Raw genomic sequence first — 209,603 nt, 5'->3', positions numbered from 1 at the left:
TCAAAACCGCTTTCCCCATAGCTCTCAGCCTATGACCCCCGCGGTTCGGGCATCGAAGACTTTCCGACGCCTATCGGCGTCCGAAACTCTCAACGATTGCAGACGGGCAGCTTTTAAGGGGAAATCCAAGATAGCCGACGTTGGCGCGGCTCATTTTAACGCTGCCGTCCCTTTGAATGAACATGCACGACAGCGACGGCATTGCTCATGCGAACCTCCCAATCCCAAACATGGCTCCGGGCGCGGACCCGGAGCCATAGGTATCGCCAATGATCCGGAAGGCACATTCCTCGCGGTCAGGCTCGACGAATCGGGAACATAATCGGAACTTTCCCTGCCTCGGTTTTGGCTCTAAGGTCAGGTTCGACAGTGCATTCGGAGGTCCGCGTGAAGGTTGCAGGATTGTTCGCCGGGATCGGCGGCCTTGAGCGGGGGCTTGCCGCTTCGGGTCACGAAACGAGCCTGCTCTGCGAGATCTGGGAGCCTGCGCGCGCCGTTCTCGCAGCATCCATGCCTGACGTTCCGTGCGAACGCGACGTCCGCGATCTCGGCTCGCTGCCCGGAGAAGTCGAGCTTCTCGTCGGGGGGTTCCCATGCCAGGATCTGAGTCAGGCAGGTATGACTGCCGGCATCGGCGGCAAACAGTCTGGCCTCGTCTGGGAAGTGTTCCGGCTGCTCGACGCCCAGCGTGTGCCGTGGGTCGTGCTGGAGAACGTGTCCTTCATGCTGCAGCTCGAGAAGGGCCGCGCGATGCGGACATTGATTGAGCAATTCGAAGCGCGCGGGTATCGCTGGGCGTACCGCGTCGTGAACAGCCTCTCCTTTCTGCCCCAACGGCGCGAGCGCGTGCTATTCGTCGCGACGACGACCGACATCGATCCTGCGGGCGTTCTGTTCGCCGACGAGGTCGAACCGGTTCTCCCCAAGACGGATCTTTCGGAACGCGCTCACGGCTTCTACTGGACCGAAGGACTTCGGGGTCTCGGTTGGGCGGTCGACGCGATCCCCACGCTCAAGAATGGTTCGACGGTAGGGATCGCCTCGCCTCCTGCCATCCTGCTCCCGTGCGGCGACGTCGTCACGCCCGATATCCGCGATGCCGAGAGATTGCAGGGCTTCGATGCCGACTGGACGAAGCCCGCAGAGGCGGTAGGACGCCCGTCACTGCGCTGGTCGCTCGTCGGCAATGCGGTTTCGGTTCCCGTCGCCCGCTGGCTCGGTGGGAGACTTGCGCATCCTGGCGATCACGATGTCTCGCGCGACCGGGCGCTTCCCGCTTCGGGCCGGTGGCCGAAGGCCGCGCGGTTCGACGGCGATCGGCGCCTCGAAGTTGCGATCAACGGCTACCCAGTCTGGGAACACCGCTCCTCCCTTGCGGGTTTTCTGCATCACGCCGGGAAGCCGCTCTCGGCACGGGCGACCCGCGGCTTTCTCTCGCGCACCGAACGCGCTAGCTTGCGCTTCGCCGACGGGTTCCAGGACCGGCTGCGGGCGCACCTTGGACGGATGGAAGGGGTGGCGGACTTCGCGGTCGCCGCCGAATGACCGTCATCCGATGTCCTTGAAGCGGGTTCCGTAGAGGCCCGACACGCGCGCGATCATCGAGGCATAGGCGTGGATGTCGCCGGGCGGCGGCGCCGGCGCCGCTTCGTGGAGCACCACGGGGCGGCCGTCGTTCACGAAATCCACAAGCGTGATCGAGAGCGCGTCATAACCATCGTCCTCGACCCGGGAGCGACGCGGAAGTTGCCGAATCTTTGCGATAGCGAGCTCAGCATCACGCGGCTGGTTGTGGCGGCTCCAGTCCGGATCGGTCGCGCGGTTCTTCTTGTTGAGGTCCGGACTGAGATAGTCGGTTGCCATGTTGACCATCGTGAACCCGACCGCGATCGCCGACTCGCTCGCTCCGTGGATCGTGCGCTGGGATGAGTTGAGCTCGTCGTAGAGACGCGGCAGCGCTCGCTGGTGAGCGGTCATGCACGCCTTGGCCTCAAGCGCGAGAAGGACGGATCCGACGGGCGCCTCACGCAAGGCCGGCAGTTCCGCGAGCAGGCGGCGCTCCGCAGGAGAAAGGTCGAGCTCCCAATCGTCGGCGAAATCGGCGAGGGTTCGGCTCCCGGGAGAGCCGTCCCTGGTGCACAGAACGAGATCCAGGTTCTTCTTCCGGTCGTGGACGAAGTCTCGCATCTCGTGATTGATGCCGAAGAAGACGGTGCCGTCCTCGATGTGACGCCGAAGGAGCGGCGTTGCGCGTAAGAGGTCGAACACGACGCCCCAGCACGCGACCTTCGAATGATGATCGCTGCGCGAGTGATACTGCCAGCGATTGCCATGCTTGTCGGTCACCGTCGAGTGCGACAGCGAACGCGCGAGGATGTGCGGACCGTGCATTCGGCTTGCCGTCGATTCCCTGTCGCCCCCCATGGGCGACAGCTTGCGAACCATTCCGCACGGCCAGCGTCAAGAGATTTCGCCTTCTTGGCCGCCCCGACGAGCCCGACGTTGCATGCATTTCGGACCCTCCGCGTGGGCAGCGAGCGAAGGGTCGCCAATGGCACCGAGGCACGGTTCGTGCGTTCCCTCCCACGATGAAAGCCATGACGACCATCGAAAAACCGCCGGACGCCTCCCTTGACCCGGCGCGCTCACGGCTCATGGGTCGCGTGCGCGGCAAGAACACCAAGCCTGAGCGGATAGTGCGCAGCATTGTCCACGCAATGGGTTATCGCTTTCGGCTGCATCGGCGCGACCTCCCCGGCAGCCCCGACATCGTCCTCCCCCGCTACCGCATGCTAATCTTCGTGCACGGCTGCTTCTGGCACCGGCACCTGGGCTGCGCGCGAACGACGACGCCGAAGACGCGCACGGCCTTCTGGCAGGACAAGTTCGAGGCCAATGTCGCGCGTGATCGTCACAACCAAGTCGCCCTCGCGCGCGATGGATGGCGAGCGGAGATCGTGTGGGAGTGCGAGACCCGCAACGAGCAGGCGCTTCGGGCTCGGCTGACGCGAGCCCTCTCCGAGCGTTAGACGGTCCGCCCGAGCGATCGATATGCGGGGCAATACGATCGGCGGCGAGGGATCGCTATCTCCTCCAACTCCGCACGGATACGCATGCAGCAACCGGCAGCTTTCGGGCAGTTATATCGTAGGCGCCTATGACTTGGATGGGGCGCGAAGCCGACGCAGGAACGTTGCCGCCGCAGATTTGTGATTGCTATGCGGTTGCTGTTGTGAGCAGCCTACGCCGACCCCGCCAAAAACTCTCGAGAGCCAAGAGTGCTTTGGAATGCGCAAATCCGCGGATTTTCAGTTATAGAAATCTTGTGGCCAAATCGGTCTAAGTTGTTGAAAAAATGGTGCACCCGGCGGGATTCGAACCCACGGCCCCCAGATTAGGAATCTGATGCTCTATCCTGCTGAGCTACGGGTGCGCCGCCGCTCGTGTAGCGGCGGAGCGCGCGGAGCGTCAATCGGCTTGGGTCAATTGGCCGCCTCGGGCGGCACGACCGGCACAAGCAAGGGCATCGCGGCGATCCCGTCGTCGCGCAGCGCCTGCGCTTCGTCGGGCGAGGCCTGGCCGTGGATCAGATCCCCGGCCGCGCGCCCTTCGTGCATCGCACGCGCGGCGTTGGCAAAATCGCGGCCGACCCAGCGCGATTGCGGCAGCATTTGCGCCTGTTTCGCCGCGATGTCGGCCAGCAGCTTGCGCACCAGGTCGGGCCCGGATTCGGGTTCGGTCGTCGCCGGAACGGGCGTGACCAGCGCCTGATTGGACTTCGCGCCCACCCGCGGCGCCATCACCGCCTTCTTCACCGCGCTATCACCACAGACCGGACAGGCGATGAGCCCGCGCGCCTGCTGATCGGCAAAGCTGTCGCTGCTCGCGAACCAGGCCTCGAACCGGTGGTCGCCGGCGGCACAGCAAAGATCGAACACGATCACGCGTCAGGCGGCGCCGATCAGCGCGTCGAGTTCGCCCTTCGCATCGAGCGCGGCGAGGTCGTCGCTGCCGCCGACATGCTTTCCGTCGATGAAGACCTGCGGCACCGTGCGGCGACCGTTCGCGCGTTCGACCATCGCCTCGAACCCGGCGCGGTCCATCGTCACGTCGATTTCCCGGAAATCGGCACCCTTGCCGCCCAGCAGCATCTTTGCGCGCGTGCAATAGGGGCAGAAGGCCTTCGTATAAACTTCGATCTGGGCCATGCGGCTATCCTGTCATCCTTTCGCTCTGCATATCGGAATCCAACGAGGCAAAGTCAAATTTGTTGCCCCCGGCCGCGTCGGGAACGACACGCGCCCACGTCAGCGCCGACACCCGCACCGCGCCGCTCCGCCGCAAGGCCCGCGCCGCAGCGCGTAGCGTCGCCCCGCTCGCATGAACGTCATCGACCAGCACGAGATGCCTTCCCTTCGCGCGCGCCTTTGCGTCGGGCGCCAGCGCAAAGGCGCCCGCGACGACGCGTTCGCGCTCCTTGCGCCCCTTGCCGCGCAGCGATGCGGTCGATTTGACGCGCAGGAGCATATGATGATCGCGCGGCGCGCCCGTCAGCCGCTCAAGTTCGTCGGCAAGCAGCGCGGCCTGGTTGAATCCGCGCGACCACAGCCGCCAGCGGTGCAAAGGCACCGGGACGAGCAGGATCGCATCCAAATCGCCCAGCGCGACGAGCCGGCGCGCCATCAATCGTGCCATCAACCGCGCATGCCCCGTCCGCCGCCCATATTTGAGCCGCAGCGCTACCGTGCGGGCGACCGGACCATAAGCGAGCGCCGCCGGCGCGCCCTCGAACGGCGGCGGTTCGGCAAGGCACGCCCCGCACGCCAACGCTTCGCCGGGCGCCGCGGTGGGCAGCGGGGTCGAACAATGCGCGCATCCCGGCCCGTCCAGGAAGTCGAGCGACGACCAGCAGGAAATGCAGAATTGGCGGTCGTCACCGACGATGACGCCGCACCCCGGGCAACGCGGCGGCAGCGCATAATCGACGATCGCGCGCGTCGCGGCGCGCAAGCCGCGAAGCCATGCCCCGACCGGCGCGTCGCTTTTTCCGGCATCCCCCGTCGCCCTTGCCATCAACGGGTTGTGAAGCATCGCCGGCGGCGGCACAAGCGGCGCATGTCGCAATCCCCCCGCCCGCTTTTTTCGCCCTCCCGCCACCGCGCCCAGCGCGACCGTATGGCCCGCCTGCCTGGGGCGGCCAATTTCCTCGCGCCGATCATCGCCGAAACATTGCTCGACCGCCTGACGATGGTGACGCGCGAATTCCCGCGGACCCTGCTCGTCGGCGCGCACGATGCTGCGCTGATCGACTATCTCCGCGCCACCGGCACCGATCTCACGATCATCGAGGCGGCTCCGCGGCTCGCGGGCCGGACCGCGGCGATCGCGGTCGAGGCCGACGCGGTCGACCTGCCCTTCGGCAGCTTCGATCTGATCCTCTGGCCGGGCGGCCTCGACAGCGTCAACGACGTGCCGGGCGCACTTTTGCGCCTCCGCGCGCTGCTCGCGCCCGACGGGCTGTTGCTGGGGGCCTTTGTCGGCGACGGCAGCTTGCCGCGACTGCGCCGCGCGGTGATGACCGAAGGCGTCCGATCGATCGCGCGGCTGCATCCACAGATCGACCTTGCCGCGATGGGCAATCTGCTCCAGCGCGTCGGCTTCGCGCTTCCCGTCGTCGATGTCGAGGCGCTGACCGTGCGCTATGGCGACTGGTTCGCGCTCGCGCGCGACCTGCGCGCCACCGGCCTGTCGAGCCGCCTCGACCCCGCACCGCCCCCGCTGACCCGCGAGGAGGCGGCGCGGATCGCCGCGGCATTCGCCGCGCAAGCCGACCCCGACGGCCGCATCGGCGAAACCTTCCGGATCGTCCATTTCAGCGGCTGGGCGCCGCATCCCGATCAGCCGCAGCCGGCGCGGCGCGGCAGCGGCACCGCCTCGCTCGCCGACGCGCTGAAGCCGAAGGACTAGATCAGCGCCTCGAGCAAGCCGATCAGCGGCTTGTCGGCGGGCGGCATGGCGAGCCCGTGCAGTTCGACCGGGCGCACCCAGCGGAGCGCGCTCGCGTGCTGCGCGACCGGTGTTCCGCGCCATTTTCGGCAAACGTAAAGTAGCAGCAGCAGATGCCTGTCGCCCAGCATGTCGCTCGCGAAGCAGGCTGGGGCAAGGCAGGCATGATCGACATCGATCGCGAGCTCCTCGGCCAGTTCGCGGATCAATGCCTGCTCGGGCGTCTCGCCGGGCTCGAGCTTGCCGCCCGGAAATTCCCACAGGCCCGCCATCGCCAGACCTTCGGGGCGCTGCTGGACGAGCAGCCGCCCGTCGCGGTCGATCAGCGCCGCGGCGACGACGACCAGCGATGTTTTTGGCGGTTTTCCGGGAGTAAGCGCCGACAAATTGTTAACCTTCCTGTGCGAATGTTGGACCCCTCGGGAACTATATTTCAGTCAGGGGTGGAACAATGCGAAACTTTTACAGGCTGATGCGGTCGACCAGGGCCGCCACAGCCGTCGAATATGGGCTGATCCTGGCCCTTATCTTTCTGGCGGCTGTCGTTGCGGTCAGCAATGTCGCCAATTCTACCGGCAATATGTGGGGCAAGGTTTCGACGGCCGCCGACACGAACATGTAGCCCCGCTACTGTGTCGTTTCGGGCCGATATTCCGCGCCTTTCGCCAGATGCCATTAAGATTTTCAAAACCTATTCGCCCTAAACCGCAGATGTTGACCCAGACCAGACCGTCAACAGGGTAAGTGAAATCAGGAGACCAGTCATGAAGTTCATCAAGAAGTTCGTCCGCGACACCAAAGCCGCCACCGCCATCGAATATGGCCTGATCGCGGCCCTCATCGCCGTCGCCGGCATCTCGGCCATGGGCCTCGTCGGCAACAGCGTCAGCAACACCTTCAACTCGGTTGCGTCGAACCTCGACTAATCGCGTTGGTTCGCGGGCTTTCAGCGCGCGACGAAATCGGAAAGGGCGGTGGGTCATCCCACCGCCCTTTTTCGTACGCGACCGGCGTTACCGGTTCGCGTAGACCACGATCTTGACCTTCTGTCCCGGGGTCAGCCGGCTCGAGGCGGTCAGACGATTGAGCACCTGAAAGCGTTCGGCCTGGTATTTGCTGAACGCCATCCGCCGGGAGAGGCTGGCGACGGTGTCGCCGCGTCCGACAGTGACGACATCGACGCGCCGTGGCCGGATCGCTGCCGCTTCGGCCGTGCTCAGCCGCCGCACGCTCGTGAACATCGAATTGAACACGCTGCCGCGGCCCGCCTGCGTCAGTGTGACGAAGTGGAACGCACTGCTCCGCGAAAATTCATAGGCGAAGACGGTGACGTCGACCTGCCCCGACTGGCTGTTGACACGCGCCGTCGACCAGGAGGCCGGAATGCCGTTCACGGTCGTCCGCTGGATCGTGCCCGGGCTGACTGATGTATCGCCCGCAACCGCGCGGAAACCCGCAGCAATATAGGCGTTCATGTCGCCATTATACGGCCCGGTCGAAAATTGCGCCTGCCCGCCGTTGCCGCTGATCGACACCGCGTCGGTGCCATTCTGCATCCCGTAACCGTTCGGCACCGTGAAACGCAGCCGGAGGTCGGGATGCAGGAAATCGCGGCCCTCGACGACGCCCTGTGCCGGATCGTCGCCATAGAGGACGCCATCAACCGACGCGAGAAATGCGTCAGCGTTGCGATTGCCGCCACGGCCGCCGACGCGGCTCGCCAACGTCTGTGCGTTGCGGACGCGCGAGGCCGGGTCGGGGTGGGTGCTCGCCCATTCGGGGAGCGAGCGCGCATCGCCGCCCGACAGGCGCGCGTCGAGGTTCGTCTGGTTCGCAAGGCTCGCGAGCATCGTCGACAGCGCGAGCGGGTCATATCCCGCGCTGTGCAGATATTGGACCCCCAGTTGGTCGGCCTGCAATTCCTGGCTGCGCGAAAAGCCGAGCGTCGCGAGCTGCGCGACCTTCATCGCGTTATTCTGGAGCAGTCCGCCCAGCCCGCCGAGCAGGCCGCCATTGTCGCCGATCGCACCGCCGAGTACCGCGCCGAGCACGCCGAGGATGGTATTGCGGGTCGCCGCCGACTGGCGTTTCTTGCTGTGCTGCGCCGCGACATGCCCGACCTCGTGCCCGAGCACGCCCGCAAGCTCGGCTTCGTCGTTCATCAGCGCCATCAACTGGCGGGTGACATAGATATAGCCGCCGGGGATCGCGAAGGCGTTGTTTACCGGCGAATTGAGCAGCGTGACCGTGAAGTCGCTGGGCGACCGCGACAGGCCCGATTGCACCGCAATATTTTGTCCGACGCGGTTCACATAGGCGGCCTGCGGCCCACTGTATGCGCCGCCGAATTCCTGGAGCAATTGCGGATGCGCCTCGTCGCCCTGCTTGCGCTCGGCGGGCGAGATGTTGGTCTGCGTCTGGATCGCCCTCAGCTGCGCATCGGCCGCGCCGGTCAGCGCGACCCCGCCCATCACGAGTGCTGCCGCCAGTGTCCTTCCCGTCTTCCAGCTCATCGAAATGCCTCCCGTTTGTGTCTTGCCGAGCGATATCTCCGCCACGCGGCAAGGCAAGCCGCGCCATCGTCCGCGGCTCGTCTATTTCCGAAAATGGAACGCCACGACCCGCGATCGGGTTCCGGCGAAGACCCCGCTAAGCGCGCGCCATGGCGAGGAATTTTTCCTCGCGCGCGGCCAGCAGCGTGTCGCGCGGCAGTCCCGCCAGCGCCCCCAGTTCCTGTTCGATCGCATCGCCCAGCGACGCGATCGCGACTTCGGGCGCACGGTGCGCGCCGCCGACGGGTTCGGGAACGATCCGGTCGATGACCTTCAGGCCGAGCAGGTCCTGCGCCGACATCTTCATCGCTGCGGCGGCGTCCGCCGCCTTGTCCGACGTGCGCCACAGGATCGAGGCGCAGCCTTCGGGCGAGATCACCGAATAGACGGCATGTTCGAACATCAGCACGCGGTTCGCCGCGGCCAGCGCGATGGCGCCGCCCGATCCGCCTTCGCCGACGACCGCCGCGACCATCGGCACGCCCAGCGCGAGGCATTGCTCGGTCGACCGGGCGATCGCTTCGGCCTGTCCGCGCTCCTCCGCCTGAATACCGGGAAAGGCGCCCGACGTGTCGACGAGCGTCACCACCGGCAGTCCGAAGCGGTCGGCGAGCTGCATCAGGCGGATCGCCTTGCGATAGCCCTCGGGCTTCGCCATGCCGAAATTATGTTTCATGCGCGACGGGATATCGTCGCCCTTTTCATGTCCGATCACCATCACCCGGCGCCCGCGGAAGCGCGCGAGACCCCCGAGGATCGCCTGATCGTCGCCGAAATTGCGGTCGCCCGCAAGCGGCATCCAGTCGTCGAACAGACCCGCGACATAGTGTTTGAAGTGCGGGCGGTCGGGGTGGCGCGCGACCTGCGTCTTTTGCCACGGCGTCAGCTTGGCATAGAGTTCGCGCAACAGTTTGGAGGACTTGTCCTCCAGCCGCGCGATATCATTGTCGATGTTGAGCGACGGATCGTCACCCATTTCGCGCAGTTCGGCAATCTGCCGATCGAGCGCGGCGACCTGTTTTTCGAAGTCCAGAAAGGCTGTCATGCGGAGTCGCTAGGACGAAGGCTCCGCAAGGTCAACGCCATCCATGCGGGCAAGCGGATGCCGTTTGTTGACCAGTTCGACCAGGCGGCGGCTATCGACATGCGTGTAAATTTCGGTCGTCGCGATATCGGCGTGGCCGAGCATCAATTGCAGCGCGCGCAGATCGGCACCGCCCTCGAGCAGATGCGTCGCAAAGGCGTGACGCAGCACATGCGGACTGATCGCCGCCGGGTCGATCCCGGCGCGCGCCGCCAGTTCGCGCAGCATCTGGAACAGCCGCACGCGCGAGACATGCGCCTTGCCCGACGGAAAGAGCCAGGGTGATCCGTCGGTCAGCAAGGGCAGCCAGCGATCGAATGCCTCGCGCGCGCGCTCGGACAGGGGCACCAGCCGCTCCTTGTCGCCCTTGCCGCGGACGATCAGATATTCGCGCTCGCCGGCAACGGCGCGGCGCGGCAGCGACACGAGTTCGCTCGCACGCAGGCCCGAACCATAAAGCAATTCGAGCAGCAGCAGCATTCGCACGGCGTTGGCAGGCGGCGCTTCGCCCCCGGCTTCCTCACCCGCCTGTTCGAACAATCGTTCGACGTCCGAATGCGTCAGGATCCGCGGCAGCGGCCGGCGCGTCGCAGGGCGCGCGATGTCGAGGGCCGGATTGTCCGCCCGCTCGCCCTCGTCGAGCAGGAACGCGAAGAACTGCCTTAACGCCGACAATTTGCGCGCCGCGCTGCTCGCCGCAAGCGATTGATAATCGGCCATCAATTTGCGCAAAGCCGGCGCATCGGCGTCGCCGAGCGGACCTTTGACCCACTCCGCCGCCTGTTCGAGGTCGCGGCGATAGGCGGCAAGCGTGTTGCGCGCGGCCCCACGCTCGGCCGCCATCATTTCGAGAAAGCGCTCGATGAGAGCGCCGTCAGACACGCACCAGCGCTTCGGCGGCGATCATCCGCGCTTCCGACGACAGGCCGACTTCACGAAGGGCGCGGACGATATAATAGAGATGATAAGGCGGCACTTTCGACCATTCGCCCTGCATTCCCGCGGCCGCGAGCAGCGCCACCATGCCCGGTTCGCGCCGCTCGGCCGCCGTCATGATCGCCCGCGACCAGCGCGTCTGCTTGCCCAGATCGACATCCAGATCGCCCGCCGCCGACGCTGCGGCATTCGCATCGAGCCGCCCGAGACCGGCAAGCCCCGCGAGCAGGAATTTCGAGCGCAGCGTGTTCGCGCTGTCGTCATCGTCCGAAAATCCCTCGACCGCGCTCGCGCTCATGCCGGTAAGCGCGCGCGGCGATCCGACCGCGAGCACGCCCCACGCCCGGCTGCCGACCGATACGGCCGGAACCCAGGCAAGCGCATTCGCGTCATAGCCGCCCGCGAGCATCGATCCCAAAAGCCGCCACGGATCGCCGCCGGTATCGGTGCCGGGCGAAAGGGCGGCCGCCGCGCGCGCGGTCGCGACCATCGCGGCATAGCCTTGTGCCGTATTGCCGCCCGCGCCCCAAAGCTGCTCCATCGCCGCATAACGCTCGGCGCCGGTCGGGAGGCGAAAGGCTCCGCGAAGCTGGTCGGTCTGCGCCGCGAGCGCTTCGGCGGGCTCTTCCTCGCTGGCCGCCGCGCTCAGCAGCGACACATAGGCGTCGCTCGACAGCACGCCGCGCGCCGCAGCTTCGGGCGCCGCGGCGATACGGTCCGGCATGTCGGTCATCGGCGCGAGCACCGTCCAGCCCTTCATATAATAGGGCGCCGACGTCCGCAGCGCTTCGGGAACCTCGATCGCGGTCGCGGTCGACATGCCGAAACGCCAGCTCGTCATCCGGTCGATATTGTCCCATTCGATCGTCGTCGAACGTCGTCCGGCGCCGGTCGCACCGAGCACGCGTTCGGCGAGCAATATGTCGAAGTTCGAGATCCTGCCGCTCGACCGCACGCGGCTGATCGCCCAGCCCGCCGGCCCGGCCTCACCCGACAGGCCCGAGCAGATCGCCGACGCAAGGCGCCACGCCTGCTCGTCGCCATGCGCAAGCCCTGCGGGCACATAGGGGCACATCCCCGCCGGATCGGCGTTGGCGAGATAGACCTGCTGCGCCGCGGCGACGAGGCGAGGGCTCGCACGGTCATAGTCGACCGACTGGACGATCCGGCGTGCGGTGATCGATTCGCCCATGCGCAGCAGCAGCGACGCGCGCTCGGCCGCCAGGTCGGCGCCGTTGATGGTATCCGGCGTGTCGATCGCGGACGCGAGCGCGCGGCGGAGCAAAATCTGGCCCCAGCGCGACGCGAACTGGCCGTTCGTCTTGCGCATGATCGCCGCGGCATATTGGCCGCGAATGCCGAAGGCGTCGGGGGCGAGCCCCCCGGTTTCCGGCGTGAGCGGCCCGATGCGCGTGAGCAGGCGGCGCGCTCCCGGCGGCAGGTCATATTTCAGCCCGCCCGATTCGACCTCTTCCGCTTGCTCGCCCTCTTCGTCCGCTGCGCCGATGGTGGCGCTATCGAGCGTCGGGGCAACGGTTGGCGGCGCAACACCGTTGGCCGGCGCCGAACCGGGCGCGGGCGTCGCTGTGGGCGACGGGGACGGCGTCGGCGACGATTTCGGGGTGGGCGTGTCGGCGGGGTTGCCGAACCCTTCGGGCAGCAGCGATTCCTGCGCGATCACGGGCAGCACCAATATGGCCGCGAGCGCGGTGGCCGACAGGCCCAGCGTCAGCGACAGCGCCTTCTTCTTCATCGCGTCGCGCCTTCGGCAAACTTGTCGGTCACATTCACCTCAATCATTCCGGGCCGATCGGCGATGACGCCGCAACGCGGCCTTTTCCCGATCCGGCCCCGGCGTGCAATATCCAATGACCGCCGTTCGTCCCATATCGCGCAAAACCATTGTTCCGCGCCGAACGGGCGGTATAGCCGCGCGCACCATGTCGCGAAACCCGAAAAGCCCTTCGCCAGCCATAGCCGCGTCGATCCGCGACCGGTCGATCGTGCTCGTCGGGCTGATGGGCTCGGGAAAGTCGACCGTCGGCCGCCGCCTCGCGCAGCGCCTCGGCATGCGTTTCGCCGACGCCGACGACGAGATCGAGCGCGCCGCCGGAATGACGATCTCCGACATTTTCGCGCGCTTCGGCGAAGCGCATTTCCGCGACGGCGAGCGCCGTGTGATCGCGCGCCTGCTCGGCGGAAAACCGATGGTTCTCGCCACCGGCGGCGGGGCCTTCATCAATGAAGAGACCCGCGAGCTGATCCTGCGCGACAGCCTCTGCATCTGGCTCGACGCCGACATCCCGACGCTCGTCGAACGCGTCGGACGCCGCAGCCACCGCCCGCTTTTGAAAGACCGCGACCCCGGCACGGTGCTGCGCGAACTGGCGGCGGTCCGCAATCCCATCTATGCCGAGGCGCATCTGCGCATCAGCTCGGCGAGCACGCCGCACGACCATACGGTGCGCGCGATCCTGGAGGCCCTGTCAAAGTGGGAAGATCCGCAATGGAAAAGCTGACCGTAGAGCTGGGCGCTCGCAGCTATCCGATCCTGATCGGCGACGGGCTGATCCGCGAGATCGGCGAACATGTCGCGCCGATACTGAAGCGTCCGCGCACGATGATCGTCACCGACAGCCATGTCGCCGACCATTATCTGATCCCGCTCGGCACTTCGCTGGCGATGGCGAACATCTCCTTCTCCTCCTTCGTGCTCGACCCCGGCGAGGGTACCAAGAGCTGGGCCGGCCTCGCGCGCCTCACCGAATGGCTGATCGGCGAAGGCGTGGAACGCGGCGACCATGTCATCGCCCTGGGGGGAGGCGTGATCGGCGACCTCGTCGGTTTCGCATGCAGCATCGTCAAGCGCGGCTGCAACTTCGTCCAGGTCCCGACGACCCTGCTCGCGCAGGTCGACAGCAGCGTCGGCGGCAAGACCGCGATCAACGTGCCCGCGGGTAAGAATCTGATCGGCGCCTTTCATCAGCCCGCGATGGTCGTGATCGACCCGACGACGCTCGAAACGCTGCCGCGCCGCGAGCTCGGCGCCGGCTATGCCGAGGTCGTCAAATATGGGCTGATCGACGACGCCGGTTTTTTCGCCTGGTGCGAAGCGAATGGCGCGGCCTTGCTCGCGGGCGACAGCGCGGCACGGCATAAGGCAATTGCCCACAGCGTTTCGGCCAAGGCGCGGATCGTCGCCGCCGACGAGCGCGAGACGCAGGATATTCGCGCGCTGCTCAACCTCGGGCACAGCTTCGGCCACGCGCTCGAGGCCGAAACGGGCTATTCGGACCGACTGCTCCATGGCGAGGCGGTCGCGGCGGGCATGGTGCTCGCGCATCAATTCTCGGCCGCGAACGGCCTGTGTGCGCCGGAGGATGCCGACCGCGTGCGCGATCACCTCGCGAGCGTCGATCTGCCGCACAGCCTTGCGAGCGCGGGGGTGAACACGGGCGGCGGCGAACTCGCCGCGCATATGGCACACGACAAGAAGGTGCGCGGCGGCAAGCTGCCGCTGATCCTGACGCGCGGCATCGGGCAAAGCTTCGTCACCGACGAATATGGCCTCGATGCGGTGGCGGCGTTCCTCGACGGACAGCGCGCCGCATAGCAGCGTCGGCGGGCCCCTAGCTCTCGCTCGTGAGCCCCATCGCCTCATTCTCTTCGCGCGCGATCTTCGCCGCGAGCCTTTTGCGCCGGAACTTTTCGAGCACGCTGTCGGCTTCGCGCCCGCCCCCCGGCTTGAAGCGATGGTCCATCCCCGCCGACAGGTCGCCCTCGTCGAGTTGCGCCCGGAGCCGCGTTTCGTCGAGATGGCGCAACGTCGCCTCGACATCGTCCATCTCGCTCGGGTCGACGTCGAGATAGCGCAGTGCTGTCAGCCCCATCGCGACCGAGCTTTCGAAGACTTCGCGCACGACCGTATCGACCCCCGCGCCGTCGACCGCGAGCAGTTGGCGGCGATCGAACACGCGCATCAATATCTTCGCGTTCGGAAAGGCTTCGACGATCGGCTTCAGCGCCGCCGCATCGACCGAGGCATCGTCGATACAGAAGATGATCAGCCGCGCTTCTTCGGCGCCCGCGCGGCGGAGCAGGTCGACGCGTAGCCCGTCGCCGAAATAAACCTTGGTGTCGAAGCGGCTCGACAGCTCGATCTGGCTCGGTTTCTTGTCGATCAGCGTGACCGAGCAGGCGACGCCGTGCAGCATCTGCGACACGATCTGGCCGAAGCGGCCATAGCCGACGACGATCGCCGATCCGCGCGGCGCCCCTTCGGGATCGTCGAGATCGGATTCGTCGGCTCCGGGTGCGAACTCCAGGTTGCGCGCGAACAGCATAAGGAACGGCGTCGTCACCATCGACAGCGTCACGACGGCGCTGAACAGGCTCGCGGCCTCGGGTTCGATGAGCAGCGCGTCGGACGCCTGCGCGAAGAGCAGGAAACCGAACTCGCCGCCCTGGCTGAGCAACAGGCCGAGGCCTAGCGCCGCCTGCCAGCTCTTGCCGAATGCCTTTACGATCAGCGTCAGCACGACGACCTTCACCGCGACCAGCCCGAGCGCCAGCGAGAGGACGAGCAACGGACGTTCCATCACCGCGCCGACGTCGAGCACCATTCCGACCGCGAGGAAGAAGAGGCCGAGCAGGATCAGACGGAAAGGCTCGACGTCCGACTCGATTTCGTGCCGATAGGGCGAATCGGCCAGCATCACGCCGGCGATGAACGCGCCGAGCGCGGTCGACAGATGCAGGCTGTGCATCAAGGCGGCGCTCGCAAGGATGGTCAGCAGCCCGACGACGACGAACAGCTCGCGCTCGCCATAGCGGCCGACGATGCGAAGCAGCGGATTGACGATGAAGCGCCCCGCCAGCACCAGCACGACGATCGCCCACAAGGTGAAGAAGGCCATCTGCCACCCCGGCGGCGCCGAGGGATCGGCGGGTGCGCGCGACAGCACGGCGACGATGGTGATCATCGGGACGATCGCCAGATCCTGGAACAGCAGGATCGAAAAGGCCTTTTCGCCGAAGGGCGAATTGATCCGCCCCGAGCTTTTGAGCCCCGGCAGCACCTGCGCCGTCGAGGACAGCGCGAGCGGCAGGCCGAGCGCGAGCGAGGCGGCCGGGCTGAAGCCGAGGGTCAGATAGATGAGGCCGGTCAGTATAAGTCCCGTGACCGCGACCTGCATCATGCCGAGACCGAAGATCGCGCGGCGCATGTCCCAGAGCCGGCGCGGCGACAGTTCGAGCCCGACGAGGAAGAGCAGGAAGGCGATGCCGAGTTCGGCAAAGGCCAGCTTCGATTCGCCGCCACCGACGAGCCCGAGCCCGTGCGGCCCGACGACCGCGCCCGCGATCAGATAGCCGAGTACCGCGCCGAGGCCGAGCCGGCGGAAGATCAGCACGAACAAGGTCGCGACGCCGAGCAGGATCGCGCCTTCGATCAGCGCCGTGTCGGTCGCGGCTTCGGCGACCTTCTCAGCGGCTTCCGACGTCGCCGCGGTGAGGGCGAGCCAGTTCATGCCGCTGCCGCCCGATCCTCGAGCGCCGCGATCGCGGCGTCGAAGGGCAGCAGGATCGCGCCGTGGCGCGCGGGATAGTCGCGCGCGGGGGCGAGCAGGTCGAATCCCGGCCAGTCGGGCCGATCGCCCTCGCCCGCGAACCAGCCGGCGATGCCGTCGCGCGCCGCGCGGATTTCGGCGAGCCCCAGCCCCGGCGCATGGCGCGCGAGCAACGCCGCCGACGCCTGCCCCAGCGCACAGGCTTCGACGTGCAGCCCAACGCGCGCGACGCGCCCCGCATCGTCGGTGTCGAGGTCGAGGATGATCGCGCTGCCGCACAGCGGTGCGCGCTTGCTCGCGCGGTGCTGCGCATCGGCGATCGGCAGATAGTCGGCGGTCGCGACCGCGAGCACCAATATGTCGCGATTGTAAAGCGGCGCGCTCATGATGCGTCGTCCTGCGCAGCTTCAGCTTCCGCCTCGCGCGCCTCGGCACGCCGCTCGGCGATCACCTTGCTCATCGCGCCACTCGTCGCGTTGAGCGCGGGATAGGTGCGGCTTTCGGTCATCCACGCGGGGCGCTGCGCATTGCCATAGCCGATACCATAGAGCAGCGTTACGATCATGAAGGCGATCGAGGCGATCAACAGGCCCTTCACCGCGCCGAAGCCCGCGCCGAGCCCACGGTCGAACCCGCCGACGAGCGACGCGCGGCTGCGCTGCCCCATCGCGCGCGATCCCCATTTGGCCAGTACGAAAACGCCGCCAAAGAGCAGCACGAACGCCAGCATCGCCGCGCTGCCCTCGGTCCCGACCCAGCCCGCGAGCAGGTCGGTGACGAGCGGGTGAAAAAAGCGCACCGCCGCGATCGCCAGGACCCACGCGAGCAGCGTGGTCACCTCCTGCACCAGGCCGCGCGAAAAACCGAGCACCGCGCCGCCGCCGACGAGCGTCAGCACGATGATATCCAGAGCCGTCAGACTTCCCATTTGCCGGTCGCTAGTCGCGCCCGAGCATCAGGTCAACGAGTTCGCCGAGCCGTCCGAAACCCGTGACCGAAATCCCGCCGACGCCCTTCATTCCCGTGGGGCCCCAGCCGCGCGAAAAACCGAGCTTGGCCGCTTCGCGCAGACGCAGCCCGTCGTGCGCAACCTGCCGCACCTCGCCCGACAGCGACAGTTCGCCGAACACGATCGCATCGGCGGGCACCGGCCGCTCGCTGAACGCCGAGATCAGCGCCGCCGCGACGGCAAGATCGGCGGCGGGATCGGTCAGCCGATAGCCACCCGCGATGTTGAGATAAACTTCCGCCGCGCCCATCTGCAGCCCGCAACGCGCCTCCAGCACCGCGAGCACCATCGCGAGCCGCCCGCTGTCCCAGCCCACGACGGCACGGCGCGGCGTCGCGCCGCTCGCGAGCCGCACCGTCAGCGCCTGCACCTCGACCAGCACCGGGCGTGTGCCCTCGAGCGCCGGGAACACCACCGACCCCGGCACGTCGCGGCTGCGATCGGTCAGGAACAGGCTCGACGGATTGGCGACCTCGCCCAACCCTTCCTCGCCCATCGCGAAGACGCCGATCTCGTCCGTGCCGCCAAAGCGGTTCTTGACCGCGCGAAGGATGCGATATTGGTGGCTGCGCTCGCCCTCGAACGCCAGCACCGTATCGACCATATGTTCGAGCACGCGCGGTCCCGCGATCGTCCCGTCCTTCGTGACATGGCCGACGAGCACGATCGCGGCGTCGCTGTCCTTGGCATAGCGGATCAGTTCCTGCGCCGACGCGCGGACCTGGCTCACCGTCCCCGGCGCGCTGTCGATCAGGTCGCTGTGCATCGTCTGGATCGAATCGATCACCACGAAATCGGCCTCGCGCCCGTCGAGCGTCGCCAGGATATCGCGCACCGACGTCGCGCTCGCCAGCGCGACCGGCGCATTGCCGAGCCCCAGCCGCTGCGCGCGCAGCCGCACCTGCGCCGCCGCTTCCTCGCCGCTGATATAGACGACCGACTTGCCCGCCTTGGCGAGCCGTCCCGCCGCCTGCAGCAGCAAGGTCGACTTGCCGATCCCCGGATCGCCGCCGATCAAGGTCGCCGAACCCGCGACGAAGCCGCCACCAAGCGCGCGGTCGAACTCGGCGATCCCGCACAGCATCCGCTCGGGCATCTTGCTGTCGGCATCGAGCGTTTCGAGCGTCAGCGTCCGCCCGCCGCGGCTCAGATCATGTTTCGCCGAAAACACCGTCTCGGCGGCTTCCTCGACGAGCGTGTTCCACTCGCCGCAATCGGCGCACTGCCCCTGCCAGCGATAGGTGGCGGAGCCGCAATTCTGGCAGACATATTGACGTTTCGCTTTGGCCATGCGGTTCGCATAATCGGAACAAAGATGGAACGCCAGTCCTTTCCCACCCTCGTCATTGCGAGGAGCGAAGCGACGCGGCAATCTCCAGCCATCGACCTCGCGCAAGCCGGACAGCTGGAGATTGCTTCCCCCGGCTTTCGCCGGGGTCGCAATGACAATCAAAGGGCTTTAGGGGATCAGCAACCACCGAATCACCTTCCCACCAGAAAGCCCGCACCATGAAATTCTTCGCCGACACCGCCGAAATCGCCGACATCCAGGAACTCGCCGCGACCGGCCTGCTCGACGGCGTTACCACCAACCCGTCGCTGATCGCCAAGTCGGGCCGCGATTTCAAGGAAGTGACCCGCGAAATCTGCGCGCTGACCACGGGCCCGGTGTCGGCCGAGGTCGTCGCGCTCGACCATGAAACGATGATGAAAGAGGCGGAAATCCTCCGCAAGATCGCCGATAATGTCTGCATCAAGGTGCCGCTGACGATCGACGGTTTGAAAACCTGCAAGGCGCTGACCAGCGACGGCACGATGGTCAATGTCACGCTCTGCTTCTCGGCAGCGCAGGCGCTGCTTGCTGCCAAGGCCGGCGCGACCTTCGTCTCGCCCTTTGTCGGCCGTCACGACGACAATGGCTTCGACGGCATGCAGCTCATCTCAGACATCCGGCTGATCTACGACAATTATGGCTATGAAACCGAAATTCTCGTCGCGAGCGTGCGCCACGGCATCCATGTGCTCGAAGCCGCGAAGATCGGCGCCGACGTGATGACCGCGCCGCCGTCGGTGATCAAGGGGCTGTTCAAGCATATCCTGACCGAAAAGGGCATCGAAGGCTTCCTCGCCGATTGGGCAAAGACCGGTCAGTCGATCTGACTGGCTTCGTCATTGCGAGCTTAGCGAAGCAATCCAGGGCGGTTTACGCGCGCTGGGTTGCTTCGCTAAGCTCGCAATGACGATGAACAGTTGACGTAAACGTCAACTCACCGCGATACTCGCCCGAAAGGGAGAGATTCGCAATGACCGATACCACCATCCTCACCGAACGGCGCGGCCACATCCTGATCGTCACGATCAACCGGCCCGAGGCGCGCAACGCCGTCAATGCCGCGGTCCACATCGGCATCGGCACCGCGCTCGAAGAGGCGGAAAACGACCCCGAAATCCGCGTCGTCGTCATCACCGGCGCGGGCGACAAGAGCTTCTGCGCCGGCGCCGATCTGGTCGCGCTGTCGCGCGGCGAAAGCCTCTACCCCGGCGATCCCGCGCAGCAGGCGTGGGGTTTTGCGGGCATGGTTTCGCACCCGATCTCGAAACCGATCATCGCCGCGGTCAACGGCTTCGCCTTCGGCGGTGGCTGCGAGATCGCGCTGATGAGCGATATCATCGTCGCCGCCGACCATGCGCAATTCGGGCTGCCCGAGGTCAAGGTCGGGCTGTTCGCGGCGGCGGGCGGCGCCTTCCGCCTCGCGCAGCAACTGCCGAGGAAGCTCGCAATGGAATATATGCTCACGGGCGATCCGATCCCCGCCGCGCGGGCGGCCGAATTCGGGTTGGTCAATCATGTCGTCCCGCTCGCCGACCTGCTCCCCACCGCGATCGCGCTCGCCGAAAAGATTGCCGGTAACGCGCCGCTGTCGGTGCAGGCCTCGAAGCGCGTCGCGCTCGGTATCGACGAAGGGCGCATCGCCGCCGACGCGCCCTATTGGGAGCATAACACGCGCGAACGCGGCGTGCTGATGCGCAGCGAGGATGCCCGCGAAGGCCCGCTTGCCTTTGCCGAAAAGCGCAAGCCCCAATGGAAAGCGCGCTAAAATGACGATGACCGATCCCGAGCGCATTCCGGTCATCATCGGCGTCGGACAAATCAACGACCGGCCTGACGATCCCGATCAGGGACTCGACTCGCTCGGGCTGATGGTCGCCGCGCTCAAGATCGCGGCGGACGATGCCGGCGTGCCGCTTGCCGACATCGACAGCCTCGCGATCGTCGACCAGATCAGTTTCCACCACCTCGGCAAGCTCTGCGAACCGCTCGCCGCCGCGATCGGCGCAACCCCCGCTGTCAACTATCAGTCCGCCGCGCCGCATGGCGACACGCCCGTACGCCTGCTCAACGAGGCCGCGAACCGCATCGGCGCGGGCGAGATCAAACTCGCGGCGATCGTCGGCGGCGAAGCGCTGCGCACCGCCGCGGGCCGCGCCGCCAAGGCCGCGAGCGGCGAGGACAAGAGCTATAACGCGGTCCGCAAGGTCGCGACGCGCCGCGAACCCAATTATGCGCAGAAGCACGGCCTCGCCGCGCCGGTCGACGTCTATCCACTCTACGAGAATGCGACCCGCGCCGCGTGGGGCCAAAGTCTTGCCGAAGCACAGTTCGAAAGCGCCGAGATCTGGTCGCGTTTCTCCGAGGTCGCCGCCGCGAACGACGGCGCTTGGATCCGCAAGCCCGCCTCGCCCGAGGACATCCTGAAGGTCGACGAACGCAACCGCCCTATCGCCTTTCCCTATTCGAAACTGATGGTCGCCAATTCATCGGTGAACCAGGGCGCGGGCTTCATCGTCGCCAGCCTCGCCGAGGCTTGGCGCCGCGGCATCGCCGAGGACCGCTTGATCCACATCGGCATGGGCGCCGCAGCGAAAGAGCCCGCGAGCATCCTGCATCGCGACCGCTATGATGGCAGCGTCAGCATGGAAACCTCGATCACGCGCACGCTCGAACTCAACGCGATGACCGCCGACGATTTCGATTTCGTCGAACTTTACAGCTGCTTCCCCTGCGTGCCCAAGATGGCGCGGCGCATCCTCGGCTGGCCGTGGGATCGTCCCGCCACCGTGTTCGGCGGCCTCACCTTCGGCGGCGGGCCGATCGCCAATTATATGAGCCATGCGATCGTCTCGATGGTGGAGAAGCTGCGCCACGAAGGCCGCTATGGCTTCCTCTTCGCCAATGGCGGCTTTGCGACCGACAATCATTGCATTATGCTTGGCAAGCAGCCGATTGCGGCCGCAAGTTTCCCGCAGGATTTCGACTATCAGGCCGAAGCCGAAGCGAAGCGCGGGCTGGTGCCCGAACTGGTCGAGGATTATGCGGGGCCGGCGATGATCGAAAGCTATACGGTCTTCTATGGCCGCGACGGAGCGCCGAAGGCCGGCGTCGTGGTGGCGCGCACGCCCGACGGCAAGCGCACGCTCGCGCATGTCGATGTGAGTGATGCGGCGATGCTGGCATTTTTGACCGACGGGACGCGGGAGCCCGTCGGCACGACCGGGCAGATCGTTGCGCTGGACGAAGGCTTTGGCTGGCGGGCGGTCTAATCCCCTTCGTCGTTGCGAGCGTAGCGAAGCAATCCAGGGCGGTTTACGCCTACTCTGGATTGCCGCGTCGCTTCGCTCCTCGCAATGACGAGGATTGTTAATTCAGGTCGAAACTCACCCCCTGCGCCAGCGGCAGCGTGTCCGAATAATTCAGCGTATTGGTCGCGCGCCGCATATAGGCCTTCCAGCTGTCCGAACCGCTCTCGCGCCCGCCGCCGGTCTCCTTCTCGCCACCGAATGCCCCGCCGATCTCGGCGCCGCTCGTCCCCAGATTGACGTTGGCGATGCCGCAATCGCTCGCCGCCAGAAACCGCTCGGCCTCGCGCATGTCGGTGGTGAAGATCGCCGACGACAGCCCCGCCGCAACGTCATTGTGCAGTTCGATCACGGCATCGAGATCATAGTAGCGCATGACATAGAGGATCGGCGCAAAGGTCTCTTCGAGCACCGGCCCGACCTGCCCCGGCATTTCGACGAGCGCGGGCTTCACATAAAAGCTCGCGCCTTCGCCAACGCGCTCGCCGCCGTGGACGACGCCGCCTGCATTGCGAGCAGCCGCCAAGGCCGCCTGCATCATCTCATAGGCCGCACGGTCGATCAGCGGGCCGACCAGCACCTCGCCCTCCAGCGGATTGCCAACGCCGACGCTCGCATAGGCGGCCTTCAGTTTCGCCACGAAACCATCGTAGATGCTGTCGTGCAGGAACAGCCGCCGCGTCGTCGTGCAGCGCTGCCCCGCGGTCCCCATCGCGCCGAACGCGACGCCGCGCAGCGCGAGATCGAGGTCGGCCGACGGCGCGACGATCACGCCATTGTTGCCGCCGAGCTCGAGGATCGCGCGCGCAAATCGGTGCGCCAGCCGCGGCGCGACCGCGCGGCCCATGCGCGTCGATCCCGTCGCCGACACCAGCGCCACGCGCCCGTCGTCGACCAAAGCCTCGCCCGCCTCGCGCCCGCCAATCAGCAATTGCGCCAAGCCTTCGGGCGCATCGCCGAAACGCGCCACCGCCCGCTCGAAAATTGCCTGCGTCGCGAGCGCGGTGAGCGGCGTCTTCTCCGACGGCTTCCACACAACACTGTTGCCGCAGACGAGCGCGAGCGCCGCGTTCCACGCCCACACCGCAACCGGGAAATTGAACGCCGAAATCACCCCGACGACACCCAACGGATGCCAGACCTCCATCATCCGGTGCCCCGGCCGCTCGGTCGCGATGGTGAGGCCGTAGAGCTGACGCGAGAGACCGACCGCGAAGTCGCAAATGTCGATCATCTCCTGCACCTCGCCCGCGCCCTCGGACGGGATCTTGCCCGCCTCGATCGTCACCAGCCTGGCAAGGTCGTCCTTCGCGGCGCGCAATTCTTCACCCCACAGCCGCACCAGCTCGCCGCGGCGCGGCGCGGGCACGTCGCGCCAGGCGCGGAACGCCGCGCTCGCCTTGCCCAGCGCCTCGTCCGTCGCCGCGACATCGACGACCTGCACCATGCCCAGCTGTTCGCCGGTCAGCGGCGTCACCGAGGGCATCGACCCTTCGGTCCACAGCGCCCGGCCCACCCCAAGTCCATCGAGCAGCCGCGCGACTTCCTGGCCCAATATCGTCATCATCTGTCCCTTCATCGGCGCCAGCGCGCCCTTGCAGTTTGTGGCTCGCGGGTTATCGCAGCCAGCAAGCGAGTCAAACCGAAAGCGGGAGAAGCAGACGTGTCCGACCTACCCCCCTCCGAACCGCTGGTTCCCGTCCCCGCCGACGCCGCCGCGAACACGCACTGCACCACCGCCGACTATGACCGGCTCTATGCGCAAAGCATCGCCGACCCCGACGCCTTCTGGGCCGAGCAGGCGAAGCGGATCGACTGGATCACGCCGCCGACGAAAATCGGCAACTGGTCGTACGACCCCGTCGAAATCAAATGGTATGAGGATGGCTTTCTCAACCTTTGCCACAACGCCGTCGATCGTCACGTCGCGGCGGGCCATGGGGACCGTATCGCGATCATCTTCGAGCCCGACGCGCCCGACGGCGAAACCCGGCACATCAGTTACGCCGCGCTGCTCGCCGACGTCGTCCGCTTCGCGAATACGCTCAAGAAAATGGGCGTCCAGAAGGGCGACCGCGTCACCATCTATATGCCCATGATTCCCGAGGGCGCGGTCGCGATGCTCGCCTGCGCGCGCATCGGCGCGGTGCACAGCGTCGTCTTCGGCGGTTTCTCGCCCGAGGCGATCCACGGCCGGATCGAGGATTGCGCCAGCGACTGGGTGATCTGCGCCGACGAAGGGCTGCGCGGCGGCAAGGTCGTTCCCCTGAAAGCCAATGTCGACAAGGCGCTAGAACGCGTCGAGGTGAAGGCGGTGCTCGTCATCGCGCATACGGGCGGCGACGTGATGATGAAGGAAGGCCGCGACCATTGGTACGACGCGCTCTCGGCCGACGTCGAGGCCGATTGCCCGTGCGAGCCGATGAACGCCGAGGACCCGCTCTTCATCCTCTACACTTCGGGTTCGACCGGCAAGCCCAAGGGCGTGCTCCATACCGTCGGCGGTTATAGCGTCTGGACCGCCAGCACCTTCTATTATGGCTTCGACTATCGCCCGGGCGAAATCTTCTGGTGCAGCGCCGATATCGGCTGGGTCACCGGCCACAGCTACGTCGTCTATGGCCCGCTCCAGAATGGCGCGACGACTTTGATGTTCGAGGGCGTGCCCAATTACCCCGACCACGACCGCTTCTGGCAGGTCGTCGACAAGCACAAAGTCAACATTCTCTACACCGCGCCGACCGCGATCCGCGCGCTGATGCGCGAGGGCGACGATTATGTGACGCGCCATGATCTCTCCTCGATCCGCCTGCTCGGCAGCGTCGGCGAACCGATCAACCCGGAGGCGTGGCGCTGGTATCATCAGGTCGTCGGCAAGGGCCGCGTGCCCGTGATCGACACCTGGTGGCAGACCGAGACCGGCGGCATCATGATCACCACGCTTCCGGGCGCGCATCCGATGCAGCCCGGCAGCGCGGGACGCCCCTTCTTCGGCATCCGTCCCGAGCTCGTCGATGCCGAGGGCAAGACGTTGGTGTGCGAACAGACCGGTGGCGCCGCCGAGGGGAATCTGTGCATCACGCACAGCTGGCCGGGGCAGGCGCGGACAATCTATGGCGACCATGGCCGCTTCGCCGAGACCTATTTCTCGACCTACAAGGGCAAATATTTCACCGGCGACGGCTGCCGCCGCGATACCGACGGCTATTGGCGCATTACCGGCCGCGTCGATGACGTCATCAACGTGTCGGGCCATCGCATGGGCACCGCCGAGGTGGAAAGCGCGCTCGTCCTCCACGACCTCGTCGCCGAGGCCGCGGTCGTCGGCTTTCCGCACGACATCAAGGGCCAGGGCATCTATGCCTATGTCACCCTCAACGCCGGGGTCGAGCCGACCGACGAGGTTGCCGCCGCATTGAAGCAGCAGGTGCGCAAGGAAATCGGCCCGATCGCGACCCCCGACCATATCCACCTCACCCCCGCACTGCCGAAGACGCGTTCGGGCAAGATCATGCGCCGCATCCTGCGCAAGATCGCCGAGAATGACTTCGGATCATTGGGCGACACCTCGACGCTCGCCGACCCGAGCCTCGTCGACGGGCTGATCGAGGGGCGGAAAAACCGGTAACGGTGCGCCATGGCGCCGTGTGTCCCCGCGAAGGCGGGGACCCATCTCCGGTCGTTTCAAAATCGCGCCGACCGGAGATGGGCTCCCGCCTTCGCGGGAGCACGCATTTTTGCCGGCCTCAACTGCTCTAAAAATGGAAGTCCGGCAGCTCGGCCAGCGCGATCCCGAGCGCCTCGGCCCAGCCGTGCGACACGCTGTGGAAATAGGCGTCGTCGCGCTCGAAACGCCGCTCGCGCACGGTCGCAAATTCGTCGCGCTCGTGAATCTTGAGGTCGATCGGCAAATCGACTCCCGCGTTCGCGCGAATCGTCGAATCGAACGAGACGCACAGCAATTTCACCGCGTCCTCGAACGACATCGCGGGATCGTATGAGCGGACGATGATCGGCCGGCCATATTTCGTCTCACCGATCTGGAAGAAAGGATTGTCCTCGCCCGCCTCGATGAAATTGCCTTCGGGATAGATCAGGAACAGCCGGGGCTCCGATCCCCTGATCTGCCCGCCGACGATCAGCGAGGCGCGGAACAGCGACTCCGCCGCAGGGCCCTCGTCATTGTGGCGCATCACGATGCTGCGCAGCGTTTCGCCGACGATCGTCGCGACCGCGAACATCGACGGCGCAGCGAGGATCGACGGATGCCGCTCCTCGGGCGCCTTCGTGCGCTCGTCGAGCAGGCTGACGACCGCCTGCGTGGTCGCGAGATTGCCCGCCGACATCAGCGTGATCACGCGCTCGCCCGGCAGCGTCCAGCTGCGCATCTTGCGGACCTGCGAGATGTCGTCGACACCCGCATTGGTGCGGGTGTCCGACATGAACACCAGCCCTTTGTTCAACCGCATGCCAACGCAATAAGTCATCGAACCCCGTAATCCCCGCCCCGATAATCCTGGATCGCCCCGGTCCGCTTATTGCTGGACCTGCAATTGGACAACCAGATTTTCTTGCGCCGCACCATAACGCATGCCGCGAACCGGGGCGGCGTCGCGATAGTCGAGCCCGGTCGCGACGCGAATATAGCGCTGGTCGGGCGAATGGCCGTTGCTCACGTCGAAGCCGATCCAGCCGATATGGTCGAAATGCGCCTCCGCCCAGCCATGCGTCGCGTCCTGATGCGTCCGGTCGTTCATCATCAGATAGCCCGAGACATAACGCGCCGGGTGCCCGAGGTGGCGCATCGCCGCGATGAAGATATGCGCATGGTCCTGGCACACCCCGCCATCCCCCGCCAGCGCCTGCTCGGCGGTCGTCTCGGCGTCGGTGACGCCGATTCGATAGGCCAGCCTGTCCAGGATCAGCGCCGACAGCACATGCGCGCGCTCGATATCGTTGACGAAGTCGCGGCCCAGTTCGGCGGTCAGCGAACGCACCCCGCGCCCCGCGCGCGTCAGCGGGGTCGGGCGCAAAAAGGTCCAGAGCGGCATCGCGCCGCGGTGCGGCCCGATCACTCCGTCCCATGTGATGAGTTCGACCTCGCCGGCGCAGCGGATGACGAGTTCGCTGGTTCCCCCATCGACCGACACCAGATCGACGCCATTGCCGTGATGGTCGGTATAGTGAAGCTGCTGCGCTCCGCCCTCGATCGCGATCGTCCAGTCGTGGATCAGTTGCTGCCCCGGCCGTTCCTTCGGCGTCAGCTTCAACTGCTGGAGCGCATAGCGGACCGGGCTGTCATATTGATAATGGGTGATATGTTCGACGCGCAGGCGCATGCTTACTCCACGAACCGGTAATCGCGCTCGATCTGCCGCGCGAGTGCGGCATTGGCGCGGAGGAACTCGGTGATGAACTCGTGCAGCCCGCCGTCGAAGATCGACGCGATCGGGCGCGTCAGCCGGTCGCGGCAGATCGACGCCCCCATGCGCACTGCATCGGTCTCCTCGCCATAAGCGTGCTGAAGCCACGCGAGATTGTCGTTCATCTTGTCGCAGCAGAAAGCCAGGCTGCGCGGCATCTGTTTATAGAGGATCAGGAATTCGGCGATCTTCAGCGCGCTGATCTCGGTTCCGTAGAGCCAGTGATAGGCGCGGTGCGCCGACACCGAGCGCAGGATCGTCTCCCACTGCACATTGTCGATCGACGTGCCGATATGCGCGACCGAAGGCAGGAGCAGGTAATATTTGACGTCGAGGATGCGCGCGGTGTTGTCGGCGCGCTCGAGGAAGGTGCCGAGGCGCGAGAAATTATAGCCGTCATTGCGCAGCATCGTCCCCGCAAAAGCGCCGCGCACCAATCCGCTCTGCTGGCGGATCGCCGCAAGCACGTCGGGCAAATCATCCTCGCGCACCTGCCGTTTCAGCAGCGCGCCGAGCGTCATCCAGCTCGTATTGATCGCTTCCCATGCCTCGCGGGTCAGATAGGTGCGAGCGGTGCGGGCGTTGTCGCGCGCCTGCTTGACAACCGACATGATGCTCGACGGATTGGCGGGATCGCGCAGCATGAAATCGACGACGCGCTGCGAATGATAATCCTGCTGCGTCTGCCGAAAGGCATAATCCTGCCCCGCAGTCACGAGCACCGATCGCCACTCGGCCGCCGCGGTGCTCGATCGGGTCAGTGCGATGCGAAAACCTGCGTCAATCAACCGCGCGTTGTTTTCGCTGCGCTCCAGATAGCGCGCCATCCAGTAAAGAGCACCAGCGGTTTTCCCTAGCATGGGGCAGCCCCCTCCGCTGAGGCCCCATCCATTTCGTCATTGCGAGGAGCGAAGCGACGCGGCAATCCAGAGTTGCGTAAACCGCTCTGGATTGTTTCGCTTCGCTCGCAATGACGGGGAAAGGGGACGATACGCACCATCAATCCTCCAGCACCCATGTATCCTTGGTCCCGCCGCCCTGGCTCGAATTGACCACCAGCGATCCCTTGCTCATCGCAACCCGCGTCAGGCCGCCCGGCGTGATCCTGATCCCCTGCGGCGACATCAGCACGAAGGGGCGAAGGTCGACGTGGCGCGGCGCAAGCCCCGCCTTGGTGAAGATCGGCACGGTCGACAGCGACAGGGTCGGCTGCGCGATATAATTGCGCGGGTTCGCTTCCAGCTTGGCGCGGAAGGCGGCAATCTCCTTCTTGCTCGCCGCCGGGCCGACGAGCATGCCGTATCCGCCCGACCCGTGGACCTCCTTGACCACCAGCTCGGGCAGCCGGTCGAGCACTTCCCTGAGATGTTCGGGCTCGGAGCAGCGCCAGGTCGGCACATTGGGCAGCAGCGCCTTTTCGCCTGTATAGAATTCGATGATGTCGGGCATATAGCTGTAGAGCGCCTTGTCGTCGGCGATCCCCGTCCCGGGCGCGTTGGCGATCGTGATCCCGCCGGCGCGATAGACGTCCCAGATCCCCGGCACGCCGAGCATCGAGTCCGGGCGGAAATTGAGCGGGTCGAGGAAATCATCGTCGACGCGGCGATAGAGGACGTCGATCGGCGTATAGCCCTGCGTCGTGCGCATCGCGACGCGGCCGTCGACGACGCGCAAATCATGCCCTTCGACCAGTTCGGCGCCCATCTGGTCGGCGAGGAAGCTGTGCTCGAAATAGGCGCTGTTATGAATGCCCGGCGTCAACACCGCGACCGTCGGCGTCCCATTGCACGCGGGCGGCGCGCAGGCGGCGAGCGACTTCAACAGCTTGAGCGGATAATCGCTGACCTCGCGCACCGAAATCTTAGCGAACAGCTCGGGAAACATCTGAAGCATCGTCTCGCGATTTTCGAGCATGTACGACACCCCCGACGGGGTGCGCGCATTATCCTCGAGCACATAATATTCGTCGGCGCCGGTGCGCACGATGTCGATGCCGCTGATATGCGTATAGACGCCGCCCGGCGGGTCCATGCCCATCATCATCGGCAGGAACGCCTCGTTGCGCGAGATCAGATCGACCGGGACGCGGCCCGCGCGCAGGATTTCCTGCCGGTGATAAATATCGTGGAGGAAGGCGTTCAACGCCCGCACCCGCTGTTCGATTCCGCGCGACAGGCGGCGCCATTCGTTCGCCGCGATAATGCGCGGGACGACATCGAAGGGGATCAGCCGCTCGTCGGCCTCATCCTCGCCATAGACATTGAAGGTGATGCCGGTGGTGCGGAAAAAGGCCTCGGCCTGCTGCGCCTTGCGCTGGATGCGCGCCGCATCCTCGCGGCTGAACCAGTCGGAATATTCGCGATAGGGCGACCGGACGTCGCCCCCCTGTCCCGTCATCTCGTCGAAAAAGGAAATGCGCCCGCCCTTTCCAAGCAACATGCCACCGTCCGACCGCGCGCGCCCTCGTGGGCGTGCGCGGCGCCGTCGTTCCTGCCTGCTGCGTCGCTTGTCTGGCTACGCGGCCGCCAAGCTTGTGAAGGCGATGCTAATCGCGCCCGCGCACCTTGGCAAGCGGCCTCGTGGCTCGGATTGATACGGTAACATCAAGGGCTTGCCGCGCGCCCGAAAGCGCGCGGCGGAGATAGGGTCAGATCGCCCCGTGGCAATGCTTGTACTTGCGGCCCGAACCGCAGGGGCACGGCGCGTTGCGGCTGATCTCGAGCGCGGCATAGGGATTTTCGCCCTCGGGCAGATCGGGCTTCGGCACCTGCATCGGCGGCAGCGTGTTCGCGATCACGCCCAGCGAGCCCGCATCGACGTCGGCGCTGTTATCCTCGCCCGTGAAGGGGTCGATGTGCGTGGTCAGGAAGTCGGGCAGGTCGGGGAGCGGCATCGGCTCGGGCTCTTCGAAGCGCAGGTCGATGCGCGCGACGGTGCGCGTCACATCCTCGCGGATATTCGACAGCATGCGCTCGAACAGCGCAAAGGCTTCCTGCTTATATTCGTTGATCGGCTGCTTTTGCGCATAGGCGCGGAGGAAGACGACCTGACGCAGCGCGTCGAGCGTCGAGAGATGCTCCTTCCAATGATGGTCGAGCGTCTGGAGCAGGATCGACTTCTCGATCCCCTTCCACGTTTCGGCGTCGACGAGTCCGGCCTTCTCCGCGGCGATCGCGTCGGCCGCCTGCTGGATGCGCTCCTCGAAGATTTCGGCGTCGACCGCGTCTTCCTGCATCCACTCGTCGATCGGCGGCGCCAGGTCGAGGATGTTCGCGACACGCTCCTTCATCGTCTCGACGTCCCATTGTTCGGGATAGCTGCCCGGAGGGCACGCATCGGCGACGATCGAGTTGACCGTCTCGGCACGCATCGCGGCCATCACCTCGTCGACGGTCTCGCTGTCGATGATCTCGCCGCGCTGTTCATAGATGACCTTGCGCTGGTCGTTCATGACATTGTCGTACTCGACGACCTGTTTGCGGATGTCGTAGTTGCGCGCCTCGACCTTCTTCTGCGCGGTCTCGATCGCCTTCGACAGCCACTTCGACCCGATCGCTTCGCCGTCCTCCAGATTCTTGTTCATCATCTTGGAGAAGAGCGTGTCGGGGCCGAAGATACGCAGGAGATCATCGTCGAGACAGAGGTAGAATTTCGACAGGCCGGGGTCGCCCTGTCGCCCCGAACGGCCGCGCAGCTGGTTGTCGATGCGGCGGCTCTCGTGGCGCTCGGTCGCGAGCACGAACAGCCCGCCTGCGGCCTTCACCGCTTCGCGCTCGGCCTCGACCTCGGCCTTGATCCGCGCGATGCCGGCGTCGCGCTCGGGGCCTTCGGGCAGATCCTTGAGCTCGTCGTCGATACGGAATTCTTCGTTGCCGCCGAGTTTGATGTCGGTGCCGCGGCCCGCCATGTTCGTCGCGATCGTCACGGCACCCGTGCGGCCCGCCTGCGCGACGATATGCGCTTCGCTCTCGTGGAAGCGCGCGTTGAGGACGCTGTGCGGCACCCCTTCCTTTTCAAGATAGGAGGAGAGCAGCTCGGACTTCTCGATCGACACCGTGCCGACGAGCACCGGCTGGCCGCGCTCGTTCGCTTCGCGGATCGTCTTGGCGATCGCGCCGAACTTGTCGTTGATATTCTTGTAGAATTCATCCTCGTCGTCGATGCGCGCGATCGGGCGGTTGGTCGGGATGTTGACGACATTCATCTTGTAGATGTCGAAGAATTCGGCGGCCTCGGTCGCGGCGGTGCCGGTCATCCCCGAAAGCTTGGGATACATGCGGAAATAATTCTGGAAGGTGATCGAAGCCAGGGTTTGATTTTCGGGCTCGATCTGCACGCCCTCCTTCGCCTCGACCGCCTGGTGCAGCCCGTCGGACCAGCGGCGGCCGTCCATCATGCGGCCGGTGAATTCGTCGATGATCACGACCTTGCCGTCCTTGACGATATAGTCGGTGTCGATCCGGAACATCTGGATCGCCTTCAGCGCCTGGTTGACGTGATGGACGACCTGTGTGTTCTCGATGTCATAGAGGTTGTTGCCCTGAAGCAGGCCCGCGGCTTCGAGCAGCCGTTCGACATGTTCGGTGCCGTCTTCGGTCAGGTTGATCGACTTCGACTTCTCGTCCTTCTCATAATCCTCCTCGCCGAGCTGGAGCACCACCTCGTTGACGCGGATATAAAGCTCCGACTTGTCGTCGGTCGGGCCCGAGATGATCAGCGGGGTGCGCGCTTCGTCGATCAGGATCGAATCGACCTCGTCGACGATGCCGAAGTTGAATTCGCGGTGGACCATCTGCTGGCGGTCGAACTTCATATTGTCGCGCAGATAATCGAACCCCAGCTCGTTGTTCGTCGCATAGGTGATGTCGCTGTTATAGGCGTCGCGGCGCTGCATCTCGTTGAGGTTGGGGACGATGATCCCCGTGGTCAGGCCAAGGAAGCCATAGACGGTGCCCATCCACTCGGCGTCGCGGCGGGCGAGATAGTCGTTGACGGTCACGACATGGACGCCCTTGCCCTCGAGCGCGTTCAGATAACAGGGCAGCGTCGCCATCAGCGTCTTGCCCTCGCCCGTCGCCATTTCGGCGATTTCGCCGCGGTGGAGCACAACGCCGCCGATCATCTGGACGTCGAAATGGCGCATGCCGAGCGTGCGGACCGCCGCCTCGCGCACCGTGGCGAAAGCTTCGGGCAGGATGTCGTCGAGCGTCTCGCCGGCGCCCAGCCGGTCGCGGAATGTCTGCGTCTGCGCCTGCAGCCCAGCGTCATCGAGCGCCTGCATCGCGGGTTCGAAGGCATTGATCTTGTCGACGATCTTGCGGATCGAGTTGACGTAACGGTCGTTGGACGAGCCGAACAGGCTCTTGGCGAGGCCAGAAAACATGGAATTTCCCTTGGATTTAGAATGAAATGGCGGCGTTTTTCAGCCGCAAGACAGATGAAACGGGCCTCATCGCGAGGCGGCGCCCTGAACAGGCGCGAACGACCCGGCGCTATTCTAGTGCGCGGTCGCTACCGGTCAGCAGACCGGGCAGATACGGCGGAGCCGCCTTGCGCGGCTTGCCGCTGCCGGTCGACGTGCGCCGCGGCGCGGTGTTGGTGGTGGGGCGGCGCTCGGTATCGTTCGCTTCGGTCTTGCCCGTCGTTTCGGCCAGCAGGACCAGCGCCCCCATCGCCGCCGGAACGGCAGGCGCGGCAACTGCCCGGTCGGCGGTCGCCAGGCCGGTCAGCAATGCCAAAAGGGTCAACAATAACCGCAAGAATCGCCCCTCTATACGTCCGGGAGCGTGGAATATTGCGCCCCGTCCCCTGAACATAGGGTGAAAGCCGCGCGGCGTCTAGAGGGCGGGGGCTTTGGCGGGCTCCGTCAGACCGGGATTCAACCCCTTCACTTCGATCAGAAAGCTCTTGGGCTTCTTGAACAATTTGCTTTTGCGATTGACCTGCAAGCCGACGACCTCGGCCAGCTCCATCACGAAATGGACGCAGTTGCGCTTGTTCAGGCTGTAACTCGGCTGCTCGCGGTCGCGCCATTCGGCGACCTTCGCCAAGACCCGCCCATAGGTCGCATCGTCGACCGTAACGTCGAACTGGCGGTCGCTCTTGTCGATATAGTCGGGCTTCGACGATTCGACCTTGCCCTTCACCGACCCGAACAGGATCGCGGGGCTGACCGAAACCGCGGTGAAGCCGTAATTGGCATCGACCGCCTCGCCAGTCGCGTCGAGCCTGCCCTTCATCACGATGAAGGCGTGCGGAAATCGGTCGCCAAAATCATGGCTGTAAAAGCTCACGACCACTTCGGCGCGCGCGGGGGCGGCGAGGCCCGCGCACAGCATCAGCAGCGACAGGATGATAGAACGAAGGCCGCGGGTCATCCCCGCCCTCTTAGCCATCGGCGCCGGATATTGCCAAGCCGCGATTGCCGCTTGACCCTGACATCGACTTCGCATCATGTCTCATTGACATCAATGTAAGGAGGGGCCGGATGGCACGGAAGGCGATTTTCATCACCGGGGGCGGATCGGGCATCGGCCGGGCGGTCGCGCGCCATTTCGCGGGGCAGGGCTGGTTCGTCGGCATCGCCGACGTCAACCGCGCCGGGATCGATGAAACCGCCGCGCTGCTTCCCGAGGGCGCGTCGTCGCGCCACGTCATGGACGTGCGCGACCGCGACCAGTGGAGGGTCGCGCTGGACGATTTCGCCAGCGTGAGCGGCGGCCGCCTCGACGTCCTCTTCAACAACGCCGGCATCGGGTCGGGCGGGCAATATATGGACATGGCGCCCGAGGAGGCCGACCGGCTGATCGCAATCAACTTCGGCGGCGTCGTCAACGGCATCTATATGGCGCTGCCGCTGCTCAAGGCGACGCCGGGATCGGCGATCCTCAACACCGGCTCGGCGTCGGGCTTTTACGGCGTCGGGGGGCTCGCGGTCTATTCGGCGACCAAATTCGCGGTGCGCGGATTGACCGAGGCGCTCGAGATCGAATTCGCCAAACACAGTATCAAGGTGCGCTCGCTGATGCCCGGCTTCATCGACACACCCTTGCTCGATCAGGTCAGCGCCGACAGCAACGAACCCGCGCGCAGCCGCCTGTCCGCCAGCGGATTCGAGATTTCGCCGGTCGAGGACGTCGCAAAGGCGGCGTGGGATGCGGTGCATGGCGACCGCGTGCATATGCCCGTCGGCAAGATGGCGCGGCGACTGTCGCGCCTCGCGCGCTGGTTCCCCGGGCTGATCGCGCGCCAGTCGAAAAAGATCGACGGCCTGGGCGCGGCGGCGCATTGAGCCCAAAGTCGGCTTTGGGGTGGAAAGCCGACGTGGGATGTTAACGCCGGACCCGCGCTTTGGTCGCACTTCCCGTTGACGCATATTCTTCGGGCAAGCGATGTTTGTCACGCAAATCAAATTTGCGGTTCCCCTTTATCGCATGGGTCCGGAGCAATCGGTAACCGCGCCAAGCTACGAACGCCAGCCAAGCCAAGCTTGCGGCAAATGCGAGGCATATCGCCGCCCATGCATTCGCCGAAAATGGCCGCTCAACGACTATGAACGGTGCCGAAGCAATCGCCATTGCGATGAGGAGAGATGCAGCGCCCGAACGAATGGCGCCGGTCTTCGACAAGTCCCAATCTACGAATTTCCGAAGGCGCATATAGGGTTTCATGCGGTCATAATGTCCGATTGGGTCGATGTGCGCAATCGGTCGCCAGCCGCCGTTCGCCTTACGACTATTTCCCCGTCCCGCAGGTCACCGACCCGCTGCCGACATTGCGCACGGTGCACACAGGCCGCCCGAGCACCACAACCTTGCCGATCCCGCGCGACGTGACTGCCGCGCTCTTGACCGCGCGCAATATATGATCGCCCGCGCCCTCGCTGTCGCTGATCAGCGCGCCGACCGACAGCGAGCCGGCATCGACGACGCCCGCGCCCGACAATGTCATCTGCGCGGTCTTGGCCGCACCGCCGAGCGTCATCGTGCCGTTGCCGATCATCGCCACTTGCAATCGGTCGGCCGCGATCGCGCCAACGTCCAGCCGCCCCGGGCCGCGCAGCCCGACCATGGCACGCTGCCCCTTCAGCGTGTCGATCCGGAGCGACCCCGCCCCGGCAAGCGTCGCGCTGTTCAAATTGGCGGCGTTCACCCGCACCGTCACCGGTCCCCGCGGCGCCCCGCGCTTTTCATCCCCCGCGAACTGGCGCTGGCTGATCACCAGCCGTCCGTCGCGGCTTTCCAGGCTCAGCCGGTCGAGGGCGTCCTGCGGTCCCGTCGCCACCGCGCTCACCGGCGCGCGCGTCACCACCTCGACCGCGACGTCGGCGCTGACCTCGATCGCCTCGAAACTGGTCAGGCCGAAGCGTTTCTCGGCCGCCGACACGGGGCCGGCGAGCGACAGGAGCGACAGGGCGGCCGCCGCGACAGCGACGCCCCTTGCGAAATATGGCAGGGCGCTGGTCATGGTGCTCCCCTAACCTTTTCGGGCCGGCAGCACCATAGGCGCCTCAGTTGCAGGTCGCGGTGCCCGACCCCATCGTGCGCGTCGAACATTTGCCGCCGCCGCCGATCGTCGCGTCGCCCGACCCCAGGATCGAAATGTCGGCGCTGCTGCTCGCTTTCGCATCGACGTCGCCCGATCCGGTGATCGACACGTCGAGCGTCGTCGCGGCGAGCCCGCCCGCCGCGATGCTGCCCGATCCGGTCACGTCGAAATTACCCGACCCGATCGTTCCGCCACCGACCTCGATATCGCCCGATCCCGATATCGTGATCTTGGCGCTCTTGCCGTTCAGCGCGCCGACCTTGAGGTCGCCCGATCCGGTCACGACCGCCTCGGCCGCGTCGCCATCAACCGCATCGGCGTCGATCTCGCCCGATCCGGTCAGGCGCACGGCGCGGAGCGCCGGCATGGTGATCGCGATCTCGACATCATCGTCGTCGCCGCTGAAGCTGAAACCCGAATTCTTGCGTCCGATCGACAGCATGTCGCCGTCGAGTTCGATTTCCAGCTCGTCGATCACCGCCTTCGGCCCCTTGGCGGTGATCGAGAAAGCGTCGCCGCGGCGGATCGTCACATCGTCGGGACCCGCGACCTTGACGCCGGTGAAGCCCGTGAGGTCATAGGCCTGCGTCGTCGCCGGTCCCGCATCGACCGTGCGCGTGCCGCCCTTGCCGTCGCTCGTCACCTCGGCGCTGCACGCCGTAACGGTCATCGCGAGAGCCAGCGGCAGAACCGCCATCGTCCAGTTACGCATCGAGAATCTCCTTTGTGTATTGCTTACGTAACACACGCTTGCCACCGCTGTCCAGCGCAAGCCGCCATCTTGTCGCCACCTTCGTGGCGCAAAGGCGCGCATCCTTCAGGAAAGAGACGATGAGCGTAGCCTTTCGCCGCGAGAGCGACGACGAACATAAAGAACCCGAGTTCGAGTGGCCGATTCCTGTCGGCCCCAATCTCGTAACGCCACGCGGCCTCCGTCTGATCGGCGAAGAGGTTGCGCGTCTCAACACCGCAATCGCCGCCGAAACCGACGGCGACGCGCGCAAAAAGCTCCAGCGCCGACTTCGCTACCTCCATACGCGTCAGGCGACCGCCGACGTGCAGGCGCTCCCCGGCGACGATGTCGTCGGCATCGGCAGCCGCGTGCGCTATGCGTTGGGCGGCTCCGAGCGGGTCGTCACGATCGTCGGCCATGACGAGGCCGACCCCGCAGCGGGCCGCATCGCCTTCACCTCGCCGCTCGGCCGCGCCTTGATGGGCGCCGAGGCGGGCGACATGGTCGCATTTCAGGGACGTGAGGACGCCATCGAAATCCTTGCCGCCACCGCCGATCCGGAGGTCTTGGCATGAAAGACAGGTTCGAACGCCACAAACAGCCGTGGACCGCGGCCGAGATCGACAAGCTCCACACGCTTGCGAAAAAGGGCATGGCATTGAAAGCCATCGCCAAGGCGCTGACGCGCAGCGAGGAATCGGTGAAGACACGCGCCAAGGCCGATGGCCTGTCGATCGCAAAGCTGCACTGACGCATCCATGACCGCCCCCGATTATGACGCCATCGTGCTGGGTGCCGGCGCGGCCGGGCTGATGTGCGCCGCGGTCGCGGGGCAAAGGGGGCGGCGCGTCCTGCTGCTCGACCACGCTGATCAGGTGGGGAAGAAAATCCTGATCTCGGGCGGCGGGCGCTGCAACTTCACCAATATCCACACCGTCCCCGACCGCTATATCTCGGCGAACCCGCATTTCGCGAAGTCGGCGCTCGCGCGCTACACCCCCGCCGACTTCATCGCGCTCGTCGATCGCCATGGCATCGCGCACCATGAAAAGACGCTCGGGCAGCTCTTCTGCGACGGCTCGGCCAAACAGGTCGTCGCGATGCTGCTCGACGAATGCGCGAAGGGCGGGGTCGAGGTCCGCTGCGACCAGCCGGTTCGCGAAGTGACACATGCGGATGGCAAATTCCGGGTGATTTTCGGCGACCAGCCCTTCACCGCCGCCAACCTCGTCATCGCGACCGGCGGGCCGTCCATCCCGAAGATGGGCGCGTCCGGTTTCGCTTACGACCTCGCCCGCCAGTTCGGCCTCAAGGTCGTCGAGCCGCGCCCCGCGCTCGTCCCGCTGACGCTTGGCGGCAACGATGTGCTGTTCCGTGACCTCTCGGGCGTCGCGACCCCCGTTGAAGCGCGCGCAGGCAAGGCGGCGTTCCGCGAAGCCGCGCTTTTCACGCACAAGGGTCTGTCGGGACCTGCGATCCTCCAGGTCAGCAGCTACTGGCGGCACGGCGAGCCGGTGACGATCGACTTCCTCCCCGACGCCGGGCCGGGCTGGCTCATCGAAACCAAGCGCGTGCGCCCGCGCGCGACGCTCGCTTCGGCGCTCGCCCTTCCCGACCGCCTCGCGCAGACGCTCGCCGAACGCCTCGCGCTTCCCGGCGAACTCGGCGCGTTGACCGATCGCAAGCTTGCCGACGCCGAAGCGCGCCTCAAGCGCTGGCCTTTCCACCCCAACGGCACCGAAGGCTTCGCCAAGGCCGAGGTCACCGTCGGCGGAATTTCGACCGCGAACCTGTCCTCGCAAACAATGATGGCCAAAAGCGTGCCGGGGCTGTATGCGGTCGGCGAAGCCGTGGATGTCACCGGGTGGCTGGGCGGCTATAATTTTCAATGGGCTTGGGCCAGCGGGCACGCGGCGGGCCAGGCCCTTTAGGAAAAACCCACATAATTCTTCGTCATGCCGGACGCGCTTCGGCATCCATGACCCAATTTTCGATCCCGGGCGACAGACCCCGGGGCAAGGCCGGGGCAGCGAAGACACAACCGCGGCGCCTTTGCTGCTCAGGATAAGAAGAACAACATGCCTTTCGAACAACTTTCGCCCGTCCTTGCGGACGCCCTCACCGCGCGCGGCTATGAAGCGCTCACCCCCGTCCAGACGCAGGTCACGCAAGACGAAGCCAAGGGCCGCGACCTCCTCGTCTCCGCCCAGACCGGCTCGGGCAAGACCGTCGCCTTCGGTCTCGCGATGGCCGACGAACTGCTCGAAGACGGCCGCCTGCCCTTCGCAACCTCGCCGCTGGCGCTCATCGTCGCGCCGACGCGCGAACTCGCTCTGCAGGTCAGCCGCGAACTCGCCTGGCTTTACGGCAAGGCCGGCGCGCGCATCGCAACCTGCGTCGGCGGCATGGACGCGAGCAAGGAACGCCGCGCCTTGGGTCAGGGTGTGCAGATCGTCGTCGGCACCCCCGGCCGCCTGCGCGACCATCTCGAACGCGGGGCGCTCGACCTCAGCGCGCTGCGCGTCGCCGTGCTCGACGAAGCCGATGAAATGCTCGACATGGGCTTTCGCGACGATCTGGAGGAAATCCTCGACGGCACCCCCGCGACGCGCCGCACTTTGCTGTTCTCGGCGACGCTCCCCAAGCCGATCGTCCAGCTTGCCAAGCGTTACCAGCAAGACGCACTGCGTATCTCGACCGTCGGCGAAGACCGCGGCCATGGCGACATCGCCTATCAGGCGGTGACCGTCGCCCCCGCCGACATCGAAGGCGCGGTCGTCAACCTGCTCCGCCTGCACGATGCCGAGACCGCTATGCTGTTCTGCGCGACGCGCGACAACGTCCGCCGCCTTCATGCCAGCCTTGTCGAGCGAGGCTTTGCCGCCGTCGCGCTGTCGGGCGAGCATAGCCAGAACGAGCGCAATCAGGCGCTGCAAGCGCTTCGCGACCGTCGCGCCAAGGTCTGCGTCGCGACCGACGTCGCCGCGCGCGGCATCGACCTGCCGACGCTCAGCCTCGTCATCCACGTCGAAATCCCGCGCGACGCCGAAGCGCTCCAGCACCGTTCGGGCCGCACCGGCCGCGCCGGCAAAAAGGGCACCGCGGTCATCATCGTCCCCTATCCGCGCCGCCGCCGCGTCGACGGCATGCTGCGCGGCGCGCGAATCGAGGCCGAGTGGATGGACGCACCGACCGCCGCCGATGTGCGCGCGCGCGACCAGGAACGGTTGATGGAGAAATTGCTCACGCCGCAAGAGCATGAACCCGAGGATCTCGAACTCGCGCAGCGCCTGATGGCCGAGCGCACGCCCGAGGATATCGCCGCCTCGCTCGTCCGCTCGCACCGCGCGCTGATGCCGCCGCCCGAGGATCTGCTCGACAACGGCCCGCGCGGCCGCGACGCCGCCGGCCGTCCCGAGCGCGGCGAGCGTTTCGAGCGCCCCGAACGTGGCGGCGATCGCCGCGAGGGGTTCGAGGACGCCGTCTGGTTCCGCCTCAACATCGGCCGCCACCAGAATGCCGATCCGCGCTGGATCCTGCCCCTGCTCTGCCGCCGCGGCCATGTGAGCAAGAACGAAATCGGCGCGATCCGCATCGGCCCCAAGGAAACGATGTTCAACATCCCGCGCGCGATCGCCGACCGCTTCGCCGAGGCCGTGACGCGCACCGCAAATCAGGATGGTGAAGACGACAGCGGCGTGTCGATCACGCCGGCCCCCGACGGCCCGACCTATCCGCCGCGCCGCGACAAGTCCCCGCGTGATGGGGCGCCGCGCGGCAATTTCGCTCGTGCGCCCGGTGGCGATCGCGGGTTCGGCGATCGCTCGGGACCGCGCGGTCCGCGCGCGCCGGGCAGCAACACCGAACGCTACAAGCCCAAGCCCTACGGTCAGCGCAGCCCGCGCCGCCCGTCGAAGTAAAACCGAACCCCTCCCCTGATGGGGAGGGGCTTTTGTCGCACCGCTATTGCACTCGCCTCCCTCGCCCACCAGATGGACCGGACAGCAGGAGAGCGGCGGATGAAAGCGATCGAAGCCTTTATCGAAAGCCAGGGCGGGCCCGAGGTCATCGACTGGCGCGAGGTCACGCTCGGCGAACCCGGCCCCGGTCAGGTCCTCGTGCGACAAACCGCGGTCGGGCTCAACTATCTCGACACCTATCACCGCGACGGCACCTATCCGATCGAGCTTCCCGGCGGGCTCGGGGTCGAGGCTGCGGGCGAGGCGATCGCAATCGGCGCCGACGTTCACGGCATCCGGCCCGGCGACCGGGTCGCAACCTTCGGCCCGCAGCGCAACGCCTATGCGTCGGCGCGGCTCGTCCCCGCATCCTCGCTTTTCAAGCTGCCGCCCGGCATCGACGATGAAACCGCCGCCGCCGCGCTGCTCAAGGCTTGCACCGTCGAGATGCTCGTCGAGCGCTGTGCCAAGGTCGAAGCGGGTTCGACGGTGCTCGTCCATGCCGCCGCCGGCGGCGTCGGGCTGATCCTCGTCCAATGGCTGAAGGCCATCGGAGCCACGGTCATCGGCACCGTCAGCACCGAAGCGAAGGAGCATGCCGCGCGCGAGGCGGGCGCCGATCATGTCATCCGCTACAAGGCCGAAGATGTTGCCGCGCATGTCCGCGAAATCACCGACGGCCAGGGCGTGCCCGTCACCTTCGACGGCATCGGCATGGCGACCTGGGCGACCTCGCTCAAATCCACCGCGCGCCGCGGGCTCATCGTCAGCTATGGCAACGCCGGCGGCCCCGTCACCGGCGTCAACCTCGGCATCCTCGCGCAGCATGGCTCGCAGTTCGTGACGCGTCCGACCCTGTTCGATTATTATCACCTGCCCGGTGAACGCGCGGCAGGCGCCGACCGGGTGTTCGAAATGATCGAGGGCGGCGCGGTGCGGATCACTGTCGGTCAGCGCTATTCGCTGGAAGATGCGGCAAGGGCGCACGCCGATCTGGAAGCCGGGCGGACGACCGGATCGAGCCTGCTGATTCCCGAACACCCCTGAACCCCTCCCGCTTGCGGGAGCGGGGAGGGTTCGCGGCGCTAAAGGCTTTTCCCCCATCCCCGCCCCGAAGAGAGGGAGAAATTACGCCTTCAACCGCTCCGCGTGCCAGGCGACATGCTCGGCCATGAAGGTCGAGATGAAATAATAGCTGTGATCATAGCCCGGCTGCATGCGGATGTCGGCCTTCTGTCCTGCCCGCCCGCACGCTTCGACCAGCAATTCGGTCTTGAGCTGTTCGGTCAGGAAATTGTCGGCATCGCCTTGGTCGACGAGCAGGTCGGGCACGCGCAACCCCTGATCGAGCAGCGCGCACGCATCATAAGCGTGCCAGTCCTCGCGGTCATCGCCAACATAACCGCCGAGCGCCTTCTGGCCCCACGGGCACTGCGACGGCGCGACGATCGGCGAAAAGGCCGAGACCGAGCGGAAGCGGTCCTGATTGCGCAGGCCAATCGTCAGCGCGCCGTGCCCGCCCATCGAATGCCCCGTGATCGCCTGCCGCGTCAGGTCGGCGCTCGCGAAATTGCGCAGCACCAGCGAGGGCAGCTCATCCTCGACATAGGAGCGCATCCGGTAATGTTTCGCCCACGGCTCCTCGGTCGCATCGACATAGAAGCCCGCGCCCATCCCGAAGTCATAGGCCCCGTCGGGATCGTCGGGCACATCCTCGCCGCGCGGGCTGGTGTCGGGCGCGATGAAGATCACGCCATGCTCGGCGCAGGCGGCGCGATATTCGCCCTTCTCCATCACATTGGCGTGGGTGCAGGTCAGCCCCGACAGATACCAGAGTACCGGCAACTTGGCGCCGTGGGCATGATCCGGAACGAAGACCGCAAAGGTCATGTCGGTGCCGGTGGTCGTGCTCGCGTGCTTGTAAACGCCCTGCGTGCCGCCATGGCTGCGGGTGGTGGAGATGGTTTCGAGGATCATGCTGCTTCCTGAACGGGGGTGGGTGCGGTCACCGGATCATGCCCCCAATGACGCAGCAGGTCGAGGATCGATCCGCCCGACAGCCCCAGCGTCGCGGTGTTGCGGAGCGGGTGGACGTTGACGGCGGGCGCGGTCGCCAGCGCCGCATCCAGCACCACGGTAACGCTCCCAGGCTGCGCATTGATCGCCGCGAGCGGCGTCACCGACCCCGGCGAAATGCCCAGCAATCGCTCCATATCGCCAGCCTTGCCGAAGCTCACGCGCTTGCTGCCGATCGCGGCGGGCAGCGCCTTCAGGTCGACGCGCGCATCCGACGGCACGGTGACGAGCCAAAATGCCCCGCCCGCATCCTTCAGGAACAGATTTTTCGTATGCGCCCCCGGCATCGCGGCGTGCACCGCGTCGCTTTCGGCAACGGTGAACACCGCATCATGCTCATGCTCGGCGAAGGGGATGGCAAGTGCCTTCAGGTCCGTTCGCAATCCCGCTTCGCCGCGCATGATCGAACCTCACACGATGCGGTGCAGCGCGCAGAGCTTGTTACCCGAGGGATCGCGAAGATAGGCGAGATACATGGCGCCGAACCCGCCTTCGCGCACGCCCGGTGGGTCTTCGATCGCGGTGCCGCCGTTGGCGACGCCCGCGTCGTGCCACGCCTTGGCCTGCTCGGGCCCTTCCATCGCAAAGCCGATCGTGCAGCCATTGCCTGCGGTCGCCGGCTCGCCGTCGATCGGAGGCCCGACGAGGAACAGTCCGCCATTGTGCACATAGATCAGCCGGCCCTTGTCGTCCTGGATCGCGGGCTTGCCGCCGATCGCCTGAAAGGTCGCGTCATAGAATTTTCGCGCCGCTTCGATGTCGTTCGCACCGACCATATTGTGACTGTACATGGCTCTCCGCTCCTCCTGATTATCGTTGCGATTCACTACCTATACCCGGCGTCACCGGAAAACCACCGTCTTGCGGCCGTCGATCAAAACGCGCTGCTCGGCGACCCAGCGCACCGCGCGCGCCAGCACCTGCGCCTCGGTGTCGCGGCCGATGCGGATCAGCTCATCGACACCGTCGCGATGATCGACGCGCTCGACCGCCTGCTCGATAATCGGCCCCTCGTCGAGGTCGCTCGTTACGAAATGCGCGGTCGCACCGATCAGCTTCACCCCGCGCTCGTGCGCCCGATGATAGGGTTTCGCGCCCTTGAAACCCGGCAGGAAGCTGTGGTGGATGTTGATGCAGCGTCCCGCGAGCTTCGCCGACAGATCCTCCGACAAGACCTGCATATAGCGCGCCAGCACCAGATATTCCGCGCCCGCCTCGGCCATGATCTGCAGGATCGCCGCTTCCTGTTCGGCGCGGTTGGCATCGCTCACGGGCAGGTGATGAAAAGGCACCCCATGCCATTCCGAAAGCCGCCGCTGCGCTTCGTGGTTCGACACCACGCCGGCGACGTCGATCGCCAGATTGCCGGTCGACCAGCGATGCAGCAGATCGTTGAGACAGTGGCTGCCCTGCGACACCGCGATGACGAAGCGTGGCTTGACGCTGGTGTCGCTGATCCGCGCTTCCATCGCAAAGCGGCTGACGATCGGCGCGAAGGCCGCCTGCACGCCCGCCAGGTCGACGGGAAAGTTCGACCCCGCACCGCGAAACTCGACGCGCATGAAAAAGCGCCCCGAACCCAGGTCGGCATATTGCTGGCTGTCGAGAATGAATCCGTCGCGTGTCGCAAGCAGCCCCGTCACCGCGGCGACGATGCCCACCGCGTCGACGCAGCTGAAGGTCAGGACATAGGGTCCGGTCACATCAAGGCTCCCCAATTCACGTCATTGCGGGCGAAGCGAAGCAATCCAGGGGCTTTACGCAGGCTCTGGATTGCCGCGTCGCCTGCGGCTCCTCGCAATGACGAAGCTTGGCGACGAACGGAACCGCTTCTTTAATATACCACCACCGAACGGATACTCTCGCCCGCGTGCATCAAATCGAAGCCCTTGTTGATGTCCTCGAGCCCCATGACGTGGGTGATCATCGGGTCGATCTCGATCTTGCCGGTCATGTACATATCGACGATCTTGGGCACGTCGGTGCGGCCCTTGGCGCCGCCGAAGGCGGTGCCGCGCCAGTTGCGCCCGGTGACGAGCTGGAACGGACGCGTCGCGATTTCCTTGCCCGCCTCAGCGACGCCGATGATGATCGAGGTGCCCCAGCCGCGGTGGCAGGCTTCCAATGCGGTGCGCATCACTTCAGTGTTGCCGGTGGCGTCGAAGGTATAGTCGGCGCCGCCGTCGGTCAGCCGCACGATCGCGGCGACCGTGTCCTCGCGGCTCATGCCCTTGGTGTTCAGGAAGTCGGTCATCCCGAACTTGCGGCCCCATTCCTCTCGGGCCGGGTTGATGTCGACGCCGATGATCTGGTTCGCACCCGCCAGCCGTGCACCCTGGATCACGTTCAATCCGATGCCGCCAAGCCCGAACACGACGACATTGTCGCCGACCTGCACCTTCGCGGTGTTGATCACCGCCCCGACCCCGGTGGTGACGCCGCAGCCGATATAGCAGCTCGACTGGAACGGCGCGTCCTCGCGGATTTTCGCGACCGCGATCTCAGGCAGCACGGTGAAGTTCGAAAAGGTCGAGCAGCCCATATAATGGAAGATCGGCTGGCCCTTGTACGAAAAGCGCGTCGTGCCGTCGGGCATCAGCCCCTTGCCCTGCGTCGCGCGGATCGCGGTGCACAGGTTGGTCTTGCCGCTGAGGCAGCTTTTGCACTGGCGGCATTCGGGGGTGTAGAGCGGGATGACATGGTCGCCGGGGGAGACGCTGGTGACGCCCGCGCCGACCTCGCGCACGACGCCCGCGCCCTCATGGCCCAGCACGCTCGGGAAGATGCCCTCGCTGTCGAAGCCGTCGAGCGTGTAGGCGTCGGTGTGGCAGATGCCCGTCGCCATGATCTCGACCAGCACTTCGCCCGCCTTGGGGCCTTCGAGGTCGAGTTCGACGATTTCGAGCGGCTTCTTCGCTTCGAATGCGACGGCGGCGCGGGTCTTCATGGGGCGGTCTCCTTCTCGGCGGCTCCAATCAGGCAAATGGGGCGGCAATGCAAGATGCTCCTATCCTCGCTCTCGCTCCTCACTTCGTCATGCTGAACTTGTTTCAGCATCCACGGCCCGGCGCTATCCCGCCACGACGGCGCCAGTTTAATTTTCGCACAAAGCCACGAAGCCACAAAGATGTCGCGCCTGCCGCGAAGCGGCTTTCCCCTGCCATCGTGCGGCCTGCCGCACCGTCGACAAGGAAAAGGGCCTGCCGGCCCAAGCCTGCTTCTTCGTGGCTTTGTGGCTTTGTGCGAAACAAAAGAACGCGGCGCACAAGGACAGGGCGGGCCAAGAGCCCTCAAGCAAGGCCAAGGGTGACGAGGGTTGATAGGATGAGGGTTTGTGAGGTTGCCTGCGCCTACCCTGCTCGCGTCACCCCGGGCTTGATCCGGGGTCCATGACTTCAGCGCCGCCGTGGATCCCGGATCAAGTCCGGGATGACGATGGAGGAGAGGTTGCGCTCGTCTCGCTCCTCGATCCCCTGCGCCCGCAGGAGGAACCCGTCTGGGCGGTCTATCCGCAGTGGCGGCACTTGCTGCCGAAGGTGCGGCTACTGATCGACAAATAGAGGGAGGAATTGCCCAGAGCATTGCAGCGGAGCAGGGCAATGTAATTCAAAATGGAGATTTTATTGAACGACGTTTCAAGCACTCGTTAGGAACAACTCGCCACAAGTGAGTTCGAACTCCATCGAGATCAGAAGAGGCAAATTCGATGCACCGCCATTTTTCGCGATATCTGATCATATTGGCCGCTACCGTTTCCATGACGGTCACGTCTTCCGCCCACGGCGACACGCCCCACGACCCGGACGCTTATAATTGCTTAGAGGAACTGAGAAGCACCGAGTTCGGGACGCTGCAAGCCTATGTCTACGCCAACAAGCGAAGCGATTACCTATCCTTCGAAGGCGAGTGGCGCACCGACTTTAAAAGCGTTCCCCGGATCAGGGTTTTCTGGAACGGCAGGGCCTTCTCGCTAGACAGGGATCTCAAAAGGGGACGATTCCATATCACTTACAGCGGCATAGTTTCCGCAAACAAGGTCAGAATCCATCTCGGCGGTTGTCCTAGAAATCGGGATGCCTGCAAGGGCGGCGCCGATTACACGTCGGCCTTCGAGCAGAATAGCGGCTATCTTCGGGCCTCGCTCAACTGGGACGATGCGGTTTCGATCGGACGGGGGCAGGGCTATCTCTATATCCAGATTCAGGATGAAGTCGGCGCTGTGCTTCGCGAAGACAAGCTGCCGGTCGCAACCCTCTTGGCGGTCGAAAGGGAGATGGGCCGGTTGATGGATGCCGTTTCCGAAAAACAAGCGCGGCTCAAAGATAGATGCAGGGAGCGCGAGCCCCTCAACACTCCACCACACTAACCGCCAGCCCGCCCTTCGACGTTTCCTTATATTTGTCGCGCATGTCGCGCCCCGTTTGCAGCATCGTCGCGATCACCGTGTCGAGGCTGACGACATGCGTGCCGTCGCCGATCATCGCGATGCGGCTCGCGTCGATCGCCTTGATCGCGCCCATCGCATTGCGCTCGATACACGGGATCTGGACCAGCCCGCCAATGGGATCACAAGTGAGGCCGAGGTTATGCTCCATGCCGATCTCGGCGGCATTTTCGACCTGCGCGTTAGTGCCACCCAAGGCGGCCGTCAGCCCCGCCGCCGCCATCGAGCAGGCGACTCCGACCTCGCCCTGGCAGCCGACCTCGGCGCCCGAGATGCTGGCGTTGCGCTTATACAAGGCACCGACCGCGCCCGCGGCGAGCAGGAAGGTGCGCACGCCCGCTGCATCGCCGCGATAGCCGCGCCGGTAGAAGCGAATCACCGCGGGGATGATCCCCGCCGCGCCGTTGGTGGGCGCGGTGACGACCTTGCCGCCCGCGGCATTTTCCTCGTTCACCGCCATCGCCCACAGGTTGATCCAGTCCATCATCGCGAGCGGGTCGATCAGATTGGTTTCGTGGCGGTTGCGGATGTCGTCGGCGATCTGCGGCGCGCGGCGCTTGACCTTCAATCCGCCGGGCAGGACGCCGGTGCTGCAGCAACCGGCGTCGATCGAGGCATCCATCGCCTCGGCGATCGCATCGATACCCGCCGTCACCTCGTTCGGCGGGCGGTGACGCACTTCGTTGGCGAACATCATTTCGGCAAAGCTGAGGCTCGACGCCTTGCCCATCGCGATCAAGTCGGCGCCCGAGGTGAAGGGATAGGGCAGTTCGACCTCATCCTCCGCCCCGCGGCTGTTGCGCCCCGCCTCATCCTCGTCGACGACGAAGCCGCCGCCGATCGAGAAATACATCCGCTTGGCGAGGATTTCGCCGTCGCCGTCGCGCGCGGTAAAGCTCACCGCATTGCTGTGGAAAGGTTGCCGCTGGCGCATCTGGAAATGGAGGTCGCGCGCGGGCTGAAAGCGCGCCCGGACACGTCCGAGCAGATAGAGGAAGCCTTCGCTTTCCGCCCGGTCCCAATGCGCCTTGATCGCGGCGAGGCTGGTCGAGGCGGGGATTTCGCCCGCGAGCCCCGCGACGATCGCGGTGTCGGCGGCGTGGCCCTTGCCGGTCAGCGCGAGTGAACCGTAAAGGTCGGCCTCGACATGCGCGGTCGTCGCGAGCAGCGCCTGCTCGTCGAGCCAGACGGTGAAACGCCGCGCCGCGACCATTGGCCCGACGGTATGCGAGCTGGAGGGACCGACACCGATTTTGAAGAGTTCGAACAGGCTGATCGTCATGGCGGCGCCTATAGGCGAAGCGCTATCGTCGGCATAGGCCTACCTAATATATGAACCCGACCGCGCCATTCTTCGTCATTGCGAGGAGCGACGCGACGCCGCAATCGCCAGCTTTCGGCCTTGCGGAAGGCATCGGGCTGGAGATTGCTTCGCTTCGCTCGCAATGACGCTAGTTACGCCGGATAGGTCCAGGTGCCCTCGCGCGCGAAATTCTCCGCCGCGAAATCCCAGTTGAGCAGCTCGTCGACCACCGCATCGACATAGGCCGGGCGCAGATTCTTGCGATCGATGTAGTACGCATGTTCCCACACATCGATCACGAGCAGCGGCTTGATGCCCGCGACCAGCTCGGTGCCCGCATCGTGCGTGTCGGTGACCGACAGCGTGCCGTCGCGCGCGACGAGCCAAGCCCAGCCCGACGCGAAATGGTTGACCGCGGTTTCCTTGAGCTTCTTTTTCAGGTCATCGAGCGAACCGAAATCGCGGTCGATCGCGGCGGCAAGGTCGCCTGCGGGCGCGGTCTTCGCCGGCGACAGGCTGTTCCAATAGAAGGCGTGGTTCCACGACTGAGCGCTGTTGTTGAACAGGCCCTTGTTGCCCGAACCTTCGGCGTGGTGGATGATTTCCTCGAGGCTCTTGCCGGCGAGGTCGGTGCCCTCGATCGCGGCGTTGGTCTTGTCGACATAGGCCTTGTGGTGCTTGCCATGGTGCGTCGCCAGCGTGTCGGCCGAGATATGCGGTTCCAGCGCATCCTGGGCATAAGGCAGGGGAGGATGGGCGATCGTCATGGCAGTCTCCTATGTTTTGTGGGTCTTTGCGGCCTTTAACTCGGTATCGCGGGCCAGGGTTGCAACCCCGTGACGGGGAAATTTTCATCCCGTCATTGCGAGCGAAGCGAAGCAATCCCGAGCGGTTACCGCACGCTCGGGATTGCCGCGTCGCCTTCGGCTCCTCGCAATGACGAAGAAAACTAAGTCACCATTGCCAGCAACGTCGCGATCCGGTCCGCCTCCTCGGCGGGCTTGTCGCGGCGGATGCGAGATATGCGCGGGAAGCGCATCGCGAGCCCCGACTTGTGGCGTTTCGATGCGTGGATCGAATCGAAGGCGACTTCGAGCACGAGCGACTTTTCGACCTCGCGCACCGGGCCAAAGCGGTTCAGCGTGTTGTCGCGCACGAATTTGTCGAGCCACTTCAATTCCTCGTCGGTGAAACCCGAATAGGCCTTGCCCACGGGGAGCAATTCGCCCGCGTCGGACCAGCATCCAAATGTATAGTCCGAATAGAAGCTCGCGCGGCGGCCGTTGCCGCGCTGCGCATACATCATCACGCAGTCGGCGGTGAGCGGGTCGCGCTTCCACTTGTACCACAGCCCCGCGCGCCGCCCTGCGACATAGGGCGCGTCGCGGCGCTTGAGCATCACCCCCTCGATCGCGGCATCGCGCGCGCCGGCGCGGCGTTCGGCAAGGTCATCGAAATCTCGCGCCTCGATCACCTGCGACAGGTCGAAATGGCTGTCGGCGAGGCGCGGCACGAAGGCTTCGAGTTGCCGCCGCCGCTCGGACCACGGCAGGGCGCGCAGATCATCGCCGTCGATACCAAGCAGGTCATAGACGCGGACGAACGCCGGATAGTCGGCGAGCATCTTCTTCGACACCGTCTTGCGCCCGAGCCGCTGCTGGAGCGCGTTGAAGCTCGCTGCTTCGCCCCCCTGCGCCTCGCCGCGCACGAGCAGTTCGCCGTCGATCACCGCATCCTGGTCGAACGCCGCAACCAGTTCGGGGAACGCCCCGCTGATCTCCTCGCCACCGCGGCTGTAGATGCGTGTCTCGCCGCCGCCCCCAATCCCCCCGCGCACGATCTGGACGCGAATGCCGTCCCATTTCCACTCGGCGGCATAATCGGCAAGGTCGACGCTTTCCTCCTCGAGCGGGTGCGCGAGCATGAAGGGGCGAAAAAAGGCGACGTCCTTGAGGTCGGGGCGCTCGGCGCGTCCCTCGCCCCACGCGAACAGCGGCGCATAGGGCGGCGGGATCGCGTGCCACAGCTCCTCGACATCGTCGACGGGCACATCGAACGCCTGCGCAAAGGCTTGTTTCGCCAGCCGCGCCGACACCCCGACGCGCATTCCGCCGAGCGCAAGCTTGAGCAGCGCATAGCGCCCGTCGGCGTCGAGCCGGTCGAGCAGCGAGGCGACGACGGCGGGGGCGTCGCTGCGGCTTGCGGTCGACAGTGCATCCACGGCGGCCGAAACCGTGAGGTCGTCCTTCTTCCCCGGCGCATCGGGCCACAGCAATGCTGCGGTTTCCGCCGTATCGCCGACGAAATGCCGCGACAGGCGGAACAATTCCTCATCAATCCGCGTCGCCAGCAACGTCCGCACCGTCCCCGCCTTCACCGCCGGAAAGTCGAGGCTTTCGGTCAGCGCCGCGATCGCCCAGCCGCGATCGGGATCGGGCGTGTGGCGGAGATAATCGACGATCAGCGCGAGCTTCGTATTGCGCGAACGCGTATAGATCAGCCGGTCGATCAGGGCCGCGAAGCGCTTCACGCCTCCTCCTCCAGATCGCGCCCGACGAGATGCAGCGCGCGCGCCTTGCGCTGGGTGAGTTCGCACCAGCGCAGCAGTCCGTCCTCGCTGCCGTGGGTGATCCAGCTTTCCTTCGGGTTCACCTCGCTGATCGTGGTGGTGAGTTCATCCCAGTCGGCATGGTCCGAAATGACGAGCGGCAGTTCGACCATCCGTTGCCGCGCGCGCTGGCGCACGCGCATCCATCCCGACGCCATCGCGGTGACGGGATCGGGCAGCCGCCGCGACCAGCGGTCATTGAGCGCCGAGGGCGGCGCGAGGATGATCTGCCCCGCCATCTCGGCCTTGTCGGTCTCACTGACGAGACGGAGTTCACCGAGATCGACGCCATGAACCGCATAAAGCTGGCACATCTTTTCGAGCGCACCGTGGATATAGATCGGCGTATCCCACCCCGCACCGCGCAGTTCAGCGATCACCCGCTGCGCCTTGCCCAGCGCATAGGCGCCGACGAGCACCGAACGATCGGGCTCTGCCCGCACCGCGCCGATCAGCTTGGCGATCTCATCCGATGTCGGCGGATGGCGAAACACCGGCAGCCCGAAAGTCGCCTCGGTGACGAAGATGTCGCACGGCACGACTTCGAAGGGCTTGCAAGTCGGGTCGGGCCGCCGCTTGTAATCGCCGGTGACGACGATCCGCTCGCCGGCATATTCCATCAATATCTGCGCGCTGCCGAGCACATGCCCCGCAGGGTGGAAGCTGAAGCGTACCCCGCCACGCTCGAACCCGTCGCCATAATCATACGCCTGATTATGGCTCGCCTCGGTGTCGACGCCGTAACGCAGCGCCATGATCGCCAGCGTCTCGGAGGTCGCATACACCGCGCCATGGCCGCTGCGCGCATGGTCGGCATGGCCGTGCGTCACCGCGGCGCGCTCGACCGGGCGCGAGGGGTCGATCCACAGGTCGGCGGGCTTCACATAAATGCCGCCGGGATGCGGCTCGATCCAGTGCTTCGCCTTCGCCATCAGGCGGCGAGTTTCCGCGCGCGGATCAGGTCGGCGACGAAGGCTTTGCGCTCCTCGGCGGCGCGTGTCCGGTCGGGCAGGCGCAGCAGGAAGGACGGATGGATCGTCGCGATCAACCTCGCCCCCCCTTCGAGTTCGTGCACCGATCCGCGCATCGACTTGATGCTCGCGCTCTTGCCCGTCACCCCGCGCAGCGCACTTCCGCCCAGCGTCACGATCAACTCGGGCTGGACGAACGCCCGTTCCTTGTCGAGCCACCAGCGGCAAATATCGATTTCGGCGCTCGTCGGATTCTGGTGCAGCCGCCTTTTGCCGCGCGGCTCGAACTTGAAATGCTTGACCGCATTGGTGAGGAATAGCCGCGTGCGGTCGAGCCCCGCTTCTGCGAGCGCCTCGTCGAGCAACTGTCCCGCCGGGCCGACGAAGGGCCGCCCCTGCAGATCCTCCTGGTCGCCCGGCTGCTCACCGACGAGCATGATCCGCGCGCGCTCCGGCCCCTCGCCCGCCACGCCCTGTGTCGCGTTGCAATAAAGTGGGCAGCGCGTGCAGCGACCGACCGCCTTCGCCAATTCGGCGAGCGATGTCACATCCTCGGTCAGGGCCAGCTCTTCGGGCACGCGGGTTCGCCATTTCTCCGTTCGCGGGTTCGCAGCCGAAACGGCCATTTCGCGCATCCGTTCCACCCGCGCCCCCGCGCCCGCGAGCAAGGGCGCAATATCCTGTGCCTCGGGCAGGTTCTTCCAATATTTCTTGGGCATCTCGGCGCGCATCGCGTCGATCTTGACCCGCGCGGGATTGAAGATCGCGCCATAATAGGTGCGCCATTGATCCTCGACGACGTCGCTGTCAGGCACCTCGTCCTTCGTCCCGCCCGAACCGTAGACGAGCTGCTCATTCCGCCAGATCGCGCGCGCATCGGGCGTTACGATCGCCCAGTCCATCCCATAGAAGCGCCGCTGAAAGAAGGGCGCGGTCAGCCGCACGATGCGATGCGTCGGCTCGAACCACGCGGCGAAACTCTCGCGCCCCGCCTCTTCGCCCAGGCGGCGGAAACGCACAAAGGCATGCATCTTGTGCACATCGCGGCGGATCGCCTTGTCCGCCCCACGCAGCCAGTCGACGTCCGGGTCGGTCGTCCGCGCAAGCAGGTGCCGGTCGCGCGCCACGCGCCAGACAATGCGGTAAAGCCGCGCGGGCGCTTCGGCATCGCGGTGGCAGATGACGCGCTCGGCAATCTCGACCAGCGCGCGCGGCAGACTGAGCTGCCCTGCGGGCGCCGCCACGATCTGGTCGCTGAACAGCGACGCCCCCTCGCCGCTGCCACGCCAGCTCACATCCTCGGGCGCGACGCCGTCCGCGAGCAGGCTTCGTGCGGCGCTTCGCCATTCGGCAAAGTCGCCGGGTTCGGCGAGCACAACCTCCCTCACAGCCCGAGCGCCAATTGCTCTGCCGGGGGCGCAAAGCGGGCGCGCAAGTCGGCGCTGTCGGTGAGCTTGCCCGGCCGCCAGTCGGGGGTGACGATGAAGGGCAGCAATTTCTTCACCGATGCGGTGAGCTTCGCCACGTCGCCGAGCCTGAGCTTGCCCAGCCGCCGCGCCGCGACGATGCGGTCGACCGCCTTCGTTCCCAGCCCTGGCACGCGCAGCAGCAGTTCGCGCGGCGCGCCGTTGATATCGACGGGGAATGCCTCGCGCCGCTGGAGCGCCCACGCGAGCTTGGGGTCGATGCTGAGGTCGAGCATCCCCCCGTTTGCGCCCTCCATGATCTCGGCGCGCTCGAAGCCATAGAAGCGCAGCAGCCAATCGGCCTGATAGAGCCGGTGCTCGCGCATCAAGGGCGGGCGCACCGGCGGCAGGTCGCTGCTCGCATCGGGGATCGGGCTGTACGCCGAATAATAGACGCGGCGAAGCTGATAGCCCGAATAAAGGTTCGTCGCGGTCTTCAAAATATCGTCGTCGCGCGCGCTATCGGCGCCGACGATCATCTGCGTCGATTGCCCCGCGGGCGCGAAGCGCGGCGGCTTCGCCTTGCCGATCAGCCGGCTTTTCGCCGCCTCGATCGCATCGTCGGCGCCGACGCGCACCGACGCCATCGTCTTGCGGATCGTGTCGGGCTTTTTCTCGGGCGCGAAGCTCGAAAGCCCCGCCTCGGTCGGCAGCTCGACATTGGTCGACAGTCGATCAGCGTAAAGACCCGCCAGCGCGATCAGCCCCGGATCGGCGCCCGCGATCGTCTTTAAATGGATATAGCCTTGGAAGCGATGCTCCTCGCGCAGGATGCGCGCGACCTCGACGAGCTGCTCCATCGTATAATCTTCGGACCGGATGATCCCCGACGACAGGAACAGCCCCTCGATATAATTGCGCTTGTAGAAATCGAGCGTCAGCGCGACCACCTCCTGCGGGCTGAAGCGCGCGCGCTCGACATTGCTCGACGCGCGGTTGATGCAGAAACGGCAGTCGTAGATGCAGAAATTGGTCAGCAGGATTTTCAGCAGCGAGATGCACCGCCCATCGGGCGCATAGCTGTGACAGATGCCCATGCCCTCGGTCGAGCCGATCCCCTTGGTCCCGGTCGAATCGCGCTTCACCGTTCCCGACGACGCGCAGGACGCGTCATATTTCGCCGCATCGGCGAGCACGGCCAGCTTTTCGAGAATCGCTTTCGCGGACATGCCCCATGGCTAGCACGGGAACATATGATGAACAAATAATCTGGGTTAAGCCGCCTACGCCTCGCGCCACCGCGCGGGCAGCGTGATGTCGACGATCAGCCCGCCCGGCTCCCAGTGCCGCTCGATCGTACCGCCGAGATTATTCTTCACGCTCCGCTCCATCAGCAGCGTACCGAAGCTGGTGCGGTCGGGGGCGACGACTTCGCGGTCGCCGCCGCTTTCGGCCCAGGTCAGGCGGAACATGCGATCGTCGCCACCCTCGGCATCCTGCGTCCAGCTGACATCGACCTGACCGTTCGCGCCGGTCAGCGCGCCATACTTCGCGGCATTGGTCGCGAGTTCGTTGAAGAAGAGCGCCATCGCGACCAGCGCGTTTTCGGGAAGCAGCAGGTCGGGCCCCGACCAGCGGATGCGCGGAAAGGCCGCCTCGACCTCGCGCATCAGCGCGTGCATCGATCCGGTCATGAAATTCGCGCCGAGCAACACATTCTGCGCGCGATTGAGCGCGTCGAGGCGGCTGCTGATCCGCTCGACATAATCGTCGACGTCGCGCGCCGCGTGGCGCGTGAGCGAGATGATCGCGCCGACCGTCGCGAACAGGTTGCGCATCCGGTGGTGCAGTTCGCGCATCAACAGATTGGCGTTTTCCTGCCGGCTTTTCTGTTCGGTGATGTCGATGCTGACCCCGGTCAGGATCGCGTCATCGGTCTTGACGTCCCAGTCGGCGTGCACCGCGATCCAGCGCACGCCGCGTTCGGGGTGCTGGATGCGATATTCGGTCGCATAGTGCGCGCCGTTCGCGACCGACTCTCCGAGCACGCTGCGGACCGCGTCGCGGTCGTCGGGGTGGAGGCGGTCGAAAAAGCCGTCGACCTGCGCGAGTGCGGTCGCATAGTCGGCGCCCCAGAGTTCGGCGGCCGCGCCGCTCCAGTGGATCGTGCCGGCACGCGCATCGTAGCGCCAGGTTGCGATCCCCGAAAAATCGAGCGCGCGTTCCAGCGTGCGCCGCGCCTCGTCGCGCTCGCTGACAATACGCCGCAGGTCGGCCTCGGCCATGATGATCCCGGCGAAATCCTCCAGCCGTTCGAGTTCGGTGGCGGTCAGCGGCGCCCGCTCCTCGCGGTCGATCAGGCACAATGTGCCGAGGATCGCGCCGTTATAGGCGCGAAGCGGAACGCCCGCATAGAAGCGGATATGAAGGTCGCCGGTTACGAGCGGATTGTCACGGAAACGCGGATCGTCGGTCACGTCGGTGACCATGAGGGGGCGGCCCTCGGTGACGACATATTGGCAAAAACTGATGTCGCGCGGCGTTTCGCTCACGTCGAGCCCGTGCGCCGACTTGAACCACTGGCGGTCGTCGTCGAGCAGCGACACCAGCGTGATCGGCACGCGATAGAGGTCGGCGACCATCTTGGTCACGCGGTCGAACGCCTGCTCGGGCGGAGTGTCCATGATGCGATATTCGCGAAGCGTATCGAGGCGCAACCGCTCGGACCGTTTCGCCTCCTCGCTGGCTCCATCCGACAATTGCTGTCCCCCGCCGCCCTGCAAGGGCGCCTCATCGCTGAAATCCCCGGGCCGCCGCTCTGCCATGAATATGGTCCCTACAAAAGCATCCTCGCCGCGCAACAATAAAGTGGCGACATTCCACTCACTTAAATCACAGCTTCATCGCGTCCCGGCTAAATCTACGCTTAAGCGTGCGACAAGTTGCAGCCGACCGTATCGCTTTTTCGCCGCCCGGCACGGGAACCGACCCGCATCAAGGAGCGTATGACTGCTCTCAAGAGGGAGGTTTTTTGATGACATTGGGTGAGGAAATTCGTGGCCATCTTCCCTATCTGCGCCGCTACGCGCGCGCGCTGACGGGCAGCCAGCAACATGGCGACAATTTCGTCCACACGACCCTCGAAGTCATCGTCGCCGCGCCGGACGAATTCCATAGCGGCGACGGCACACGCATCGACCTCTACCGCAACTTCCACCGCATCTGGGAAAGCGCTTTCATCGACGATGGCGAAGGCGGCGACGATGACGAGCATCCGCTGGTCCGCGCCGCGCACCGACGCCTGGTCCAGATCACCCCGCTCGGCCGCCAGATCCTGCTGCTCACCGCGCTCGAAGGCTTTTCGGTCGAGGAAGCGGGCCTGATCACCGGCACCGACGGCGAGACCGTCGAAGCGCTGCTCGCCGATGCGGTGGGCGAACTCGACCGCGAATCGCGGACCTCGGTCCTCATCATCGAGGACGAGCCGCTGATCGCGATGGAGCTCGAGCAGATCGTCCGCGACCTCGGCCACCGCGTTGCGGGGATCGCGACGACCCATGAGGATGCGATCGCGGCGTTCCAGGAAACCGACGCCGGCCTCGTCCTCGCCGATATCCAGCTTGCCGACGGATCGTCGGGGATCGATGCGGTGCAGGACATTCTTGCCATCGCGCCGGTGCCGGCGATCTTCATCACCGCCTTTCCCGAAAGGCTGCTCACCGGCGGCCGCGTGGAGCCGACCTTCCTGATCTCGAAACCGTTCCGCGAGAATACGGTGCGCGCCGCCATCAGCCAGAGCCTGCTCTTCACGCCGCAACTGGCGGCCTGATCTGGCGAGAGCGGCACCGGCCGGAAATGAATCTCAGTCCAGCGAAGGGCCGTTCGCGGTCAACTGGTCGACATTGTCCATGATCGTCCGGAACACCTCGCTCGACGCCATCGCGTCGGTGCTCCGCCGCGGCATCTCGCCGCTTTCGAGAATCGCCTGCAGCGCGGCGCGGCCACGCGACACGCGGCTCTTCATCGTGCCGACCGCGCAGCCGCAGATCGCCGCGCCTTCCTCATAGGATAATTGCCCCGCCCCGATCAGTACCAGCGCCTCGCGCTGGTCGACGGGCAGCAGCAGCAGCGCGCGCTGCACGTCGGCGAGGTGCAGGCTGTCGTCCTGGTCGTCGGGTGCGACGAGCAGCCGCTCGGCCGCCATCTCGTCATATTCGGCGGTGAATTTCTTGCGCCGCATCTGGGACAGGAAGCAGTTGCGCAGGATGACGAAGGCCCAGCTCTTCATACTCGCCGGCCCTGGAATATATTGCTCGCGCGCTTTCCACGCCTTCAGCATCGTTTCCTGCACCAGGTCGTCGGCAAGGTCGGCGTTGCCGCACAAGCTGCGCCCGAACGCGCGCAGATGCGGCAGCATCGCGGCGAGTTCGCGCTTGAAGCTGGCATCGTCGAGCGGTCGAGGCGTTACGTCGTTGATAAAAAGGCCTTCGTCTGGCGATGATCGGTCATGTCACGACCGGCTTAGCGGCTTGACATCGCATTGCAAGCGCACCGCCGGGTCACGCGAACCGCGGCCGGCGCCCGAGCGCGATGAAATTCGCGAAAATCCGTTCGTCCTCGGCGTCGATCCGGCCGTTGACGGCGAGCCGCGCCAAGCCATCGTCGCGCCATTCGAAACGCGGGTCATAGAGCATCGCCCATTCGGCGAAATTGCGCGTCTCGACCGGACGGCGGCGCACTTCGATCATGCCGCTGTGGCGCGGGTCGCCGCGGATGACGGTCAGGCAGGCGTCGACCTTTTCGTCCGGCCCCTCGAGAAGCTGCAGGAAATTCCGACCATTATAGACGAGCGCCCCGGTTAGTTCGTCGCGCATATTGTTGCGGCGTGCCGAAACGAGGATCGCCGCAATATCTTCGTCGCGGATCAAGGGATCGGCGACACTTACATAGGTAACGGAAAGCAACAGGTCACCTCCTGGGCGCCGGCCACGGGGCTGGCAAAGCGTGACCCCTCACATCCCCTCGCATAGGGCCGGTGTGACTTCTTGGCAACGCATTCGTCGCAAAAAACAGAGTGGATGGGAACCCGCGGCCCTTTTCCTCGTTGCTCTCGCATGGCTACGCAAGGCAACAACAGGATGAACGGGAAGGGCCCCCCGCCCCCGGATGTCGACGCCCCGCGCCGCGCGAACGGAAGTTTCCCGGGAACGCACGGCGACGAATGGCATCGCACGCTTACCGGCCGGCAGGCGCCGGAACCGGTCAGCGCAAAGCTCCGCATGATCTACGGCAATGTCGTCGCCGAACAATTGCCCGACAACATGCTCGAACTTCTTTCGCAGCTCGATCAGAAAAGTCCGAAACAATAATGACCGGACCCAACGCCGCTGCCTCGCAGCCGCAGGCCGACACCCTTTCGGACAGCGAGTTCAAGGCGTTGCTTGCCGGCGTCATTCCGCACCTGCGCGCCTACGGACGCAGCCTCTCTGGCAATCCGGACCTCGCCGACGACCTGACGCAAGACACGATGGTCAAGGCATGGGCTTCGCGCGAGCGCTTCGAACGCGGCACGTCGATCAAGGCGTGGACCTTCGTCATCCTGCGCAACACCTTCCTGTCGCAGATGCGCCGCAACAAGTTCGTCGGCGAATATGACGAGACCGCGGTCGAACGCACCATGTCGACCCCGGCAAGCCAGGAAGACAGCGGCGAGATGGCCGACCTCCAGCGCGGCCTGATGGAATTGCCGCAGGACCAGCGCGAAGCGCTGATCCTCGTCGGTGCGGGCGGTATGTCATACGAAGAGGCCGCGAGCATCTGCGATTGCGCGCTCGGCACGATGAAGAGCCGCGTCTCGCGCGCGCGCGCCGCGCTCGAGGAAATCATGAACAGCGGCCAGTTCTCGCAAAAGCGCGCCGACGCGCCGCCGTCGAGCGAGGCGGTCGATGCGATCATGGACAGCGTCGAGGCGATCACCGCGCGGCGCGAGTCGGCGAACCGCTAAAGCGCTCTCGACTTTGCGACAGGCCGCGGTCAGAACGAGATGTCTTCCCCAGCAAAGCGAGCCGTCCCGATGAAGAACCTGCCCCCCCTCGCCCTGATCGCCGCGCTCGCCGTCGCTGCCTGCACGGCGCCCGGCGCGAGCGAAGCCGCCCCCGCCGACACCGCAAAGCTCGACGCCTCGGGCGCGCACCCCGCGACCCCGCTCGCCGAGGCGCCCTTCACCGTTCAGGAAATCGCGAGCTTCAACGAGCCTTGGGCGATGACCTTCGTCCCCGGCACCCGCGCCGCGCTGATCACCGAGAAATCGGGCAAGCTGAAACTCTGGCAGGAAAATGGCCCGACGCAGGATGTCGCGGGGGTTCCAGCCGTCGCCTATGGCGGCCAGGGCGGTTTCGGCGACGTCATCGTCGCCCCCGATTTCACGACAAGCGGCACCGTCTATCTGAGCTGGGTCGAAGCCGGCACGGGCAAGAATTTCGGCGCGGTCGTCGGCAAGGCGAAGCTGGTCCAAGGCGCCACGCCGCGGCTTGAGGGTCTCCAGATCATCTGGAAACAGGATCCGAAAGTCGAAGGACGCGGCCATTTCTCGCACCGCCTCGCCTTCTCGCCCGACGGCAAATATCTCTTCATCGGCTCGGGCGAACGTCAGAAATTCGACCCCGCGCAGGACATGAAGGCCAATCTCGGCAAGACCCTGCGCCTCAATCCCGACGGCAGCGTGCCCTCCGACAATCCCTTCGCCGATCAGGGCGGCGTCACCGCGCAAATCTGGTCGCTCGGCCATCGCAATATCCTCGGCCTCGCCTTCGACGCCACCGGCAAGCTCTGGAACCAGGAAATGGGCCCGAAGGGCGGCGATGAGGTCAATCTGGTCGAGGCGAAGGCCAATTACGGCTACCCGATCGTCTCGAACGGCGATCATTATGACGGCAAGGATATCCCCGACCACCCGACGCGCCCCGAATTCGCGGCGCCGAAACTATGGTGGAACCCCGCCGTCTCGCCCGCCGGCCTCGCCTTCTACGATGGCGACCTCTATCCCGGCTGGAAAAACAGCCTGTTGATGGGTGCGCTCTCGGGCGAAGGGCTCGTTCGGATGAGCATCGACGGCGAGACGCTCCACAAGTCCGACCGCTGGGACTTCGGCAAACGCATCCGCGAGGTCGAGGTGCGCGATGACGGCTCGGTCTGGCTGCTCACCGATGGCGAGGACGGCAAGCTGGTGAAGCTCGTCCCCAGGAAGTAGCGGCGCGCCGACTTTCGCCGCGGCGCAACTATCCCTATATCGGCCCCATGATCCGCGGCTTCCTCACCCGGCGCGCCGAATGGCCCGCGCGCATTCCCGATCCCGACGCCTTGCCGCCGCTCACGCTTTTGTGGCGCGAGATCGGATCGCTGGCGCGCGCGGTGGGCGGCCGCATCCGCCCGTTGCCGCCCGAACCCAACCCCGACAGCGAGCACCCGCCGGTGATGGTATTGCCGGGTTTCCTGTCGGGTGACTGGGCGACGAAGGGCCTGCGCGCCGACCTCCGCCGCGCGGGTTTCCGCTGCTATGCCTGGGGCCTCGGCTTCAATCGCGGCGCGACCGCCGACATCATCGAGCGCATCGATACCCGTGTGCAGTGGATCATCGACCGCACCGGCTATGCGCCCGCGCTCGTGGGGTGGAGCCTTGGCGGCATCTATGCCCGCGAATATGCCAAGCATCACCCGGACAAGGTCGCGCGCGTCGTGACCCTGGGCTCGCCCTTTTCGGGCAGCCGTCGCGCCAATCGCGCGTGGCGGCTCTATCACTTCATCGCGCGCCACCCGGTCGACAATCCGCCGATCGACTTCCACCCCGCGCCGCGCCCCGAAATGCCGACCTTCGCGCTCTGGTCGAAACATGACGGTGTCGTCGCGATCGCCAGCGCGCGCGGACTTCCGCACGAAAGCGACCGCGAGGTCGAGGTCGATTGCAGCCATATGGGCTTCGCCTATGCCCCGACCTCGGTCGCCGCGATCGTCAAGGCGCTGACCGAAGAGGTCGGCGCCGACGCACCCGATCAGCACACGTCGATGCGATAGGCTGGCGCTGTGCGCCACGCCATCAGCATCCGCCCCGGCCGCTTGCCCGGACGCCCGGTCGATGCAAAGCCGATGCGCCGCAGCAGCGCGCGCGAGCGTTCGTTATCGGGGTGGCATTCGGCCACGATCGAGCAGCCCGGCCGCGACGCGGCGAGCGCCTCGACGACCGCGCGCACGGCCTCGGTCGCGATGCCCTTGCCGCGCACGCGCGCCGCGAACCAGTAGCCGATCTCATATTCCTGGCCCACGCGCCGGTGGACCCCGATCACGCCGTTGAGGTCGAGGCCGCTTGCGTCGCGCACCGCGTGGAACACGTCGCCGCCGCCCGATTTGGCGATCAGCGCGCGTGCGTCGGCTTCGGTGAAGGGCGCGGGCAGGAAATGGACGCGCGCGGTCACCGTCTCGTCGGTGATCGCGGCGAGCGCGCGCGCATCATCGGCGAACAGCGGCGTGATGCGGCAATGGTCGGTCGACAGGGCAAGCAAGGTATCGGTCATGTCGCGTCTTCTTCAAAAAGCGCACGCCGTGACCGGAGGTTTGGTGGTGTGATGATGACCATTCGCCTGTCCGAACACGGCGGCGATGGTCACAGGTGATGCCATGCCGCTCCTATGTAAAGGAGCGCCAATACGCCTTGAATCGGGTGGATCGGTCGTTGGTCATCGCCGCCGTGGCTAAACGCTCCGCCGCCGCCGGTCAATCCCGCACCTTGACGTTGGCATTTCTCACACTATTTAAAGTTACATGAAACGCGACAGCCGACTTTCGGGCGTGCTCCACGTCCTCCTCCATATGGCCGAGCAAGGCGAGGCGATGACCTCCGACCAGCTTGCGAAGGCGATGCAGACGCACCCCGTCGTCATCCGCCGCATCCTCGGCGGGCTGCGCGACGCGGGTTTCGTGCATAGCGAAAAGGGCCATGGCGGCGGCTGGACGATCGCGCGCGACCTCGCCGAGATCACAATGCGCGACGTCTATGACGCGATCGGCCGGCCCAGCCTGATGGCGATGGGCAACCGCACCGAGGCGCCCGGCTGCCTCGTCGAACAAGCGGTCAACGCCGCGCTCGACACCAGCTTTCAGGAGGCCGAAGCGCTGCTGCTCGTGCGCTTCGGCGACGTGACGCTCGCGGCACTCGCCGCCGATTTCCACGCGCGCATGGCCGCGCGCCCGCTCTCCCCCACGACGCAGGAGCATATCCATGGCTGAAGGCGCCCAGCATTTTCTCGACAGCTTCAAGGACCCCGAAGCGGTCGCGCGCTACACCGAAGGACCGAAGCGTTTCGTCCCCGGCCTCGACGGCCTCCACCGCATGACCGGGCTGCTGCTCGCCGAGCGCGTTCCCGCCGACGCGCATATCCTCGTCCTCGGCGCCGGCGGCGGCAGCGAGATGAAGGCGATGGCCGAGGCGTATCCCGGCTGGCGCTTCACCGGCGTCGATCCCGCGGGGCCGATGCTCGACCTTGCCGCCAAGGTCATGGGCGCAAACACGCACCGCGCCGACCTCGTCGAGGGTTATATCGACGACGCCCCCGCCGGCCCCTTCGACGGCGCGACCTGCCTCCTCACGCTCCATTTCCTCGAACGCGACGAACGCATCCGTACCGCCGCCGCAATCCGCGCGCGCCTCAAACCCGGCGCGCCCTTCGTCGCCGCGCACGGCAGCTTCCCGCAAGGCGCGGACGAACGCGACCGCTGGCTAGACCGCTACGCCGCCTTTGCCATCGCGTCGGGCGGCGAACCCGATCAGGTCGCCAAGGGCCGCGAAGCCGTCGCGACACACGTCGCGATGCTGAGCCCCGAAGCCGACGTCGAGGTCCTGCGCGCTGCGGGCTTCACCGGCGTCGAACAATTCTACGCCGCGTTCACATGGCGCGGCTGGGTGGGATATGCGTGAGGGCGGGTTTGGACCGATAATTTCTGTTCCCCGGCGAAGGCCGGGGTCCAGAGCGCACTGAACAAACGCCAGCTCTTTAACGCTTTGGGCCCCGGCCTTCGCCGGGATACAAGATTACGCTCGCGTCCGCTCACCACCCCAAAACGGCCTATTCCTAGACCCCTTCTCTATCAACGGTTCCAGCGCTTCGTCCCGCCTCGATCGTCGACGCCCACTTGCGCCGCGCATAAATACAATATATTGCGCAATATATTGTATGATTCGCATAACAGGCAGGAACCCGTATGAACAAAAAGCGCTGGCCCTTCCTTCTCGCCGCCACGACCGCATGGCTGGCGACCGTTGCCGCGACGGGCGAAGCCCCGCTCTCGGCCGCCGACCGGCGCGCGGTGGTCGAGCAGCTCGGCCAGACGCTCGAGGCGAACTATGTCTTTCCCGACAAGGCCAGGACGATCGCCGCGACGTTGCGCCGCAATCTCGACGCCGGCGACTATGACACAGCGCACGACCGCCCCACGCTCGCGCGCGAGCTGACCGACGATCTGATTGCCGCAAGCAACGACCTGCATTTCGCGGTCGGGGTCGATCCCATATGGGTCGCCGACCATGCGGCGAAGCAGGACCCCGCGCGCGCCGCCGCGCTGCGCGAAGCGGAACGGCGCGAAGAGACGCGGAAGAATTTCGGCTTTGCGGGTCTGCGCTATCTCGACGGCAATATCGCCTATGTCGACCTGACGCATTTCGCCGACCCCGAACCCGGATATGACGCCGCCGCGGCCGCGATGCGCTTTATCGAGAATGGCGACGCGGTGATCTACGACCTGCGCTACAACAATGGCGGCTATCTGGAGATGGCCCAATTGCTCGCGAGCCAGCTCTTTCCGGGCGACAAGGATCAGGAGCTGTTCGATTATTATTATAATCTCGACGGCCGCCGCGTCGAACGCGGCCAATGGGTGCTTCCCGCGCTGCCCGCAAAGCGGCTGACCGGCAAACCCGTCTATGTACTCACCGGATCGACCAGTTTCTCCGCCGCCGAATGGTTCGCCTACACGCTCAAGAAACTCGGCCGCGCGACGCTGGTGGGCGAACGCACCGCGGGCGGCGCGCACCCGGTCGACCGCAAGCCCGTCGGCACCGACTTTTTCGTGCAGGTGCCGATCGGCCAGATCCGCGACCCGGTCGACCGCGGCGATTTCGAGGGACAGGGCGTCACGCCCGATCATCCGGTCGCGTCCGCCGACGCGCTCGCCGTCGCGCACCGCCTTGCACTCACCGATCTGGCGAAGGCCCATCCGGCGAAACGGGCCGACGCCGACTGGTTCGCGCCCGCGCTTGCCGAACGCCCGCAGCCGACCCCCGCCGCGCTCAAGGCCATCACGGGCCGCTACGAAGGGCGCCGCATCGACCTCGTCGAGGGCAAATTGCGCTACACCTGGCGCGACCGCTTCCGCCTGACGCTCGAACCGCTCGGCGGCGACCTGCTCGCGATCGAGGGCGTGCGCGACTTCCGCTTCCGCATATTGCGCAAAGGCGGCAAGATCGTCGCGCTCGAACGCATCAACCGCGATGGAACGACCGACTCCTATGCCCGCCTCGACTGATCTCGACGACATCACTTTCCTCGGCCGGCTCAGCGAAGCGCTGAGCGACCGGATCGAGGAGCAGACGCGTCCCTTGTTCGACGAGGCCGGCATCACCGTCCCCGTCCGCTCCTGCTCGTTGCTCACTGCACTCGGCGCGGCGGGCGAAGCCTCGGCCGCCGATCTCGCGCGCGCGCTCGGCCAGTCGCACCAGCTGGTCGTCCAGAAATGTCCTGCGTTGCTCCGCCTCGGCCTGATCACCCAGCACGCCGATCCCACCGACGCGCGGCGCAAGATTTTCCGCCTGACCGATGTCGGCCGCGACCAACTCGCCCGCATCGACGCCTATAGCGTGCGGATCAGCGAGGTCTATCGCGACCTCTTCGAAGAGGTCGGCGACGTGCATGGCGCGATACTGAAGGCGCTGAATGCGCTCGACGCCAGGCCGCTGGCCGAACGCTTCAACGAATAGTCAGAGCGCGCGGAACATCACCAGCGCATCGACGAAACCCTCCGCCGGATGGTCGAACGCGCCCGGCAGGCGGCCGACGATTTCGAACCCGAGCGACTGCCACAGCCCAACCGCGCGGACATTGTTGCTGACGACGAAATTGAACTGCATCGCGCGAAAACCGCGCGCCTTTGCATGGTCGATCGAATGCAGCGCCATCGCCCGCGCCACCCCGCGGCCGGTCGCCGCTGCGCCGGTGACATAACCTGCATTGCACACATGCGCCCCGCCGCCCGTCTGGTTGGCGCGCAGATAATAGGTGCCGAGGATCGCGCCATCGTCTTCGGCGACAAACACCTCCTTGTCCGCCCCGAACCAATAGGCCAGCGTATCCTCACGGCTCATTTCGCGGTCGAGTGTATAAGTCTCCCCGGCGCGGATGACCGGTCCGGCGGCTGTCCAGATTGCGGCGGCATCGGCCTCGGTGGCGGGCCGGATGATCATCCCGAAAAGGGCGAAACAATTTCGTCGGTTACGCGCAATGGCCGCCCGCTGGCCTTGTCCAGCAACGCCCACACCGTCCGCGCCCGCACATGCACTTTGCCGTCCGCGCCGGTGAATTCCATGAAGCGGTCGAACTTTGCGCCCTGCGGCTTGTCGGCGACCCATGTCCGCGCGGTCACCGTCTCGCCGGGGCCGAGGGCGCGGAGATAATCGATCTCGTGGCGCACCACGACCCAGATATAGGCGTCCTTGTGGCTCTGCGGCGCCGCCGCGTCCCAATGCCCCGTCGCAACCTGCTGGATCCACTGGACCCAGACGGCATTGTTGACATGCCCCAGCTCGTCGATGCTCTCGGGCGTCGCCGTGAGGGAGAGGGTAAATTCTTTCATGCGGAGTCAGCCGCAAAAAGCTTCGTCATTGCGAGCGAAGCGACGCAATCCAGGGCGGGTTACGCACACTCTGGATTGCCGCGTCGCTTCGCTCCTCGCAATGACGAGGTAAAAATGGCTCACGCCAGTTCCACCGTCGTCACCATATAACCCGCATCGCGGAGCGCCGCGACGAGGCTGTCGAGATGCTCGCGGTCGCGCGCTTCGCATTCGATGTCGGTGATCAGGCCCTTGGCGGGCAGCGTCGTGAAGATGCGCTGGTGATAGATTTCGATGATGTTGACCTGTTTCTCGTCGAACAGCTTCATCACCTTGAACAGCGCGCCGGGACGATCCTGCAAGCGGATACGCAGCCGGGCAATGCGGCCCGAGCGCGCGAGGTCGCGCAGCAGCACGTTCGCGAGCAGCCGCGTGTCGATATTGCCGCCGGTGAGCACCAGCCCCACCTTGCGCCCCGCAAACTCCTCGGGATGCGCGAGCATCGCCGCCAGCCCCGCCGCCCCCGCGCCCTCGACCACTGTCTTTTCGATCTGGAGTAGCAGGCTGACCGCGCGCTCGAGATGGCGCTCGGCGACGAGTACGATGTCGTCGTTGAGTTCGCCGACAAGCTTGCGGGTATAGGCGCCGGGCTCCTTGACCGCGATACCCTCGGCCAGCGTATCGCCCTCGCACGCCATGTCGACGCCGTTGAGTTCGGCATACATCGACGGATACAGCTCGGCCTGCACGCCGACGAGGCGCATGTCATTCTTGATCCCGCGCGCCGCGGTGCCCATGCCCGCGAGCAGCCCGCCGCCGCCGATCGGCACGATCAGCGTGTCCAGCTCGGGCACATCCTCAAGCATTTCGAGCGCCACCGTCCCCTGTCCGGCCGCGACATGCGGATGGTCGAAGGGATGGACGAAGGTGAGGCCGCGTTCCTTTTCGAGCTCGCGCGCGTGGGCATAGGCGTCATCGAACTTTTCGCCGAACAGGACGATCGTCGCGCCGTGGCTCGCGGTCTGCGACACCTTCACCTGCGGCGTCGTGCTCGGCATCACAATGGTGACGGGAACGCCCAGCCTTTTGCCATGATAGGCCAGGCCCTGCGCATGATTGCCCGCCGATGCCGCGATCACGCCGCGCGCGCGCGCTTCGGGGTCCATCAGCAGCAGCGCGTTCAATGCGCCGCGTTCCTTGTACGCCGCGGTGAATTGCAGATTCTCGAACTTCAGCCACACCTCGGCGCCGACCATTTCGGACAGCGTCTGCGAATGGAGCGTGGGCGTGCGAACCACCGCGCCGTTAATTCGCCCCGCCGCCGCGCGCACATCGTCCAATGTGATCGTCGGAAAATCGGCGGCGGAGGTCAGGGTGAGTTGATCAGTCATAACGTTTGGCGCCCTAGCCCATCTGGCGCGCGAAGCAAACAATGCTATGGACCGCGCATGAGCGAACAAAAATTGCGTATCAGCTTCATCGGCACCGGCGTCATGGGCGGGCCGATGGCGGGTCACCTCGTCCGGGCGGGCCATCACCTCACCGTCTATAATCGCACGCGCGCCAAGGCCGATGCGTGGGTGGCGCAGCATGGCGGCGCGGTCGCCGTCACTCCGGCCGACGCCGCGCGCGACGCCGACGTCGTCCTCAGCTGCGTCGGTAACGACGACGATCTCGCGCAAGTCACGCTGGGCCGCGACGGCGCGTTCAAGGCGATGCGCAAGGGTTCGCTATTCGTCGATCACACCACCGTCTCCGCGCGCATCGCGCGCCAGCTGTCGGTCGAGGCCGAGGGGCTGGGCCTGCTCTGCCTCGACGCGCCCGTTTCGGGCGGCGAAGCGGGCGCGCAGAACGGCACGCTCTCGATCATGTGCGGCGGGACGAAAGCGGCGTTCGAGGCCGCCGAGCCGGTGATGCAGGCCTATGCCGCGCGCATGGTGCATATCGGCGGCCCCGGCGCGGGGCAGACGACGAAGATGGTCAACCAGATCGCGATCGCCGGGGTGATACAGGGCCTGTCCGAAGCCTTGCGCTTCGCGCAGGCGTCGCGGCTCGACACCGATAAAGTGTTCGAAGCCGTCTCGGGCGGCGCCGCGGCGAGCTGGCAGATGCTCAACCGCTGGGGCACGATGGCGAAGGACGAGTTCGACTTTGGCTTCGCGGTCGACTGGATGCGCAAGGACCTCGGCCTCGCGATCGACGAAGCGCGCGTCAACGGCGCGACCCTCCCGGTCGCAAGCCTCGTCGACCAATTCTACGCCGATGTGCAAAAGGCCGGCGGCGGGCGCAAGGACACGAGTTCGCTCGTGACGAGGCTGCCGAAATGAAGCGCCTGATCCTGACCGCGCTGGCGCTCACCCTCGCCGCCCCCGCGCACGCCGACACGCTGGTCGACAATGTCAACGGCATCACGCTCGACAAGGACGGCAAGCTCGTCCGCTTCACCGGGCTCGTCATCGACACGCAGGGCAAGGTCAAGCAGCTGCTCGATCGCAAGGACAAGCGCCCCGAACGCCCCGATTTCAAACAGGACGGCCAGGGCAAGACCCTGATCCCCGGGCTTATCGACGCGCACGGCCATGTCATGGGGCTCGGCTTTCAGCTGATGCTGCTCGACCTCAGCGGCACCAACAGCCTCGCCGAAGCGCAAGCGGCGATCCGCAAATATGCCGCCGACAATCCCGAAATGCCGTGGATCATCGGGTCGGGCTGGAATCAGGAGAAATGGGGCCTCGGCCGCTTCCCGACCGCCGCCGACCTCGACGCCGCGGTGCCGGACCGCCCCGTGTGGCTCGAACGCGTCGACGGCCATGCGGGGTGGGCGAACAGCGCGGCGATGACCGCCGCGAAGATCACCCCTGCGAGCAAGTCGCCCGAAGGCGGCCGCATCGAAATGGACGGCGGCAAGCCGAGCGGCGTTTTCGTCGACGCGGCGATGGCGCTGGTCAACAGCGCCAAGCCCAAGCCGCTCGCGCGCGACCTCGACCGTGCGCTCTATCTGGCGCAGCAGAAGCTGCTCGAACAGGGCATCACGACGATCGCCGACATGGGAACGACGATCGAGGAATGGCAATCCTATCGCCGCGCCGGCGACAAGAAACAGCTCGCGGTGCGGATCCTCAGCTATGGCGGCGACATCGACAATATGGCGATCATCGCCGGGTCCGAACCGACGCCCTGGCTCTATGACGACCGGCTTCGCATGGTCGGGGTGAAGCTCTATCTCGACGGCGCGCTGGGATCGCGCGGCGCCTGGCTGAAGGCGCCCTATAGCGACGCGACGGGGCAAAAGGGCCTGCCCCTGCTCACCCCCGCGCAGCTCCGCAACAAGATGGTGCGCGCGTCGATGGACAAGTTCCAGGTCGCGATCCACGCGATCGGCGACGCCGCCAATGCCGAGGCGCTCGACGCGATCACCGACCTTACCGCCGACCTGCCCGGCGAGCGCCGCTGGCGCATCGAACATGCGCAGATCATCGACCCCATCGACATCCCGCGCTTCGCCACCCTCAAGGTGATCGCCTCGATGCAGCCCGTCCACCAGACGAGCGACCGCGTGATGGCCGAGGCGCGCCTAGGCCCCGACCGCCTCAAGGGCGCCTATGCGTGGCGCAGCCTCCAGAATGCCGGCGCGCGCCTCGCCTTCGGTTCGGACGTCCCCGTCGAAAGCGCCAACCCCTTCCCCGGCATCGCCGCCGCCATCTCGCGCACCGATGCCAAGGGCGAGCCCTTCGGCGGCTGGCGCCCCGAGGAGGCGGTCAGCCGCGAGACCGCGCTCGACGGCTTCACGCGCACCGCAGCCTTCGCCGGGTTCGCCGAGGACCGGATCGGCACGCTGATGCCCGGAATGCGCGCCGACTTCCTGATCATCGACGCCGACCCGATGCTCGCGAGCCCCGACGAGATCCGCCGCATGACCCCGCTCGAAACCTGGATCGGCGGCTATCGCTATTACAAGAAAAGCGAGGGCGCGACCGTTGGCCGCTGACACGCCGACCCGCCGCGCGCTGCTGACCGGCCTCGCCGCCCTCCCCGTCGCGGCGAGCGCCGCCGCGGCCGCGGCCGAGCGCAAGGAACGCCGCTCGAAAAAGCGCAAGCCCGCCAGGCCCAAGATCCAGCATGTCGATGTCGCGATCGTCGGTGCGGGGGTGTTCGGCGCGTGGACCGCGTGGCACCTCTTGCGCGCGGGCAAGTCGGTACGCCTGTTCGATGCCTATGGCGCGGGCCATGCGCGCAGCTCGTCGGGCGGGGCCAGCCGGGTCATCCGCATGGGCTACGGCGCCGACGCCCTTTATTCGGAGATGGCGCGCGACTCGCTCAAATATTGGAAAGAGCTCTCCGACACCGCGAGCGCGCCGATCTTTCACAACACCGGCGTGCTATGGTTCGCGCCGCAGGGCGACAGCTACACCGCCCAGTCGCTCGCCTGGCTGCAGGCGAACCGCGTCGGCCACGAGCATGGCGACGTCAGCTGGCTGCAGAACAAATATCGCCAGATCCAATTCTATCAGGGCGAAACCGGCATCCTCGAGACCGAGGCGGGCGCGCTGATCGCCGCGCGCGGCGTGCAGGAAGTGATCGCCGACGCCCAGATCGCGGTCGAGCGCGTCGTCATGCCCGCGCCGCTCTTTTCAAAACGCATTAAGAAGCACACGCTCCCCGACGGCGGCACCGCCGATCACCTCGTCTACGCGGCCGGCCCGTGGCTCGCCGAACTCTTCCCGCAACAATTGATGCACAAGATCGTCGCGACGCGGCAGGAAGTTTATCATTTCGGCGCGCCGCAGGGCGACAGCCGCTTCGCCCCGCCCGCGCTTCCTGTCTGGGCCGACTTCAACAACGGCCGTATCGTCTATGGCATCCCCGATCTCGAAGGGGCCGGCTTCAAGATCGCGTTCGACACGCACGGTCCGGTGATCGATCCCGATACGCTCGAACGCCAGCTCACCCCCGCGGGTATCGCCGAAGCGCGCGCCTATGTCGCCCGGCGCTTTCCCGGCCTCGCCAACGCGCCGCTGATCGGCGGCCGCGTCTGCCAATATGAGAATAGTTCGAACGGCGATTATCTGATCGACCGCTTTCCGGGGCAGGAACGCGTCTGGCTCGTCGGCGGCGGATCGGGCCACGGCTTCAAGAACGGCCCCGCGGTGGGCAAACGCGTCGCGGCGCATATTCTCGACGCGAACCTCGCAGTCGAACCGCGCTTCAGCTTCGCGACCAAGGGGACGGTGGCGGCGCGGACGGTGTTTTGAGCCTCGTCATTGCGAGGAGCGAAGCGACGAAGCAATCTCCAGCCATCACCCTTGCGCAAGATTGAGGGCTGGAGATTGCTTCGCTACGCTCGCAATGACGGGATAAATGCGGGGCCGAAATGAAACTCACCGACTGCCACAATATCGACGATTTCCGCGCGCTCGCGAAGCGGCGCCTGCCGTGGCCGGTGTTCGATTATATCGACGGCGCCGCCGATGACGAGGTCACTCGCCGCCGCAATCGCGCCGCGTTCGACGATTGCGACCTCATCCCGCGCGTCCTCGCCGGGGTCGAAAGCGTCGACATGCGAACGACCTTGTTCGGGCGCGAGATGGCGATGCCGCTCTTCCTCTCGCCCACCGCGCTCCAGCGCCTGTTCCACTGGCAGGGCGAACGCGCCGTCCTCCGCGCCGCCGCGAACGCCGGCACGGTCGCGGGCATATCGAGCCTCGCGACGATCAGCCTTGCCGAGGCCGGCGCGCTGACCGATGGCCCCAAGCTTTTCCAGCTCTACGTCCACCACGACGAGGGCCTCAACAAGGCGATGCTCGACGCCGCGCGCGACGCGAAGTTCGACGCCGTCGCGCTCACCGTTGATACCATAGTCGGCGGCAACCGCGAACGCTGCCTGCGCTCGGGCTTCACCTCGCCGCCGCGCTTCACCGCATCGAACATGCTGAGCTACGCCGCCAAGCCCGGCTGGGGCCTCAACTATATCCTCCGCGAAAAATTCAGCCTGCCGAACCTCGCGACGCATGTGTCTGAAGGATCGAGCGTCCCCAAGTCGGTCGCCGAATATTTCACCTCGATGCTCGACCAGAGCCTCGACTGGAAACGCGCCGAGGCGATCCGCAAGCAATGGGACGGTCCCTTCTGCCTCAAGGGCATCGTCGCGGTCGAGGATGCGAAGCGCGCCGTCGATATCGGCGCGACCGCGATCATGGTGTCGAACCACGGCGGGCGCCAGCTCGACGGCAGCATTTCGCCCTTCGACGCGCTCACCGACATCGTCGATGCGGTCGGCGACAAGGTCGAGGTGATCTGCGACGGCGGCATCACGCGCGGCACGCATGTGCTCAAAGCGCTATCGGTCGGCGCGAAGGCCTGCTCGGGGGGGCGCCTCTATCTTTATGCGCTTGCGGCAGCGGGCGAGGACGGCGTCGCGCGCGCCATCGCACTGCTCCGGGCCGAGATGGAGAGGGGCATGAAGCTGATGGGAGCGAAAAGCCTCGCCGATCTCGGCGCCGGCAACCTGCGCTGGCGCTGAAACCGGGCAAGCGGGGCGGCCTCCCCCTGAGACCGCCCCGGTGCCGGCGTCAGAAAGAGACGCCGAGCGTGAAGATCACGGCGCCATCGGCACCGACCGATTCCTTGTAGCCAAGCGCTTTGGGCGCATCGGTATTCACATAGGCGACGCTGCCGGTGAGCATCTTGTAGCTCGCCGACACGCCGATCGAATAGTCGATGACTTCGCCGTCGGCGCCGCCCAGGAAGCTGTCGCTTTTCGAGAAGCCGATGTGGCCGTTCAGGCTGAACGGCGTGCTCGGGATCGCGACGCCCGCGTCGGTATAGATATAGACGCCGCTGTCGTCGCCGAGCGAATCCTGCCCGCCGGGAGCCCAGGCGATGCCGGTCTTGACCGAAGCGGGGCCGAGGTTGCCCTTGACCGAGAAATAGGGCTCGATGATCGAGCTGTTGGCGGTGCCGGGATAAAGATAGAGGGTCGCGCCGATGTCGGCGGTCAGGCCCGGAACGACCTCGGTCGAATAGCCGCCGAAAACGTCGATCTCGGTGCCGTTGGCAAAGCCGATGCTCGATCCCCAGGTGCCGACATACAGCCCGCTGTCGTGGCTGATACCGAAGCCGCCCTGGATCGCCGCTTCTTCGTTCGACTGGCTGAAGCCGCGAAAACGATAGTCGCTGACGACGGTGGCGCTGCCGGTGATGGTGATGCCGTCGTCCGATTCTTCGTCTTGGGCGAAGGCGGGCGTGGACATGGCCGAAGCCGCGAGGAGCATGCCGAAGCACGCACGGGAAAGATTCTTCATGGACAGATCCCTGTATCAAGATTGATGGATCGTCCCTGCCTGCCGCACGACGGCCAGCCTCTTTTCGGGCCGATCCGGTCTTGCGTGCCACCTCTCTTCCCGAAATTGCTGCGCCGCACAAACAAAAAAGTCATCGCGAGCGCATCTTCACTACCCGATGCGACTTTTTTGCAACATATGATTATATGATACCGGTTTCATTCGTAACAATCGTTCAGTCGCGGGAAACCGGCGCGAAAAAGGGGACGGCCTCCCCCGAAGCCGCCCCCTTCACGCGTGGTCGCCGACGCGTCAGGCGTTCAGAAAGAAACGCCGAGCGTGAAGACCACGGTTGGATCGTAAAGCGTGTCGAAGGCTTTCACCCCCGTCTTCTTGATGTCGGTATCGATATATTGCGCCGACAGCGTCGCGGGCCCGATGATGTAGGACGCGCCGACCGACCAGTCGACATAATTGCCGTCGGGCGCGGTCAGTGCCAACGAGCCGTCGGCATAGCCGACCCCGGCGTTGAGCGTGACAGGCGTGTTCGGGATGCCATAGCCCAGGCCCAGGTTGAGGTACCAGCTGTCGTCGCCGAGCGACTTCTGGTCCCAGGCATAGGCGACCATGCCCGTCGCCGAAATCGGGCCGATGTCGTGCGACAGCTTGCCGATGGCCTCGAAATAATCGGTCGGCGCGCCGCCGTCGTCGCTCCCCGGATAGGTATACCAGGTGACGCCGACGTCGACCGTTGTGCCGGGCGCGATTTCGGTCGCATAGCCGCCGTAAAGGTCGAGCTCGAACTTGCCATAGGCGGGGCTGTCGGGAAGCGAAGATCCCCACACGCCCGCATAAAGGCCGCTTTCGTGGCTGACCGTCAGCGTCGGCTGCACCGCGACCTTTTCGTTCGACAGCGAAATGCCGCGGAAACGATAGTCGGTGGTGACGGCGATACCACCCGAAAGCGTGACCGGACCCGCTTCGCCGATCGCCTCGTCCTGCGCGAAGGCGGGCGTCGACATCGCCGACGCGGCAAGCAGCAGGCCAAGGCAGCCCTTGTTGAAAAATGTCATGGCAGATCCCCTCTCTGGTCTCATGGATCGTTCCGCCTGCGGTGCGCGTCCCGGCTTCTCGATGGGGCCGTGTGACGACGAACCGCGCAAAAATTGCCGATTACGCTGCAACGCACAACCGAAATTGTCCTTCGCGGCCATTCGGCGACGGACTGTTGCTTTCCCGCAACAAGCCGAAAGGGACGCGAGCGACGGCACTCGGCTTTGCCAATCGGCCGCAGGACGGCTAAAGAGCGCGCACATCCCCTTCCGTCGAGCGACAATCATGAGCGATCACAATCCCGGCCTGCGCCCCTGGCGTGACATTTCCAGACGCGAGTGCCGCCAGATCATGGTCGGCGGCGTCCCCGTCGGCGGCGGCGCGCCGATCAGCGTCCAGACGATGACCAACACGTTGACGAGCGACCCGGTGGCGACGATCGACCAGATTCGCCGCTGCGAGGAGGCCGGCGCCGACCTGATCCGCGTCTCCTGCCCCGACACCGAATCGACCGCAGCGCTCGGCCAGATCGTCCGTGCGGCGCGGATTCCGATCATCGCCGACATCCATTTCCACTACAAACGCGCGCTCGAAGCCGCCGACGCCGGCGCCGCCTGCCTGCGCATCAACCCCGGCAATATCGGCTCCTCCGAACGCGTTGGCGAAGTCGTCCGCGCCGCCAAGGCGAACGGCTGTGCGATCCGCATCGGTGTCAACGCCGGGTCGCTCGAAAAGGATCTGCTCGAAAAATATGGCGAGCCCTGCCCCGAGGCGCTCGTCGAAAGCGCGCTCGACCATATCAAGCTGCTCCAGGACCATGATTTCCACGAATATAAGGTCGCGGTAAAGGCGAGCGACGTCTTCCTCGCGGTCGCCGCCTATGCGCAGCTCGCCGACGCGGTCGACTGCCCGCTCCACCTCGGCATCACCGAGGCCGGCGGGCTGATCGGCGGCACGGTGAAAAGCGCGCTCGGCATCGGCAACCTGCTGTGGGCCGGCATCGGCGACACAATCCGCGTCAGCCTCTCGGCCGAACCCGAAGAGGAAGTGCGCGTCGGCTACGAAATCCTCAAATCGCTGGGCCTGCGCACCCGCGGCGTCCGCGTCGTCTCCTGCCCCAGCTGCGCGCGGCAGGGCTTCGACGTCATCCGCACCGTGCAGGCGCTCGAGGATGCGCTCGGCCACATCAAGACCCCGATGTCGCTCTCGGTATTGGGCTGCGTCGTCAACGGCCCCGGCGAGGCGCGCGAAACCGACATCGGCATCACCGGCGGCGGCAACGGCAAGCATATGGTCTATCTGTCGGGGGTCACCGACCACCATGTCGCCGACGCCGACATGATCGGCCATATCGTCAAGCTGGTCGAAGCAAAGGCGGCCGAGATCGAGACGGGCAGCTCGGTAAGCATGGACGTGGCGCACGGCAAGGCGGCGTGATGCTCTCGATCCGCCCCGCCGTGCCCGCCGACCTGCCGCTGATCGCGCAGTTCATCCGCGACCTCGCCGACTATGAAAAGCTCGCGCACGAGGTCCGCTTCGACGAAGCCAAGCTGGCCGCCAACCTGTTCGGCCCACGCCCCTATGCCGAAGTCGTAATCGGCGAGTTGGACGGCGCACCGCAGGGCTTCGCACTCTTCTTCCACAATTTCTCGACCTTCGAGGGGCGCCCCGGCATCTATCTCGAAGACCTGTTCGTCCGCCCCGAAGCGCGCGGATCGGGGCTCGGCAAGGCGCTGCTCGCGCATCTCGCCAAGCTATGCGTCGAACGCGACTGCGCGCGCCTCGAATGGTGGGTGCTCGACTGGAACACCCCGTCGATCGGTTTCTACCAGAAGCTCGGCGCCAAGCTGATGGACGAATGGACCGTGATGCGCGTCGATGGCGATGCGCTCACCAAGCTCGCGGGCTCCTGACTTCCAAATCCCGTTCGCATCGAGCGAAGTCGAGACGCCCATTGGTTATGTGCAACCTCCCGGTGTCCCGACTTCGCTCGACACAAACGGAACAGAGGGTCGTCCCACGCGTTCCCCCGCCATGTTCGACCACACCGGAATCGTCGTCGGCGACCTTGCCCGCGCCCGTGCCTTCTACGAGGCGATCGGCAAGCCGCTCGGCCTCGTCACCGCCGACAACGGCGAACAGGCCTTCGTCTTCGGAAAGAGCAGGGAAGAACCGATCCCCTATCTCTGGGTCGGCACGCTCCGCCCGAGTTATTGGGCCGAAGGCTCGCGCACCGGCATCAACCAGATGCACATCGCCTTCATCGCGCCGTCGAAGGACGCGGTGCAGGCGTTCCATGCAGCGGGCATCGCCGCGGGCGGCACCGACCATGGCGCGCCCGGCCCGCGCGAGGGCGCCGCGGGCTATTATGGCGCCTTCCTGCTCGATCCCGACGGCAACAATATCGAGGCCGCTTTTCGCGACAATTTGCCCTATCTGCGCCCGGATTAGCAGCCGTCGGGAAAGTCCCTCCGGATAATAGCGAACGATTACAGCACGCCGGTGCCGCCGTTTGCGAGCCCCCTCGAATCATGCTTTCCTGTCGCCGGGCCGCGCCTTTCCGAGCGAGTCGGGCTCCCTCAGCGGGAGCCGGCGACAACAGGGGAAATAGCATGAACAGGATGATGTTCGCCGCTTCGGCGGCCCTTTTCGTCATGGCGACGGCGCCGGTCGCCGGCGCCCAGATGCCGACATGGTCGGCCGAGCAGGCCGAGGCATGGAAAATCGTCGAGCAAAGCTGGGTCGACGATGTCGCGCAGAACGGCAAATGGCCCGCCAACTATGCCGATCCGCAGATGATCACCTGGTCGTCCGAATTCGCCGCACCGCGCGGCAAGGATGCGACCGTCCGCTGGACCAAGTTCCAGACGACACAGGGCAAGGTCATCCAATATGAGCTGGCCCCGCAATCGATCTCGCTCAGCGGCAACACCGCCGTCGTCACCTATGCGCTGACCGTGGTCAGCCAGCGCGGCACCGAAAAGCCCGACTGGGGCAAGGAAGCGATCGTCGAAACGCTGGTGCGCGGCGACGGCGGCTGGAAATTCCTCGCCTCGACCAGCTTCGCGCTCGGCAAATAGGCGCGCGCGGCGGTCAGCGCGCGCCGCGCGGCCGCCGCCGTTCCATCGGCCAGCTCGGCATATGCGCGTCGGAGAGCGCCTTCGCCTCGGTGGGCGCGATGCCCAGGTCGGTGAGCGCGCGCGTCAGCGCTTCGGCGGGCGGCACCGCGATGTCGGGCAGCACCCCCTCGCCCTCCCAATCCTTCCCCGTGACCGGGTCATAGGTGCGCCCGACCGGGATGAAGGCGCCATAGCCGCCGCCCAGATCCTCGCCGCGCCCGAAATGATTGGCGCCCGCGGTCGGCGCGCCGACCAGCGTGCCGCGCCCCGTATGCTTCATCGCCAGCGCGAAATGCTCGGCCGCCGACGCGCTCGCGCCCGATGTCAGCACATAGACCTTGGCATCGCGCAGCCGCGCGTCGGCATTCGGCGTCGCCCAATGCTCGCGCGCGATCATGCCCGCGTCGCCCTTCGCCATCCGCATCGAGGCGATACCCGCGATCGGCGACCCGCCCTCGGCATCGACCGAGGCGCGCGTCGCCATCGTCACCAGCCGCGTTTCCTTGCCGAACAACCAGGGGAAAATCACGTCCATCTGGTCGAGCCCGCCGCCATTGTGCGTGCGGATGTCGAATATGATCGCCTTGGCATCGGCATGGTCGGCCATGAACTTCGCCGCCTGAGCGGTCACCGCATCGTCCATCGGAAAGACGTTGAACCGCACGAAAGCAATCCCCGGCGCGATCCAGCCCGCCTGCTCGACGGGCAGCTTGGGCGGGCGCCGCACCGGCGCCGCACCGCCCGGTGCGGGCGCCGCTGCGCCCGCCGCCGCTTCGGGCACGCGCAGCCGCAAATGGCCGTCGGGTGACACCGCGTTGACGTCGCTGTCGATCGCCGAACCCAGCGCCTCGCCGGAGAGTCCCCGGTAGCGACCCGCCGCGATCGCGGCGCGTATTGCATCGGCATAGCGCTGGCCCGTTTCGGGATAGACATAATCGCGCTCGAGCAGCGCCGCATAGGTCTCGGCGACCTGATCGGCGCCGGCCTCGTCGGCTGCAAACGCGGGAGACGGCGCAAGCAAGGGGACCGCAGCCATAGCGGCAGCGAGCAACAACGCAGGCAAAATATGCGACGAACGAATCATTCCAGTCTCCCATCCAGCCCCGGCCGGATCGGAGTGTATCATGTTAGCAATACAGATCAACTACATTTGTAGTCGGTAATTATTTCCGGCGCGCGAACCAGACCAGCACCACGCCCACCACCGCCATCACGACGCCGTTGCGCGTCCAGACCGTATCGCCGAGCATGAAGCTGCTCGCCGGCCAACGCACGATGTCGAGCCCCTGCAACGCCCACAACCCGCCGACGAGGATCATCGCCACGCCGACGATCGCCAATATGCCTTTCAACGCGCCCATGCCCGCTCTCCCCCTATTTGCGCTGGAGACCGATCAGCGGCCGCAGCCAGCCGATGCTGCGCCCGATCGCATAGAAAAGCCAGCAGCCGATGACCGTCGCGGCAACCAATATCAGGAATGACGGCATCGCGCTCACCCCGGCGCGAAGCAAATACCAGCCGACCGCGACGATGATCGTCTGATGGATGATGTAAAAGGGAAAGACCGCCTCGGCGAGCATCGCGCGCTTCGGATGGTCGCGATTCCCGTATCGGTCGGCGATCCCGACCAGCGCGACGATCGTCGCCCAGCCCTGCACCAGCCGTACGACCATGAACGGCGTGATCACCCCCGCTGGCGGCGGCCCGTCGCCCGGCGCCGCCCACATCGCCCAGGCGATAGTGGCATAGGCGGCGACCGCCAGCACCGCCGCCGCGGGCCAGCAGCGCGCCACGGCCTCGAACAGCCCCGGGCGCACACGCAGCAGCCAGCCGATGAAGAAGGGGACGAGGAAATGAAGGTGCGCCGGCCCGTCGTCGACGAGCGCGTGCGTGTCGCGATGCCCCGGAAAGAGGAACAGGATGAAGAGCCACGCGGCGAAGGGCGTGGCGAGCATCCCCCATCCGTCCAACCAGCGCGCGACGGCATCGGCGATGCGCGCGCACACCGGCGCCGGAAGGACGGCGAGCAGCAGCGCGGCCAGCGCAGTATAGGCAAACAGATAGACGACGAACCACAGATGCTGCCACGTCGGCAGCACGATGCCTTCCAGCGACCCGAAGCGGAAATAATCGTGGAGCCAGAAATGCCCGAAGCTTCCCGAATATCCATGCTGGGTGACAAGCTCGATCCACGGCTGCACCGGGATGATAACGACCATGCCAAAGGCGAGCGGGACCAGCAGCCGCGCGCTCCGCGACCGCATGAACGCCCCCGCGCCGCCCATCTTGGCGAACAACGCCGCGCTCGCATAGCCCGAGACGAGAAACAGCAGCGGCAGCCGCCAGCTGTTCGTCGCCATCATCGGGATCTGCACCCAGTCCCTCGGCTGCGCGATCTTCACATGCCAGCCCCACGGCACGAAATACATGCCGATATGATAGAAGATCAGCAGGGCGAACGCGCCGATGCGCAGCCAGTCCATGCCATAATGCCGTGTCCCGTTCATCGCCGCGAATCTCCTTTGCCGGGGCCTGCCACAGCCTCTAATCGGAAAGGCGGCCGACGGGCGATCCCGGCGGGACGAGATGCGGAGCCGGTGTGACGGAAAAGGATGGGCGTGGGACAAGCGGCGGCGGAGCCGGGACGGACGGGTTCACCCCGCGCGTGCTGACCCTGCTCGCGTTCGGCGTGCTGCTCGCCTACGGGCTCATCCGCATCACCTCGAACGTCTATTCCTATCTTGCCGACCGCCACGCCTTCGGCCGCGAAGTGCCTGCGTCGACCGCGTGGACCTACGAAAGCACCAGCCTCCTCGCCTGGTCGCTGATGATGATCGCCTGCTGGTTCAGCGTGCGCTTCTTTCGCCCCCCGCGCTTCGGCTGGGGCACGACGGCGGCGATCCACGCCGCGCTCGCGATCCCGGTGTCGCTCGGCCATATCGCGCTGATGGTGGGCTTTCGCATGCTCGCATGGCGGCTGTCGGGCGGCACCTATCATTTCGAATCGCCCGACGGCACGCCGATCCTGTATGAATTGCGCAAGGATCTCGCGACCTATGCCGAGCTCATCCTGCTCATCTTCCTGATGCAGTGGCTGATCGCGCGCTACGCCGCCCCGCCGGCGGAAACCACACCCCGCGCCACGCTCGCGATCGGCGACGGATCGGTGACGCACCACCTGCCGATCGCGGAGATCGAGCATGTCGCTGCGGCGGGCAATTATGTCGAGATCGCGTGGCGCGGCCAGCGCCTGCTGCACCGCGCCACGCTCTCGGCCATCGAGGCCGAACTGGCAGAGGCGGGCTTCGCGCGCATCCACCGCAGCCGCCTCGTCCGCAAGGATGCGGTGCGCCGCGTCGTCACTCACAAGAGCGGCGATTTCGACGTCGAACTCGAAAGCGGCGAGACGCTGCGCGGCAGCCGCCGGTTCCGGGAGAATGTCGAGGGGTAACGCCCGTCATTGCTTCGCCGCGCTCGCAATGACGAGATTATCGCACCACCCGCCACGCCAATTCCGCAAACTCGCACAGCAGCGGCCGCGTTTCGCGCGGGTCGATGATATCCTCGACCCCGAATTTCTCCGCCGTCCGGAACGGCGAGCGCACCCGGTTCAATCGCGCGCGGATCGCCTCCAGATGCGCCGCCGGATCCACGGCGGCCTCGAGCTCGCTCTTGTATGCGACCTCGACCCCGCCCTCGATCGGCAGGCTGCCCCAGTCGCCCGACGGCCAGGCGAAGCGATACTGGAAACGCTCGGCATTCGACATCGCGCTCCCCGCGATCCCGTAGGCGCGGCGCACGACGACCGACGCCAGCGGCACGCTCGCGCGATAGATCGCGTTCATCGCCTGCACCCCGTAGCGGATTGTCCCCGTCCGCTCGGCCTCGCCGCCGATCATGAAACCCGGATTGTCGACCAGGTGGACGATCGGCAGCCGGAACTGGTCGGCCATTTTTACGAAACGCTCGGCCTTCTCGCTCGTCTTCGCGTCCCAAGACCCGCCGAGATAGGAAGGATCGCTCGCGAGTACGGCAACCGGATAGCCGTCCAATCGCGCAAACGCGGTGATCACCGCCCGCCCCCAGCGCGCGCCCATCTCGAAAAAACTGCCCTGATCGAACACCGCACCGGTAATCCGTCGCATCGAATAGACCTGCTTCGCCTCGCGCGGCACGATCGACAGGAGCGAACCCTCGCGCCGGTCGACCGGATCGCTGCATTCGGTCCTGAGCGCCCGGTCGTGGATCGACGACGGCAGGTACGACAGGAAGCGCCGCGCCGCCGCGAACGCCTCGGCCTCGCTCGCCACCTCGTCATCGACGACCCCGTTGCGCGTATGCACGTCGGTCCCGCCCAGCTCCTCGCGACCAAGCGTATCGCCGATCGCTGCCGCCACCGCCGGCCCCGCAGCGAACAGCTGCGACAGCCCGCGCACCATCACGCTGTAATGGCTCGCGACGACGCGCGCCGCGCCGAGCCCCGCGGTCGGCCCGAGCGCGAGCGCGACCACCGGCACCGTATCGAGGTTCGCGATGATCTCATGCCATCCCGGCACATGCGGGATATAGGTATAGCCCATATCCTCGAGCGTCTTGACCGATCCGCCGCCGCCGGTGCCGTCGATCATGCGGATCAGCGGCAGGCGATATTCATGCGCCATCGCCTCGCACTGGACGAACTTGCGGTGCAGCGCCGCATCGGCCGCGCCGCCGCGTACGGTGAAATCGTCGGCCGAGGCGACCACCGGCCGCCCGCCCACATTCGCGCGCCCGAAGATGAAATTGCTTGGCGCGAGGTCTTCCAGCTCGCCATCGGCGCCATATGTCCCGCGCCCCGCGATCTTTCCGATCTCGCGAAAGCTGCCTTGGTCGACGATCCCCGCGATCCGCGCCCGCGCATCCATCTTGCCGCGCCCATGCTGCCGCGCGACCTTTTCCTCGCCGCCCATCTTCTCGGCCATCGCGCGGCGATGCCCGAGTTCGTCAATCTCTTTTTCCCAGCTCATAGGGCAAAGGCTATCTTACGTTGACGGAAACGTCATGCAAAACCTATCGTCGGCAAATGAAGCACCCGATCACCCTCGCCTTCGCTACCGCGCTGCTCGCGCTTGCGCCCGCCACAGCCGGCGAGAAGCGCACGATCCCCGGCGTCGAGGATGCCTATAAGAGCGACGCTTTCGTCGCCGACCCGATGCCCGCGATCGACGCCGCGCTCGTCAACGCCCGGCAATCGGGTAAGCCCGTCCTCCTCGTCATGGGCACCGGCGGCTGCCACGACAGCGCCTGGCTCGCCAACCTGATCGCCACCGACCGCTTCGCGCCCGTCCGCGACCGCTACGAGATCGTCTATGCCGACATCGGCATGCCGCATGTGAAGGGCTGGGGCCGCAATCCCGAAGTGGCGAAGCGCTTCGGCTTCCGGATCAAGGGCACGCCCACCGTCGCGGTGCTCGACGCCGAAGGCCATGTCCTCAACCGCAAGGCCGCCCCCAAATGGCGCAACGCCGCGAGCCGAAGCGACGACGACATCTATGATGAACTGATGAATTAGGGAGAGAGACATGGCCGAGATGAACCTTACGGGGCGCGTCGCGCTCGTCACCGGCGCCTCGCGCGGCATCGGCCGCGGCATCGCGATCGGCCTCGCCGAAGCCGGCGCAGACGTCGCGGTCAACTATACGCGCGGCGAAGAGGCCGCCGCCGAAACCGTCGCCGCGATCGAGGCACTCGGCCGCAAGGCCAAGGCCTATCAGGCGTCGGTCACCGACGAAGCCGCGTGCGCCGCGATGGTCGCTGCGATCGAGGCCGACTTCGGCGCCATGTCGATCCTGATCAACAACGCCGGCATCGCCAGCCGCGGGCTTTCCGTCGCCGAAACGACCCCCGAGGAGGTCGACAAGCTCTTCGCCGTCCACGCCGCCGGCCCGCACCGCCTCAGCCGCCTCGCGCTGCCGCAGCTCCGCACCCACGCACGCAGCGACATCATTATCATCTCGAGCATCGCGACCTATGTGAACTCGCCGAACGGCGCCCCCTACACGATGGCGAAAGCGGCGGGCGAAGCCCTCGCGCTCACGCTCGCCAAGGAGGAACTCGCGAACGGCGTCCGCGTCAACATCGTCGCCCCCGCGCTCACCGTCAGCGACATGGGCGAAAAGCTTTCGCGCGCGATCACCGGCAATGCGGACATCCATCACCTCGACACCAAAATGCCCTTCGGCCGCGTCGCCGTCCCCGCCGATGTCGCCGCGGCGGTCGTGTGGTTCGTCAGCGATGCGAACAGCTATTGCTCGGGGCAAAAGCTCAACATCGACGGTGCCGGGCAGGCGACATTTCGATAGTGCCAAACCCTCTCCCCTTGGGGGAGAGGGATGCGAAGACTTGCCAGCTTGCTGGCTAGTCGAAGCTGGGTGAGGGGTATGCGAGCCATAGGCTCGCGCGGAGCTTTGCTCCGCTCACCCTCATCCAACTCCGCCTAACCGCTTCGCGGCAAGGCTGCGTATCCTTCTCCCCTCAAGGGAGAAGGTAGAATAAAGCCCCCACCATGCGCCCCGATTCGCCCTCGCCCATCCTCCCCTTCCTGATCGCGTGCGCGGGCATCGCGACCTTTTCGGCGATGGACGTGCTGATGAAGGGGCTGTCGATCGACATCGGCGCGTATAACGCCGTGCTCTGGCGCACCGGCACCGGCACGCTCCTTGCGGGCGCGCTCTATTTCGCCAGCCGCCCGAAATGGCCCGGCAAGGCGACGATGCGAATCCACGCCTGGCGCTCGCTGTTCGTCGCGGGCATGGCGCTCAGCTTCTTCTGGGCGCTCGCGCGGCTGCCGATGGCGGAGGCGATCGCGCTCGCCTTCGTCGCGCCGCTGATGGCGCTCTATATGGCCGCGATCTTTCTGGGCGAAAAGATCGGCCCGCGCTCGATAGCCGCCTCGGCGCTCGGCCTGTGCGGGGTGATCGTCATCGTCGCGGGCAAGCTCGGCGGCAGCGATTATTCGGACGAGGCTCTATTGGCCGTCGGCGCCGTGTTCCTGTCGGCCATCTTCTACGCCTACAACCTCATCCTCGCGCGGCGGCAGGCGAAGATGGCCGAGCCGATGGAAATCGCCTTTTTCCAGAATTTCTTCGTCGCCGCGATCCTCGCCATCGGCGCGCCTTGGTTCCTCGCCGTTCCCGGCGCGGAGCAAGCCCCGAATATCGCTGGCGCCGCGATCCTCGCGACCACCTCGCTGCTGCTCCTGAGCTGGGCCTATGCCCGCGCCGAAACCCAGATCCTCGCGACCACCGAATATACCGGCTTCCTCTGGGCGATGCTGTTCGGCTGGTTCTTTTTCGACGAAGCGGTGACGCTGCCGACCTTCGCCGGCGCGCTGCTGATCGTCGTCGCCTGCCTCATCGTCGCGCGCAAGGCGCCGCACGGCGACCCGATCGAACCTGCGGCGGCGTAATCTCCCCTCCCATTTCTGGGAGGGGGTCGGGGGAGGGCATGTCGATATCGGGAGTTGCCGAAACAGGCCCTTCCCTAACCCCTCCCGCAAGCGGGAGGGGGACTTAAACCGCCGCCCGCGCCAGCCTGTCATTAATCGCCGCGCCCAGCCCCTCGACCGGGATCGCCGCCACCGCGATCTTCGGCTTGGCGCTCGCTGCCCCCGCGTGCAGCGCATCGAACAGACGCGCCGCCGCCTCCGTCAGATCGGCCCCGGCGCTCAGGTCATAATCGCCCCGAACCGCGCCGAACCCGATTCCGAACTCATCGTCGGCGAACGCCACCGCCCCCAGCCGCACCGGCTTCCCCGGCGCATAATGGCTCGCGAGCATCCCCGGCGCGACGATCTCCGATCCCTGCACCCCCCTCGCGGGCAAGCCGCTCGCGTCGGCGAGCATCTTCGCCGTGACCGGCCCCGGCCGCAATATCTCGACCGCGCCGTCCGTCACGCGCGCGATCGTCGATTCGACCCCCGCGTTCGTCGGCCCGTCGTCGATCACCAGCGCGATCCGCCCGTCAAGGCTCGCCAGCACATGCTCAGCCCTGGTCGGGCTCACCCGCCCGCTCGCATTGGCGCTCGGCGCCGCGAGCGGCGCGCCCGATGCGGCGAGCAAAGCCTGCATCGCGCGATGCCCCGGCACCCTCAGCGCAATCGTGTCGAGCCCCGCCGTCGCGATGCTGGCGACCGGGCAGGCCGCCGTTCGCGGCACCACCAAAGTCAGCGGCCCCGGCCAGAAGCGCGTCGCGAGCGCGCGCTCGACGGGTCCGAACTGCCCCAGCGTCTCGGCGACGCCAAGCGTCGGCACATGGACGATCAGCGGGTTGAAATCGGGCCGCCCCTTCGCGGCATAAATCCGCGCGACGCCGTCGGCGCTCCGCGCATCGGCGGCGAGGCCGTAGACCGTCTCGGTCGGCACCGCGACCGGCTGCCCGGCCGCGATCAGCGCCGCCGCCTCGGCGATCGCAGCGCTATCGAACGCGCGAACGAGTGTGGGATTTGAGGCATGGGCCATGCCGCGCTATAGCGCCCGCGCAACGATATTCACCAGCAAAGTGCCCGGCCCATGACCTATACACCGCCCACCACCGAACAGCTCTTCGTCCTCAATCATATCGCGCGCGTCGATGCCATGGCGCAGCACGAGCGTTTCGCCGCCGCGACCCCCGACATGGTCGAGGCGATCGTCGCCGGCATCGGCGAATTCGCCGCCGACGTCTATGCGCCGCTCAACCGCGTCGGCGACACGCAGAACCCCAAATGGCAGGACGGCAAGGTCACCATGCCGCCGGGCTTCAAACAGGCCTATCAACAGTTCGTCGAGGCCGGCTGGGGCAGCATCGACGGCCCCGGCGCCTATGGCGGGCAGGATCTGCCCTTCACGCTCGCGACCGTGGTGATCGAGGCGCTCGGCAGCGCCAACATGGGCTTTTCGCTCTGCAGCATACTGACGCCGGGCGCGATCCACGCGCTGATGGCCTATGGCACCGAGGAACAGCGCCAGACCTGGCTTCCCAAGCTGATCACCGGCGAGTGGAACGGCACGATGAACCTGACCGAGCCCGCCGCGGGCAGCGACGTCGGCGCGCTCCGCTCGACCGCCGAAAAGATCACCGAGGGCGAGCACGCGGGCCTCTACCGGATCAAGGGCCAGAAAATCTTCATCACCTTCGGCGAGCATGACCTGACCGACAATATCGTCCACCTCGTCCTCGCGCGCACCCCCGGCGCTCCCGAGGGGACGCGCGGTATCTCGCTCTTCCTCGTCCCCAAATACCGCCTTGATGCGGAGGGCAATCCGACGATCAGCAACGGCGTCCATTGCGCCTCGATCGAGCACAAGCTCGGTATCCACGGCTCGCCGACCGCCGTCATGGTCTATGGCGAGGACGAGGATTGTCTCGGCGAAATCGTCGGCGACGAAATGGGCGGCATGCGCGCGATGTTCGTGATGATGAACAACGCGCGCCTGATGATCGGCTGTCAGGGCATCCAGATCGGCGAGCGCGCGACGCAACAGGCGCAGCGCTTCGCCGCCGAGCGCGTCCAATCGGCGCTCGCGGGCTCGCCCGACCGCAACCCCGTCACGATCGACCGGCACCCCGACGTGCGCCGGATGCTGTGGCGCATGCGCGCGCAGACCGAGGCGGCGCGTGCGCTGACCTATTATGCCGCGGCGCAGATCGATTTCGGCAAATTGGGCGACGAAGCCGCCGCGATGCGCGCCGACATATTGATCCCGCTGGTCAAGGCGCACGCCACCGACATCGGCTGCGAGGTCGCGAGCCTCGGCATTCAGGTCCATGGCGGCATGGGCTTCATCGAGGAAACCGGCGCCGCGCAGCATTATCGCGACGCGCGTATCGCGCCGATCTATGAAGGCACCAACGGCATACAGGCCGCCGATCTGGTCGGACGCAAGCTCGGCATGGCGGGCGGCGACCTTGTCCGCGGCCTGATCGACGACATCGCGCACGGCGCCGCCGATTTCCCTGAACTCCAGCAGCTCGTCGATGCGTGCCGAGCCGTCACCGACTGGATGGTGAACGCGCCGACGGCGGACCGGCTCGCGGGCAGCTACCCCTATCTCACCATGCTCGCGACGGCGACGTGCGGCTGGTTGATGGCGATCCAGCACAGGGCGGCGCGCGCCGCGCTCGACGAAGGCGGCGGCGATGCCGCCTTTCTCGAAGCCAAGATCGTCTCGACGCGCTTCTACCTTCAGCAGATCGTCCCGGCGGCGACGGGGCTCGCGGCGTCGGCGCTCGCGGGCGACGCAGCGCTCGAAGCGCTGCCCGCAATCGCTTGAACTGCCCGGAATCCTGCGATTTCCGCTTTGCCGGACTTCGCAGGATTTCGTTCATAATTAACGCGATGATAACCATCTGGGACTAGACGCGACCGGCAATTGCTGGAGACGTGCGTGCCCATCCCGGTCAAAAGTCTGATCATCAGCTGGCGAAGCATCCTATTGTCGGTGCTTCTTAGCCTGGTCGTGGGATTGGCTGCGGTCAGTGAACCGATTGATCGCGTGGTCGAAGCCGCGATCGGCCGAATCGCTTGGCGGCCGGTGTCGAATGACATCGTCGTGGTTGCGCTCGACGACCGGACTCTCGACGAAGTCGCCGGTCGCGATTTTTCGATGACCCGGCACGCGCAGCTGGTTGATGCAATCGACGGGGCAGGCGCGAAACGCCTGTTTATCGATTTCACCTATGATCGACGCGAAAAGGACGCCGACTTTTCGTCATTGACCGCAGCGGTGAAACGGATGGGCGAGCGCGCCATCCTCGCGGTCGCGGCGAAATCGGCGCGCAGCGGCGATTCCGAGCTGGCCCGCTTTCCCAGTCCCGCCTTTGGTTCGGCGGCTCAGATCGCCTGTATCGGCTGGGAATATGAACTCTGGCAGGTTTGGCGGATACCAATCACGCTCGACGTGAACGGACGCGCCATTCCAAGCTTCTCGTCGTTGCTCGCGAACCGGCGATCGAATGAAGCCGGGGTTTATGCGTTGGACTATTCCTACAGGACGAGTTCGATCACCGAATATAGCGCCAGCGATGTCCTGTCGGGCAAGGTTTCCCGCGAACTTACCGGACGCGATGTCATTTTCGCGCCGACAGCGGCGGAATATCAGGACAATCACTATCTTCCGGGCCATGATCGCGTGCCGGGCGCCTATGTGCATGTGATCGGTGCCGAAACGCTGAAACGCGGCATGCCCGTCGACATCGGCTGGCTTCCGCACCTCGCATTCGCCGCGATCTGCCTCCTCGGCGCCGCCGCCTTCCGGCGCGCGCGCTGGTTCAATATCATCACGGCCGTGCTCGCCATTGGGCTGATCGCCAGCAAAATCTATCTGATGACGATACTGGTCAGCAGCTCGGTCGGGGCCTCGCTGTTTCTCGCTGCGGTGATCAGCGCAAATGTCTCGCGTACCAGCCGCCGCCGTTCGGCGCAGCGCGAGAATCCCGTGTCGGGCCTGCCCAATTTCGAGGCGCTGCGTTCGCAGGCCGCGTTCGGCAGCGCGACTGTCGTTGCGGCCAAAGTCGTCAATTTCGAGGATCTCGCCGCCTTCATCCCCGGCGACGGCATCGGCAAACTCGTCGAACAGGTCACCCGACGCCTTCAGCTCGCGTCGCAGGGCACGACGCTCCACCACGATCTCGACGGCACCTTCGCCTGGCTTGTGCCCTATTATCAGCACAGCCAGATCGAAGGCCAGCTCGCGGGCCTCGCCGCGCTGTTCAACGCGCCGCTGACGATCGGCGAGCTGCGCGTCGATGTCGCGATCGCCTTCGGGGTCAATGACGAGTTCGAAGGGTCGAACGCGCAGCGCCTCGCCGCGGCGCTCGTTGCAGCCGAACGTGCAATCCGCACGCGTGCGCTGTGGACCAAATATACCTCGCGCCAAAAGGAAGACGCCGGCTGGCAGCTCTCCTTCCACTCGCAGCTCGAGGATGCGCTGACCGGCGGCGACATCTGGGTCGCCTTCCAGCCGCAGTATGAAATCGCGACGAACCGGCTCGTCGGGGTCGAGGCGCTCGCGCGCTGGACGCATCCGACGCGCGGGCCCATCCCGCCCGACGAATTCATCGTCCAGGCCGAAAAGAGCCAGGACATCTATCGCCTCACCCTGTTCGTGATGGACCAGGCGATCCGTTCGGCGGCGCAGCTGCGCGAGCGCGGCCTCCATATCAACATGTCGGTCAACCTGTCGGCGAGCCTGCTCGACCATAGCGATCTTGTCGGCACGATCCGCGTGATGCTGACCGCGCATCACCTGCCGCCCGAGGTTTTGACGATCGAGATCACCGAAACCGCGCAGATCGAAAACAGCCGTCAGGCGCGCCAGACGCTCGCGCAGCTTCGCCGGACGGGCATTCGCCTGTCGATCGACGATTATGGCACCGGTCAGTCGAACCTCGAATATCTGACCGAGATCGAAGCCGACGAAATCAAGATCGACAAGCGATTCGTGATGACGATGCGCGATTCGCAGCGGAACCTCGAAGTTGTTAAATCGACGATCGACCTCGCGCATCGGCTCGGCGCCGTCGCGGTCGCCGAAGGCATCGAGGATGCCGAAACCATGGCGCTGCTCGCCAGCCTCGGCTGCGATGTCGGCCAGGGTTATCATCTTGGAAAACCGCAATTGTTTTCCGAACTTACCGCGACCCTTACCGCGCTCCCCCATAACCGCACCGCATAACTGCCAGATTGGCGGCAATGTTTATAGTTAAGACTCGATTTACCTTACTAATTAAGGTATATGCTCCGTTAACTGTTCCGTATGGGCAGTGCCAACAGGAGATCTGAAATGGGTTGGTTTTGGAAATTTCTGGGTGGCGGCGGCACCGGCAACGGTGGCGGTCAGGCCTAACTCGGAAACAAATTAAGGACAGGGCTCCGGCATCGCCGGGGCCCTTTCTTTTTGTCCGGCGCCGATCTGTGCGGCGCCGTGCGAAACCCGCCCGCGCCCTCGTCGCTTCGCGCTTCGGCGCCAACGTGACATCGCGGCAAGCCCTTCTTCCCGATCGAAAAAATTTCGGGCCGCCACCCATATCCGCTGCTTGCCGCGCAAACCCGCGGAAAGGCTGGCGCTGCGCCCGTGGCGCGAGCATCTGGGGCGACGAGACGAATCAAATTATCGACGAGTTGAGTCCCCGAACTGTCATTTACCGTCTTGCATCGTCGCGCCGACGTGGCACTATAGGTGGTGGGTCAACCACGGGGGCACCCCAATAAATTGTATCAGGCTGTAAGTGGCGGATTTCCGTCGTCCATTGCATATGGACCCGGAAAAACCCTGACTGCGCCCAAAAAAAGTGCCCCGTGGACGGGTTTAGATGCTAGGATCGGGGCTTCGCCCTGAGTCGAACAAGACAGGAACAAGCGCACCCATGTGCGCGGTCAGATCGGGGGCGAATGCAATGGATTTTCGGGAAAGCGAACGGGTGGAGACGAGCGACGTGGCGACGATGGAACTGGCGAAGAATGACGCTCCAGCGGCAAGTGAGTCGAAGGATGATTCGGCGCCCGTGAAGCTGAACGACGGCGGCGAGGCGAAGGTCCACGCGCGCCGGTTCGCCATCGTCACCGATGCGAGCCGCGACGCGCTGCTCACCGATTTCGGCAAGGAAACGCTGCAGGACCGCTATCTGCTTCCCGGCGAATCCTATCAGGATCTCTTCGCGCGCGTCGCCGACGCCTATGCCGACGATCAGGATCATGCGCAGCGCCTCTACGACTATATCTCGAAGCTGTGGTTCATGCCCGCGACCCCCGTGCTGTCGAACGGCGGCACCGGCCGCGGCCTGCCGATCAGCTGCTATCTGAACTCGGTCGACGACAGCCTCGAGGGTATCGTCGGCACGTGGAACGAGAATGTCTGGCTCGCCAGCCGCGGCGGCGGCATCGGCACCTATTGGGGCGCGGTGCGCGGCATCGGCGAACCCGTGGGCCTCAACGGCAAGACCAGCGGCATCATTCCCTTCGTCCGCGTGATGGACAGCCTCACGCTCGCGATTTCGCAGGGCTCGCTCCGCCGCGGTTCGGCCGCCTGCTATCTCGACGTCTCGCATCCCGAGATCGAGGAGTTTCTCGAGGTGCGCAAGCCGTCGGGCGACTTCAACCGCAAGGCGCTCAACCTCCACCACGGCGTCCTCATCACCGACGAGTTCATGGAGGCCGTCCGCGACGGCGCCGAATTCAACCTGCGCAGCCCCAAGGACCAGAGCGTCCGCGGCACCGTCGACGCGCGCTCGCTCTTCCAGAAGCTCGTCGAAACGCGCCTCGCGACCGGCGAGCCCTACATCATCTTCATCGATCAGGTGAACCGCATGATGCCCAAGCATCATCGCGACCTCGGGCTCAAGGTCACCACCTCGAACCTCTGCTCGGAAATCACCCTCCCCACCGGCCGCGACCATCTCGGCAACGATCGCACCGCGGTCTGCTGCCTCTCGTCGCTCAATCTCGAAACCTGGGACGAGTGGAACGGCGACAAATTGTTCATCGAGGATGTCATGCGCATGCTCGACAATGTCCTCCAGGACTATATCGACCGCGCCCCGCCCGAAATGGCGCGCGCCAAATATAGCGCTAGCCGCGAACGCTCGGTCGGCCTCGGCGTCATGGGCTTCCACAGCTTCCTCCAGGCGCGCGGCCTGCCGTTCGAGGGCGCGATGGCGAAATCGTCGAACCTGCGCGTTTTCAAGCATATCCGCGCGCAGGTCGATCAGGCGTCGATGCTGCTCGCCAACGAGCGCGGCCCCTGCCCCGACGCCGCCGATCAGGGCGTGATGGAGCGCTTCAGCTGCAAGATGGCGATCGCGCCGACCGCGTCGATCTCGATCATCTGCGGCGGCACCAGCGCGTGCATCGAGCCGATCCCCGCGAACATCTACACGCACAAGACGCTCTCGGGCAGCTTCTCGATCCGCAACCCGCACCTCGAAGCCCTGCTCGTCGACAAGGCGAAGAACAGCGACGCGGTGTGGAACTCGATCCTCGAACGCGGCGGCAGCGTCCAGCACCTCGACTTCCTGTCGCAGGACGAGAAGGATTGCTACAAGACGAGCTTCGAGATCGACCAGCGCTGGCTGCTCGAGCTCGCCGCCGACCGCACGCCGTACATCGATCAGGCGGCATCGCTGAACCTGTTCATCCCGGCGGACGTCGAGAAATGGGATCTGCTCATGCTCCACTATCGCGCGTGGGAACTCGGCATCAAATCGCTCTATTATCTCCGCTCGAAGTCGGTCCAGCGCGCCGGCTTCGCGGGCGGGGTCGAGGCCGACAACACGCCCGAGGCCGCGAAATTCGAACTCGCGACCACCGATTATGACGAGTGTCTCGCGTGCCAGTGAGGACTGGCCGATGAACAAGAACGCCGGTTGCACCCTGGCGGCCATCGGGGCGGCAGTGGTTGTGCTGCTGGTTGTACTGATCGGATACCCGCAATACCGCGTCTATTCGCAGCGGCTGGCCGGTGAGGCCGCCTTGGCCGAAGCGCAATCGTCGCGGCAGGTCGCAATCCTCGAGGCGCGCGCCAAGAAGGAAAGCGCCATCTCGCTCGCCGAGGCCGAGGTCATCCGTGCCAAGGGCGCGGCCGAAGCGAACGCGATCCTGCAGAACAGCCTCGGCGGCCCCGAAGGCTATCTGCGCTATTTGCAAATCCAGGCGCTCGAATCGTCGCGTGCCTCGCTGATCTATGTCCCGACCGAGGGCGGCCTTCCCGTTACCGAAGCCCGCCGCCTCGCCCCCCAATAACCGCCTGTCTCAAGGAAGTCCGCCATGCCGCTGTTAGAAGCCCGCAAGACCTACAAGCCCTTCGAATATCCCTGGGCGTTCGATTTCTGGAAGCGCCAGCAGCAGATCCACTGGGTTCCGGAGGAAGTGCCGCTGGGCGAGGATTGCCGCGACTGGGCGCAAAAGATCAGCGACCATGAACGCAACCTGCTCACGCAGATTTTCCGCTTCTTCACCCAGGCCGATATCGAGGTGCAGGATTGCTACCACGAAAAATATGGCAGCGTGTTCAAGCCGACCGAGATCAAGATGATGCTGACCGCGTTCAGCAACATGGAGACGGTGCACATCGCGGCGTACAGCCACCTGCTCGACACCATCGGCATGCCCGAGAGCGAATATGGCATGTTCCTCGAATATGACGAGATGCGCGCCAAGCACGACTATATGGGCACCTTCGGCGTCGAGAATGACGAGGATATCGCGCGCACCCTCGCGATGTTCGGCGGCTTTACCGAGGGGCTTCAGCTCTTCGCCAGCTTCGCGATGCTGATGAACTTCCCGCGCTTCAACAAGATGAAGGGCATGGGCCAGATCGTCAGCTGGTCGATCCGCGACGAAAGCCTCCACTGCGAAGGCATCATCAAGCTGTTCCACACCTTCACCAAGGAACGCGACTGCCTGACCAAGGCGGTGAGGGAAGACATCATCGACACCTGCCAGAAAACGGTGCGGCTCGAGGATGCGTTCATCGACCTCGCGTTCGAACAGGGCCCCGTCCCCGGCATGACGCCCAAGGAGATCAAGCGCTACATCCGCTACATCGCCGACTGGCGCCTGGGCCAGCTCGGCTTCCAGCCGATCTACATGATCGACGAACACCCCCTCCCCTGGCTCGCCCCGCTCTTGAACGGCGTCGAGCACGCCAACTTCTTCGAAACGCGCGCGACCGAATACAGCAAGGGCGCGACGCGCGGCGACTGGAACACCGTCTGGACCAGCTTCGACAGCCGCAAGAAGGCCAGGACCAGCGAAGACGCCGCCCCCGCGGGCAACGCCGAAAACGACGGCGAAGACATGTTCGCCAAAGCCGGCATCGCCGCAGAGTAAGCGACTCCAAACCCCTCCCGCTTGCGGGAGGGGCAGCAAGACTTGGGAGCTTGCTCCCTAGTCGCCGCGGGGAGGGCACAGGCGCCACCCCCACGACACAGAACAAGAAGTCAGAGGCCAAAATGACCGAAAAGAAACCCAAACTCCTGATCCTCAGCCAGCCGCAGCGCGCGAGCCTCGAAGGCCTCTCGAACCGCCGCCCCCAACTCCCCACCGACCCCGTGCGCGACGAACTCGTCACGCTGGGTCTGGTGGTCAAACAGGGCGCCAAATGGGCGCTGACCCCGCAGGGCAAGAAGGTGCTGGCGGCGAACTCGAACCGGCGCAATGCTGGGGGGTTTTCGGTTTAATCTCCATCTTTACACAAAGTCAAAAGACCGGCATCGAAAAGGATAATGAAAACGAAAATAGAGGGGGAGGATGGTGGAGTTCCTTGAGACTAGAAGGAGCGATTCTTTTGCGCGCCTGAGTCGCCTGCGAGAGGATTTGGCAACGCGTTTGAGCGAAGTTGATCCACCCGATAGCGAACCGGGCCTGTGCATTTACGCCACTGGATCTTTAGCCCGTTTGGAAGCCAATCCGGCTTCCGACTTGGATGCGTTTTTCTTTTTGACTGGAAGCGCCAACGACAAGTGCTTGTCGAGAATACGCGACGTGAAAATCCTCAATTCTGTTATAGTAGCCAGCAAAGAAGCAGATTTCCCTGACTTTTCAAACGACGGGGAATATTTGAAGTTCCTACATATAAATGACGTGGTAGAACATATTGGCGGAAGAGAGGACGACTATCACAACGCCCTCACTGCACGAATGCTCCTTCTTTTAGAAAGCAAATACATATACAATGAATCCCTATTCGATGAATTTAGATATCAAGTAATAAATAGATACTTTACCGATTTCCATAGCCATAATGAAGACTTCAAACCGATATTTTTGCTTAACGATGTTTTGAGGTTCTGGAGAACCCTCTGCTTGAACTATGAAAACGGGCGCGAGTGGCGTAGCGCAGATGAAGAAAAGCGCGCCAAAGGCCACCTATCAAACCTAAAACTAAGATTCAGCCGCCTCAACATATGCTTCAGCTTCATTGCATTGCTAATGTCTTTTGGCCCTGCGGTTTCGCAAGATAACGTAATGGAAGTGTGCCGCACCACTCCACTAGATCGACTTCGAGCGATTTCAACCAAGTCGCCGAATCTAGCGCCTAACATTGAGGGCCTGCTGGCTGAGTACGCTTGGTTCCTTGAGGCTGTTGGAAAGCCAAAGGCTGAAGTTCTATCTTGGATTTCAGATAGATCAAATCGAGACGTAGCCTTCTCTCATGGAAGAAAATTTGTCTCAAATATGTATTCTGTTGTTCATCACATTGCTGAAGAGAATAAATACTTAAGGTATTTGGTCATTTAACATGAGATATTTTTTGTTTATGACCATTGAAGACCCCACTTTGGCGAACTTTCTGAATCTTGCGATCTTTGCGCTTAACCCGGAAGAAAAATGGGAAGCTCATGTGACTTTGGCAGGACCATTTTCGTCAACCAGAAACCTTCCCAAGAAGCGCGCTTATGTAAAAAAGGTCTCAGTTCTAGGTGCGGGAAATTTTTTCGAGCATGGGCAAAACACCGTCTTCCTGAGAATTGGAGCTGCTGATCTAGTGGAAGTATGGAGCAAGCCTGACTATCCCTACAACCCGCATTTAACACTGTACGATGGATCAAACGCAAAGCTTGCATCGATGCTCTATCAAGAACTTAGCGGTAGCAGAGTTTTTCTTAAATTTTTTGTATCAAAACTCGTAGTCGCATCATCTATAAAAGGACAATCTAGCCCCATATTTCTTAGGAGTCCGATAAATTTTCAGTCTCTTTTTCTGACTAGGAATTTGAGTTGGAGAGATATCCGGAATTTGGACGACAAAGATCGAATTAATATTGCCGTAGAAGCTCTGTCAAAGGCAACTGAATACTGTAAATCCATTTAGATTATTTCACCCGTATTTTCGACGTAGCTTCAATGCACCGTAACCGACCCCATCATACCAGAATTACGGTGGACGAAATCCCAAACTGCCGAGACGCTGGATCAAGTCGGGCGAGTCACTTGCCTTATCCGCGGTAACGACGCTGGATAAACTTCGCGCCTTCGCGCGAAACCAATCACCACCCCGCGCACGCACCCCCAAATCCTATTTCGCACACCCCACCAAAAAAACCCCTTTCCTACATTATCCGGCCATGCTCCAAACTGGCAGATGAGCCACATCGCCCCCATCCCCGCGCCCGGCGCGACCCTCGCCCCCACAGCCGATGCCGTCCCCGCGCTCGACGCGCACGGCCACGATCCCGCCGCTTACGAATGGGTGCCGGTGCTGAAAAAGCGCCGCAAGGACGGCTGGTCGCCCGACAAACAGCGCGCCTTCATCGAGGCGCTGGCCGACAGCGGCTCGGTCGCCACCGCCGCGCGCTGCGTCGATATGTCCGAATCCTCCGCCTATCGCCTGCGCCGCGCGCCGGGGGCGGAGGCGTTCGACCGCGCCTGGTCGGCGGCGATCGATGCTGCGTCGAAGAAATTGCTCGACGCCGCCTTCGAACGCGCGCTGGTCGGCACCGACGAGCCGGTGTTCGACCGCGACGGCAACCGCGTCGGCCGCCGCCTGCGCCAGAGCGACCGCTTGCTGATGTTCCTGCTGCGCGCCTATGGCCCCGACCGGTTTCGCGAGGCGGGCCCCGACCGCATCACCGCCCCCGCCGCCACACCGGTGGCCGAGGCACTGGTCCATCTGCACCCCGAACCGCCCGCCGCGCCCGCCGCGCTGATGGCCCCCGCCGATCTCGCGGTCGCGCTGGAGGTGGCCGATCTGTGCGGCGGGGCGCTGCCGCACTGGTATCGCGACGCAGCAAGCGACGACGCCCCAAGTGAAGACGAGCGCGGCGAAGCGGTCCCGGCCCCCGCGGCGATACCGGCGCGGGACGCGTCATAAGGCTGAACTTCGCTGAACTTTGGACCCGCCGGTCGGCCGACCCGCCCCCCTCAATGCACCGTAACCGGCCGCACCCCGCCGCTCGCGCGCGCCGCGGCGAACATCACCCCGTCGCGCACCACTTCGGGCGGGTCTTCGAGCATATAGAGCTTCACCAGCTCGCGCGCGACCTCGCTGTCGTCGTCGACGACCAGCCGGAGCGAGTGCAGCCCCGTCTCGCCGCGCGTCACCACCACGCCCTTCACCAGAACGAGCGGCCAGCGCGCGCTGCCGCCGCGATACAGCGTCACCCCGTCGTGGCGCAGATAGGCGCCGCGCCGCCGCCACATGCCGAAAACATAGCCCCACACCGTCAGCACCGCGGCAATGCCGATCAGCAACAGCGGCTGCCCGAAGATCATGTACCGCAGCGCATCGATGGGATCGCCCTCCCAGTTCAGCCGCGCCGCCAGCACGCCGAGCAGCACCGCGCACGCGAATTGCCACCCCACCAGGGGCGCGGCGCGCAGCCGCGCGATCACCACCATCTTCCGGTCCCCGTTCGTCATCGCGGCCTAGATAGGAAGTGCAACCGCGCCGCGCCAGTCCGGCGGCTCGCGGAAAGGCGCCGCGCGAACGCCTGTCGCGCCTTGGCAGCTTTGGGGTGGAAAGCGGACAAAGTTGAAAGCCGGCTGCCTCTAAAAAGAAGCGTGCCGACGAACTGATTCCTCATAACTTTTAATCGCGGCCGATAATTCGAGCTTCCTTCGCGCAAATGCGCGGCTCCTTAGGAATGCGATTGCGGTGAAAGTCAGACCTACGCCGCCGACGGTGCCGTCAAATCCGCCCAGTTTCGAGTAAAAATAGGCTTCGCCGACAATGCCGATAAGCGCCGTTGCCCATGCGGCCCAAATCATGAAGCGCTCTCGTTGCCACGAAATCGGCTCTTCTGGTCGGCCACTCCGAGGATTACTTACATAGCCCTCGAACCCGAACAATGATGTCACGATCTTGAACATGGCTTTGAACTAACCGAGACCATGCATGTCCGCAATCGGTCGGACCCTGCCGCCGCGTCGCCGCGTTTCCCCGTGAATCCTGCGAACATCCCTGCGCCCGATGCAGCCTTCGCCATCCCCGCCCGTTGACCCGCTATCGAGGGGGCACAGGAGACAGATCATGGAATGGACCCTCATGACGATCCTCGGCCCGATCCTGCTCGCCGCCGTGCTCGCCTGGGCGATGCTCAACAACCGCCGCAGCCGCGCCGAGAAACAGCGCACCGAGGAAGCGACGCGCATCCGCCGCGAACAGGAGGACCGCGACCAGAAGGCGCGCGAGGCGGAGGGCGGCGCGGCCTGACCCGCCCCCTCGCGCCGCGCCTCCGCCGGGGCTAAACGCCCCGGCCGCGCGGCGAACCGCTGCCGGGAACCGCGGCGCCATGCTATGATGCGCGGCGAAAGGAGAAAGCCCATGCAGGCCGTAACCGAAGGCGACCGCCGCAAGGAGGTGAAGATCCTCCTCGACCGGATCCGGGCGCATCCCGAGCGCGACTGGAGCGAAGCGCGCCGCCGCATCGCGACGCTCAACAAGCTGATCGTCGCCCCGCCGCGCGCGCATACGCACTAGCCGAGGGCATTTATCGAGAGGAGCGGTGGGGCCTCAGCCTCCGTCTCGCGCCCCCCCCCTCGCCATTCGTCGCCCGCGAGCGGCCGCTCGTCGCATTCGGGCGCGGCGCGATGCAACGACCGGAGTTCGCGCCGGTTTCTCCGTCGAAGGCATCGTCGCCGCCCTCTTCCCCCCCCCCCCGGGGCGTCGACGATGCCGACCCATCATGGAGAGAGAGATGCGCAAGCCCCCCGCTCTTGGCGCGCTAGCCCTTTTGGCGGCCGCCCCCGCCCTTCTCGCCGCAACCCCCGCGCTGGCCCAGGCCACGTCCGCCGCGTCCGCGTCCGATGCCGCGATCGGCCGCGACGGCGTCGCGAACGTCAACCTTGTCGGCAAGGTCGGGCTGGGCGGCAATGCCGCGGTTCAGGACGCGACCGACCCCGTCGGCGGCATGGTCGATCAGGTCGATGGCGCGGTGCAGAAAAGCGTCGATGCCGCGAACCTGACCCTCGCGACGCGCGAACAGGTGCGCGCCGGCGCCGAGCTTTACGGCACCGACGGCAACAGCGTCGGCACGGTGCAGAGCGTCGAGGGCGACACCGCGGTCGTCGTCCGCGGCGGCAAGCTCTACAATGTGCCGCTCGCCGAAATCTATCATGGCGCCGTCGGCGCCACCCACGGGCTTGTCACCAAGCTGTCGCAGGCCGAAATCCAGGCGCGCACGACCGCCGAGGTCGAATCGCGCTGACCCCACAAGCCGCGGCGACCTCCCGCACGGAGAGATGTCGCCGCGCGCTGGGGGAGCCGGGTGCACCTGGCTCCCCGCCCGACAGATTTTGAAGAGACCGCATCGCGTCCGCGATCGGGGAGGGAGCCGGAATGCCGGCTCCCTTTCGCCGTTTCAGCCGCCGCCGTTTCAGCCGCCCGGAAATCGCGGCCCTGCGGTCACGTCGATCGCGGTGTCGCCGCCCGTCGGGATCACGGTGCGGCCGAACCACACATAGCGCGCCGTCGGCTGCGTCAGGTCCCGGTCGTATCGCGCCGCGACCGCTGCCGGGTCATAGCCCATCCACGCCAACGTCGCGGGAAAGATCTGGCTCGTCGAATGCCCCCTGCGCGGCGCCCCGGCATGGCGCGCCGCCTCGCCGGCGGGCAGGAAGGCGAGCAGCGGCACGCGAAACTCGTCGGCCACCGCCTCGCGGCTGCAATGCGGCAGCGCGCCGGGGGTCAGATTCTGCCCATGGTCCGATGTGTAGACGATCGCCACCGTCTCGCGGTCGACCCCCGCCAGCAATCGCGCAAAGAAACGGCGCTTCGACCATGAAAGCGCGGCATCATATTGCCGTCGCACCGGGCTGTCCGCCGCGATCGCGCCTTCGGGATAATGGTCGCGATACTGGAAATGGACCCCGCGCAGCACCGCAAAGGTGAAGCTGCGCCCGCCGCCCTTCATCGCGGCATTGAGCGCATCGGCGATCTTCAGGTCGGTGTCGATCCCGCCCGGCATCGGCCGGTAATCGTCGATCAGCGCGCGCTCGGGCGGCAGCATCAGATTCTGCGGCGCCCCCGACGTCTGCCCGTCGATCAGCAGCGTCCGGTATCCCGCCGCCTGGGCATAGGCCCAGATCGACGGCGTCGCGCGAAGATCCGTCGCCGCCGACACGCGCCGCACATCGACCCCCGACCGCAGCGCGACCTGCGCCGGCGCGCTGCAATGCCCCATCGCCGCCGCGATCCCGAAATCGCTGTGCGGCACATGGGCGATCGTCGGCGCGATCAGCCGGCGGAACGGCGCCTCGGCGACGCTCTCGTCGATCACCCAGACGATATGCCGCGGCGTGTCGGCGCGGGCTGCGGGCTTCAGCGTCACCGGCGCGCGCGCCGGCGGCGGCGGCGCGGTGGCGAGGTCCCAGCCGAGCCCGTAAAGATTGCGTTCGGCGGCTTCCGGCCACACCGCGGCGTGGCGATAGAGCGCGCCCGGCACGACAAGCAGGATCGGCAGCATCGCCGTGATCGCGCGCCCCCACGGCATCGTCGCCGCGCCGCGCGCCAGCCTCCGCGCCGCGACGAACAGCGCCAGCGCCGCCGCGACCTGCGCCGCGACCCACAGCAATTCGGCGCCGAACTCGCCGGCGGCATTGCCCGCCTGCGCCGTCTCGGCGAGCAGCCATGCCAGCGAGCCCGCATCGAGCAGCGCGCCGACGATCTGGCTATAGCCAAGGTTGATCAGGATCGAGCCGCCCGCGAGCGTCAGCAGCGCCGCCGCCCAGCGGCGCGGAAACAGAAACAGCGCCGCCATCAGGATCGCCGCCTGAAACGCCAGGAACAGAAAGGCGGTCAGCGCGCTTTGCGGATCGCCCGCCGCAAGGCGATAGGCAACGCTTTGCGTCAGCTGGAACCGGTTCGCGATCGCATATCCGGCGCCGAACAGCAGCGTCGCCGCGATCAGCCGCCACCGGCGGCCGCGCGGCCGCGTTTCTTGTCCCCCCTGTGCCATCGCGTGGCACCCTAAAGCCGGGACGTTCAAAATTCACATAGGAAAATGGCCCGCCCCAGGGGAAAGGGCGGGCCAGTTCGGTGCCGGCGCGCCCGATTGCGCCTCCGGCCCTCTGTTGTTCGCGGGCTCGGCTATTCGGCTTCCTCGAACAGGTCGATCGCGTTGGCGGCGTTCGCCGACAGGCGCACCGTGTCGCCTTCGACCGCGGCGACCAGGCCTGCGGGCAGATAATGATGCTTGCCATCGACGCTGTCGGCCTTGGTCAGCTTGATGCGTTCGCCTTCGAGATGGTCGACGGTGCCGAGATGGACGCCGTCGGCGCCCACGACATTCATATCTTCCTTGATCGCGCTATGGTCATGCTCTGCCATGGTCATTCTCCTTGCCGCTCCGGGGAGGGAGCCTGCCGATCATACGCATGGAATCCGAGTCGGCTCCATAGAGCAGGACAGGGCGCCCGAAAGCCGCGCCGGCTTTCCAAACGGCAGCCGCGAGGCTAGCCTCCGCCCATGCGCCTTCTCCTCTCCGCCGCCGGCCTCGTACTCTTCGCCGCGCCGCTTCCCGCCCTCGCCTGCTCGGTTGCGCCGGGCTATCGCGTGCCGACCAACTTGGAACTCGTCGAACGCAGCGAGCTCATCCTGCTCGCCACCGTCGCCCCCGGCGATGTCGAACGCGGCAGCGACGAAGAACCGACGATCGCGATCGAACCCGTCGCGGCGCTGAAGGGCGCGATGCCCTCGACCCCGATCGCCCTCTCCGCGATGATCGCGACCGGCGACGAGGTGCAGCTCAGCAATCCCTATGAACTCAGGGACGCGCACCCGCAAAGCTTTGCCGGCGCGTGCACGCGCTATGCCTTTCCCAGCGGATCGCGCGTGCTCTTCTTCCTCGACCGGGACGAGGGCCAGTGGCGCGGCGCCGGCGGCGCGTTCAGCCGCTGGGCCGAGGATGTGCTGACCGATGACGCGCCGTGGCTGCAGGCGGTGCGCTTCTACATCGAGGTCGCAAGCCTGCCGGCGGACGAGCGCCTCGCCGCGCTGGCCGCGCGCCGCGACGAGCTCGGCGCGCTCGGCGACGATCCTGTCGCGCAACTGGTCGCGGCGGACATCGGCCGCCAGATGGCAGGCCCGAACGCCGCGCTGCGCGGCGAACGCCCCGCGCCGCCGGACGGCGACGCCGCGACGGCCTCCGACGACGCCGAACCCGCCGCCCCCGGCCCCGAAGCCTGACGCCGATGCGGCTGCCGACCTATGTCTACAGCCTGATCTACCCCGCCTTCCTCGGCAGCTTCCTCTACGGCTCGCTGACCGCACCGTTCCCCGACGCGCTGCACGTCTGGGCCGCGCTGCTGATGCTCCTCTATTTCGGCGCCCAATATGGCGAGGGCGCGATCGCGGCTTTCCCCGGCGCCGACGGCGTGCCGCGCTATGGCGCGCCCGAAGCCGCGGTCGATCTTGCCGAAACGCTCGCGATGACGGCGATCATGGCGGCGCTCGGCGTGTTCGGCGGCGCCCCGACGGGGCTCGTCGGGCGTCTGTTCGACGCGGGCAACGACCGCGACCACTGGCTCTGGATGGCGCTCGCCTTCGCGCTGCCGCCGATCATGCGCGTCGCGCTGTCGATCGTCGGCCGCGCGCCCGACCGGCGCAGCCACGATGTCAAGGCGCACGCACGGTTGACCCTGCTCTCGCTCTCCGCTGCCGCAGGCGCGATCATCGGGCTCGTCGTCAATCCGGTCGCGGGGCTCGTCGTGATCAGCCTCGCGCTCGGCGTCTATCTTGTCGCCTTCATCTTCAAACCCGCGCTCGGCCGCGGCACGGTGCACGAGGCGCTGTGGGGAACCCCCGGCGAGGATTAGGGCGGCGGCGAGGCCCTTCGCTCAGGGCGCCCCGCGCGGTTCGTCGTCGTCGACCCCGCCGGGGCCGAGTTCGTCCTCCTCATCGTCGTCGCTGCGTTCGCCGCGATAGGCATCCATGTCGATGCGGCCCGACCGCTCCATCTGGCGCATATGGTCGACCAGATCCTGCACATCGTCATTCGCGTCGCCGCTGCGCTTCTTGTCGCTGTCCTCCAGCCGCGCCTCGCCCCGTGCGGCGGCCGCGACGCTCTGCGCCTGCGCCTCCTCATCGTCCTGCTCGCGGTTGCGAGCCTCGGGGGCATCTGCTTGGGGCTTGCGGGAATCGTCGATCATGGCCGGCTCCTTTCAGGGGGTGGCCGGAAAACGCGCAGGTCGGCGCCGACGTTCCTCAGGCGGCCGCCGCCAGCACCTTATTCTCGATCACGCGAATGAAAACCTCGGGATCCTGCGCGCCGGGAACCAGCATCCGCCCGCCGAGGATGAAGGCGGGCACGCCGGTGATATTCCGGTCCGCCCAATAGGCTTCCTCGGTGCGCACCATTTCGCCGAATTCGCCCGAGCCCAGAATCGCGGCCGCGCGCGCGCGGTCGAGCCCGACCGACGTCGCGATATCGGCGAGTACCTGCATGTCGCCGACATCGCGGTTGTCGGTAAAATGCGCCTGGAACAAAGCCAGCTTCAGCGCGGTCTGAACGCCGGTCGGTCCTTCCTGTTCGGGTTCCTCGATCGCTCCCGCCCAGGTCAGCAGGCGGTGCGCGTCGAAACTGTTGCGCATCCGGAAATCCGGACCGCGGTTGAAGGTGAAACCCAGCTCGCCCGCGATGGCGGCGAGCCGCCCCGTGTTCGCGCGGCTCTGTTCGGCGCTGATGCCATATTTGCGCATCACATGGCTTGCCGCATCCTCGCCTTCGGGCGGCATGTCGGGATTGAGCTCGAACGGATGCCACTGGACGCGAAAGTCCAGCCGGCCCGCGAAATGATCGATCACCTTGCGGAATTTCAGCCAGCCGATGATGCACCAGGGGCACATCACGTCGGACACGATATCGACGCTGAGGCGCGGCACGCGCGGTTCGGTCACAATTCTTCTCCTGCCGGCGCGCGCCGCCGCGCTCAGTCGGAGCGACGATCCTTGTCCGTTCGCCGGTCGCCCTTGCGACGATCCGGCCCATTGTAATTCGGGTCTTCGGCGACGCGGCGGTTGCCCGCCCGCCGGTCCGTACTCGACCTCTTGTCCTCTTCGCTCGTCATACGCTTCCTCCCCACCACAAAGGAAAACAGAAGCGACCCGGCCCCCAGTAACTCACATAATGGTTAAAAAGACAAGCAACGCCGGAATTCCGGCGATTATGGACGGGTCGGCTTTGGGGGTAGAAAGCGGACATAGCTTTTGCGCTTGGGAGTGCCTTCAATCAAAGCCCAGATTGATTGAGAAGCGTCAGCACCTTCGGCCATTTCTGGTACTCGCTCCACCCTCTCAGGGTTTTTCCGTCTGCGGGCCTAACCGCCCCCATGTCAGCGCCGCGAGAAATGAGCAATAGCGCAACCTCTTCATCTGAAATGTTGAAAAGGACATGTTCTCCTTCATTGTCCTTGAAGTCTGGATTGGCTCCAGCGTCCAACAGCAGTTTCGCGACGCCAGCGTCACTCACCTGCCACAAGACGCTATCGCAGTAGCCGTTTTGGCAATGCTCGATGTTTGCTCCCGCAGCCAATAGCAGCCGTATAACTGCTCTGCGATCGGTGGTGGCAGGATGCTTTTCGTCATTGCTCATCAAACCGTTGGCAGCTTCAAAGAGTGGAGGGTCGATTGGAGTGCGACTACCGTTATCTCCGTTCGGGTTCGCCCCCAGTCGGAGCATGTCGCTAACAATCTGGGGGTCTGCGTTCGCAGCCGCACTCGTTAGAAGCTTTGTTGCGAAGGCGCGGTCAATCCCACTGGAATTCTGCGGCTGATACAAAGCGTCGTACGCGGCGTGATTATCTGAATCCACTGCCTCCTGCAGCGCGCTCTTCCGCTGCGCTGCGTCCGCGATCCCTCCGTTAGCAATCAGCCATTTGATCGCATCGCGATGTCCTTCGTAGATTGCTGTTCTTAGTGGGCTCGGCCCTTCCGCGAGAAAAACCGGAGCCCCCAAATCCTTCAAGCGCTGCATCGTCCGCACGTCGTTGCGCTCGGCCGCAGCGTCCATGAGTTCGAGCCCCAACGTACCCGCGAAGTCAGCGCCCTCTTCTTGAAGCATCGGGATGACCTGCGGTGTCCCCTTGATCCAGCGATCAGTTCCCGCTGCCGTATCAATTGCATCTTGAAGCGCTGTCACCGACGCAGGCATCCCCGCTTTCTTGCCGACATAGTCGACGAGCGATTTCTTGCCGTTGCCAGTATCAATCGTCACCACATAGGTTGGGTTGTCAGTAACCTCCGCTCGATACTCATCGCGGAGGGAGAAGAATCGAGCTTCTTCGAATTGTGCCAGAAGTTGGTCGATCACCTGTGGCTCTACGGTCGTCTCGTGAGTGCCGGGGACTCGGACGCCACTTTCTGTCGAGTTTGCGCGATGAACATTCGCTACGTCATCGAGGGCGAGATGTGGCGCGGTTTCAAAAACCACGCGACCGCTTCCTGTGATTGTGACCTTGTAATCTGGACAAGATCCAAAGCAGGCAGTCCTTTGGAGGCTGATTACAAGCTTATCCCTGTTAACATCGGGAAAGGGAGCGCTCAAGAAATGGCAGGCGCTTAGCGACAAACTGCAAATTCCAATCAAGATGGCTCGCAAATTTGCACTCCTACACTTCATTCGCGCTCGCTTGCTTATCAAACAAATGACGAATGTCCGCACTAATACCCTGCCCCTGCCGCCGCATCGACCGGCGGCCGCGACAGCACCCACCAGCTGCCGATCATCAGCAGGACCGACAATGCCTCGACGATCATGCCCTGCACGATGCCGAAGTTGGTCGGGTCGCCCATCGCGACGCCGATCAGCCGTCCCGCCAGCGCGGTGCCATAAAGCGCCGCGGGCACCAGCAACGCGCGTACCCACGCCGGGACCAGCGCGCCGAGCGCCGCAGCGCCCGCCGAGACGAGAAAGAAGGACGACAGATCGGCGCGCAGCGTGTTGATCGCGACGCCGCTGATCGTGAAGCCGAAGGTCTCGGTATAGCTCGCCGGGTCCAACAACCCGCGCGCGCCGACGATGCCAAAGAACAGCGCCCACAGCAGGACGGCGCCGCGCAAGACCATATTGACCATCATTCTTCTCCCCTGTTTGCGCAGCAGGCTGCGGCATCGGGGCGAAAAGTTCAATCTATTCCGCTGCGAACGTCTCTTCGATCCAGCCGCCGCCAAGCACGCGCGCGCTGTCGGCCGGGTCGTACAGCACCGCCGCCTGCCCGGGCGCAACGCCATATTCGGCCGCGGCAAAGATCAGCCGGTCGCCCGCCACCCGCGCCGGCACCGGCTTCGCCATGCTGCGCACTTTCGCCAGAACCTCGCGCCCCTCGACCGCGGCGAGCCAGTTCGCCTCGCCGAGCCGCGCGCCCGAAACGCCAAGCGCGCGCCGCGGCCCGACGATCACTTCCTTCTTCGCCGCATCGAGCCGCACCACATAAAGCGGCTCGGCCTGCCCGCCGATCTCGATCCCGCGCCGTTGCCCGACCGTATAGTGGATCAGCCCCTTGTGCGCGCCGAGCACATGGCCGTCGACATGGACGATCGCCCCCTGGTCGTCGGCCTCGGGGCGCAGCTTCTTCACCAGCGTCGCATAGTCGCCGTCTGGGACGAAACAGATGTCCTGGCTGTCGGGCTTGCTGGCGACGCCAAGGCCCAGTTCGCGCGCGATCTCGCGCACAACGCTCTTCTCCATTCCGCCCAGCGGAAAGCGCAGGAAGTCGAGCTGGTCCTGCGTCGTCGCGAACAGGAAATAGCTCTGGTCGCGCGCCGGATCGACCGCGCGGTGCAACTCGGCGCCCGCGGGCCCCATCACGCGCCGGACATAATGGCCGGTCGCAAGGCAGTCGGCGCCCAGATCCTTCGCAAGGGCGAACAGGTCGGTGAACTTCACCCCCATGTTGCAGCGCACGCAGGGGATCGGCGTCCGTCCGGCGAGATATTCGTCGGCGAACTGGTCGATCACCGTGTCGCGGAACCGGCTTTCATGGTCATAGACATGATGCGCGAAGCCCAGCCGGTCGGCGACCGCGCGCGCGTCGCGAATGTCCTGCCCGGCGCAGCAGGCGCCGACGCGCTTCGCCTTGGCGCCGTGATCGTAGAGCTGCAGCGTCACGCCGATCACTTCGGCGCCCGATCGCGCGGCGAGCGCGGCGACGACGCTCGAGTCGACTCCGCCGGACATGGCAACGACGATTCGCCGGTCCTTCAGCGGCTCGGCCAGCTGAAAGTCGGCCCGGGCGAGCCCGGCGGGGGTGGAAATCGTCTCGATCATGGTCGGCGCCATCTAGGGATGCGGAGGGCAAAATGCCAGCTTTTCCGCGCACCCTGTCAAGATATTGACGCGGGTTAAGCTTCGCTAACAGGTGCTGAAACAGGCATTTACGGGACTTTAGCTCCTCTCGCGTAGACGAGTCGCATGAACCTTGACCCGTCCGATCTTCCGCGCATCGCCGGTGCGGCCCGATTGTCGAAGCCCGGCTTCGACATCATTCTGGCCGTCTCCAGCACGCGTCAGGCGACGCTGCCGACGGTGCGCCACTTGCGGGCGCAGGCGCAGCGCGATCGCCATGCGGCAAAGCTTAATGCGCTGCGCAGCATCCTCTGCGGCAGGCGCGGTTCGGCGGAACAAAAAGCTCCGTCCGTCGTTCGCTTTCTCGATTTGTCGGAGGATGCGAACGCCCTGCCCGAAACTATGAACGACCTGTTTACCAGAGGATTTCAGCCGATGTTGAATCCCTCTGTTCTAGAGCAAGAAGCGTCGGACACACCCCCCTCCGACGTTGCAAATATGGAATGAAGCATGATCGAGAATCAGAAAATCCGTCCCGCACAGGTCATCGGCCCCTTGGGCGAACCGCTGACGCTGGACTCGCTGCCCCCGCCCTCGACGACCCGCTGGGTCGTGCGTCGCAAGGCAGAGGTCGTCGCGGCCGTCAACGGCGGGCTCCTGTCCGTCGATGAAGCGTGCGAACGCTATGGGCTGACCCTCGAGGAATTTGCCAGCTGGCAACGGTCGATCGACCGCAGCGGCATGCCCGGGCTGCGCGTGACGCGCATCCAGCACTACCGCGACCTTTACGAGCGCCAACAGCGCTTCTGACGGGCCGCGGGACCGGACCAGGCATGAAGGAGGGCGCTTCGGGCGCCCTCTTTTTTTATCCGCAGCGGCTGGACAGGTGACGGGAGCGCCCGCTACCGGCGCGCCATGTCTATCACCGCGACGATCATGAACACCGCCACCGGCCAGCCGATCCAGAAGATGAGCTTCGGCCGCATGCCCAAGCCCTGGGCCAGCTTCAACCTCGCGACCGGCGAGCTGGTCACCGCCGAGCGCATCGACGTCACGCCGCCCGCGCCGGGCAAGTTCGCGGCGACGGTTCAGGTGTGGGTGAAGGTCAAAACAGGGGCCTGACCGCCCCGCTCCAATAAAAACCCATTATTTCCCAACAGCTTGACAATTTTGTTGCAACCCAAACGTTCATCCCGCGTTAAGCCCCCGAGTCAACTTTGGGAGTCACTCAATATGCGCAAGATGTTCATCACCCTCGCCGCCACCTCGGCCCTCGCTCTCGGCGCCTGCCAGAGCCCCGCTGCCGACAAGGTCGAGGATCAGGCCGAGGCCCAGGCCGAAGCCATCGACGATCAGGCCGACGCCATGCCCGAAGGCGCGGCAAAGGACGCCATGGAAAACAAGGCTGACGTCGTCGAGGAAATGGGCGAGGAAAAGGCCAACGCGATGGACGACAACGGCGAGATCGCCCCGTCCGAAAGCGGCGTCGGCGACACGCAGACGAAATAAGGGCTGCCTTCCCTAAAGGGCAGGGCGAAGGGCGCCGGTTTGTTCCGGCGCCCTTTGTTTTGCGCGCGATATATTCGGGCCATCCTGTGATCGCCGTCACCGCCGCGTCCTGCCATCAGGGTTAACACCGGATTCGGGACGTGCACCCGCTTTCAGCGACCGCTTTACGGACCACCCTTCCGCCGTCCCAAGCGACCCGGGGCGGCGGGAGGGACTAGCCGTTCGCCCGTTCGAGCGCCTTGAGCACATCATGGACGCCCGGCGCGTCCGCGTCCGCCCGCAACGTGTCAAGACCTGCGGCGACATCGAAACGATAGTCGGCCACCCCGGCGGTTTCGCCTGCCCAGGTCGCGCCGAGCGCCTTGACGAGGCGCCGCGCCGCCGCATTTTCGGACAGCATATGCACGTCGAGTTCGACCAGCCCCTCGGCGCGGCAATGGACGAGCAGCGCCGCCGTCATCATTCGCGCGAGCCCCTGCCCGTGAAATTCGTCGAGCACCGCGACCGAGAACTCGCCCACCGGCCCGTCGGCGCGATGCCGTACCGCATGTACGGCGCCGATCGCCGGCCGATCGGGGCATGAACTGCAGATTGCCCCCCATGCGATATGATTGTGTCCATCGACGTCGACGAGGCGGTCGATGACCGCGTCGGGCAACGTCGCCGCCGGCGAAAAGAAGCGCAGATAGCGCGACTCGGCCGACAATCTGGCGATGCCTTCGCGGATCAGCGGGGCATCGTCGGGGGTGATCGTGCGCAGGCACACCGCGGTGCCGTCGTTCAGCCGGCTGTGCACCGCGATATCCTCGATCCGCGGCGGCCTTTTCCCCGCCCGCTGCCTGTCCGTGCCGGTCATCGCAGTCTCCCGATGCGCCGACGATAGGCAAGACAGGTCATCACCGCAATCGCCTGCACCGCCAAGCCCTCAGCAATTTCCCCGGCCGCGATCGGTGAAATGTTGAAAGCGGTTGGGGCTTAACTTCGCTATTGTTGCATCCCCAAGTCCGAAAGGTTGCACCTCTGTGATCCATGCCCACCCGGACAACAGCCTATCCTACGAGGTGCTCGGCGACCGGCTGGCGCGGCTGCGCCAGGCGCGGGGATATAGCAAGACCGATCTCGCCGACCGGCTCGGCGTCACCGTGACCTCGATCTGCTATTGGGAACAGGGCCGCTCGCGCCCGCGGCTCGCGCGGCTTCAGGCGCTCGCCGATCTCCTCGGCACCTCGCCGACCGAGCTTCTGAGCCGCGACACTCCGCCGAGCGGCGACCATCTCGCCGATCTCGTCAGCCGGATGCGCGCCGAAATCGCTTATGCTGCGGGCACCACCCCGTCGAAAGTGCGCATCACGATCGAAATGTAGGCCGCCCCGCCTCTACAGCCGGTCGATGCGCAGCCAGCGCCGGTCGCCGAGCCACGCCTTCGACAGCGCCTTGCCCGCCGCCGCAGCCTCGAGCCGCTTCCCCTGCATCGCCTCGCTGCGCTGGAGGCCATAGAGCGCCCAGCCATTGTTCGGCGTCTGCGCCAGCGCGCCGCGGAACGCCTCGCTCGCCTCGCCATAGCGCCGCTGCCGGAACAGCGCGGCGCCGAGCGACTGCCGGACCGGGAAATACCAATAGGCGGGCTCCTGATAAGGCAGCTTGTCCTCGATCGCGATCGCCTGGCGATAGAGCCCGGCCGCCTCGTCATACCGCCCCTCCCCCGCGGCAAGGCGCCCGCGCGCGACCGCTTCGGCGAGCAGCACCAGGTCGGGGCCCGGCACGCCCTGATCGACCATCGCCTGGAACGCGCCCGACGTGCGCAGCGTCGCCATCGCCGCCAGTTCGCCGTCGAACCCCTTGCGATCGCGCAGCCGCGCAAAGGCGACGGCCCGCGCGTAATGGCGCATCGCGGCCGGATAGGGCAGCCGCGCGTCGGGTGCGGGCATCGCCAGGATCGCCTTCGGCTCGGCGAACTGCGCCATCGCGAAATAAGGCGCGGCGTCGATCGACTGGATCCACGCGATCGCCGCCGACGTGTCGGGGTCGAGCAAGGTCCGCAGCCGCCGCGCCTCCTCGATCGCGGTGCGAAGGTCGCCCGCCATCTGCGCCGAGGTCACGATGAAATGGACATTGTGCGGATAATAGCCATAGCGCACGAGCCCCTGATCGCCCGCATCGCGGATATAGGCCTCGTCGGCGCGCGCCGCCGCGACATTGACGCGGATCGAATCGGCATGGCGCCCGCGCCGCTGATAGATATGCCCCGGCATATGGACGAGGTGCGCCGCGCTCGGCGCCAGCGGGTTCGCCAGCCGGTCGGCCGCCGCCTCGGCGCGCGCCGGATCGCTCGCCTCGACGAGGTGGATATAGAGATGGTTCGCCTGCACATGATCGGGGTTGCGTGCGAGCACGCCCTCGACCAGCCGCACCGCTTCGCCGCTCCGCCCGATCGGCGTCCGCTTATCCGCCTCCCAATAATTCCACGGCGTCGTGTCCATCGCCGCCTCGGCCGCAAGCACCGCGACATTGTCGTCGCCCGGAAAGCGGCGCGCGACCTCCAGCATCGCGTCGGCATAGGCGGCGTCGAGCGCCGCGCGATCCTGCTCCGCCGCACGCGAATAGCGCAGCGCCACCGCCTCGATCAGCGCGCGCTCCATCGGCGTCGCCTCCGCGCGCAGCGCCATCGCGCGGTCCATCGCACCCAGCGCCGCCGCCCGGTCGCGGTCGTCCATCGGCGCGTTGATGTTCGGCCCCAGCGCCACCGCCTCGCCCCACCAGCACATCGCGCATTCGGGGTCGAGCCGCTGCGCCTCGCGGAACGAGCGCACCGCGCCCGCATGGTTGAAGCCATAGGACATCAGCAGTCCCTGGCTGAAATAGCGCCGCGCCTGTGCATCGCGCGTCGTCACCGGAAAGGGCGATGTCCCCAGGTCGGGATAGAGCGCGATCGTCCGCCCCGCGCTCGCCGGCGCCGCGACCGCCGCCGCGATCAGCAGCTCGTTCGCCAGCATCGACCCCGCGCGCCGCGCGCCGCACGACAGGCTCGCGATCCGGCTCGGGTCGAGCGCGTCGAGCGCCGCCGCCGAAAAGCCCGCAGGCGGTGTGAAACTCGCGGCCGACAGCCCGATGCCGAGGGCCGCGGCGATCTGGAACGGATGACGCATGACAATTCCCCTTCCCCAGGGTGAACCGAAGCAGCGTGCCGTCCTTACCACGAAAGCCGGGGCGCCCAAAACCCCGGACTTTTCCCCATTTCGCGGACGATAGGGGAAAGAGGGTCAGGCCCTGACCCTAGGCATCATCCCCCATCCGCAGCGCGGCGATGAACGCCTCCTGCGGAATGTTCACATTCCCATATTCGCGCATCCGCTTCTTGCCCTCTTTCTGCTTTTCGAGGAGCTTCTTCTTGCGGGTCGCGTCGCCGCCATAGCATTTGGCGGTCACGTCCTTGCGCAGCGCGGCGATGGTTTCGCGGGCGATCACCTTGCCGCCGATCGCCGCCTGGATCGGGATCTTGAACATGTGGCGCGGGATCAGGTCCTTCAGCCGCTCGCACATGCCGCGGCCGCGGCTTTCGGCGCTGCCGCGGTGGACGATCATGCTCAGCGCGTCGACCGGCTCGTTGTTGACGAGGATGCTCATCTTGACGAGGTCGCCGGGGCGGTGGCCGATCTGGTGATAGTCGAACGACGCATAACCGCGGCTGATGCTCTTCAGCCGGTCGTAAAAGTCGAACACCACTTCGTTGAGCGGCAGTTCATAGGTGATCTGCGCGCGGCCGCCCACATAAGTGAGGTTCTTCTGCACCCCGCGGCGGTCCTGGCACAGCTTCAGGATCGGGCCCAGATATTCGTCGGGGACATAGATCACCGCCTCGATCCACGGCTCCTCGATCTCGTCGATGCGGTTGGGGTCGGGCATGTCGGCGGGGTTGTGGAGCTCGATCTCCTTCGCCGCCTCATTCTTGGTATGACCCAGCTTCAGCTTGTAGACCACCGACGGCGCGGTGGTGATCAGGTCGAGGTCATATTCGCGGGTCAGCCGCTCCTGGATGATCTCGAGGTGGAGGAGCCCCAGGAAGCCGCAGCGGAAGCCGAAACCGAGCGCGGCGCTGCTTTCCATCTCGAAGCTGAAGCTCGCATCGTTCAGCCGCAGCTTCTGGATGCTCTCGCGCAATTTCTCGAAATCATTGGCATCGGTCGGGAACAGGCCGCAGAAGACGACCGGCTGGACTTCCTTGAACCCCGGCAGCGGCGTCGCGGCGGGTTTCTTGGCATCGGTCACCGTGTCGCCGACGCGCGCCTGCGCGACGTCCTTGATCTGCGCGGTGATGAAGCCGATCTCGCCGGCGCCGATCTCGGTCAGCTCCTCGCGCTTGGGCGTGAAACAGCCGACGCGGTCGATCAGATGGGTGGTGCCCGCCTGCATGAACTTGATCTGCTGCCCTTTTTTCAGCACGCCGTCGATCACGCGGATCAAAATTACAACACCCAGATAGGGGTCGTACCAGCTGTCGACGAGCATCGCGACGAGCGGCGCGGCGGCGTCGCCCTTCGGCGGCGGAATTTTGGTGACGATCGCTTCCAGCGCTTCCTCGATGCCGATCCCCGCCTTGGCGGACGCGAGCACCGCGTCGTCGGCGGGCAGCCCGATGATGTCCTCGATCTCGGCCTTCACCTTGTCGACGTCGGCCGCGGGCAGGTCGATCTTGTTGATCACCGGCACGATCTCGTGATCATGCTCGATCGACTGATAGACGTTGGCGAGCGTCTGCGCCTCGACCCCCTGCGCCGCATCGACGACGAGCAACGCGCCCTCGCACGCCGCGAGGCTGCGCGACACTTCATAGGCGAAGTCGACGTGACCGGGCGTGTCCATCAGGTTCAGCTGATAGGTTTCGCCGTCGTGCGCCTTGTATTTCAGGCGCACCGTCTGCGCCTTGATCGTGATCCCGCGCTCCTTCTCGATGTCCATATTATCAAGGACTTGCGCCGACATCTCGCGCGCGGTCAGCCCGCCGGTGAACTGGATCAGCCGGTCGGCGAGCGTCGACTTGCCATGGTCGATGTGCGCGATGATCGAAAAATTGCGAATATGCGAAAGGGGAGTCGTCATCGGGCGCCGTTAGCAGCGGAAAGCCGCGCTGTCAGCAGGCTTGACCATCGGCCAGCCAACGCGCGCAATCATCGCGCACCCGCGCGTCTGCATCGGCCATCCCGCGTTCGAGAACGCCCCCCGGATCGACCGCAACCGCCGCCAGCGCCGCGATCGCATTCGCGCGCACCCTCGGCACCGGGTGCGCTCTCGCGAATTGTTCGGCAATGTCCCTGCCATTCCCGGTCAGATGCACCGCGCAGCGCAGCAGCATTTCGCCGCTGGTCAGCGTCGGGCGCCGCGCGATCGTGCCGCGCTCGTCGGTTTTCTGCCCGAGATCGACGATATATTGGTCGCGCCAGGGGACATGCTCGCCCTCGTCCATGATGTTGAGGCTGAGCGACAGGCTTTCGGGCGGGAGCTGGCGGTGGATGTCGCGGTGCGCGCGGTAGAGTAGCATCCGGCCTTCGGTGAGGGTGCTGCGCTCGACGAAGCGCAGGTCCAGCGGCTCGCCGAGGCGGCCGTCGATCGCCTCGGGGTCATGGTCATAATAGTCGCTGACATAGCCGGGGCCGAAATAGCCGGCGGTCAGAAAGCTGAAATTATGGTCGTGCGGGACGCCGAAGGAAAAGGCCGCGGGGCCGCTCGCGGCATAGACGGCGTCGGTCGCGGCGGGCCAGAGGTTGGCGCGCAGGTAAAAGCCGCGCGGGCTGCGGTGGAGAAGGAAGACCTGCGCCGAATAGCGGTTGATTTCGAGCTGGTCGGCGTAACTCGCCTGAAGCGCGGCGATGACCCGGGTTGCGAGGAAGTCGCGGTTGCGCTGGAGCCCGGCGAGAAGCGCGGCGCAGCGCGCGATACTGTCCTCTTGCGTCAGGTCGATGCCGCTTTCGTCGAGCCGCGCCGCGACTTCGGCAAGGTCGAGCGCGGAGCCGGCCGGCGGGTCGATGGTCAGGGGCATGGGGATTCTCCTGCTCCCCTCGCGCTTGCGGGCGGGGATGAAAGGAACGCCAGCGTCGCTTGCGCCGCCTGGCGCACCTCGGGATGCGGATCGCCCGCCGCCATCGCGGCAAGATGCGGGCGCGCGGCGGCGGGATCGAGCGCGACCAGCTCGCGCAGCGCGTGCCAGCGCGCGGCGAAATCTTCGCTTTGGGCTTCGGCGACGAAAAGCGGCGCCGCGCCGGTGCGGCCGAGGTGACGGAGCAGCGTCAGCGCGACCCCACGAAAGCTGCTGTCGCGGCGCGACGCGCTGACATGCGCGAGACGGCCGCTCGCGACGTCATAGGCACGGATCGGCAGCGGCGACGGCGGCTGGACCGCGAGTTCGAGCAGCAATATGTCGCGGCGCGCGCCGATCAGGCTGTAGCTTTGCCGCGCGGTATCGAGGCGGATGAGCTCGCCGGTGCGCAAGGGGCGCGGCGGCTCGCTGCGGCACGGTGCGGCGGCCGACGCGGTGAAGCCGCCCGCTTCCTCGGCGCCGCCGACCGCGACATGGTGCGCGATGAGCGATGCGCCGCCGCTCGCCAGAATGCGGATCGCGGCGCGGCCGGGGACGAAGACGGCGCTGGCGGGCGCCGCGGCGCAGCTCCCCGCCGGACGGACGAGCAGCGTGAGGCGAACGCCGCCGCGATCGGCGAGGACGAGTCCGCCCGCGCCGCCTTCCCCGCCGCCCACGGGCCGCAGCGGGGGTCGCGCGAAGGGATCGGCGGCGAGCAGCGCGAGCGCGTCGTCCAGCCGCGCTTGCAGCCACGCCATGTCGTCCAGCCACGGCAGGAGCCGCGCGAGCGCGATGTCGGGGACGGCGTCCCGGGCCGCGTCGATCGCGGCGAGCAGGCCGCCGGGCGCCTTGTCGGCGGCGCGCCATGCCGCGTCGGCGGCGGCGACGCTTTCGCGGATACGGCGGCGGCGCGCGCCGTCTTCGCGAGGGAAATGGTCGTGACGCGAGCGCGCGGCGGTCATGCGAAACGCGGGGCCGGGCGAGCGGGCGAACCCGCCGCCCGGCCCCGCCCGCGATCAGTCGTGGACGATCAGCGCGATGGTGACCGCGATCTCGAAGACCGATGGTCCCGACGTCGCGCTTTCGCCGACCAGCGACCCGAACAGCCCGACCGCGGTGTCGAGCAACGGCAGCGCGGCGATATCAACGGGTGGCAATTCCATAATCCCCCTCCTGTCTGACCGGCGGCGCGACCTGCCGCCGTGGGAAGGGCTAGGTGCGCGCGCGCCGAACGCCGAGTTAACTTTGCTTAATTCGTCTATGTCGCCGGTCGAAGCGCGGTTGCCGCGACGGCGGCGCGGGGTAGGATGCGCCATCACCACCGGGAGATTGCCCATGCGCCGTGCCGTCATCGCCGCCCTCTCCGCCCTTTCCGGCGTCCTCGTCGCGGCTCCCGCGGCCGCCGAAACGCTGCTCGTCGGCAACAAGGGCGAAAACACGCTCAGCGTCATCGCGCTGGACAGCGGCGCGGAACTCGCGCGGTTGCCGACGGGCCCGATGCCGCACGAGATCGCGGTCTCGCCCGACGGCAAACAGGCGGCGGTGGTCGCCTATGGCGGGACGACGATCGATGTGTTCGACGTCGCGACGCGAACGAAGCTCCGGACGATCGACCTCAGCCCCAACCGCCGGCCGCACGGGCTGCTGTGGCTCGCCGACGGGCGGCTCGTCGCGACGGCAGAGGGCAGCACTTCGGTCGCGGTGGTGGCGCCCGACGGCAAGCTCACCTCGATCCCCACCGGGCAGGAGGGCACGCACATGGTCGTCGTCGCCCCGGACAATCGCACCGCCTACACCGCCAATATCGCGGCGGGGACGGTGAGCGTGCTCGACCTCGCCGAAGGCCGGAAGCTGCGCGACCTGGCGGTCGGCGGCAAGCCCGAGGGGCTGGCGCTGACAAAGGGCGGGCGCGAGCTGTGGGTCGGCGATTTGGACGCGCCGCGCGTGTCGATCTGGAATACCGCGACCGGCGAGAAGGTCGCCGCGCAGCCGGTCGATCCGGTCGCGATCCGCGTGCTCGCGAGCCCCGACGGCAAGCTTGTCGCGACGAGCAACATCGCATCGGGCACGATCAGCCTGTTCGACGCCGAAACGCGCGCGCCGCTGAAGACGATCACAGTGTCGGGCGAAGCGGCGAAGGGACAGGTGACCTTGCTGTTCAGCCCCGATTCGAAGCGGCTCTATGCCGCCGAGACGGGGCACGACAAGATCGCCGAGATCGACGTCGCGAGCGGCGAAGTGCTGCGCCGGATCGCGGCGGGGAAGAATGGCGACGGACTGGCGATCGCGCCCTAGGCGGGTCGGGATGGGGAGCGGCCGCTTACCCCGCCAGCACCTTCGCGATCATCCGTTCTTCCTTGGCGATCCACGGCGCCATGCTCGGCCGCGACAGGATCGCCTCGCTCCATGCCGCGATCTTCGGGTGCACCGCCGCATCGATGCCCGCGCCGCAGTGGCGGAAATTCATCAGCGGCGACGCGACCGCCAGGTCGGCGAGCGTCAGCCGGTCGCCGACGAGGAAACCCGACGCGGGAATCGCGCTTTCCAGATAGGCGAGCAGCTTCGGCAATTCCTCGCTCTCGGCCGTTGCCGCCGCCGCCAGATCGCCCTCGCGCCCCAGGAATTTGGGCGCGACGATGCGATTGAAGAATATCTTGCCGCTGCACGCCGCGAACACCGTGTCGGCGAATTCCTCCCACCAGATCACCCGCCCGCGCTGCTGCGGGTCGGCGGGGATCAGCGCAGGTTCGGGGTGCTTCGCCTCGATATATTGGATGATCGCGCTCGAATCGGCGAGCAGGAAGCCGTCGTCGTCCATCGCGGGCATCTTGCCGAGCGGCGACGCCGCGCGGAACCCCGGATCGGGGTCGCCGATGCCGACCCCCTTCAGTTCGAACTCGATCCCCTTCTCGCCCAGATAACCGAGCAATTTGCGCACGAACGGCGATACCACCGACCCGTAAATGATCATTGTGCATCCTTTCCCAGATTCGACCCGACCATATGCGAAAGGTTGCGGATCGCAACCCGCGCATCGCTGCCGCATGGGCACGAAATAAACTTGCCATCGGCGGCGCGGCATGGAACATCCGGGATCAGAGGGGGGCGCTGCCGCGGCAGCCATCAGGCAGGATGAATACATGCGCCCTTCGTTGTGGGCAGATCGGCTGCTGGCGCTTTCCGCCCGCTTCGTGGGTCTTGTCATACTGATCGCCACGCTGCTCGCGGCGGGGGCGAGCTTTCTCTATAATCGCGGCGAAGAGGCCGACCGCGCCGACCGCGTCGCGATGCAGGTCAACATGCGGCTGCGCGATCATATCGCGGTGCTCGAAGGCGTGCGCGCCCTCTATCAATCGGACAGCCAGTCGAGCGGGCCCGGCATCCGCGCCTATCTCGCGTCGCTGCGGCCGCAGGTGCACGCGCCGGGGATGGAGGGGATCGGCATCGCGGTGGCGATGCGGCAGGGCACCCCCGCGGCGGCGGAGGCGCTGCTGCGCCAGAATTACCGGCGCGACATTCGCGTCTGGCCCGCGACCAGCCAGCCGATCGGCTTTCCGATCGTGCTCGTCGAACCCTATACGCCGCGCCGCAACAGCGCGCTCGGCTATGACATGTACAGCGAGCGGGTCCGGCGCGAGGCGATGCGCCGCGCGTGGCAGACCGGCCAACCCGCCGCGAGCGGCATCGTCGAGCTCGTCCAGGAACAGGGCGTTTCGACGCGGCAGCCCGGTTTCCTGATCTATGTCCCCATCTATGCCGGCCGCGCCGCGCCCCGCGCGGCGGAACGCGCCGACGAACCGCCGCCGCAGCCGCCCGCGGTCTTCGCCACCGCGCCGAACGCGCGGCCGATCGAGGCGTTCGTCTATGCCCCCTTCCGCATCCGCGACCTGATGGCCGCGGTGCTCGGGCCGCAGCTCGACGCGATCGAGGGGCTCGAAATCTACGCCGGCGAGGGCCCTTCGGCGCCGCTCATCTTCCGCCACGGCACGATGGGCTGGGACACGCACGAACAGAAGCTGCGTATCGCCGACCGCCAATGGACGATGCGCATATCCTACGGCCGGCTGCTCGAGCGGATCGGGCGGCCGTTCGCCATCTTCCTCTTCGGCTTCGCGATCATGCTGCTCGCGATGCAGCTCCATCGCCTTCAGCAACGCCGCGTCGGCGCTTTCCAGGCGCTCGCCGACGAACAGGCTCTGCGCGCCGCCGACCGCGAGCTGATGATCGGCGAGATGGCGCACCGGATGAAGAACGCCTTCGCGCGCATCGGCGCGCTCGCGCGCATCACCTTGCGCGAATCGACGAGCCTCGAGGATTTCGAGGCCAGGTTCGACGGCCGCATGCGCGCGCTGTCCGATGCCAAGCAGATGCTCGTCACCGGCGCGCTCGACAGCGTCGATCTTCGCCAGATCGTTCACCGCGAACTCGAGCTCGCGGGCGTATCCGCCGAACAGCTTGCCGCCATCGCCGGCCCCGACGTGCGCCTCGACGACGAGGGGGCGCAGGCGATTTCGCTCGCGGTCCACGAATTCGTCACCAACAGCATCAAATATGGCGCGCTCGCGGGGCAGGGCCGCCTCGCGGTCGGCTGGCATCGCGACGGCGGCGACATCGAGCTGAACTGGGTCGAAAGCGACCTCGCCGAAACGCCGCATATCGAAAGCGAGAGCTTCGGCACCCAGTTCATCCGCACGCTGATCGAGCGGCAGCTGAAGGGCAGCTGGAGCCGCACAGCGGTTGACAACAGCCTCGCCATCGTCATTCGCTGGCCGGACAATGTCCCGACAAACTGACGAGTGCTGGCACATCTGGATCGACCGCGGCGGCACCTTCACCGATGTGGTCGCGCGCAGCCCCGACGGCGGCGTCGTCACCACCAAATATCTGAGCGAAGACCCCGCGCGCCCCGGCGACGCCGCGGTGGGTGCGATCCGCGAGCTGACCGGCGCAGGCCAGGGCACACTTCCCCCCCTCGCGATCCGCATGGGGAGCACCGTCGCGACCAATGCCCTCCTCGAACGCAAGGGCGAACCGACCCTGCTCGCCATAACGCGCGGCTTCGGCGACGCGCTCACCATCGGCTATCAGGACCGCCCCGACCTCTTCGCGCGGCGGCTCGACCGCATCGCGCCGCCGCATGCCGCCGTCGCCGAAATCGCCGAACGCATGAGCCCCGAGGGCGATGTGCTGACGCCGCTCGACGAAGCCGCCGCCCGCGCCGCGCTGCAAGCCGCGCGCGACAATGGCCTCACCAGCATCGCGATCGTGCTGATGCACGGCTACGCCCACCCCGCGCACGAGGCGCGCCTCGCCGCCATCGCCGCCGAAATCGGCTTCACCCAGATCTCGACCAGCCACGACGTCAGCGCGCTGATCAAGCTGATCGGCCGCGGCGACACGACGCTCGCCGACGCCTATCTCTCGCCTGTCCTCCACCATTATGTCCGACAGTTCGTCGCGCAGCTCGGCGGCGGGCCGGAGGGGGACGCCCAGCCGCAATTCATGAAAAGCTCGGGCGGCCTCGCATCGGCGGCCGCCTTCCACGGCCGCGACGCGATCCTCTCGGGGCCCGCGGGCGGCATCGTCGGCATGGTCGGCAGCGCCGCGCCCTTGGGCAAGACGCGGCTGATCGGCTTCGACATGGGCGGCACCTCGACCGACGTCAGCCATTATGCCGGCCGCCTCGAACGCGACAATGAAACCATCGTCGCGGGCACGCGCATCCGTGCGCCGATGCTGCGCATCCACACGGTTGCCGCAGGGGGAGGCTCGATCTGCCGCTGGGACGGCGCGCGCCTGCTCGTCGGCCCCGAAAGCGCGGGCGCGAACCCCGGCCCCGCCGCCTATGGCCGCGGCGGTCCGCTCACCGTCACCGACTGCAACGTCCTGCTCGGCAAGATCCAGCCCGCGCATTTCCCCCAACTCTTCGGCCCGAACGGCGACCAGCCGCTCGACCGCGATGTGGTCGTGCGGAAATTCGCCGCCATGGCCGCCGAAGTCGGCAATATCACCCCCGAAGCGCTCGCCGAAGGCCTCCTGAGCATCGCGGTCCAGCAGATGGCGAACGCGATCAAGCGCATCACCATCGCGCGCGGCCATGACGTGTCGCAGGGCTACAGCCTCGTCGGTTTCGGCGGCGCCGCGGGCCAGCATGTGTGCCTCGTCGCCGACGCGCTCGGGGTCGACGAAATCCTGCTCCACCCGCTCGCGGGGGTGCTCTCGGCCTATGGCATGGGCCTCGCGCGTCCCTCGGCGATCCGCGAGCGCACGCTCGGCCTCACGCTCGACGGCGATTGCACCGCCACGCTCGCCGACGTCGAAGCCGAACTCGCCGCCCACGCGCGCGCCGACCTGTCGCCCGACGCCGAAACCAGCCGCGAAACCCTGCTATTCGTCCGCCTCGCCGACAGCGACAATGCGATCGAACTCCCCCTCGCCCCGCCCGCCGAGGTCGCATCGGCCTTCGCCGCCGCCTTCCGCCAACGCTTCGGCTACGCCCCGCACGCCAACCTCGTCGTCGACCGCATCCGCGTCGAGCTGACCGAGGCGGGCGATGCGGCCGCCGCGCTGCCGCCGCCCGCACCGGGTGCCGAAACCGCCCCCGAAACCGTCGCCGCCTGGCTCGCGGGCGCGCCGCACGACGTCCCGCTCCACCAGCGCAGCGCCCTCGCCCCCGGCCGCACCATCGCCGGCCCCGCCATCATCGTCGACGCGCTGGCGACCACGGTGGTCGAGCCGGGCTGGTCGGCGACGGTCGAACAGGAAGGGACGCTGCGGCTCGCCAAGACGATCCTCCCCGTCGCGCAGCGATGGGGAGGTGGCAGCCCCGAAGGGGATGACGGAGGGGCCGAGCGCGCAGCGCTCGCTAACGCTCGCGGCCCCTCCACCACCGCTTCGCGGCGGTCCCCCTCCCCATCGCTACGCGACGGGGAGGATCAGGAGGCGTCCCCCGACCCGATCCGCCTCGAAATCTTCAACAGCCTGTTTATGGCGATCGCCGAGGAAATGGGCGGCGCGCTCCAGCACAGCGCCTCGTCGATCAACATCCGCGAGCGGCTCGATTTCTCGTGCGCGATCTTCGACGGCGAAGGGCGCCTCGTCGCCAACGCGCCGCACATGCCCGTCCACCTCGGCTCGATGGGCGAAAGCGTGCGTACCATCCTGCGCCAGCGCGCCAAAGACGACCGCGGCATCCGGCGCGGCGACGCCTATGCGCTCAACGCCCCCTATGACGGCGGCACCCACCTCCCCGACATCACCGTCATCATGCCGGTGTTCGTTGGCGACGCGAGCGCCCCCGCCTTCTTCGTCGCCGCGCGCGGCCACCACGCCGACCTCGGGGGCATCGCCCCCGGCTCGATGCCCCCCGACAGCAAGAGCATCGAAGACGAAGGCATCCTGTTCGACAATTTCCTCCTCGTCGACGACGGCCATTTCCGCGACGCTAAAGTCCACGCCCACCTCACCGCCGGCGACTGGCCTGCGCGCAACCCCGCGCTCAACATCGCCGATCTGAAGGCCCAGGTCGCCGCGTGCCAGCGCGGCGCGAGCGCGCTCGCAGACCTCTCGGCAACGCATGGCGCCGCGACCGTCGCCGCCTATATGGCGCACGGCCAGCGGCAGGCCGAGGCGGCCGTCCGCCAGCTCATCGCGCGCCTCGACGACGGCGCCTTCCGCTACGCGATGGACAATGGCGCCGAGGTTGTCGTCGCCGTCAAAGTCGACCGCAAGGCCCGCCACGTCACCATCGACTTCACCGGATCCAGCGCCACCCTCCCCGACAATTTCAACGCCCCGATGCCGGTCGTCCGCGCTGCCGTCCTCTATGTCCTGCGCACGATGCTCGACGATCCGATCCCGATGAACGAGGGCTGCCTTGCCCCCGTCACCCTCATCGTCCCCGAAGACTCGATGCTCAGCCCCAGCTATCCCGCCGCGGTCGTCGCGGGCAATGTCGAGACGAGCCAGGTTATCACCGACGCACTCTTCGCCGCCTTCGGCGCGATGGCGCCCGCGCAGGGGACGATGAACAATTTCACCTTCGGCAATGCCGCTTACCAATATTATGAAACGATCGCCGGCGGCTCGGGCGCCGGTCCCGGCTTCGACGGCACCGGCGTCATCCAGACGCATATGACCAACAGCCGGATGACCGACCCGGAGGTTATGGAAACGCGCTTCCCCGTCATCGTCGAAGAATTCTCGATCCGCCAGGGCTCGGGCGGCACCGGCCAATGGCACGGCGGCGACGGCGCCACGCGCCGCATCCGTTTCCGCGAGCCGATGGCGGCGAACATCCTCGCGAACCGCCGCCAGATCGCGCCAAAGGGTCTAGCGGGAGGCCAGGATGCCGCGCCCGGCCGCAACTGGGTCGAGCGCGCCGATGGCTCGGTCGAAATACTCGCCGCGACGGGCAGCGCAAACCTTGCGGCGGGCGACGCCTTCGTGATCGAAACGCCGGGCGGCGGCGGTTATGGCGAGGCGGGGGGAGATTAATTTGAGATCGGCACCACCCAAACCGTCGTCATTCCCGCGAAAGCGGGAACCCAGCGAGCTACCGTTGCAACTGGGTTCCCGCTTTCGCGGGAATGACGAAGGGGGATAGTCCATGCTCGTCCTGATCGGCATCCTCATCATCATCGCGGGCTTCCTGCTCCGCTTCAATCCGCTGCTCGTCATCATGGCCTCGGCGCTCGCCACAGGGTTCGCCGCGGGGCTCGATATCGCCGCGATCGTCGCCGCCTTCGGCAAGGCGTTCAACGATACGCGCTATGTTTCGATCATCTGGATCGTCCTCCCCGTCATCGGCCTGCTCGAAGCATATGGCCTGCAACAGCATGCCCGCACCCTGATCGACCGCATGAAGGGCGCCACCCTCGGCCGCCTCCTCACCGGCTACCTGCTGCTCCGCCAGGCAATGGCCGCGGTCGGTCTCACCTCGGTCGCCGGCCATGCCCAGACCGTCCGCCCGCTCGTCGCCCCTATGGCCGAAGCCGCCGCCGAGGCGAAGAATGAGGCGCTGACCGACGATCAGCGTGAAGAGGTCAAGGCCTTCGCCGCCGCAACCGACAATATCGGCCTCTTCTTCGGCGAGGATATTTTCCTCGCGATCGGCTCGATCCTGCTGATGAAGGGCGTGCTCGAAGGCTATGGCTATATTATCGAGCCGCTGCACTTCTCGCTCTGGGCGATCCCGACCGCGATCGCCGCCTTCATCATCCACGGCCTCCGCCTCCGGCGCCTCGAAAAACGCATGATGAAGGAGGCGGGCGCATGATCACGCTCGGCTTCGTCTATGTCCTCGCAGGGCTCACCTTCGCGCTTTTCGCCACCCTCGGCCTCCTCGACCGCAGCAACCCCAAACGCTTCGGCAACGCCGCCTTCTGGGGCCTGCTCGCGCTGTCGATGCTTGGCGGCGACCATCTCGGCGATTTCGGCAATGGCTGCCTCGTCCTCGCGCTCGTCGCGATCGCCGGCACGGGACAGATCGGCCGCGCCCCCGGCGGCGACGTCGCGCCCGACGTACAGGCGGCGCGCGCCGCGCAGCACGGCCCCTTCCTGCTTCTCGTCGCCCTCATCATCCCGGCGGTCGCGCTCGCGGGCACGTTCCTCTTCAAATGGGTGCCCGGCCTCGCCGATCCCAAACAGGCGACGCTCATCTCGCTCGCCATCGGCGTGCTCATCGCGCTTGCCGTCGGCATGGCGCGCCTCAAACCGCCGCCTTTGCTCCCGCTTCAGCAGGGCCGCCGCCTGCTCGACGCGGTCGGCTGGGCGGCGATCCTGCCGCAGATGCTCGCCAGCCTCGGCGCGGTGTTCGCGTTGGCCGGCGTCGGCGAAGTCGTCGGCGGCCTCATCGGCACGACAATCCCCGAAGGCAGCCTGTTCGGCGCGACGCTTGCCTTCGGGCTTGGCATGGCGCTGTTCACGATGGTCATGGGCAACGCCTTCGCGGCCTTCCCGGTGATGCTCGCCGCGGTCGGCATGCCCTTGCTCATCAAGCAATATGGCGGCGACCCCGCGGTGGTCGCGGCAATCGGCATGCTCGCGGGCTTCTGCGGCACGCTGATGACCCCGATGGCCGCGAACTTCAATCTCGTCCCCGCGGCCTTGCTCGAACTCAAGAACCCCTATGGCGTGATCAAGGCGCAGATCGGCACCGCGGTCCCGCTGCTCGCGGTGAACATCGTCTTCATCTGGCTGTTCGCTTTCTGACCATGACCACCCTCACCCCCAACCACGCCGCCCGCTTCGCCACCGCCACCCTCGCCCACCTCGGCCGCGAATATCCGTACAAGATGGACCTCGTCCTCACCGGCCCCGAGGATGCAAAGCCCCCGCGCGAGCATCATCCGATCTTTCACGGCAGTTTCGACTGGCACAGCTGCGTCCACGGCTGGTGGCAGATATTGCGCCTCGCGCGCCGCTTCCCCGATCTCGCCATCGCCGCCGACATCGGCGCCCGCGCCGACGAAATGCTCGTCCCCGACAAGGTCGCGGGCGAACGCGCCTTCCTCGATCGCCCTTATTCGGCCGCCTTCGAGCGCCCCTATGGCTGGGCCTGGCTGCTCGCGCTCCATGTCGAGACCGAACGCCATAACGCCCCCTGGGCCGCCGCGCTCGAACCCCTCGCCGCCGCCTTTGCCCAGCGTTTCCACGCCTTCCTGCCGAAGCTCACCTATCCCTTGCGCGTCGGCACCCATTTCAACATCGCCTTCGCCCTCCTCCTCGCGCGCCACTGGGCCGAAACCCGCGACCCGGATCTCGTCAGCCTGATCGACGCCCGCGCGCGCGATTGGTTCGGCGAAGACCGCGACTGTCAGGCGTGGGAGCCCGGCGGCGACGAATTCCTCTCCTCCGCGCTCACCGAGGCGCATCTGATGGCGATCGTCCTCGGCGACGACTTCCCCCGCTGGTTCGACGCCTTCCTCCCCCGCGCCGCCAGCGAACAACCCGCCACCCTCTTCACCCCCGCCACCGTCTCCGACCGCAGCGACGGCAAGATCGCGCATCTCGACGGTCTCAACCTCAGCCGCGCGTGGAGCTGGCGCGCCATCGCATCGGCGCTCGGCCCCGCGCACCCCGTCGCCCCCGTCGCCGAAGCCGCCGCCGGGCGCCACCTCGCCGCCGCGCTCCCGCACGTCACCGGCGACTATATGGGCGAGCACTGGCTCGCGAGCTTCGCCTTGCTCGCACTCGACGGCCTCGCCGATTGACAAGCCCCGCGCTCGCGGCAACAGACGGCGCGAAGGGGGAGAGGCCGGAGGTGAACGGAAAGATGCTGCGTCCCACATCGTTCGACGTCGCCGAGCGCGCCGGCGTGTCGCAATCGACCGTCTCGCGCGCGCTCCGCAACTCGCCCGGCGTCAACGCCGAAACGCGCGCGCGCGTCACCGCGGCCGCGCGCGAGCTGGGCTATGTCGTCGACCGCCACGCCTCGTCGCTGCGGCTCAAGAGCAGCGAGACGATCGCGCTCGTCACCATCTGCCGCCCCGGCGAGGATCGCAGCGCGATCAACCCCTTTTACTTCGCGCTGCTCGGCAGCATCGCCGCCGCGACCTCGGCGCGCGGCTTCAACCTGCTCGTCTCGTTCCAGGAGAATGCCGACAATTTCCGCGCCGATTTCGTCGCCTCGGGACTCGCCGACGCGATGATCGTCATCGGCACGACCAGCAACCGCGAAGCGTGGGCATATTTCGCCGAGGCGCAGGCGTCGGGCCTCGACTTCGTCTGCTGGGGCAGCCCGGGCAGCCCCTTCCACTGGATGCGCAGCGAGAATGACATCGGCGGCCAGCTCGCCGCCGAGCATTTCGTGCGTGACGGCCGCCGCCACATCGCCTTCGTCGGGCCGCAGCAGTCGCCGCAGCGCCAGTTCGACGAGCGCCGCGACGGCTTCACCGCCGCGCTCGCCGCGCGCGGCCTCACCCCGATCCTCGCCGAGCCGCCCGCCGCCGCCGACCGCCACGCACAGGGCGTCGCCGCGGTGCAGGCGCTGCTCGCAGCGCATCCCGAAACCGACGCGATCTTCGCCGCCAGCGACATGCTCGCGCTCGGCGTGCTCCAGGGCCTCAAGGACGCCGGCCGCCGCGTGCCGCAGGACGTCGCGCTGATCGGCTTCGACGGCATCCGCGCCGGCACCCTCGCCGACCCCGCGCTCACCACGCTCGAGCCCGACCTCGACGCCGCGGGCGAAGCGCTCGTCGCGATGGCATTGGAGGATGACGAACGCACGCGCAGCGGCACGCGCATCCCCGTCCACCTCGTTGTGCGCGGCTCCGCCTGAGCGCGCGGCGCGCGCGCCGCAATCGACAATATTGTCAGCGCGTTAAGCCTCTTCCTCAACCCCCGCCACACACGCGCCACCCTATTGCGGCGGGACGCGAACAGGACCGCACGCGAACAGGGCGGCACGGGGGAGGATCGGGCGATGCGCGGACGGACAGTGTGGAGCGACCGGCGCGGCGCGACCGCGATCGAATATGGGCTGATCGCGGCGCTGATCGCGCTCGCGTGCCTCATCGCCTTTCAGACGCTCGGGCTCAATCTCGAAACCATCTTCACGACGATCAACGACGCGCTCAATCGCTAGCGGGATCGCCCCCGCCCGCATCGCCCGCGCCCGCATCGCCCCCACCCGCACCGCCCGCGCGCTGCGCGGCGAGCCGCGCGGCGGCCTCGCCCGCCGCCGGCTGGCCGCATCGCATGCACAGGCCCGTCGCGGCCTCCTCCTCGTCCCGCTGGGTGGCGAACGCGGCGCGCATGCGTTCGAGCTTGCCGAGCAGCTTTTCGGTCGCGCTGCCCGGATGGAAATATTTGATTCCCGCGCTGTCGAAGCGCCAGCCCTCCATATGCTCCTCGGCGCTGATCACCGCATCGCCGTCATAGCGCCGGTAATGCGCCCTCGCCGCGCCGCCGCCACCCTCTCCCGGCCCCAGCTCGCCGCGCTTCAGCAACAGCCCGAGCATCGAATCCGACGGCATGATCCGCCGCTCGACCTCCTTGCCGCCCCGGATCACCACCATTTCGCGCCCCACGACCGCGCGCTCATAGGCGACCGCCTGCAACCCGCGCAGCGCACGCGCCAGCGCGGTCGAACAGGCGCGATCGAATTCGGGAAAGCGCCGGCGCGCGTCGTTGACCGCCTTGCGGCTCATCCCCGCCACGCGCGCCGCATCGGTCACGCACCCCGACTGCGCGAGCACCGCCAGAAACGTCCGCGTCCGCGCCTCGGTCCACCCATCCTCGCGAACGCGCAGGCCGGGCATGAAGGGATTGGCGCCCTTCCCCCCAGCATCGCCGCCCGTCGTGCCCCCCTCCCGCTTGCGGGAGGGGGTGGTCGGAGACCCGTGGCTCCGGCCACGGCAGGGCCTGTTCCGATCCTCACCTCCGCCCTTCTCACCCGATTGCTTCCGCAAACCCCGCTCCACCTTATCCGTCATAGCTCGACCTCCCGAATCACCTTGGAATGAATCGGAACAGTTTTGAACCTATTTGGATAATGTAGGAAAGCGAAATATCCGGGCCGCTCGATCTCCGTCATCCCGGACTTGATCGGCGATTGGCCCGCACCGGCAAATAGCGGTTCCCCGGCGAAAGCCGGGGCCCGGATCGCGCAGCGCTACCTCGCATGGCCCCCGGCTTTCGCCGGGGAGCACGAGCTAGCGTGTCCAGAGGGTGTAATCGCCGAGTTTTTGCACCGGTCATCGCTATTCCCCTACGACGCTATCGCGCCGCGCGCCCTTCACCTAGGCAAGTTCGGATTGGGAAACCAAAAATAGCATCGCCGCGGCGGTTTGATGCAGTTGATACGCCGCCAGCTCCTTGCTAATCTTCCGGGGCGCTGCCCCCGCACCGTGGCTAGCTTCTTTGTTCCTTACAGTGGGAGCACCCTGAAGCATCGACTTGAGCCCCTTCATTTGCTCCTGCATCCACGAGGGAATAAGGTCATGTCGATAAAGCGCCTCTATCAGTTTAGAGGCGGGATCGGTCGGTTTCACGTCATCCCAACCCTTTTGGGCTGCGATAACCTTGATGACACTTTCAAACGCGTTGCCGCAGTCTGCTATGCAGTCTTCATAATTGCGCTTCTTGAACTCTTCGAATGCGTCACGAAATTCATCGTCGGCCGCTTCAAATAATGGATTAGCAAGAAGGGTCAGAGTGGGTTCGATCACCTCTGCATAGGTGAACTCTGAGGTGATTTCGATGAGCTGACCATTTTGAAACTGGAACCCAAAGCCGTCTTCGAGCATCCGCTCGTTAATGACATTCACGGCATTATTCACCGCCGGTGATGCACGACTTCTGCTGTGGGCCATCCCTGCCAGACGGTCCATCTGAGCAGCCTTCTGAAGGCCAATCTCACAAGCCAGCTCAATCGCGCTGAGCCGCATGTCGTGCTCTTCATCGGTAGGGTAGGGTTGACGCTCGTTAAACCACCAGACAGCAAAATCTTTCGATAGATCTCGTTGATTCGCCAGTGACAAAACACCGATCTCTTCACGTAAAGCTACGGCGAGTTTATCAATCATTTTATTCTCGTACGAGAACTGTGCATCTATCACTTCGAAAGTCTGAAAAAGCTGAGTCAGCAGTTTATTGCCGACCGGCTTCTCACGAAACATCTTCGCATTTCCAGCCTCCGCACGTTGTCGCTTTCTCCGCGCGTAAGTCTGACGCAATGCCATAATCTATTTCCCTGCTAGTCCTTCGACCACACCGACCTACATCCCCTTCCCAGTCTGACAAGGGTGCAAATGTAGCGACCGCGCCACTAGTTTTCGTAGTTAGTGAGAGGGATAAGGGTGCGAAGACGGGCGAATGCGGGTGACAGCAGCAACAATCCCCAAATGGGCCACCCTCACCCTCAAACCAGATCACCCACCCTAACCCCGAGCGCCTCCGCCAGCTTGCGCACCGTCTCCACCGAGCCCTTGCCGCGCCCGGCCTCGATATCGGCGATCTGCACCCGGTTGACCCCCGACACCGCGCCCAGCCTCACCTGCGACAACCCGCGCAACTCGCGCAGCGGGCTTTCGCCGGCGATCAGCCGCTTGGCATAGTCGGCGGGCACCAGTTCCTCCTCGCCCGCCGCCAGCGCCGCCAGCGCCGCCTTGGCACCATCATAGGCGCGCAGGTCGGCGACGGCCGCTTCGCGCAGGCGATCATATTCTTCGCGGGGGATCGTCACCATCAACCGACGATCTCGACCGGCACCCCAATGCCCATATTTGCCACCAAGCCCCGGTCGAAGGTCACAAACGCCTCGACGCCCTTCGCCGCGACCAGATGGATATGATCGGCAAAATCGCCGCTCTTCGCAAAAGCCGCAACGGCGCTCCGCACCGCGTCGTCATCGTCCAGCACGACCCCCGGCACGTCGAAAAGGTCCAGCAGCGAAGAGGCCAGATGCCCCCGCTCCATTCCGTAGCGCGATTGCAGCAGCCATCCGAGTTCGAGCAACACGGTCAGCGGGACGAAAACACCGACCTTCACCAGATCGCGCGCGATCGGCGACTGCACTGGATCGTCGTCGAGCATGAACCGCGCAAGAATATTGGTATCGGCCGCCTTCAAGTCGGCGGGTCCCAGCTCTTGTCCTCGCGAAACATCCGGTCGATCGCGGCATGGGCGTCCTCGTCGCTGATCCGCGGCCCCTTATAGTTCACGGTCTTGCGCATTTTCGCCATGGCTTCGTCGAAACTCAGCGCCTTTTTCGCCTTGGGCTTGGCGCGCAGCATCACGCCGGCGGGGCCGTCGACGACCTCCAGCACCGTGCCGACGTCCCAATGCAGCCGGTCGCGCACATCCTTGGGGATGACAACCTGGCCCTTGGCCGATACTCTGGTTTCCTTGGTCATACCGGTAAGATAGCATCCGAAAGCGTCGCAGACAATCCGCCCTCGCTATTATCGTGTGGGAGCCGGACGCCTTTGTGTCCTTGTGTGAAAAATCATCGCGCCGTCGCCGGTCCAAGACCACCCACGCGCGAACCAACCACCCCCACCCCCTTGCATTTCCCACCCCCCGGCGTAAGGCGGCGCCAACATAAACCCGCGCGTGCGACTCCCGTTGGCCCCGCTCTCCCGCTTCGCCATCGGACAGTCATTCCCCGCCGCGCCAACATGGGGACTGCAATCCTATGACGACCACGGGCAACGACACGCTTGCGACCCGCTCGACGCTGAGCGTCGGCGGCAAGGACTATGCTTATTATTCGCTCGACAAGGCCGCGGCCAAGCTGGGCGACGTCTCGCGCCTGCCGTTCAGCATGAAGGTGCTGCTCGAAAACCTGCTGCGGTTCGAGGATGGCGGCTTCACCGTGTCGACCGACGATGTCCAGGCGCTCGTCGACTGGCAGAAGGACCCGCATTCGAACCGCGAGATCCAGTATCGCCCCGCGCGCGTGCTGCTTCAGGATTTCACCGGCGTTCCCTGCGTCGTCGACCTCGCCGCGATGCGCGATGCGATCGCCAAGCTGGGCGGCGACACGTCGAAGATCAACCCGCTCGTCCCCGTCCACCTCGTCATCGACCACAGCGTCATGGTCGACGAATTCGGCCATCCCAAGGCGTTCGAGCAGAATGTCGAGATCGAATATTATCGCAACGGCGAACGCTATGACTTCCTGAAATGGGGATCGAAGTCGCTGTCGAATTTCAAGGCGGTGCCCCCGGGCACCGGCATCTGCCACCAGGTCAACCTCGAACATATCGCGCAGGCGGTGTGGTCGAGCGAGGATGCGTCGGGCCAGGTCGTCGCCTATCCCGACACCTGCGTCGGCACCGACAGCCACACGACGATGATCAACGGGCTCGGCGTGCTCGGCTGGGGCGTCGGCGGGATCGAGGCCGAGGCCGCGATGCTCGGCCAGCCGGTGTCGATGCTCATCCCCGAAGTCGTCGGCTTCAAATTCACCGGCAAGCTGAAGGAAGGCGTCACCGCGACCGACCTCGTGCTCACCGCGACGCAGATGCTGCGCGCCAAGGGCGTCGTCGGGCGCTTCGTCGAATATTTCGGCCCCGGCCTCGCCTCGCTGAGCCTCGCGGATCGTGCGACGCTCGCAAACATGGCGCCCGAATATGGCGCGACCTGCGGCTTCTTTGGCGTCGATGACAAGACGCTCGACTATATGCGCCTGACCGGGCGCAGCGACGAGAATATCGCGCTGGTCGAGGCCTATGCGAAGGCGCAGGGGCTGTGGATCGTCGAGGGCGCCGCGGACCCCGTGTTCACCGACACGCTCGAACTCGACCTTGCCACCGTCGTGCCGTCGCTCGCGGGGCCGAAGCGGCCGCAGGACCGCGTCTCGCTTCCCGACGTCGACGATGTGTTCAACGCCGACATGGCGAATGTCTATAAAAAGACGCAGCAGCGCGTGCCGGTCGAGGGCAAGGATTTCGACATCGGCGACGGCGACGTCACCATCGCCGCGATCACCAGCTGCACCAACACATCGAACCCCGGTGTGCTCGTCGCCGCGGGGCTCGTCGCGAAAAAGGCCGATGCGCTGGGGCTGAAGCCCAAGCCGTGGGTCAAGACCTCGCTCGCGCCGGGTAGCCAGGTCGTGACCGACTATCTGATCAAGGCGGGCCTGCAGCAGCATCTCGACAATATCGGCTTCAACCTCGTCGGCTATGGCTGCACCACCTGCATCGGCAATTCGGGGCCGCTGGCCGAGCCGATTTCCCGGGCGATCAACGAAAATGGCCTCGTCGCCGCGGCGGTGATTTCGGGCAACCGCAACTTCGAAGGGCGCGTGTCGCCCGACGTGCGCGCGAACTTCCTCGCCTCGCCGCCGCTCGTCGTCGCCTATGCCTTGAAGGGCACGGTGATCGAGGATTTCACCACCACGCCGATCGGGCAGGACCAGCAGGGCAAGGACGTCTTCCTCGCCGACATCTGGCCGACCAACCTCGAAGTCGCCGACGCCGTCGCGGGCGCGGTCGACCGCGAGATGTTCGAGGCGCGCTACGCCCATGTCTACAAGGGCGACGAGCATTGGCAGAAGATCGAGGTCGAGGGCTCGGATACCTATCAGTGGCGCGCCGGGTCGACCTATGTGGCGAACCCGCCCTACTTCGAGGGCATGACGATGACCCCCGCGCCGGTGGCCGATATCGTGAACGCCAAGCCGCTCGCGATCCTCGGCGACAGCATCACGACCGACCACATCAGCCCCGCCGGTTCGATCAAGGCGGACTCGCCGGCCGGAAAATGGCTTATGGAACATCAGGTTAACAAGGCCGACTTCAACAGCTACGGCGCCCGCCGCGGCCACCACGACGTCATGATGCGCGGCACCTTCGCCAACATCCGCATCAAAAACGAAATGGTCCCCGGCATCGAAGGCGGCATGTCGCGCTACGGCGCGGAAGTCATGCCGATCTACGACGCCGCGATGCGCCACAAGGCCGACGGCACGCCGCTCGTCGTCATCGCGGGCAAGGAATATGGCACCGGCTCGTCGCGCGACTGGGCGGCGAAGGGCACCAATCTGCTCGGCGTCCGCGCGGTGATCGTCGAAAGCTTCGAGCGTATCCACCGCTCGAACCTCGTCGGCATGGGCGTGCTCCCGCTGCAGTTCGTCGATGGCCAGACGCGCGAGACGCTCGGCCTGACCGGCGACGACCAGTTCACGATCACCGGCGTCGCGGACCTCAAGCCGCGCCAGACGGTGACCGTCAACGTCACCCGCGCCGACGGCTCGACCTTCAGCTTCGACACGCTCTGCCGCATCGATACCGCGAACGAGGTCGAATATTATATGAACGGCGGCATCCTGCACTATGTGCTGCGCAAGCTTGCGGCCTGACGCGGCGCCGGCTGATGCCATGAGCGCCCGCCCCCTCATCGGGGCGGGCGTTTTCATTGGGAGAGGTAGCGCATGAGCGCGGAAATCATCGTCGTGGAAGTCATGGGCTGGACCGCCGCCGCAACCATCCTTGCCGCCTATGTCCTATTGTCGCTCGGCAGGCTCGAAGCACGCGGCTATCTCTATCAATGGATGAACGTGATCGGCGCGGGCGGTTTCATTATCAATTCGGGCTATAATGGCGCAATCCCGTCAGCGGTCCTCAATGTCGTCTGGGCGGCGATGGGGCTGTTCACTCTGCGGAGTGTGTGGCGCGCGCGGCAAAAGGCGCGCGCGCCTGCACCTTAGGGCTCGGCCGTCGCATTCCACGCCGCGACCTTCACCCTGGTGTCGGCCAGCATCTTGTCGAGCGCTGCGCGGTCCAGCACTTCGCCGCGCAGCACCACGGTATCGATCGCACGCGTCGCCGCGATATCCTCCAGCGGATTCTTCGTCAGCAGCACCAGATCGGCTGCCATGCCCGGCTTCACTGCACCATAGCGATCAAGCCATCCGAACCACGCCGGCCCCGCGCGGGTCGCCGAGGCGAGCGCTTGCGCGGGGGTCAACCCCTTCTGCGTGAACAGCTCGATCTCGTCGTGCAAGCCGAAGCCCGGATAATTGAAGCTGTTGAGGAACCCCGCGTCGGTCCCCGCGATGATCGGCACGCCTGCCTCGGCCAGCATCGGGAGGATCGTCGCGACATCCTCGATCTGCTTCTGCCGCGCCGCAATGGCGACCGCGTCGGCCTTTGCCGCACGCTCGATACGCCACGCATAGGTCTTGCGCAGCTTCGGCCCGATATAGGCGAGACCTTCATCCTTCGAATGATCGTCGCGGTCGAGATAGGCGATGATCCGGCTGCCATTGAGCGTCGGCGTCACGGCGACGCCCTTGGCCGCGAAGCGGCGGTACGCGGCCATCGCCGTTTCCCGGTTGAACCCGGCGTCGAGCCGACGGTTCGCCTCGGCGCGGTCGATGCGCTTTGCGGCAAAATCGGCGGCGACCGCCGCCTCGTTCTTCGCGCCGGCGTTATAGGCATAGTCAAGATGCTCGATCGAGCTGATCCCGGCGTCGACCGCCTGCTCGGTGGTCAGCGCCATGGGGATATGGCCCGAGGTTTTCAGCCCGAGCGCCTTCGCCCGCCCCAGCGCATAAAGGAACAATTCGGGCTTCAGCGTGCTATCGGTGATCTTGACGAAATCGACCTGGTCGCGCGTCTTGAGCCGAGCGAGCGCCGCATCGACATCCGCCTCGCTGCCGACTTCGATCGTGCCCTTCCAGACCGGCGCAATCCCTTCGATCTTGGCGCCCGAGGTCAACAGCCGGGGCCCGAACAGCTTTCCGCTGGCAATATCGCCGCGCCATGCAAGCACCTGATCGGGCAGGTCGCCCGACGCGTCGCGAATCGTCGTGATGCCGTTCGCGACATAGAGCGGCAGCAGCGCCCTATTCTCCTCGATCAATTCGGGTCCGCCGCCGAAGTGAACGTGCATGTCCCAAAGGCCGGGGACGAGGTAACGCCCCTCGCCTTCGACCGTCCGCGCCGCGCGCCAGCCTTTTGCGATCGCACCGTCAGCGCCTATCGCGACAATATCGTCGCCTTTCAGCACCACCGCCTGCGCGGCGACCGTCTTCGCCGCTTCGACATCGACGACCGTGACATGGCGGATGATGACATCGCCCTGTTTCGGAGCGGCGCACGCGGGCGAAGAGAAGGCAAACCACACAGTGGCGAGCGAGGCGAGCAGATGTTTCATTGGGAACAACCTTTCCGAACGGCCTTCCCTTAATCCCATCGCGCGCGAGATCAAGCGACCCAGACGCCTTCATCCTTGTGCCAATCCTCGATCGATTTTTCGGGGTCGAGATCAAACATGGCATCGTCTGGCCCGATGTCCGGAACCGCCCAACCAGCCTTATATTTGAGCATCAGGTGGACGCGCGACGACGGCACCGGAAGGTCCGAGTCGATCGCGCTCGCGAAAGGATGGACGAGGTCGGGCCAATTCGGATCGTAAAGCCATAGCGCCGATCCGCATTCGCGACAGAAACGGCGCTCGCCACTCGACAGTTGGCACTTCGGATGCTCGCCATCTTCGATCTGCGCACGATAGAGGCCCAGATGTCTTTCGGCCTCGACCTGCAGGCTTTTCGCGTCAGCACCGATGTTGATCGCATAACCCCCGCCGCCCTGTTGCTTGCGGCAGATCGAACAATAGCAGAGCTGATACGGCACCGGCGTGTGGCTCATGACCGAAAAGCGAACCGCGCCGCACCGGCAAGAGCCTTCGAGTTTGATCGGCATGGAATGTCCTTTCGCGCCATGGCGGGCCGCTAACGCAAACGCGCGATCGAAAGGAAGGTTCTTGGTGGGCGATGACGGGCTCGAACCGCCGACATCCTCGGTGTAAACGAGGCGCTCTACCAACTGAGCTAATCGCCCCCGAAGGGAAGCGCGCCCTGCCACAAGCCGCCATCGCTGGCAAGCGGTGCGTCGAAAGTCAGAGCCAGCCGATGTGCTTGAAGCGCCAGAAGACGAGCCCCGAGCCGCCGAAGATCAGGGCCAGCGCGAACGGATAGCCAAAGGCCCAGTCGAGTTCGGGCATGAACTCGAAATTCATCCCGTAGATGCCGGCGATCGCCGTCGGCACGGCCAGGATCGCGGCCCAGGCTGCGAGTTGGCGCGTGATCACACCCTGACGTTGCTGCTCGAGCATGCCGTTGGTCTCGATCACCGACGCGGCAATGTCGCGCAGCCCGGTGAGGCGATATTCAGCGCGCTGAACATGGTCCCATACATCGCGATAGAAAGGACGCACCGCGGGGTCGATATTGGGCAGGTCATCGTCGGTGGCCAGGCGGCCGGCGACTTCCTTCATCATCCCGACCAGCCGTTGGAAACGGATGATCTCGTGCCGCTGCTTGTAGAGGTGGCGAATTTCCGAGGCATCGAGCGGCGTATCCATCACACTGTCCTCGACCCCCAGCATCCGTTCCTCGATCGCATCGATCACCGGGAAATAGCCGTCAACGATGAAGTCGAGCACCGCATAAAGGACGTAGTCGGGGCCGTGCGCGAGCTTCGCCGGCAGGCTTTCGAGCCGCGCCCGGACGTCGGTGTGCGTCCTCGCAGAGCCGTGACGGACGCTGACGAAGAAATGCGGGCCGAGGAAAAAGGCGGTCTCGCCCGGCTGGATCGTATCGCCGTCAAGATTGGCGGTCCGGGTAATGACGAAAAGCTGGTCGCCATAGGCCTCGACCTTGGGCAGCTGGTTCGCCTTCAGCGCATCCTCCACCGCGAGCGGATGCAGGCCGAACCGCTTGGCGATGCCGGCAAGCTCGCCCGGCGTCGGCTCGTAGAGGCCGAGCCAGAAGAAATCGCCGGGATCGCACTCCTCCGGAACCGCCTCGTCGGGGCCGAGGTCCCGGACGAGCTGGCCGTCATGATAAACGCGTGCGGCCATGATCGGCATTCGGCGAAAACTCCCTTGCTGCGGAGCGTCTACATAGTGTGCGCCGCGCGGAAGGGAAATCGCCTCTTCGGCCGGCTAGATATCGCGGCTGTCATACGCCCATTGGAGCAGCGCCTGCCGCTGCTTCGGACGGCAAAAGGGATCGCCGGGTTCGCAATGCTTGCGAACCTGCGCCGCATGACGACGGAACGCGCGCCATCGCGCGATCTGGCGTCGGTCTTCGTCGGGCACCCGCCGCCCCGAATAATAGCGACAATACCATTGAAACCAGCCGCGCGGATCGTCGGGATGTATCCAGCCCTTCTCTATCCAGACCCGCAAAGGCACGCTCGCCCGGATACCGAAATAATTGAGCGAGCAGTCGGCGCGTCCGGGCGCGAGCTTTGCGCCTTGGAACCAGCTTGCAGGAAATTCGTCCGCGCAGTCGGTCATATATTTACCGCAGAACACGCCCAGCTTCAGCATCTCGGACGGCGTCAACTCGGGCTCGAAATCGGGGTCGAACGCCTGCCCGACCGGCGCCGTGCGCGTGTAACGATACCACTTCTGCATCCGGTCATTCACGACCACTTCGACGTCGTTCTTCATCGCCCGAAACTAGCGCCCCGGTCGCAACCGGGCCATGACTATTCGTCGAGCGCTTCGAAATAACGGGCAAGCGCATCATAAGCCCCCTCCGCGAGCGCGATGAAGATGCGCCGGCCGTCGTGCGGGTCGGCCTCGCGCACAAAGAGTCCCGCGTCGGTCATTGTCTTGATCCATCGCAACGCTGTGGTTGCCGGTACCGCTGCCGCGATGCAAAGGCTCGACACGGAAACCGGTTGGCGCTCAAGCCGCGCGGCGTAGAGGTCGAGCAACATGTCCCACGCCGGATCGGCAAACAGGTCGGCGGGGAAATATTGTTCGCGCATCCGCCGCTGGCGCAGCATCCGTCGCACCGCTTTCGCGCGCTGCCGGTCAAGCGTGCGCTCCTCCGGAACGAAGCTACGCGGCATCGCCGCATAATCACGCGGCGGCGTGCGGACCTGCCCCGAATGGTCGGCCGAATCCGCGTCCCATGATGCCAGGCCGGCCGGTGTGCCCCGAAGCCCGCCCCGCTGCCCCGCGAGATCGCCGAGCAGGCGCGAGATACGCGCGACTTCCTCCTGCAGCCGATCGATCCGCTCCACCGCATCGTCGCGCGCCACATCATTGAGCACCCCGTGCCGCGTCCGCCGCGCGGCCGCAAGCGCGACAAGCTTGTCGGTAGGGTCGGCGTCGACCAGCAATTGGGCCGGGAACGCGGCAGGAATGGCGGCGACAACCTGGTCGAGTCTCGACAGCGAAGTTTCGCAAATCAAATTGCACCCCTGCTCACCCGCCGCCGCGCAGATATCGGCCAGCATTTCGCCTTCGATTGCGTCCGCCCTCGTCAGCCATACGATATCGAGCGTATCGGTTTGTCGGATATGGGCCGCCGCTCGCGACGCTGCGAGCGTTGCGGCCACACGTATGTCCGGGAGGAGAGCCATATCGGGCAAGGCCGATGGGATGCCGACGAACAGAAGCGGAGATGCGACGGCTTTTTGGATCGGATCGTCGTTTGGGTGCCCCGCCCAGCCCTTACCCGGATGATAGTCGTGTTCGGGCAGCGTCACCTTGTCAAAGTCGATTTGCGTCTTCCGGTCCATCATGCTGCAGTCCCCCGTTTCTATCGCCCCACCTTGGCGTAACTATGTCGTCATTCCGGGCGATTATCCCCTTGCGACAAGTAAGGCTTTCTGCTACATAATCAGCATGAGCACGAAAGCCCCCACCCTTCGCCAGTTTCAAGACCGCTTCCCCACGGAAGAAAGCTGCCTAGATCACTTGATGCGTATCCGTTTCGGTGACCGTCACGATTGCGAAAAGTGCGGTAAGGAAGCGAAGTTCTATCGCGTCAAAGCCCGTCGCAGCTATGCTTGTGAATGGTGCGGCGCGCAGGTCTATCCGACCGCTGGCACCCCCTTTGACCGGACGCGCACCAGTCTTCGCGACTGGTTCTTCGTGATGTTCCAGTTCTGCTCGACCCGTAGCGGCGTTGCGGCGAAGGAAGTCGAGCGCCAGATCGGCGTTACATACAAAACGGCTTGGCGCATGTGCCACGAAATCCGCAAATATATGGCGATTGTGGATGGTGACGATCCACTGGGCGGCTTCACGAAGCATGTGGAAGTTGATGAAGCGATCATCGGTGGCAAAACGACCGCCGAGGAAGGCCGTATGTCGAACAAGACCGTTGTCATCGGCCTCGCGGAACGCGGCGGCAAGGTGATGACGAAGGTTGTCCCGAACCAGCGCCGTGCAACCCTGCTCCCCGTCATTAAAGAGAATGTGAAGCTGCACAGCATCGTCCACACCGACGAAGCGGGCGCATATCTGACGGTCGCCGGTGAAGGTTTCTATCACATGACCGTGAACCACGGCGCGGGGCAGTATGTCAGCCCGCAAGGTTCGTCGGTGAACGAGATTGAGGGCTTCTGGTCGCAGCTAAAGCGGTCGATCAACGGCACCCACATTCACATCAGTCAGAAGCATCTTTCGAAGTATCTGGGCGAATTTGAGTTTCGCCACAATCGCCGTCATCGCCCTTCGACGATGCTGGACGAGTTGCTGACTTCTTTTGTGCGCTAGGGGCTTCGCCCTTAGCCATTGCGCCTAGGAGCGCGTCAAAGCGGTCTGGGGGAGCATTAGTCATGTCGTGACTCCTGTTTGTGAATCGCTCATATCATCGCTTAGGCAGATGGGGGCGTGAATGTCTGGACACAACAGGGGTGTATTACTCATAGGCCTCTTTGCGCTGGTATTAATCTCGATTGGATTGGGGGCGTATGCGACGGCCCTACCCTACCCAGAGCAAGAGCGGTATCAATCCTACGGCGAAACCCGCCGCGACAAGGACCGGGCGACGCTTTCTGCCCCCGACGCCCATTCCCCAGAGCGCCGCACCCCATGCGTAGAACCAAAGACCGCAGCTGATAGCGAGCTTTGCGCCCAATGGCGCGCGGCGATTGGCACTGAAAAAGCGGCCGATTGGGCAATGTGGGGTGGCCTTGCCACGGTATTCGGAATTATTGGCCTTATTGTAACTATCGTTCTTTCTCTGCGAGGCCTCGATCGCGCCAGAGAAGCTAACGAAATCGCGCACGCGGCTTCTCTCAACGATTTGCGCCCTTGGGTAGACGTCGAGATCGTTAAGGTTGAAATGTCTAGCGGGACTCAGTCCTTTGATCTTTCCGTTGACATACGCGTAACCAATCTCGGGAAAAGTCCAGCTTTTAAGGTCGAAACGAGAGCGCGAATTTTGACTGGCCACTCCACGGAAACTAGGAAATTTGGGCCGTTCTCGCCGGGCGATGAATACACCCGCATTACTCAAAATCTGTTGCCCGGCGGACAGGGCGAAGACGTTCTTCATCCGACAGTCGCAGTTGATGACATTGTCATGCTGACTATTATTATCGGCGACTCCCCAATCGGCCCTCCTAGGTTTTACCCCACCCTCCAAATTGTAACGACATACCAGTGGGGAGACCCCGCAAAACAAGCAAAGACTGTCAAGAATTTTGCCGTAAGCGCCAAAAATCCTGGAGATGTAGATGGGGTCAGTCGGGATCGCGTCAGTTGGCCCATTGTCCTTGGACAAATGCCCGTCACTCAGTTGTGGGCGTTCGAGAGCAGCACTGCCGAAATCACATAAACGGTCGGACTCTACCGCGCCCGCTGCGGGCGGGAATAAAGCCACGGCAGCCGCAAGCACCCAATTCACGATACTTGTCCGAAGGGGATAATCGCCTCATTCCGGCGCCATTCACCTTTTGTTCGTTCCTGTTTGCCGCCATTCCGGACCCAAGCAGGTGACTGGCATGAGTCGGCGGTATGCTGGCGGGAGCGGATGGATCCATTTTGGACATGATTTGTTCTCCTCGTCAATATTTTATTCGGACTTGCCAACCTTGCCGCGCCGGGGGCAGTCGGGGACCATGATCCGCAGCTCGTCTCCCCTCACCCGTTTGCGTTGGCGGCGGCGCTTGCGATCGACCGCCGCATTGCTGTTGCTCGCAGTCTTCGCGCTGGCGGCGTGGACGTGGTTCCCGGCGCCCGTCGCGACCGTGCCGCTCGTCCATGTCATCGATGGCGACAGCCTGACCGTTCGGCACGACGGTACCACACTGACCATCCGCCTGACCGGTATCGACGCGGCCGAGTATCGGCAGGACTGCGGGCGGGGCGATGCGAGCCGCTGGCCCTGCGGCCGCGAGGCGCGCACGATGCTCGAAAAGCTCGCGGGCCGCGGCCCACTCCAATGCGAAGTCGCAGCGAAGGATCGTTACGGTCGCACCCTCGCCGCCTGCCGCACCCGCCCCCTCCCCGACGGTATCGACCTTGGCGCCGAGATGGTGCGGCTCGGCGGCGCGATCGCGACCAGCGACGCCTATATGGTCGAGGAGGCCGAAGCGCAGGCGCAGCGGAGCGGGATCTGGCAAGGCGACTTCGTGCGGCCCGCCGATTGGCGCGCAACGCATGAACGGCCGACCGACGCGCCGGCCCCGCCCGACGCTTAGGGTCGGGTCCCGCCAGCCGCGACGCACCCGCTATGCCTCGCCGCAGTTTCCGGCTAGGGCGGACCTTATGAACAGCCTTTTTCCTGTGATGATAGGCGGCGCGATTGGCGCCGGCGCGCGCCATCTGGCCGGGCAGGCGATGCTTGCGCGGCTCGGCCCCGGTTTTCCCTGGTGGACACTATCGATCAATATCGCCGGTAGCCTCCTGATGGGTTTGTTGATCAGCATTCTGGCTCGCAGCGGCGGCGGCGAGACGACCCGACTCTTCGTCGGAGTTGGCGTGCTGGGCGGCTTCACCACCTTTTCGACATTCAGCCTTGAGTTCTGGACGCTTTTCGAACGCGGACAGATCGGGCAAGCCAGCTTCTATGTCCTCGCCTCGGTGGTCGGCGCGATCCTCGCTTGCGGCCTCGGCATTTTTGTCATGCGCCAGGTGCCGGCATGAGCGAGCCAGGGATCAGGCCCGACGGCGCGACGATCGCGGACGAGGATGACGGCATCCGTCTCGACCGCTGGTTCAAACGCTACCGGCCGGGAACGCCGCACGCGCTGCTCGCGCGCTGGGCGCGGTCGGGACAGCTGACCCTGGACGGGAAAAAGGCCGATGTGTCCGACCGGATCGCGGCGGGCCAAAAGCTCGTTATGCCGACCCCTCCAGTAGAGGCCGAGGCGCGTCCGGCGCGCAAGGGTCGCCCGCTGACCGACGCCGACGTCGCGCTCGCCGAATCGATGCTCATCCACCGCGACGCCAGCGCGATCGTGCTCAACAAGCTGCCCGGTCTCGCGACGCAGGGCGGGACGAAGACCGAACAACATGTCGACGGCCTGCTCGACGCGCTGAAATTCGACGGGCCGACGCGGCCCAAGCTCGTCCACCGGCTCGACAAGGACACGTCAGGGGCGCTGCTGGTGGCGCGCACGCCGCGCGCCGCGGCCTATTTCGCCAAGAGCTTTTCGAACCGCAGCGCAAAAAAGACCTATTGGGCAATCATCGTCGGCGTTCCCGATATCCAGCAGGGCGAGATTGCCCTGCCGCTCGCCAAGCAGCCGGGATCGGGCGGCGAGAAGATGCATGTGCATGACAGCGGCCTTGCTTCGAAGACGCGCTACCGCGTGATCGAGCGGGCGGGGAACAGTGCCGCGTGGGTCGAACTGCAACCGCTCACCGGGCGCACCCACCAGCTACGCGTCCATATGGCAGCGATCGGCCACCCCATCGTCGGCGATGGCAAATATGGCGGCAAGGGCGCTTTCCTGACCGGGACGATCAGCCGCAAGATGCACCTGCACAGCCGCCGCCTGCGCATAGACCATCCCGACGGCGGCGCGATCGACATCAGCGCCGAGGTGCCCGAGCATTTCGCCGCGAGCCTCGACGCGCTCGGCTTCGACCTGTTGCTTGGCGAGGTCGGGATCGACCCGGCCGAAAAGGGCCCGCCCCCCAAATCGGCGCTGAAAGCGCAGGCGAAGGCGCACAGCAAGCAGATCCGCAAGGCGCGGCGCGGCGAGCGGCGAGGCCGCACCGCGGAGAGCAAGCCGACCGACTTTGTCGGCAAGCCGAAGCCCAAGGCGAAGGCGAAACCGGGCAAGTCCGGCAAACCGGCGCCCGGGAAGCCCGCGGGCAAAAAACCGAGTGCCAAGAAACATCCCGCGCGCGCGCCCAAAGCGAGCTGATGCACCCGAACTCCGCCTTCCGCCCGCGGCAAGACGATCTTGCCGAATTGCTGGTGCGCGAGATTGGTTTTGCCGCGATCTTTGCAAATACCCCCGATGGCCCGCGCGTCGCGCATGCGCCGGTGGTGCTGGGCGACGACCGGACGACGCTGCAATTCCACCTTGCGCGCGGCAACGCGCTCACGCGCCACCTGGGCGGCGCAAATGCGCTCGCGGTCGTTCAGGGGCCCGACGCCTATGTCAGCGCGAGCTGGTACGCCGACGCCGACCAGGTGCCGACGTGGAATTATGTCGCGATCGAGATGGAAGGTGTGACGCGCAAGCTCGACGACTCCGAACTGGTCGCGCAGCTCGACACGCTGTCAGCGGCGCATGAAGCGCGCATTGGTACGAATCCGCCATGGACGCGCGAAAAGATGAACCCGGCACAGTTCAGCAAGATGACCGGCGCCATTGTCGGTTTCGAAATGCGGATCGCGGCGTGGCGCCCCACCATCAAGCTGTCGCAGAACAAATCCGCCGACGAGCGCGACCGCGTGATTGCGGGCGTCGAGGTGACCGGCCACGGCGCGATCGCCCAGTTGATGCGCCACCTCGGCGGCGATAGGAAGGACGCATGACTCAAGCCGATGACGCCCTCGCCCGGAAACGCTTTTTCGCCATCACGTTGATGCGGCTGATGGGCGCCGCCTTTGTTATGATCGGCTTTATCCTGATCGGCGGCGGCTTCACCTTCGCGGGCCAGCCGGCGGACCGCTGGATCGGCGTCGCCATCGTGCTCGTCGGCGCGTTCGATTTTGCCGTCATGCCGTTGCTTCTCGCGCGCCGGTGGCGCTCGCCCAAAGAACTGTGAAGCGCTTCTGGAAAGAGGTGGCCGTCGCTCCCGAGGGCGACGGTTGGGGCATCGCGCTCGACGGCCGGCCGGTACGCACGCCGCAGCGCGCGCCGCTGGCGGTCGCGAGCATCGCGCTCGCCGAAGCCATCGCGGCCGAATGGCGCGATGTCGGCGAGACGATCGACCCGGCGGCGATGCCGATCAACGGACTCACCAACGCCGCGATCGACCTTGCCGCGCCTGACATCGCCGCCTTTGCCGCGCCGATCGCGGCGTATGCGACGAGCGACCTCTTATGCTATCGCGACGCGCGCGATGCCGCGTTGCAGACCGAGCAGGCGGCGGCATGGAACCCGCTGCTCGCCTGGGCCGAGACGCGGCACGGGATCGAATTCGCGCTGACGCAGGGCGTGCTGCCGGTCGATCAGCCCGAGGCGACGGTCGCCGCGCTGCACGACGCGGTGTTTGCGCACGACCATTGGCGGATCACCGCGCTGACGCCCTTGGTGACGATCGGCGGATCGCTCGTCGCGGGCCTCGCGCTTGTCGAGGAGGCGTTCGATGCCGAGATGCTTTGGGAAGCCGTCAGCCTCGACGAGATGTATCAGGAACGCCGTTGGGGCGCCGACAGCGAAGCGCAGAAAGCACGCGCCGCGAACAAGCGCGACTGGGACAATGCAGTGCGGTTCTTGGGGCTGCTCTAGTCGGCGAAATTGGGTTTGCGCTTCTGCATCCCGGCCATCACCGCCTCCATCTGGTTCGGGGTGCGGATGACTTTGACCTGTTCGTCGCTTTCGGCCTGCAATATTTCGGCGTCGCTCGCATGGCCGAGCATATTGCACAGCCGCTTGGCGCCGCGGATCGCATGCGGATTCTTGTCGGCGATCGCCTCCGCAAGTTCCATCGCCTTCGCGAGCGGATCATCCGAGACGTGCGTCGCGAACCCGAGCAGCTTCGCCTCCGACCCGTTGAATTCGCGGTTAGTGTAGATCAACTCGCGCAGCACATCGTCGGCGACCTGCGTGCGCCACAGCGCCATGCCCGCGACGTCGGGGACGAGGCCCCAGCGCATTTCCATGATCGCGATGCGCGTGTCGGGGTGGACGATGCGGATGTCGGCGGCGGCCATGATCTGGCTGCCCGCACCGAAGGCGACCCCGTGCACCGCCGCGATCACCGGCACCGGCAGCTCGCGCCAGCCCCACGCCGCATATTGGGCATTGTTGGCGATGCCCCGCGTGCGGTCGGACAGGCTGCCGCCCGCGCTACTCGCGCCGGGGTCGCGATCGTTGCTGAGGCTCGATAGATCGAGTCCGGCGCAGAAGGCCCGGCCTTCGCCCGACAGGACGACGACGCGCAGGCCCGAGGTGGCCTTCAACTGATCGACCGCCTCGGCGAGCGCTTCCCACATCGCGGTGTCGAGCGCATTCATCTTGTCGGCGCGGATCAGCCGGACGTCGGCGATGCCGCCTTCCAGCATCGTGATCGAAATACGGTCGTTCATGGGAGAGTCCTCTTGAGAGCGGCTTCGACGAGCGGGAGTTGGTCGTTGCCGAAATACATCTCGTCCTGATCGACGAAGATCGTCGGCGAACCATAGCCGCCGCGTGCGATAACTTCATCGGTATTCGCGCGCAGCCGCGCCTTGACCGCGTCGCTGCCCGCCGCGGCGTCGAGCGCCGCACCGTCGAGCCCCTCGGCATCGGCGACCGCCGCCAGCACCGCGGGGTCGTCGAGATTTTCCTGCCGGTCGAAATAACTCGCGAAGGCGCCGCGCGCGAACCGCACCAGCGCCGCCTGATCCGTTTCGAGCGCGCAGCAGAAGCGCATCGCGGCGATGCTCTTCGCCGGATGCCACTGCGATGGGAAATTCATCGGCACGCCCGCGAGCCGCGCCCAGTCCTTCAGTATCTTCCAGCTATGCTGAAGTCGGCGATTGTCGGCCTGTTCGCGAGCCGCATAGACGGCGGGGTTGACGGCATTGAACACGCCGCCGACGAGGATCGGCCGGTACACCGCCGTCGCGCCCGTCCGTTCGAGCACGCTTGGCAGATTATGGAAGGCGAGACAGGTCCAGGGTGAGGAAAGGTCGAAGAAAAATTCGACGCGCGCAATCATCGAATCAAGCCTCCGCCTTTGCCTTTTCCCAATATTGGTCACGGAGCAGGCGCTTGTAGAGCTTGCCCGTATCGTGGCGCGGCAAGGCTTCGAGGAAATCGATGCGGCGCGGGATCTTTACCCCCGACAGTTTTTCGCGCGCATAGGCGATCAGCTCGTCGCGCAGCGCGTCGCCCGCTTCGGCCATGTCGGCAGGCTGGACTACCGCGATCACTTCTTCGCCCATCTCGTCGTGCGGCCCGCCGACCACCGCGACGTCGGCGACCTTAGGATGGGTGACGAGGTGGTTCTCGATTTCCTGCGGATAGATATTCACCCCGCCCGAGATGATCATGAAGCTCTTGCGGTCGGTGAGGTAGAGAAAGCCCTCATCGTCAACTTTGCCGACGTCGCCGAGAGTCGACCAGCCTTTCGCATTGCGACTGGAGGCCGTTTTTTCGTTATCACCGTGATATTCAAAGACGTTTTCGCTTTCGAAGAAAACCGTGCCTTCCTCGTTCGGACCGAGTTCGGTCTCATTATCCTCGCCCATGATATGCACGGTGCCGAGGATCGGGCGGCCGACGCTGCCCTTGTGCGTGAGCCAGTCGGCGCTGGAGATGAACGTCATGCCATTGCCTTCGGAGCCCGCATAATATTCGAAGAGCACCGGCCCCCACCAGTCGATCATCGCCTGCTTGACCGGCACGGGGCACGGCGCCGCGGCGTGGATCGCGACCTTGAGCGACGACGTGTCGTAGCGGGCGCGGACCTCGTCGGGCAGTTTGAGCATCCGCACGAAATGCGTCGGAACCCACTGACTCGAATTCACGCGATACGTCTCGATATGCGACAGCGCCGCTTCGGGATCGAATTTCTTCATCAGGACGACGGTGCCGCCAAGCCGATGGATCGTCATCGACCAGCGCAAGGGTGCGGCGTGATAGAGCGGCGCGGGCGACAGATAGACGCTGTCCGAATTGATCTGGAACACCGCCGAGGCGAGCATCACGAGGCTGTTGACCGCATCGATCGCCGGATCCTCCGGCAGCGGCACACGCACGCCCTTGGGCCGTCCGGTGGTGCCTGACGAATAGAGCATGTCAACCCCGGCGCGCTCGTCGGCGACCGGCGTAGCGGGCATCGCGCCGACGGCGTCTTCCCAACTGGCATATCCGGCGATGTCGCCGTCCATCGCAAAGCGTTTGATGCCGGTCGTGAGTTGCTGCGCCGCGCTGGCGAGGCTCGCCGACACAACGAGGATCTGCGCGCCCGAATTTTCGAGAATATAGTCGGTCTCGTCCTGCGTCAGCCGCGACGAGATGCAGACGTAGCGCAGCCCCGCGCGCTGCGCGCCCCAGGTCAGGCCGTAATAATGCGGCGTGTTGTCGAGCATGAAGGCGACGACATCCTCATGAACCAACCCGTGCGCGCGAAACAGCTGGGCAGCGCGGTTCGAGGCGCCGTCGAGTTCGCCATAGCTGATTTCTTCACCCGTCTCGGCGACGATGATCGCGGGTTTGTCTGGGTTGCTACGCGCATGGACTGAGGGGTGCATCGGGCATCATCTCCGGGAATCGTTCGTTTCTTTATGTTGAAGATGAGTAGCAACCTGAAACTTTTGGTCAAGCAAGCTGCGGCTCGTGACAGGATCGTCAACCGCGACGCGAGCGCAGCGTGTAACCCACACCCTTGACTGTATGCAGCATCGGCCAATCGAACCCGCGGTCAACCTTTGCGCGCAACCGCGACATGTGAACCTCGACCCGGTTCGTCCCCGGATCGAAATCGATCCGCCACACCGCCTTCAACAGCGCATCGCGCGACAGCGGGCGGTCGGGAACACGCGCGAGGTTGGCAAGCAGGTCGAATTCGCGCAGCGGCAAGCGGATCACCTGCCCCGCACGTTCGACGCGCCGGTCGATCAGGTCGATACGCAGTTCGCCCGCACCGAGATGGCCCGCCGCGATGCGGCTGCGGCGGAGTAGTCCAGCGATGCGTGCCAGCAGTTCGGGAAGATTATCGGTCAAGCCAATGGCATCGTCGGCCCCTGCAGCAAGCGCTAGCATCCGGTCGTCGACCGAGTCGCGATCGGACATCACGATGAGAGGCCGCCGACCAGCGACCGAAGCGGCAAGACTGACGAAGGCGAAGGGATCCTGCCATTCGAGGAACGGATTGACGAGCAGCAGGTCGAAACAGCAATCGAGCCATGGACGCAGCCCGTTCACATGCGGCGGCAGCATCTGTACCGCCAACCCCGACTGCTCGATCGCGGCGCAAAGCCTGTCGGTCCGTTCCACGCGCGGATGATAGACGGCGACGAGCAATTTCCGGTCGTCTTCCGCGCCACTGTTTGACGATGCCATCCCTATCCCCCATCGTCGACGTAACATTCAGGGCCCTTGACCCTCATCGTCCCGCCGCCCCACCCGGCATTGCACAGCCTTTCGGCTGTGCTAGTCCATAGGCATGACGAGTATCGAAATGCTTGACGGCACCTTCGCCACCCTGCCCGACCTGGTCCGTGCCCACGCAGCGGAACGTCCCGATGCCGTAGCGGCTGCCGATGCCGAGCGGCGGCTGAGCTGGTCCGAACTGGATCAATTGACCGACCGAATCGCCGCCCGGCTGCAAGAGGACGGATTCGCGAAGGGCGACCGCACCGCCATCGCGGGGCTCAACAGCGTCGAGCAGATGGCGGTCATCCTCGGCACTTTACGCGCCGGCGGGGTCGCGGGGCTCGTCACCAACAGTGCGACGGGCGCACAGATGGCGGCGATGATCGCCGACACCGGTGCGCGCCACCTGTTCCTCGACAGCACCGCGAAGGCCAGTCTCGACGGGCAGGCCATCACGGCGAGCGACCTGGTGGCGATGGACGGCAGCGACGCCGGCACACCGCTCGATGCCTGGCTGTCGCTGGCGGGGACGAAGCCCGCACCGGTCGATATCGGGCCCGAAGATGGCTTCAACATCATCTATTCCTCGGGCACGACCGGGACGCCCAAGGGCATCGTCCACAGCCATGCGATGCGCTGGCAGCATATCCAGCGCGGCGCCCCCGCCTATGGCCCGAACGCGGTGACGATCCTGTCGACGCCGCTTTATTCGAACACGACGATGGCGAGCTTCATGCCGACTGTGGGCTCGGGCGGGCAGGTCGTGCTGATGAAGAAATTCGACGCGCGCGGTTTCCTCGAACTCGCCGAGCGAGAACGCGCGACCAATTGCATGCTCGTGCCGGTGCAATATCGCCGCATCATGGCGCTCGACGATTTCGGCCGCTTCGACCTGTCGAGCTTCGTGATGAAATATTGCACCTCGGCGCCCTTCCCCGCCACGCTGAAAGCCGATGTGCTGGAACGTTGGCCCGGCGGGCTGGTCGAGATTTACGGCATGACCGAGGGCGGCGCCGCCTTCATCCTTGAGGCGCATCAGTTCCCCGACAAGCTCCACACGGTCGGCACACCCGCGCCCGGGCATATTGCGAAAGTGATCGACGAGGAGGGCAAGGAATTGCCGCAAGGGTCGGTCGGCGAAGTCGTCGGCCGCAGCCCCGCGATGATGACCGGATACAATAACCGCCCCGACGCGACCAAGGCGATGCATTGGTACGATTCGGACGGAAATCTCTTCTATCGCCACGGCGACATCGGCCGCATGGACGAGGATGGGTTCCTGACGCTGATGGACCGCGCGAAGGACATGATCATCTCGGGCGGGTTCAACATCTTTCCGAGCGACCTCGAAGCCATATTGATCGCCGACGAGCGCGTCGTCGAAGCCGCGGTCGTGGGGATGCCGAGCGAGGAATGGGGCGAGACGCCGGTGGCATTCGTCGTATTGAAGGAGGGTGCCGATGCCGAAAGCGTGCGTGCCGATTGCAACACGAAGGTCGGCAAGACGCAGCGTTTGAGCGCGATCCGGCGAGTCGATGAGTTGCCGCGCAGCCCGATCGGCAAGGTGCTGAAGCGCAAATTGCGGGACGCCTATGCCGCGTGAATGGCTTGGCAGGGCCCCCCGGTGGCGTGGCCGGGAAACGAAGGGCCGGAGCGTGCCCTCTAGCCTAGCCCGCCAGTGCCTTGTACAATCCGAACGCGCTCGTCACGGTCAGGACGGCGCCGACCAGCATCAGCATGACTTTGGGCGAGAAGCGTTTCGCCATCATCGCGCCGATCGGGGCGGCGACGACGCCGCCGATGATCAGCCCGAGCGTCGGGCCGAGAATGTCGTCGATGCCGAGGTGCCAGACGAAGGCGAGCGAGACCGCGACGGCGAGGAAGAATTCGACGCTGTTGACCGTGCCGACGACCTTGCGCGGCTCGCCGCCCTGGACGAGCAGGTTCGAAGTGACAACGGGCCCCCATCCGCCGCCGCCCGCGGCGTCGAGGAAGCCGCCAAGGACCGCGAGCGGGCCGACGACCTTGGGCTTGGAAAATTTGGGCGGATAGAGCACGCCGCGGATCAGCAGCCAGATGCCGATCAGCACGAGATAGCCGAGTACGAAGGGCTTCACGACCTCGGCATGCAGCGACGAGAGCACATAGGCGCCGAGCACGCCGCCGATCACCCCCGGGACGAGCAGGCGAAAGAAGAGCGGCCAGTCGATGTTGCGATGGAACACATGGCTCAACCCCGAAACGCCGGTGGTGAAAATCTCGACGACATGGATGCGCGCCGACGCGGTCGCGGGAGGGACGCCGAGCACCGCGACGAGCAACGTGTTGCAGATCACGCCGAACGCCATCCCCAGCGCGCCGTCGACGAGCTGCGCCGCGAAGCCGATCAGGATGAATGGCAGAAGCGCGGTAAAGTCGATGGCCGCGAGGTCTATCATGATTCTTCCCAACTCTTTTAGTTGACAACTTGCTGCCGTGATTTTGGGCGATGCGCCAGCGCAAATTTTCTGCTGACGGTAAAGGGATTTGTTTTCGCGCCGCGCCGAAGCCGGTCAGCGATCAGCCCGAGATCTCGTCGGGCAGATATTCGCGCACATAGTCGATGAAGGCGCGCAGCTTGGGCATCACCTGCTTACGCCCCGGATAATAGAGGAAAAGCCCGGAGGTCGCGGCGGCATAATCGGTGAGCACCAGTTCGAGGTCGCCGGCCTCGACCATCGCCTTCGCCATCGGTTCGGCCATCATGCCCATTGCCACGCCGGTGCGGATCGCGACCAGCGCGGCGATCCAGTCGTTGACGATCACCGGCCCGGTGACGCCGACGTCATATTCGCGGTTTCCCTTTTCGAACGTCCACGGCATCAACGCCCCGGTGGCGAGGCGAAAGCGGATGCAACGATGGTCGCGCAGATCTTCGGGCGTTTCCGGGCGCCCGTGCTTGCCCAGATAGGCGGGCGCCGCCGCGACGACGAAACGGAAGGGGCCGGTCAGGCGGACGGCGATCACGTCGGCGTCGAGCGATTCGCCCATTCGCACACCGGCATCGAAGCCGCCGGCGCTGAGGTCCGCCAAGGCATCGTCGGCGTAGATCTCGAGTTCGATGTCGGGATAGGTTTCACAAAAGCCCGCGATGATCGGCTCGAACAACGGCTGGACCGCGCCGCGCATCAAATTGATCCGCAGCCGCCCCGCGGGCCGGTTGCCGAGGTTGCGCGCCGCCTCATAGGCGTCGGCGAGCCCCGTATAGGCAGGCGCCGCGCGCTCGAGGAACATTTCGCCCGCTTGCGTCAGGCCGACGCTGCGCGTCGTGCGCATGAACAGCGGCGCGCCGACGCGTGCCTCGAGGGCCTTGACCGTCTGGCTGATGGCGGAGGGGGAAACACCGAGATCGGCGGCCGCGGCGGAAAAGCTGCGCCTTTCCGCGACACGCAGGAAGGCTTCGATCCCGTCGAGCGCCCCATGGGGGATTGTTAAATCCTGCTTCAAAGCACTTGCAGATTATAGAGGATTATCTATCTGCGCAACCGCGCCTAAAAAGGTTGCACAACGAAACGAAAGGAAACCTCTCCCATGTCCTATCAGCTCTCCTCTTTCCGCCGCTTTCCCACCGCCTTTGCCGTCGTCGCCGCTTCGGCGCTCGCCTTCACCGGCTTGATGGCGTCGACGACCCCCGCTTATGCCCAGTCGGGCGGCGACTATCGCTGCGCCGGTCTCGCCGAGCAGGCGCATGTCGCCGCGAACGGCGTCGAAGGCACCAAGCAGTCGAGCGCCAAGCGCTTCGTTTCGACCGGCAAGAAGCTGTGCGAAGCGGGCAACGAACGCGCCGCCGCCAAGCAGTTCCGCGCCGCGCTCAAGATCGCCGGCGTCGCCGAAGTCGAAACCGACAGCCAGATGGCTGCCCGCTAAGACAGACTACACCAATCTCCGGACCGTCCTCTCCCTCTCCCCGACGGATCCACAACACTGGGGCGGCACTCGACACGAGGCCGCCTCATTTGTTTATGCGCGCGCCGTGCGTTAGGATGTGGGCCGACATGAACCGAAAAAAGCATCGCCGCGAAACGCCACCGACGTCTGGTGCCGCGATGCCGCTCTGCCGTTACGAAGAACTCGCAATGCGCGAAAACCAATTGCGGCGGGCCAGAACGGAGAAGCCCGTTCGCGGCGACTAGATCCGCCGGTAGCGAAAATACCAGACCTCGTGCCCTTGCGCGCGCGCCTTGGCTTCGTAACGCGTTTCGGGCCAACCGCCGGGCCGTACCTGAAAATCGCGGGCGTCCTTCGCCAGCCATTCGAACTGGTGGCGGTGGCGGCGCATCACCATCAATGCATGCTGAAGATAGACGGGGTGGTCGGTGCCGAAGCGGAACTCGCCGCCGGGCTTCAGCTTCGCCGCGATCAGGTCGAGCGGGCCGTCGTTCATCATCCGCCGCTTCGCATGGCGCGCCTTGGGCCAGGGGTCGGGATGAAGCAGATAGGCGAAGGAAAGCGCGCCGTCGGGAATCCGCCGCAGCACTTCGAGCGCGTCGCCGTGATGGATGCGGACGTTGCCGAGCGGCAGGCTCGCGCCGTGATCGCCCGCGACATGGACCAGCGCCTGCGCCACGCCGTTGATGAAGGGCTCGGCGCCGATGAAGCCGTGATCGGGCAGCATGTCGGCGCGCCCCGCCATATGCTCGCCGCCGCCGAAGCCGATCTCGAAATGGAGTGGACGGTCTTCGCCGAACAGACGCGCCGCGGTCACGTCGCCCTCGGCAGGAACCGCAATCTGCGGCAGCAGCGTGTCGACCAGGTCCTGCTGGCCCGCGCGCAAGGGCTTGCCCTTCGAGCGGCCGTAAAGGCGGTTGAGAGTCGTCGGATCGCCGGGTTTGTGCGCAGTCATGGCGCGCCCGTTAGCGCGGCGAGCCGGGAGCGGCAAGCGCCCCCGGCCGATATCAGGCCGCGAGCGCGGCCTTGAGCTTGTCAACGAGGTCGGTGCGCTCCCACGGGAAAGCGTCGCCCTCGGCGGTGCGGCCAAAGTGGCCATAGGCCGCGGTTTGGCGATAGATCGGCTTGTTGAGCCCGAGATGGGTGCGGATGCCCTTGGGCGTCAGGCGCACGAGTCCGGGGATCGCCGCCTCGATGCGGCTTTCCTCGACAGTGCCGGTGCCGTGCAGGTCGACATAGATCGACAGCGGTTCGGCGACGCCGATCGCGTAGCTGAGCTGGATCGTGCAGCGGCGCGCGAGACCCGCAGCGACGATATTCTTCGCCAGATAGCGGGTGATATAGGCGGCCGAGCGATCGACCTTGGTCGGGTCCTTGCCGCTGAACGCGCCGCCGCCGTGCGGGCTCGCGCCGCCATAGGTGTCGACGATGATCTTGCGGCCGGTCAGCCCCGCATCGCCGTCGGGTCCGCCAATCTCGAAGCGCCCCGTGGGGTTGATGTGATAAACGGTGTTCGCGGTGAGCAGCTCGGCGGGCAGCACGTCGGCGATCACGCCGAGGACGTACTTGCGAAGCTCGGTATATTTCGCTTCGTCGCCTTCGCCGTTGTGGAAATAATAGCCCGGCGCGTGCTGCGTCGACACGACGATCGCGGTCGCCTCGACGGGGCGCTCATTGGCGTAACGCAGCGTGACCTGGCTCTTGGCGTCGGGTTCGAGGAAGGGCGCGGTGCCCGCCTTGCGGTCGGCGGCCATGCGCTCGAGGATCTTGTGGCTGTAATCGAGCGTCGCGGGCATCAGATCGGGGGTCTCGTCCGACGCATAGCCGAACATGATCCCCTGGTCGCCCGCGCCCTCGTCCTTGTCGGCGCCTTCGTCGACGCCCTGCGCAATATGCGCCGACTGGCCGTGGAGATTATTTTCGAAGCGGAAGCTCTGCCAGTGAAAGCCCGACTGCTCGTAACCGATCTCGCGCACGGTGTTGCGCACGGTCGCCTCGATCTCGTCGAGCGCGCCCGGCGCCCAGGCGTCATTCTCGAACACACCCTTGCAGCGGATCTCGCCCGCCAGCACGACAAGCTGCGTCGTCGTCAGCGTCTCGCATGCCACGCGCGCCTCGGGATCCTTCGACAGGAACAGGTCGACGATCGAATCCGAAATCTGGTCGGCGACCTTGTCGGGATGCCCCTCCGACACGCTCTCGGAGGTGAAAAGGAAGCTGTTGCGCATGGGAAAGCCTTCTCGAAGTCGAATATAAAGGATGCTTTATGTCCGGGCGCTGTTAACGCCCCGAGCGCCGGAACGCAATGGCCAGCGCGAGCAACAGCAACGCGAAACCGACCGAGAGAATGTTACCGAAGCGTGCGAACAGAGTCGGCGGTTGTGCGGACGGCACCGTCGTGTCGATGCGCCCCGCCCTGTGCATCGGCAGTGCGTCGACAATGCGGCCGTCGGCGTCGATCACCGCGCTGATTCCGGTCGGCGTCGCGCGGATCACCGGCAAGCCCTCCTCGATCGCCCGGAGACGCGCCTGCGCCAAATGCTGCGGCGGCCCCCAGCTGCCGAACCAGGCGTCGTTCGACGGGTTAAAGATGAAATCGGGGCGGTGGTCGCGATCGACGACCTGCCCCGAGAAGATGATTTCGTAGCAGATTTGCAGTCCGGCGCGGCCGAAGGCGCCGAGGTCGAGCGTATGCGGCCCCGGCCCCGGCCAGAAATCGATATCGCCGGGCGCGAGCCGCGACAGGCCGATCGCCGAAAGGATCGGCCGCATCGGCAGATATTCGCCATAGGGCACAAGATGCGCCTTGTCGTAGCGCGGGCCGAGCGTCCCGTCGGCGTGGACGGTCATCACCGCATTGCGCGCGCCGACAACATCGCCCGCCTTGTCGAGTTCGAGCTTGAGCGCGCCGAGCAGCATGACATCGCCCGCGTTCATCAGAGCGACGATTCGCCGACGGGCTTCGGCGGGCGAACGATCATAATAGGCGGCGGGATAGCCGCGCTCGAGATAGTCGGGGACGGCAGCCTCGGGCCACAGGATCAGGCGCGGCGTGTCGTCCCTCGGCGTCGTCAGCCGCGCGAGCTTTGCGAAATTGGCGGCGGCCTTGCTGCCTTCCCATTTGTCTTCCTGGCCGACATTGGGCTGGACGACGGTGATGGGTGTCCGGGCAATACCCTTGGATCGGACGGCGGCGTCGGCGTTGCCGGCCATCTGCGAAAGGCAGGCGGCGCCCCAGAAGGCCAGCACGCTGCCGAATAGCGCGGCAGCAGCAACGCGGCGGCGGAACCACGCCAGTATCAGGACCCCGGCGAGCAGGAAGACGATCCCGCTCATGCCATAGGTTCCGATCCAGCGCGCGGGCATGGCAGCATGCGGCACGGCGATCACGCCCAGCGGATTCCACGCGAAGCCCGTAAAAATCCAGCTGCGAAGCCACTCGGCAAGGGTCCACAGCCCGCCGAACGCCAGCAGATAGGACGGCGCGGCAAAATGCGTTTCGCCCCTGGGCTTCATCATCCACGCCCCCCACGCCGCCAGCGCCGGATAGACCGCCAGATAGAGCGACAGCAGCACGACCGCGATCCACCCCAGCCACGCGGGCATCGCCGCCTGATAGGTGAAAGCGGTCGCGATCCAGTTGAGGCCGATCGCGAAATGGCCGACGCCGAACGCCCAGCCGATGCCGGCCGCCCGCCAGCCGCGCGGGCTTCGTGCGACCAGCGCCATCCAGCCCGCGAGCGCCAGCAGCGTCAGCGGCCAGAGATGGAGCGGCGCGAACCCCGTCGCCGAGATGGCGCCGAGCAACAGGGCGAGGAACTTTGGCCAGCGGTCGGCGAAAGCGGCGATGCGGAGGGAAGGCAGGGTCACCCGCGTTGCCTTAGCCGGGCGGCGGAGCCGCGACAATGACGATAGCGGCGGTTAGCGCAGCCCGGCCGCCTCGATCGCCGCCAGCGCGTTCTCGACGCGCGCGTCGCCTTCACCCTCGACCCATGCCCATGACAGGCGGCGCCGATCGAGTTCGCCGATCGCGACGTCCATGAACTGCGCGCGCGCGAGTTCGCTGCCAAACAGACGCGTGCCGTCCTCTTGCCAGGGCAGGTCCATCGCGGGGACGAGATAAAGGTCGGCGACATCGTCCCACAGGTCGATTTCGGGCAGGCGGCGGCCGAGCAGCATGATCGCCCACGCCTGCGTCATCAGCGCGTCGGTGTCGGACACAAGCCATTCGGGTTCCTGCGCGAGCGTCTCCCGGGTGGCGGCGCGATGTCCATCAAAGATCGCGAGCAGGTCGACTTCGTCAAGGCGTGTGCCATTGGCTTCGGCATAAGTGCGGCCATATTCGGGAACGACAAGCCCGCCGAGCCGCAGCGCGAGGCGCGGCGCGAGGGTCGACTTGCCGGTGCTCTCGGCGCCGTGGAGGCAGATGTGATGCGTCACAACGCCATCCTGCCGGTTGCGGCCGCGCGGCGCCACTGGATCAGCCCGTCGATCGACAAGCCGAGCAGCACGACATAGACAGCGCTGGTCGCATAAAGCCCGCGCGAGGCGAAGAGCGGCACCGCGATCAGGTCGACGAGAATCCACAGAAACCAGCTTTCGACACGGCGCCGCGCGAGCAGCCATTGCGCGGTGATGCTGAGCATCGCGATCGCGCCGTCGATCCATGGCGCGGCGGCGTCGGTGTAGCGGTCCATCGCGAAGCTCCAGCAGCCCCAGGCCGCGATCGTCGCCAGCGCCCAGCCCCCGCGCGCGCGATCGGTCATCCAGCGCACGGGCACGCCGCGGTCGTCGCGCGCGCGCATCCATGCCGCCCAGCCATAAAGGTTGAGCGCGAAGAAAAAGCCCTGGAGCAGCATGTCGCTATACAGCTTCGCTTCGAAGAATACGAAGGCATAGAGCGTGACCGCGACGAGCGCGAGGGGATAGTTCCACACGCTGCGCAGCGCGACGAGCGCGACGTTGATCAGCACGAACGCCGCGGCCACCCATTCGAGATAGCTCATGCCTCCGCCCGGCTATGGGGACGTGTCCAAAGCCCTTCGCGGCTGATCCGCCGTCCGGGCGGTCGGCGTAGCACCGACCACCCGGCGCGCGCGACCCAGCCCAGCTTGGCCCCCAGCGAGCTCGCGGCGCGGTGGTCCCACGCATGGTCGCCGCGGCGTCGAACCTCGCGCGCAATGTCGCCATAGATGCCCGCAGCGGCGAGTACCGCCCAGCGGCTGCGCGGCGGCAGCTTTCGGGCACCCCAGCGCCCCGACGCCTCATATTCCTCGGCCATTTCGGCGAGCCATTTCGCCATGACCGACAGGCGGCCGCGAAAGGCGGGGTGCATGTGCTGCCCCGGGGGGATGTCGAGTTCTACCATCCATTCGACGGGCAGGTAGCAACGATCGGCGGCCGCGTCCTCGGCGACATCGCGCGCGATGTTGGCGAGCTGGAAGGCGATGCCGAGGTCCGATGCTCGGTCGAGCGTCGCTTGATCGCGCGGGTCGACCCCCATCACCAGCGCCATCGCGACGCCGACCGCACCCGCGACATGATAGCTATAGCGCAGCAGGTCGTCTTCGCTGCGTGGACGCCAGTCGCGCGCGTCGAGTTCGAAACCCGCGATGATGTCGTCGATCACCGCGCGCGGAATATCGATCTCGGTGAGTAGGAGGCCAAGCGCGTCGAAGGCCGGTTCGCCGGTCGCCTCGCCGGCGAAGACCTTGTCGGTCTGCACTCGGATGTGCGCGACGGCGGCGGCCGGATCATGGCCCGGCGCCATCGTGCCGCCGTGATCCTGGCCGTCGGTCAGGTCGTCGGTCGCGCGGCACCACGCGTAAAGCAGCCACACGCGCTCGCGCGTTTCGCGGTCGAACAACTGGCTCGCCAGAGCAAAGCTTTTCGATCCGCGCGCGATGCTGTCGTGCGCGAAACCGTGGAGGGCGTGCGCGTCATAGGCCCCCTCCTCGCTCATCAAAGATTTTCGGCCTTCATCGCGAAGATCGTCTTGTGCGGGACGTAGGATGCCATCTTGTCGAGCAATTCGTCGAGCGCCGCATCGACGATCATGATCCCGGCGTGCGCGGGGCGGATAAAGCCGACCTCGACCATATGGCGGTTGAAGGCGATGAGGTCGTTGTAGAAGCCGGCGGCGTTGAGCAGCCCGACGGGTTTGCTGTGATAGCCGAGTTGCGCCCAGCTGATCGCTTCCCACAATTCGTCCATCGTGCCGACGCCGCCCGGGATGGTGAGGAAGCCGTCCGAGAGGTCGGTGAACATCTTCTTGCGCTCGTGCATACCGCCAACGACGTGCAGTTCGGTGCAGCCGCGGTGCGCGACCTCTGCACCGACAAGGGCGTCGGGGATGATGCCAATGACTTCGCCGCCCGCTTCGAGTGCGCTGTCGGCGACCGCGCCCATCAAACCGAGCCGGCCTCCGCCGTAAACGACGCCGATACCGCGCTCGGCAAGCGTCCGGCCGACGTGGCGCGCGGTTTCGATGTAGATCGGATCTTCCGGGGTCGCGGACCCGCAATAGACGGCAAGGCGTTTCATCATATTTCCAACATCAACTCGGCGGTCGCCTTGGCACTGCCGACGACGCCGGGAATTCCCGCGCCCGGATGCGTCCCCGCGCCGACGAAGTAAAGATTCGAAATGACGTCGTCGCGATTATGGGCCCGAAACCAGGCACTTTGCCACAGCACCGGTTCGAGGCTGAATGCGCTGCCGAGGTGCGCCGAAAGGTCGCGGCCAAAATCGGCTGGGGTGTAGTGGAATCGGGTGACGAGGTTGGCGCGAAGGCCGGGCAGCACGCGGCGTTCGACCTCCGCCAATATGGCGTCGGCGAATCGCTCGCCGAATTCGCCATCCCAATCGGCCTTTGCCTTGCCGAGATGCGCGACGGGGGCGAGCGCATAGAAAGTCGAATGTCCCGGCGGCGCCATCGCGGGGTCGGTGACACTCGGATGGTGAAGGTAGAGCGAGAAATCATCGGGGACGAAACCCCCGTAAATGTCGTCGAGCAGCCCTTTGTAGCGCGGGCCGAAAAGGATGCTGTGGTGCGCTATGTCGGGATATTCGCCCTTCACCCCGAAATGAACGACGAACAGCGAGGGCGACCAGCGTTTGCGCGACAGGCTGCGCGCGGCCCTGGCGCCGCGCGGGTGGTCGAGCAAATCCTTGTAGCTGTGCATCAGGTCGCCGTTGCACGCGACCATGTCGGCGCGGGCGCGCCAGCCGCTTTGCGTCGTCACGCCCGTCGCGCGGTCGCCCGCCGTTTCGATGCGCGCCGCCGGATCGCCGAGGCGCAGTGTTCCCCCGAGCCGCTCGAACAATCGCACCATAGCGCTCACTAGCGCGTTGGTGCCGCCGCGCGCGAACCAGACGCCGCCCTCCTTTTCGATCGTGTGGATCAGCGCATAGATCGCGCTCGTCGTCATCGGATTGCCGCCGACGAGCAGCGTATGGAACGACAGCGCCTGCCGCAGCCGCTCGTCCTCGACATAAGAAGAGACGACCCCATAGACGCTGCGCCACGCCTGATATTTCATCAGCGCGGGCGCGGCTTTGATCATCGTCGCGAAATCGAGGAAGGCGACCGCGCCCAGCTTCACATAACCCTGCTCATAGACCCCCTTCGAATAGGTAAGAAAGCGGTCGTATCCGGCAACGTCGGCAGGGTTCAGCGCCATGATTTCGGCGCGGAGCGCGGCCTCGTCGTTCGAATAGTCGAAGCTCGTCCCGTCCGGCCAATCGAGCCGGTAGAAGGGCATCACCGGCATCAGGTCGACATCGGCCGCCATATCCTGTCCGCTGAGCGCCCATAGCTCTTCGAGGCACGGCGGGTCGGTGATCACCGTCGGCCCCGCATCGAAGGTGAAGCCCTTGCGCTTCCAGTGATAGGCGCGCCCGCCGGGTTGGTCGCGCGCCTCGACGATCGTCGTTTCGACCCCCGCCGATTGCAGGCGGATCGCCAGCGCAAGGCCGCCGAAGCCGGCGCCGATCACGATTGCGCGGCGACTCATTTCCAGTCCAAGCGCCGAAGTGCCGCGAGCGCGCGCCCGACCGGCACCGGCGGTTTGCCCGACAGGATGCGCAGCTTGTCCGCCGCCGACGAGCGCCCCGCATAGAAACGCGCGATCAGGCCGGGCGACAGGCGATAGAAGCGCTGGAAGATGCGGTAGCGTTCGTCCGGCTCGGCGGCGCGGAACAGCATCGCGCCGAGCATGCGATAGAAGCGCTGGTGCCGCCATGCCGACGCGGCGCGTTCGCGAAGTCGCTCGGGAAGGTCGGGGTGGCTGACCAGCGCGGGCAGCGCAGTGGCGGTGCGCACCGCGTCGGGCAGCGAATAGCCCGTCATCGCATGAAACATGCCGGCGCGCGCGCCGATCCGCGCGGTGCGGTCGGATGCGGGCCATAACCGCTCGAACTCGCCCGCGACCACCACCGCGAGCACGCCCGTCTCCTCGCGCGTCGTCGCCACGACCTCCCAGCCCTGCGCCCTGGCATAGGCGGCGATCCGTTCGCGGATGACGGATATGTCGATGTCGGGATTATCGCTGTAATAAGTGTCCTCGACGAATATCGTCTCGGCGTCGAACGGGAGCAGATAGACGAAGCGATAGCCGTCCGCCTGTTCGACAGCGGCGTCCATCACGACCGGATGCTCGACGCCGTGTCCGCCCCGCACGGTCAGCGCCTGCCCGACGAATTTCTGCCAGCCGCAATCGAGCGTCGGAAATTTCCCGGCGCCGCGCGCGTCGATAACATGCTTGGCCGACAGCCGTCCGCCCCGCGCCAGCAGCAAATGGTCGGGCGCGACATGCTTCGCCTTGTCGGGTATGATGTGCCCCGCGGGCAGCGCCGCCGCGACGGCCTCCGCGAGCGCATCGCCGGTAATGCTCTTGTAGCCCATGCGCAGACTGCGATCGTGCGAGGGGAAGCGGACGTCGTAGCGCGGCCAGTGATGGCGGACGAGCGGCGCAACGAGCCAGCGGTCCCTTTTCGCGATGTCGCTGTCGAAGAAGGACCAGACATGATTGCCGCCGACCGGTCCCGGCTCGACCAGTCTTATGTCGAGGTCGGGCCGCTTCGCCGCTAGGGCGAGCGCCGCGAGTCCGCCCGCGAGCCCGCCGCCGACGATCGCGATATCGCATTTATCGATGCTCTGCCCCACCATGAGTCCGCCTTAGCCACCCCGGCGCGCCGGCGCAAAGCGATTGCAACATGGTGCCGAACGGCTAGCCTCGCGCCATGACCGGCTGGACGATCCTTTTTTCCGCGCTTGCGATGACCGCGATCGTCGGGGTGCGCTATCTGATCACGAGCGGCGCCTTCGCCTTGGCGACCCGCTTGACGCGCCCCGGCCTCTATAACGGGCTCGAGCCCCAGATGAAGCGCGAGATCGGCTGGAGCCTCGCAAGCGCTGCGATATACGGGGTTCCGGCGGGCATCGTCGCCTGGGGATGGCGGGAGCATGGCTGGACGCGCATCTATACCGAGCTTCATGCCTATCCGCTGTGGTATCTGCCCGTCAGCCTCCTCGCCTATCTCCTGCTCCACGACACATGGTTCTACTGGACCCATCGCTGGATGCACCGCCCGCGCCTGTTCCGGATCGCGCATGCCGTCCACCACGCGAGCCGCCCGCCGACGGCCTGGGCGGCGATGAGTTTTCATCCGCTGGAAGCGATCACCGGCGCCGTCGTCGTGCCCGCGCTGGTATTCGTCATTCCGATCCACGTCGGGATGCTCAGCCTCGTGCTGGCGATCATGACCGTGATGGGCGTCGGCAATCATATGGGGTGGGAGATGTTCCCGCGCGCGCTTGTCCATGGACCGGCGGGACGATGGCTGATAACCGCAACGCATCATCAGGCGCATCATGCCGCCTACCGGGGGAATTATGGTCTCTATTTCCGCTTTTGGGACAAGGCGTGCGGCACGGATATCGGGCTTGGCACTTTTCCCGATGCTGCTGACCGCCGCCGCCCCGCCGCCGACGGTTGAGGTCAGCGTCACCGGGCTGCGCAGCACGAAAGGGCAGGTGCTTGTCTGCCTGACCACGAACCGCAAGGCCTTTCCCGATTGCAGCAAGGACGCAGGATCGGTGCGCATGGCGGTCAAGGCCGCCGACGCGGGGAATTTCGCCGTCCACGCGCCCGCCGCGGGAACCTATGCGATCGCGGTCGTCCATGACGAGAATGGGAACAACAAGCTCGACAAGGCGATCTTCCTGCCCAAAGAAGGCTTCGGCTTTTCGCGCAATCCCACGATCACGGTCGGGCCGCCAAGCTTCAAATCCGCCAGCTTCGCGGTCGCGGGCGACATGCGCCAATCGATCAAGATGAAATACATGCTGTAGGCGCCATGCACGCGGACGGAATCGTCGCCACTCCAGCGGCGGGCGGGCGAGAGTTTCGGGAAGGGGTACGGGCTTCCTCCTATCCGTCATCCGGCCGAACCCGCCTCAAAAAAAAAACCGGATTGTCAGTTCGCCGGTTTGGTCTCGTCGATCTTGTCGATCCATTCGGGGTAGAAGCTCGGCTCGCGCGCCGACCAGCCCGGCGCGGTCGCGGCGGCTTCGCTGATCGACTGGAGCAATATCTTGCGCTTGTCGGGGTGGAGGTGCGGCAAAGACGCCGCGGCGCAGAAGGCGCCGGGCAGCCACGGCCGCACATGTGCACCGAGAAGGCGTTCGTAAAGGAAGCGGTAGGCGGCGAAGGCCGGCAAGCGGTCTTGCCCGAGGTCGAACGCCGACACCGCGATCAGCGGCGCCATGAAATGTTCGAGCGCGTCTAGCCCGCTGTCGTCGGGGATGTTCGTGCGGATCTCGCCGAGCCGCTGGTAGACGCGCGCCTGGACGCGGATCGCGGTTTCCTCGACCATGTCGCGCGACCAGCGCAAGATCGCGTCGTCGCGTTCGAGCCCGATGTCGAGCGAACGCCGGATGTAACGCTGGGTCGCCGCGGGAAAGCCTGCGAATTCCTTGATCTCGGAAAGGGACAGGTCGCCTGCGGCCGGTCCTGAACGCGTCGCCATGGTCATGCTCCCGCTCGGCGCCCGGGGAGCCATCCCCCCGGAGGCCTGCATCAAACAGTCTGCCACCGAATTGGTTAGTGACAGGTTAACCATGGCGTCGGCGACCGTTCAGCTTCTTCGGGGCGTTGCGTGATGTCGCAGCGGAGCTTAATCATCGTGTCCTGAAACGATAAGACACGAGAGCCACCATGTCGCACATCCCGCAGCCGGTCATTTCCGCAACCGGCCTTTTCACTCCCGCCGAACGCATCTCCAACGAAGAACTTGTCGCCAGTTTTAACGAGTATGCTGCGCTGCACAATAGAGAAAATGCGGCGGCCATTGCCGCGGGCGAAGTGCCCGAACTGACTGAATCGAGCGTCGAATTCATCGAGAAGGCGAGCGGGATCGGATCGCGTTTCGTCGTCGACAAGGCAGGCATCCTCGACCCCCGGCACATGGCGCCGCGCATCGCCGAACGCGGTAACGACGAGCTGTCTATCCTCGCCGAAATCGGCGTCGCGGCGGCAAAGGATGCGCTGGCGCGCGCGGGCCGGGATGCTCCGGACGTGGATGCCGTCCTCTGCGCCGCGTCGAACATGCAGCGCCCCTATCCCGCGATGGCGGTCGAAATCCAGGACGCGCTCGGCATCGACGGGTTCGGCTTCGACATGAATGTCGCCTGCTCGTCAGCGACCTTCGGCATCCAGACCGCCGCCGACTATATCCGCGCCGGCCATGCGAAAAGCGTGCTCGTCGTGAATCCGGAAATCTGTTCGGGGCATCTGAACTGGCGCGACCGCGACAGCCATTTCATCTTCGGCGATGTCGCGACCGCAATCCTGATCGAGGACAAGGATATCGCGCCCGCGGGGCATTGGGACATCCTCGGCACCAAGCTGAAGACGCAATTCTCGAACAATATCCGCAACAATTTCGGCTTTTTGAACCGAGGACATGGCGGGATCGACCAGTCGGGGCCGAAGAGCGACAAACTCTTCGTCCAGGAAGGACGCAAGGTGTTCAAGGAAGTCGTGCCGATGGTCGCCAACATGATCGTCGAACAGATGGAGGTGCTCGGTCTCGAAGGCGGCGATATGCGCCGGCTGTGGCTCCACCAGGCGAACACCAACATGAACCGGCTGATTGCGCAGCGCGTGCTCGGCCATGAGGCGAGCGAGGATGAAAGCCCGACGGTGCTCGACACCTATGGCAATACGTCGAGCGCGGGGTCGATCATCGCCTTTCATCGGAACCATGAGGATATGGTCGCCGGCGACACCGGGCTGATCTGCTCGTTCGGCGCCGGCTATAGCGCGGGTACGGTGTTCGTGCGGAAGACTTGAAGTTACAGCCGTTACGGCACGAACGTCGTGAACAGGTAGATCGCGAACAGCATCAGGTGGATTACCCCCTGCAATACGGTGGTTCGGCCGTTCGCGAGCGTCTGGACCGACACGATCAGCGACAGGAAGAGCAACACGGTCGATTTGGCGTCGAGGCCAAGGCTGATCGGCATGTCGGTCATGATCGACAGGATCGCGACAGCCGGAATTGTCAGCCCGATCGTTGCCAGTGCCGAGCCGAGCGCGAGGTTGAGGCTGGTCTGGAGGCGGTCGGCCTTCGCCGCGCGCACCGCGGCCAGGCCTTCGGGCGCGAGGATCAGCGCGGCGATCAGCACGCCCAGCACCGCCGGCGGTGCGCCCCAGTCGGCGAGCAACGCGCCCATCACCGGCGAGAGATTCTTGGCGAGCAGGACGACCGCGAAAAGGCTGGCGAGGAGCAGCGCGCCCGAAATCGCCGTGCGCTCGACGCTCGGCGGTGCGGCGTGCGCGTCGGGTTCGTCCTGCGCCTCGCCGTCGGGCAGGAAATAGTCGCGGTGGCGCACCGTCTGCACGAGCGCGAAGGTTGCATAGAGGATCAGCGATACCACCGCGACGAAACCGAGCTGCGTCGCCGAATAAAAGGGGCCCGGCACGCTCGAGGTGAAATTGGGGAGTACCAGCGTGACGACCGTGAGCACGGTGAGCGTCGCGAGCGCGGCGCCGATGCCGGTACGCTGGAACCGCTGTTCGTGATGGCGGATCGCGCCGCTCAAGAGGCAAAGCCCCATCAGCAGGTTGAGGATCACCATCACCGCCGCGAACACCGTATCGCGCGCCAGCGTCAGCGCCTTTTCGGGTTCGGCCTGCATCAGCGTCAGGATCAGCCCGACCTCGATCACCGTCACCGCGAGCGCGAGGATTAGCGTGCCGAAGGGCTCGCCGACGCGGTGCGCGATGACTTCGGCATGATGGACCGCGGCGACGACCGCACCCGCGAGGATGAACGCGACGAGCCAGGCATTGAGCGGCATCGCAAGGCTGGCCATCGCGGCGAGGAAGCCGAGGATCGGGAAAAGGTCGTTGGTGCGGTCGGCGATGCGAGGTTTTGCGGTCATCGGGCTTCTATTGCAGCCGCCTTTCCGCATGGCCACCCCAAGCCGGAATATCGGGCGAATTAATGCGCGCGGACGGGCAATCCGGCGGCGGCGAGCCGCGCGTGCGCTTCGGCGATCGTCGCTTCGCCGAAATGGAAGATGCTCGCGGCGAGCACCGCGCTGGCACCCCCTTCGATCACGCCGGCGACGAGATGGTCGAGATTGCCGACGCCGCCGCTGGCAATCACCGGCACGCTCACCGCATCGGCGATCGCGCGGGTGAGCGCCAGGTCGTAGCCGTCCTTGGTGCCGTCGCGGTCCATGCTGGTGACAAGCAGTTCGCCCGCGCCGAGGGTGGCGAGCCGCACGGCATGTTCGATCGCGTCGATCCCCGTCGGCTTGCGTCCGCCGTGGGTGAAGATTTCCCAGCGGCCCTCTTCGACCCGCCGCGCATCGATGCTGCCGACTGCGCACTGGCTGCCGAAGCGGCCCGCGATTTCGGCGACGAGTTCGGGGCGCGCGACGGCGGCGCTGTTCACCGCGACCTTGTCAGCGCCCGCAAGCAGCAGCGCGCGCGCATCGTCGGCGCTGCGCACCCCGCCGCCGACGGTAAGCGGCATGAAGCAGACTTCGGCGGTGCGGCCGACCATGTCGAGCAAGGTGCCGCGGCCTTGGTGACTGGCACTGATGTCGAGAAAGCAAAGCTCGTCGGCACCCGCGGCGTCATAGGCGCGCGCCGCTTCGACCGGATCGCCGGCGTCGCGCAGATCGACGAAGTTCACGCCCTTCACGACGCGGCCGTCAGCGACGTCGAGGCAGGGAATGACGCGGACGCGGACGGTCATTGACGCGCCTTTTCTTGTTCCCCGGCGAAGGCCGGGGTCCAGGGCGTTATCACGCAACGCCCGCTTAGTGGCGCTCTGGGGCCCGGCCATCGCCGGGGAACAAAAAGGATTTTACCGCTCACGCTTGCCCCGCCGCAATCGCCTCGGCGAGATCGAGCCGGCCGTCGTAGAGCGCACGGCCGGTGATCACGCCTTCGATGCCGTTTGCGACATGCGGGCGCAGCGCATGGATATCGCCGATATCGGCAACGCCGCCCGAAGCGATCACCGGGATGGCAACCGCCTCAGCCAGCGCGACCGTCGCCTCGACATTGCAGCCTTTGAGCAGTCCGTCGCGGCCGACGTCGGTGAAGAGCAAGGCCGCGACCCCCGCGTCCTCGAAGCGGCGCGCGAGGTCTTCGACGCAGACGTCGGAGACATCGGCCCAACCCTCGGTCGCGACCATCCCGTCGCGCGCATCGACCCCGACGACGATCCGGCCGGGCAGTTCGCGCGCGGCCGATCTGACGAATTCGGGGTCCTTCAGCGCTGCGGTGCCGATGATCACACGGCTGACGCCGAGCGCTAGCCAGCGGTCGACGCCGGCGCGGTCACGAATGCCGCCACCCACCTGCACCTTGCCCGGGAAAGCCGCTATGATGCTCTCCACCGCCGCGCCATTGACGCTCGCGCCCGCGAAGGCGCCGTCGAGGTCGACGACATGGAGGTGCGTCGCGCCCGCGTCGGCGAAGAGACGCGCCTGCGCCGCCGGGTCGTCGCCATAGACGGTCGCGCGCGACATATCGCCCTCGGCGAGCCGCACCACCTGCCCGCCCTTCAGGTCGATCGCGGGAAAGATGGTCAGGCCGGATACTACGGGCGCCATGCGAGGAATCTCTCTAGTGTCGCGAGACCATAGGCCTGGCTTTTTTCGGGGTGATATTGGACGCCGACGATATTGTCTTTCGCGACCGCGGCGACAAAGGTCTCGCCATGGCTGCTCGTCGCCGCGACATCGACCGCATGGACGAAGTGATAGCCATGGAGATAATAGGCCTCGCCCGCCGCTATCACGGGATGCGGATAAGCGGGCACGACGTCGTTCCAGCCCATGTGCGGGATGCGCAGCCCCGGCGCCGGTTCGAACGCGCGCACCGTCCCGGCGATCCAGCCAAGTCCCGCGTGCCGTCCATGCTCCTCGCCCGCGTCGGCAAGCAATTGCATGCCGACGCAAATGCCGAGGAAGGGGGCGCCCTCGCCGCGCACGCGCTGCTCCATCGCGCCAATCAGCCCGTCGATCGCCGACAGCCCGTTCATGCACGCGGCGAACGCTCCGACGCCAGGCAGCACGATGCGGTCGGCGCTGGCCACGACAGCGGGATCGGCGGTAACGGCGACATCCTCGGCGCCCGCCGCGACGAGCGCATTACGCACCGAGCGAAGATTGCCCGCGCCATAGTCGATCAGGGCAATGGCGGTCATCGGCTGGTCCTACAGGACGCCCTTCGTGCTGGGTATCGCATCGCCCTTGCGAGGGTCGATTTCGACCGCCTGCCGCAGCGCGCGGGCAAGCGCCTTGTACATGCTTTCGGCGATATGATGGTTGTTCTCACCGTACAGCATTTCGATGTGCAGCGTGATCCCCGCCGCCTGCGCGAAGCTGTGGAACCAGTGCGGGAACATTTCGGTGTCCATCTCGCCGAGCCGCGGCTGCGAGAAGGAGGATTTATAGACGCAGTGCGGACGCCCCGAAATGTCGAGCACGCAGCGCGTCAGCGTTTCGTCCATCGGCGCGTGCGCCTCGCCGTAACGCGCGATGCCGCGCTTGTCGCCGAGCGCCTTGGCGACAGCTTCGCCGAGCGCGAGCGCCGAATCCTCGACCGTGTGGTGCTGGTCGATGTGAAGGTCGCCCTTCACCTGCATCGAAATGTCGATCAGCGAATGGCGCGACAATTGCTCGACCATATGGTCGAGGAAACCGATGCCGGTGGACACCGAATAATCGCCCGTCCCGTCGAGATTGACGGCGATCGCGATATCCGTTTCCTTGGTCGTGCGCTGGACGGTGGCGGTTCGCATGGCGCACGCCTTAGAGCCTCATTTTCACGTTGCAAGGCGATTCTCCCCCCTTGACCGGTGCGCGGAGCGCGTTCATCCCCTCGCGCATGAGTGATGACGTTCGCGACAGCCTGATTCCCTATGACGAAATCGTGCAGGATGCGCTGCGCGCCGTGGTCGGCCGCGTGCTGAGCCAGATCGAAGGTTTTGACAGCCTGCCCGGCGAACATCATTTCTATATCACCTTCAAGACGCAGGCGATCGGGGTCGATATTCCGGCGCATCTGATCGCCAAATTCCCGGACGAAATGACGATCGTGCTGCAGAACCGCTTCTGGGACCTGAAGGTCGAAGAGGATCATTTCAGCGTCGGCCTGTCGTTCAACCAGACGCCGTCGATCCTGACGATTCCCTACGCCGCGATCACCGCCTTCGTCGATCCGTCGGTCGATTTCGGGCTGCAATTCCAGGTCAGCGACGACGAGGCCGCACAGCCCGAACCGCATGACGAGGCCGACAACGACCGCCCCGAGGTAACAACCGAGGACGGGTCGAACGTCGTGACGGTGGATTTCGGCAAGAAGAGGTAGCGTGACGGGCCCGCTCTGGCCCCCGAGCCGCTTTTGGCAATTCTGGGCAATCGCGGGAATGCTCGTCCTGACCGGCGCCTTCTGGTGGGGCGTCGAGGGCTATGCCTTGTTCGAGGGCAATTACGCGCGCGGACAGGTCGCCGACGGGCTGCTGCGCTTTAGCCTTCTCGTGCTGACCCCGGCGCTCGTCCTTGTCTGGCTTGCCGCCGCATGGCTGCGCCGCCGCGTCGGCGAAACCGGATATTGGCAATTGCTCGGCCTCGTCGCGATGATCTGGGCGGGGGCGATATTGGTGACGAGGATGCTGGTGGCATGAGCACGCGAATCGAAAGCGACAGCATCGGCGAGATCGAGGTTGCGGCCGACGCCTATTGGGGGGCGCAGACCGAGCGCAGCCGCCATAATTTCGCTTTCCCGGCCCACGAACGCATGCCGATCCCGATCGTCCACGCGCTCGCGCGGATCAAGGGCGCGGCGGCGCGCGTGAACCGCGCTCACGGGCTCGACGCCGACTTGGCAGACGCTATCGCTGATGCGGCCGAAGCCGTCGTCGCCGGCCGCTACGACGACCAGTTCCCGCTCGCGATCTGGCAGACGGGCAGCGGCACCCAGTCGAACATGAACGTGAACGAGGTGATCGCGGGGATCGCGAACGAGAAACTCGCGGGGACGCGCGGCGGCAAGTCGCCGGTCCACCCCAACGACCATGTCAACATGGGCCAGTCGTCGAACGACAGCTTCCCGACCGCGTTGCACGTCGCGGTCGCGGTCGAAACGACGGCGCGGCTGATCCCCGCGCTGAGCGACCTGACCGACGCGCTCGCTGCGAAGGCCGAGGCGTGGGGCGATATCGTCAAAATCGGCCGCACCCATTTGCAGGACGCGACCCCGATGACGCTCGGGCAGGAATTTTCGGGCTATGTTACGCAATTGCTTGCGTGCCGGGCGCGGATCGAGGGCGCGCTGGCGCACAATATCTGCAAGCTCGCGCAGGGCGGAACCGCGGTCGGCACGGGGCTCAACGCGCCCGCGGGCTTCGACGTCGCCATGGCGGCGGAACTGTCGAAAGCCACCGGCATCGCCTTCGAGCCCGCGCCCAACAAGTTCGAGGCGCTGGCGTCGAACGACGGGCTCGTCTTCTTCTCGGGCGCGCTCAATACGCTCGCGGTCGCGCTCACCAAGATTGCGAACGACATCCGACTGCTCGGATCGGGTCCGCGAGCGGGGCTCGGCGAACTCGACCTGCCCGCGAACGAGCCCGGCAGCTCGATCATGCCGGGCAAGGTCAATCCGACGCAGTCCGAGATGCTGACGATGGTCGCGGCGCAGGTCATCGGCAATCATCAGGCGGTGACGGTCGGGGGCCTTCAGGGGCATCTTGAGCTCAACGTGTTCAAACCGCTGATCGGGTCGAACGTGCTGCGCTCGATCGAGCTGCTTGCGATCGGCATGGCGGGCTTCACCGAACATTGCGTCGTCGGCATCGCGCCCAATCTTGCCCGCATCGACGAGTTGATGAACCGCTCGCTGATGCTCGTCACCGCGCTCGCGCCCGAAATCGGCTATGACAAGGCGGCGAAGATCGCAAAGCACGCGCACGAGACGGGCAGCACGTTAAAGGAAGCCGCGCTCGACCTCGGCTATGTCGATGCCGCGACCTTCGACCGCGTGATCGATCCGCGCACGATGCTGGGCCCGGAGGGCTGAACGGGAACCCGAAGGCGGCGTCGCGGATTGATAGGAGGAAGGAGATATGGGCATGATCGGCAGGATCGTCGGCGGGGCGCTCGGCAGCGCCATCGGAAAGCAAAAGGGCAATCACCCGGTCGCCGGGGCCGTTATCGGCGCGGGCGCGCTGTTCGCGGCGCGGCGCCTGTTCCCGCAACGCTATGCCGCGCTCGCGGCGTGGGCGGCAGCGGGCTATCTCACCAAGAAATGGGCCGAGCGCGCCGAAGCACGCAAGGCCGCCGAAGCGGCGCATTCGCTTGATCCCGAACTCGCGAATGCGGGCGTGGTCGATACCTATGCCGGAACGGCGAACGTGCCGACCGATGGCCAGACGATGGGCGATGCGCTGCCGCCGGCGATTCCGCTGGAAGGAAACGGGCGCAGCAGCGCGATCCACTAGCCGCCGGACTGCCATTCCTTGATCGCCTCGACGGGCGACACCAGCATCAGCACGTTCAGCGTCAGATTGTCGCGGATCGCCCATAGGGTGAACAGCTCGAACGCGATCGCAATCGCCACCGTGACCCACCAGCGCATCCGGCTGGCGGCGAGGAAACCGATCATCATGAAGAGTGCATCGCTCACCGAATTGAGGATCGAATCGCCCGAATAGCCATAGGCCATCGTGACTTCGCGATAGCGGTCGATGATGATCGGCGAATTTTCGAGGATTTCCCACGCCGCCTCGATCCCGATCGCGAGCGCCAGTGCGACCCAGAGCGGCTGGTTGGGCAGCAACCAGCGCCCGAGGCCGTAAAAGATAAAGCCGTGGATGACATGACTGAAGCTGTACCAGTCAGACACCTGCTGGCTGTTCTGGTTCGACTGCACGACGCCGTGCCACAGGCTGACGATGCCGCACGGGCAGATTGGCGGGCGCCCCATCGCGAAAAGGATCGCGGCGAAGGCCGCGAGAAGTCCAGCGGCGACCAACCAGCCCCGTCTTGAAACCCCCAGGATCATCGCCACCCCTTCCTGCTTGACCGCGCCCGTCTCTCGCGCAATTAGCGCCCATGGCTGAAAGCGTCCACCTGAACCGCCGCGGCGTGTTGTTCGTCCTCTCCTCGCCCTCTGGCGCGGGCAAGACCACCATCTCGAGAATGATGCTCGAGGCCGACAAGGATATCGCGCTTTCGATCTCCGCGACGACGCGCCCGCCGCGCCCCGGCGAGGTCGATGGCGTCCATTATCATTTCGTCGACACCGAAACCTTCAAGAAGATGGCGGCCGATGGCGAATTCCTCGAATGGGCGCATGTCTTTGGACACCGTTATGGCACGCCCCGCGCGCGCGTCGACGAATTGCTCGATGCCGGCAAGGACGTGCTGTTCGACATCGACTGGCAGGGCGCGCAGCAGCTGTATCAGGAGGCCGGCCCCGACGTCGTGCGCGTCTTTGTCCTGCCGCCGACGATGGAAGAACTCGAACGCCGCCTGCGCTCGCGGGGCACCGACAGCGACGAGGTGATCGCCGCGCGGATGGAACGCGCCGCGAACGAGATCAGCCACTGGGACGGCTATGACTATGTGCTGATCAACGACAATGTCGAAGGCTGTTTCGATGAGGTCTGCGCGATCCTGCGCGCCGAGCGGCTGAAGCGCCGCCGCCAGATCGGGCTGATCGGCTTCGCGCGCGACCTGATCCGCTCGGTGCCGGATGCCGACAAGAATCTGTAATAAGCCTCGTCATTGCGAGGAGCCGAAGGCGACGCGGCGGCAATTCAGGGGCCCATCAGGCTGCGCTGGATTGCTTCGCTTCGCTCGCAATGACGGAAGTCAGGCCGGCTTCACCAGGTTCGCTTCGAGCTCCGCGACCATTTCGGCGCGGAGCGGCTTCGCCTGACCATCGGTGCGGCACACGACTACGGTATCGCAGGTGGCAATGCAGCGGCCGTTCTGGAACATCGCCTGCACGATCGTCCAGCTCGACGTGCCGAGCCGGCCGATTCCCGTCGAGATCTCGACCGGATCGGGGAAATTGCCTTCGGCGAGATAGTTGATCTCGACCGCCGCGACCATCGTCCGCTCGTTCGACGGCCGCTCGTCCAATGGGCGCACCTGCCGGTTCAGCAGCACGCGGCCGCTCTCGAACAGCGCGGCAAAGGCCACATTGTTGAGGTGGCCGTTGATGTCCATGTCCTGAAAACGCGTCTGCAATTCGATTGCGACGGGGTAGCTGGCGGCAACGAGCCGCCAGCTTTCCGGTTTGGGCATATCAGCGCGGGCCCATGCGGATGCCGCCGTCGAGGCGGACGTCCTCGCCGTTGAAATAGCCATTCTCGATCATGCACATCGCGAGATTGGCATATTCGACCGGGTTGCCGAGGCGCTTCGGGTTGAGCACCGACGCGCCCAGCGCATCGCGGACATTCTGCGGCGCACCGGCGAGCAGCGGGGTGTCGAAAATGCCGGGCAGAATCGTGTTGACGCGGATATTCTCGTTACCGAGGTCGCGCGCGATCGGGAGCGTCATGCCGACGACGCCGCCCTTCGACGCCGAATAGGCCGCCTGACCGATCTGGCCGTCCTCGGCCGCGACCGACGCGGTGTTGACGATCGCGCCGCGCTCGCCGTCTTCCATCGGGTCGAGCGTCAGCATGCCCGCCGCCGACTTGGCGATGCAGCGGAAGGTGCCGACGAGGTTGATCTGGATGATCCAGTTGAACGCATCGAGCGGGAAATGCTTGATGCTGCCGTCTTCCTTTGAGCGGCTCGCGGTCTTGATCGCGTTGCCGGTGCCCGCGCAATTGACGAGGATGCGTTCCTGGCCGTGCGCTTCGCGCGCCTTGGCGAAGGCGGCGTCGACCGATGCGTCGTCGGTGACGTTGCATTCGCAGAAGATGCCGCCGAGTTCGGCCGCGATCGCGAGGCCCTTTTCTTCCTGCAGGTCGAAGATCGCGACCTTGACGCCCTTCGCGGCGAGCGCGCGCGCGGTCGCAGCGCCGAGGCCCGAGGCGCCGCCGGTGACGACGGCGGATACGGTGGAATCGAGTTTCATGGGTTTCTCCGTTTAAGCCCTCCCCTTCAGCGGAGGGTTTGGGTGGGGCATGTTAGGGGAACGCCGGTAGTCTACAGGCCCTCCCCCGACCCCTCCCGCAAGCGGGAGGGGGGAAAGATTTACAGCCGCTCGATGATCGTGACGTTGGCCTGGCCGCCGCCCTCGCACATCGTCTGCAAGCCATATTTGCCACCGGTCGCGTCGAGCACGCCGAGCAAAGTCGCCATCAGCTTGGTGCCGCTGGCGCCGAGCGGGTGGCCGAGCGCGATCGCCCCGCCATGCTGGTTCAGCCGCGCATGATCTGCGCCGAGATATTGCAGCCAGGCGAGCGGGACGGGGGCGAAGGCTTCGTTGACTTCGTACGCATCGATATCGCCGATTTTCATCCCCGCTTTCTTGAGCGCGCGTTCGGTCGCGAACAGCGGTTCCTCGAGCATGATCACGGGATCGCCTGCGGTCACCGACACATGGTGGATGCGCGCGCGCGGGGTCAGCCCATGATCTTTGAGCGCCTGCTCCGACACGACGAGCGCCGCCGAGGCGCCGTCGCAGATCTGGCTTGAGGTCGCCGCAGTGATCGAGCCGCCTTCCTGCAGGATCTTGACCCCGGCAATGCCCTCAAGCGTCGCGTCGAAGCGGATGCCCTCGTCGACGAGGTGGGTCTGGCGCCCCTCGGGCGTGTCGATCTCGACCCCGACGATCTCGCGCTTGAAATGGCCCGCCTCGGTCGCCGCCTTGCCGCGGCGGTGGCTTTCGAGCGCATAGGCGTCGAGGTCGTCCTTGGTCAGGCCGTATTTCTTGACGATCATCTCGGCGCCCATGAACTGGCTGAACATGATGCCGGGATATTTTTCCTCGAGCCGCTCGGACTTGTAATGGCCGAGACCTTCCTTGATGAACAAGGTCGCGACGCTGCCCATCGGCACGCGCGTCATGCTTTCGATGCCGCTCGCAAGCACGATGTCCTGCGTCCCCGACATCACCGCCTGCGCGGCAAACTGGATCGCCTGCTGCGACGACCCGCACTGACGGTCGATCGTCACTGCGGGGATCGAGTCGGGCAGCTTCGAGGCGAGAACGGCGTTGCGGCCGACGTCCATCGTCTGCTGCCCGCCCTGCGACACACAGCCGGTGATGACGTCGTCGATCTTCGACGTGTCGAAATCATTGCGGTCGGCGATCGCGTCGAACACTGCGGCGCCGAGGTCGACGGGGTGAATGCCGGCGAGGCGGCCGCCGCGCTTGCCGCCCGCGGTGCGGACGGTGTCGACGATATAAGCAGTAGCCATGGGAGAGAATTCCTTTCCTGCGATTTCAAACGATCAGAGCTTGCGCCCGATCAGTTCCTTCATGATCTCGTTCGTGCCACCGAAGATGCGCGTCACGCGCGCGGCGCGCCAGGCGCGGGCGATAGGATATTCGTTCATATAGCCCGCACCGCCGAAGAGCTGGAGACATTTGTCCATGACCTCCCACTGAAGTTCGGTGTGCCACAGCTTCGCCGCCGCGCCCTCTTCGGGGGTCAACTCCTTTTTCAGGTGCCGCGCCAATGCCCAGTCGAGATGCGCCCAGCCGACCTGCAATTTGGCCTTGAGGTCGGCGAGCACGAAACGGCTGTTCTGGAAATCGAGGATCGGCTTGCCGAACGCCTTGCGGTCGCGGGTATATTCGACGGTGTCGTCGAAGGCGCGCTGCGCCGACGCCTGCGCGCTGACCGCGATCGAAAGCCTCTCTTGGGGAAGCTCGCTCATCAGATAGATGAAGCCCTGCCCCTCTTCGCCGAGGCAATTGGTGATCGGCACGCGGACGTCGTTGAAGAACAGCTCCGACGTATCCGCCTCGTCCTGCCCGATCTTGTCGAGGTTGCGACCGCGTTGGAACCCTTCGCGATCAGCCTCGATGAGGACGATCGACACGCCCTTCCACGCCGGCTCGACCTCGGTATCGGTCTTGACGCACACCAGGATCAGGTCGGCGTTCTGGCCGTTGGTGATATAGGTTTTCGACCCGTTGATGACATAATGATTGCCATCCTTCTTCGCGGTCGTGCGCATGCCCTGAAGGTCGCTGCCGGTGCCCGGTTCGGTCATCGCAATCGCGGTGATCACCTCGCCCGACACCATCTTGGGCAGCCAGTGCTTTTTCTGCTCTTCGCTGCCGTAGCGCGTGATATAATTGGTGACGATATCCGACTGGAGCGAAAAGCCCGTGGTCACGCGGCCATAATAGGCGCTTTCTTCGTCAACGATCGCGTTGTAGCCGAAATCGAGACCGAGGCCGCCATATTCCTCGGGCACCGTCGGGCAGAGGAGGCCAAGCTCGCCGGCCTTGGGCCAGATACTTTTCGGCACGATGCCGTCCTCGGCCCATTGCGCCTGGTTGGGGGCGACTTCCTTTTCGAGGAACTGGCGAACCGTCGCGCGGAACGCCTCATGATCCTCGGTATAGGCGGAGCGCGAGAGGCTATCGAGCGACATATTGTTCCTTTCCCTTGGGGCAGCCGAGCGCGAGCGGGGAGTCGGCCGCATTTTTCGCCCGCCAACAGACCTTACGTTTACGTGCACGTCAAGTAGAAAGACGTTACGGCGGGAAACTCTTTCCTCCGCGCTCTTTCCTTCATCGTCACCCCCGGACTTGATTCGGGGTGACGGAGGTTTGCGGTGGCGGGCCGATGATCCCCGGCCCCGAACGAATAGCTTTGCAGCCCTGTGCAGCCGTTGCGGCGCGCGCTAGGCTCCGCATCATGGTAGACCTCCTCTTCGATGCCGGCGCGCTGCTCGGCGAATCGCCGCGCTGGCATGCCCGCGAAGCCCGCCTCTATTGGGTCGATATCGACGCGCAGCAGATCCACCGGCTCGATCTCGCGAGCGGCACGCACGAATGGATGCAGCTGGACGAGCCCGTCGGCTGCGTCGCGCCGCGCGCCGGGGGCGGGCTGGTCGCGGCGCTCGGCAACGGCTGCGCGCTGATCGACGAATGGGGCGCGGCGCCGCGTCCCTTCGGTCCGGCGGCGCTCGCGGGCCTGCCGCACCAGCGCTTCAACGACGGCTGCGTCGATGGTGCCGGGCGACTGTGGGTCGGCAGCCTGACCGCCGACAAGCCCCGGCGCGACGCGGCGCTCTATCGGCTCGATCCCGATGGCACACTTATCGAAGTCTTCGGCGGGCTGATGACGAGCAATGGCGCGGCGTTCAGCCCCGACGGGGGGACCTTCTATCACGCCGACACCCCGACGCACCGCATCCACGCCTATGACGTCGATCCCGCGACCGGCGAGCTTGGCGGCAAGCGACTGTTCCACGAATTTCCTGAGGGCAACGGCCGCCCCGACGGCGCGGCGGTCGATGCCGAGGGTTGTTACTGGTCGGCGCTGTGGGACGGCTGGCGCGTCGTGCGCCTGTCGCCTGCGGGCGAACTCATCCAGACGGTCAACCTCCCGGTGCAGCGCCCGACGATGATCGCCTTCGGCGGGCCCGACCTCCAGACCGCCTTCGTCACCAGCGCGGGCAAGAATCTGACCGACGAGGAGCGCGAGGCGCAGCCGCACGCCGGCGGGATCTTCAGCTTCCGCGTCGATGTGCCTGGCCTGATCCAGCCGGGTTTTGGCGCCTAGGCGTCTTGCACCCCGCTGTCATATAAGGTTAAGACCGCCCCCGACATGGTTTCGTCCGAAACCTTATCCTCCGGGGAGATTTATCGATGTCGCGCACCGCGCAGCCCTTTGCCCGTTCTTTGTCGATCCTGCTTGCATCCACCGCGATGATGGTGGGTTATAGCCAGATGACCGTGACCGCCGCCGAACCGACCGCCGCCGCCAAGCCGGCCGCCACCGCCCCCGCGGGCGAAAACCCCCTGCTCCAGCCCTGGACCGGCCCGTTCGAAGGGGTGCCGCCGTGGGACAAGATGGACCCCGAGCTGTTCCCCGACGCCTTTACCAAGGGCATGGCGGAAACCAGGGCGCAGGTGCAGGCGGTCATCGACAACCCCGAAGCGCCGACCTTCGAGAATACCCATGTCCCGATGATGCTAGCGGGCGAGACGATGGAGCGCGTCTTCGCGATGTGGGGCGTGCAGACCTCGAACAAGTCGAACGACCGCGTCGAGGATATCGACGCCGAATGGAGCCCGAAGCTCACCACCTTCTATACCGAGCTGTTCCTCGATCCGAAGCTCTTCGCGCGCTACAAGGCGGTTTACGACAAGCGCCATTCGAGCGGTCTCGACGCGCAGCAGATTCGCATCGTCGAGCGCAGCTATGACGAAATGGTGCGCGACGGCGCCAATCTGTCGCCGGCCGACAAGACGAAGCTCGTCGAAATGAACTCGAAGCTCGAAGGGCTGTTTTCGGCCTTTTCTTCGAAGCTGCTCGGCGACGAAAAGCTTTATACCTTCGTCACCGACAAGGATGAGCTGGCGGGCCTCGAGCCGAGCTTCGTCGCCTCGCTCGCCGCAGCGGCCGAAGCCAATGGCAAGCCCGGCCAGTGGGCGATCAAGAACACCCGCTCGTCGGCGCAGCCAGTGCTGCAGGGCGCGACCAACCGCGCGCTTCGCGAACGCGTTTACAAGGCGTTCGTCAGCCGCGGCGACAATGGCGACGCGAACGACACCAATGCGACCATTGCCGAGATATTGAAGCTGCGCCAGCAGCGCGCCGAGTTGCTCGGCTTCCCGACGCACGCGCATTACCGCATGGCCGACACGATGGCGAAGACCCCCGAAGCCGCGATGGGCCTGATGATGAAGGTGTGGCCTGCCGCGGTCGCCCGCGTGAAGGAGGAGGTCGCCGACATGCAGGCGATCGCCGATCAGGAGGCCAAAGCCGGCAAGGGGCCGAAGATCACGATCGAGCCGTGGGACTATCGCTTCTATGCCGAGAAGGTCCGCAAGGACAAATACGACCTCGATGAGAGCGAGGTGAAGCCCTATCTCCAGCTCGACAAGCTGACGCAGGGCATGTTCTGGGCGGCGGGGCAGCTCTACGACCTCGGTTTCCGCGAAAACACCGGCACCATCCCCGTTTTCGACCCCAAGGTCCGCACCTTCGAGGTCTATAATCTCAAGACGAACGAGAATGTCGGCGTCTTCTACCTCGACAATTTCGCGCGTGATGGGAAGCGCTCGGGTGCGTGGATGACGACCTATCGCAGCCAGCAGACGCTGGGCGGCGAACGCAATGTGCTCGCGTCGAACAACAATAATTTCACCGAAGCCGCCAAGGGCGAGCCGACGCTGATCAGCCTCGACGATGCGACCACCTTGTTCCACGAATTCGGCCACGGCATCCATTACCTGCTCCAGCAGGTCAATTATCCCGCGCTCGCCGGGGTGCCGCGCGACTTCGTCGAATATCCGAGCCAGGTAAACGAGAATTGGCTGATGACCCCCGAAGTGCTGTCGAAATATGCGACGCACTACAAGACGGGCGAACCGATGCCGCAAGCGCTGGTCGACAAGATCCTCGCGTCGAACAAGTTCAACCAGGGGTTCGACACGGTCGAATATCTGGCGAGCGCGATCGTCGACATGAAGCTGCACGACCGCAAGGCGCCGCCGACCGACGTCGACCGGTTCGAACGCGAGACGCTGGCGGAAATCGGGATGCCGAAGGAGATCGTCATGCGGCACCGCCTGCCGCAGTTCGGCCATCTGTTCAGCTCCGACGCCTATTCGGCGGGCTATTACTCCTACCTCTGGTCGGAAACGATGGACGCCGACACCTGGGCGGCCTTCACCGAAGCTGGCGGCCCGTGGGACCGCAGCGTCGCCGACAAGTTCCGCACCATATTGCTGATGACCGGCAACGAAACCGACCGCGCCGAGGCCTATCGCGCCTTCCGCGGCCGCGATCCCGACGTCAAGGCGCTGCTCGAAAAGCGGGGTTTTCCTACCGAATAGGGCGGCCGGAAACGCTATTTCGCAAAGGGGGCTTCGGCCCCCTTTGTTATTTCGGCCACCCCACACGTGTGCATAGAGCGAGCCGAGACGCCCCAAAGCCGTATCGGCGCCGATTCTTCCGATTCCGCTTGACCGCCGCCGAGTTCGATATAAATATGATATCATAATTATATCGGAGGGCATTATGAGCGATTCGAGTGGTGCGGCGGGCTTGACCCCGACGAGAGAGGTCCGCGCGGCGACAGCCAGCGGCTATGTGATGCTGTTGGTCTGGCTGCTTTTGTTTGGCGTCGCCATCTGGGCGGCGGCGACCAATCTCGGCGGCGACGTCGACTGGAACTGGAAGTGGGGCCTTGTCGTCGCGAGCGGTATCGCCGGCACCGTCATCCTGTGCGGTTTCTACCTGATCAACCCGAATGAGGCGGCGGCTATCCAGCTGTTCGGCAGCTACAAGGGCACCGACCGCGAAAGCGGGCTGCGCTGGGTGCTGCCGTGGCTGACGCGCAAGAAGATCGCGGTGCGCGCGAACAACGTGATTTCCGACAAGATCAAGGTCAACGACCTGCGCGGCAACCCGATCGAGATGGCGGCGCAGGTCGTGTGGCGCGTCACCGACACCGCGCAGGCGCTGTTCGACGTCGACGATTACAAGGAATTCGTGATGGCGCAGATCGAGGCGGCGGTGCGCTCGATCGGCTCGCGCTATCCCTATGACGATATCGAGCATCAGGAAATCACGCTGCGCGGCAATCACGACGAGGTCGGGGTCGAGCTGCGCAAGGCATTGATCGAACGACTGTCGGTCGCCGGGATAACCGTCGACGAATGCGGCCTGACGCACCTGGCCTACGCGCAGGAAATCGCCGGCGCGATGCTTCGCCGCCAGCAGGCCGAGGCGGTGATCTCGGCGCGCAAGAAGCTGGTCGAAGGCGCGGTCGGCATGGTCGAAATGGCATTGGAGCAGCTCAGCGCCAAGAATGTCGTCGATCTCGACGACGAGCGTCGCGCCGCGATGGTATCGAACCTGATGGTCGTGCTGTGCAGCGAGCGCGACACGCAGCCGGTCGTGAACGCCGGATCGCTTTACTGAGCTGGAATGATGGCTGCATCCGCCAAGAAAGCCTTCGCCCTCCGTCTCGATCCGGCGCTCTACGCCGAGATCGAGCGGATGGCAGCGGCCGAATTGCGCAGCGCCAACGCAGAGATTGAGGTCTTGCTACGCGAGGCGCTGGAGCGGCGCGGCGTAAGGGTCAAACAATCGCAAGCCCCGAAACGGGGCCGCCCGCCGAAGGAGGAGAGCTGAGATGCTACATCTTTTGTTCGACAATCGCCCATGGTTCCGCGCCAAGAGCCACGGCTATGGCACGGGGCTGCCGATCGCCTGGCAGGGCTGGGCGTTGATGGCCCTGCACGTCACGCTGATCACCGGCGTGATCATGCTGTTTCGCGACCGGCCCGTAATGCTGACCATCGTGGCCGTGCTCGCGGCGCTCGCGCCGATGCCGATCTATCGCGCCAAAACCAAGAGCGGCTGGCGCTGGCGATAGACGCAGCGCCACTTTTATTGGGGATAGCTGTCGATAGCGCCTCGGGCCCGCTTGCTCCCGACTCGCTACATGGTTAAGGCCGGTCCATGACCGGCTCCACCACTCCCGTCCGCATCGCCCCTTCGATCCTGAGCGCCGATTTCGCGAAGCTGGGCGAGGAAGTGCGCGCGATCGAGAGCGCGGGCGCCGACTGGGTCCATATCGACGTCATGGACGGCCATTATGTCCCCAATCTGACGATCGGCCCGGCGGTGGTAAAGGCGCTGCGCCCGCATTCGACCCTGCCCTTCGACGTCCATCTGATGATTTCGCCGGTCGACCATTTCCTCGACGCCTTTGCCGCGGCGGGCGCCGACATCATCACCGTCCACCCCGAGGCGGGGCCGCACATCCACCGCACCGTCCAGCACATCAAATCGCTCGGCAAGCAGGCCGGCGTGTCGCTCAATCCCGCGACCCCGGCGAAGATGCTCGATTATCTGATCGACGACATCGACCTGGTGCTGATCATGAGCGTCAACCCGGGCTTCGGCGGCCAGAGCTTCATTTCGAGCCAGCTTCGCAAAATCGAGGCGGTCAAAAAGATGATCGAGAAATCGGGCCGCGACATCCGGCTGGAAGTCGATGGCGGGATCGATGCCGGGACCGCGCCGCTCGCGATCGACGCCGGTGCCGACGTGCTGGTGGCGGGCACCGCGACCTTCAAGGGCGGGCCGGACGCCTATGCCGACAATATCCGGCGGCTGCGCGGAGCCTGATCGATGGAGGGGAGACCGCTGACTTCCGCCCCCGTCGACCCGCCGCTCGACCCCGGCGCCGACGCCACTTCCCCTGACGACACGATCGAGCCCGGCAAGCGGCTGATCCGCCTGCCCGCCGACAAGGGCCTCTCGCTCGGCGACCGTGTCGCCAACGCGATCACGCGGCTGACTTGGCGCACGCCGCTCCACGCCTTTCGCCTCAAAGGGCGTTTCCCGCTCAAGCTGCTCGGGGTGCCGGCCGACCCGGTACCGGGCGACACGCGCGCGGGCACCGCAATCCGCGCCGGCCATTTCCTGCACCGCGGATTGAAGCTGCCGCTCGGCGAGCTCGACTTTGCGGCGCTGAATGTGGCGCCGACCTTCGCCGACTATCTTCACAGCTTCGGCTGGCTGCGCGATCTCGCCGCGACAGGCACGCGCGCCGATGGCGCGCCGATCGCCGAAGCGGTTGTCCGCCACTGGCTCGGCACCCACGGCGAAACGGTGAGCGAACCCGCGTGGAAGGCCGACAATAGCGCGTGGCGCATCCTCTTCTGGGCCGCGCACGCGCCGCTGATCCTGTCGTCGAGCGACCTCGTCTATCGCTCAGCGGTGCTCAACCATCTCGCGCGCGCGGCGCGCCACCTCGACCGCGTCGCCGACAAGACACGGCCGGGCACGGGGCAGATGGTCGCGTGGGTCGGCATCGTCGCCGCGTCGCTGCTGATGCCCGGCGGCGAGCCGCGGCAGGTATTCGGCGAGGCAGGGCTGCGCAAGGTTCTCGAAACGAGCTTTTACGCCGACGGCGGCAATATCTCGCGGTCGCCGCAGGCGCAGCTCGACGCGATCATGGCGCTGTCGATGCTCGCGAAAATATACGACATGCGCCGCATCGAAGTGCCGCCTTTCGTGCAGGAGGTGCTGGCACGCGCGGTCCCCGCGCTGCTTGGCCTCACCCACAGCGATGGCGGCATGGGCAACTGGCAGGGTAGCGGGGCGACGCCGGCCGCGACGATCCAGGCGATCGTGAACGCGAGCGGGGTTCGCACCCGCCCGCTCAAACAGGCGCGCGACTGGGGGTATCAGCGCCTCGTCGCGAACAAGGTCGTGCTGCTTGCCGATGCGGCGCCGCCGCCGATCGCTCGCGTGACCGAGGCCGGCTGCGCCTCGACGCTCGCCTTCGAACTCAGCGACGGCGACGAGCGCATCGTCGTCAATTGCGGCGGCGCGGCGCTGACCGGCGCGACAATCCCCGCCGATCTCGCGCGCGGGCTGCGCACTACCGCGGCGCATTCGACGCTGACGCTCGGCGACAGCAATTCGACCGCGATCCTGCCCAACGGCTCGCTCGGCAAGGGTGTCACGGAAGTCGAGCTCGACCGCCGCGAGACCCCGCAGGGCAGCCGCGTCGAGATGAGCCACGACGGCTATGCGCGGCGCCACGGGCTGATCCATCGCCGCCTGCTGATCCTGTCGCCGAACGGACGCGAGCTCCGCGGCGAGGACATGCTGCTCCCCGCCCCGCGCACGCGGCGCAAGGGCGACAAGGGCTTTACGCTACGCTTTCACCTCGGCCCGCATATCTCCGCCAGCCTGACCGCCGACAAATTGGGCGCGCTGCTCCGCGTCGGCGGCGGCCCGCTGTGGCAATTCCGCACCTCGGAAGGCGCGCTCGAAATCGAGCAGAGCCTGTGGGTCGACGGCGAAGGCCGCCCGCACCCGACCGAGCAGCTCGTCGTCACCGGCAACGCACCCGCGGGCGGCCTCAGCGTGGGGTGGATCTTCAAGCATATCGGTTGACGGGTGTGCCGTCGCCGAGCGGCAGGGTGGGGTTGGTTTCCAGCCATTCCTCTCTCTCCGTTCGTGTCTAGCGAAGTCGAGACACACCTCGACGTGGCGCCCAGCCCAAGGGGCATCTCGACTTCGCTCGATGCCGACGGGGTTGGGAGGCGGCACGTCCGCGATCCTTCGCAACCGGACGATGCTGACATCTCAAATGACCGATCGACGAATTTTCTCCGCCGTCACATCGCCGCAATTCCACAGGCTTGCGCGACACCGCTTTCCTTCTGTTTCAATAGTGTGACAGCCGCGTAACACAGCGGTCATAGAGCCCTGCCAGTGCGCCCTCGACTCGCCGGGAACCAATAGGAACCGGCGATCTTCTCATTCCTCGGGGGATCTCCATGAACAAGCTTCGCACCGTCCGTTCGCGCATCCTGCTCGGCACCTGCCTCTCGCTCGCAGCCGCCCTCCCCGCGCCCGCCTTCGCCGGCGACGTCACCGGCAGCGTGACCGACGCGACCGACACCCGGGCGCTGCAGGGCGCGCAGCTGCGCATCGTCGAGTTGGGCCGCGTCGCCGAAGCCGACCGCGACGGCAGCTTCCGCTTCGCCGACGTTCCGCCCGGCACCTATACCCTCGAAGCGCGCTATGTCGGTGCTGAGACGCGCACGCAGACGATCACCGTTCCCGAAAGCGGCAATGTGACCGCAAAGGTCATTCTCGGCACCGACGACAGCATCCTCGTCATCGGCCAGTCGGCGAACCAGGCGAGCGCGCTGTCGCGGCAGAAGGCCGCCGACGGCGTCGAAAGCGTGCTGACCCGCGACGCGGTCGGCCAGTTCCCCGACCAGAATGTCGCCGAAGCACTGCGCCGCCTGCCCGGCGTCAACATCCTGAACGATCAGGGCGAAGGCCGCTTCGTCTCGGTGCGCGGTCTTGACCCCGAACTCAACGCCACCTCGGTCAACGGCGTGCGCCTGCCCGCCCCCGAAAGCGACGTCCGCTCGGTCGCGCTCGATGTGATTAGCAGCGACAGCATCGAATCGATCGAGGTCAAGAAATCGCTGACCCCCGACATGGACGCCGACACGATCGGCGCCTCGATCGAGATCCACACGACGAGCGCGTTCGAACGCCGCAAGAATTTGCTGACCGCGAAGATCGAGGGCAGCTATAACGACTATTCGGAAAAGCTGACGCCGAAAGGCAGCATCGATTTCGCGCAGCGCGTATCGGACAATTTCGGCGTGTCGGGCGGCATTTCCTATTATCAGCGCAAGTTCGAAACCGACAATGTCGAAGCCGACGGCTGGAACGAGGACGACGGCCAGATCACGACCGAAGAGGTCAATTATCGCGACTATGACGTCGAACGGAAGCGTCTCTCGGCGAACCTCAACCTCGACTTCCGCCTGGGTTCGTCGACCAAGCTCTATGCGCGCGGCATCTACAGCCAGTTCGACGACCAGGAATATCGCCGCGAAACGAGCCTCAAGCTCGAGGACGCGGGCGAGGTGACCGGCGACGGCGCCGACCTGATCTACAGCGACACCGACGGCGAGCTCCAGGTCCAGCGTTCATTGAAGGACCGCTTCGAGCGTCAACGCATCCGCAGCCTCACGCTGGGTGGCGAGACCGACAGCGACGGCTGGCATGCGAAATATTCGGTCAGCTATGCCAAGTCGACCGAGCGCGAGAACGGGTCGATCGACCCCGCCAACTTCGAACAGAGCTTTGAAGACAATGGCCTGCTGCTCGGGCTCGATTTCGCCGACCCGCGCCGGCCGCTCTACACGGTCGGCGGCGATGCCGGCGCGATCGCCGACTTCTCCGACCCCGATGCCTATGAACTCGACAGCATCCAGGTCACCGACCTGTCGGACTCGCGCGACGAGGAATGGGGCGCAAAGCTCGACCTCGCCCGCGAATTTGCGATGAGCAATGGCACCTTCACCGTCCAGGCCGGCGCCAAGGGCCGCTGGCGCGACAAGAGCTACAACCTCGAAACGCAATATTGGGAGATGGACGGGCTGACACTCGCCGACTTCGTTGGCACCCAGACCTATCGCCTCACCGACATTTCGCCCGTTCCCGACAAAAAGAGCGTGCGCGCCTTCTTCAACGCCAACCGCGACGGCTTTGAACTCAACGAACTCGATTCGCTGTTCGATTCGAGCGTCGAGGATTATTCGGTGAGCGAGGATGTGGCCGCGGGCTATTTGCTCGGCCGCTGGGACAGCGACACGCTGCGCGTCATCGGCGGCGTGCGGTACGAGCACACCAAGAACGATATTCGCGCGAATACGGTGACGCTGATCGAGGAAGGCGGCGAACTGCCCGACGGATCGGAAGCCGATGACGACACCGTCATCAGCGTGCCGAACCAGTTCAAGCGCAGCTATGGCGACTGGCTGCCGAGCCTGACGATCCGCTGGGAGCCGCAACAAAATCTCGTCCTGCGCGCCGCAACCTCGAAAAGCCTCGTCCGCCCGAAACTGTCAAAGCTCGCGCCGCGCTTCACGATCGAGCAGAATGACGACAACGAGCGCGAGGGCGAGTTCGGCAACCCCGATCTCAAGCCCTATGAATCGTGGAATTTCGACGCCGGGGTCGAATATTATCTGCCGAACAACGGCGCACTGTCGGCGGGTGTCTTCTACAAGAACATCAAGAATTTCATCGTCGATACCAATCTGGAGGATGCGGGCGAATATAATGGCATTGCATTCGACGAGGCGACGATCCCGATCAACGGCGACAGCGCCGAAATCTGGGGCGTCGAACTGAGCTATACGCAGGCGCTGCGCTTCCTGCCTTCGCCGCTCGACGGGTTCCTGGTGAACGCCAACTACACCTATACCGACGCGACCGGCACCGTGCCGACCGACGGCGATATCACCGACCTGCGCAAGATTACCCTGCCCGCCGCCGCCAAACACACGTTCAACGCCGCGCTCGGCTACGAAAAAGGCCCGGTCTCGCTCCGCCTCGCGGGCACCTATCGCTCGAAATATCTCGACGAGCTGGGCGATACGGCGGCCGAAGACCGCATCATCGACAATCATTTCCAGCTCGACCTGTCGGCCAAATATGATGTCACCAAGCAGGTTCAGGTCTTCTATGAATGGGTGAACATCAACAACGCCAAATATTATGCCTACAACAATGTCGGCGCCCGCCAGAACCTGCTCCAGTTCGAGCAATATAAGTGGACGATGAAATTCGGCGCGCGGGTGAAGTTCTGATGCGTTGCCGGATCGCCCTGCTGCCGCTGGCGGCAGGGCTGGCCCTTTCAGTCACGCTCGCCGCGCACGCCGGGGAAGAGGGTGGACCGATCCCGCGTTCGCCGGGCCTTCCCTATGCGCCCAAAAATCTTCCCGACCGCATCGTCCTCACGCCCGGGGCTGACCCGGCGCGCGAGATGGCGGTCGCCTATCGCACCGACACCGCGCAGGCCGAGTCCCAGGCCCAGCTCGCGGTGTCGGTCGATGGGCCGACGCTCGAGGAAAAGGCGCAGCTGATCACCGGTATCGCGATGCCGGTGGGCAGCAGCTATGGCCCGTCGCTCTATCATCAGGTGCGCTTCACGGGCCTCGCGCCCGGCACCGTCTATGCCTACCGCGTCAAGGGCGCGGCGGGCTGGAGCGAATGGCATCAGTTCCGCACCGCGGCCGCCGAAGCGAAGCCCTTTCGCTTCCTCTATCTCGGCGACGTCCAGAACGGCATATTGACCTATGCCAGCCGGGTGATCCGACAGGCGTTCCACGCGCATGGCGGCATCCGCCTGACCGTCCATGCCGGCGACCTCGTCAGCCAGCGCGACGATCTCGACCATGACGACGAATGGGGTGAGTGGAACCAGGCGGGCGGCTATAATTACGCGATCGTCCCGCAGGTCCCTGCGACGGGCAATCACGAATATGTCGACGTGGTGCAGCCCGACGGCAGCGAAGTCTACAAGCTCGGCCCCTATTGGCCCGCGCAATTCGCGCTGCCCGCCAACGGCGCCGCGCCAGCGAAGGCGACGACCTATTACACCGATTATCAGGGCGTGCGCTTCATCGTGCTCGACGGGACCTCGGCGATCAACCTCGGGACGATGAAGGCGCAGACCGACTGGCTCGACGAGGCGCTCGCGTCGTCGAAGGCGAACTGGAACGTCGTACTGTTCCACCAGCCGGTCTTCACCTGTGCACGGCCTAACGACACCAGCGAAATCAAGGCGGCGTGGAAGCCGGTGTTCGAAAAGCGCAAGGTCGACCTGGTGCTGCAGGGCCACGACCATTGCTATAGCCGGCTGACATCCGAAGCCGGCCGCGAAGCGAGCGCAAAGGCGCGCGCCGACGGCAGCGTGCAGGGGCCGGTGTATCTCGTGTCGGTGACGGGGTCGAAAATGTACCGGCTCAACGACCGCGCGGGCAGCCAGCCCGACAAGATCGCCGAAGCGACCGAGGTGTACCAGATCGTCGATGTCGAGCCGCAGCGATTGAAATTCCGCACTTACACGGCATCGGGCAGGCTTTATGACGGCTTCGATCTGGAACGGACGGCGGCGGGCAATCGGCTTCACGAAATAGCCGAGCCGACGATCGCGGCGCGCACCTGTTCGGGCGAAACCGGCCCCGACGGCGGCCGCTGTGTCGCGCGCGGCAAATAGGATAAGGGGGATATGATGATCCGGACGACCAAATTGCTCAGCCTCGCGGCGCTCGCCGCGAGCCTTGCCGGTTGCGCTGCGAGCGCGCCAGCGATCCGCGGCCTGCCGCCGGTCCAGGTGACCGCGAGCGGCGAGACGCAGCCGGTCGGTACGAACCGCGCCGACGCCGCCGACGACCCGGCGATCTGGATCGATCCCGCCAACCCGAACCGCGCGTTGATCGTCGCGACAGACAAGAAGGCGGGGCTGCACGTCTATGACCTTGCTGGCAAGGACATTGCCTTCACGCAGGCAGGCCTCGTCAACAATGTCGACGTCGCGGGCGACATCATCGTCGCCAGCGACCGCAACGACGAGATGAGCGCCGCGCTCGCGGTCTTTCGCCTTGATGCCGCAACCCCCGCGATCACCGCTCTCGGCCGCGCGCCTGCAGGGGCGGGCGAAGCCTATGGCCTCTGCCTCAAGAAAAGCGCGCCGGGTCAGCCGATCACCGCGGCGCTGATCGTCAAGGACGGCACGGTGCGCGTCGGCACGGTCGGCATCGACGGCACTCCGACCTTCACGGTCCAATGGGAACACAAGATCCCGACCCAGTCTGAAGGCTGCGTCTTCGACGGCGACACGCTTTATGTCGGCGAGGAAGTCGGCGGCATCTGGGAGCTGAAACCGGACGGCAAGACCGCGACCGCGCGGATGGTCGCGCCGGTCGACAACCAGCGCCTCGTCGCCGACGTCGAAGGGCTCGCAACGATCGACTACAAGGGCCAGCGCTACCTGCTCGCGTCGAGCCAGGGCGACAATGCCTATGCGGTGTTCCGCCTGCCGGGCGTCGAATATGTCGGCCGCTTCGCGGTCGCGGCGGGCGCATTCGGCGCGACGAAAGAAACCGACGGGATCGAAGCGGTCGCGGGCAATTTCGGTCCCGCCTTTCCCGATGGCATCTTCCTCGCGCAGGATGGCGACAACGGCGCGCTGGCGCAGAATTTCAAACTGGTACGCTGGGACCAGATCGCGGCGGCGCTGGGGCTCTAAAAAGGGCCGAAGGGTTGCGATCCGGACGGCGCGCGCCTAGGGGGGCCGCGTCATCCCATCGCCAGCCGAGGCCCTCCCCAATGACCGACCTGATTCCCGTCCGCCGCGCCCTTCTGTCCGTCAGCGACAAGGCGGGGCTCGCCGAGCTTGCCGCCGCGCTCGTCAAACATGGCGTCGAACTCGTGTCGACCGGCGGCACCGCAAAGGCGCTGCGCGAGGCGGGGCATATTGTCCTGGACGTGTCCGACCTCACCGGCTTCCCCGAGATGATGGACGGCCGCGTCAAGACGCTGCACCCGACGGTCCATGGCGGTATCCTGGCGGTGCGCGACGATGCGGCGCATGTCGCCTCGATGAAAGAGCATGGCATCGGCGCCATCGATCTTGTCGTCGTCAACCTCTATCCGTTTGCCGCGACGGTCGCCAAGGGCGCGGCGCGCGACGAGATCATCGAGAATATCGACATCGGCGGCCCGGCGATGGTGCGCTCGTCGGCGAAGAATCATGCCTTCGTCGGCATCGTCACCGAGCCCGAGGATTATGCGGCGGTGATCGCGGAGATGGACGCCAATGGCGGCGCGACCACGCTGGCGTTGCGCAAGCGCCTCGCTGCGACCGCCTTCGCGCACACCGCGACCTATGACGGCATGATCGCAAGCTGGTTCGCCTTTGCCGACCAGGGCAAGCTGTTCCCCGACACGCTGCCGCTGACCGCGAAGCTGGCGACCGAGCTGCGCTATGGCGAGAATCCGCACCAGCAGGCCGCGCTCTACCTGCCCGCCGGCCCCGCGTCGCGCGGGATCGCGCAGGCCGAACAGGTGCAGGGCAAGGAACTCAGCTACAATAATATCAACGACGCCGACGCCGCGCTCGAACTCGTCGCCGAATTCCGCGAGGCCGAACCGACCTGCGTCATCGTCAAGCACGCGAACCCCTGCGGCGTCGCGAGTGCCGCGACGATCGCAGAGGCCTATGACGCGGCGCTGAAGTGCGACGACGTCTCGGCGTTCGGCGGCATCATCGCGGTCAACCGGCCGCTCGACGGGCCGACGGCCGAGGCGATCAGCAGCATCTTCACCGAAGTCGTCTGCGCGCCCGACGCCGACGCCGACGCCCGCGCGGTGTTCGCAAAAAAGAAGAACCTGCGCCTGCTGCTGACCGGCGAACTGCCCGACCCGGCCCGCGGCGGACTGATGATGAAGACGATCGCCGGCGGCTGGCTCGCGCAGAGCCGCGACAATGGCCGCATCACGCGCGCCGACCTGAAGGTCGTTACCGACCGCGCCCCGACCGAGGAAGAACTGGCCGACGCGCTGTTCGCCTGGACGATCGCGAAGCATGTGAAGTCGAACGCGATCGTCTATGCCAAGGGCGGATCGACCGCCGGCATCGGCGCGGGGCAGATGAACCGCCGCGACAGCGCGCGCATCGCGGCGGTGAAGGCGCGCGAAGCCGCCGAATCGCACGGCTGGGCGCAGCCCCGCACCGTCGGCAGCGCGGTCGCGAGCGACGCCTTCTTTCCCTTCGCCGACGGGCTGCTTGCGGCGGTCGAGGCGGGCGCGACCTGCGTCATCCAACCCGGCGGCTCGATCCGCGACGACGAGGTGATCGCGGCGGCGAACGAAGCGGGGCTCGCGATGATCTTCACCGGGATGCGCCACTTCCGCCACTGATCGCGCGCCCGAGGCGCGCCAGTCGCCCGGCTTCCTGCCTGCAGTCGTAACGCAGGCCGGGCTCGCTGCAAAAGTCGGGCCAGCGATCTTGCCGCCGCCAGAAATCGACGAGTCCGATCCGCGCCAGTGTCCTGAAGAACAACGGATCGCGCCGGAGCGGGGCGACCGACGGCCAGTAAAGCAGCGACCATTGGCCATCGGTATTGCGCACCGGCGCGCGCGCCAGCCATGAAAGTGCCTTTGGCATGTCGCCGATCCGCGCATAATGCGCGGCGATCGCATAAGCGACGGATCTGTTCTGGGCGAATTCGGCTTCTGCGGCAACTTCGACCGCGCGCGATCCGGCCGATGGGTCGGCAAATTGGCGAATGAGCAGCATGTCGAATGTGCGCCGCTCTTCCGCAGTGGCCGCGCGATACGCCTCGGCCGCGTTAGTCCTGCCGAGTTCGACCGCAAGGCGACGGCGATGTTCGGTCAGGTCGGGATGGCCTGGCCAGATCGCCTCCGCAGCCGCGAACTGCGCCATTGCCTCCTCCATCTGCCCCGCCGCGGCATAGCGGCGCACCACACCCAATGCCTTGTAGATCGAGGTCGGGTCGCCCCGTGCGGCGCGCTCCGCCGGATCCACGCCGGCACGGACATATCCCGCCATGAAGAGCCCCACCGCACTGCTCATCAATGCCGCCGGATATTCAGGGTCCGTCGCAAGCGCACGATCGAGGAGCGGCAAGGCCTCAACCATGAACAATTCGCTGACACCCGTCTGCGACAGCGCTGTCAGCGCCGCCGCATTGCCCGGATCTATCGCCAGCGCGCGCTGCGCCGCATCGATCGCTCGCGACCGTTCCGCGCCCAAAGCCGCCGGATCCCCGTCGTGCGAGAGATGCTTGATGCGAACCTGCGCCAGCATTCCGAGTGCGTCGGCGTCCCCCGGCCAGCGCTCGACGAGTTCCTCCATCAAGCGGATCGCGCGCGGCCCGTCATAGGCGATATGTGCGTCGCAGATCGCGAAGACCAGCGACCGGCGATCGGCATCGGTGGAGAGCGGCTGGCTCCGGCCGTTCAGCGTCAAAGCGCAGTCGACGAGGCCGGCAACGGCAAGGGCGGTTCGCTCGCGCAGCCGGCTGAGATCGCCGACCGGAGCTGTCAGACGGCTGGACCAGAGAATCGACCCGTTCAGCGGATCCACGACACGCGGTTCGCTGACGAACTCGCCGCCGTCGCGCTCGATCGCGACGCGGACGACGAAATCGCCGCCGCGTCCCGCCGCCTTGCTATCGAGGACGCGGACCACTCCGCCCGATGCCTTGGCTAAACGGGCGAAATCGCCTGCCAGCGCGTCAGCAAAGCGGTCCTCGATCGCGTCGCGCCCGCGCGCCTCGATCGGCTCGACGCGCACCGCGGGCGCGGCAAGCATCGCCGCCGGCGCCGCAGTGCGCGGTGCGTCGGCACCGACCAGCGCCAGCGTCAATGCTGCCGCACCGAGCCCGATCGCGCTGCGCAGCGACGGGCTCCCCCCGGCGCTCGCCGCCGAGCGCTGCGCAGGTATGGCCGGGGCCGGCGGGCATTGTCGTTCGGACAGGCTCCGATAGAGCTCGGCCGTTTCGACCGAAGGCCTGTCGTCGATTCCGCGGGCCAACGCATCCTCGATCCGATGCCAGGCATGGCGCAAGCCATCGCCATCTCCCGCCTCCCAGCGCGCGTGCATGACAATCCGCGCGGCATGCTCGCTGCACGGGTCGAATCGCGTCACCCGGTCGGCGACGGTCAGCGCCTGCTCGAGGTGGCCCCTTTGCAGCAGCCGGTCGGCCATCGCGAGCACCTCGCGAACAATTACCTCCTCCTGCCGCGCCCGTTCGACCATCAGCCAGTCATCCCAGGCGTCGTCGACGCCCTCGAGGTCGGCAAGAAACCTTACGTCGTGCGCGGGCAGGCGCGTCAGCACCGCGGCGACATCGTCCGCCGCGCACGCGGCGCGAAGCAGCGAAATGTCGTCTGCGACTTGCGTATGATCGATGGCGACGGTCTCGCGACCGGCTTGCAGCAACGGCGGCGATGCACGCGTCCATGGCTTAAGCTCGACGAGACATTGCCGCAGGCTGGCATGCGCCTGCGCATCGGGGCGGCGGCTCCAAAGAAGCGCGCTCAGCCGGTCGCGCGCAAGCGGTGCGTCGGCAAGGACGAGCCGGGCCAGAAGCGCGCGCGCCTTGCGGCCCGAAGGCGCCAGACCGGCGGGCTCGACCGCGAAATCGCCAAGGAGCCGCAATATCGGCGTGGCGGCGACGGCGTACCGCTCGTTTTTTGCGAATGCAGAATTCACGGCGCGACCTCCTGAGTCGGGGATGCGGCCGTATATTTTTCCCGAAGACCGAAATAACATCATTTTGACGATCGAACGAACGGTAAATTTCAACATACTGGATTTTGACGCATTTTTAATACCCGATTGACGATCTCCTCACGGTCGCCGGCATGCGCCCCGGCTACTCCTTTCGCATCCGCAGCCTCCCCTTGGGCTGGGATGAAATGAAAGGGAGTAATTCGATGCGTATCTTTATGGCTCTGCCCCTGTTGCTGCTCGGCGCAGCACCCGCCTTTTCGCAGCCCATCGTGGCGACCGCGCCGACAGGCGAAATCGAGGTGGTGAAGGTCAGCTATGCCGATCTCAATCTCGCCAGCGAAAGCGGCATGGCGCGTCTGGACAGCCGCCTGCGCGCTGCGGCGCGGTCAGTATGCGACGTCCGGCCCGAATTTGAAACGACCCTGCGGGAAATGGCCACCAGCCGCTGCTTCCGCAGCGCGCTTTCCAGGGGGCGCGATGCCAGCCGGGATATCATCGCCGCGCGGAAAGCCGGCGTGCCGATGGCCGTCGCCAGCGCGATCATGATCACGCGACGCTGACCATTGCCCGTCCGCGCCAAGGGCGCGGACGCGACGAAGTCCCTTGCCCCCATCGATGGTGGGCGCCGCGCCGGAACCGCTCGCGGACGGTTCCGGCGTTTTGGTCTCAGCACGCAGGCTCGGCTCGACTTCCGCCGAGGCGCGCTGCATAGGAGGCCACCACCACCGCAAGGACCAGCATGACCGCCACACCGCGTAACAAGTCCATGATCCAGAATCTCTACAACTGGACCATGGAGAAATCCGCGCACCCCCACGCCGAATATTGGCTGGCGCTGGTCTCCTTCGTCGAAGCGAGCTTCTTTCCGATTCCGCCGCACCCGATGCTCGGCCTGATGTGCCTTGCCGATCCGAAGAAGGCAGTGCGCTATGCCGCGATTTGCACGCTCGCGTCGGTCGCGGGCGGCATGCTCGGCTATCTGATCGGATTCTTCCTCTATGAAAGCGTGGGCCTCGCGTTGCTCGGCGCGCTCGGGCTGACCGATGCCTTCCCGCCCGCCGCCTGCTATCTGCGTGAATATGGGGCGGAGATCATCCTGATCAAAGGCGCGACGCCGATCCCGTTCAAGCTGCTCACGATCACCGCCGGCTTCATCCACATGAGTTTCTGGACCTTCCTGTGGGCGAGCCTAGCCAGCCGAGCCTTTTCCTTCATGCTCGTCGGCATATTGTTCCGCTTGTTCGGGGCGCCGATCAAGGCGTTCATCGACAAATATCTGATCTGGGTCACCGGCGCGTTTTTAGTCGCGGTGGTCGCGGGCTTCCTCGCGATCGGCGCGCTGTCGGGCGGCGGAGAGACCAAGGAAGCCGACAAGTGCAGCGGCGCGACGCTTGAGAGCATCGGGCTGGATCGGACGTAAGTTCCGTCATTGCGAGCGAAGCGAAGCAATCTCCAGCTATCGGCTTGGTGCAAGGTCGATGGCTGGAGATTGCTTCGTCGCTACGCTCCTCGCAATGACGTTTAATCCTACTCGTTCGCCGCCGTATGCAGCCAGTCGGCGTGGCGCGGCGCCTTTTTGGTCTGGCTCCACTCTTCCAGCATCAGCGGCGCGACGCGCTTCAGTTCGGCATATTGCTCGGCGGTGCCGATGTCGCACGCCAGCTCGACGCGGTGGCCGTTGGGGTCGAAGAAATAGATCGACTTGAAGATGCCGTGGTGCGTCGGCCCGAGCACTTCGACGCCTTCGCTTTCCAGATGCGCCTTCGCCGCCACGAGTTCGTCATAGCTGCCGACCTTGAACGCGAGATGCTGGACCCACGCGGGCGTGTTCTCGTCGCGCCCCATGACGGGCTGGTTCGGCAGTTCGAAGAAAGCGAGGATGTTGCCGTTCCCCGCCTCGAGGAAGACGTGCATGTAAGGGTCATATTCGCCGGTCGACGGCACATGATCCTCGGCAAAGGCGGTGGTGTAGGTCATGCCGAGCATACGCTCGTACCAGTCGACCGTCTCCTTCGCATCCTTGCAGCGATAGGCGGCGTGGTGGACGCCGCCCAATTTGATCGGGCTTTTGATCGGGCTGGTCATTCGGCGGGCTCCTCGACGGTCAGGGCGCCTCGGCGAATCTGGTCCATTTCCATCGATTTGAACAGCGCGGTGAAATTGCCCTCGCCGAAACCTTCATCCTTCTTGCGCTGGATGAATTCGAAGAAGACCGGACCGATGACGGTCTGGCCGAAAATCTGGAGCAGCAGGCGCGGGTCGCCCTCGGTCGTCGAGCCGTCGAGCAATATGCCGCGCGACCGGAGGCCCTCGACCGGCTCGCCATGGCCCGGAAGCCGCTCTTCGAGCATCTCGTAATAGGTCGCCGGGGGTGCGGGCGCGAAGGGATTGCCGAGCGCCTTGAGCTTGTCCCACGCGGCGTAAAGATCGTCGCAGCTGAACGCGATATGCTGGATGCCCTCGCCATTATAGGCGCGCAGATATTCCTCGATCTGGCCCTTGCCGCCCGCGCCTTCCTCGTTGAGCGGGATGCGGATCTTGCCGTCGGGGGCCGTCATCGCCTTTGACGTCAGGCCGGTATATTCGCCCTTGATGTCGAAATAGCGGATCTCGCGGAAACCCGCGATGCGTTCGTAGAAGGCCGCCCAATGCGCCATGCGGCCGCCGTAGACATTGTGCGTGAGGTGATCGATCAGCTGCATGCCGGCGCCGACGGGGTGGCGATCGACGCCGTCTTCGTAAACGAAGTCGATGTCGTAGATGCTGAGATCGTCGCCGTAGCGGTCGATCAGATAGATGATCGAGCCGCCGATGCCGCGGATCGCGGGCAGGCGCAGTTCCATCGGGCCGGGGTTGACTTCGACCGGCTCGGCGCCGCGTTCGATCGCTTCGGCATAGGCTTTGGCGGCGTCGCGAACGCGCCAGCCCATGCCGCACGCCGACGGTCCATGCTCGGCGGCGAAATAGGCGGCGGGCGACTTGGGTTCGTAATTGGCAATCAGGTTGATGCCGCCCTGACGCCACAACTGGACGTCCTTCGAGCGGTGATGCGCGATCTGGGTGAAGCCCATCGCTTGGAACACGGGTTCGAGAATGCCCTTTTCGGGCGCCGAAAATTCGACGAACTCAAAGCCGTCGAGGCCCAGCGGATTATCGAAAAGGTCGGCCATGTCGCATTCCCATCTGGTTTCAATTGAAACTATTATGATGGAATGGGGCGCGCGAGTCAATGCGGGTGAGCCCCCAACAACTTCGCCATGCCGGACTTGATCCGGCATCCATGACAGCTTCGATGTTTGGACCCCGGATCAAGTCCGGGGTGACGATATCGGGGCGGATGATCTAGGCAGGCGCGCTCTCGAACGCCTCCAGCGCTTCGCTCGCCGCGACCCAGCGCGCTTCGGCGGCTTCCTGTGCGGCGACGATCTTGCCGCGCCGCTGCGACAGCTCGCTCATCGTCAGGCCCTTATATTCGCTCGCGGCGCCCTGCGGATCGAACATCGCGCGGTCGATCGCCGAGAGCACGACTTCATATTTGGCGAGGTCGGCCTCGGCATCCGAGACGTCCCGCTTGATCTTCGCTGCCGCCTCGCGCGCCGCTGCGGCCGCCTTGCGGTCTTCCTTCTTGTCGGCCTTTGACACGCGGTCCTTTTGCGGTCCCTTCCCCAAGATCATGTCGACATAATCGTCCATGCTGCCGTCATATTCGCGCGCAGTGCCATCATCGACGAGCACGAGCCGGTCCGCGGTGAGTTCGAGCATGTGGCGGTCGTGGCTGACGAGCACCACCGCACCCTCGAAGCCGTTGAGCGCCTGCACCAGCGCTTCGCGCGCATCGACGTCCAAATGGTTGGTCGGTTCGTCGAGGATGAGCAAGTGCGGCGCATCGCGCGTGATGAGCGCGAGCGCGAGCCGCGCGCGTTCGCCGCCCGACAGTTTTGCGACCTGCGTGGTTGCCTTGTTGCCCGAAAAACCGAAGCGGCCGAGCTGCGCGCGCACGGCGCCCTGCGTCTTGCCCTCCATCACGCGCGTCATATGCGCGAGCGGGGTGTCGCTGCCGTCGAGTTCCTCGACCTGATATTGGGTGAAATAGCCGACGCGCATCTTGCCCGACGCCGCCATCGCGCCCGCCATCGGGCTGAGCTGCGCCGCGAGCAGGCGCGCCAGCGTCGTCTTGCCATTGCCGTTGCGCCCAAGCAGCGCGATCCGGTCGTCGGGATCGATCCGCAGATTGAGCCGCTGGAGCACCGGTCGGTCGGCATAACCCACGCTGGCAAGGTCGAGCGTGATCAGCGGCGGCTTCAATTCGTCGGGGCTCGGGAAATCGAACGCGAGCGTCTGATCCTCGGCGAGCGCGGCGATCGGCTGCATCCGCGCGAGCATCTTGGCGCGCGACTGTGCCTGCTTTGCGGTCGAGGCGCGGGCGCTGTTGCGCGCGACATAATCCTGGAGCTTCGCGCGCTGCGCATCTTGCGACGCCTTGGCCGCGGCGAGCTGTGCGGCGCGTTCGGCGCGCTGACGTTCGAACGCGTCATAGCCGCCAGCATAGAGCATGACCTTGCCACCCTCGAGGTGGAGGATATTGTCGACGACATTGTTGAGCAGGTCGCGCTCGTGGCTGATCACGACAAGCTGCCCCGGATAGGCGCGCAGGAAGTTTTCGAGCCACAAGGTCGCTTCGAGGTCGAGGTGGTTCGAGGGTTCGTCGAGCAGCAGCAAATCGGGTTCGGAGAAGAGCAGCGCCGCGAGCGCGACGCGCATCTTCCACCCGCCCGAGAAACTGTCGAGCGGCTGGCCCCGCATCTCCTCGTCGAAGCCGAGGCCGATCAGGATGCGCGCGGCGCGCGCGGGCGCGGTATAGGCGTCGATCGCGATCAGCCGTTCGTGGATATCGCCGAGCTTGTCGGGATCCTGTTCGGTCTCGGATGCCATGAGCAGCTGCGCGCGCTCTGTATCGGCGGCGAGCACGGTATCGAACGGCGTCGCGGTGCCGTTCGGCGCTTCCTGCGCGATATAGCCGACGCGCGTCTTGCGCGGCATGTCGATGCTGCCCTCGTCGGGCTCGAGCTGGCCGATCATCACTTTCATCAGCGTCGATTTGCCTGCCCCATTGCGTCCGATCAGCCCGACGCGGCTTTTCGCCGGCAGGCTCGCGGTGGCGCGTTCGAGGATGGCGCGCCCACCAAGGCGTACAGTGATTCCGTTGATCGTCAGCATGGCGCGCGCCTAGCATGTTGCGGCGCACAACCCAAGTCCCGGGCTGGCTTTCCATGCGCGGCTGCGGCAAATGGGCGGGATGGCCAACCTCGCCCCCTTTCATATCGCCTTTCCTGTCGACGACCTCGATGCCGCGCGCCATTTCTATGGCACGGTCCTCGGCTGCCCCGAAGGACGCAGCGATGCCGACTGGATCGACTTCAACCTTTACGGCCACCAGATCGTCGCGCACCACGTCGATACGCCGCCCGCCAGCGCCGCGCACAATCCGGTCGACGGTCATGCCGTACCGGTGCCGCATTTCGGCGTCGTGCTGCCGCCCGCCGAATGGCAGACGCTCGCCGAGCGGCTGAAGGCGCACAATGTCGAATTCGTGATCGAACCGCACACACGTTTTGCCGGCCAGCCGGGCGAGCAGTCGACGATGTTCTTTCACGACCCGGCGGGCAATGCGCTTGAGTTCAAGGCCTTTGCCGATCTGGGGCAGCTCTTCGCCAGATAGCGGCTAGTGCGACGCGCCCATCGACACCTGTTTGGGCCGGGGCGCGATCCAGACGGCGGCGGCCGCGATGACGAAGACGACTGCTGCCGCAAGGAAGATGTGGAGCACCGCGAGCGTCGAGGCCTGCACCTCGACCAGCCGGTCGAGAAGCGCGCGTGCCTGTTCGAGCGTCAGCCCCGCGCGTTCGAGCGTCGCCATGAAGCCACCCGAATCGTTGAGCGACGACACGAGTTCGGATCGCGAGGTGCGGCTGGCGTCGTCCCATGCGGTCGTCGCGACCGCGGTGCCGATCGCGCCGCTCAGCGTGCGTAAAAAGCTCATGAGTCCCGCGGCCGAGGTCTGGTCCTTGGCCGGGACCGAGCTCAGAACTAGCGCGGTCAGCCCGACGAAGAAGAAGGGCATGCCCATGCCCTGAAGGACGTGCGGCAAGGCAAGCGTCCAATAGTCGACGTCGGCGTTCCAGCTGGCGCGCAGGATCGACATCGCCGCCATCCACAGAATGCCGGCGCTGACCGTCAGCCGGACGTCGATCTTGCCGAGCGTTCCCGCCGCGACCGGCGACAGCAACACCGCGAAACAGCCAAGCCATGCGACGACATAGCCCGTCTCGGTAGCGGTATATCCCGCGACCTGCTGCAACCAGAGCGGCGTCAGCACGACTTGCGCGAAGAAAGCGCCGAAACCAAGCGAGAGCGCGATGGTCCCGAAGGTGAAGCCGCGGAACCGGAAGATGCGCAGGTTGACGATCGGGTTGGCGTCGGTGAGTTCCCAGATGACGAAAGCGGCGAAGCTGATCGCCGAGACGACCGCAAGCATCACGATCCACGCCGATCCGAACCAGTCATGTTCGCGCCCGGTGTCGAGCATGATCTGGAAGGCGCCCACCGACACGACGAGCAGGATCAGGCCGACGGTATCGATGCGCGCCTTTTCCCGCTTCGTCTCGAACGGCGTCAGCAGGGTGAACACGCCGAAGGCACAGATCGCGACGACGGGCAGGTTGATGAAGAAGATCCACGGCCAGGTCCAATTGTCGCTGATCGTGCCGCCAAGGATCGGCCCGAGGATCGGCGCGGTGGTTGTCGTCATCGCCCAGATGGCGAGCCCGATGCCTGCCTTTTCCTTCGGAAAAATCTTGAGCAGCAAGATCTGCGACAGCGGCATCAGCGGCCCGCCCGCTAGCCCCTGAAGCACGCGGAAAAGGATGAGCGCGTCGAGCGTGCGCGACACGCCGCAGAGGAAGGAGAAGATACCGAAGCCGATGATCGAGATCATGAACCAGCGCACCGTGCCGAAGCGCATCGCGAGCCAGCCGGTGAGCGGCACGCTGATCGCGTCGGCAACCGCATAGCTGGTGATCACCCATGTGCCCTGCGTCGGCGACACCGCGAGCCCCCCGGCGATATGCGGAACGGAGACATTGGCGATAGTGGTGTCGAGCACGACGACGAAATTGGCGAGCGCGAGCGCGAAGGCCGCGACAATCAGACGCACGCCGGTCAGCGGTTGCGGTTCTGCCGGGACGCTGGCGGATAAGGGCGGGGCTGCGGCGCTGGCCATGACTCAGTTTCCGCGCGTGTCGACCGTGGCTTCCATCGACAAGCCGACGCGCAGCGGATGTTCCTTGAGCTGCTTCGGGTCGAGCGCGATGCGCACCGGCAGGCGCTGCACCACCTTGACCCAATTGCCCGTCGCATTTTGCGCGGGGATCAGCGAGAAGGCTGCGCCGGTGCCGCCGGCGATGCCGACGACCTTGCCGCGATAGACGACGTCGCCGCCATAATAGTCCGACACCAGCTCGACCGGCTGCCCGAGGCGAATGTCCCCGAACTGGCTTTCCTTGAAATTGGCGTCGACATAGGCGGTCGCGATGGGGACTATCACCATGATCGGCGCACCCGCGGCGATCCGCTGGCCGACCTGCACCTGCCGGTTGGTGACGATGCCGTCGACCGGCGCGCGCAGCACTGTGCGCGCAAGGTCGAGCCGCGCCTTTTCGAGCCGCGCCTCCGCGGCGGCGACATCGGGGGCGGTGTCGATCGTCGTCCCGCGCACCACGGCCTCGGCGGCGCCGAGATCGCCGCTCGCCGAGCCGCGCGTCGCTTCGGCCGAGGCGATGCCGGCCGCCGCAAGGTCGCGCGCTGCTGTCGCCGAAGCCAAAGCCGCGCGCGCGGCAGTCAGCTCTTCGCTCGAGACCGCGCCGGTGCCCGCGATGCTTTCGCGCCGCGCCAGTTCGGCGCGCGCGCGCTCGACCGTCGCATTGGCGTCGCGCAGTCGCGCCTTAGCCTGCGCGATATCGGCGCCGCGCGCGGCTACACGCGCCCGCGCCGCATCGGCGTTCGCATCGGCCTGTCCGTAACGTTGCCGCGCGAGGCGCAGCGCCGCTTCGGCATCGGCGACCGCGATGCGCTGGTCGGCATCGTCGAGGATGACGAGGATGTCCCCCTTCTTCACCGCCTGAGTGCCACTGACCCGCACTTCTTTGACCGGCCCTGACACGAGCGCGGTCACCTGTGCCGAATCAGCGCCGACATAGGCGTTATCGGTATGGACGCGCCCCGCCTGGGTCAGGAAATACCAAGCCCCCCAAAGGATCGCGACCGCCACGACGACGGTCGCGAGGATGCGGAGAAGCTTCTTGCGCCGGGCGCCGTTGGTTTCGGCGTCTGGAATGGTTTCGGGAGCGCCGGTTTCGGTCGCAGCCGTTTCGTCGGCCATCATTCGTCTCCTGTTGGGGTTGGCGCGCTATATCCGCCGCCAAGTGCACGGATCAGGGCGATATCGAGAGAAAGCTGCCGTGCCTCAAGGTCGGCGACCGCGCGATCGAGCGCGACCAGGCTGTCCTCGGCGGTGAGCTGGACGATCTGGGTCGAGAGGCCGGCGCGATAGCGCAGCCCGGCGAGCTTCGACGCTTCGGCGGCAGCGGCCAGCGCCTCGCGTCGCCCGGTGAGTTGACGCATGGTCGCGGCGCGGCTGGCGACGATATCGGCGACATCGCGCAGAGCGTCGATCAGCGTGCGGTCATAGGTCGCGACCGCCGCGTCATATTCGGCACGCGACCCGCGATAGCGGCCAGCGAGCCGCCCGCCCTCGAAGACCGGCAGGCTGATCGCGGCGCCGCCATTGCCATATTCGGACCCCGACTTGAACAGGTTCGAGAGGCCGAGCGACTGGAGCCCGACGAGCGCCGACAGGCTGATATTGGGATAGAAATCGGCGCGCGCGACGTCGATGCGCTTGGCGGCGGCTTCGGACCGCAGCCGCGCCGCGACGATATCGGGACGCCGCCCGATCAGGTCGATCCCGGCGTCGCCTGGCAGGCCGAGCGCCGGGCGCGCCATCTGGGGGCGCGCGATCGAAAGGCCGCGATCGGGGCCCGCGCCGAGCAGCGCGGCGATCCGATTGCGCGTCGTCGCGATGGCTTCCTCGAGCGCGACGACGTCCGCCCGTGCAGACGCGGCGCGACTTTCGGCCTGCCGCTGGCTCGCCTGATTTTCGATGCCGGCGCGCGCGCGCGCGCCTGACAGGTCGGCGCTCGCCGTGCGGACGCGAACCGCCTCGTTCGCGACGTCGAGCGCATGATAATAGCCGTCGAGATCGGCATAGGCGGCGGCGATGCCGGTGGTAAGCATCAAGCGTGCCTGCGCCTCGTCGACGCGGGCGGCCTCCGCCTCCGACGTCGCTGCGGCGAGCGCCGCGCGGTTCTTGCCCCATAGGTCGAGATCGAAACCGAACGTCGCGGCGATATGGCCGGTGTCCTGAATGCCATCGGGAACGAATTCGGGCGGGATGCCCATATTCTTGCTCTGCTGAACGCCGCCCGCGCTCGCCTCGGCACCAACGCGCGGCAGCAGCGCCGCTCCTGCTTGTTGCGCCATGGCATCGGCCGCGCGCACACGCGCGGCGGCGATGGCGACGTCGGGCGAACCCTTCATCCCCTCGGTGATCAGCGTATCGAGCTGCGTATCGCCAAAGCTCCGCCACCAGCCTTCGACTGGCCATTCGCCATTGGCGTCGGCGAAACTGGCCGCCGACTCGAACGACGCAGCGGTCGCAGGGGCAGGCTTCGGACCAAGGTCGGGAACGCTCGCGCAACCCGCCAACAGGCCGAAAACCGCGGTTGTGAGAAATAATGATCGGGGCATGGCTTCCAACGATACTAGCTGGTATCATGCGCCAATGAACTTCGGAGGATGCGTTGTCAATCGAAATGATACCAGACAGTACGGCGGCGCCCGACGCCGCTGCAACGATCCGGCGCAAGGCGTTCGTCGATGCGGCGCGCGAGCTGTTCTTCGCGAATGGCTATGCGGGAACAACGATGTCGTCGATCGCGAGTAAGGTTGGCGGATCGAAGACAACGCTGTGGACCTATTTCCCGTCGAAGGAGGAGCTGTTCGAAGCCGTGGTCGACGATATCGTGGAGCAATATGGCCAGGCGCTGGCGATTGAGTTGCCGCTCGACGAGCCTGTCCCCGACGTGCTGGGGCGTTTCGGAAACCTGCTCATGACCAAGCTCACCGCAACGCCGATCCTGTCGCTCTTTCGGCTCGTCGTCGGCGAGGCCGAGCGCTTCCCGCATCTCGCCGAAACCTTCTACGAGCGCGGGCCGCGCCGCGGAAAGGCGCGCGCGGCCGACTGGATCGGGGAGAAAATGGCGCGCGGTGAACTAAGGGCTGGCGATCCGATGCGCGCGGTGCAGCAATTCACCGGACTGTGCCAGTCGGGCCTCTATCAGTTCGCGATGCTCAATCTTCCCGAAAGCCGCGATCTTGCTCGCCTGCAGGACGATGTCGATGCCGCGGTCGACGCTTTCTATCGCGCGTGGCGGCCCGACGCCTAGCCGCCTGTCCCGAGCTTGCCCGATAGGTTGTCCTGTGCAATAGGCGCCGCCCCGCGAGGGATCCCATCGCCACAGGAGCATGTCATGAACAAGGCGGCCGCGAGCGCGCTCGGCCTCGATTTCGGCACGACGAATAGCGTCGTGGCACTTGCCGACGGCCGAGGCGGCACTAGGCTCGTCGAGTTTGGCGACGCGGGCGATGCGGTGTTCCGTTCGGCGCTCTGCTTCTGGGAAGAGGAGCGCGGCTGGAACGGCATCGCGCACGAGGCGGGTCCGTGGGCGATCGACGAATATCTGCAATCGCCGCTCGACAGCCGCTTCATCCAGTCTTTCAAGAGCGTCGCTGCGAGCCCGCTGTTCGAGCGCACGATGATCTGGGGCAAGCCGCTCCGTTTCGAGGATCTTGGCCGCCTCTTCCTCCAGCGCCTTGTCGCCCATGCGGGCGGCGCGCTCGACGAACGACCACGCCGCATCATCGTCGGGCGCCCGGTCGAATATGCCGGCGCGCGGCCCGATCCCGAACTCGCGCGCCAGCGCTACGATGCGATGCTCGCGGCGTTCGGCACCGAAATCTATTATGTCCACGAACCGCTCGGCGCCGCGCACAGCTATGCCTCGCGCCTGACCGAACCCGCGACGATCCTCGTCGCCGACTTCGGCGGCGGCACCACCGACTTTTCGATCGTCCGCGTCGCCGAGCCCGGACGCGCCCGCCGCTGCGTGCCGCTCGCCTCGTCGGGGATCGGCATCGCGGGCGATCGCTTCGATTACCGCATCGTCAACCGGCTGGTGCTGCCGCTGCTCGGCAAGGGCAGCCACTATCGCTCGTTCGACAAGATCCTCGAGATTCCGGGCGGCTATTTCGCCGATTTCGGTGACTGGTCGCGGCTCGCGATGATGCGCAACCGCCGCACACTCGACGAGCTCCGGCGCCTGCAACGCGACGCCGAACGCCCCGAACTGATCGGCCGGATGATCGCGCTGATCGAGCATGAGCAGGGATTTCCGCTCTACGACGCTGTCGGTAAGCTGAAGCGCGCGCTGTCGGGCAGCAACGAGGCGCCATTCCATTTTTCCGGCGGCGGAATCGAGATCGGCGCCGATGTCCGGCGCGCCGATTTCGAGCGCTGGATCGCCGACGACCTCAAGCGCATCGAGGCGGCGATGGATCAGGCACTCGCCCGCGCGGGCATCGCGCCCGAGGCGATCGACCGCGTCTTCCTGACCGGAGGATCGTCGCTGATCCCGGCTATCAGCGCTTTGTTCGAGCGCCGTTTCGGCGAAGAGCGTATCGCGACGGGCGGCGAGTTGACCTCGATCGCCCACGGGCTCGCGCTGATCGGTGAGGAATCCGATCCCGCCGAATGGGCGGCTTGAGCCTGGAATAGCCGCAACGCCCGGAAAGTCACCCGCGCTTCAGACGCAAAAAAGCCCGCGCCCCAATGGGATCGCGGGCTTTTTGTTGGTTGCGGGAGTAGGATTTGAACCTACGACCTTCAGGTTATGAGCCTGACGAGCTACCGGGCTGCTCCATCCCGCGTCAACCAGCTTGCGATCCGTTCGGATCCGCAAAAACAGCAAAAGGCCGGCATCGCTGCCGGCCTCTAACTTTGTGAATGGGTTTTTTCGACCTTACGCCGGCCACAATGCCTGGCGACGTCCTACTCTTCCGGGGCTTAAGCCACAGTACCATCGGCGCTGTCAGGTTTCACGTCCGAGTTCGAGATGGGATCGGGTGGGTCACTGACGCCATGGTCACCAAGCAATGAAGCCGGCGTAGGTCAAAAAAGGGTTCAATCGATGCCCGTGCAATACTATCTGATCAATCATCCACTTATCATGGACAAACCGGTCAGGCTTGTCGTTGATGGCGGGACTCTTAAGTGCGAATAGAGCAATTAGTATCGGTTAGCTCCACGCGTTACCGCGCTTCTACATCCGATCTATCAACGTGGTGGTCTTCCACGGCTCTAAGAAATCTTATCTTGAGGGAGGCTTCCCGCTTAGATGCTTTCAGCGGTTATCCCGTCCATACATAGCTACCCTGCTGCGCGGCTGGCGCCACGACAGGTACACCAGAGGTATGTTCAACCCGGTCCTCTCGTACTAGGGTCAACTCCTCTCAAATTTCGACGCCCACGGCAGATAGGGACCAAACTGTCTCACGACGTTCTGAACCCAGCTCACGTACCACTTTAATTGGCGAACAGCCAAACCCTTGGGACCTGCTCCAGCCCCAGGATGTGATGAGCCGACATCGAGGTGCCAAACGATTCCGTCGATATGAGCTCTTGGGAATCATCAGCCTGTTATCCCCGGCGTACCTTTTATCCGTTGAGCGATGGCCCTTCCACTCGGGACCACCGGATCACTATGACCGACTTTCGTCTCTGCTCGACTCGTCAGTCTCGCAGTCAGGCAGGCTTATGCCATTGCACTCTAACAGACGGTTTCCAACCGTCCTGAGCCTACCATCGCGCGCCTCCGTTACTCTTTAGGAGGCGACCGCCCCAGTCAAACTACCCGCCACAGAGGGTCCCTGATCCAGTTTCATGGATCGAGGTTAGACATCAGAAAACAACAGGGTGGTATTTCACCTATGGCTCCACACCGGCTGGCGCCAGTGCTTCAAAGCCTCCCACCTATGCTACACAGTTCTTTCCTAATGCCACTCTGAAGCTGCAGTAAAGGTGCACGGGGTCTTTCCGTCTAACCGCGGGTACTCCGCATCTTCACGGAGAATTCAATTTCGCTGAGCATCTCCTGGAGACAGTGGGGAAGTCGTTACGCCATTCGTGCAGGTCGGAACTTACCCGACAAGGAATTTCGCTACCTTAGGACCGTTATAGTTACGGCCGCCGTTTACCTGGGCTTCATTTCGGAGCTTGCACCCCTCCACTTAACCTTCAGGCACCGGGCAGGCGTCAGGCCCTATACGTCGTCTTGAAGCCGACTTAGCAGAGCCCTGTGTTTTTGCTAAACAGTCGCTACCCCCTGGCCTGTGCCCCCCACAACTGGTTGCCCAGATGTGGGGCCTCCTTCTTCCGAAGGTACGGAGGCAATTTGCCGAGTTCCTTCAGGAGACTTCTCTCAAGCGCCTTGGTATACTCTACCATCCCACCTGTGTCGGTTTAGGGTACGGTCTATAATGGAGGGGCTATTTCCTGGAACCTCTTCAAAGCCTGACCAATCCAATAAGGTCAGACAATTTACGAGATCCGTCACACACCTCCAGGCCCACGAATATTAACGTGGTTCCCATCGACTACCCCCTTCGGGCTCGTCTTAGGGGCCGGCTTACCCTGCTCAGATTAGCTTTAAGCAGGAACCCTTGGGATTTCGGCGAGAGGGCATCTCACCCTCTTTATCGCTACTCATGTCAGCATTCGCACTTCCGATACCTCCACGACCCATTACCAGATCGCTTCATCAGCCTACGGAACGCTCCGCTACCGCGTGTATTGCTACACACCCTAAGCTTCGGTGCACGTCTTGAGCCCCGTTACATTTTCGCCGCAGGAACCCTTAATTAGACCAGTGAGCTGTTACGCTTTCTTTAAAGGATGGCTGCTTCTAAGCCAACCTCCTGGTTGTTTTGGGATTCCCACATGCTTTCCCACTTAGACGTGACTTGGGGACCTTAGCTGTAGGTCAGGGCTGTTTCCCTTTTGACGACGGACCTTAGCACCCGCCGTCTGTCTGCCGGATATTACTCATGGGTATTCGGAGTTTGGTTAGAATTGGTAGATCTCGCGACCCCCGCATCCATCCAGTGCTCTACCCCCCATGGTATTCATCCGACGCTCTACCTCAATAGATTTCGCGGAGAACCAGCTATTTCCCGGTTTGATTGGCCTTTCACCCCTAAACACAACTCATCCGACAATTTTTCAACATTGAACGGTTCGGTCCTCCAGTGCGTGTTACCGCACCTTCAACCTGGTCATGCCTAGATCACCGGGTTTCGGGTCTAATGCAACAAACTCATTCGCCCTATTCAGACTCGCTTTCGCTGCGCCTACACCTAACGGCTTAAGCTTGCTTGTTACACTAAGTCACTGACCCATTATGCAAGAGGTACGCAGTCAGGCCTCAAGGGCCCTCCTACTGCTTGTAGGCGTTCGGTTTCAGGTACTGTTTCACTCCCCTCATCGGGGTGCTTTTCACCTTTCCCTCACGGTACTAGTTCACTATCGGTCATACAGGAGTACTTAGGCTTAGAGGGTGGTCCCCCTACGTTCAGACAGGGTTTCACGTGCCCCGCCCTACTCAAATCCTTCAACATCAGTTTCGCATACGGGACTGTCACCCGCTATGGTCACACTTTCCAGAGTGTTCTGCTACTTGAATTGAAGGCATTGGCCTGGTCCCGGTTCGCTCGCCACTACTACGGGAGTCTCTGTTGATGTCCTTTCCTCCGGGTACTGAGATGTTTCAGTTCCCCGGGTTCGCTTCACCAAAGCTATGTATTCACTTCGGTGATACCCTTCCCATTTA

The 209,603-nt window shown here is 65.5% G+C and carries 209 protein-coding genes, 3 tRNA genes and 2 rRNA genes (1 of these 214 cut by a window edge); 102 read left to right on the top strand and 112 right to left on the bottom strand.

Annotated elements, in window-relative coordinates:
- Positions 1-387 precede the first annotated feature (387 nt).
- Positions 388-1,545 carry a DNA (cytosine-5-)-methyltransferase gene (locus HDC29_RS14770; RefSeq protein ID WP_179498834.1) on the top strand — a complete coding sequence of 386 codons (1,158 nt, stop codon included), beginning with the start codon at positions 388-390 and terminating at the stop codon, positions 1,543-1,545.
- Positions 1,546-1,548: 3 nt separating this feature from the next.
- On the opposite strand, the gene HDC29_RS14765 is transcribed toward HDC29_RS14770, so the two are convergent.
- Positions 1,549-2,445 carry a hypothetical protein gene (locus HDC29_RS14765; protein WP_218844549.1) on the bottom strand — a complete coding sequence of 299 codons (897 nt, stop codon included), beginning with the start codon at positions 2,443-2,445 and terminating at the stop codon, positions 1,549-1,551.
- A 152-nt stretch (positions 2,446-2,597) separates the two neighbouring features.
- Between HDC29_RS14765 and HDC29_RS14760 the strand changes: the two genes are divergently transcribed.
- The gene (locus tag HDC29_RS14760; RefSeq protein ID WP_179498832.1) at positions 2,598-3,029 is read left to right on the top strand and encodes a very short patch repair endonuclease; all 432 of its coding nucleotides are present in this window, start codon (positions 2,598-2,600) and stop codon (positions 3,027-3,029) included.
- A 327-nt stretch (positions 3,030-3,356) separates the two neighbouring features.
- On the opposite strand, the gene HDC29_RS14755 is transcribed toward HDC29_RS14760, so the two are convergent.
- The 4 genes from HDC29_RS14755 to HDC29_RS14740 all read right to left on the bottom strand — a co-directional run bounded on the left by HDC29_RS14755 (position 3,357) and on the right by HDC29_RS14740 (position 5,124).
- Positions 3,357-3,433: transfer RNA gene (locus HDC29_RS14755), tRNA-Arg, on the bottom strand.
- A 49-nt stretch (positions 3,434-3,482) separates the two neighbouring features.
- Positions 3,483-3,944 carry a DUF1178 family protein gene (locus HDC29_RS14750; protein ID WP_179498830.1) on the bottom strand — a complete coding sequence of 154 codons (462 nt, stop codon included), beginning with the start codon at positions 3,942-3,944 and terminating at the stop codon, positions 3,483-3,485.
- A gap of 3 nt (positions 3,945-3,947) precedes the next feature.
- The gene (gene grxC / locus HDC29_RS14745) at positions 3,948-4,208 is read right to left on the bottom strand and encodes a glutaredoxin 3 (RefSeq protein ID WP_037554187.1); all 261 of its coding nucleotides are present in this window, start codon (positions 4,206-4,208) and stop codon (positions 3,948-3,950) included.
- Positions 4,209-4,212: 4 nt separating this feature from the next.
- Positions 4,213-5,124: a ComF family protein gene (locus HDC29_RS14740; RefSeq protein ID WP_257018289.1), complete on the bottom strand. Its 912-nt coding sequence runs from the start codon at positions 5,122-5,124 to the stop codon at positions 4,213-4,215.
- Positions 5,125-5,175: 51 nt separating this feature from the next.
- On the opposite strand from HDC29_RS14740, the gene HDC29_RS14735 reads away from it, so the two are divergent.
- Positions 5,176-5,967 carry a methyltransferase domain-containing protein gene (locus tag HDC29_RS14735; RefSeq protein WP_257018288.1) on the top strand — a complete coding sequence of 264 codons (792 nt, stop codon included), beginning with the start codon at positions 5,176-5,178 and terminating at the stop codon, positions 5,965-5,967.
- On the opposite strand, the gene HDC29_RS14730 is transcribed toward HDC29_RS14735, so the two are convergent.
- Positions 5,964-6,392 carry a (deoxy)nucleoside triphosphate pyrophosphohydrolase gene (locus HDC29_RS14730; protein WP_179498825.1) on the bottom strand — a complete coding sequence of 143 codons (429 nt, stop codon included), beginning with the start codon at positions 6,390-6,392 and terminating at the stop codon, positions 5,964-5,966. The two genes, HDC29_RS14735 and HDC29_RS14730, sit on opposite strands and share 4 nt — an antisense overlap.
- Positions 6,393-6,457: 65 nt before the next feature.
- Here HDC29_RS14730 and HDC29_RS14725 point away from each other — a divergent pair, with 65 nt between their 5' ends.
- Entirely contained in the window at positions 6,458-6,628 is a 171-nt protein-coding gene (locus tag HDC29_RS14725) for a Flp family type IVb pilin (RefSeq protein WP_179498823.1), read from the top strand.
- A gap of 142 nt (positions 6,629-6,770) precedes the next feature.
- Positions 6,771-6,932, top strand: coding sequence for a Flp family type IVb pilin (locus tag HDC29_RS14720; RefSeq protein ID WP_037554190.1), 162 nt, complete (start codon positions 6,771-6,773; stop codon positions 6,930-6,932).
- A gap of 87 nt (positions 6,933-7,019) precedes the next feature.
- Here HDC29_RS14720 and HDC29_RS14715 read toward each other — a convergent pair whose 3' ends face one another.
- The 4 genes from HDC29_RS14715 to HDC29_RS14700 form a co-directional block, all read right to left on the bottom strand.
- Positions 7,020-8,519 carry a M48 family metalloprotease gene (locus tag HDC29_RS14715; protein WP_179498821.1) on the bottom strand — a complete coding sequence of 500 codons (1,500 nt, stop codon included), beginning with the start codon at positions 8,517-8,519 and terminating at the stop codon, positions 7,020-7,022.
- Positions 8,520-8,655: 136 nt separating this feature from the next.
- The gene (locus tag HDC29_RS14710) at positions 8,656-9,603 is read right to left on the bottom strand and encodes an acetyl-CoA carboxylase carboxyltransferase subunit alpha (protein ID WP_179498819.1); all 948 of its coding nucleotides are present in this window, start codon (positions 9,601-9,603) and stop codon (positions 8,656-8,658) included.
- A gap of 9 nt (positions 9,604-9,612) precedes the next feature.
- Entirely contained in the window at positions 9,613-10,524 is a 912-nt protein-coding gene (locus HDC29_RS14705) for a tyrosine recombinase (RefSeq protein WP_179498817.1), read from the bottom strand.
- Positions 10,517-12,331: a hypothetical protein gene (locus HDC29_RS14700; RefSeq protein ID WP_179498808.1), complete on the bottom strand. Its 1,815-nt coding sequence runs from the start codon at positions 12,329-12,331 to the stop codon at positions 10,517-10,519. The genes HDC29_RS14705 and HDC29_RS14700 overlap by 8 nt, the downstream gene beginning before the upstream one ends.
- Before the next feature lie 187 nt (positions 12,332-12,518).
- Between HDC29_RS14700 and HDC29_RS14695 the strand changes: the two genes are divergently transcribed.
- Positions 12,519-13,097, top strand: coding sequence for a shikimate kinase (locus HDC29_RS14695; RefSeq protein WP_179498806.1), 579 nt, complete (start codon positions 12,519-12,521; stop codon positions 13,095-13,097).
- The gene (gene aroB, locus HDC29_RS14690; RefSeq protein ID WP_179498804.1) at positions 13,085-14,191 is read left to right on the top strand and encodes a 3-dehydroquinate synthase; all 1,107 of its coding nucleotides are present in this window, start codon (positions 13,085-13,087) and stop codon (positions 14,189-14,191) included. The genes HDC29_RS14695 and aroB overlap by 13 nt, the downstream gene beginning before the upstream one ends.
- 16 nt (positions 14,192-14,207) lie before the next feature.
- On the opposite strand, the gene HDC29_RS14685 is transcribed toward aroB, so the two are convergent.
- Genes HDC29_RS14685 through radA form a run of 4 tightly spaced genes read right to left on the bottom strand, consistent with a single transcriptional unit; the run spans position 14,208 to position 18,445 of the window.
- A complete protein-coding gene (locus HDC29_RS14685) occupies positions 14,208-16,106 on the bottom strand; it encodes a cation:proton antiporter (protein ID WP_179498802.1) in 1,899 nt (632 codons plus the stop codon).
- Complete coding sequence (locus tag HDC29_RS14680; RefSeq protein WP_179498800.1) at positions 16,103-16,531, bottom strand: iron-sulfur cluster assembly scaffold protein; 429 nt, start codon at positions 16,529-16,531, stop codon at positions 16,103-16,105. Before HDC29_RS14680 ends, HDC29_RS14685 begins: the two co-directional genes overlap by 4 nt.
- A complete protein-coding gene (locus HDC29_RS14675; RefSeq protein ID WP_179498798.1) occupies positions 16,528-17,073 on the bottom strand; it encodes a CvpA family protein in 546 nt (181 codons plus the stop codon). The genes HDC29_RS14680 and HDC29_RS14675 overlap by 4 nt, the downstream gene beginning before the upstream one ends.
- Before the next feature lie 10 nt (positions 17,074-17,083).
- On the bottom strand, positions 17,084-18,445 hold the full coding sequence (radA, locus tag HDC29_RS14670; protein WP_179498796.1) for a DNA repair protein RadA: 1,362 nt from the start codon (positions 18,443-18,445) through the stop codon (positions 17,084-17,086).
- A 218-nt stretch (positions 18,446-18,663) separates the two neighbouring features.
- Between radA and fsa the strand changes: the two genes are divergently transcribed.
- The 3 genes from fsa (at position 18,664) to HDC29_RS14655 (ending at position 21,756) form a co-directional block, all read left to right on the top strand.
- Positions 18,664-19,314, top strand: a complete 651-nt coding sequence (gene fsa / locus HDC29_RS14665; RefSeq protein WP_088440397.1) for a fructose-6-phosphate aldolase — start codon at positions 18,664-18,666, stop codon at positions 19,312-19,314.
- A gap of 143 nt (positions 19,315-19,457) precedes the next feature.
- Complete coding sequence (locus tag HDC29_RS14660) at positions 19,458-20,252, top strand: crotonase/enoyl-CoA hydratase family protein (RefSeq protein ID WP_179498794.1); 795 nt, start codon at positions 19,458-19,460, stop codon at positions 20,250-20,252.
- Between the two features lies 1 nt (position 20,253).
- A complete protein-coding gene (locus HDC29_RS14655) occupies positions 20,254-21,756 on the top strand; it encodes an acetyl-CoA acetyltransferase (RefSeq protein WP_373562811.1) in 1,503 nt (500 codons plus the stop codon).
- A 97-nt stretch (positions 21,757-21,853) separates the two neighbouring features.
- Here the strand turns inward: HDC29_RS14655 and HDC29_RS14650 are convergent, their stop codons facing one another.
- Positions 21,854-23,371: an aldehyde dehydrogenase family protein gene (locus HDC29_RS14650; protein WP_257018287.1), complete on the bottom strand. Its 1,518-nt coding sequence runs from the start codon at positions 23,369-23,371 to the stop codon at positions 21,854-21,856.
- A gap of 84 nt (positions 23,372-23,455) precedes the next feature.
- Here HDC29_RS14650 and acs point away from each other — a divergent pair, with 84 nt between their 5' ends.
- Positions 23,456-25,420 (top strand): acetate--CoA ligase, encoded by a 1,965-nt coding sequence (acs, locus tag HDC29_RS14645; protein WP_179498792.1) that lies wholly within the window; start codon positions 23,456-23,458, stop codon positions 25,418-25,420.
- Between the two features lie 127 nt (positions 25,421-25,547).
- On the opposite strand, the gene HDC29_RS14640 is transcribed toward acs, so the two are convergent.
- The 7 genes from HDC29_RS14640 to HDC29_RS14610 all read right to left on the bottom strand — a co-directional run bounded on the left by HDC29_RS14640 (position 25,548) and on the right by HDC29_RS14610 (position 33,592).
- Positions 25,548-26,279 (bottom strand): peptidase, encoded by a 732-nt coding sequence (locus HDC29_RS14640; RefSeq protein ID WP_179498790.1) that lies wholly within the window; start codon positions 26,277-26,279, stop codon positions 25,548-25,550.
- A gap of 48 nt (positions 26,280-26,327) precedes the next feature.
- On the bottom strand, positions 26,328-27,131 hold the full coding sequence (locus HDC29_RS14635; RefSeq protein WP_179498788.1) for a transglutaminase family protein: 804 nt from the start codon (positions 27,129-27,131) through the stop codon (positions 26,328-26,330).
- Positions 27,132-27,133: 2 nt separating this feature from the next.
- Positions 27,134-28,075, bottom strand: coding sequence for an alpha-E domain-containing protein (locus HDC29_RS14630; RefSeq protein ID WP_179498786.1), 942 nt, complete (start codon positions 28,073-28,075; stop codon positions 27,134-27,136).
- 139 nt (positions 28,076-28,214) lie between these two features.
- The gene (locus tag HDC29_RS14625; protein WP_179498784.1) at positions 28,215-29,654 is read right to left on the bottom strand and encodes a circularly permuted type 2 ATP-grasp protein; all 1,440 of its coding nucleotides are present in this window, start codon (positions 29,652-29,654) and stop codon (positions 28,215-28,217) included.
- 208 nt (positions 29,655-29,862) lie between these two features.
- On the bottom strand, positions 29,863-32,598 hold the full coding sequence (gene secA, locus HDC29_RS14620) for a preprotein translocase subunit SecA (protein WP_179498782.1): 2,736 nt from the start codon (positions 32,596-32,598) through the stop codon (positions 29,863-29,865).
- Between the two features lie 109 nt (positions 32,599-32,707).
- A complete protein-coding gene (locus HDC29_RS14615; protein WP_179498773.1) occupies positions 32,708-32,974 on the bottom strand; it encodes a hypothetical protein in 267 nt (88 codons plus the stop codon).
- A 78-nt stretch (positions 32,975-33,052) separates the two neighbouring features.
- A complete protein-coding gene (locus HDC29_RS14610) occupies positions 33,053-33,592 on the bottom strand; it encodes a hypothetical protein (RefSeq protein WP_179498771.1) in 540 nt (179 codons plus the stop codon).
- 110 nt (positions 33,593-33,702) lie between these two features.
- On the opposite strand from HDC29_RS14610, the gene HDC29_RS14605 reads away from it, so the two are divergent.
- Positions 33,703-34,506, top strand: coding sequence for an SDR family oxidoreductase (locus tag HDC29_RS14605; protein ID WP_179498769.1), 804 nt, complete (start codon positions 33,703-33,705; stop codon positions 34,504-34,506).
- Positions 34,507-34,949: 443 nt separating this feature from the next.
- Here the strand turns inward: HDC29_RS14605 and HDC29_RS14600 are convergent, their stop codons facing one another.
- Positions 34,950-35,681 (bottom strand): head GIN domain-containing protein, encoded by a 732-nt coding sequence (locus tag HDC29_RS14600; protein ID WP_179498767.1) that lies wholly within the window; start codon positions 35,679-35,681, stop codon positions 34,950-34,952.
- 43 nt (positions 35,682-35,724) lie between these two features.
- A complete protein-coding gene (locus HDC29_RS14595) occupies positions 35,725-36,474 on the bottom strand; it encodes a head GIN domain-containing protein (protein ID WP_179498765.1) in 750 nt (249 codons plus the stop codon).
- A gap of 119 nt (positions 36,475-36,593) precedes the next feature.
- Here HDC29_RS14595 and HDC29_RS14590 point away from each other — a divergent pair, with 119 nt between their 5' ends.
- The 5 genes from HDC29_RS14590 (at position 36,594) to HDC29_RS14570 (ending at position 41,501) form a co-directional block, all read left to right on the top strand.
- Entirely contained in the window at positions 36,594-37,070 is a 477-nt protein-coding gene (locus HDC29_RS14590) for a GreA/GreB family elongation factor (RefSeq protein WP_179498763.1), read from the top strand.
- On the top strand, positions 37,067-37,246 hold the full coding sequence (locus HDC29_RS14585; RefSeq protein WP_179498761.1) for a hypothetical protein: 180 nt from the start codon (positions 37,067-37,069) through the stop codon (positions 37,244-37,246). The genes HDC29_RS14590 and HDC29_RS14585 overlap by 4 nt, the downstream gene beginning before the upstream one ends.
- A 7-nt stretch (positions 37,247-37,253) precedes the next feature.
- Positions 37,254-38,426 (top strand): NAD(P)/FAD-dependent oxidoreductase, encoded by a 1,173-nt coding sequence (locus HDC29_RS14580; RefSeq protein ID WP_179498759.1) that lies wholly within the window; start codon positions 37,254-37,256, stop codon positions 38,424-38,426.
- Between the two features lie 147 nt (positions 38,427-38,573).
- On the top strand, positions 38,574-40,415 hold the full coding sequence (locus HDC29_RS14575; RefSeq protein ID WP_179498757.1) for a DEAD/DEAH box helicase: 1,842 nt from the start codon (positions 38,574-38,576) through the stop codon (positions 40,413-40,415).
- Between the two features lie 99 nt (positions 40,416-40,514).
- Positions 40,515-41,501, top strand: coding sequence for a quinone oxidoreductase (locus HDC29_RS14570; protein WP_179498755.1), 987 nt, complete (start codon positions 40,515-40,517; stop codon positions 41,499-41,501).
- Positions 41,502-41,582: 81 nt separating this feature from the next.
- Here the strand turns inward: HDC29_RS14570 and fghA are convergent, their stop codons facing one another.
- From fghA to HDC29_RS14545, 5 genes are all read right to left on the bottom strand, one after another.
- Positions 41,583-42,431: an S-formylglutathione hydrolase gene (gene fghA / locus HDC29_RS14565; RefSeq protein ID WP_179498753.1), complete on the bottom strand. Its 849-nt coding sequence runs from the start codon at positions 42,429-42,431 to the stop codon at positions 41,583-41,585.
- Positions 42,428-42,931 carry a prolyl-tRNA synthetase associated domain-containing protein gene (locus tag HDC29_RS14560; protein WP_179498750.1) on the bottom strand — a complete coding sequence of 168 codons (504 nt, stop codon included), beginning with the start codon at positions 42,929-42,931 and terminating at the stop codon, positions 42,428-42,430. The genes fghA and HDC29_RS14560 overlap by 4 nt, the downstream gene beginning before the upstream one ends.
- A gap of 9 nt (positions 42,932-42,940) precedes the next feature.
- On the bottom strand, positions 42,941-43,321 hold the full coding sequence (locus tag HDC29_RS14555; RefSeq protein WP_179498748.1) for a VOC family protein: 381 nt from the start codon (positions 43,319-43,321) through the stop codon (positions 42,941-42,943).
- Between the two features lie 51 nt (positions 43,322-43,372).
- Positions 43,373-44,233 (bottom strand): formyltetrahydrofolate deformylase, encoded by an 861-nt coding sequence (gene purU / locus HDC29_RS14550; protein ID WP_179498746.1) that lies wholly within the window; start codon positions 44,231-44,233, stop codon positions 43,373-43,375.
- A 131-nt stretch (positions 44,234-44,364) separates the two neighbouring features.
- Positions 44,365-45,477 carry an S-(hydroxymethyl)glutathione dehydrogenase/class III alcohol dehydrogenase gene (locus HDC29_RS14545; protein WP_179498744.1) on the bottom strand — a complete coding sequence of 371 codons (1,113 nt, stop codon included), beginning with the start codon at positions 45,475-45,477 and terminating at the stop codon, positions 44,365-44,367.
- Between the two features lie 759 nt (positions 45,478-46,236).
- Between HDC29_RS14545 and HDC29_RS14540 the strand changes: the two genes are divergently transcribed.
- On the top strand, positions 46,237-46,896 hold the full coding sequence (locus HDC29_RS14540) for a hypothetical protein (protein ID WP_179498742.1): 660 nt from the start codon (positions 46,237-46,239) through the stop codon (positions 46,894-46,896).
- Here the strand turns inward: HDC29_RS14540 and HDC29_RS14535 are convergent.
- From HDC29_RS14535 to HDC29_RS14505, 7 genes are all read right to left on the bottom strand, one after another.
- The gene (locus HDC29_RS14535; protein ID WP_179498740.1) at positions 46,877-48,256 is read right to left on the bottom strand and encodes an L-serine ammonia-lyase; all 1,380 of its coding nucleotides are present in this window, start codon (positions 48,254-48,256) and stop codon (positions 46,877-46,879) included. The two genes, HDC29_RS14540 and HDC29_RS14535, sit on opposite strands and share 20 nt — an antisense overlap.
- A 173-nt stretch (positions 48,257-48,429) precedes the next feature.
- A complete protein-coding gene (locus HDC29_RS14530; protein ID WP_179498738.1) occupies positions 48,430-49,044 on the bottom strand; it encodes a superoxide dismutase in 615 nt (204 codons plus the stop codon).
- A gap of 182 nt (positions 49,045-49,226) precedes the next feature.
- On the bottom strand, positions 49,227-50,807 hold the full coding sequence (locus tag HDC29_RS14525) for a cisplatin damage response ATP-dependent DNA ligase (protein ID WP_179498736.1): 1,581 nt from the start codon (positions 50,805-50,807) through the stop codon (positions 49,227-49,229).
- Complete coding sequence (locus tag HDC29_RS14520; RefSeq protein ID WP_179498734.1) at positions 50,804-51,817, bottom strand: ligase-associated DNA damage response exonuclease; 1,014 nt, start codon at positions 51,815-51,817, stop codon at positions 50,804-50,806. The genes HDC29_RS14525 and HDC29_RS14520 overlap by 4 nt, the downstream gene beginning before the upstream one ends.
- The gene (locus tag HDC29_RS14515; RefSeq protein WP_373562810.1) at positions 51,817-53,232 is read right to left on the bottom strand and encodes a UdgX family uracil-DNA binding protein; all 1,416 of its coding nucleotides are present in this window, start codon (positions 53,230-53,232) and stop codon (positions 51,817-51,819) included. The genes HDC29_RS14520 and HDC29_RS14515 overlap by 1 nt, the downstream gene beginning before the upstream one ends.
- 8 nt (positions 53,233-53,240) lie before the next feature.
- Positions 53,241-54,491: a putative DNA modification/repair radical SAM protein gene (locus tag HDC29_RS14510; protein WP_179498730.1), complete on the bottom strand. Its 1,251-nt coding sequence runs from the start codon at positions 54,489-54,491 to the stop codon at positions 53,241-53,243.
- A 54-nt stretch (positions 54,492-54,545) separates the two neighbouring features.
- Entirely contained in the window at positions 54,546-56,087 is a 1,542-nt protein-coding gene (locus tag HDC29_RS14505; RefSeq protein ID WP_179498728.1) for a sensor histidine kinase, read from the bottom strand.
- Positions 56,088-56,296: 209 nt separating this feature from the next.
- On the opposite strand from HDC29_RS14505, the gene HDC29_RS14500 reads away from it, so the two are divergent.
- Complete coding sequence (locus HDC29_RS14500) at positions 56,297-57,091, top strand: response regulator (protein WP_179498718.1); 795 nt, start codon at positions 56,297-56,299, stop codon at positions 57,089-57,091.
- A 33-nt stretch (positions 57,092-57,124) separates the two neighbouring features.
- On the opposite strand, the gene HDC29_RS14495 is transcribed toward HDC29_RS14500, so the two are convergent.
- The gene (locus tag HDC29_RS14495; protein ID WP_179498716.1) at positions 57,125-57,679 is read right to left on the bottom strand and encodes a sigma-70 family RNA polymerase sigma factor; all 555 of its coding nucleotides are present in this window, start codon (positions 57,677-57,679) and stop codon (positions 57,125-57,127) included.
- Positions 57,680-57,821: 142 nt separating this feature from the next.
- Positions 57,822-58,226, bottom strand: a complete 405-nt coding sequence (locus tag HDC29_RS14490) for a BLUF domain-containing protein (RefSeq protein WP_179498713.1) — start codon at positions 58,224-58,226, stop codon at positions 57,822-57,824.
- 174 nt (positions 58,227-58,400) lie between these two features.
- Between HDC29_RS14490 and HDC29_RS14485 the strand changes: the two genes are divergently transcribed.
- The 4 genes from HDC29_RS14485 to HDC29_RS14470 all read left to right on the top strand — a co-directional run bounded on the left by HDC29_RS14485 (position 58,401) and on the right by HDC29_RS14470 (position 61,332).
- Positions 58,401-58,631 carry a NepR family anti-sigma factor gene (locus HDC29_RS14485; RefSeq protein ID WP_179498711.1) on the top strand — a complete coding sequence of 77 codons (231 nt, stop codon included), beginning with the start codon at positions 58,401-58,403 and terminating at the stop codon, positions 58,629-58,631.
- Complete coding sequence (locus HDC29_RS14480) at positions 58,631-59,266, top strand: sigma-70 family RNA polymerase sigma factor (RefSeq protein WP_179498709.1); 636 nt, start codon at positions 58,631-58,633, stop codon at positions 59,264-59,266. The genes HDC29_RS14485 and HDC29_RS14480 overlap by 1 nt, the downstream gene beginning before the upstream one ends.
- A gap of 69 nt (positions 59,267-59,335) precedes the next feature.
- Complete coding sequence (locus HDC29_RS14475; protein ID WP_179498707.1) at positions 59,336-60,511, top strand: PQQ-dependent sugar dehydrogenase; 1,176 nt, start codon at positions 59,336-59,338, stop codon at positions 60,509-60,511.
- A 47-nt stretch (positions 60,512-60,558) separates the two neighbouring features.
- Positions 60,559-61,332: a triacylglycerol lipase gene (locus tag HDC29_RS14470; RefSeq protein WP_179498705.1), complete on the top strand. Its 774-nt coding sequence runs from the start codon at positions 60,559-60,561 to the stop codon at positions 61,330-61,332.
- Here the strand turns inward: HDC29_RS14470 and HDC29_RS14465 are convergent.
- Positions 61,311-61,829: a GNAT family N-acetyltransferase gene (locus HDC29_RS14465; protein ID WP_179498703.1), complete on the bottom strand. Its 519-nt coding sequence runs from the start codon at positions 61,827-61,829 to the stop codon at positions 61,311-61,313. The two genes, HDC29_RS14470 and HDC29_RS14465, sit on opposite strands and share 22 nt — an antisense overlap.
- A 247-nt stretch (positions 61,830-62,076) precedes the next feature.
- On the opposite strand from HDC29_RS14465, the gene HDC29_RS14460 reads away from it, so the two are divergent.
- From HDC29_RS14460 to HDC29_RS14445, 4 genes are all read left to right on the top strand, one after another.
- Entirely contained in the window at positions 62,077-62,541 is a 465-nt protein-coding gene (locus tag HDC29_RS14460; protein WP_179498701.1) for an Rrf2 family transcriptional regulator, read from the top strand.
- Positions 62,534-63,229 (top strand): class I SAM-dependent methyltransferase, encoded by a 696-nt coding sequence (locus tag HDC29_RS14455; protein ID WP_179498699.1) that lies wholly within the window; start codon positions 62,534-62,536, stop codon positions 63,227-63,229. The genes HDC29_RS14460 and HDC29_RS14455 overlap by 8 nt, the downstream gene beginning before the upstream one ends.
- A 284-nt stretch (positions 63,230-63,513) precedes the next feature.
- Positions 63,514-64,833: a S41 family peptidase gene (locus HDC29_RS14450; RefSeq protein ID WP_179498697.1), complete on the top strand. Its 1,320-nt coding sequence runs from the start codon at positions 63,514-63,516 to the stop codon at positions 64,831-64,833.
- Positions 64,817-65,284: a MarR family winged helix-turn-helix transcriptional regulator gene (locus tag HDC29_RS14445; RefSeq protein ID WP_179498695.1), complete on the top strand. Its 468-nt coding sequence runs from the start codon at positions 64,817-64,819 to the stop codon at positions 65,282-65,284. Before HDC29_RS14450 ends, HDC29_RS14445 begins: the two co-directional genes overlap by 17 nt.
- Here HDC29_RS14445 and HDC29_RS14440 read toward each other — a convergent pair whose 3' ends face one another.
- The 3 genes from HDC29_RS14440 to HDC29_RS14430 form a co-directional block, all read right to left on the bottom strand.
- Positions 65,285-65,767, bottom strand: coding sequence for a GNAT family N-acetyltransferase (locus tag HDC29_RS14440; RefSeq protein WP_179498693.1), 483 nt, complete (start codon positions 65,765-65,767; stop codon positions 65,285-65,287).
- Positions 65,764-66,156: a thioesterase family protein gene (locus tag HDC29_RS14435; protein WP_179498691.1), complete on the bottom strand. Its 393-nt coding sequence runs from the start codon at positions 66,154-66,156 to the stop codon at positions 65,764-65,766. Before HDC29_RS14435 ends, HDC29_RS14440 begins: the two co-directional genes overlap by 4 nt.
- 119 nt (positions 66,157-66,275) lie before the next feature.
- On the bottom strand, positions 66,276-67,526 hold the full coding sequence (locus tag HDC29_RS14430; protein WP_179498689.1) for a threonine ammonia-lyase: 1,251 nt from the start codon (positions 67,524-67,526) through the stop codon (positions 66,276-66,278).
- Between the two features lie 57 nt (positions 67,527-67,583).
- On the opposite strand from HDC29_RS14430, the gene HDC29_RS14425 reads away from it, so the two are divergent.
- The 4 genes from HDC29_RS14425 to HDC29_RS14410 all read left to right on the top strand — a co-directional run bounded on the left by HDC29_RS14425 (position 67,584) and on the right by HDC29_RS14410 (position 72,655).
- Complete coding sequence (locus HDC29_RS14425; protein ID WP_179498687.1) at positions 67,584-68,462, top strand: NAD(P)-dependent oxidoreductase; 879 nt, start codon at positions 67,584-67,586, stop codon at positions 68,460-68,462.
- Positions 68,459-70,123 (top strand): amidohydrolase, encoded by a 1,665-nt coding sequence (locus HDC29_RS14420; protein ID WP_179498685.1) that lies wholly within the window; start codon positions 68,459-68,461, stop codon positions 70,121-70,123. Before HDC29_RS14425 ends, HDC29_RS14420 begins: the two co-directional genes overlap by 4 nt.
- Positions 70,113-71,387 (top strand): FAD-dependent oxidoreductase, encoded by a 1,275-nt coding sequence (locus HDC29_RS14415; RefSeq protein WP_179498683.1) that lies wholly within the window; start codon positions 70,113-70,115, stop codon positions 71,385-71,387. The genes HDC29_RS14420 and HDC29_RS14415 overlap by 11 nt, the downstream gene beginning before the upstream one ends.
- A 119-nt stretch (positions 71,388-71,506) precedes the next feature.
- Entirely contained in the window at positions 71,507-72,655 is a 1,149-nt protein-coding gene (locus HDC29_RS14410) for an alpha-hydroxy acid oxidase (RefSeq protein WP_179498680.1), read from the top strand.
- A gap of 49 nt (positions 72,656-72,704) precedes the next feature.
- Here HDC29_RS14410 and HDC29_RS14405 read toward each other — a convergent pair whose 3' ends face one another.
- Both HDC29_RS14405 and HDC29_RS14400 read right to left on the bottom strand, forming a co-directional pair.
- The gene (locus tag HDC29_RS14405; RefSeq protein ID WP_179498678.1) at positions 72,705-73,436 is read right to left on the bottom strand and encodes a TorF family putative porin; all 732 of its coding nucleotides are present in this window, start codon (positions 73,434-73,436) and stop codon (positions 72,705-72,707) included.
- Positions 73,437-73,735: 299 nt separating this feature from the next.
- Entirely contained in the window at positions 73,736-74,488 is a 753-nt protein-coding gene (locus HDC29_RS14400) for a TorF family putative porin (protein ID WP_179498676.1), read from the bottom strand.
- 265 nt (positions 74,489-74,753) lie between these two features.
- Here HDC29_RS14400 and ispG point away from each other — a divergent pair, with 265 nt between their 5' ends.
- The 4 genes from ispG (at position 74,754) to HDC29_RS14380 (ending at position 77,548) form a co-directional block, all read left to right on the top strand.
- On the top strand, positions 74,754-75,905 hold the full coding sequence (gene ispG / locus HDC29_RS14395) for a flavodoxin-dependent (E)-4-hydroxy-3-methylbut-2-enyl-diphosphate synthase (RefSeq protein ID WP_179498674.1): 1,152 nt from the start codon (positions 74,754-74,756) through the stop codon (positions 75,903-75,905).
- Entirely contained in the window at positions 75,905-76,381 is a 477-nt protein-coding gene (locus HDC29_RS14390; RefSeq protein WP_218844544.1) for a GNAT family N-acetyltransferase, read from the top strand. Before ispG ends, HDC29_RS14390 begins: the two co-directional genes overlap by 1 nt.
- A gap of 121 nt (positions 76,382-76,502) precedes the next feature.
- Entirely contained in the window at positions 76,503-76,919 is a 417-nt protein-coding gene (locus tag HDC29_RS14385) for a VOC family protein (RefSeq protein ID WP_179498670.1), read from the top strand.
- 161 nt (positions 76,920-77,080) lie between these two features.
- The gene (locus HDC29_RS14380; RefSeq protein ID WP_179498668.1) at positions 77,081-77,548 is read left to right on the top strand and encodes a nuclear transport factor 2 family protein; all 468 of its coding nucleotides are present in this window, start codon (positions 77,081-77,083) and stop codon (positions 77,546-77,548) included.
- A gap of 13 nt (positions 77,549-77,561) precedes the next feature.
- Here the strand turns inward: HDC29_RS14380 and HDC29_RS14375 are convergent, their stop codons facing one another.
- The 3 genes from HDC29_RS14375 to HDC29_RS14365 form a co-directional block, all read right to left on the bottom strand.
- Positions 77,562-78,671 (bottom strand): S41 family peptidase, encoded by a 1,110-nt coding sequence (locus HDC29_RS14375; RefSeq protein ID WP_179498666.1) that lies wholly within the window; start codon positions 78,669-78,671, stop codon positions 77,562-77,564.
- A gap of 79 nt (positions 78,672-78,750) precedes the next feature.
- Positions 78,751-78,948, bottom strand: a complete 198-nt coding sequence (locus HDC29_RS14370; protein WP_179498664.1) for a hypothetical protein — start codon at positions 78,946-78,948, stop codon at positions 78,751-78,753.
- A 13-nt stretch (positions 78,949-78,961) separates the two neighbouring features.
- Complete coding sequence (locus tag HDC29_RS14365) at positions 78,962-80,095, bottom strand: acyltransferase family protein (protein ID WP_179498662.1); 1,134 nt, start codon at positions 80,093-80,095, stop codon at positions 78,962-78,964.
- Positions 80,096-80,187: 92 nt separating this feature from the next.
- Between HDC29_RS14365 and HDC29_RS19410 the strand changes: the two genes are divergently transcribed.
- Positions 80,188-81,039: a LytTR family DNA-binding domain-containing protein gene (locus HDC29_RS19410; protein WP_179498660.1), complete on the top strand. Its 852-nt coding sequence runs from the start codon at positions 80,188-80,190 to the stop codon at positions 81,037-81,039.
- Positions 81,040-81,076: 37 nt separating this feature from the next.
- On the opposite strand, the gene HDC29_RS14355 is transcribed toward HDC29_RS19410, so the two are convergent.
- A complete protein-coding gene (locus tag HDC29_RS14355; RefSeq protein WP_179498658.1) occupies positions 81,077-82,594 on the bottom strand; it encodes an acyl-CoA carboxylase subunit beta in 1,518 nt (505 codons plus the stop codon).
- A gap of 56 nt (positions 82,595-82,650) precedes the next feature.
- Between HDC29_RS14355 and HDC29_RS14350 the strand changes: the two genes are divergently transcribed.
- The 3 genes from HDC29_RS14350 to HDC29_RS14340 all read left to right on the top strand — a co-directional run bounded on the left by HDC29_RS14350 (position 82,651) and on the right by HDC29_RS14340 (position 85,035).
- Positions 82,651-83,139 (top strand): thioredoxin family protein, encoded by a 489-nt coding sequence (locus HDC29_RS14350; protein WP_179498656.1) that lies wholly within the window; start codon positions 82,651-82,653, stop codon positions 83,137-83,139.
- A gap of 10 nt (positions 83,140-83,149) precedes the next feature.
- The gene (locus tag HDC29_RS14345) at positions 83,150-83,929 is read left to right on the top strand and encodes an SDR family NAD(P)-dependent oxidoreductase (RefSeq protein ID WP_179498654.1); all 780 of its coding nucleotides are present in this window, start codon (positions 83,150-83,152) and stop codon (positions 83,927-83,929) included.
- A gap of 203 nt (positions 83,930-84,132) precedes the next feature.
- A complete protein-coding gene (locus HDC29_RS14340) occupies positions 84,133-85,035 on the top strand; it encodes a DMT family transporter (protein ID WP_179498652.1) in 903 nt (300 codons plus the stop codon).
- Positions 85,036-85,138: 103 nt separating this feature from the next.
- Here HDC29_RS14340 and HDC29_RS14335 read toward each other — a convergent pair whose 3' ends face one another.
- The gene (locus tag HDC29_RS14335) at positions 85,139-86,086 is read right to left on the bottom strand and encodes an L-threonylcarbamoyladenylate synthase (RefSeq protein ID WP_179498650.1); all 948 of its coding nucleotides are present in this window, start codon (positions 86,084-86,086) and stop codon (positions 85,139-85,141) included.
- Between the two features lie 51 nt (positions 86,087-86,137).
- On the opposite strand from HDC29_RS14335, the gene HDC29_RS14330 reads away from it, so the two are divergent.
- From HDC29_RS14330 to HDC29_RS14290, 9 genes are all read left to right on the top strand, one after another.
- Positions 86,138-87,880 (top strand): acyl-CoA dehydrogenase, encoded by a 1,743-nt coding sequence (locus tag HDC29_RS14330; protein WP_179498647.1) that lies wholly within the window; start codon positions 86,138-86,140, stop codon positions 87,878-87,880.
- 168 nt (positions 87,881-88,048) lie between these two features.
- Complete coding sequence (locus tag HDC29_RS14325; RefSeq protein ID WP_373562809.1) at positions 88,049-90,283, top strand: EAL domain-containing protein; 2,235 nt, start codon at positions 88,049-88,051, stop codon at positions 90,281-90,283.
- Positions 90,284-91,004: 721 nt separating this feature from the next.
- Positions 91,005-92,942, top strand: a complete 1,938-nt coding sequence (locus HDC29_RS14320; protein WP_179498643.1) for a ribonucleoside-diphosphate reductase subunit alpha — start codon at positions 91,005-91,007, stop codon at positions 92,940-92,942.
- Between the two features lie 10 nt (positions 92,943-92,952).
- Positions 92,953-93,345 (top strand): membrane protease subunit, encoded by a 393-nt coding sequence (locus HDC29_RS14315; RefSeq protein ID WP_179498641.1) that lies wholly within the window; start codon positions 92,953-92,955, stop codon positions 93,343-93,345.
- A gap of 24 nt (positions 93,346-93,369) precedes the next feature.
- Positions 93,370-94,434 (top strand): ribonucleotide-diphosphate reductase subunit beta, encoded by a 1,065-nt coding sequence (locus HDC29_RS14310; protein ID WP_179498639.1) that lies wholly within the window; start codon positions 93,370-93,372, stop codon positions 94,432-94,434.
- 122 nt (positions 94,435-94,556) lie between these two features.
- Entirely contained in the window at positions 94,557-94,784 is a 228-nt protein-coding gene (locus HDC29_RS14305; protein ID WP_179498637.1) for a hypothetical protein, read from the top strand.
- Between the two features lie 70 nt (positions 94,785-94,854).
- On the top strand, positions 94,855-95,844 hold the full coding sequence (locus HDC29_RS14300) for a hypothetical protein (protein ID WP_179498635.1): 990 nt from the start codon (positions 94,855-94,857) through the stop codon (positions 95,842-95,844).
- A gap of 19 nt (positions 95,845-95,863) precedes the next feature.
- Complete coding sequence (locus HDC29_RS14295) at positions 95,864-96,418, top strand: hypothetical protein (RefSeq protein ID WP_179498633.1); 555 nt, start codon at positions 95,864-95,866, stop codon at positions 96,416-96,418.
- A 270-nt stretch (positions 96,419-96,688) separates the two neighbouring features.
- On the top strand, positions 96,689-97,417 hold the full coding sequence (locus HDC29_RS14290; RefSeq protein WP_179498616.1) for a hypothetical protein: 729 nt from the start codon (positions 96,689-96,691) through the stop codon (positions 97,415-97,417).
- 50 nt (positions 97,418-97,467) lie between these two features.
- Here HDC29_RS14290 and HDC29_RS14285 read toward each other — a convergent pair whose 3' ends face one another.
- Together HDC29_RS14285 and HDC29_RS14280 are read right to left on the bottom strand one after the other, a co-directional pair.
- A complete protein-coding gene (locus tag HDC29_RS14285) occupies positions 97,468-97,965 on the bottom strand; it encodes a hypothetical protein (RefSeq protein WP_179498614.1) in 498 nt (165 codons plus the stop codon).
- Positions 97,966-98,094: 129 nt separating this feature from the next.
- Positions 98,095-98,415, bottom strand: a complete 321-nt coding sequence (locus HDC29_RS14280; protein ID WP_179498612.1) for a hypothetical protein — start codon at positions 98,413-98,415, stop codon at positions 98,095-98,097.
- A gap of 160 nt (positions 98,416-98,575) precedes the next feature.
- On the opposite strand from HDC29_RS14280, the gene HDC29_RS14275 reads away from it, so the two are divergent.
- The 3 genes from HDC29_RS14275 (at position 98,576) to HDC29_RS14265 (ending at position 99,752) form a co-directional block, all read left to right on the top strand.
- Positions 98,576-98,758: a hypothetical protein gene (locus HDC29_RS14275; protein WP_179498610.1), complete on the top strand. Its 183-nt coding sequence runs from the start codon at positions 98,576-98,578 to the stop codon at positions 98,756-98,758.
- A gap of 111 nt (positions 98,759-98,869) precedes the next feature.
- Entirely contained in the window at positions 98,870-99,025 is a 156-nt protein-coding gene (locus HDC29_RS14270) for a hypothetical protein (RefSeq protein ID WP_179498608.1), read from the top strand.
- A gap of 217 nt (positions 99,026-99,242) precedes the next feature.
- Positions 99,243-99,752, top strand: coding sequence for a hypothetical protein (locus HDC29_RS14265; RefSeq protein WP_179498606.1), 510 nt, complete (start codon positions 99,243-99,245; stop codon positions 99,750-99,752).
- 168 nt (positions 99,753-99,920) lie between these two features.
- Here the strand turns inward: HDC29_RS14265 and HDC29_RS14260 are convergent, their stop codons facing one another.
- A complete protein-coding gene (locus tag HDC29_RS14260) occupies positions 99,921-101,501 on the bottom strand; it encodes a sulfatase-like hydrolase/transferase (RefSeq protein WP_179498604.1) in 1,581 nt (526 codons plus the stop codon).
- Between the two features lie 131 nt (positions 101,502-101,632).
- Entirely contained in the window at positions 101,633-101,872 is a 240-nt protein-coding gene (locus tag HDC29_RS14255) for a DUF2171 domain-containing protein (protein ID WP_179498602.1), read from the bottom strand.
- A gap of 138 nt (positions 101,873-102,010) precedes the next feature.
- On the opposite strand from HDC29_RS14255, the gene HDC29_RS14250 reads away from it, so the two are divergent.
- Both HDC29_RS14250 and HDC29_RS14245 read left to right on the top strand, forming a co-directional pair.
- On the top strand, positions 102,011-102,730 hold the full coding sequence (locus HDC29_RS14250) for a hypothetical protein (protein ID WP_179498600.1): 720 nt from the start codon (positions 102,011-102,013) through the stop codon (positions 102,728-102,730).
- A gap of 5 nt (positions 102,731-102,735) precedes the next feature.
- A complete protein-coding gene (locus HDC29_RS14245) occupies positions 102,736-103,359 on the top strand; it encodes a hypothetical protein (RefSeq protein WP_179498598.1) in 624 nt (207 codons plus the stop codon).
- 21 nt (positions 103,360-103,380) lie between these two features.
- On the opposite strand, the gene HDC29_RS14240 is transcribed toward HDC29_RS14245, so the two are convergent.
- The 5 genes from HDC29_RS14240 to mnmA form a co-directional block, all read right to left on the bottom strand.
- Positions 103,381-103,692: a hypothetical protein gene (locus HDC29_RS14240; protein WP_179498596.1), complete on the bottom strand. Its 312-nt coding sequence runs from the start codon at positions 103,690-103,692 to the stop codon at positions 103,381-103,383.
- 55 nt (positions 103,693-103,747) lie between these two features.
- The gene (locus HDC29_RS14235) at positions 103,748-104,440 is read right to left on the bottom strand and encodes a DsbA family oxidoreductase (protein ID WP_179498594.1); all 693 of its coding nucleotides are present in this window, start codon (positions 104,438-104,440) and stop codon (positions 103,748-103,750) included.
- Positions 104,441-104,771: 331 nt separating this feature from the next.
- Positions 104,772-106,160 carry a DUF6438 domain-containing protein gene (locus HDC29_RS14230; protein ID WP_257018286.1) on the bottom strand — a complete coding sequence of 463 codons (1,389 nt, stop codon included), beginning with the start codon at positions 106,158-106,160 and terminating at the stop codon, positions 104,772-104,774.
- Between the two features lie 41 nt (positions 106,161-106,201).
- A complete protein-coding gene (locus tag HDC29_RS14225; protein ID WP_257018285.1) occupies positions 106,202-106,618 on the bottom strand; it encodes a hypothetical protein in 417 nt (138 codons plus the stop codon).
- Between the two features lie 52 nt (positions 106,619-106,670).
- Complete coding sequence (gene mnmA / locus HDC29_RS14220) at positions 106,671-107,807, bottom strand: tRNA 2-thiouridine(34) synthase MnmA (protein ID WP_373562808.1); 1,137 nt, start codon at positions 107,805-107,807, stop codon at positions 106,671-106,673.
- A 144-nt stretch (positions 107,808-107,951) separates the two neighbouring features.
- Here mnmA and HDC29_RS14215 point away from each other — a divergent pair, with 144 nt between their 5' ends.
- The 4 genes from HDC29_RS14215 (at position 107,952) to HDC29_RS14200 (ending at position 109,334) form a co-directional block, all read left to right on the top strand.
- Positions 107,952-108,332, top strand: a complete 381-nt coding sequence (locus HDC29_RS14215; RefSeq protein ID WP_179498588.1) for a hypothetical protein — start codon at positions 107,952-107,954, stop codon at positions 108,330-108,332.
- Positions 108,333-108,335: 3 nt separating this feature from the next.
- Positions 108,336-108,635, top strand: coding sequence for a DUF1153 domain-containing protein (locus HDC29_RS14210; RefSeq protein WP_179498586.1), 300 nt, complete (start codon positions 108,336-108,338; stop codon positions 108,633-108,635).
- A gap of 105 nt (positions 108,636-108,740) precedes the next feature.
- Entirely contained in the window at positions 108,741-108,947 is a 207-nt protein-coding gene (locus HDC29_RS14205; protein WP_179498584.1) for a hypothetical protein, read from the top strand.
- Positions 108,948-109,058: 111 nt separating this feature from the next.
- Positions 109,059-109,334: a hypothetical protein gene (locus HDC29_RS14200; protein WP_179498582.1), complete on the top strand. Its 276-nt coding sequence runs from the start codon at positions 109,059-109,061 to the stop codon at positions 109,332-109,334.
- A 214-nt stretch (positions 109,335-109,548) separates the two neighbouring features.
- On the opposite strand, the gene HDC29_RS14195 is transcribed toward HDC29_RS14200, so the two are convergent.
- On the bottom strand, positions 109,549-110,190 hold the full coding sequence (locus HDC29_RS14195; RefSeq protein ID WP_179498580.1) for a GNAT family N-acetyltransferase: 642 nt from the start codon (positions 110,188-110,190) through the stop codon (positions 109,549-109,551).
- A 166-nt stretch (positions 110,191-110,356) separates the two neighbouring features.
- Between HDC29_RS14195 and HDC29_RS14190 the strand changes: the two genes are divergently transcribed.
- The gene (locus tag HDC29_RS14190) at positions 110,357-110,698 is read left to right on the top strand and encodes a helix-turn-helix domain-containing protein (protein ID WP_179498578.1); all 342 of its coding nucleotides are present in this window, start codon (positions 110,357-110,359) and stop codon (positions 110,696-110,698) included.
- A gap of 12 nt (positions 110,699-110,710) precedes the next feature.
- On the opposite strand, the gene HDC29_RS14185 is transcribed toward HDC29_RS14190, so the two are convergent.
- The 5 genes from HDC29_RS14185 to HDC29_RS14165 all read right to left on the bottom strand — a co-directional run bounded on the left by HDC29_RS14185 (position 110,711) and on the right by HDC29_RS14165 (position 116,567).
- Positions 110,711-112,480, bottom strand: a complete 1,770-nt coding sequence (locus tag HDC29_RS14185; protein ID WP_179498576.1) for a hypothetical protein — start codon at positions 112,478-112,480, stop codon at positions 110,711-110,713.
- A gap of 127 nt (positions 112,481-112,607) precedes the next feature.
- Positions 112,608-114,431 (bottom strand): translation elongation factor 4, encoded by a 1,824-nt coding sequence (lepA, locus tag HDC29_RS14180; protein WP_179498574.1) that lies wholly within the window; start codon positions 114,429-114,431, stop codon positions 112,608-112,610.
- Positions 114,432-114,462: 31 nt separating this feature from the next.
- A complete protein-coding gene (locus tag HDC29_RS14175; RefSeq protein ID WP_179498572.1) occupies positions 114,463-115,368 on the bottom strand; it encodes a transposase in 906 nt (301 codons plus the stop codon).
- Entirely contained in the window at positions 115,359-116,366 is a 1,008-nt protein-coding gene (locus HDC29_RS14170; protein ID WP_179498570.1) for a HEAT repeat domain-containing protein, read from the bottom strand. Before HDC29_RS14170 ends, HDC29_RS14175 begins: the two co-directional genes overlap by 10 nt.
- A gap of 54 nt (positions 116,367-116,420) precedes the next feature.
- The gene (locus HDC29_RS14165) at positions 116,421-116,567 is read right to left on the bottom strand and encodes a hypothetical protein (protein WP_179498568.1); all 147 of its coding nucleotides are present in this window, start codon (positions 116,565-116,567) and stop codon (positions 116,421-116,423) included.
- Between the two features lie 172 nt (positions 116,568-116,739).
- Here HDC29_RS14165 and HDC29_RS14160 point away from each other — a divergent pair, with 172 nt between their 5' ends.
- Entirely contained in the window at positions 116,740-117,699 is a 960-nt protein-coding gene (locus HDC29_RS14160; protein WP_179498566.1) for a hypothetical protein, read from the top strand.
- Positions 117,700-117,724: 25 nt separating this feature from the next.
- Here HDC29_RS14160 and HDC29_RS14155 read toward each other — a convergent pair whose 3' ends face one another.
- Positions 117,725-118,375, bottom strand: coding sequence for a glutathione S-transferase family protein (locus HDC29_RS14155; protein WP_179498564.1), 651 nt, complete (start codon positions 118,373-118,375; stop codon positions 117,725-117,727).
- A gap of 169 nt (positions 118,376-118,544) precedes the next feature.
- Here HDC29_RS14155 and HDC29_RS14150 point away from each other — a divergent pair, with 169 nt between their 5' ends.
- The 7 genes from HDC29_RS14150 (at position 118,545) to HDC29_RS14120 (ending at position 127,990) form a co-directional block, all read left to right on the top strand.
- Positions 118,545-120,197: a CHASE domain-containing protein gene (locus tag HDC29_RS14150; RefSeq protein WP_179498562.1), complete on the top strand. Its 1,653-nt coding sequence runs from the start codon at positions 118,545-118,547 to the stop codon at positions 120,195-120,197.
- Positions 120,181-123,900, top strand: coding sequence for a hydantoinase B/oxoprolinase family protein (locus HDC29_RS14145; RefSeq protein ID WP_179498560.1), 3,720 nt, complete (start codon positions 120,181-120,183; stop codon positions 123,898-123,900). Before HDC29_RS14150 ends, HDC29_RS14145 begins: the two co-directional genes overlap by 17 nt.
- Before the next feature lie 112 nt (positions 123,901-124,012).
- Positions 124,013-124,681 (top strand): DUF969 domain-containing protein, encoded by a 669-nt coding sequence (locus tag HDC29_RS14140; protein ID WP_179498558.1) that lies wholly within the window; start codon positions 124,013-124,015, stop codon positions 124,679-124,681.
- Positions 124,678-125,616, top strand: a complete 939-nt coding sequence (locus tag HDC29_RS14135; protein ID WP_179498556.1) for a DUF979 domain-containing protein — start codon at positions 124,678-124,680, stop codon at positions 125,614-125,616. Before HDC29_RS14140 ends, HDC29_RS14135 begins: the two co-directional genes overlap by 4 nt.
- 2 nt (positions 125,617-125,618) lie before the next feature.
- A complete protein-coding gene (locus HDC29_RS14130) occupies positions 125,619-126,617 on the top strand; it encodes a DUF2891 domain-containing protein (protein ID WP_179498554.1) in 999 nt (332 codons plus the stop codon).
- Positions 126,618-126,679: 62 nt separating this feature from the next.
- On the top strand, positions 126,680-127,684 hold the full coding sequence (locus tag HDC29_RS14125; protein WP_218844542.1) for a LacI family DNA-binding transcriptional regulator: 1,005 nt from the start codon (positions 126,680-126,682) through the stop codon (positions 127,682-127,684).
- A gap of 144 nt (positions 127,685-127,828) precedes the next feature.
- Entirely contained in the window at positions 127,829-127,990 is a 162-nt protein-coding gene (locus HDC29_RS14120; protein WP_179498550.1) for a Flp family type IVb pilin, read from the top strand.
- On the opposite strand, the gene HDC29_RS14115 is transcribed toward HDC29_RS14120, so the two are convergent.
- The 5 genes from HDC29_RS14115 to HDC29_RS14095 all read right to left on the bottom strand — a co-directional run bounded on the left by HDC29_RS14115 (position 127,980) and on the right by HDC29_RS14095 (position 131,261).
- Positions 127,980-128,666: a hypothetical protein gene (locus HDC29_RS14115; RefSeq protein WP_179498548.1), complete on the bottom strand. Its 687-nt coding sequence runs from the start codon at positions 128,664-128,666 to the stop codon at positions 127,980-127,982. The two genes, HDC29_RS14120 and HDC29_RS14115, sit on opposite strands and share 11 nt — an antisense overlap.
- Positions 128,667-129,146: 480 nt before the next feature.
- Positions 129,147-130,088, bottom strand: a complete 942-nt coding sequence (locus HDC29_RS14110; protein ID WP_179498546.1) for an STM4504/CBY_0614 family protein — start codon at positions 130,086-130,088, stop codon at positions 129,147-129,149.
- Between the two features lie 179 nt (positions 130,089-130,267).
- Positions 130,268-130,594, bottom strand: coding sequence for a helix-turn-helix transcriptional regulator (locus HDC29_RS14105; RefSeq protein ID WP_179498544.1), 327 nt, complete (start codon positions 130,592-130,594; stop codon positions 130,268-130,270).
- A complete protein-coding gene (locus HDC29_RS14100) occupies positions 130,594-130,977 on the bottom strand; it encodes a type II toxin-antitoxin system VapC family toxin (protein WP_179498542.1) in 384 nt (127 codons plus the stop codon). Before HDC29_RS14100 ends, HDC29_RS14105 begins: the two co-directional genes overlap by 1 nt.
- On the bottom strand, positions 130,974-131,261 hold the full coding sequence (locus tag HDC29_RS14095; protein WP_179498540.1) for an AbrB/MazE/SpoVT family DNA-binding domain-containing protein: 288 nt from the start codon (positions 131,259-131,261) through the stop codon (positions 130,974-130,976). The genes HDC29_RS14100 and HDC29_RS14095 overlap by 4 nt, the downstream gene beginning before the upstream one ends.
- A 281-nt stretch (positions 131,262-131,542) precedes the next feature.
- On the opposite strand from HDC29_RS14095, the gene acnA reads away from it, so the two are divergent.
- Positions 131,543-134,215, top strand: a complete 2,673-nt coding sequence (acnA, locus tag HDC29_RS14090) for an aconitate hydratase AcnA (RefSeq protein WP_179498538.1) — start codon at positions 131,543-131,545, stop codon at positions 134,213-134,215.
- A 72-nt stretch (positions 134,216-134,287) separates the two neighbouring features.
- Positions 134,288-134,563, top strand: coding sequence for a hypothetical protein (locus HDC29_RS14085; RefSeq protein ID WP_179498536.1), 276 nt, complete (start codon positions 134,288-134,290; stop codon positions 134,561-134,563).
- On the opposite strand, the gene HDC29_RS14080 is transcribed toward HDC29_RS14085, so the two are convergent.
- The 6 genes from HDC29_RS14080 to HDC29_RS14055 form a co-directional block, all read right to left on the bottom strand.
- The gene (locus tag HDC29_RS14080; protein WP_179498534.1) at positions 134,560-136,014 is read right to left on the bottom strand and encodes an amidohydrolase family protein; all 1,455 of its coding nucleotides are present in this window, start codon (positions 136,012-136,014) and stop codon (positions 134,560-134,562) included. The genes HDC29_RS14085 and HDC29_RS14080 overlap by 4 nt on opposite strands.
- 50 nt (positions 136,015-136,064) lie before the next feature.
- On the bottom strand, positions 136,065-136,562 hold the full coding sequence (locus tag HDC29_RS14075; RefSeq protein ID WP_179498524.1) for a GFA family protein: 498 nt from the start codon (positions 136,560-136,562) through the stop codon (positions 136,065-136,067).
- A 62-nt stretch (positions 136,563-136,624) separates the two neighbouring features.
- Positions 136,625-136,700: transfer RNA gene (locus HDC29_RS14070), tRNA-Val, on the bottom strand.
- A gap of 58 nt (positions 136,701-136,758) precedes the next feature.
- Complete coding sequence (locus HDC29_RS14065) at positions 136,759-137,730, bottom strand: magnesium and cobalt transport protein CorA (protein ID WP_179498522.1); 972 nt, start codon at positions 137,728-137,730, stop codon at positions 136,759-136,761.
- A gap of 75 nt (positions 137,731-137,805) precedes the next feature.
- Positions 137,806-138,318: a hypothetical protein gene (locus HDC29_RS14060; RefSeq protein WP_218844540.1), complete on the bottom strand. Its 513-nt coding sequence runs from the start codon at positions 138,316-138,318 to the stop codon at positions 137,806-137,808.
- A gap of 38 nt (positions 138,319-138,356) precedes the next feature.
- Positions 138,357-139,403: a winged helix DNA-binding protein gene (locus HDC29_RS14055; RefSeq protein WP_179498520.1), complete on the bottom strand. Its 1,047-nt coding sequence runs from the start codon at positions 139,401-139,403 to the stop codon at positions 138,357-138,359.
- Positions 139,404-139,506: 103 nt separating this feature from the next.
- On the opposite strand from HDC29_RS14055, the gene HDC29_RS14050 reads away from it, so the two are divergent.
- The 8 genes from HDC29_RS14050 (at position 139,507) to HDC29_RS14015 (ending at position 145,526) form a co-directional block, all read left to right on the top strand.
- Positions 139,507-140,382 (top strand): IS1595 family transposase, encoded by an 876-nt coding sequence (locus HDC29_RS14050; RefSeq protein WP_179498518.1) that lies wholly within the window; start codon positions 139,507-139,509, stop codon positions 140,380-140,382.
- Between the two features lie 121 nt (positions 140,383-140,503).
- Complete coding sequence (locus tag HDC29_RS14045) at positions 140,504-141,448, top strand: hypothetical protein (RefSeq protein WP_179498516.1); 945 nt, start codon at positions 140,504-140,506, stop codon at positions 141,446-141,448.
- A gap of 331 nt (positions 141,449-141,779) precedes the next feature.
- A complete protein-coding gene (locus tag HDC29_RS14040) occupies positions 141,780-142,313 on the top strand; it encodes a thermonuclease family protein (RefSeq protein ID WP_179498514.1) in 534 nt (177 codons plus the stop codon).
- A 67-nt stretch (positions 142,314-142,380) separates the two neighbouring features.
- Positions 142,381-142,758 (top strand): fluoride efflux transporter CrcB, encoded by a 378-nt coding sequence (gene crcB, locus HDC29_RS14035; protein ID WP_179498512.1) that lies wholly within the window; start codon positions 142,381-142,383, stop codon positions 142,756-142,758.
- Positions 142,755-143,987: an RluA family pseudouridine synthase gene (locus HDC29_RS14030; RefSeq protein ID WP_179498510.1), complete on the top strand. Its 1,233-nt coding sequence runs from the start codon at positions 142,755-142,757 to the stop codon at positions 143,985-143,987. Before crcB ends, HDC29_RS14030 begins: the two co-directional genes overlap by 4 nt.
- Entirely contained in the window at positions 143,987-144,607 is a 621-nt protein-coding gene (locus HDC29_RS14025; RefSeq protein ID WP_179498508.1) for an FMN-binding negative transcriptional regulator, read from the top strand. The genes HDC29_RS14030 and HDC29_RS14025 overlap by 1 nt, the downstream gene beginning before the upstream one ends.
- Positions 144,604-144,840 (top strand): hypothetical protein, encoded by a 237-nt coding sequence (locus HDC29_RS14020; RefSeq protein WP_179498506.1) that lies wholly within the window; start codon positions 144,604-144,606, stop codon positions 144,838-144,840. The genes HDC29_RS14025 and HDC29_RS14020 overlap by 4 nt, the downstream gene beginning before the upstream one ends.
- Positions 144,837-145,526, top strand: a complete 690-nt coding sequence (locus HDC29_RS14015) for an ATP12 family chaperone protein (protein ID WP_179498504.1) — start codon at positions 144,837-144,839, stop codon at positions 145,524-145,526. Before HDC29_RS14020 ends, HDC29_RS14015 begins: the two co-directional genes overlap by 4 nt.
- Here HDC29_RS14015 and HDC29_RS14010 read toward each other — a convergent pair.
- The 4 genes from HDC29_RS14010 to HDC29_RS19300 all read right to left on the bottom strand — a co-directional run bounded on the left by HDC29_RS14010 (position 145,523) and on the right by HDC29_RS19300 (position 149,288).
- Positions 145,523-146,326, bottom strand: coding sequence for a crotonase/enoyl-CoA hydratase family protein (locus tag HDC29_RS14010; RefSeq protein ID WP_179498502.1), 804 nt, complete (start codon positions 146,324-146,326; stop codon positions 145,523-145,525). The two genes, HDC29_RS14015 and HDC29_RS14010, sit on opposite strands and share 4 nt — an antisense overlap.
- Entirely contained in the window at positions 146,323-146,940 is a 618-nt protein-coding gene (locus tag HDC29_RS14005; protein ID WP_179498500.1) for a 2-hydroxychromene-2-carboxylate isomerase, read from the bottom strand. The genes HDC29_RS14010 and HDC29_RS14005 overlap by 4 nt, the downstream gene beginning before the upstream one ends.
- A 4-nt stretch (positions 146,941-146,944) precedes the next feature.
- Positions 146,945-148,477, bottom strand: coding sequence for an acyl-CoA synthetase (locus HDC29_RS14000; RefSeq protein WP_179498498.1), 1,533 nt, complete (start codon positions 148,475-148,477; stop codon positions 146,945-146,947).
- Positions 148,478-148,574: 97 nt separating this feature from the next.
- Positions 148,575-149,288 carry a response regulator transcription factor gene (locus HDC29_RS19300; RefSeq protein ID WP_257018283.1) on the bottom strand — a complete coding sequence of 238 codons (714 nt, stop codon included), beginning with the start codon at positions 149,286-149,288 and terminating at the stop codon, positions 148,575-148,577.
- Positions 149,289-149,391: 103 nt separating this feature from the next.
- Between HDC29_RS19300 and HDC29_RS13990 the strand changes: the two genes are divergently transcribed.
- On the top strand, positions 149,392-150,924 hold the full coding sequence (locus HDC29_RS13990; protein ID WP_179498495.1) for a class I adenylate-forming enzyme family protein: 1,533 nt from the start codon (positions 149,392-149,394) through the stop codon (positions 150,922-150,924).
- A gap of 64 nt (positions 150,925-150,988) precedes the next feature.
- Here the strand turns inward: HDC29_RS13990 and HDC29_RS13985 are convergent, their stop codons facing one another.
- Positions 150,989-151,759 (bottom strand): sulfite exporter TauE/SafE family protein, encoded by a 771-nt coding sequence (locus HDC29_RS13985; RefSeq protein WP_179498493.1) that lies wholly within the window; start codon positions 151,757-151,759, stop codon positions 150,989-150,991.
- 121 nt (positions 151,760-151,880) lie between these two features.
- Positions 151,881-152,807: a LysR family transcriptional regulator gene (locus HDC29_RS13980; protein WP_179498491.1), complete on the bottom strand. Its 927-nt coding sequence runs from the start codon at positions 152,805-152,807 to the stop codon at positions 151,881-151,883.
- Positions 152,808-152,891: 84 nt separating this feature from the next.
- Here HDC29_RS13980 and HDC29_RS13975 point away from each other — a divergent pair, with 84 nt between their 5' ends.
- On the top strand, positions 152,892-153,227 hold the full coding sequence (locus HDC29_RS13975; protein WP_179498489.1) for a hypothetical protein: 336 nt from the start codon (positions 152,892-152,894) through the stop codon (positions 153,225-153,227).
- A 262-nt stretch (positions 153,228-153,489) separates the two neighbouring features.
- Here HDC29_RS13975 and HDC29_RS13970 read toward each other — a convergent pair whose 3' ends face one another.
- From HDC29_RS13970 to crtY, 9 genes are read right to left on the bottom strand one after another with little or no spacing between them, the layout of a single operon-like run.
- Positions 153,490-154,203 carry a tRNA (guanosine(46)-N(7))-methyltransferase TrmB gene (locus HDC29_RS13970; RefSeq protein ID WP_179498487.1) on the bottom strand — a complete coding sequence of 238 codons (714 nt, stop codon included), beginning with the start codon at positions 154,201-154,203 and terminating at the stop codon, positions 153,490-153,492.
- Positions 154,204-154,255: 52 nt separating this feature from the next.
- Positions 154,256-155,476 (bottom strand): methionine adenosyltransferase, encoded by a 1,221-nt coding sequence (gene metK, locus HDC29_RS13965; RefSeq protein WP_179498485.1) that lies wholly within the window; start codon positions 155,474-155,476, stop codon positions 154,256-154,258.
- Positions 155,477-155,528: 52 nt separating this feature from the next.
- Entirely contained in the window at positions 155,529-157,118 is a 1,590-nt protein-coding gene (lnt, locus tag HDC29_RS13960) for an apolipoprotein N-acyltransferase (protein ID WP_179498483.1), read from the bottom strand.
- 51 nt (positions 157,119-157,169) lie between these two features.
- Positions 157,170-157,688 (bottom strand): AAA family ATPase, encoded by a 519-nt coding sequence (locus tag HDC29_RS13955; protein ID WP_179498481.1) that lies wholly within the window; start codon positions 157,686-157,688, stop codon positions 157,170-157,172.
- Positions 157,685-158,254 (bottom strand): nicotinamide riboside transporter PnuC, encoded by a 570-nt coding sequence (pnuC, locus tag HDC29_RS13950; protein ID WP_179498479.1) that lies wholly within the window; start codon positions 158,252-158,254, stop codon positions 157,685-157,687. Before pnuC ends, HDC29_RS13955 begins: the two co-directional genes overlap by 4 nt.
- Positions 158,251-159,210 carry a phytoene/squalene synthase family protein gene (locus HDC29_RS13945; RefSeq protein WP_179498477.1) on the bottom strand — a complete coding sequence of 320 codons (960 nt, stop codon included), beginning with the start codon at positions 159,208-159,210 and terminating at the stop codon, positions 158,251-158,253. The genes pnuC and HDC29_RS13945 overlap by 4 nt, the downstream gene beginning before the upstream one ends.
- The gene (locus HDC29_RS13940) at positions 159,210-159,791 is read right to left on the bottom strand and encodes a TIGR00730 family Rossman fold protein (protein ID WP_179498952.1); all 582 of its coding nucleotides are present in this window, start codon (positions 159,789-159,791) and stop codon (positions 159,210-159,212) included. The genes HDC29_RS13945 and HDC29_RS13940 overlap by 1 nt, the downstream gene beginning before the upstream one ends.
- Positions 159,791-161,263 carry a phytoene desaturase gene (locus HDC29_RS13935; RefSeq protein WP_179498475.1) on the bottom strand — a complete coding sequence of 491 codons (1,473 nt, stop codon included), beginning with the start codon at positions 161,261-161,263 and terminating at the stop codon, positions 159,791-159,793. The genes HDC29_RS13940 and HDC29_RS13935 overlap by 1 nt, the downstream gene beginning before the upstream one ends.
- A complete protein-coding gene (crtY, locus tag HDC29_RS13930; protein WP_179498473.1) occupies positions 161,260-162,417 on the bottom strand; it encodes a lycopene beta-cyclase CrtY in 1,158 nt (385 codons plus the stop codon). Before crtY ends, HDC29_RS13935 begins: the two co-directional genes overlap by 4 nt.
- 74 nt (positions 162,418-162,491) lie before the next feature.
- Between crtY and HDC29_RS13925 the strand changes: the two genes are divergently transcribed.
- Both HDC29_RS13925 and HDC29_RS13920 read left to right on the top strand, forming a co-directional pair.
- Positions 162,492-163,247, top strand: a complete 756-nt coding sequence (locus tag HDC29_RS13925) for a sterol desaturase family protein (RefSeq protein ID WP_179498471.1) — start codon at positions 162,492-162,494, stop codon at positions 163,245-163,247.
- Positions 163,210-163,602 carry a DUF2141 domain-containing protein gene (locus HDC29_RS13920; protein ID WP_179498950.1) on the top strand — a complete coding sequence of 131 codons (393 nt, stop codon included), beginning with the start codon at positions 163,210-163,212 and terminating at the stop codon, positions 163,600-163,602. The genes HDC29_RS13925 and HDC29_RS13920 overlap by 38 nt, the downstream gene beginning before the upstream one ends.
- A 125-nt stretch (positions 163,603-163,727) precedes the next feature.
- Here HDC29_RS13920 and HDC29_RS13915 read toward each other — a convergent pair whose 3' ends face one another.
- Positions 163,728-164,279 carry a hypothetical protein gene (locus tag HDC29_RS13915; protein WP_179498469.1) on the bottom strand — a complete coding sequence of 184 codons (552 nt, stop codon included), beginning with the start codon at positions 164,277-164,279 and terminating at the stop codon, positions 163,728-163,730.
- A 188-nt stretch (positions 164,280-164,467) separates the two neighbouring features.
- On the opposite strand from HDC29_RS13915, the gene HDC29_RS13910 reads away from it, so the two are divergent.
- The gene (locus HDC29_RS13910) at positions 164,468-165,604 is read left to right on the top strand and encodes a beta-ketoacyl-ACP synthase III (protein WP_179498467.1); all 1,137 of its coding nucleotides are present in this window, start codon (positions 164,468-164,470) and stop codon (positions 165,602-165,604) included.
- 11 nt (positions 165,605-165,615) lie between these two features.
- Here HDC29_RS13910 and HDC29_RS13905 read toward each other — a convergent pair whose 3' ends face one another.
- The 5 genes from HDC29_RS13905 to hisB all read right to left on the bottom strand — a co-directional run bounded on the left by HDC29_RS13905 (position 165,616) and on the right by hisB (position 169,580).
- Entirely contained in the window at positions 165,616-166,698 is a 1,083-nt protein-coding gene (locus HDC29_RS13905; RefSeq protein ID WP_179498465.1) for a calcium:proton antiporter, read from the bottom strand.
- A 59-nt stretch (positions 166,699-166,757) separates the two neighbouring features.
- Positions 166,758-167,522, bottom strand: coding sequence for an imidazole glycerol phosphate synthase subunit HisF (hisF, locus tag HDC29_RS13900; RefSeq protein WP_179498463.1), 765 nt, complete (start codon positions 167,520-167,522; stop codon positions 166,758-166,760).
- 118 nt (positions 167,523-167,640) lie between these two features.
- Positions 167,641-168,387, bottom strand: coding sequence for a 1-(5-phosphoribosyl)-5-[(5-phosphoribosylamino)methylideneamino]imidazole-4-carboxamide isomerase (hisA, locus tag HDC29_RS13895; RefSeq protein ID WP_179498461.1), 747 nt, complete (start codon positions 168,385-168,387; stop codon positions 167,641-167,643).
- Positions 168,375-168,983 (bottom strand): imidazole glycerol phosphate synthase subunit HisH, encoded by a 609-nt coding sequence (hisH, locus tag HDC29_RS13890; RefSeq protein ID WP_179498459.1) that lies wholly within the window; start codon positions 168,981-168,983, stop codon positions 168,375-168,377. Before hisH ends, hisA begins: the two co-directional genes overlap by 13 nt.
- A 9-nt stretch (positions 168,984-168,992) precedes the next feature.
- Positions 168,993-169,580 carry an imidazoleglycerol-phosphate dehydratase HisB gene (gene hisB, locus HDC29_RS13885; protein WP_179498457.1) on the bottom strand — a complete coding sequence of 196 codons (588 nt, stop codon included), beginning with the start codon at positions 169,578-169,580 and terminating at the stop codon, positions 168,993-168,995.
- An 86-nt stretch (positions 169,581-169,666) separates the two neighbouring features.
- Here hisB and HDC29_RS13880 point away from each other — a divergent pair, with 86 nt between their 5' ends.
- From HDC29_RS13880 to HDC29_RS13865, 4 genes are read left to right on the top strand one after another with little or no spacing between them, the layout of a single operon-like run.
- Positions 169,667-170,149, top strand: a complete 483-nt coding sequence (locus HDC29_RS13880) for an SspB family protein (RefSeq protein ID WP_179498455.1) — start codon at positions 169,667-169,669, stop codon at positions 170,147-170,149.
- Position 170,150: 1 nt separating this feature from the next.
- Positions 170,151-170,465: a hypothetical protein gene (locus tag HDC29_RS13875; protein WP_179498453.1), complete on the top strand. Its 315-nt coding sequence runs from the start codon at positions 170,151-170,153 to the stop codon at positions 170,463-170,465.
- On the top strand, positions 170,462-171,856 hold the full coding sequence (gene fumC / locus HDC29_RS13870; protein ID WP_179498451.1) for a class II fumarate hydratase: 1,395 nt from the start codon (positions 170,462-170,464) through the stop codon (positions 171,854-171,856). Before HDC29_RS13875 ends, fumC begins: the two co-directional genes overlap by 4 nt.
- Positions 171,857-171,908: 52 nt before the next feature.
- On the top strand, positions 171,909-172,277 hold the full coding sequence (locus tag HDC29_RS13865; RefSeq protein ID WP_257018282.1) for a hypothetical protein: 369 nt from the start codon (positions 171,909-171,911) through the stop codon (positions 172,275-172,277).
- Here the strand turns inward: HDC29_RS13865 and HDC29_RS13860 are convergent.
- On the bottom strand, positions 172,274-172,840 hold the full coding sequence (locus HDC29_RS13860; protein ID WP_179498447.1) for a DUF2585 domain-containing protein: 567 nt from the start codon (positions 172,838-172,840) through the stop codon (positions 172,274-172,276). The genes HDC29_RS13865 and HDC29_RS13860 overlap by 4 nt on opposite strands.
- Before the next feature lie 50 nt (positions 172,841-172,890).
- Here HDC29_RS13860 and gmk point away from each other — a divergent pair, with 50 nt between their 5' ends.
- A complete protein-coding gene (gene gmk, locus HDC29_RS13855) occupies positions 172,891-173,553 on the top strand; it encodes a guanylate kinase (protein WP_179498445.1) in 663 nt (220 codons plus the stop codon).
- Between the two features lie 99 nt (positions 173,554-173,652).
- Here the strand turns inward: gmk and HDC29_RS13850 are convergent, their stop codons facing one another.
- The 4 genes from HDC29_RS13850 to HDC29_RS13835 form a co-directional block, all read right to left on the bottom strand.
- Positions 173,653-174,090, bottom strand: a complete 438-nt coding sequence (locus tag HDC29_RS13850) for a thioesterase family protein (RefSeq protein ID WP_179498443.1) — start codon at positions 174,088-174,090, stop codon at positions 173,653-173,655.
- A gap of 1 nt (position 174,091) precedes the next feature.
- Positions 174,092-174,874, bottom strand: coding sequence for an SDR family NAD(P)-dependent oxidoreductase (locus tag HDC29_RS13845; RefSeq protein WP_179498441.1), 783 nt, complete (start codon positions 174,872-174,874; stop codon positions 174,092-174,094).
- A 119-nt stretch (positions 174,875-174,993) separates the two neighbouring features.
- Entirely contained in the window at positions 174,994-176,163 is a 1,170-nt protein-coding gene (locus HDC29_RS13840; protein ID WP_179498439.1) for an acetyl-CoA C-acetyltransferase, read from the bottom strand.
- Between the two features lie 33 nt (positions 176,164-176,196).
- Positions 176,197-177,351 (bottom strand): acyl-CoA dehydrogenase family protein, encoded by a 1,155-nt coding sequence (locus tag HDC29_RS13835; protein ID WP_179498436.1) that lies wholly within the window; start codon positions 177,349-177,351, stop codon positions 176,197-176,199.
- 266 nt (positions 177,352-177,617) lie between these two features.
- Between HDC29_RS13835 and HDC29_RS13830 the strand changes: the two genes are divergently transcribed.
- The 11 genes from HDC29_RS13830 (at position 177,618) to purH (ending at position 192,203) form a co-directional block, all read left to right on the top strand.
- On the top strand, positions 177,618-178,487 hold the full coding sequence (locus HDC29_RS13830) for an SMP-30/gluconolactonase/LRE family protein (RefSeq protein ID WP_179498434.1): 870 nt from the start codon (positions 177,618-177,620) through the stop codon (positions 178,485-178,487).
- A gap of 86 nt (positions 178,488-178,573) precedes the next feature.
- Positions 178,574-180,769, top strand: coding sequence for a M3 family metallopeptidase (locus HDC29_RS13825; protein WP_179498432.1), 2,196 nt, complete (start codon positions 178,574-178,576; stop codon positions 180,767-180,769).
- A gap of 184 nt (positions 180,770-180,953) precedes the next feature.
- Positions 180,954-181,859 (top strand): SPFH domain-containing protein, encoded by a 906-nt coding sequence (locus tag HDC29_RS13820; RefSeq protein ID WP_179498430.1) that lies wholly within the window; start codon positions 180,954-180,956, stop codon positions 181,857-181,859.
- A 9-nt stretch (positions 181,860-181,868) separates the two neighbouring features.
- Positions 181,869-182,072 (top strand): toxin-antitoxin system HicB family antitoxin, encoded by a 204-nt coding sequence (locus tag HDC29_RS13815; protein WP_179498948.1) that lies wholly within the window; start codon positions 181,869-181,871, stop codon positions 182,070-182,072.
- Position 182,073: 1 nt separating this feature from the next.
- A complete protein-coding gene (locus tag HDC29_RS13810) occupies positions 182,074-182,316 on the top strand; it encodes a hypothetical protein (protein ID WP_179498428.1) in 243 nt (80 codons plus the stop codon).
- A gap of 86 nt (positions 182,317-182,402) precedes the next feature.
- Positions 182,403-183,074, top strand: coding sequence for a ribulose-phosphate 3-epimerase (gene rpe, locus HDC29_RS13805; protein WP_179498425.1), 672 nt, complete (start codon positions 182,403-182,405; stop codon positions 183,072-183,074).
- 3 nt (positions 183,075-183,077) lie between these two features.
- The gene (locus HDC29_RS13800; protein WP_257018281.1) at positions 183,078-184,856 is read left to right on the top strand and encodes a heparinase II/III family protein; all 1,779 of its coding nucleotides are present in this window, start codon (positions 183,078-183,080) and stop codon (positions 184,854-184,856) included.
- A gap of 386 nt (positions 184,857-185,242) precedes the next feature.
- Positions 185,243-188,086, top strand: a complete 2,844-nt coding sequence (locus HDC29_RS13795; RefSeq protein WP_179498424.1) for a TonB-dependent receptor — start codon at positions 185,243-185,245, stop codon at positions 188,084-188,086.
- Positions 188,050-189,498: a fibronectin type III domain-containing protein gene (locus tag HDC29_RS13790; RefSeq protein ID WP_373562807.1), complete on the top strand. Its 1,449-nt coding sequence runs from the start codon at positions 188,050-188,052 to the stop codon at positions 189,496-189,498. Before HDC29_RS13795 ends, HDC29_RS13790 begins: the two co-directional genes overlap by 37 nt.
- A gap of 12 nt (positions 189,499-189,510) precedes the next feature.
- Positions 189,511-190,530, top strand: coding sequence for a phytase (locus HDC29_RS13785; protein ID WP_179498423.1), 1,020 nt, complete (start codon positions 189,511-189,513; stop codon positions 190,528-190,530).
- An 80-nt stretch (positions 190,531-190,610) separates the two neighbouring features.
- Complete coding sequence (purH, locus tag HDC29_RS13780) at positions 190,611-192,203, top strand: bifunctional phosphoribosylaminoimidazolecarboxamide formyltransferase/IMP cyclohydrolase (protein WP_179498422.1); 1,593 nt, start codon at positions 190,611-190,613, stop codon at positions 192,201-192,203.
- On the opposite strand, the gene HDC29_RS13775 is transcribed toward purH, so the two are convergent.
- Positions 192,175-194,523, bottom strand: a complete 2,349-nt coding sequence (locus tag HDC29_RS13775) for a BTAD domain-containing putative transcriptional regulator (RefSeq protein ID WP_179498421.1) — start codon at positions 194,521-194,523, stop codon at positions 192,175-192,177. The two genes, purH and HDC29_RS13775, sit on opposite strands and share 29 nt — an antisense overlap.
- 152 nt (positions 194,524-194,675) lie before the next feature.
- Here HDC29_RS13775 and HDC29_RS13770 point away from each other — a divergent pair, with 152 nt between their 5' ends.
- Together HDC29_RS13770 and HDC29_RS13765 are read left to right on the top strand one after the other, a co-directional pair.
- On the top strand, positions 194,676-195,104 hold the full coding sequence (locus HDC29_RS13770) for a UrcA family protein (RefSeq protein WP_179498420.1): 429 nt from the start codon (positions 194,676-194,678) through the stop codon (positions 195,102-195,104).
- Positions 195,105-195,310: 206 nt separating this feature from the next.
- The gene (locus tag HDC29_RS13765) at positions 195,311-195,964 is read left to right on the top strand and encodes a YqaA family protein (protein ID WP_179498942.1); all 654 of its coding nucleotides are present in this window, start codon (positions 195,311-195,313) and stop codon (positions 195,962-195,964) included.
- A gap of 107 nt (positions 195,965-196,071) precedes the next feature.
- Here HDC29_RS13765 and HDC29_RS13760 read toward each other — a convergent pair whose 3' ends face one another.
- The 3 genes from HDC29_RS13760 to HDC29_RS13750 all read right to left on the bottom strand — a co-directional run bounded on the left by HDC29_RS13760 (position 196,072) and on the right by HDC29_RS13750 (position 199,761).
- Positions 196,072-196,629 carry a VOC family protein gene (locus tag HDC29_RS13760; RefSeq protein WP_179498419.1) on the bottom strand — a complete coding sequence of 186 codons (558 nt, stop codon included), beginning with the start codon at positions 196,627-196,629 and terminating at the stop codon, positions 196,072-196,074.
- Positions 196,626-197,714: a 4-hydroxyphenylpyruvate dioxygenase gene (hppD, locus tag HDC29_RS13755; RefSeq protein WP_179498418.1), complete on the bottom strand. Its 1,089-nt coding sequence runs from the start codon at positions 197,712-197,714 to the stop codon at positions 196,626-196,628. The genes HDC29_RS13760 and hppD overlap by 4 nt, the downstream gene beginning before the upstream one ends.
- A gap of 172 nt (positions 197,715-197,886) precedes the next feature.
- Positions 197,887-199,761, bottom strand: coding sequence for an ABC-F family ATP-binding cassette domain-containing protein (locus HDC29_RS13750; RefSeq protein WP_179498417.1), 1,875 nt, complete (start codon positions 199,759-199,761; stop codon positions 197,887-197,889).
- A 79-nt stretch (positions 199,762-199,840) separates the two neighbouring features.
- Here HDC29_RS13750 and HDC29_RS13745 point away from each other — a divergent pair, with 79 nt between their 5' ends.
- A complete protein-coding gene (locus HDC29_RS13745; protein ID WP_179498416.1) occupies positions 199,841-200,263 on the top strand; it encodes a VOC family protein in 423 nt (140 codons plus the stop codon).
- Between the two features lie 3 nt (positions 200,264-200,266).
- Here HDC29_RS13745 and HDC29_RS13740 read toward each other — a convergent pair whose 3' ends face one another.
- Genes HDC29_RS13740 through HDC29_RS13730 form a run of 3 tightly spaced genes read right to left on the bottom strand, consistent with a single transcriptional unit; the run spans position 200,267 to position 204,408 of the window.
- Complete coding sequence (locus tag HDC29_RS13740; RefSeq protein ID WP_179498415.1) at positions 200,267-201,823, bottom strand: DHA2 family efflux MFS transporter permease subunit; 1,557 nt, start codon at positions 201,821-201,823, stop codon at positions 200,267-200,269.
- 3 nt (positions 201,824-201,826) lie between these two features.
- Positions 201,827-202,981, bottom strand: a complete 1,155-nt coding sequence (locus HDC29_RS13735; RefSeq protein WP_179498414.1) for an HlyD family efflux transporter periplasmic adaptor subunit — start codon at positions 202,979-202,981, stop codon at positions 201,827-201,829.
- Positions 202,981-204,408: an efflux transporter outer membrane subunit gene (locus tag HDC29_RS13730; RefSeq protein WP_179498413.1), complete on the bottom strand. Its 1,428-nt coding sequence runs from the start codon at positions 204,406-204,408 to the stop codon at positions 202,981-202,983. The genes HDC29_RS13735 and HDC29_RS13730 overlap by 1 nt, the downstream gene beginning before the upstream one ends.
- A gap of 53 nt (positions 204,409-204,461) precedes the next feature.
- On the opposite strand from HDC29_RS13730, the gene HDC29_RS13725 reads away from it, so the two are divergent.
- Both HDC29_RS13725 and HDC29_RS13720 read left to right on the top strand, forming a co-directional pair.
- Positions 204,462-205,106, top strand: a complete 645-nt coding sequence (locus tag HDC29_RS13725; RefSeq protein WP_257018280.1) for a TetR/AcrR family transcriptional regulator — start codon at positions 204,462-204,464, stop codon at positions 205,104-205,106.
- Positions 205,107-205,190: 84 nt separating this feature from the next.
- Positions 205,191-206,483 carry an Hsp70 family protein gene (locus tag HDC29_RS13720; RefSeq protein WP_179498411.1) on the top strand — a complete coding sequence of 431 codons (1,293 nt, stop codon included), beginning with the start codon at positions 205,191-205,193 and terminating at the stop codon, positions 206,481-206,483.
- Positions 206,484-206,569: 86 nt separating this feature from the next.
- Here HDC29_RS13720 and HDC29_RS13715 read toward each other — a convergent pair.
- The 3 genes from HDC29_RS13715 to HDC29_RS13705 all read right to left on the bottom strand — a co-directional run.
- Positions 206,570-206,646, bottom strand: a tRNA-Met gene (locus HDC29_RS13715).
- A 108-nt stretch (positions 206,647-206,754) separates the two neighbouring features.
- Positions 206,755-206,869: ribosomal RNA gene (gene rrf / locus HDC29_RS13710) — 5S ribosomal RNA — on the bottom strand.
- 116 nt (positions 206,870-206,985) lie between these two features.
- Positions 206,986-209,603: ribosomal RNA gene (locus HDC29_RS13705) — 23S ribosomal RNA — on the bottom strand (it continues 173 nt past the right edge of the window).

Origin of the sequence: Sphingopyxis sp. JAI108, assembly GCF_013410105.1 — a bacterium.
GTDB lineage: Bacteria > Pseudomonadota > Alphaproteobacteria > Sphingomonadales > Sphingomonadaceae > Sphingopyxis > Sphingopyxis chilensis.
Note: the sequence above shows the minus strand (reverse complement) of the source record. Positions and strands in the feature narration are given on the sequence as shown.

Coding starts and splice junctions, on each gene's coding strand:
- HDC29_RS14765 (WP_218844549.1), bottom strand. CDS start 2,445: ATGGTTCGCAAGCTGTCGCCCATGGGGGGCGACAGGGAATCGACGGCA.
- HDC29_RS14760 (WP_179498832.1), top strand. CDS start 2,598: ATGACGACCATCGAAAAACCGCCGGACGCCTCCCTTGACCCGGCGCGC.
- grxC (WP_037554187.1), bottom strand. CDS start 4,208: ATGGCCCAGATCGAAGTTTATACGAAGGCCTTCTGCCCCTATTGCACG.
- HDC29_RS14735 (WP_257018288.1), top strand. CDS start 5,176: ATGGCCCGCCTGCCTGGGGCGGCCAATTTCCTCGCGCCGATCATCGCC.
- HDC29_RS14725 (WP_179498823.1), top strand. CDS start 6,458: ATGCGAAACTTTTACAGGCTGATGCGGTCGACCAGGGCCGCCACAGCC.
- HDC29_RS14720 (WP_037554190.1), top strand. CDS start 6,771: ATGAAGTTCATCAAGAAGTTCGTCCGCGACACCAAAGCCGCCACCGCC.
- HDC29_RS14715 (WP_179498821.1), bottom strand. CDS start 8,519: ATGAGCTGGAAGACGGGAAGGACACTGGCGGCAGCACTCGTGATGGGC.
- HDC29_RS14710 (WP_179498819.1), bottom strand. CDS start 9,603: ATGACAGCCTTTCTGGACTTCGAAAAACAGGTCGCCGCGCTCGATCGG.
- HDC29_RS14700 (WP_179498808.1), bottom strand. CDS start 12,331: ATGAAGAAGAAGGCGCTGTCGCTGACGCTGGGCCTGTCGGCCACCGCG.
- HDC29_RS14695 (WP_179498806.1), top strand. CDS start 12,519: ATGTCGCGAAACCCGAAAAGCCCTTCGCCAGCCATAGCCGCGTCGATC.
- aroB (WP_179498804.1), top strand. CDS start 13,085: ATGGAAAAGCTGACCGTAGAGCTGGGCGCTCGCAGCTATCCGATCCTG.
- HDC29_RS14685 (WP_179498802.1), bottom strand. CDS start 16,106: ATGAACTGGCTCGCCCTCACCGCGGCGACGTCGGAAGCCGCTGAGAAG.
- HDC29_RS14680 (WP_179498800.1), bottom strand. CDS start 16,531: ATGAGCGCGCCGCTTTACAATCGCGACATATTGGTGCTCGCGGTCGCG.
- HDC29_RS14675 (WP_179498798.1), bottom strand. CDS start 17,073: ATGGGAAGTCTGACGGCTCTGGATATCATCGTGCTGACGCTCGTCGGC.
- radA (WP_179498796.1), bottom strand. CDS start 18,445: ATGGCCAAAGCGAAACGTCAATATGTCTGCCAGAATTGCGGCTCCGCC.
- fsa (WP_088440397.1), top strand. CDS start 18,664: ATGAAATTCTTCGCCGACACCGCCGAAATCGCCGACATCCAGGAACTC.
- HDC29_RS14660 (WP_179498794.1), top strand. CDS start 19,458: ATGACCGATACCACCATCCTCACCGAACGGCGCGGCCACATCCTGATC.
- HDC29_RS14655 (WP_373562811.1), top strand. CDS start 20,254: ATGACGATGACCGATCCCGAGCGCATTCCGGTCATCATCGGCGTCGGA.
- HDC29_RS14650 (WP_257018287.1), bottom strand. CDS start 23,371: ATGAAGGGACAGATGATGACGATATTGGGCCAGGAAGTCGCGCGGCTG.
- HDC29_RS14640 (WP_179498790.1), bottom strand. CDS start 26,279: ATGACTTATTGCGTTGGCATGCGGTTGAACAAAGGGCTGGTGTTCATG.
- HDC29_RS14635 (WP_179498788.1), bottom strand. CDS start 27,131: ATGCGCCTGCGCGTCGAACATATCACCCATTATCAATATGACAGCCCG.
- HDC29_RS14630 (WP_179498786.1), bottom strand. CDS start 28,075: ATGCTAGGGAAAACCGCTGGTGCTCTTTACTGGATGGCGCGCTATCTG.
- HDC29_RS14625 (WP_179498784.1), bottom strand. CDS start 29,654: ATGTTGCTTGGAAAGGGCGGGCGCATTTCCTTTTTCGACGAGATGACG.
- secA (WP_179498782.1), bottom strand. CDS start 32,598: ATGTTTTCTGGCCTCGCCAAGAGCCTGTTCGGCTCGTCCAACGACCGT.
- HDC29_RS14610 (WP_179498771.1), bottom strand. CDS start 33,592: ATGACCCGCGGCCTTCGTTCTATCATCCTGTCGCTGCTGATGCTGTGC.
- HDC29_RS14605 (WP_179498769.1), top strand. CDS start 33,703: ATGGCACGGAAGGCGATTTTCATCACCGGGGGCGGATCGGGCATCGGC.
- HDC29_RS14600 (WP_179498767.1), bottom strand. CDS start 35,681: ATGACCAGCGCCCTGCCATATTTCGCAAGGGGCGTCGCTGTCGCGGCG.
- HDC29_RS14595 (WP_179498765.1), bottom strand. CDS start 36,474: ATGCGTAACTGGACGATGGCGGTTCTGCCGCTGGCTCTCGCGATGACC.
- HDC29_RS14590 (WP_179498763.1), top strand. CDS start 36,594: ATGAGCGTAGCCTTTCGCCGCGAGAGCGACGACGAACATAAAGAACCC.
- HDC29_RS14585 (WP_179498761.1), top strand. CDS start 37,067: ATGAAAGACAGGTTCGAACGCCACAAACAGCCGTGGACCGCGGCCGAG.
- HDC29_RS14580 (WP_179498759.1), top strand. CDS start 37,254: ATGACCGCCCCCGATTATGACGCCATCGTGCTGGGTGCCGGCGCGGCC.
- HDC29_RS14575 (WP_179498757.1), top strand. CDS start 38,574: ATGCCTTTCGAACAACTTTCGCCCGTCCTTGCGGACGCCCTCACCGCG.
- HDC29_RS14570 (WP_179498755.1), top strand. CDS start 40,515: ATGAAAGCGATCGAAGCCTTTATCGAAAGCCAGGGCGGGCCCGAGGTC.
- fghA (WP_179498753.1), bottom strand. CDS start 42,431: ATGATCCTCGAAACCATCTCCACCACCCGCAGCCATGGCGGCACGCAG.
- HDC29_RS14560 (WP_179498750.1), bottom strand. CDS start 42,931: ATGCGCGGCGAAGCGGGATTGCGAACGGACCTGAAGGCACTTGCCATC.
- HDC29_RS14555 (WP_179498748.1), bottom strand. CDS start 43,321: ATGTACAGTCACAATATGGTCGGTGCGAACGACATCGAAGCGGCGCGA.
- HDC29_RS14545 (WP_179498744.1), bottom strand. CDS start 45,477: ATGAAGACCCGCGCCGCCGTCGCATTCGAAGCGAAGAAGCCGCTCGAA.
- HDC29_RS14540 (WP_179498742.1), top strand. CDS start 46,237: ATGCACCGCCATTTTTCGCGATATCTGATCATATTGGCCGCTACCGTT.
- HDC29_RS14535 (WP_179498740.1), bottom strand. CDS start 48,256: ATGACGATCAGCCTGTTCGAACTCTTCAAAATCGGTGTCGGTCCCTCC.
- HDC29_RS14530 (WP_179498738.1), bottom strand. CDS start 49,044: ATGACGATCGCCCATCCTCCCCTGCCTTATGCCCAGGATGCGCTGGAA.
- HDC29_RS14520 (WP_179498734.1), bottom strand. CDS start 51,817: ATGGCGAAGGCGAAGCACTGGATCGAGCCGCATCCCGGCGGCATTTAT.
- HDC29_RS14510 (WP_179498730.1), bottom strand. CDS start 54,491: ATGTCCGCGAAAGCGATTCTCGAAAAGCTGGCCGTGCTCGCCGATGCG.
- HDC29_RS14505 (WP_179498728.1), bottom strand. CDS start 56,087: ATGGCAGAGCGGCGGCCCGGGGATTTCAGCGATGAGGCGCCCTTGCAG.
- HDC29_RS14500 (WP_179498718.1), top strand. CDS start 56,297: ATGACATTGGGTGAGGAAATTCGTGGCCATCTTCCCTATCTGCGCCGC.
- HDC29_RS14495 (WP_179498716.1), bottom strand. CDS start 57,679: ATGCTGCCGCATCTGCGCGCGTTCGGGCGCAGCTTGTGCGGCAACGCC.
- HDC29_RS14485 (WP_179498711.1), top strand. CDS start 58,401: ATGAACGGGAAGGGCCCCCCGCCCCCGGATGTCGACGCCCCGCGCCGC.
- HDC29_RS14480 (WP_179498709.1), top strand. CDS start 58,631: ATGACCGGACCCAACGCCGCTGCCTCGCAGCCGCAGGCCGACACCCTT.
- HDC29_RS14475 (WP_179498707.1), top strand. CDS start 59,336: ATGAAGAACCTGCCCCCCCTCGCCCTGATCGCCGCGCTCGCCGTCGCT.
- HDC29_RS14470 (WP_179498705.1), top strand. CDS start 60,559: ATGATCCGCGGCTTCCTCACCCGGCGCGCCGAATGGCCCGCGCGCATT.
- HDC29_RS14465 (WP_179498703.1), bottom strand. CDS start 61,829: ATGACCGATACCTTGCTTGCCCTGTCGACCGACCATTGCCGCATCACG.
- HDC29_RS14460 (WP_179498701.1), top strand. CDS start 62,077: ATGAAACGCGACAGCCGACTTTCGGGCGTGCTCCACGTCCTCCTCCAT.
- HDC29_RS14455 (WP_179498699.1), top strand. CDS start 62,534: ATGGCTGAAGGCGCCCAGCATTTTCTCGACAGCTTCAAGGACCCCGAA.
- HDC29_RS14450 (WP_179498697.1), top strand. CDS start 63,514: ATGAACAAAAAGCGCTGGCCCTTCCTTCTCGCCGCCACGACCGCATGG.
- HDC29_RS14445 (WP_179498695.1), top strand. CDS start 64,817: ATGCCCGCCTCGACTGATCTCGACGACATCACTTTCCTCGGCCGGCTC.
- HDC29_RS14440 (WP_179498693.1), bottom strand. CDS start 65,767: ATGATCATCCGGCCCGCCACCGAGGCCGATGCCGCCGCAATCTGGACA.
- HDC29_RS14435 (WP_179498691.1), bottom strand. CDS start 66,156: ATGAAAGAATTTACCCTCTCCCTCACGGCGACGCCCGAGAGCATCGAC.
- HDC29_RS14430 (WP_179498689.1), bottom strand. CDS start 67,526: ATGACTGATCAACTCACCCTGACCTCCGCCGCCGATTTTCCGACGATC.
- HDC29_RS14425 (WP_179498687.1), top strand. CDS start 67,584: ATGAGCGAACAAAAATTGCGTATCAGCTTCATCGGCACCGGCGTCATG.
- HDC29_RS14420 (WP_179498685.1), top strand. CDS start 68,459: ATGAAGCGCCTGATCCTGACCGCGCTGGCGCTCACCCTCGCCGCCCCC.
- HDC29_RS14410 (WP_179498680.1), top strand. CDS start 71,507: ATGAAACTCACCGACTGCCACAATATCGACGATTTCCGCGCGCTCGCG.
- HDC29_RS14405 (WP_179498678.1), bottom strand. CDS start 73,436: ATGAAGAATCTTTCCCGTGCGTGCTTCGGCATGCTCCTCGCGGCTTCG.
- HDC29_RS14400 (WP_179498676.1), bottom strand. CDS start 74,488: ATGACATTTTTCAACAAGGGCTGCCTTGGCCTGCTGCTTGCCGCGTCG.
- ispG (WP_179498674.1), top strand. CDS start 74,754: ATGAGCGATCACAATCCCGGCCTGCGCCCCTGGCGTGACATTTCCAGA.
- HDC29_RS14390 (WP_218844544.1), top strand. CDS start 75,905: ATGCTCTCGATCCGCCCCGCCGTGCCCGCCGACCTGCCGCTGATCGCG.
- HDC29_RS14385 (WP_179498670.1), top strand. CDS start 76,503: ATGTTCGACCACACCGGAATCGTCGTCGGCGACCTTGCCCGCGCCCGT.
- HDC29_RS14380 (WP_179498668.1), top strand. CDS start 77,081: ATGAACAGGATGATGTTCGCCGCTTCGGCGGCCCTTTTCGTCATGGCG.
- HDC29_RS14375 (WP_179498666.1), bottom strand. CDS start 78,671: ATGATTCGTTCGTCGCATATTTTGCCTGCGTTGTTGCTCGCTGCCGCT.
- HDC29_RS14370 (WP_179498664.1), bottom strand. CDS start 78,948: ATGGGCGCGTTGAAAGGCATATTGGCGATCGTCGGCGTGGCGATGATC.
- HDC29_RS14365 (WP_179498662.1), bottom strand. CDS start 80,095: ATGAACGGGACACGGCATTATGGCATGGACTGGCTGCGCATCGGCGCG.
- HDC29_RS14355 (WP_179498658.1), bottom strand. CDS start 82,594: ATGAGCTGGGAAAAAGAGATTGACGAACTCGGGCATCGCCGCGCGATG.
- HDC29_RS14350 (WP_179498656.1), top strand. CDS start 82,651: ATGAAGCACCCGATCACCCTCGCCTTCGCTACCGCGCTGCTCGCGCTT.
- HDC29_RS14345 (WP_179498654.1), top strand. CDS start 83,150: ATGGCCGAGATGAACCTTACGGGGCGCGTCGCGCTCGTCACCGGCGCC.
- HDC29_RS14340 (WP_179498652.1), top strand. CDS start 84,133: ATGCGCCCCGATTCGCCCTCGCCCATCCTCCCCTTCCTGATCGCGTGC.
- HDC29_RS14335 (WP_179498650.1), bottom strand. CDS start 86,086: ATGGCCCATGCCTCAAATCCCACACTCGTTCGCGCGTTCGATAGCGCT.
- HDC29_RS14330 (WP_179498647.1), top strand. CDS start 86,138: ATGACCTATACACCGCCCACCACCGAACAGCTCTTCGTCCTCAATCAT.
- HDC29_RS14320 (WP_179498643.1), top strand. CDS start 91,005: ATGGATTTTCGGGAAAGCGAACGGGTGGAGACGAGCGACGTGGCGACG.
- HDC29_RS14315 (WP_179498641.1), top strand. CDS start 92,953: ATGAACAAGAACGCCGGTTGCACCCTGGCGGCCATCGGGGCGGCAGTG.
- HDC29_RS14310 (WP_179498639.1), top strand. CDS start 93,370: ATGCCGCTGTTAGAAGCCCGCAAGACCTACAAGCCCTTCGAATATCCC.
- HDC29_RS14305 (WP_179498637.1), top strand. CDS start 94,557: ATGACCGAAAAGAAACCCAAACTCCTGATCCTCAGCCAGCCGCAGCGC.
- HDC29_RS14300 (WP_179498635.1), top strand. CDS start 94,855: ATGGTGGAGTTCCTTGAGACTAGAAGGAGCGATTCTTTTGCGCGCCTG.
- HDC29_RS14295 (WP_179498633.1), top strand. CDS start 95,864: ATGACCATTGAAGACCCCACTTTGGCGAACTTTCTGAATCTTGCGATC.
- HDC29_RS14290 (WP_179498616.1), top strand. CDS start 96,689: ATGAGCCACATCGCCCCCATCCCCGCGCCCGGCGCGACCCTCGCCCCC.
- HDC29_RS14285 (WP_179498614.1), bottom strand. CDS start 97,965: ATGACGAACGGGGACCGGAAGATGGTGGTGATCGCGCGGCTGCGCGCC.
- HDC29_RS14280 (WP_179498612.1), bottom strand. CDS start 98,415: ATGTTCAAGATCGTGACATCATTGTTCGGGTTCGAGGGCTATGTAAGT.
- HDC29_RS14275 (WP_179498610.1), top strand. CDS start 98,576: ATGGAATGGACCCTCATGACGATCCTCGGCCCGATCCTGCTCGCCGCC.
- HDC29_RS14270 (WP_179498608.1), top strand. CDS start 98,870: ATGCAGGCCGTAACCGAAGGCGACCGCCGCAAGGAGGTGAAGATCCTC.
- HDC29_RS14265 (WP_179498606.1), top strand. CDS start 99,243: ATGCGCAAGCCCCCCGCTCTTGGCGCGCTAGCCCTTTTGGCGGCCGCC.
- HDC29_RS14260 (WP_179498604.1), bottom strand. CDS start 101,501: ATGGCACAGGGGGGACAAGAAACGCGGCCGCGCGGCCGCCGGTGGCGG.
- HDC29_RS14255 (WP_179498602.1), bottom strand. CDS start 101,872: ATGGCAGAGCATGACCATAGCGCGATCAAGGAAGATATGAATGTCGTG.
- HDC29_RS14250 (WP_179498600.1), top strand. CDS start 102,011: ATGCGCCTTCTCCTCTCCGCCGCCGGCCTCGTACTCTTCGCCGCGCCG.
- HDC29_RS14245 (WP_179498598.1), top strand. CDS start 102,736: ATGCGGCTGCCGACCTATGTCTACAGCCTGATCTACCCCGCCTTCCTC.
- HDC29_RS14240 (WP_179498596.1), bottom strand. CDS start 103,692: ATGATCGACGATTCCCGCAAGCCCCAAGCAGATGCCCCCGAGGCTCGC.
- HDC29_RS14230 (WP_257018286.1), bottom strand. CDS start 106,160: ATGAAGTGTAGGAGTGCAAATTTGCGAGCCATCTTGATTGGAATTTGC.
- HDC29_RS14225 (WP_257018285.1), bottom strand. CDS start 106,618: ATGATGGTCAATATGGTCTTGCGCGGCGCCGTCCTGCTGTGGGCGCTG.
- mnmA (WP_373562808.1), bottom strand. CDS start 107,807: ATGATCGAGACGATTTCCACCCCCGCCGGGCTCGCCCGGGCCGACTTT.
- HDC29_RS14215 (WP_179498588.1), top strand. CDS start 107,952: ATGAACCTTGACCCGTCCGATCTTCCGCGCATCGCCGGTGCGGCCCGA.
- HDC29_RS14210 (WP_179498586.1), top strand. CDS start 108,336: ATGATCGAGAATCAGAAAATCCGTCCCGCACAGGTCATCGGCCCCTTG.
- HDC29_RS14205 (WP_179498584.1), top strand. CDS start 108,741: ATGTCTATCACCGCGACGATCATGAACACCGCCACCGGCCAGCCGATC.
- HDC29_RS14200 (WP_179498582.1), top strand. CDS start 109,059: ATGCGCAAGATGTTCATCACCCTCGCCGCCACCTCGGCCCTCGCTCTC.
- HDC29_RS14195 (WP_179498580.1), bottom strand. CDS start 110,190: ATGACCGGCACGGACAGGCAGCGGGCGGGGAAAAGGCCGCCGCGGATC.
- HDC29_RS14185 (WP_179498576.1), bottom strand. CDS start 112,480: ATGCGTCATCCGTTCCAGATCGCCGCGGCCCTCGGCATCGGGCTGTCG.
- lepA (WP_179498574.1), bottom strand. CDS start 114,431: ATGACGACTCCCCTTTCGCATATTCGCAATTTTTCGATCATCGCGCAC.
- HDC29_RS14175 (WP_179498572.1), bottom strand. CDS start 115,368: ATGCCCCTGACCATCGACCCGCCGGCCGGCTCCGCGCTCGACCTTGCC.
- HDC29_RS14170 (WP_179498570.1), bottom strand. CDS start 116,366: ATGACCGCCGCGCGCTCGCGTCACGACCATTTCCCTCGCGAAGACGGC.
- HDC29_RS14165 (WP_179498568.1), bottom strand. CDS start 116,567: ATGGAATTGCCACCCGTTGATATCGCCGCGCTGCCGTTGCTCGACACC.
- HDC29_RS14160 (WP_179498566.1), top strand. CDS start 116,740: ATGCGCCGTGCCGTCATCGCCGCCCTCTCCGCCCTTTCCGGCGTCCTC.
- HDC29_RS14155 (WP_179498564.1), bottom strand. CDS start 118,375: ATGATCATTTACGGGTCGGTGGTATCGCCGTTCGTGCGCAAATTGCTC.
- HDC29_RS14150 (WP_179498562.1), top strand. CDS start 118,545: ATGCGCCCTTCGTTGTGGGCAGATCGGCTGCTGGCGCTTTCCGCCCGC.
- HDC29_RS14145 (WP_179498560.1), top strand. CDS start 120,181: ATGTCCCGACAAACTGACGAGTGCTGGCACATCTGGATCGACCGCGGC.
- HDC29_RS14140 (WP_179498558.1), top strand. CDS start 124,013: ATGCTCGTCCTGATCGGCATCCTCATCATCATCGCGGGCTTCCTGCTC.
- HDC29_RS14135 (WP_179498556.1), top strand. CDS start 124,678: ATGATCACGCTCGGCTTCGTCTATGTCCTCGCAGGGCTCACCTTCGCG.
- HDC29_RS14130 (WP_179498554.1), top strand. CDS start 125,619: ATGACCACCCTCACCCCCAACCACGCCGCCCGCTTCGCCACCGCCACC.
- HDC29_RS14125 (WP_218844542.1), top strand. CDS start 126,680: ATGCTGCGTCCCACATCGTTCGACGTCGCCGAGCGCGCCGGCGTGTCG.
- HDC29_RS14120 (WP_179498550.1), top strand. CDS start 127,829: ATGCGCGGACGGACAGTGTGGAGCGACCGGCGCGGCGCGACCGCGATC.
- HDC29_RS14115 (WP_179498548.1), bottom strand. CDS start 128,666: ATGCCCGGCCTGCGCGTTCGCGAGGATGGGTGGACCGAGGCGCGGACG.
- HDC29_RS14110 (WP_179498546.1), bottom strand. CDS start 130,088: ATGGCATTGCGTCAGACTTACGCGCGGAGAAAGCGACAACGTGCGGAG.
- HDC29_RS14105 (WP_179498544.1), bottom strand. CDS start 130,594: ATGGTGACGATCCCCCGCGAAGAATATGATCGCCTGCGCGAAGCGGCC.
- HDC29_RS14095 (WP_179498540.1), bottom strand. CDS start 131,261: ATGACCAAGGAAACCAGAGTATCGGCCAAGGGCCAGGTTGTCATCCCC.
- acnA (WP_179498538.1), top strand. CDS start 131,543: ATGACGACCACGGGCAACGACACGCTTGCGACCCGCTCGACGCTGAGC.
- HDC29_RS14085 (WP_179498536.1), top strand. CDS start 134,288: ATGAGCGCGGAAATCATCGTCGTGGAAGTCATGGGCTGGACCGCCGCC.
- HDC29_RS14080 (WP_179498534.1), bottom strand. CDS start 136,014: ATGAAACATCTGCTCGCCTCGCTCGCCACTGTGTGGTTTGCCTTCTCT.
- HDC29_RS14075 (WP_179498524.1), bottom strand. CDS start 136,562: ATGCCGATCAAACTCGAAGGCTCTTGCCGGTGCGGCGCGGTTCGCTTT.
- HDC29_RS14065 (WP_179498522.1), bottom strand. CDS start 137,730: ATGCCGATCATGGCCGCACGCGTTTATCATGACGGCCAGCTCGTCCGG.
- HDC29_RS14060 (WP_218844540.1), bottom strand. CDS start 138,318: ATGAAGAACGACGTCGAAGTGGTCGTGAATGACCGGATGCAGAAGTGG.
- HDC29_RS14055 (WP_179498520.1), bottom strand. CDS start 139,403: ATGATGGACCGGAAGACGCAAATCGACTTTGACAAGGTGACGCTGCCC.
- HDC29_RS14050 (WP_179498518.1), top strand. CDS start 139,507: ATGAGCACGAAAGCCCCCACCCTTCGCCAGTTTCAAGACCGCTTCCCC.
- HDC29_RS14045 (WP_179498516.1), top strand. CDS start 140,504: ATGTCTGGACACAACAGGGGTGTATTACTCATAGGCCTCTTTGCGCTG.
- crcB (WP_179498512.1), top strand. CDS start 142,381: ATGAACAGCCTTTTTCCTGTGATGATAGGCGGCGCGATTGGCGCCGGC.
- HDC29_RS14030 (WP_179498510.1), top strand. CDS start 142,755: ATGAGCGAGCCAGGGATCAGGCCCGACGGCGCGACGATCGCGGACGAG.
- HDC29_RS14025 (WP_179498508.1), top strand. CDS start 143,987: ATGCACCCGAACTCCGCCTTCCGCCCGCGGCAAGACGATCTTGCCGAA.
- HDC29_RS14020 (WP_179498506.1), top strand. CDS start 144,604: ATGACTCAAGCCGATGACGCCCTCGCCCGGAAACGCTTTTTCGCCATC.
- HDC29_RS14010 (WP_179498502.1), bottom strand. CDS start 146,326: ATGAACGACCGTATTTCGATCACGATGCTGGAAGGCGGCATCGCCGAC.
- HDC29_RS14005 (WP_179498500.1), bottom strand. CDS start 146,940: ATGATTGCGCGCGTCGAATTTTTCTTCGACCTTTCCTCACCCTGGACC.
- HDC29_RS14000 (WP_179498498.1), bottom strand. CDS start 148,477: ATGCACCCCTCAGTCCATGCGCGTAGCAACCCAGACAAACCCGCGATC.
- HDC29_RS19300 (WP_257018283.1), bottom strand. CDS start 149,288: ATGGCATCGTCAAACAGTGGCGCGGAAGACGACCGGAAATTGCTCGTC.
- HDC29_RS13990 (WP_179498495.1), top strand. CDS start 149,392: ATGACGAGTATCGAAATGCTTGACGGCACCTTCGCCACCCTGCCCGAC.
- HDC29_RS13985 (WP_179498493.1), bottom strand. CDS start 151,759: ATGATAGACCTCGCGGCCATCGACTTTACCGCGCTTCTGCCATTCATC.
- HDC29_RS13975 (WP_179498489.1), top strand. CDS start 152,892: ATGTCCTATCAGCTCTCCTCTTTCCGCCGCTTTCCCACCGCCTTTGCC.
- HDC29_RS13970 (WP_179498487.1), bottom strand. CDS start 154,203: ATGACTGCGCACAAACCCGGCGATCCGACGACTCTCAACCGCCTTTAC.
- metK (WP_179498485.1), bottom strand. CDS start 155,476: ATGCGCAACAGCTTCCTTTTCACCTCCGAGAGCGTGTCGGAGGGGCAT.
- pnuC (WP_179498479.1), bottom strand. CDS start 158,254: ATGAGCTATCTCGAATGGGTGGCCGCGGCGTTCGTGCTGATCAACGTC.
- HDC29_RS13945 (WP_179498477.1), bottom strand. CDS start 159,210: ATGAGCGAGGAGGGGGCCTATGACGCGCACGCCCTCCACGGTTTCGCG.
- HDC29_RS13940 (WP_179498952.1), bottom strand. CDS start 159,791: ATGAAACGCCTTGCCGTCTATTGCGGGTCCGCGACCCCGGAAGATCCG.
- HDC29_RS13935 (WP_179498475.1), bottom strand. CDS start 161,263: ATGAGTCGCCGCGCAATCGTGATCGGCGCCGGCTTCGGCGGCCTTGCG.
- crtY (WP_179498473.1), bottom strand. CDS start 162,417: ATGGTGGGGCAGAGCATCGATAAATGCGATATCGCGATCGTCGGCGGC.
- HDC29_RS13925 (WP_179498471.1), top strand. CDS start 162,492: ATGACCGGCTGGACGATCCTTTTTTCCGCGCTTGCGATGACCGCGATC.
- HDC29_RS13920 (WP_179498950.1), top strand. CDS start 163,210: ATGCTGCTGACCGCCGCCGCCCCGCCGCCGACGGTTGAGGTCAGCGTC.
- HDC29_RS13915 (WP_179498469.1), bottom strand. CDS start 164,279: ATGGCGACGCGTTCAGGACCGGCCGCAGGCGACCTGTCCCTTTCCGAG.
- HDC29_RS13910 (WP_179498467.1), top strand. CDS start 164,468: ATGTCGCACATCCCGCAGCCGGTCATTTCCGCAACCGGCCTTTTCACT.
- HDC29_RS13905 (WP_179498465.1), bottom strand. CDS start 166,698: ATGACCGCAAAACCTCGCATCGCCGACCGCACCAACGACCTTTTCCCG.
- hisF (WP_179498463.1), bottom strand. CDS start 167,522: ATGACCGTCCGCGTCCGCGTCATTCCCTGCCTCGACGTCGCTGACGGC.
- hisA (WP_179498461.1), bottom strand. CDS start 168,387: ATGGCGCCCGTAGTATCCGGCCTGACCATCTTTCCCGCGATCGACCTG.
- hisH (WP_179498459.1), bottom strand. CDS start 168,983: ATGACCGCCATTGCCCTGATCGACTATGGCGCGGGCAATCTTCGCTCG.
- hisB (WP_179498457.1), bottom strand. CDS start 169,580: ATGCGAACCGCCACCGTCCAGCGCACGACCAAGGAAACGGATATCGCG.
- HDC29_RS13880 (WP_179498455.1), top strand. CDS start 169,667: ATGAGTGATGACGTTCGCGACAGCCTGATTCCCTATGACGAAATCGTG.
- fumC (WP_179498451.1), top strand. CDS start 170,462: ATGAGCACGCGAATCGAAAGCGACAGCATCGGCGAGATCGAGGTTGCG.
- HDC29_RS13865 (WP_257018282.1), top strand. CDS start 171,909: ATGATCGGCAGGATCGTCGGCGGGGCGCTCGGCAGCGCCATCGGAAAG.
- HDC29_RS13860 (WP_179498447.1), bottom strand. CDS start 172,840: ATGATCCTGGGGGTTTCAAGACGGGGCTGGTTGGTCGCCGCTGGACTT.
- gmk (WP_179498445.1), top strand. CDS start 172,891: ATGGCTGAAAGCGTCCACCTGAACCGCCGCGGCGTGTTGTTCGTCCTC.
- HDC29_RS13850 (WP_179498443.1), bottom strand. CDS start 174,090: ATGCCCAAACCGGAAAGCTGGCGGCTCGTTGCCGCCAGCTACCCCGTC.
- HDC29_RS13845 (WP_179498441.1), bottom strand. CDS start 174,874: ATGAAACTCGATTCCACCGTATCCGCCGTCGTCACCGGCGGCGCCTCG.
- HDC29_RS13840 (WP_179498439.1), bottom strand. CDS start 176,163: ATGGCTACTGCTTATATCGTCGACACCGTCCGCACCGCGGGCGGCAAG.
- HDC29_RS13835 (WP_179498436.1), bottom strand. CDS start 177,351: ATGTCGCTCGATAGCCTCTCGCGCTCCGCCTATACCGAGGATCATGAG.
- HDC29_RS13830 (WP_179498434.1), top strand. CDS start 177,618: ATGGTAGACCTCCTCTTCGATGCCGGCGCGCTGCTCGGCGAATCGCCG.
- HDC29_RS13825 (WP_179498432.1), top strand. CDS start 178,574: ATGTCGCGCACCGCGCAGCCCTTTGCCCGTTCTTTGTCGATCCTGCTT.
- HDC29_RS13820 (WP_179498430.1), top strand. CDS start 180,954: ATGAGCGATTCGAGTGGTGCGGCGGGCTTGACCCCGACGAGAGAGGTC.
- HDC29_RS13815 (WP_179498948.1), top strand. CDS start 181,869: ATGGCTGCATCCGCCAAGAAAGCCTTCGCCCTCCGTCTCGATCCGGCG.
- HDC29_RS13810 (WP_179498428.1), top strand. CDS start 182,074: ATGCTACATCTTTTGTTCGACAATCGCCCATGGTTCCGCGCCAAGAGC.
- rpe (WP_179498425.1), top strand. CDS start 182,403: ATGACCGGCTCCACCACTCCCGTCCGCATCGCCCCTTCGATCCTGAGC.
- HDC29_RS13800 (WP_257018281.1), top strand. CDS start 183,078: ATGGAGGGGAGACCGCTGACTTCCGCCCCCGTCGACCCGCCGCTCGAC.
- HDC29_RS13795 (WP_179498424.1), top strand. CDS start 185,243: ATGAACAAGCTTCGCACCGTCCGTTCGCGCATCCTGCTCGGCACCTGC.
- HDC29_RS13785 (WP_179498423.1), top strand. CDS start 189,511: ATGATGATCCGGACGACCAAATTGCTCAGCCTCGCGGCGCTCGCCGCG.
- purH (WP_179498422.1), top strand. CDS start 190,611: ATGACCGACCTGATTCCCGTCCGCCGCGCCCTTCTGTCCGTCAGCGAC.
- HDC29_RS13770 (WP_179498420.1), top strand. CDS start 194,676: ATGCGCCCCGGCTACTCCTTTCGCATCCGCAGCCTCCCCTTGGGCTGG.
- HDC29_RS13765 (WP_179498942.1), top strand. CDS start 195,311: ATGATCCAGAATCTCTACAACTGGACCATGGAGAAATCCGCGCACCCC.
- HDC29_RS13760 (WP_179498419.1), bottom strand. CDS start 196,629: ATGACCAGCCCGATCAAAAGCCCGATCAAATTGGGCGGCGTCCACCAC.
- hppD (WP_179498418.1), bottom strand. CDS start 197,714: ATGGCCGACCTTTTCGATAATCCGCTGGGCCTCGACGGCTTTGAGTTC.
- HDC29_RS13750 (WP_179498417.1), bottom strand. CDS start 199,761: ATGCTGACGATCAACGGAATCACTGTACGCCTTGGTGGGCGCGCCATC.
- HDC29_RS13745 (WP_179498416.1), top strand. CDS start 199,841: ATGGCCAACCTCGCCCCCTTTCATATCGCCTTTCCTGTCGACGACCTC.
- HDC29_RS13740 (WP_179498415.1), bottom strand. CDS start 201,823: ATGGCCAGCGCCGCAGCCCCGCCCTTATCCGCCAGCGTCCCGGCAGAA.
- HDC29_RS13735 (WP_179498414.1), bottom strand. CDS start 202,981: ATGGCCGACGAAACGGCTGCGACCGAAACCGGCGCTCCCGAAACCATT.
- HDC29_RS13730 (WP_179498413.1), bottom strand. CDS start 204,408: ATGCCCCGATCATTATTTCTCACAACCGCGGTTTTCGGCCTGTTGGCG.
- HDC29_RS13720 (WP_179498411.1), top strand. CDS start 205,191: ATGAACAAGGCGGCCGCGAGCGCGCTCGGCCTCGATTTCGGCACGACG.